Raw genomic sequence first — 224,479 nt, forward strand, 5'->3', positions numbered from 1 at the left:
GGCCCTCGACGCCGTGGGGGCCCCGTATGCCGACGACGGCGGCGGCCCCGACGCGTTCTCGTGCGACGGGCTCGTCCACACGCTGTACCGGCGGGTGGGCTTCGAGGTCGCGGAGTCGGCGGCCGGGCAGTGGGCCACCGGGCGGGAGGTCGCGTACGAGGATGCGGTCCCCGGCGACCTGGTGGTCGTCGGCTCGCGGAGGTACGGCATCCAGTCGATCGGCATCGTCGTGGGCGAGGACGTGATGGTGACGGCGGACGCACGGGCGGCGGCCGTGGTGGTGGCCGCCCTGCCCGGACGGGACGCGGTGCTCGGTGTGGTGCGGCCGAGCCTGGGGCCTCGTCCCGCGCGGCCGGTCCCGGAGGGGGAGGACTCGCCGTCCTGGCGTTGCGGGGGCATTCAGCCCTCCGGCGGCACCGGAGCGAGCGGGCCCGCCCAACGTGGCTGGGCGGGCTATCCCAACGGACTCATTCCCAGCGGGGTGTTGTGCGAACTCGACGAGAAGCCGCACGCATTGCGTTGTGACGCCGCCCGCGATTTCGCGGCGCTTTCCGAGGCTTACGCCGACGAACTCGGCGAGTCGTTGTGTCTGACGGATTCCTACCGGACCCTGGAGATGCAGCTGGATCTGTACCGACGTAAACCGGAGTTGTCGGCGACACCGGGAACGAGTAACCACGGCTGGGGCCTGGCGGTGGACCTCTGCGGTGGTGTGGAGCGGTTCGGTACTGAGGAACATCGCTGGATGCGTGCCCACGCTCCCGATTTCGGTTGGATACATCCTTCCTGGGCACGTGAGGGCAGCCCGCGGGAAGAGCCGTGGCACTGGGAGTACGTGGGTCGCTGAACGGAAATTGTCGGAGGGGGTTCGTATCGTTTTCCGCATGAACGAGGTCGAACGAACTCGCAACACCGTCGGCGAAACCGAGCGGGATTCGACCACGGTGACCATCGACTGCGATCGGTGTCTGTTCCGGAATCGCGATTGCGCGAACTGCGTGGTCAGTGTGGTGGTCGACGCGCCCGACCCACTGCGGTGGAGTTCCGAGGAACTTCGCGCCATTTCACTCCTCGCGGCCGCGGGAATGGTACCGGAGTTGCGTCACGCGGCGGCGTGAGTTGCTCCGGGTCGGTTTTCCGGTCTCGGGGGAGCCTTCCGGTGAACCCCGAGTGATCACTCTGCGCCAAGCCTTTTCGGTGAGCGGTCCATCCGATCAGGTGAACGGTCTCAAGCCTGAGAGTGTCTCCTTGTTGTCCTAGTCACATCTGACGGCAAAGCGCAGGTCCGGGCGCCGCCACACGCACGGTTACCGATTCCCTTCGCTGGGTTGGTGGACTTCCGCGATCTCGCTTCGTAATCTGGCCGAGATCTCGCGCCAGGCAGCCGTTCCACAGGGGTCGGCGACGCGAGATCGCCGCCGAAACAGCTTGTCGGGGAGCTGCGCCGGATACGACGCGACAATGTCGCTTCCGCCTGTCGAAAACCAGCATCGCGATGTTCTTCGGCCTGCGGGTGTCCACGTTGTCGCGGTTACCCGGCGGGCGGCCGGAGAGCAAAGGAGACACACGCGACGTGCAGTCGCATCCCGTGAGACGTGTGGTGTCGGGAGCGCTGGCGGCGTGCGCCGTGATCGCGGTCGTCACCTTCACCCAGACGCCGGCGACGGCATTACCCGCGGTCCCCGCCCCGCAACAACCTCAGAGCACCTCGGAGGCACTGGAGAAGTACCGGGAGCTCGCCGACAAGGCGCAGAAGCTCAACGAGGAGTACCTCTCCGCCCAGGAGGAGCTTGAGAAGAAGGAGAAGGAGCTCGACAAGCTCACCAAGTCTCTGGAGAAGGCCAAGAAGGCCGAGGCGGGGGCACGCAAGGACGAGGAGATCTTCCGGAAGGAGGTCGACAAGTTCGCGGGTGCGTCCTTCACGAGTGGTGCGCAGTTGAGCAAGCTGTCCGCGCTGCTCACGGTCGACTCCCCGCAGGAGTTCCTCGACCGTTCCTCGGCCATCGACCTCCTCGCGCGGGATCAGAACCGGGCGCTGCAGGCGCTCCGAAACGCCGTCCAGAAGGCGGAGGGCAGCCGCAACGAGGCAGCCGCTGCCCAGCAGAAGGCCAAGGAGGCCAAGGACAAGGCCGCCAAGATCGCTGCGGATCTGAAGGACCGCAAGGAGAAGCTGGAGGCGCAGAAGGAGGAACTGGCGGCCCAGTACGGCCTGCTGAGCGACTCCGACAAGGCGCAGCAGCAGGACATCGGCCCCGATCCGGGAAACGTCAAGGCTCCGGGCCCCGCGGCTCAGAAGGCGGTCGACGCCGCGCTGAGCCAGCGTGGCAAGCCCTACGGGTGGGGTGACACCGGCCCGGACAGCTACGACTGCTCGGGGCTGACCCAGTGGGCCTACGCCCAGGCGGGCATCAGCATTCCGCGCACCAGCGGCGCGCAGTCGACCTTCGGGACGCCGGTCCCGAGGGCGCAGCTGCAGCCGGGTGACCTGGTGTTCTTCGGGTCGCCCGTGTACCACGTCGGCATGTACATCGGTAACGGCATGATGGTCCACGCGCCCAACACGGGCGACGTGGTCAAGGTCGCGCCGATCCAGGCCGAGTACAGCGGCGCCCGCCGAGTCGCCTGAGACCGGCACCGCGTCGGCCCTCCACCGGGGCGGGATAGTCTCGCACCATGCCTCGCACGTTGCTGGTGACGAACGACTTCCCGCCCCGGCCGGGGGGCATTCAGTCGTATCTGCACGCGTTGGCCACCCGACTGCCCTCGGACGAGCTGGTGGTCTACGCCCCGGCGTGGGAACGGGAATCGGGTTCGCACACCCGGTTCGACGCCGACCAGCCGTTCGAGGTGGTGCGGCATCCCACGTCGCTCATGCTTCCCACCCCCGACGTGCTACGGCGGGCCACGCAGCTTTTGCGTTCCCGGCACTGCGAGACCGTCTGGTTCGGTGCCGCCGCCCCGTTGGCCCTGCTCGCCGAGCCGCTGCGTCGGGCGGGCGCGAATCGCGTGATCGCCTCCACGCACGGACACGAGGTCGGGTGGTCGATGCTTCCGGTGGCTCGCCAGGCGTTGCGCCGTATCGGCAACACCACCGACGTGCTCACGTTCGTCAGCCACTACACCCGGCGCCGGTTCGCCTCGGCGTTCGGTCCCGCGGCGGGACTGGAGCACCTACCGTCCGGAGTGGACCCTCAGGTGTTCCGTCCCGACGACGCCGCGCGGGCCGAGCTGCGGAAGCGCTACGGACTGGCCGACCGGCCCACGGTGGTGTGCGTGTCGAGGTTGGTGCCTCGCAAGGGCCAGGACATGCTGGTGCGGGTTCTTCCCGAACTCCGGCGTCGGGTCCCCGACGCGGCGTTGCTCCTCGTCGGCGGCGGTCCCTACCGCAAGAAGCTCACCGAACTCGCGGCGCACTGCGGGGTATCCGATCACGTGGTCTTCACCGGTTCGGTGCCGTGGGAGGAGCTGCCCGCCCACTACACGGTCGGTGACGTGTTCGCCATGCCGGCACGCACCCGCGGCAAGGGCCTCGACGTGGAGGGACTGGGCATCGTCTACCTGGAGGCGTCGGCGACGGGCCTGCCGGTCGTCGCGGGCAACTCCGGTGGTGCCCCGGAGACGGTGCTGGACGAGGTCACCGGACACATCGTCGACGGCAGGCAGGAAACCCAGCTCGTCGAGACTCTTGCCTCGCTGCTCGCCGACCCGGTCCGCGCCCGGCGGATGGGCGAGGCGGGCAGGCAGTGGGTCAGCGAGCACTGGCGCTGGGACGTCCTGGCGGAGAGGCTCTCCGACCTGCTGGCCGGACGTCGTTCCCTCGGCAGGGCCGCGGAGCTGCGCCCCCGCCACGGTGGGCGGTCGTCGAGCTGACCCGGCCGACGGGTCAGCCCTCCCGCAGCGCGGGGTGTTCGGGATTGTCCATCCGCACCACGACGTCCGCGAGTTCCGCGGGTCGCACCTCGGCGTCGTAGCGGGCGTAGGCGGGGAGTGCCCACTTCACGTCCTCGGGGAGCCGCCGCCGCAGCGCGGCGGGGGAGAGCCACAGGTGCACGGCGAGTTCGGCGGGAAGCCCCCGTCCGAGCAGCAGTTCGCCGTCGAGCACCACGACACCGCCGTCGGGCAGCCGGGTGCGGGACAGGCGGAAGGCGCGGTCGCGGGTGGTGTCCCACAGAGCGGGCAGCACCTCACCGGCGCCCGACTCCTCCAGCGGTCCGAGCACCTCGCGGCGAAGGGCGGCGACGTCCAACCAGTCCTCGTAGCGCACGTCGGGGTCGTGCCTGCCGCGTTCGAACCGCAACGAGGCCGGGCGCAGGAAGTCACGGGCCGACACGCGCAGCACCTCGTGACCGCGCACTCGCAGCGGGTCGACGAGCGCGTCGGCCAGGGCCTCGGTGTCCGTCGCGGTGTCGGCGCCGTCAATCAGCACGCGACTCCACCGCCTGTGTGCCGCGAGGTCGGCGACCCGGTCGGCGAGTTCGGACACCAGACGTTCGACCGTGATGGGTCGGTAGCGGGCGCTGGTCGACATGGCACCACGGTATCCGGCGCGTCGTAGAGTGCCCGGCATGACGTCCGAGCCCGCGATCCGCGAACTGCTGCGCCTCGATGCCGCCCACGTGTGGCATCCGTACGGTCCGATGCCCGCGACCGTGCCGCCGTTGCTGGTGGAGGAGGCGTCCGGCGTGCGGTTGCGACTGGCCGACGGCAGGGAGCTGGTCGACGGGATGTCGTCGTGGTGGGCCGCCATCCACGGCTACCGCAATCCCGTCCTGGACGCGGCGCTGGCCGAGCAGGCCTCCAGGATGAGCCACGTCATGTTCGGAGGTCTGACGCACGAGCCCGCGATCAGGCTCGCGACCACGCTCGTGGACCTCACCCCCGAGGGTCTGGAGCACGTGTTCCTGTGCGACTCGGGCTCGGTGTCGGTCGAGGTGGCGCTCAAGATGTGCCTGCAGTACTGGCGTTCGCTCGGGCGGAGGGACAAGGTCCGGATGCTTACCTGGCGCGGCGGGTACCACGGCGACACGTTCCACCCCATGAGCGTGTGCGACCCCGAGGGAGGAATGCACGCGTTGTGGCGCGGGGTGTTGCCGGAGCAGCTCTTCGTACCCACCCCGCCGTCGGGGTTCGGGACTCCGGTCGACGAGTCCTACGTGGACACCTTGGTGCGAGCGGTGGAGGAACACGCCGACGAGCTCGCCGCGGTGGTGGTGGAACCGGTCGTGCAGGGCGCCGGTGGCATGCGGTTCCACAATCCCGCCTACCTGCGGGTGCTGCGCGAGGTCACGAGGGAACACGACGTACTGCTGGTGTTCGACGAGATCGCCACGGGGTTCGGGCGCACCGGCGCGTTGTTCGCCGCGGACCACGCCGGTGTCGCTCCCGACGTGCTCTGCGTGGGCAAGGCGTTGACCGGTGGCTACCTCACGATGGCGGCGACGTTGTGCACGCGGCGGGTCGCCGACGGCATCTCCCGTGGCGAGGTGCCGGTGTTGGCCCACGGGCCGACGTTCATGGGTAATCCGCTCGCAGCGGCCGTCGCCAACGCGTCGCTCGATCTGCTGAGCGAGGGCACGTGGCGCGACGAGGTACGGCGGGTGGAACGCAAGCTGCGGGAGGGCCTCGCCCCCGCGGCGGCCGTGCCGGGTGTCGTGGACGTCCGGGTGCTCGGCGCCATCGGTGTGCTGCAGCTCGACCATGCCGTCGACCTGGCGGTGGCGACCGAGGAGTTGACCTCACGGGGGGTGTGGCTGCGGCCGTTCCGCGACCTGATCTACACGATGCCGCCGTACATCACGTCGGACGCGGACTTGGAGCTCGTGACCGAGGCGATGGTGGACACCGCGAAGGTGGCCTGACCGGAAGGTGCGAACGGTACCGTTCGCACGCTGGGTGGAGTCTGCGCCCGGAAAACACTCGATCGAGTCGGATACGTGTGTGATCGGATGTAGATCGTCACGAAGAGAAATGACGATCGCGAATAGCGTCGCGTATGGAGTGAGAGACGTATCACTCCGCTACGACGAGTGTCGCGGAAGCATGTTCCCTTCGTGACGGTGACACCTCTTCTGCAACATGAAAACCTTTCCCGATAGCGGACATTTCGGTCGATCTGCTGTTACCTGGTGCCCGCGGCCAATCTCACGAAATCGGGAGAGAGACCATGACCGGCACCCCACCGTCCGACGATCGCGTCGGCGTCACGGTCCGAAGTGGAGTGTGGTGGAAGACCGTGCTGCGACACGACGTTCCCGCCTCGCTGGTCGTCTTCCTCGTGGCCGTTCCGCTGTCGTTGGGCATCGCGCTTGCCTCGGGAGCGCCGATCGTGGCCGGTGTCGTCGCCGCGGTCGTCGGCGGAGTCGTGGCCGGCGCGCTCGGAGGTTCTCGACTCCAGGTGAGCGGGCCCGCCGCGGGCCTCACGGTGGTGCTGGCGGAGACCATCGACGAGTTCGGCTGGACGGTCACGTGCGCCGTCACGGCGTGCGCCGGGGTGCTCCAGATCCTGCTCGGACTGAGCCGGGTGGCGCGCGCGGCGCTGGCCATCGCGCCCGCTATCGTGCACGGCATGCTCGCGGGCATCGGGGTCACGCTCGTGCTCGGTCAGCTTCACGTCATCCTCGGTGGGGCCCCGCAGAGTTCGGCCCTGGCCAACCTGGCGGAGCTTCCGGGGCAACTCGTCGGGCACCACGACGCGGCCGCCCTCGTCGGGCTCGCCACGATCGCGGTGCTCCTGCTGTGGCCACGCCTGCCCCGCCCGGTCACGCGCGTTCCCGCTCCGTTGGCGGCCGTCACGCTCGTCACCGTCGGCTCGCTGCTCGCCGGCGTGTCGGTGGAACGAGTCGACCTGCCGAGCGACCTGCTCGATCTCGGCTTCCTGCCCGAACTGCCCTCGGCGGGGTGGTTCGACTTCGGCCTCGCGGTGGTCACGATCGCGCTCATCGCCAGTGTCGAGACCCTGTTGTCGGCCGTCGCCGTCGACCGCCTGCACGGTGGTTCCCGCACGAACCTCAACCGGGAACTCGTCGGCCAGGGCGTGGCGAACATCGCCTCCGGTTCCCTCGGAGGCCTCCCGATCACCGGGGTGATCGTGCGAAGCTCGGCCAACGTCGCGGCTGGCGCCCGTACCCGTGCGTCGGCGATCCTGCACGGTGTTTGGGTGCTGCTGTTCACGGTGGCGTTGGCCGGGCTCATTCGCAGCATCCCCCTCGCCGCGCTCGCGGGTCTGCTGACCTATGTCGGGGCGAAGCTGGTGAACGTCCGCACGATTCGCACGGTGCGCGGGCACGGTGACCTTCCGCTGTACGTCGCCACGCTGCTCGGCGTCGTGGTGGTCGACCTGCTCACCGGCGTGCTCCTCGGCGTCGTGCTGTCACTGGCGTTCATGCTGCGCCGCACGATGTGGTCCGGTATCCACGTGCTCGGCCGCGACGACCAGTACCGTGTCGTCGTCGAGGGAGTGCTGACGTTTCTGTCGGTGCCGCGATTGTCGACAGTGCTCGGTGCGATTCCCCCGGAACGTACGGTGCGGCTCGAACTCGTCGTCGACTACCTCGATCACGCCGCGTTCGAGTGCCTGTCCGAGTGGCAGCATGGCTACGAGCGGGCGGGAGGCACCGTGGTGGTCGACGAGATCGGCCACCCGTGGTACGGCAACGGCCGGTCGCGCTCGCCCACCGTGCGCCGTCAAGAGGCCACTCGTGTGCCGCCTCGTTGGCTCGCCCCGTGGTCGGAGTGGATGGCGCAGGAACAGGGGGTGGCCATTCCCGAGCAACGACCTCGCCCGCTGCAACGGGGTACGTCGGAGTTCCAATGGCGTACCGCGCCCTTGATGAGGGAGACGCTGATGCGGTTGGCCTCGGGGCAGTCTCCCCACACGTTGTTCATCACGTGCAGCGACGCGCGGATCGTGCCGAACGTGATCACCACGAGTGGCCCCGGTGATCTCTTCACCGCGCGCAACATCGGCAATTTCGTGCCGATGGACTGGGAGAGGGACACCGACGCGGACTCGTCCGTGGGCGCGGCCGTCGAATACGCCGTCGTCGTGTTGAAAGTCCGGGAGATCGTGGTCTGTGGACATTCCTCGTGCGGCGCGATGCACGCCCTCCTCACCGGGGACGGTGCCGGACTTCCCGCCTTGCGGAAGTGGCTGCGGCACGGGGAACCCGTCCTGCGACGCTTCGACGAGGCCGCTCCCGTGAAACTGGGGGACGAGCCACCCGCGGTCCGGGCCGACGCGCTCGCGCTGCACAACGTGCTCGAACAGCTCGACCGGTTGAGGTCCCATCCACGGGTGGCCGAGGCCGAACGTGCGGGCGAACTCACGCTGACCGGAATGTACTTCGACGTCGGCGCGGCTCAGGTCTACTTGCTCGACGGCGAGACGGGCGTGTTCCAACCCGCCGGTGTGAAGGCCGGGTGAAACGCGATGCGCGCTTCGGTATTAGTGTCGCTGCCGTGACCGTGCTGGTGATATCCGGGACCGGAACCGGCGTCGGTAAGACCGTCGTGACGGCGGCCATGGCCGCGCTGGCGGCCGACGACGGCCGCAGTGTCGCCGTGCTCAAGCCCGTGCAGACGGGCGTCGCGCCGGGAGAGCCGGGCGACCTCGCCGACGTCCGTCGGCTCGCCGGTGACGTGACCACGTGCGAACTGCGTCGCTATCCCGACCCGTTGTCCCCCGAGGCCGCCGCACGTCGTAGTGGCCTGCCGGAGGTGACTCCCGTCGACGTGGCCACCGCCGCGTCCCGGCTGCACGAGGACCACGACCTGGTGCTTGTGGAGGGTGCGGGAGGTCTGCTCGTCCGTTTCGACTCCTCGGGCGGAACACTCGCCGACGCGGCATGGGCGCTCGGCGCTCCCGTACTCGTCGTCGCGGAGGCGGGACTTGGCACCCTCAACACCACGGCCCTGACCGCGGAGGTCGCCACTCGGCGGGGGATCGACGTGATCGGTGTCGTGATCGGTGCCTGGCCGTCGGAGCCGGATCTCGCGGCCCGGTGCAACACCGTCGATCTTCCGGTGGCCGCCGGGGCGCCGCTGCTCGGCGTGCTGCCGGAGGGACTGGGGTCGGCGAGTCGACAGGAATTCCTCGACGAGGCTCGCCGTGGGTTGGCCCCGTGGTTGGGGGGCACGTTCGACCCCGATCAGTTCACCCGTGCCGTGGCCGCGACGGGAGGATGAGCGACGTGACGTATGTCGCTGTGCGACTTCGGTCTCGTCCGTCAGACTCGTGACCACACCCCGCAAGCCGAAGGAGATGTCGTGAGGGCCGCAGCCACGGGAGCGGAGATCCTGACCGCCGCGCGCCGGAAGGTGCTGGAGGAAGGCACCGGGTTGGCGCAGGAGCAGGTGCTCGACGTGCTGCGCCTCGGCGACGAGCACATCCCGGAGCTGCTCTCGCTCGCCCACGACGTGCGGATGCGTTGGTGCGGTCCCGAGGTCGAGGTGGAGGGCATCGTCAGCGTCAAGACGGGCGGATGCCCCGAGGACTGCCATTTCTGTTCACAGTCCGGCCGATTTCCCACACCGGTGCGGGCGGCATGGCTCGACATCCCCGGTTTGGTGAAGGCGGCGGAGGAGACCGCGGCCACCGGAGCCACCGAGTTCTGCATCGTCGCGGCCGTCCGTGGCCCGGACGCGCGGCTGATGGCGCAGGTCCGCGACGGCATCAAGGCGATTCGCGAGTCCGGCAACGACATTCGGATCGCGTGTTCGCTGGGCATGCTGACGCAGAACCAGGTCGACGAACTCGTCGACATGGGGGTGCACCGCTACAACCACAACCTGGAGACCGCCCGCTCCCACTTTCCCAACGTCGTCACCACGCACACGTGGGAGGAACGCTGGGAGACGCTGTGCATGGTGCGTGAGGCGGGCATGGAGGTCTGCTGCGGCGGCATTATCGGCATGGGCGAGTCGCTGGAGCAGCGGGCGGAGTTCGCGGTTCAACTGGCCGAGCTGGACCCGCACGAGGTCCCGATCAACTTCCTCATCCCGCAGCCGGGCACCCCGTACGAGTCGTTCGACGTCGTGGAGGGCAAGGACGCGCTGCGGGTCGTGGCAGCGTTCCGGCTCGCCATGCCACGCACGATGTTGCGTTTCGCGGGCGGGCGGGAACTCACGTTGGGCGACCTCGGTGCCGAGCAGGGCATGCTCGGTGGCGTCAACGCGATCATCGTCGGCAACTACCTGACGAATCTCGGTCGTCCGGCACAGGAGGACCTCGACATGCTCAGTGATCTGAAAATGCCGATCAAGGCGCTCGGCGACAGTCTGTGAGCGAGGTGGCGTGAACACGACGTACTGCGTCCACTGCGGTGGGCTGTCGGTCTCGGCGGGCCATGAGCGGTGCCGGACTCCGCGCGCGGCGCTGGAACCGCCGCGCTACTGCCCCGAGTGCGGGCGGCGCATGGTGGTCCAGGTGACTCCGGGTGGATGGACGGCGCGGTGCAGCCGACACGGGGAAACCTCCTCGGTGGGTTCGACGCCGACCGGATAGGCTCCTGACGGCGAAGACCGGGTCGTGCGGGAAGGTGGGGAGTTGTCGGAGCAGGCAGGCGCCGAGCGGGAACACGCGCTCCGCACCCGGTCGGCCGTACGGATTCCTCGCGTGGTGGTGCGTGCGGACCTGCTGCCCGCGTTCAGCGTCGCGTCGCTGATCAGTCTCCTCGGGTTGCCGCTCGGGTGGCTCTGGGCTCAGCTCGCTCCACCTCAGCGCATGCGAGTGGTCACGCGTGACCACCAGATGGCGCCCCTGACGTCGGAAAGCTGGCACCGGTTCGACGACCTGGCGATCTTCTTGTTGCTCGGCCTGGTCGCGGGGCTGCTCGTGGGCGTGGTGGTGTGGTTGCTGCGAGCTCGCCGGGGACCGGTCATGCTCGTGGGCGCCACGCTCGGCTCGTTGGTGGGCGCGTGGCTCGCCATGCGGATGGGGTCGGCGTTCGCCGAGGCCCGGTTCGCGCTGCCCGCCGAGTTGCGACTCGGACAGGTGGTGGAACGCGCGCCCATGCTGGAGTCGGACTGGGCGTTGCTCGCGCAGCCGCTCACGACGGCGTTCGCGTACGGGGTGCTCGCGGCCTGGAACGCGCGCGACGACCTCGGCAGGCGCCTGAGCTGAACCGTCAGTTCAGATTCGGCCGCAGCAGGGTTTCGGGTATCTCGTGCTGTGGTGGGGGCACGGCGCGCAGCTCGGACACGAACGTCGCTTCCCGCGTCAGCAGCCGGTGGGCGAGCCGGAGCCGCCGTAGCGGGTTTCGTTCCTCCAGAAGTTCCTGCCTGTCCGCGAGGGGCAGGAGACAGTCGGACGCGAGGAGGTAGGCCAGGAGCGCGGGTTCGGTGTCCTGCGGTGGTGACTGCCAGCCACCGGACTGCCAGGCCACCGAGCAGTACCGGCGGTGCGCGGCGCGGCCCACGTCGGCGAGCCGCGCCACGGTCTCCTCGGAACCGACGGGAAGTGGTTCGTCGTCGAGCCACGTCACGGTGGCGCGCAGATACGGGGCGGACTCGGTGTCGAGCTCCAGCAGCCGGAACCGCCGGTGTCCGGTGGTGACGATGTCGAAACGTCCGTCCGGCAACCGGCGTGCCTCTCGTAGCCGCACCGCGCACCCGACGGCGTGGACGTGGGCGAGCTCGTCGACCTCGTCGATCGTGGGGTTGCGAATCGCGGCCACTCCGAACAGCCGCTCGGGAACCACCTCGGTCACGAGGTCGATCGTGAGCTGCCGATAGCGCGGTTCGAAGATGTGTAACGGAAGATGCACGCCGGGCAATGCCACGGTGTGCAGCGGAAAGAGAGGCAGGGTCGTCCGGGCGGTCGGCTGGCTGTCGTGTCCTTCCGAGTGGGTCACGTTGTCACGTTACGGGTTTGCCCGCCGCGCCGCGCGTTCGCCGTCTCGCCGTGGAGGCCGGGGGGCGGAACACCGCGAACTCGTCGGTGACCCGGAGGTCGCGATGGGCGAATCGGTACAGCGCGGCGGGACGTCCGCCCGCACGACCGGGCGGGGCCGTGCGACCGGTCGGCACCAGGACACCGCGTCGCGCGAGGACCCGTTGCAGGTTGGTGGCCGAGACCGGGTAGCCGAGCGCGGCGGAGTAGAGGTCACGCAACGCCGAGATCGTGAACTCCCGTGGCGCGAGCGCGAAGCCCACGTTGGTGTAGCTGAGTTTGGCGCGGAGGCGTTCCCGCGCGGCCAACACGATGTCGGCGTGGTCGAACGCGGTACGGGGCAGCTCTTCGACGTCGTGCCACCTGGTGTCCTCGGGCACCGCCGGGTCGACGTCGCTCGGGACGAGTCCGAGGAACGCCGTGGCCACGACTCTCGGGCCCGGTACCCGGTCCGGCGCGCTGAACACGCTCAACTGCTCGACATGAGCCAGGGTCTTGACGTCGACCTTCTCGGCGAGTTGCCGACGAATGGAGGTCTCGGCGTCCTCGTCCGGACGCAACCTGCCGCCCGGTAGCGACCAGCGGCCGATGTGCGGGTCGAGCGCCCGCCGCCACAACAGCACTCGAAGCGAGGCGGGCCCGTGATCGCGAGGGGACGCACCGGGCGGTGTGGCGTATCGCACCTGGAGAACCGCGGCGAGAACCTCGTGTGCCAGGGGGTCGCTGCTGTTAATATGAGAGTGCACGGTTTTCGATTATAAGACGAAAACTAACGGAGGGCCACTATGACGGCACACGTGGACGAGCTCGCTCCGTACGACGGGGTCGTGGCTGACGCGGCCTGGGCCGAGGAGGTGCGCAGCCTCGCTCGTCAGCGTGACGCGGTCCTGCTCGCGCACAACTACCAACTGCCCGAGATCCAGGAGATCGCCGACCACACCGGCGACTCGCTGGCGCTGAGCCGGATCGCCGCGTCGAGTGACGCCTCCACCATCGTCTTCTGCGGGGTCCACTTCATGGCGGAGACCGCGAAGATCCTCTCCCCGGAGAAGACGGTGCTCATCCCCGACGCGCGGGCGGGGTGCTCGCTCGCCGACTCCATCACGGCCGAGCAGTTGCGGGAGTGGAAATCGCGACACCCCGGCGCGGTCGTGGTGTCCTATGTGAACACCACGGCGGAGGTGAAGGCCGAGACCGACATCTGCTGCACCTCCTCGAACGCCGTGGACGTCGTGTCCTCGATCCCGGAGGACAAGGAGATCCTCTTCTGTCCCGACCAGTTCCTGGGTGCTCACGTCAAGCGGGTCACGGGCAGGGAGAACCTGCACGTCTGGGCGGGGGAGTGCCACGTGCACGCCGGTATCAACGGCCCCGAACTCGCGGAACGCGCGGCGGCCGATCCGGAGGCCGACCTGTTCATCCACCCGGAGTGCGGGTGCGCGACCTCGGCCTTGTACCTGGCGGGAGAGGGCGCCGTCGCGCCGGAGAAGGTGAAGATCCTGTCCACGGGGGACATGCTGACCGCGGCGCGCGCCACGAAGGCGAGGTCGGTGCTCGTCGCCACCGAGGTGGGGATGTTGCACCAGCTGCGCAAGGCCGCTCCCGAGATCGATTTCCGCGCCGTGAACGACCGAGCGTCCTGCCGGTACATGAAGATGATCACCCCCGCGGCCCTGTTGCGGGCTCTGCGGGAGGGGGTCGACGAGGTCGACGTCGATCCGGAGATCGCGGCCGGGGCGCGGGCGTCGGTGCAAAGAATGGTCGAGATCGGCAACCCCGGCGGTGGGGAATGACGCGGCCAGTTTTCGACCAACAGTCGATAACTCCGTGGGAGGCGGAAGCCGACGTGGTGGTGGTCGGCAGCGGGGTCGCCGGGCTGACGGCGGCCCTGCGAGCCGCCGAACTCGGGCTGCGGGTGCTGGTGGTGACGAAAGGGCGTCTCCCGGAGGGCAACACGCGGTGGGCCCAGGGCGGGGTCGCCGTGGTGCTCGACGACGCCGAGAACGACGGCGACTCGCTCGCCGCGCACATGGCCGACACCCTCGCCGCCGGAGCGGGACTGTGCGACGTCGACGCGGTACGCACCGTGGTCGAGGGAGGACCGGCCGCCGTGGAATGGCTGCTGAGCCGGGGAGCCCGCTTCGACACCGACTCCTCCGGACGGCTCGCGCGCACCCGCGAGGGTGGACACAGTGCCTTCCGGGTGATCCATGCCGGGGGCGACGCCACGGGCGCCGAGGTGCAGCGTTGCCTCGTGATAGCGGCGAAGGGGCTTCCGGTCCTGGAACGACACGTCGCCGTGGATGCCCTCACCACGGACTCCGGCGCGGTGCGCGGGGTGCGGGTCCTGGCCGCGGCGGACTCTACGCCCGGCGTCGTGCGGGCGCGGGCGGTCCTCGTGGCCACGGGCGGGTTCGGGCAGCTCTACCGGGCCACGTCGAACCCCGAACTCGCCACCGGGGACGGGCTGGCCCTGGCATTGCGGGCGGGGGCGAGCGTCGCCGATCTCGAATTCGTGCAGTTCCATCCCACCGTGCTCTACACGCCCGGAGCCACGGGGCGACGTCCGCTGGTGACGGAAGCGGTGCGCGGGGAGGGCGGTGTACTGGTGGACGCCGCCGGGGAGCGCGTGATGGCGGGCGTGCACCCGTTGGGCGATCTCGCCCCGCGCGACGTGGTGTCGGCCGCGATCACGCGCAGGCTCGCCTCGGCCCCCGGTGGGGTCGACGACCACGTCTTCCTCGATGCCACGTCGGTCGAGGGGTTCGCCGAACGGTTCCCCACGGTGCTGGCCGCGTGCACAGAGGCCGGTATCGACCCCACCCGTGAGCCGATCCCGGTCGTTCCCGCCGCGCACTTCGCGTGCGGTGGTGTGGTCACCGACCGGTACGGACGGACGGAGGTCCCCGGTCTTTACGCGGTGGGCGAGGTGGCACGCACCGGTCTGCACGGGGCCAACCGGTTGGCCTCGAACAGCCTGTTGGAAGGTCTCGTGATGGGACGCCGCGCGGCCGAGGCTGTGGCGGCGGATCTGGCGACGGACAAGCGGGTCGAGGCCGAGCCGCGGCCGGGCCCGACACCGGTGGCTCCCGTCGTCGAGCGGGCGACGTTGCAGCGGCTCATGAGCCGGTACGCGGCCATCGGACGGGATGCCGAAGGCATGGCGGTGGCGGGGTCGGTCCTCGACGTCTCGACGCAGGACATTCCGTTGTGGACGGTCGAGGCGGTGGAGGACGCGGCGCTCACGCTCGTCGCGCGCGCACTGCTCGCGGCGGCCACCGCGCGCACGGAATCGCGGGGCTGCCACGTGCGGCACGACCACCCCGAACGCGACGACCGGCGCTGGACGCGCAGCCAGACCATCCGGCTGAACCCGTCCGGACAACCCGTGTTGACCGATCCGATCCTGGAGGACGTGGCGTGAGCGAACCGGAGGCCGCCGAGGTACGGCGCGTCGTCACCACGGCGCTGGAGGAGGACCTGCGATACGGGCCCGATGTCACCACCGAGGCGACGGTGCCCGCGAACGCGACGGCCGTCGCCGAGCTGACGCCGCGGTCGCCGGGAGTGCTGGCGGGCGGCGAGGTGGCCGTGGCGGTCTTCGACGCCGTCCTCGGCGACGACTACGAGGTGGTGTCCCGGTGTCCGGACGGCAGCAGGCTCTCCCGAGGCGAACCCGCGCTCGTGGTCCGGGGTCCGGTGCGTGGCCTGCTGACGGCCGAACGCACGGCGCTGAATCTGCTGTGTCACCTCTCCGGGATCGCGACGGTGACGGCGGAGTGGGTGGCGGCTGTGGCGGGCACGGGCTGCGCCATCAGGGATTCCCGCAAGACGTTGCCGGGACTACGGGTGCTGGAGAAGTACGCCGTCCGCTGCGGAGGCGGCGTCAACCACCGCATGGGGCTCGGCGACGCGGTGCTGATCAAGGACAACCACGTCGTCGCGGCCGGATCGGTGACCGAGGCTCTGCGGCTCGCCAGGGAACGGGCCGGGGAGCTGCCCTGCGAGGTTGAGGTCGACGACCTGGAGCAGCTGGTCGAGGCACTGGAGGCCGGCGCCGACGAGGTGCTGCTCGACAATCTGTCCCCGCGTGACTGCGGGAGGGCGGTGGAGTTGCGTGCCGAGCTGTCGCCGAAGACGCGCTTGGAGGCCTCCGGCGGACTGACCCTGGCGGTGGCACGCGACTACGCGGAGACGGGCGTGGACTACCTCGCCGTGGGGGCGCTCACGCACTCGGCCCCGGCTCTCGACATCGGCATGGACCTGCGCGCCGCCTGACCGACGCGTGGGTGACGACGTCACCGCGGTTCGACGAGTTTCGGCCTTCGGTTCGCCAGCACGGCGGTGGCCGCGCGGGACGCCTCGGCCCGCGCGGGGTCGATGTCGACCACCAGCAGTTCGGGAGCGGCGTCGAGCTGACCGTGGACCCGGCCGAACGGGTCGGCCACGGTGGAGAAGCCGATACCGGTCGGCGCCTTCGGGTGTACGCCGACGCCCGTCGCGGCCGGGTCGGCCTGATCACAGGCGAGCACCCAGGAGCCCGAGTCGAGGGCCCGAGCCCGGACCAACAGCTCCCACTGCTCCCGCTTGCCCTCACCGGCTCCCCACGAGGCGGGCACCACGACGGCGTCGGCACCCGCCTCGGCCAGCGTCCGGAACAGTTCGGGGAACCGCACGTCGTAGCAGGTCGCGAATCCGAGGGTCACGTCGTCGACCGTGACGGTCACCGGCTCGTCACCCGGCGCCACGGTGTCGGACTCACGGAAGCCGAACGCGTCGTACAGGTGGATCTTGTCGTAGCCGAGGTGGTGGCCGCACCCGGTGATGAGCAGGGTGTTGCGCACCCGCTCGCCGTCGGGGGTGAACATGCCCGCGACCACCAGGACGCCGAACTCGTCGGCGATCTCCCTCACCCCGCGAGCCCAGGGGCCGTCGAGGGGTTCGGCCACCGACGTCAGCCGCACCCCGAAACGCGCCAGCATGGCCTCCGGGAACACGACGACTCGTGCCCCGCGAGCGGCGGCCGAGGCGGTCCACTCGCGCACCATCCGAAGATTCTCGCTCGGATCGACACCGGATGTGACCTGGCACAAGCCCACTCGGAGCACGGCTACCTCCCGGTCGCGGACGCGGTTCCGCCTCGTACCCTAGACGTTATGTTGAACCGCACCGACCTGCGAGGTCGCGTCCCGTCCCCGGCCCAACTGCGCGCCCTGCTCCCGCGCGCCGAGATGGACGTGGACGCGGTGCTGCATCAGGTGCGGCCGGTGGTGGACGCGGTGCGCGAGCGCGGAGTCGACGCCGTCCTGGAGTACGCCGAGCGCTTCGACAAGGTACGGCCCGAGCGGGTCCGGGTGCCCCGCTCCGAGTGCGACCGCGCGCTCGCGGAATTGGACCCCGAGGTGCGCGAGGCGCTGGAGGAGTCGATCGCCAGGGCCCGTGCCGTGCACGCCGATCAACGCCGCCGGGACGTCACCACGCGGGTCGCTCCGGGGGGCACGGTCACCGAACGCTGGGTGCCGGTGCGCCGCGTCGGTCTGTACGCGCCGGGTGGGCTCGCCGTGTACCCGTCGAGCGTGGTGATGAACGTCGTGCCCGCGCAGACGGCGGGCGTGGAGTCGTTGGTGCTGTGCTCCCCGCCGCAGGCCGACTTCGGTGGCCTGCCGCACCCGACGACCCTCGCGGCGGCCGCGTTGCTGGGAGTCGACGAGGTGTGGGCCGTCGGGGGCGCACAGGCCGTGGCCCTGCTGGCCTACGGCGGCACCGACACCGACGGTGCGGAACTGGAGCCGGTCGATTTGGTGACCGGTCCCGGCAACATCTACCTGACCGCCGCCAAGCGGATGCTGCGCGGCCTCATCGGCATCGACTCCGAGGCCGGGCCCACCGAGATCGCGATCCTCGCCGACGACACCGCCGACCCCGTGCACGTGGCCGCGGACCTCATCAGCCAGGCCGAGCACGACACGCTGGCCGCGAGCGTGCTCGTCACCACGTCGGAGCGGCTCGCGGACGCGGTGGACGAGCAGCTCGCCGAACGGGTCGCCGCCACGAAACACAGGGAGCGGGTGGAGCAGGCCTTGCGAGGCACGCAGTCCGGCACCGTGCTGGTGTCCACACTGGAGGAAGGCCTGAAGGTTGTGGACGCCTACGCCGCCGAACACCTGGAGATCCAGACCGAGAACGCGCGCGAGGTGGCCGCCAGGGTGCGCAACGCGGGCGCCGTGTTCGTCGGCCCCTACGCCCCCGTGTCGCTGGGCGACTACTGCGCCGGGTCCAACCACGTGCTGCCCACGGGCGGTTTCGCGCGCCACTCGTCCGGCCTGTCGGTGCAGAGCTTCCTGCGCGGCATCCACGTCGTCGACTACGACGAGCAGGCGTTGCGCGAGGTGGCCGACAAGGTCGTCACCCTGGCCAACGCGGAGGACCTGCCCGCCCACGGTGAGGCCGTCACCGCCCGACTGTCGAAGGACGTGTGAGCGTGAGCAAGAGCACGGACGTCACGCTCGACCAGCTGCCCCTGCGTGACGACCTGCGGGGCAAGAGCCCGTACGGTGCGCCGCAACTCGACGTGCCGGTACGGCTGAACACCAACGAGAATCCCTTCCCGCCGCCCGCCGAGCTCGTCGACGACGTGGCTGAGGCCGTGCGGGAGGCGGCGAGGAACCTGCACCGCTACCCCGACCGTGACGCCGTCGCGTTGCGGCGGGACCTCGCGGCCTACCTGTCGGCGTCGACGGGCGTGCCGCTGACGGAGCGCCACGTGTGGGCGGCCAACGGCTCCAACGAGATCCTGCAGCAGCTGCTGCAAGCATTCGGCGGTCCGGGGCGTACGGCGCTGGGCTTCGAGCCGTCGTACTCGATGCACTCGATCATCGCCGCGGGGACGCGGACCGACTGGGTGCCCGCACCGCGGCGCGCCGACTTCACACTCGACGCGGAGAAGGCGGCCGCGCTGGTGGCCGAACGCGCGCCCGACGTCGTGTTCATCACCAGCCCCAACAATCCGACGGGCGGGTCGATCCCGCTCGCCGACCTGGAGACCGTGCTGCGGGCCGCTCCGGGGTTGGTCGTGGTCGACGAGGCCTACGCCGAGTTCTCGTCGCAACCGAGTGCCGTGCGGTTGATCGACGACTACCCGACGAAGCTCGTGGTCTCGCGCACGATGAGCAAGGCGTTCGCGTTCGCGGGCGGTCGGCTCGGCTACCTGGCCGCCGCGCCCGCCGTGGTGGACGCGCTCCTGCTGGTGCGCCTGCCCTACCACCTCTCGGTGGTGACCCAGGCCGCCGCCCGTGCCGCGCTGCGGCACGCCGACGCCACGCTGAAGTCGGTGGCCACCCTGGCGGCGGAGCGCGACCGCGTGGCGGAGTCGTTGCGGGAACTCGGGTTCTCGCCGGTTCCCAGCGATGCCAACTTCATCCTCTTCGGACAGTTCTCCGACGCGACCGCGGCTTGGGAGTCCTATCTGGACGCCGGAGTGCTGATCCGGGACATCGGCATTCCGGGTCATCTGCGCGTGTCCATCGGCACGCCCGAGGAGAACGACACCTTTCTACGGGTGAGCAAGGAGGTCCCGCGGTGAGTCGGGTCGGCAAGGTGGAACGCACCACCAAGGAATCGTCCATCCGGGTTGAGGTCGACCTCGACGGCAGCGGCCGGGTGGAGGTGTCCACCGGGGTCCCGTTCTACGACCACATGCTGCACTCCTTCGGCGTGCACGGCAGCCTCGACTTGAAGATCGAGGCCCAAGGTGACGTCCACATCGACGCCCACCACACGGTGGAGGACACCGCCATCGTGCTCGGCCGGGCGATCCGGGAGGCGCTGGGGGACAAGAAGGGCATCCGCCGTTTCGGCGACGCCTGGATCCCGATGGACGAAACGCTCGCGCACGCCGCCATCGACGTGTCGGGCCGTCCGTACTGCGTGCACGTCGGTGAGCCCGAGCAGTTCAACGCCTTCACCATCGGTGGCAACTATCCGTTCGTGCTCAACCGGCACGTGTTCGACTCGCTGGCGTTCCACGCGCAAATCGCGTTGCACGTGCGTGTCGTCCACGGACGCGACCCGCACCACATCGCGGAGGCGGAGTACAAAGCCGTCGCACGGGCGTTGCGGGCGGCGACGGAGCCGGACCCGAGGGCGGGTGGCATCCCGTCCACGAAGGGAGTGCTCTAGGTGTCGCGCGACGTCGTCGTGCTGCTGCTGTTCGCGCTGGCCGGATTTCTCGCCGGGGGCGCTTTCAGCTTGTGGAAGAAGTCACGGGGTATGGCGGTGGTGATCGGCGCCGCCGCCCTGCTGGCGGGCGGCGGCGCTGTCGTCTGGCTCTCGTCCTAGCGGCTCGGTTTCAGCTCGCGTTCGTCGCCGCTGCCGCCGTCCGTGCCTCGGGTGAGTTTCTCGCCCTCCACGTCAACGTTGGGCAGGATGCGGTTCAGCCAGCGCGGCAGCCACCACGCGCTGCGGCCGAGCAACGACATCAGCGCGGGCACCAGGGTCATTCGTACCACGAAGGCGTCCACGGCCACCCCGACCGCGAGCGCGAACCCGATCGACTGGATCAGGATCGACTCGGCGAGGACGAAGCCGGCGAACACGCTGGTCATGATGAGCGCGGCGGCCACGACCACACGTGAGCCGTGCTTGAAACCGGTGATCATGGCTTGGTTCGGCGTGCTGCCGTGGACGTACTCCTCGCGCATGCGCGTCACCAGGAACATCTGGTAGTCCATCGCGAGCCCGAACAGCACGCCGATCAGCAGGATCGGCAACACGCTCATGACCGGCCCGGTGGCGTCGACGCCGAGCAGGTCGCCGAGCCAGCCCCACTGGAACACGGCCACCACCGCGCCGAACGTGGCGCCGACGGAGCCGAGGAATCCCAGCGTCGCCGACAGCGGCACGAGCAGCGATCGGAACACGATCATCAGCAGGATGAAGGCCAGCCCGACGACCAGGGCCAGGTAGGGCAGCAGGGCGTCGGACATCCGCTGCGAGATGTCGATGTTCATGGCCGTGGCCCCGGTGACCGACATGGAGGCGCCGGTGTCGGCCCGCAGCTCGTCGCGGAGGTCGCGGATGTCGGAGACGAGGTCCTCCGTCTCCTGGGACTCCGGACCGCTCTTGGGGATCACCGTGAGCAACGCCGTGTCGTGTTCCCGGTTGAACTGCGGCGGCGTGACCATGGCGACGTCGTCGAGCGCACCGATGCGCTGCATCGCGGTCTGCGCCGTGCCCCGGGGGTCCGACTCCACGTCGAGCACAACGACCAGCGGGCCGTTCAGGCCGGGGCCGAAACTTTCGCTGATCAGGTCGTAGGCCTTGTGCTGCGTCGAGTCGGGCGGTTCGGTGGCGTCGGTGGGCAGCCCGAGCCGCATGTCCGAGGCGGGGACGGCCAGGACCCCGAGACCGACCACGGTCGCGAGCAGCGCCACGATGCGGCGGCGGGCGAGGAAGGAAGCCCACCGCTCGCCCATCGTCGGGCCCGACTTGCCCGCGCGGCGCAGGCCGGGGATGCGGCCGCCGAGCACCTTGGTGCCCGCGAAGCCGAGGACGGCGGGCAGCAGTGTGACGGCGATGAGCACGGCGACGGCGACGGTCGCCGAGGCCGCCAAGCCCATCTGGCCGAGGATGGGAATGCCCACCACGGTGAGCCCGGCCAGCGCGATGATAACGGTCAGACCGGCGAACACGACCGCCGAGCCCGCCGTCCCGACGGCCGTGGCCGCGGCGTCCTCGGGGCTCGCGCCGTTCTCCAGCTCGGTGCGGTGGCGCGACACGATGAACAGCGCGTAGTCGATGCCGACGGCCAAGCCGATCATCAGTGCGAGCACCGGGGTGTTGGCGTTGAGGTCGACGAATCCCGACAACGCGGTGATGCCCGCCATGCCGATACCGACGCCGATCAGCGCCGTGAAGAGCGGAAGTCCGGCCGCGATCAGTGATCCGAACGTCACGATGAGCACGATGGCGGCGATGATCACGCCGACGCCCTCGGTGGGCTGGGTGACCGGGATGCCCTGCATGGCGTCCCCGCCGAACTCCACCGTCCAGCCCGCCGCACGGGTCGCCTCGGCGGTGGCTTCCAACGCCTCGCGGTCGGCGTCGGTCACCTCCGTCGAGGACACCTGGTAGACGACCTGGATCAGGGCGAGCGACCCATCGGGTGCGATCGACTTCGCTTGGAACGGGTCGACGGCGGTGGCGACGTTCGGCGCCTCGCTCAGGTCCCGAACGAGTCCGGCGATCACCTTCGGGTCGAGCTGCTCACCCTCGGGCGGGGCCACGGCGACGTTCACCGTGCCTTTGCCGACCCCGGCCTCGGGGAACTTCTCCTCCAGGCGGTCGATGGTCTGCTGTGCTTCCGTGCCGGGAATGGTCACGGAGTTGGTGGTCTGTCCGGACAGCGTGAAGGCGCCGACCCCGAAGACCACGAGTAGCAGCACCCACAGGCTGGTGACCAGGCGGCGTCGCCGGAAGGACGCGCGGCCGAGTCTGGCAAGGAATGTGGCCAAGACGAAAGCTCCCAACGTGAACGAAATTCACGGAAGTACAGCACCGAATGCTAGCCGATCGGCAAGTAGCTTTTAAGCCGATCGGATAGTGTGTGACCCGGGGAACAGCGTCCGAAACCAGCTGGAGTGGTGTGGGTGAGGTGCGCCCCGACGCGGTGCGCGGCGTAGGGTCGGAGTGTTTGTGAGGAGGAAGGATGAGTGGCGACACCGTTGCCGAGGACACCCGGTCCCGCCTGCTTGCCACGGCGTTGAAGCTGTTCAGCGAGCATGGGGTGGGGGGAACGTCGTTGCAGATGATCGCCGACGAACTCGGCGTGACGAAGGCGGCCGTCTACTACCACTTCAAGACCAAGGACGAGATAACCGAGGCCGTCGCCGCCCCGGCCCTGCAGGAGTTGCTCGCCCGCATGGACGAGGCCGAACGGCAACGCACCCGCGGCGCGCAGATCGATCACGCCCTCAGTGGATTCGTGGACCTCATCGTGCAGTACCGGTCGCTCATCGCGTTGTTCAACAGCGATCCCGGCATCATCCGGGCCATCGACCGCTCGCTCAACGGGGTGGAGAACTTCGCCGCGCGCATGCGGAAGTTGCTCGTGGGACCGGACCCGGACCTAGCCACCGCCCTCACCGCCAACGTTTTGTTGGCCGGGCTCGCGCTGGCCGGGGGCTCGCCGGAGCAGGCGCACCTCGACGACGAGACGCTACGTGTGCACCTGTTCGACATCGGCCGACGCATGCTCGGACGGCCGAAGCGGCGCGGGTCGGCGAGGGCGGAAGGTAGTGCGAGCATGGGCGCGCAGGGGGCGTGAGCCGTCTGTTTCGTGGCTGATTCGGCCACGGCCGTTCCGGAATTCGCTCGGTAGCGGAGTTCTCGGTCGCTACTGATCCAGCAAGCTGTCCGGATCGGGTTCCACCGGAGGGAAGGGATCCTTTCGCGGCAGGGGGCCGTCGGGGAAGTCGCCGCCCGGGGGAACGTAGATCACCTGGACGTTGCGTGCCCAGAAGAATATCTGGCGAGCATTGGCCTTGAAGATGAGGAAGGTCAAATCGATGGGCGCGAGGATGATGCCGATTATCACGCCTCCGAAGCCGACGGGGCTTCCCGTGTCGCCGTAGACCATGTAGAGGTTGTAACGGCGGTATCCCACGCTGCGGAACTGGTTAACGAAGTTGCTGGTCACCCATATGATGGCGAGGGCTAGAAGGATCGCCGACAGGAACAGGTAGAGGAACATCGAGAGAAGAAGCCCCATAAGGTGACTTGTGTCGCTGACGACGAATGAGACGAATTCTGAGATGAGCACTTCATTGGTAATGTAGAACAGAAACGCGATCATTATGTCGAAAAGCATCGCTTTTCGAACCTCGGACTTCTCGGCCAATCGCCACGTTTGCCCCGATGCTTCCGACATGGTGTTCCCTCCCCCAGGAGAAATAGAAAACTGAGACGTTGGTCGGGGGAGTCGGATAGTATCAATTTGCCGAGTTTCTTTTCCCAGTTTTCCCTACTCCTTTAGGGGGATTTAGGGGGGTGGGGTGCCCGATCCGGGGTGTTACTACGCAACCCGCGACGCGGTGTGACGTCAGATGCCGCCCTCGGACTTCGGCTTCAGACCCGGCGCGCCCGGCCCGAGGGCCGCGATCTTGTCGTCCGGGTTGTTGAGAGCACACGTGCGCAGTGACAAGCAGCCACAGCCGACACAACCGGTAAGTTGATCACGCAGGCGCTGCAGCGCGTCGATGCGGGCGTCGAGTTCGGCCTGCCAGCTTCGCGACAACCTCGCCCAGTCGGCCTTCGTGGGCGCGTGATCGCGGGGCAGGGTGGCCAACGCCTCACCGATCTGCTCCAACGTCAGGCCGACGCGCTGGGCCGCCCGGATGAACGCGATCCTCCGCAGCACGGACCGCGGGTATCGGCGCTGGTTGCCCGCGGTCCGCTCGGCGAAGATCAGGCCGCGGTCCTCGTAGAACCGGAGAGCGGTGTGCGGCACACCGCTGCGTCGGGCGACCTGCCCGATGGTGAGATGGTCGGCGAGCTTCGGCACGCCATCACCGTACCCGAACCTCCAGCAAGGTCGAGCTAAGGCTCGGCGACATGTCGCCGGTACGACTCGATCACCTTTCGCAACGCCACCTCGCCGGGCAGGCTCCACAACTCGGCGTTGAAGACCTCGACCTCGATGGGCCCCCGGTATCCCGCGGCCTCCACACGGGACCGCAGCCCACGGTGGTCCACGGGGCCCTCACCCGGCAACGCGCGAGCCAGCAACGGGTCGGTGAACGGCACGAGCGGGTCGCACACGTGGAAGCCCAAAATGCGTTCGCCGGCCCTCGCGATGGAGGCCTCGACCTCCGGGTCCCACCACACGTGGAACTCGTCCACCACCACGCCGACGACCTCGGCCGGATGCTCCTCGGCGAGGTCCAGCGCCTGCGCGAGCGTGGAGAGGACCGACCGGTCGACGCACTGCATGGGGTGCAAGGGTTCGAGTCCCAGGCGGACCCCGCGTTCCCGCGCGTACGGGGCGAGCTCGCCCACGGCGTCGGCCACCCGCTGCCGGGAGGCCGCGAGGTCGTTGTCCGCGATCCCGCCCACCACGAGCACGAGGACGTCCGTGCCCAGGGCCGCGGCCTCGTCGATGGCCCGTCGGGTGTCGGCCACGCCGTCGACGGGCTCGCCCTCCGGTGTCACCCCGGTGAGAAAGCCCCCGCGGCACAGCGAGGACACCTTGACGCCGTAGCGCTTCAGCAACCGGACCGTCTCGGCGACGCCGACTTCGGCGACCTTGTCGCGCCACAGCCCGATCCACTCCACGCCGGCCTCGGCACAGCCCGCGACCGCCTCGGGCAGCGACCACGACTTGGTGCTGATCTGGTTCAGACTCAGCCGGTTCACAGGCTCACCCCCGCCGCCTCCAGCAGTGGCCGCATCCGCGCGACGGCCAACTCCGGATCGGGCAGCACACCCGCGCGGTCGGCCAGGCGCAGCACCTCGGACAGATGGACGATCGAGCGGGCCGACTCCAGGCCGCCGATCATGCGGAAGTGCCGTTGGTGACCCGACAGGTAGGCCAGGAACACCACACCCACCTTGTAGTGCCGAGTGGGTTCCCGGAAGATCTCGCGCGACAGCGCCACCGTGGGTTCCAGAAGTTCGGTGAAGCCCGCGCGATCGCCTTCGTCGAGGCGGGCCAGCGCCGCCCCCGCCACGGGGGCGATCGGGTCGAAGATGCCGAGCAGCGCCTCGCTGTGGCCGTCGTCGTCGCCCGCGATGAGTTCGGGGTAGTGGAAGTCGTCACCGGTGTAGCAGGCGACGCCTTCGGGCAGGGAGGCGCGGAATCGGCGTTCCACCTCGGCGTCGAGCACCGACACCTTCACCCCGGCGACCACGGAGGCGTGCTCGGCGCAGAGCGCGGCGAGTTCGTCGGCGGCCGCGGTGACGTCGCGGTGGCCCCAGTAGCCGGTGAGCGCGGGATCGAACTGCTCGCCCAGCCAGTGCAGCAACACCGGGCTCGTGGCTTCCGAGAGCAGGGCGCCGTACGCGCGGTGGTAGTCGTCCGGGCTCGTCGCGGTGGCCGCGAGCGCGCGACTGGCCATGACGACGGGGATCGCGCCCTCGCCGCTGACGAACTCCAGTTGTTCCCGCCAGGCGGCCACGACGTCGTCGATCGTGGCGGGGCCCTCGGGGAGTTGGTCGGTGCCCACGCCCGCGACCCACGCGCCACCGCAGGCCTTCGCCTCGGCGCCCGTGCGGCGGACCAGTTCGGTGGTGGTCGGCCAGTCGAGTCCCATACCGCGTTGGGCGGTGTCCATGGCCTCGGCCACGCCGAGTCCGCACGACCACAGGTGGTGGCGGAAGGCGAGGGTGCTGTCCCAGTCGAGCGCGACGGTGTGTGTGGGGTCGTGTCCGGCAAGGGGGTCGGCGACCACGTGGGCGGCTGCGTAGGCGATGCGGGTCGAGGCCGGGGCTCCCGACGGGGTGGGGACGCTCCGGCCGGAGGGCGACCACGTCTCCAGCGTCCCGTCGGGTCTCGGCAGTGGTATGGCGACCATCTACCCTCCATAGTGAAAGCGTTTTCTAGAAAGCGTTTTCACGAACCATAGGGTAAGAGCCCGTGTGCGACAAGAGGTCGCCCCGAGCCCACCGTGTCCGCAAGTTAGGCACTCGTGTCCGCAGGTTGTGCACTCGTGTCCGCAAGTTGGGGACGGGTGTTTGCACTTCTCGTACGGAGATTGGAGGTCTAAGGGAGCGTGTCCGCGCCGTAGGCTGCGGACACGCGTACGGGATCTGCGGACACGCGTACGGGATCTGCGGACACGCGTACGGGATCTGCGGACACGCGTACGGGATCTGCGGACACGCGTACGGGATCTGCGGACACGCGTACGGGATCTGCGGACACGCGGGTTAGTCCAGGACGTTGATCGCCAGTTTTCTCACTGTTGGTTCGTCCACTGTCACGCCCAGGCCGGGGCCCGTCGGTACTCGCGCGACGCCGCCGTCGACCTCGACGCCGTCGGCGTAGACCGAGTCGACGAATTGCCTGCCGTTGAGATCCACCGGCGTGTCGATGCCGAACGCGCCGAACAGGTGCAGTGACGCGGCGAGCCCGACGTCGGAGTCGGTGAGTCCCGATCCCATGAGCCGCACACCGCAGTCCTGCGCCAGGGAACACAACCGCCGCGACAGCGTGAGGCCCCCGCTGCGCTGCACTTTCGCGATGGCGACGTCCACGGCGTCGAGCCGCACGAACGTGGCGAGGTCGCTCGGATGCCGCAGGCTCTCGTCGAGGGCCACTGGCACGGGGGAGGCGTCCTTCAGCCGACGCAGCCCGACGATGTCGTTGGCGGGCAACGGTTGTTCGAACGCGGTCACGCCGAGCCGGTGCAGTTCGCGGCTCACGCGCAGGGCGGCGTCGACGCTGAGTCCCTGGTTCGCGTCCACCCACAGCGGCGCGTCGTCGCCCGCGGCCTCGCGTACGGCGGCGACCACGGCGAGGTCCTCGCGCTCGCCGCGCAGGCCGATCTTCACCTTGAACGCCTCGTAGCCCGCCGCCCGGCCTTCGGCGACGTGGTCGGCCACCTCGGAGGGGGCCTGCCCGGACACCATCCAGCCGAGCGTGAGCTCCTCGCGCCTGCGTTGTCCCCACAGGGTGCTGACGGGAACGCCGAGGGCTCGGCCGAGGAGGTCGTGCAACGCGGTGTCCACGGCGGCCTTGGCCAGCGGGGAGCCGATCGTGAAGCCGCGGTTGATCGCGCGATCGAACACGCTCGTGACGCCGTCGAGGTCCCAACACGGCCGCCCGAGCACGGCGGGCGCGAGGTAGCGGTCGATGGTCGTGACGATCGACTCCGCCGTCTCGTACGTCCACGCGGGAATGGGCGTGGCCTCGCCCCAGCCGCACACTCCGTCGGCGCTGACCTTCACCAGCACGCGCACGCTCGGTCGACCCGCCGTCGCCACCGCGCCGCCGGACACCCCGAACGAACGCAGCGTCGGCAGCGCGACGGCGAAGGTCTCCACCCGCTCGACGGTCAGTTCCGCGATCACACCCGGACCTCCTTCGTGCTGTCGCGCACCACGACCTCGGCGGGTACTCGCACCACGCGGCTGCGCGCGCTCTTCTCGCCGCGGAGCGCGAGTTCCATGGCCTTTTCTCCCAGCTCCTCCAACGGGAGCGCGACAGTGGTGAGACTCGGTGTCAGATCCCGCACCACCGGGATGTCGTCGAACCCGGCCAGCGAGACGTCGTCGGGCACGTTGACCCCGGCCTCCCGCAAGGCGGTGAGCGCGCCGATGGCCATGACGTCGGTGACGGCGAACACGCAGGTTGACTTCAGTCCGCGGTCCAACGCCCGGCGCATGGCGGTGTAGCCGCCGTCACGGGTGAAAGTGGACTCGAAGATGTCGTCCTCCGACAACTCCACCCCGGCTTCGGCGAGGGCGCGGCGGAATCCGGTGAGCCGGTCGACCACCGTGGTGAGCTTGCGTGGACCGGTCAGCACGGTGAAACGCCGGTGTCCGAGGTCGAGCAGGGTACGGGCGAGTTGCTCCGCGCCACGCTTGTTCTCCGGCTGCACGCTGTCGGCGCGCACGTTGCGGTGACGCGACACGACGGCGACGTGGCCGCCGCCGCGTTGGTAGGGCTCCAACTCCTCCGTCAGCGCCTTGCTCCAGGCGCGGTCTTCGAACCCGGAACCGACGAGCAGGATGGCCGACGCCCGCTGCGCGCGGAGCATCGAGACGTACGCGATCTCCTTCTGCGGGTCGCGGAACGTGCTCGCCAACATCACGAGGAATCCCTTGTCGTCGGCGACGCGCATGACCCCGCGTGCGATGGCGGCGAAGTAGGGGTCGCTGACGTCGTGGCACACGACACCGACGGTGCGGTGGGTGCCGCCCGCGAGGGCCTGGGCGTGGGCGTTGGGTGCGTAGGCGAGCTTCCTCGCGGCGGCGAGGACTCGTTCCCGGAGATCGGCGCGCACCTTCGTGGTGCCGTTCAGTGCGCGGGAGGCGGTGGCCAGGGACACCTCGGCAGCTCGGGCGACGTCGGACAGGGTGACATGGGGGTGAGCGTCCATACGCAACTCCTGGGAAAAGAACGCTTGACCGGGTATCCCTCCCTGCCTACTCTACCGGAAAGCGCATTCAGAAAGCGCATTCAGGGTCGGTTTCCGCTGGCTCTGAGTGGGTGTCGTCCGAAACGTTCACCGTTGAACGGAGGACCATGGTCACGCCGAGTCCGTCACCGTCTCCCGAGTCACCCACGCGGCCGTCGGAACGGCCCGCCGAGCCCGTCCTCGACGGCGGACGGCCCTCGACTGCGCAACGCCTCGCCGCCTTTGTGGAACGTTCGTGGCGTCCGATCGCGTTGTTGCTCGCGTTGTTCGTCGCATGGTGGGTCGTGACCGCGGCCGAGTTGGTCGAGCCCTATCTCGTGCCGTCCCCCGGTGACACCTTCGCGGCCATCGCCGAAGCCCCGGACTACTTCTGGGAGCACACGTGGACCACGACCTACGAGACGCTGTTGGGCTTCGTCATCGCGACGGTGGTCGGGGTCGTCTCCGCGCTGGTGATGGTGCAGTCGTCGACGGTGGAGAAGACGCTCTACCCGCTGCTGCTGTTCGCGCAGGTCATCCCGAAGATCGCCATCGCGCCGCTGTTCGTGGTGTGGCTCGGGTTCGGGCTCGGACCCAAGATCGTCGTGGCGGTCCTCATGGCGTTCTTCCCGGTGGTGATCTCGATGGTCACGGGACTGAAGTCGGTCGACCCCGAGATGCTGGAGTTGTCCGCCACCATGGGGGCCAAGCCGGGACAGACCTTCTGGAAGATCCGCTTCCCCGCGTCGCTTCCGCACCTGTTCTCCGGGCTGAAGGTGGCGGCGACCATGGCGGTCACCGGCGCGGTGGTGGGTGAGTTCGTCGGCGCGGACGCCGGGTTGGGCTACGTCATCCTCCAGGCCAACGGCAACCTCGACACCCCCGTCCTGTTCGCGGGGCTGCTGATCATGTCGGTTCTCGGTGTCCTGCTGTTCGTGCTCGTGGAGTGGCTGGAACACCTCGTCCTGCCGTGGCACGCCAGCCGACGTGCCGACACCGTGGCGACGACCCTGTAGCAAACGCCTCGGCGAGGCACCGCGAAAGCACCTCCGAAAGGCACGCGAAAGACAAAGGAAGGGCCATGAAACGACTGTCCGCGCTCGTCGCAGGCGCTGCGCTGCTGCTCGCCGCAGGTTGCGGCGGCTCCGGCCCCGAGACCACGACCAACGCCGAGGGCAAGGAGCTCACCAAGGTCACGCTGACTCTCAACTGGTACCCGTACGGCGAGCACGCGCCCTTCTACTACGGCAAGGCTCGGGGGATCTACGAGGACCACGGCATCGACCTGGAGATCAGGGCGGGGCAGGGGTCGCAGAAGACCGTGCAGGCCACGGCCGCGGGCCAGACCGACTTCGGGTGGGCGGACACCCCGGCGCTTCTGGCCGGCGTGTCGCAAGGGCTCGACGTGAAGAGCGTGGGTGTGTTCCTCCAGACGACCCCGTCGTCGGTGCAGTTCTTCAGCGAGAAGGGCATCGACTCGGTGGACGACCTCAAGGGCAGGACCATCGCCACCACTGCGGGTGATGCGCTGAGCGCCACGTTCCCCACCTTCCTCGCCGTCAACGGGCTGAGCGAGAGCGACGTGACCATGCAGAACACCGACGCCGCGGGCAAGATGGCCGCGGTCATGTCGGGGCAGACCGACGCGCTGCTGGGTTACGCCACCGACCAGGGGCCGACCATGCAGGAGAAGTCGGGCAAGGAGGTCTCGTACCTCCGTTTCGCCGAGCACGGTCTCAACTTCTACAGCAACGGGCTGCTGACCTCTCAGGACATGCTCGACGAGCACCGGGATCTCGTGCGGCGCATGGTGACCGCCACGAGCGAGGCGTGGGCCGCGGCCGCGCAGGACCGGGAGGCGGCGGTGGCGGCCATGGAGGGCGCCTCCGAGCAGTTGCCGTCGCAGCAGGTGCTGGCCGATCAGTTCGCCTCCACGCTGGAGCTGCTGCACACCGAGAACACGCAGGGCATGCGGCCCGGCGTGAACGTCGAGGAGGACTGGCGCGCCACGATCAAGGTGTTCCACGACGCGGGGGTCATCCCCGAGGCCGACGAGCCCGGCGCCTACTGGGAAGCGAACCTGAGTTCTGAGGAATGAGTGGGGCCATGTCGAGCTACGCGGTCGAGATCTCCGACGTGACGGTGCGGTTTCGCACGAAGAAGCGCGACGTCCTGGCGCTGCGCGACGTCGGCCTGAACGTCGAGCCCGGTGAGTTCATCGCCATCGTCGGGCCGTCGGGGTGCGGCAAGTCCACGCTGTTGAAACTCACCTCGGGGTTGCTGCGGCCGTCCGCGGGACGGGTGCGGCTGCAGGGGGAGGACGTGACGGGCCCTCGCAAGGACGTGGGCTACGTGTTCCAGAAGGCCGCGTTGCTGGAGTGGCGTACGGCGAGGAAGAACATCCTGTTGCAGGCCGAGATGCGGCATCTTCCCGCGCGCGAGGCGCAGCAGCGGGCCGACGAACTCATCGCGATGACGGGGTTGTCCGGGTTCGAGGACGCCTACCCCCACGAGCTGTCGGGCGGGATGCAGCAGCGGGTGGCGTTGTGCCGAGCCCTGCTCCACCGGCCTCCCGTGCTGCTCATGGACGAGCCGTTCGGGGCGCTCGACGCCCTCACCAGAGAGCAGATGAACGTCGAGTTGCGACGTATCTGGCGCGAGACCGGGACCACCGTGCTGTTGGTGACCCATTCGATCTCCGAGGCGGTGTACCTGGCGGACCGGGTCGTCATGGTGACGGCCCGTCCGGGCACGGTGGCCGGGGTGGTGGACGTCGACCTTCCCGTGGAGCGCGACTACGGCAGGACCATGTCGGACCCCGAGTTCGCGCGCGCCACCCAGCGCATTCGCGACCACCTCGGCGCGGCCCGTGCGGCGGTCGTGGGCGATTAGGAGCCGTGCCCATCACGCCGGTGGCGCGGGGCGGACCGGCTCCGCACCACGGCACTGCTGACACCACACAGAAAGGCGACCTATGACGGGACTCAAGGAGCGGTCGGTCGGGATCGTGATGAACGGCGTCACCGGGCGCATGGGATATCGACAGCACCTGGTGCGGTCGATCCTGGCGATCCGGGAGCAGGGGGGCCTGGCGATGCCCGACGGAACCGTGATCCGGCCCGAACCGATTCTGGTGGGGCGCAGCGAGGCGAAGCTGGCGGCGATCGCCCAGCGGCATCGGCTCGACAACTGGACCACCGATCTCGACGCGGCGCTGAGCGACTCGTCGGCCGAGATCTACTTCGACGCGCAGGTCACCAGCCGCAGGGCCGAGTCGGTGCGCAAGGCCGTGGCGGCGGGGCTGCACGTCTACACCGAGAAGCCCATCGCCGAGGACACCGAGACCGCGTTGGAGCTGGCCCGTGTGGCCGCCTCCGCCGGTGTGAAGGTCGGCGTGGTGCAGGACAAGTTGTTCCTGCCCGGACTGCGGAAGCTGAAGCGGTTGGTGGATGGCGGATTCTTCGGTCGCATCCTCTCGGTGCGCGGCGAGTTCGGCTACTGGGTCTTCGAGGGTAGCTGGCAGGAGGCGCAGCGACCGTCCTGGAACTATCGCGCGGAGGATGGCGGAGGCATCATCATCGATATGTTCTGCCACTGGCGTTACGTGCTGGAGGACATCTTCGGCCCGGTGCGCTCGGTGCAGGCGCTGGCGGCCACCCACATCCCGGAGCGGGTCGACGAACAGGGCAGGACCTACACCTGCACGGCCGACGACGCCGCGTACGGCATCTTCGAGCTCGACGGCGGCGTCGTCGCGCAGATCAACTCGTCGTGGGCCACACGGGTCTTCCGCGACGAGCTGGTGGAGTTCCAGGTGGACGGTACGGAAGGCAGCGCCGTCGCGGGGCTACGACGTTGTCGTGTGCAGCACCGGTCGGTGACGCCGAAGCCGGTGTGGAACCCCGACCTCCCGGCTACGGAGGACTTCCGTTCGCAGTGGCAGGAGGTGCCCGACAACGCGGAGTTCGACAACGGGTTCAAGGCCCAGTGGGAACTGTTCCTCAAGCACGTGGTGAACGACGAGCCGTTCCCCTGGGACTTCCTGGCGGGTGCCCGTGGGGTGCAGCTCGCCGAACTCGGCCTGCGCTCGGCTCGTGAGGGCCGCAGGATCGCGGTCGACGAACTGACGCTGTAACGCCCTCGCGGTCGGCACTTGCGCGGTTCGGACACGGTGTCGCGGGTGGGCCGGGCACGGTGCCCGGCCCACACCGACGTTTCAAGCCAGTTCCGCCAGCTCACGGGCCATGTCGCTGATGGATTGGACCGTATCCCGCACGATGAGCGCGATCGTCCGGCAGGCCTCGTTCACGGTCTCGGCCGCTTCGTCGGACTCGCCCCTCACCACGGCATGGCTGGCCGGGGCCGCTTCGCCCGCGATGGACAAGGACTGGTCCACCGCCGCGCGGACGTAGGAGTCGAGAGTGGATGCCACCTGGGAACCGATCTTGGCGCTGTCGTAGGTCCGGTCCGTGACCCCCCGGTACTCCCTGTCGACCTCGTCCGCGCGCTCGGCGAACGCCTCGTAACCCGCTCCCGACCAACCGCTACTGATCTCCTTTAGAGCCATGGTGAAACCGGTGGACGAGGCGTCCACCATCCTGGCCGAGTCGGCCAGGCGAGCGGCCAACTCGGCGACGACCGGAGGATCGCAGTCGAGGTGTCGCAACGCCTGAAACGGGTCGGGGGAGCCGATTATGTCGGCGGCTATGGCGAGCAGCGTGAGCTCGGGTGACGCGAGGGCACTTGTCAGTGCGGGATGCCGGAAGCTCATGGTTCTCCTCCGTCCTCCCTCAGTCGCCCGACGTGCCGGGGGCGATTCGCGAGGCGCTTTCCCGCCGTGGGCGTTCCCGCTCCCCGGCCAGCGCCTTCTCCTGCCGTCGTATGGTCTCGGAGTGGTCCGAGTCCTCCCACTCGTAGGAGTCGGCCGCTTCCCGCACGGTCCCCGCCAGTTGGTCGGTCTCGTGCGCCAGGGACTTCATCTCGGCGACCCGAGCCTTGACCAGGGCGGACCAGGCCTCGGCGAGTTCCTTTCCCCCTTCGGACGCGCCGAAGGCCCCCGACGAGCCGTCGGCACCCTTCGCCGTGCTCGCGGCCTCGGCGGTGTTGTCGGCTGTCTTGGTGAGTTCTTCGGCGCCACGACGTAGGATCGCCGGGTCGACGCTGAAGCGGTCCCTCATGCCGTTTCCTCCCCCATGGAGATTCGCCGTGCCGCAGCCCTCGGTGCTCACGACAGGGCGTCGGCGCGTGACTGCGCCGCGCGCGCGGCCTGGAGCATGGCCTCGGCGAGGTCGGCCAGGTTCGTCCTGGCCGCGAGGTCGGCGTTGATCGCCACTTCCTGCAACCGTCCTCGTGAATCGACGGTGACCTCGACTAGCCCCCAGTCGTCCTGAGCCTTGATGCGTTGCTGGCCGGCTTGTCTGCGCTTCGCGAGAAGACGGCGATCCACACGGTCCGACTGCGCCAGCAGGTCGTTGAGTGATGGCAGGTTCTTCTCGCTCATTCCCGTTCGACGTCGCCGGAGGGGAGCCGGTTCCCATGAAGGGAACGGAAACGTCTCCTCCCGCGTCCGAGGGGTATGGCATGGGTACGGGCACGCGTTGAGGAGCTGGTTCACCGCACGGAGCCGCCTTCGGCGAACGCGCTGGGCAGATGCCAGCCTCGCTGGGTGCGTTCCACGGGCGGACGCGGGGCGTTGACCGCTTCCCCGGAGCAGGTCAAGCGGCCTCGCCCGGCCGGTTCGGGTGCCGCTCGCGCGGGCGAACGCATTCTGCGTTGAGCCGGATGGGGCATACTCGGCGGTGTGGATCTGGTGAAACTCGATGACATCCGGGCCGCTGCCGAGCGGATCGCCGCCACGGTGGTTCGGACACCCCTCCTGCCCTGTACCTGGGCGGATCGTGACCGGCCGCTGTGGCTGAAGCCGGAGATCCTGCAGCCCATCGGGGCGTTCAAGATCCGGGGCGCGGTCAACGCCATCGCCAGGCTCGACGAGGACGCCCGCCGTCGCGGTGTGGTGACCTACTCCAGCGGCAACCACGCCCAGGCCGTCGCCTACGCGGCGGCGAACGAGGGGATCGCGGCCCATGTCGTGATGCCCGCGTCGACACCCCAGATCAAGATCGACAACACGCGGGCCTACGGCGCCGAGGTCGTTCTCTGCGGTGAGGGGCAGCGGGAGAAGGTCGCCTACGAGATCGTCGCCGAACGGGGCGCGGTGCTGGTGCCGCCGTTCGACCACCCCGACATCATCGCCGGTCAGGGCACCATCGGTCTGGAGATCGCCGAGGACCTGCCGGACGTCGAGGTCGTATTGGTGCCGATTAGCGGGGGAGGGCTCGCCTCGGGCGTGGCCGCGGCCGTCACGGCGTTGCTGCCGAACGCCAAGGTGATCGGTGTCGAGCCCGAACTCGCCGCCGACACCCGTGAGAGTCTGCGGGCGGGCTCGCGCGTCGACTGGTCGGTCGAGAAGCGGAACCGCACCATCGCCGACGGGCTGCGGTCCCAGCCCTCGGAGCTGACGTTCGCCCACCTGAAGGTCCACCTGCACGATCTCGTCACCGTGACCGAGGACGAGATCCGTTCCGCCATGGCGGTGCTGGCCCACAAGGGCAGGCTGGTCGCCGAACCGAGTGGGGCCGTGACCACGGCGGCGTATCTGTACCACGCGGCCGAGTTGCCCGCCGGGCGGACGGTGGCCATCGTGTCCGGAGGGAACGTGGACCCCGCCCTGTTGTCGGACGTACTCACCCGAGCCCTCGACGAGGAGTGAACGATGCTGTTCGGTGACGAGCACGTGCGTCGGTACGAGGAGACCGACGGTGAGGTCGGTTACACCTGGTCCAACGGCGCGCCGATCCTCATCCTGTCCACCACGGGACGTCGGAGCGGGAAGCTCCGCAAGTCGCCGCTCATCTTCCGGGAGGACGACGGTCGTTACGTCGTCGTCGCCTCGAAGGGTGGCGCGCCGGATCACCCCGACTGGTATAAGAACCTGGTGGCGAACCCCGAGGTCCGCGTCCAGGTGAAGGCGGACAAGTTCGCCGCCCGCGCCCGGACGGCCGCCGGGGAGGAGCGCGCGCGGTTGTGGTCCCGCATGGTCGAGGTGTGGCCCGACTACGAGGACTACCAGCGCAAGACCGAGCGGGAGATCCCGGTCGTGGTCCTGGAGCGTCTCGACTGAGTAGCCCCCGATTCGGTGAGCCGCGGGGCCCGCACCAGCTTTCACTCCTCCGCCGCTTCCCTCGTCGCGGCCGGGGATTCTGGTTCGGGCTCAGTATCGAGCTGCTCGCGCCCCTGCTGGCCGCGACGACCCGCTGGAGCTTCCGGGGCTGTCGGCACGTCCCCCGGCGGGGCGGCGTGCTGATAGCCAGCAATCACCTCTCCTTCGCCGACCCGCTCGCGGTGACGTTGTTCACACTCGCCGCGGGGCGGGTGCCGCGGTTCTTCGCCAAGGCGGAGCTGTGGGACACCCCCGTGGTGCGGCGGGTGATGAGTTCCGGGCGACACATCCCCGTGCATCGCGGTAAGGCGAGTGCGCTGCACTCGTACCGTGACGGAGTGAGCGCCGTGCGGGAGGGCGACTGTGTGGTGGTGTTCCCCGAAGGCGGGTTCACCGACCGGGCGGACGGCTGGCCGAGCAGGGGAAAGACCGGTCTCGCCCGCATGGCCCTGACCACCGGGACCCCCGTCGTGCCGGTGGCGTGCTGGGGCACGCAGGAGCTGCTCCCCGTGGGAAGCCGGTTACCGAAGGTGTGGCCGAGACCGACTTTGCACGTGGTGGCGGGACCACCGGTGGAGTTGTCGGATCTCGCGGGTGAACGGCCGAGCGCGAGCCAGTTGCGCGAGGCCACCGAACGCATCATGACGTCCATCACGGACCTCCTGGTGGAGGTCCGTGGCCGGACCCCACCGGTGGACGCGGTGGGGGCATAATCGCGGCCATGAGTGAACACTTCGACGTTGTGGTGCTGGGCGCAGGCCCCGGCGGATACACAGCCGCCGTCCGTGCGGCCCAGCTCGGGTTCGACACCGCCGTCATCGAGGAACGCTATTGGGGCGGGGTTTGCCTCAACGTCGGGTGCATTCCGTCGAAGGCGCTGTTGCGCAATGCCGAACTCGCCCACCTGTTCACCCACGAGGCCCGTACGTTCGGCATCCAGGTCGACGGCGAGGTGACGTTCGACTACACCGCGGCGTACCAGCGCAGCCGCAAGGTGGCCGACGGCCGCGTCAAGGGCATCCACTACTTGATGAAGAAGAACGCGATCACCCAGTTCAACGGTCGCGGCACCTTCACGAGTGACAAGTCCATCGAGGTCACCACGGCCGACGGCGTGGAGACCGTCACGTTCGACCACTGCATCATCGCCACGGGTGCCTCGCCGAAGCTGCTGCCGGGCACCTCGATCAGCGATCGCGTCGTCACCTACGAGCAGCAGATCCTGTCGTCCGAGTTGCCCGAGAGCATCGTCATCTGCGGTGCGGGTGCCATCGGCGTCGAGTTCGGCTACGTGCTCCACAACTACGGCGTCAAGGTCACCATCGTCGAGTTCATGGACCGCATGGTGCCCGCCGAGGACGAGGAGGTGTCGGCCGAACTGGCTCGGCGCTACCGCAGGCTCGGCATCGACGTCCTCACCTCGACCCGCGTCGAGTCGATCGACGAGTCGGGTGAGAAGGTGCGCGTCACCGTGTCGAAGGACGGCGAGCAGCAGGTCCTCGAAGCCGACAAGGTGCTCCAGGCCATGGGTTTCGCGCCCAATGTGGAGGGTTACGGACTCGAGAACACCGGCGTGGCGCTCACCGAGCGTGGCGCGATCGATGTGGACGGTCGCTGCCGGACGAACGTGCCGCACATCTTCGCGATCGGTGACGTGACGGCCAAGCTGATGCTCGCTCACACGGCCGAGTCGATGGGCATCGTGGCGGCCGAGACGATCGCCGACGCCGAGACCATGGAATTGGACTACCGCATGATTCCGCGGGCGACGTACTGCCAGCCACAGGTGGCGAGCTTCGGGCTCACCGAGGAGCAGGCGCGCGCCGAGGGTTACGACGTGCAGGTGTCGAAGTTCCCGTTCACGGCCAACGGCAAGGCGCACGGGCTGGCCGACGCGGTCGGGTTCGTGAAGCTCGTCAGCGACGCCAAGTACGGCGAGCTGCTCGGTGGACACCTCATCGGCCCGGACGTCACGGAGTTGCTGCCCGAGTTGACGTTGGCCCAGCAGTGGGACCTGACGGTGCACGAGGTGGCACGCAACGTGCACGCGCACCCGACTCTGGGCGAGGCGGTGAAGGAAGCCGTCCACGGTCTCGCCGGACACATGATCAACATGTGATCGTCGCTTCCCCGCGGTCGGGATCTTTCCCGGCTGCGGGGGCAACGGCGTCGTCCGTTGTCGGGCCGACAGTGGACGAAGCACCTGCTACCGGACTCGTATTTTCCTTCGGCGACCGTTCGACATCGACTTCGAGTTCGCTCCCGCGACGTCGCCGCGCGGAGGGCGCCGTCCCGCTGGCCACACGGAGCACCGGCGACGTCCGAATGGTGTAGTCGCCACCACGCGCGGGTGAGTAAAGATCATTACTGATCGGTGTGGTCTCGTCCCTTAAGGTTTTGGTCTATGGCGGTCCCGCGCTTCGCCCGGCTTCCGGTGTGTCTCATCGCCGGTGCCGCGATGGTGGTGCTGCTGGCTTTCGGCAACCGGTACGGCTACCACGGCGACGAGTTGTACTTCATCGCCGCGGGCCGACACCTCGACTGGGGTTACGCCGACCAGCCTCCGCTGCTGCCGTTGCTGGCGTTGTTGATGGACAGTCTGTTCCCGGACTCCGTGATGGGCTTCCGGCTGCCCGCGGTGGTGTTCACGGGGGCGGGCATCATCGTGGCCGGGCTGACCGCCCGCGAGCTCGGCGGTGGGACGCGGGCGCAGGTCATGGCGGCGGGGGCGTACGCGTGCTCGCCCTTCCTGTTGGCGGGTGCCGGGCACATCCTCGCCACCCACATGGTGGACGCGTTTCTGTGGACGGTCATCGTGTGGTTGGTGGTCCGCTGGGTGCGGGTGCGTGACGACCGTGTGTTGCTGGCGGCCGCGCTCGTGACGGCGGTGGATCTCCAGGTCAAGTTTCTCATTCCGGTGTTCTGGGTCGTCGCCCTGCTGGCCTCGTGGCTGTTCGGTCCGAAGGACCTGGTGCGACGACCGTTGTTGTGGGTCGGTGGCGCGATCGCGGTGGCGACTTGCGTGCCCACGCTCGTCTGGCAGGCGGTCAACGGCTGGCCGCAGCTGGAGATGAACCGCATCGTCGCCGACGAGGTGTCGTACGCGGGTGGGCGTGTCACGTTCCTGCCGATGGCGCTCGAACAGGCCGGGTACGGCGTCGGCGCGGTGCTCGTCGTGCTGGGCGTGTGGTGGTTGCTGCGCTCGCCGAGGCTGCGCGAGTACCGGTTCCTCGGGGTGACCGTGCTGGGGGTGACGGCGGTCTTCTGGGCCTCCTCCGGGCGGCCGTACTACGTGGGCGGGATGTTCGCGCTGTGCTTCGCGGTCTCGGCCGTGGAACTCGACCGGGTGCTCACGGCGCGGTGGCGGCCCGCGATGGCGCTGGCCTACGCGGCCTCGGCGCTGGTGGCGGTGAGCTGGCTGCCGATCAAGCCGATCTCGGCGTACGCGGGGCAGCCGTACGACCCGATGAACATGGAGCTGGAGGAGTTCGGCTGGCCGCAGGTCGCTGCGAGCGTGGCGTCGGCGTACGCCACGTTGTCGCCGGAGCAGCGGGCGACGACCACGATCGTGACCGAGACCTACTGGCAGGCGTCGGCGATCGAGAAGTTCCAACCCGAGCTGCCGGACGCGTACAGCGGGGGCCGGGGCTACTGGTACTTCGGTTCGCCGCCCGAGGACGCCCGGCTGACGCTGTTCGTCGGCGCGAGCCGGGAACGGCTCGACGACTACTTCGACCACGTGAGGCGGATCGGCACCGTCGACAACGGGCACGAGGTCAACAACGACAACCAGGGCGCGCCCATCTGGTTGTGCGAGGGGCGGAAGGCGTCCTGGGCCGAGTTGTGGCCCTCGTTCCGCCACATGCACTTCAAGTGGTAACTCGCTGGTCACGAAGCGTTTCGGGCTGACGGGCCCACCCCTTTGGAATCTCACGCTTGACGACCGGCCGGTTACAGCCCTACTTTTGCATGCCAGAGAAGAAAGTGGGGCTGATGTGGATTTAAGTCTGCACGCGGCAAGCGACGAAGTGAGCGCCCGGCCCCGGCTCACCACGTGCGAACCCGGCCGCAGCCCCTCGGCATCGGTCCCGCACCCACCCGGGCGTCCGGGGGTGTCAGCGTGGCCGGACCCGCCGACAACACCCGAGAGCCGTCGAGCGCTCACCACCGTCTCGGCGGCCATCGAACGACAACCGGATTTTCTGACGTTGGGTTACGACTGGTGACTGAACAAGCAAGCAGCAACGACGGTAAGCGGCCCACGCTGGGGGTCGCGATGGTGGGCCACGCCTTCATGGGTGCCGTGCACGCCCACGCGTGGCGCAGTGTCGCGCGGTTCTTCGACGTGCCGTACTCCCCGAGGATGGTCGTCCTCGGGGGACGGGACCCGGAGCGCACCGCGCGGGCGGCCGAGCGCATGGGGTGGGCCGACTCCACCACCGATTGGCGGGCGTTGGTGGAACGCGACGACGTGGACCTCGTGGACATCTGCACGCCGGGGGACACCCACGCCGAGATCGCCATCGCGGCGTTGGAGGCGGGCAAGCATGTGTTGTGCGAGAAACCGCTGGCCAACACGGTGGAGGAAGCCGAGCGCATGGTGGAGGCGGCCGAGCGGGCCCGCGAACGCGGGGTGTTCGCCATGGTCGCGTTCAACTACCGCAGGGTGCCCGCGCTCGCGCTGGCCAAGAAGTTGGTGGACGAAGGCAGGCTGGGCGAGTTGCGCCACGTGCGGGCGGCCTACCTCCAGGACTGGCTCGCCGACGCCGACGCCCCGATGACCTGGCGGCTGCGTAGGGAGCAGGCCGGTTCCGGTGCGCTCGGCGACATCGGGGCGCACATCATCGACGCCACCCAGTTCGTCTCCGGCCAGACGATCACGGGGGTCTCCGGGATGACCGAGACCTTCGTGCGGCGCCGTCCGTCGGAGAACGCGGCCGACGGCATGGAGGACGTCACCGTGGACGACTGCGCGGTGTTCACCGCGCGGTTTGCGTCCGGCGCCGTGGGCAGCTTCGAGGCGACCCGCTACGCGTTGGGACGCAAGAACGCCATGCGGATCGAGCTCAACGGCTCGAAGGGCAGCCTCGCGTTCGACTTCGAGTCGATGAACGAGTTGTGGTTCCACGACGGCACGGAGGGGGAGACCACCGGTGGTTTCCGCCGCATCGTCGTCACCGAACCCACCCATCCCTACATCGGTGCCTGGTGGCCGCCGGGGCATGTGCTCGGCTACGAGCACACCTTCACGCACGAGATCGCGGACCTGCTCACCGCGATCGACGCCGGGACGCCGGTGGAGCCGAGTTTCGCCGACGGCCTGCGAGTGCAGCGGGTGCTGGCGGCGGTCGAGAAGAGTGCGGAGAACGGATCGAAGTACATCGAGGTGTAGCCAGAACCGACTGGGCCCCACGCGTTGGGGGACGAGGAGTAGGTACCAGTGCAACGAAGCAGTAGTACCGGGGTGAGGACAGCGTCGCGGCGCCGGTGGAAGGCCGGCGTCGTGGCGCTGGCGTTGAGCACGGGGCTGGGGGCCGGTGGTGGTTTCACCGCCGTCGCCGACCAGCGGGTCCAGCACGACGAAGCCAGCATTCTCGTTTTCTCGAAGACCGCCGGTTTCCGGCACGACTCGATCCCCGCCGGGATCGAGGCCATCGAGAAACTGGGGGCCGAGCACCACTTCTCCGTGGATGCCACGGAGGACGCCTCGGCGTTCACCGACGACAATCTCGCCAACTACGACGCCGTCGTGTGGCTGTCCACCACGGGCGACGTCCTGAACTCCGAACAGCAGGCCGCGTTCGAGCGTTACGTCGAAGGCGGCGGGGGCTACGTGGGCGTGCACGCCGCGTCCGACACCGAGTACGACTGGCCGTGGTACGGCGATCTCGTGGGAGCCTGGTTCGACTCCCACCCCCAGATCCAGGAAGCGAAGGTCACCGTCGAGGACCGGGAACATCCGTCCACAGCGGACCTTCCGGAAGAGTGGGTGCGTACCGACGAGTGGTACAACTACCGGGAGAACCCGAGGCAGAACGTGCGCGTGCTGGCCTCCCTCGACGAGGGCAGCTACGATCCGGGCTCCGGTGCGATGGGCGATCACCCGATTGCCTGGTGCCACGAGAACAGCGGTGGCCGCGCTTGGTACACCGGCGGGGGCCACACGGTCGAGTCCTTCTCCGAACCGGAGTTCCTGGCTCACCTCGCCGGAGGGATCCGTTACGCGGCGGGACTCACCGACGCTGATTGTTCCACTTCGGACCAACCGGGGGATGCTCCGGACGACTCCGACTTCGACCAGATCACCCTCGCCAAGGGTGACGACGTCACCGGGGAACCCATCGCGCTCGCGGTGCTGCCCGACCGTCGGGTGCTCCACACCTCGCGGGACGGTCGAGTGTTCTTGACCACCCCCGACGGCAACACCAGCGTGGCCGCGACCCTGGACGTCTACAACCACGACGAGGACGGCCTCCAGGGCATCGCGATCGACCCGGACTTCGAGAACAACCGGTGGGTCTACCTCTACTACGCGCCGCCGTTGGACACGCCGCCCGGTGACGCGCCCGAGAACGGGACGCCGGAGGACTTCGCTCCGTACGAGGGCTACAACCAGCTCTCGCGGTTCAAGTTCACCGACTCCGGCACGCTCGACCTCGACAGCGAGCAGCAGATCCTCCGGGTCCCCGCGACCCGCGGCATGTGCTGCCACGCCGGTGGCGAGATCGACTTCGACGCCGACGGCAACCTGCTGCTGTCCACGGGTGACGACACGAACCCGTTCGCCTCGGACGGCTACACACCGATCGACGAACGCGCCGACCGGAACCCGGTGTTCGACGCTCAGCGCACCTCGGGCAACACGAACGACCTGCGCGGCAAGATCCTGCGGATCACGGTGCAGGAGGACGGCAGCTACACCATCCCCGAGGGCAACCTGTTCGAACCCGGCACGGAGAAGACGCGGCCCGAGATCTACGCGATGGGCTTCCGCAACCCGTTCCGGTTCGCGGTCGACAAGGAGACCGGGTGGATCTACGTCGGCGACTACGGCCCGGACGCGGGCTCGGCGAACCCCGACCGGGGCCCGGCGGGTACCGTGGAGTTCAACCTCGTGAAGGAGCCGGGCAACTACGGCTGGCCGTACTGCGTGGGAGACAACGAGCCCTACGTCGACTACGACTTCGAGACCGGGACGTCGGGTGAGGCGTTCAACTGCGACGCTCCCGTCAACGACAGCCCGAACAACACCGGGCTGAGGGAGCTGCCGCCCGTGCAGCCCGCGTGGATTCCCTACGACGGCGGGTCGGTTCCCGAGTTCGGCACCGGCGGCGAGTCGCCCATGGGCGGGCCGGTGTACCACTTCGACCCCGAGCTCGATTTCGACACCAAGTTTCCCGAGTACTACGACGGCAAGAACTTCGCCTACGAGTGGGACCGCGGCTGGATCAAGACGATCGAGGTCGGGGAGAACGGGGAACGCGGAGCCATCGAGCCGTTCTTCGACTCCATGGAACTCACGCGGCCGATGAACATCGAGTTCGGTCCCGACGGCTCGCTGTACGTGCTGGACTACGGCAGCGGTTACTTCGGTGGTGCGGCCGACTCGGCCGTGTACCGGATCGACTACACCAAGGGCAATCGCACGCCGCAAGTGGTCCTGTCGGCCGACGTGACGTCCGGGCAGGCTCCGCTGGAGGTCACGTTCGATCCGTCGGGCACCCAGGACGCCGACGGTGACGAACTCACCTACGCCTGGGACTTCGACGGTGACGGGGAGACCGACTCGACCGAGGCCGGGCCGGTGACCCACACCTACACCGAGGAGGGCCAGTACCACGCCAGGTTGGCGGTGACCGACTCCACGGGGTTGACCGGAAGCGCGAGCGTGATCGTGACCGTGGGCAACACGGCCCCCACCGTGACGCTCGAAGCGCCCGTGAACGGCGGGTTCTTCGGCTTCGGTGACACGGTGCCGTTCCGCGTGACCGTCACGGACCCCGAGGACGGCGAGATCGACTGCTCGAAGGTCACGGTCGAGTACATCCTGGGCCACGACAACCACGGCCACCCGCTGTCGAGGGCGACCGGCTGCGAGGGCGTGATCGAGACACCCGCCGACGAGGGACACGGGCTCGACGCGGACATCTTCGGCGTCATCGACGCGCGCTACACCGACACCGGCTCCGGTGACGTGCCCGCGCTGGAGGGCTCGGACCAGGTGGTGCTCCAGCCGAAGATCAAGCAGGCCGAGTACTTCTCCGAACTCGAGGGCGTCGAGGTCGTGAACGCCGAGGGCGCCAGCGGCGGCAAGCGGATCGGCTACATCGACGACGGCGACTGGATCAAGCTGGAGCCGGCCGACCTGACCGGCGTCGACGGCATCACGTACCGGGTGTCCTCCGGCGGCGCGGGCGGCACGATCGAGGCGCGGATCGGCTCGGTCGACGGCCCGGTGGTGCACACGGTCGACGTGCCCAACACGGGTGGTTTCGACGAGTACGTCGAGATCGGTCCCGTCGCTGTCACCGATCCGGGTGAGAGGGGGCCGCTGTACCTGGTGTTCCGTGGCGAGGGCAGCGGAGGATTGTTCGACGTGGACGTCCTGTACGTCGACGGCGAGGGAGTCGCCGGACCCGGCACTCCGACCCCCGGCTGCCAGCCCGCTGAGCCCGAGGAGGGCTACCGGATGCTGTTCGACGGCACCGCCTCCTCGCTGGAGGGCTGGAACCAGTCCGGTCCCGGCTCGTTCGAGCTCGGTGAGGATTGCACCATCAAGTCCGTCGGCGGTATGGGACTGCTCTGGTTCGGCGAGGAGTTCGGCGCCTACAGCCTCAAACTCGACTGGAAGATGGCCGGTGACGACAACTCCGGCGTGTTCGTCGGGTTCCCCGACCCCGGGGACGACCCGTGGGTGGCGGTGAACGAGGGGTACGAGATCCAGATCGACCCCACCGACGCGCCCGAGAAGACCACCGGCGCGATCTACGACTTCCAGTCGGCCGACCTGGAGGCGCGGGACGCCGCGCTCAACCCGCCGGGGGAGTGGAACTCCTACGAGATCGTGGTCCGAGACCAGACGATCAAGGTCTACCTCAACGGCACGCTGATCAACGATTTCGTCAGCACCGACCCGAACCGGGACCTGACCTCCGGCTACGTGGGCCTGCAGAACCACGGGGACGGCGACGACGTCTGGTTCCGCAACGTGCAGATCCGTGAGCTCGACACGACGGCCCCGGCCACCGAGGCGTCGTTCGCCGAGCCCGGTGCGAACGGGTGGCACAACGGCGAGGTCGGGGTCACGTTGTCGGCCACCGACGACGACTCCGGTGTCGAGCGCATCGAGTACAGCCTCGACGGCGGGGACTGGACCACGTACACCGAGCCGGTGGTGATCAGCGGCGACGGCGAGCACACGATGCTCTACCGCGCCGTCGACAAGGCGGGCAACGTGGAGACCGACAAGGCCGTCACCGTCAGGATCGACGGCACGAACCCGACCGTGCTGATCGGAGGTGTGGCCGACGGATACGTCTACGGCGACGCGGAGGACCTCACGATCACGTGGCAGGCGCGGGACGCCACGTCCGGCATCGCCTCCGCCGGAGCCGAACTCGACGGCGAGGCACTGGAGTCGGTCACCACGGTGCCGTTGCACCGGCTGGAACTCGGCGACCACACGCTCACCGTGACGGCCACCGACGAGGCCGGAAACACGGCCGAGCACACGGTGACCTTCACGTCGACCACCTCGGTAGACGAGGTGAGGGCGCTGGTGTACCGGTTCGGCGCCGAGCACCGGATCGGCCTTGCCCGGAAGGTCCTGCTGCTGGTCGACCTGGCTCGTGCGGAACGGGCCCTCGACCGGGACCACCCGAAGCAGGCCGTGCGCGCCCTGAACTCGTTCGTGGACCGGGCCGAGCAGGTCTCCGACAAGGAGGTGCGCCAGGTGCTGGTCCGGGACGGACGGGCCCTCCTCGGCGATCTCGACGGCAGCGCTCCGCTGCCCGTCGTGTCGTGATCCTCTCCCGTGCGGGCGCCGGTGGCGCGGCGGGCGCCCGCACGGGAGGCTCCACTGCGACCGCGTCGAGACGCCGGAACGGCAGGGGAGAGTGAGAGGGACGGTCAAGGCGCGGCGGCGCGAGCCCCGCCGCGAACGAACATAAGTGAACTGAGGTTGGTGCATCATGGCGCCCACAGGGTTGTGGTTGATCGGTGCCAGGGGTTCGGTCGCCACCACGGCGATCACGGGGCTGCTCGCGTTGCGGTCCGGAGTCGTTCCTCCCGTCGGTTGTGTCAGTACGCTGCAGGAGTTCGCCGATGTCCCGCTGCCGGAGTGGGAAGACCTCCGCGTCGGAGGACACGACATCGTCGACACTCCCCTGGAGAAACGAGCCGAACTACTCGCCGAGGCCGGCGTGGTTCCGCATCGGGTCCTCGACGCGGTGCGCTCCTCACTGTCCGAAGTAGAAAGTGACTTGCGACCCGGCTACCACCCGGCGACGCACGCGGGCACGCAGGCGGAGGCGGCGCGGAACCTAACCGCGGACATCACCGAGTTCGCGCGCAGGCACGACCTGGCCAGGGTCGTGGTGATCAACGTGTCGTCGACCGAACCCGTGTTCCCCGCTCTGTCCGAACACGACAACCTGGGTGCACTGGAGGCGGCCATGGCCGTTCCCGGTCGCACGGTGCTGCCGCCGAGTTCGGTGGCAGCCTACGCGGCGTTGCGGGCGGGGTGCTCGTTCGTCGACTTCACGCCGTCGACGGGCATCCGGATTCCCGCGTTGAGAACGTTGGCCGACCGGCAGCGGGTGCCTTACGCCGGGGCCGACGGCAAGACGGGCGAGACCCTGGTGCGCAGCACGCTCGCGCCCATGTTCACCACACGGGGCTTCACGGTGCGGTCGTGGTCGGGTACCAACCTCCTCGGGGGCGGCGACGGCATGACGTTGGCCGACGCCGAGCATGCGGGCAGCAAGCTCGCGTCCAAGGGCCGGGGGCTGGCGACGCTGCTGGGCGGGGACGTCACCGCGCCCCTGCACATCGACAACGTCCCCGACCTCGGGGAGCAGAAGATCGCCTGGGACCACGTGTCGTTCGAGGGGTTCCTCGGCGCCCGCATGAGCCTGCAGTTCACGTGGACCGGCTACGACTCCTCGCTCGCCGCGCCGTTGGTGCTCGACCTGGCGCGCTTCACGGCGGCGGCCCACGCGGCGGGGCGGACGGGGCCGTTGGCCTCCCTCGGGTTCTTCTTCAAGGATCCGATGGGCAGTGACGAACACCGGCTCGCGCATCAGTTCTCCGAACTCGTCGAGTGGGCGGGCACGCTGTGAGCGCGTACGTCGAGCTCGTCCGGGCGCCCGCGGCGTTGACCGTGGTGGGCGACACCGTGGCCGGCGCGGCGGCCGCGGGAGTCCCGTTACGCGGCCGAAGGCGCTTGCTGCCTTTGGCGTCGACGGCGTTCTACTGGGCGGGCATGGCGCTCAACGACTGGGCCGACCGGGATCTCGACGCGGTGGAGCGTCCCGAACGTCCCATCCCGTCCGGACGGGTGAGCGCGAACGCGGCATTGGCCACGGGGGCCGCCCTCACCGCCGCCGGGCTCGCGTTGGCCCGACTCGGCGGGGGCGCCCGCGCGTGGCGTACGGCGGTGCCGCTCGCCGCCTGCCTGTGGGCGTACGACACGGCCCTGAAGGGCACGGCGTTGGGACCGGCGGGGATGGCGGCGTGCCGGGCGTTGGACGTGCTCATGGGCGCTTCCGGGCGGGAACGCGCGGCCCTGCCCGCGGCGGGAGCGCTGGGCGTGCACACGTTCGGCGTCACCACTCTGTCCACGGGGGAGGTGCACGGTACCAACGCCCGTACCGCGGGGAGTGCTCTCGCGGCGACGGTGACTTCCGCTGCCTCCGCCGCGGTGGCGCGGCGACGTTCCCCCGCCGTTGGTGGTCGGGCGCGACGGGCGGCCACGGCGGCGTTCGCGGGCGCGTACGCGCTGACCGTGGGCCGCGCCCAGTACGCGGCCCTGCGGAACCCCTCGGCCCAGCGGGTGCGCGAGGCGACGAAAGCCGGTATCCACGGCATGGTTCCGCTTCAGGCCACCATCGCGGCGAGGCACGGAGCCGTGCGTGCCGCGACGCTGCTGGTGACCGCTCTGCCGCTGGCGCGGCGACTCGCGAGGAAGGTGAGCCCGACGTGAGCACACTGCGATTCGGATACGGCACCAACGGTTTCGCCAACCACCGGCTCGACGACGCCCTGGCGATCATCGCCGACCTCGGCTACTCGGGGGTGGCGTTGACGTTGGACCACGCGCACCTGGACCCGTTCGCCGCCGACGTGGCCGCGCGGACGGCGCGGGTGGCGAAACGACTGTCGGAACTGGGGCTCGGAGTGGTGGTCGAGACCGGCGCCCGGTTCCTGCTCGATCCGTGGCGCAAGCATCAGCCCACCCTGCTCTCCGACGATCCCGGCCCCAGGCTGGACTTCCTGCGCCGGGCGGCCGACATCGCCGTCGACCTCGGTGCGGAGTGCGTCTCGTTCTGGTCGGGGGTCGCCGATCCCACCGTGGACGACGACACGGCGTGGCGGCGGCTGGTGTCCACGGTGTCGGAGGTCCTGGACGGGACGAAGGCCCGGTTCGCCCTGGAACCCGAGCCCGGTCACTACGTCCAGCACCTCGACCAGGCGTTGGCGTTGCGGCGGGAGCTGGGCGAGCCCGACCGCCTCGGCATCACGCTCGACGTCGGGCACTGCGTGGCGGTGGAGCCCGTCAGCGCCGCGGAATGCGTTCGCAAGGCCGGTGACCTGCTGTTCAACGTGCAACTGGACGACATGCTCCCCGGCGTGCACGAGCACCTGGAGTTCGGGGAAGGACGGCTCGACCTCGCCGAGACACTCGGCGCGCTGGCCGAGATCGGCTACTCGGGGCTGGCGGCCGTGGAACTGCCCCGGCACAGCCACGCCGCCCCGGACGTCGCTCGCCGGGCGAAGGTGGCGTTGACGGCGGCCGACTGGGTGGTCGACGCGCAGGAGGCGATCCGGTCCGATCCCACCCGCATCCGCACGCTGTTCCCGGCGGTGGGCCGGAAGGTTGGGCGCACCGCCCTCCGCCCGGACGTCGACCCGGAAGGGCTCGTGCACGGCACCGTCGACGACCACGCGCGCGGCAAGCTCCTGGCCGCGCTGGGCTCGGCCTTGGACGCCGACGCGCTCGTGAAGGAAGTGGAGGAGTTGTACCGGTACGGCGACGGCGCCGAGCGTCGCGGCGTGCTGCGCAACCTCCACGTCCTGCCCACCGACGACCCACGGGTGGTCGAGGCCGGGGTGCGGTTGGTGGCCGACGCGCTGAGGGCCAACGACACCGGGTTGGTGGCCGCCGCGCTCGGGCCGTTCGCCGCCGACCACCTCGACGACCATGGCTGGCGGCACGGCGTCCTGAAGTTCCTGTTCACCGGCGTGCCCACGGCGGCCGTCGCCGGGTTGTCCCGACGCTGCGACGCCGAACTGATCCGCATGGTCTCCGACTACGTGGCCGAGAGGAAGGCCGCGGGCCGCACCGTGCCCGCCGATGCCGAGGCGATCCTGGCCCTCGGCGCCACCCGTGACGAGGAGGTCGCCCGATGAAGATCTTCGATCCGCACATCCACATGACGTCGCGCACCACCGACGACTACGAGAACATGTACGCCGCCGGAGTGCGCGCCCTCGTCGAACCCGCGTTCTGGCTCGGGCAGCCTCGCACGAACGTCGGTTCGTTCACGGACTACTTCGACGGGCTGATCGGGTGGGAGCGGTTCCGGGCCTCGCAGTTCGGCATCCGGCATCACTGCACGATCGCGTTGAACCCCAAGGAGGCCAACGACCCTCGGTGTACCGAGGTGCTCGACGTGCTGCCGCGCTACCTCGCCAAGGACGGCGTGGTGGCCGTCGGCGAGGTCGGATATGACTCGATGACCGACGCCGAGGAGAAGGCGTTCACCCAGCAGTTGGAACTCGCGATCGAGCACGACCTGCCCGTGCTCGTGCACACCCCGCACCGCGACAAGCTCGCGGGCACGCGACGCACGCTCGACGTCGTCCGGGAGTCGGGCATCGACCCGGCCCGCGTGGTGGTGGACCACCTCAACGAGGTCACCGTCGGACTCGTCGCCGAGTCCGGGTGCTGGATGGGCTTTTCCATCTATCCCGACACGAAGATGGACGAACACCGCATGGTGGCCATCCTGAAGGAGTACGGCACCGATCGGATGCTGGTGAACTCGGCGGCCGACTGGGGACGTTCCGACCCGCTCAAGACCTACCGCACGGGCAATGCCATGCTCGAAGCCGGATTCAGTGAGTCTGAAGTGGACAAGGTGTTGTGGGACAACCCCGTCGCGTTCTACGGGCAGAGCGAGAAACTGATGCTCGACCCGTTGCCGGGGGCGGCCCCGACGGCCGAGACGTTCGAGGGCAACTCCGTGCTGCGCGGCGCGAGGAAGTGAGCCGTGCTCTCCTACTGCACCAACGTGCATCCCGCCGAGGATCTCGACGGCATCGTCCGGCAACTCGACACCTACGCCGTGCCGGTGCGGGAGCGGCTCGGACTCGACCTGCTCGGCGTGGGATTGTGGCTCGCCGCCGACGTGGCGTCGGCACTGGCCGAGGACCCCGATACCAGGGCAAGGTTCGCCGGTGAGCTGAAGGCCAGAGGGCTGGGAGTGCAGACGCTCAACGCCTTTCCGTACGGCGGTTTCCACGACGACGTCGTCAAGCACGCGGTGTACGTTCCGGAGTGGACTGACCCGCGCAGGCTGCGCTACACCCGCGACTGCCTGACCGTGCTGGCCGACCTGCTGCACGAGGACGCGAGCTACGGCAGCATCTCGACGTTGCCACTGGCCTGGCGTGAGCCGTGGGACCCGGCCGATGACGAGCGCGCCGCGAAGGCCTTCGAGGAGGTCACGGCACACGCCAAAGCATTGTCCGAACGCGACGGAAGGCTATTGCGGCTGGCCGTGGAACCCGAACCCGGATGCGTGCTCGACACGGTGGCCGACGCGGTGTCGTGGCTGTCCGGTCGGGTCGACCCCGACCACGTCGGGGTGTGCCTCGACACCTGCCACCTGGCCGTGTCGTTCGCCGACCCGGCACGGGAGGTACGTCGCGTCCACGACGCCGGGCTCGACGTGGTGAAGGTGCAGGCGTCGGCCGCGCTGCACGTCGAGAACCCGGCCGAGGATCGGGCTCGTGCGGCGCTCGCCGAGTTCTGCGAACCTCGCTACCTCCACCAGGTGCGGGAGCTCTCGCCCACCGGGGAGGTCCTCGCGGCCGACGACCTCGACGCCGCGTTGACGGATCTGCCGGGAGCCGGACCCTGGCGCGTGCACTTCCACGTGCCGCTGCACACCCGGCCGGCCCCACCGCTCACCTCCACCACGGACGTGCTGGTCGACGCGATGACCGCTCTGGACGAGAGCGGACGACCACGTCCTCACGTCGAGGTCGAGACCTACACGTGGACGGTACTGCCCGAGGCCGACCGCACCGATCTCGCCGTCGGGATCGCCGACGAACTGGGCTGGGCACGGACGGAGGTAGCCGCATGAGGAAACTGTTGGTGCTCGACGTGGTGGGCATGACGCCCGACCTGTTGCGGCACATGCCGAACCTGTCGAAGGTGGCCGCCAAGGGATGGCAGGCCGAACTGGGCACTGTGCTCCCCGCCGTCACGTGCAGCGTGCAGTCGACGCTGCTCACCGGAGCGATGCCCGCCGAGCACGGCATCGTGGGCAACGGCTGGTACTTCCGGGACCTCGGCGAGGTCTACCTGTGGCGGCAGCACAACAAGCTCGTCCAACGGCCGAAGGTGTGGGAGGTCGCGCGGAAGGCGTACCCCGACTACACCGCCGCCAACGTGTGCTGGTGGTACGCGATGGGCGCGACCACCGACATCACGGTCACCCCGAGGCCCATCTACCACGCCGACGGGCGCAAGTCGCCCGACTGCTACGTGCGTCCGCCGCATCTGCACGACGCGCTAACGGCCGAACTCGGGGCGTTCCCGCTGTTCCAGTACTGGGGGCCCACGGCATCGATCACCTCGTCGAAGTGGATCGTGGAGGCCACCCGGCGCATCCTGCGCACCGACAACCCCGACCTGCTGCTGGCGTACGTGCCGCACCTCGACTACGACCTCCAGCGGTACGGTCCCAACTCGTCCCAGGCGGTGAAGGCGGCCCGCGACGTCGACGCCGTCCTGGCGCCGTTGCTCGCCGACGCCCAGCGAGCCGGGACCACCGTGGTGGCACTGTCCGAGTACGGCATCACGCCCGTGGACACCCCGGTGGACATCAACCGGGCGCTGCGGCGGGAAGGGCTGCTGGAGGTCTACACCCAGGACGGCATGGAGTACCTGGACCCGTGGACGTCACGGGCGTTCGCCGTGGCCGACCACCAGGTCGCCCACGTCTACGTCGCCGACGACTCCGACCTGCCGAGGGTTCGCAAGATCGTCGAGAACCTCACCGGTGTGGACGAGGTCCTGGACCGCGAGGCCCAGGCTCGGTACGGACTCGACCACGAGCGGGCGGGTGAGTTCGTCGCGGTGGCCGAACCTCGCGCGTGGTTCACCTACTACTACTGGTTCGACGACGACCACGCGCCCGACTTCGCGCGGGGCGTGGAGATCCACCGCAAGCCCGGCTACGACCCGGCCGAGCTGTTCCTGGACCCGACCGATCGCTTCGCCAAGGCCAGGGCGGGGCTCAACCTGGTGCGCAAGAAGCTCGGGCTGCGCTACGCCATGAACGTGGTGCCCACCGACCCGAGGTGGGTACGGGGCTCACACGGCCGGCTTCCGGACTCTCCCGAGCACGGTCCGGTGCTGGTCTGCTCCGATCCGGCCGTGCCTTCCGCCGTGGAGGCCTCCGGCCGGCTGTCCGCCACGGACGTCCACCACCTGCTCCTGCAACTGCAAGGAATCCGAGAGGGAACTCAACGATGAGCCGACCGGTAACGCTGTTCACGGGCCAGTGGGCCGACCTGCCGTTCGAGGAGGTGTGCCGACTCGCCTCGGAATGGGGATACGACGGGCTGGAGATCGCCTGCTCGGGCGACCACTTCGAGGTCGATCGGGCCTTGGCCGAGGAGGACTACGTCGCGAACAGGCTGAAACTGCTCGAATCCTACGGCCTCAAGGTCTGGGCCATCTCCAACCACCTCGTCGGCCAAGCGGTGTGCGACGACCCGATCGACGAGCGGCACCGCAACATCCTGCCCGCCCGGATCTGGGGAGACGGCGATCCCGAGGGGGTACGGCAGCGAGCCGCGGCCGAGATGGCCGACACGGCCAGGGCCGCCGCGAAACTGGGCGTGGACACCGTCATCGGCTTCACCGGGTCGAAGATCTGGAAGTACGTGGCGATGTTCCCTCCGGTGTCCGCGGAGATGATCGAGGACGGTTACGCCGACTTCGCCCGGCGCTGGAACCCGATCCTCGACGTCTTCGACGAGGTGGGGGTGCGGTTCGCCCACGAGGTGCACCCCAGCGAGATCGCCTACGACTACTGGACCACCAAGCGGGCGCTGGAAGCCGTGGACAACCGGCCCGCCTTCGGCCTGAACTGGGACCCGTCGCACTTCGTGTGGCAGGACCTCGACCCGGTGGGCTTCATCCTCGACTTCGCCGACCGCATCTACCACGTGGACTGTAAGGACACGAAGAAGCGGCTGGATGGCCGTAACGGCAGGCTCGGCTCGCACCTGCCCTGGGCCGACCCGCGGCGGGGCTGGGACTTCGTGTCCACCGGACACGGTGACGTGGACTGGGAGAGCGCCTTCCGGGCGCTGAACGCCATCGGCTACACCGGGCCCATCTCGGTCGAGTGGGAGGACGCGGGCATGGACCGTTTGCGGGGCGCCGCCGAAGCCGTGCAGTACATCCGCGCTCATCTTTTCGACAAGCCGGAAGCCGCCTTCGACGCCGCGTTCAGCACGGAGAGGTGACGAGACGCCATGAGAGACACGAAGCTGTCCCGCAGGGCGATGTTCCGCACCGCGGTGGGAGCCGCGGCCGTCGTGGGGCTCACCGGAGCGATGAGCGGTACCGCCCACGCGCACTGGGGCGTGGGTAGACGCATTCCCAGAAACCGGATCAGCATCCAGCTCTACACCCTTCGGAACCTGCTGGAGGCGGACCTGGAGGGCACGCTGGAGGCGTTGGCCGACATCGGCTACCGCTCCGTGGAGCTCGCGGGCACCTACGGGCGCTCCGCCGCCGAGTTCCGCCGGTTGCTCGACCGCTACCACCTCAGGGCGACTTCCGCCCACGTCGCGTTCGACGGTGCCGACGTCGACGACCTCATCGAGGAGGCGAGGACGATCGGTTACCGGAAGGCGGCCTGCGCCTACGCCAACTACTCCACGCTCGACGAGTGGAAGGCGTTCGCGGAGCGGCTCGACAAGGCCGCGGCGGCCTTCCGCAGGGCGGGCATCTCGTACGGGTACCACAACCACGACCACGAGTACCGGCCCATCGACGGCGTCCGGCCCATCGACGTCATCGCCGAGCGCACCAGCCCTCGCAACGTGCACCTGGAGTACGACCTGTACTGGGTGATCGAGGGCGGGGCCGACCCGGTGGTGGAGTACTTCCGCCGGTTCGGCCGAGTCCTGCAGTTCCACGTCAAGGACCGTGGGCAGGACGGCGGTTGGGCCGACGTCGGCACGGGCACCATCGACTGGGCGACGCTGTTCCGTCGGACGTGGATCGGGCCGATGAAGCAGTACATCGTCGAACACGACGACCCGGCCGACCCGCTGAACACGGCCAAGGTGGGCTTCGACTACCTGGTGAACCTGCGTTTTTGATTCCTCCGGTGGTTCCGGCCGTGGGTGGTGGGCGCACCGCTCGCGGCCGGAAACCGAGCATGGCGCGCTGGGAACTCACCCGAGGACCCGGATCCCGCGCGGAAGCCCATGCAGCTGGCCGGGTGGCGTTCGTCACCGACGAGACACGCCGGATCACCGGCCGGGTGCTCGGCACCGAAGGTGGCTTCGCCTGCCTCCGCGAGGCCGGTGACGTCGGGAACTCAGCCGTTCCGTTGGCCTGTCAGGATTCGCAGGGCGTTCACCGTGGTGTAGCCACGCCATTCCAGCTCGGCGGCGGGGGAGTAGCTGCCGAAGTCGACGGTCCGGCCTCCGTCGGCCGCCTGCTGCGACCTCAGCCGGGCGAGGTCGTTCTCCACCGCTTCCGGTGACAGCAACGCGCGGGCGGGTCCGGGCAGCGGTGCGAAGTCCAACGGCCGCATGTACTCGTCGGCGGCGCCGCCCTGCACGTGGACGGTGCCGTCGTCGGGCACGAACGTTCCCAGGATGGCGAGGAGCTCGCGACCCGTCTCGGGATTCCGGCTGCTCAGTATGTCGGCGAAGCGCACGGCGAAGGCCAGCTCGATGGCGTGGGGAGTGCGCCGCTGCCGGCGCAGGCGCCGGATGGCCGACACACAGAACTCGGTGGCGCGCGCCAGCCACGGATGGTCGGCCACGGCCCGGTCGTGGGCGGCCACCCGGTGGGCGTGCTGGGCCACGACGGCGGTGATCTGGAGGGACGAGGTCGTCGGGTCGGCCTCGACCCAAAACGGCGCGCAGTTCTCGGGACGGGTGACGGGCAATGCGAACGGCAGCCCGCCGTCGGGCAACGTGACCGTCAGCAACCAGTCGCAGAGTTGTTCGGCCTGAGAGGTCGTCACCGGGGCGAGTTCCGCCATCACCTCGAAGGCGTGCAGGGCGGCGGAGGGTTGGCTCTCGGGTGACCGCAGATCGGGTTCGAGACCGTGGCCGTACCCGCCGTCGGCGTTGCGGTAACCCGCGAGCGCCGACAGGGTCGCCGACGGATCTCCCGTCCCCACGAGCAGCCGGAACCGGTGTCGGTCGAGCAGTCGGGCGTTCGCCGACAGGAACGTCGATGCGGCCTCAAAGACTATGTCGTTCGTCACAAGGGGACGGTACCATGAATTCGAACACGCGTTCGACAACTGTCGAGGGGGTGCGACGGTGGCCCTCGCCGTGGTGCCACGGTGAGGGCCACCGTCGGTGTTCACCGAAGCGCGGGGTTCACCTGGAACGGGAACTGCGTCAGGTCGTCCTCTCGCGTCGGCTCGTCCCCGCTCCGGGGGACGGGGAACTCGGTCAGGGCCGACTCCACCGTCGGGTACAGCGGCAGTGCCTCGGCCAGACCCACGGCTTCGATCGGTCTCCGGACCGCACGCTGTGTGGCCACCACGCGCAAAGGAACGCCCTTGCGTACGGCGGCGTCCTGGGTGTCGAGCAGTAGAGCCAGTCCCGCCGAGCCCAGGAACGAGACCTCACCGAGGTCCACGACGAGCGACTGGGGCGGCGACACGGCGTCGAGTGCCCCGGCCAGGTGCTCGGCGAGTTCGCCCCTCGTGCTGAGGTCGATCTCCCCGCTCACCGTGACCACGACTCCTGCTTCGTGACATTCAGTGGTTAAACCCAGCAGTGAAGTGGGTACTGCCAATTCGGACACGGCACCTCCAGCGGTGTCCACATCAACCGATAGGTCGAACTACGTCCGGCCGCTTTCTACTCAACCGCCCGACGCCCAAAGACTAGCCCGGACGGCGCAACGTGCAAAGACCAGAATCGCTGGGCACTCCCCAATCGGAGGATTTTTTCCGATATACGAGGAGTGATCCGACGATGACGCGCGTTCGAGAAATCATGACCACGAACCCACTGTATGCGGAAACCAGCGAGACGGTGACGCACGCGGCCCGGACGATGGCGGACAAGGGGGTCGGTGCGCTGCCCATCCGGGGGGAGGACCACAAGCTCAAGGGGATGCTCACCGATCGCGACATCGTGGTGAAAGTGCTGGCAGAGGGCAAGGACCCGGTGGCCGTGCACGTGGGGGAGCTGCCGAGGGACGAGGTCGTCGCGGTGGGGCCCGACGACGACGTGGAGGAGGCGCTGCGGCTGATGTCGCGTCACCAGGTACGGCGATTGCCCGTCGTGGAACACGAGGAACTCGTCGGAATGGTGGCGCAGGCCGACGTCGCGCGAGAACTTCCCGACGCCGAGGTGGGAGAGACCGTGGAGGGCATCTCGCGTGACTGATCGAGTGAATTCGTTAGGGTTTGTCGTCGGGTTCGGAAAATAGTCGCTGACTAGTTCCAGGAAAGTAGCGGAGACAAAACGTGAAACGTTTCCGCTATTGTCCTGGCGACAATTCAACGACCCAACCCGTGATACGCGAAGCCCGCCCGCTCCAGGAGCTCGGGGTCGAGCAGATTACGCGTGTCGACGATCGTCGCGCGTTCGCTCAGGGCGGCCAGCAACGCCCAGTCGAGGTCGTGGAACTCCGGCCACTCCGTCAGCACCACCAACCCGGCGGCGTCCTTGGCCACCAGCGTGACGTCGTCCACCACCTGGACCACTCCGGCCACGCGGTCGCGGTCGATGCCGGGGTCGTACCCGGTCAGCACCGCACCGGCCTCCGCGAGCCGCGTCGCGACCGCGAGCGCGGGCGAGGCGCGCACGTCGTCGGTCCCGGCCTTGAACGTCAACCCGAGCAGCCCCAGGCGTAGGCCGTCCAGACAGCCGTCGGTTGCTCCGGTGACGGCTTGCCGAACCTTGGTCACCACGCGCTCGTGCTGGTGTCGGTTGGCCGCCACCGTGTCGGCCAGGAGCGCGAAGTCGACACCGGCCTCGTCCGCCGTGTGCAGGAGCGCGCGGGTGTCCTTTGGCAGGCACGACCCGCCCCAACCGGGGCCGGGGGCGAGGAACGCCGAGCCGATGCGCGGGTCGAGACCCATGACCCGTGCCACATCGACGATGTCGGCGCCGAGGCGTTCGCACAGCTCGGCGAGCACGTTGACGTAGGACACCTTCACCGCGAGGAAGGCGTTGCTCGCGTACTTCGCCAGCTCCGCGCTCGCGGGGTCGGTGCGCAGGACCGGGGCCGCCACGCCGTCGTAGAGCGCGGTCACGAGGTCGGCGGCCGTCGGGTCGGTCGCGCCGACGACGATGCGGTCGGGGTGCAGGAAGTCGTGGACCGCGTGTCCTTCCCGGAGGAACTCGGGGTTGCTCACCGCGGGCCGCCCCAGCAGCCGTTCCGTCCGTGTGGTCGTGCCGACCGGCACCGTCGACTTCACGGCCACGACGCAGTCGGGGTCGAGGACCTCCGCCAGGGAGCCGACCGCGGCGTCGAACGCCCGCAGCTCGGTGGCGCCCTCCGGCCCCGTGGGGGTGGGAACGCACAGCACGACCACCTCGGCACGGGACAACGCGTCCGGGTCGGTGGTGAAGGCGAGTCGCCCTTCGGAGAGTCCCTCGGCGACCAGCGCGCCGAGGCCCGGTTCGGCGATCGGGATCTCGCCACGGGACAGGGAGGAGATCTTGGTGGCGTCGACGTCCACGCCCGTCACCCGGTGTCCCAGGTGGGCCAGGCAGGCGGCGCTGGTCAGTCCGACGTAGCCGGTGCCGACGACACCGACGGCGAGACGATTCCGGTCCGTGCGGTCCGACATGGGTCACCTCCGGCGAGCAGCCTTCGGGCGGCGTCGAGTACGGCGGACACGGTGAGTCGCAACAGTCCCGCGTCCGGGGTCGGGGCATGGGGATCGCCGACGGTGCCCGCCCAGAGCACGACGTGCTGGGGTCGGGTGGCGGGCGGTCCCCAGCGGCTGGGAGGAGTGGGACCGAACAACAGCACCGACGGCGTCCCGAAGGCCGTGGCGAGGTGACCGACCCCCGTGTCACCGCAGACGACGAGCGCGGCGTCGGCCACGAGCGCCGCCAGGGTGCCGAGATCGTGGCCCGCCAGCACGGCGGACGTGCCGAGCCCCGCCCGCACGGCCACCTCGGTGGCCAACGGCCGTTCCGCCTCGCTGCCGGTGACGAGCACGGGGGTGTCGGTGCCCGCCAGGTCGGCGGCGAGCGCGCGTGTCACGGCGGCGAACCGCTCCGGAGGCCACCTGCGCGCTCCGAACGCCGCTCCGGGATGGACGATCACGGCGTTCGACACGGGAGCCGGTACGGGTGGTGCGGCCAGGGTGAGATCGGTGGGGTCGGCGGGGATGCCGTGCCAGCGGAGCAGCTCGCACCAGCGAGCCACCTCGTGCACGTCGTTTCGCCACTCGGGGCCGTCGAGGTGGGGATAGTCGGGATGCCGGTGGGTGAGCAGGTGCCGCGGCCGGGTGGCCAGCAGGTCGGCGATGCTCTCCGGGCCGCTGCCGTGGAGGTTCACGGCGAGGTCGACGGAAGGCGCCGGGGGCAGCGCCGACAACCCCGGCGTGGGCAGCAGCTCGATGCCCGGCCCGTCGGGGTCCACCAGTTCCACGAGGGGCGCCAGAGGGGCGGGCGCGGCCAGCACGAGCCGGTCGTCCGGCCGTGCCCCGCGCAGCGCACGCAACGCGGGCACGGCGGTCAACAGGTCACCGAGCCCGAGCGCGCGCAGCGCGAGCGTCACGGCCATGAGCCCTCTTCCGAATGGCAGACGACCAGTTCCCGGACCTCGCAGCCCTCGGGTTGCCGCAGTGCGTGCAGGACGGCTCGGGCCACGTTCGCCGGGTCGTTGAGCTTCGCGCCGACCGGGGGCTTGTACTTCTCGTCGCGGGAATCGAAGAAAGCGGTGTGCATGCCACCGGGCACCAGCAACGTGACCCCGATCCGGCCGGCGGTCTCGGCGGCGAGCGCGCGGGTGAAGGCGACGACCCCCGCCTTCGACGCGCAGTAGGCCGTGGCGTCGGAGACCGAGCGCAGTCCGAGCGTGGAGGAGCAGGTGACGACCTTGCCCCGTGAGCGTTCGAGGTAGGGCAGGGCCGCGCGCACGACGGCGGCGGTGCCCAGCAGGTTGACCCGTACCACACGTTCCCAGTCCTCGGTGGAGACGGCGTCCAGCCTGCCGGGGACGTCGATGCCCGCGGCGGTGAACACGGCGTCGAGCCCGCCCGCCCGCTCGGCCAGCTCCCGCACCGCGTGCTCGGCGGCGGGCGTGTCGGCGAGGTCGACCAGGGCGTGGTCCACCCCGGTGGCCTCGGGTGGCTTACGGTCGAGCACGAGCGGGGTGTCGCCCGCGTCGAGGACCTCCCGGACCGTCGCGGCCCCGAGTCCCGACGAACCACCGCTGATCAGGATCTTCATCGTGCCTCCTCGCTTCCCTCGTTCACCGGCTCGTCCCCGAGAGCAACCGCGTCGTGGAGTAGCCCTCCACGACCGGCACCAGCACCACCTCGCCGCCGTGGCGGCGCACCACCTCGGCCTCGGGGAGTTCACCGCCCGCGTAGTCGCCGCCCTTGACCCACACGTCGGGGCGCAGTCGTTCGAGCACGGCCGACGGCGACGACTCCTCGAACACCACCACGGCGTCCACGGAGGACAGTTCGGCGAGCAGGCGGGCGCGGTCGCTCGCCGTGACGACCGGCCGTCCGGGGCCCTTGAGTCGCCGAACCGACTCGTCGGAGTTGAGGCAGACGACGAGCGCGTCACCCAGTGACCTCGCGTGGCGCAGCAGACTCACGTGCCCGGTGTGCAGGAGGTCGAAGCACCCGCCCGTGGCGACGAGCCTGCCGCCGCGTCTGCGCACGGACTCCGCGAACGCGAACACCGGCGCGGCCTCGCCCGGCGGGAGGGGGAGCTCACCGTCACGGTGGGTGTCCTTCGTGGACAGGGCGGTGGCTCCCCCGGCGGCGACGAACCTCGATGCGGCCTCCACCGCCGAGGTCACGGCGTCGACCACGTCGGCGCCGGCGGCCAGCGCGGTGAGGGCGGCGCCGGCGAATCGGTCACCCGCGCCGCAGGTGTCGAGCTGCCGGCCGGTGAGCGTGGCGCCGTCCGGGACGCCAACGGCGAGTGCGGTTCCGTCCGGGACGGCGAGCGCCGCACCGCGTGCTCCCAGCGTCACCGCCGCGGCGTGACAGCGCCACCGCCGCCGCACCGCCCTCGCGGCCTCGGCCGGACCGAGCTGGGGGTCCGTGACCGAGTGGGCCTCCCGCTCGTTGGGGGTGGCCAGTGTCACACCGGACACGGGCGCGGCCCCGTGCGGATGCGGGTCCCACACCACCGGCACCCGCCGGGCGGCCTCGGTGAGCAGCCGCCGCACGTGGGGGTGCGCCGTGAGTCCGCGACCGTAGTCGGAGACCAGCACCGCGCCCGCATCCCGGAGCGTGTGCCGCACGCGCTCCGGCAGCGGGCCGTGGGTGGCGCGGCCGTCGCCGGTGTCCAGGCGCGTCACCGACTGCCCGGAGGCCCTGATCCTGGTCTTGCGCACCGTCCCGCCCGCCAACGGCAGCCGGAGTACCTCGACGTCACGGGCCAGGAGCGCGGCGAGCTCCCGCCCCGTGTCGTCGTCGCCCAACGCCGTGACGAGCCGCACGTCACCTCCGGCGTGCGTGGCGAGCAGGGTTGCCGCGAGCCCGGCGCCGCCCGCCCGCACCCATTCGCCCTCCACGTCCACCACGGGCACGGGCGCCTCGGGAGACAGCCGGGTGGCGGTGCCCTCGACGTCGACGTCGAGCAGCGCGTCGCCGACCACCACGAGCGGCCTCATGCGGGCACTCCCAGCGTGCGGTCGAGCTGGGCGCAGAGTGCGTGGACGACCGCGAGGTGGACTTCCTGCACGGTGGCCACGTGATCGGCGTCCACCGCCACCGCGTCGTCGCACAGCGCGGTGAGGGGATTCGGCTCCGGGCCCGTCAACGCCCAGGTCACCATGCCGAGTTCGTGGGCCATCTTCGCGGCGGCGACCACGTTCTGACTGCGGCCGCTGGTGGACAAGGCGACGAGCACGTCCCCCGGCCTGCCGTGGGCGCGCACCTGCCGCGCGTACAGCTCGTGCTCCCCGTAGTCGTTGACGATCGCCGTGGCGGCCGAGGTGTCGGCGTGGAGGGCGATGGCGGACAGCGGTCGTCGGTCGTGGCGGAACTTGCCCACGAGCTCGCCGGTGAGGTGTTGTGCCTCGGCCGCGCTGCCGCCGTTGCCGCACGCCAGCAGCCTGCCTCCGTCGGTCAACACCTCCGCGAGTCGCTTCGCCCACGCCTCGATGGTCGGCGCCGCGGCGCGCACCCGGTGCAGCGCGTTCTCCAGTGCGCGGAAATGCTCTTCGATCACGACACACCTCCGGGGGGTTTTGTGCCGACGCGCGAGGCGGTGGCGGCACCGTCGTTCCCGCGCCCGGTCGTGCGCGCCAGGGCCTCCACGGCCTCGACCACGTCCGCCGGGTCGATCGCCAGGCACGGATGGTTCGGAACGGGACAGCGCCGGGCCCCGGTGCCCTTGCACGGCGCGTCCCGGTCTCCCAGCACCACACTGGGTACGCCGTAGGGGGCCCAGCGGGCGCTGGGAACCACGGGGGCGAACAGGGACACCACGGGGGTGCCCACGGCCGCGGCGAGGTGCGCCGGGCCGGTGTTGGGGGCCACCACCACGCGGGCCGCGGCCAGGACGGCGGCGAGTTCGGCAAGCGACGTCGCACCTCCCAGGTCGACGACCCGGCCCGCGCGCGAGTCCGCGGCGAGGGCGACGCGCGCGGTGAGGTGGCGTTCGGAGGGAGCGCCGGTGAGGATCACGCGATGTCCCGCCTCGGCGAGCGCCGACACCACCGCGGCGGTTCGCTCCCACGTGGGTTGCCGCGCGGGAACGGAGGCCGCCGGATGGACCACCACGAACGGGTCCGGACCGGTCAGCGCTCGGGTGTCGGGCAGCGGACGACGGACGGCGAGCGTGCCGTCGTCGCCCTCGGGCAGCGTGAACCCGCCCGCGGTGACGAGCGACAGCGCGCGTTCGGACTCGGGCGGGTCCCCGTCGACTCGGTGTCTGAGATCCAACAGTGATCCGGGGTAGTCGTCGCTGATCGCGCCGATCCACGGCACCCCCGCGAGTCGCAGCACGAGCGCCAGCGGCAACGGGGACTGGTGGAAGGAGGTGAGGACGAACGCGGCGTCCAGCCGCAGGTCCCGGATCTGCTTCACGAGCGCGTCGACCGATGCCTCGGTCAGAGCGGGTGGTTCCGGGTCGATCCACGGCGCGCACCACTCCACGATCTCGTCCACGCCGGGGAGCAGCTCCGCACCGGCGCGCCCGCGTGGTCCGGCGAGCAGGACGACGTGGTCGGCGTGCGCGGCCACGGCCCGGACGGCGGGGCCCGCCAGCAGCACGTCGCCGATGTTGTCGAGGCGCGCGACGAGGACCCGGCCCGTCATGTCAGCCCCAGTGCGATTCTCGCGGCGGTGAGCAGGTCGGGGGCGACGACCGCGTGGCGGCGGGCCAGCTCCACCTCCTCGGGCAGGGTGCGGGCCGTCGGCACGAGGATCGCCCGCGCCCCCGCCGTCAGCGCGGCCTCCACGTCGGAGCCGATGTCGCCGACGACCACGCAACGGCGCACGTCCACCCCCAGCTCCTCGGCGGCGCGGGTCACCAGGGTGGGCCGGGGTTTCCGGCACGGGCATCCCTCGTCGGGGGCGTGGGGGCAGTACTGCCAGGTCTGGAACGGTCCGAGCAGTTCGTCGACGCGGCGGGTGACGGCCCGGAACTGTTCCGGGGTGATGTGTCCTCGCGCCAGACCGGACTGGTTGCTCACGACCCCCACGGGAACTCCCGCCGTGCGCAGGAGGTCGAGCGCGTCGGCCGCGCCCGCCATCGGCCGTACCTTCTCGGGGTCGGACAAGTACGGCACGTCCTCGATCAGGGTGTCGTCCCGGTCGAACAGCACCGCGCGACCGCGTCGGACCCGCCACTCTCCCGCGAGGCGGTGGGCGCAGGCCACGGGAGGGATCACCGCGCTCGTCACGGCCATCCGGACCACTTCGCCGGGAGTGCGCGGTCCCGGTGCGATTCGGCGAGTGGCGAACTCCGCGGTTAGTCCCGTCCAGAGTCCGGCGGCCAACGCCACCTTCGGGGATCTGACGGCGGCCAGTGCGAGTGCCGCCAGTCCCGCCACGGTCGTCAGCGCGTGCCTGCCGAGCCGACCGGGGCCCTCACCGGCCTCGTCCCGCCAGCGGGCGCCGTGTTTGGCGCGCATCAACGCGTTGTCGGCGTTGCCGCGTTGTCGGCGCACGCTCGCGAAGAACCCGCCGCGCTTCGGGGGATGGGTCGTCACACGCTCGCCCTCGACGATGCGCCAGCCCGCGCGCCGTACCCGCAGGGCGAGGTCGGCGTCCTCCCGGTAGGCGCGAGGGAAGCGTTCGTCGAACCCGCCGACCTCGATCAGGGCCTGTCGCCGGTAGGCCATGTCGGCGGTGATCCAGCGAGCTCGCGTCAACGCGAGCGTGTCGCGTTCGTCGTCGGTGGGCTCGCGGGTGCCCGGGAGCGGGACGTCGATCCGGGCGACGGAGGCGGCCACGTCGTCGGCGAGCCCGGTGAGGTCGTCGACCAGGCGGGCGGGCCAGTCCCGTGACGGCAACACGTCGTCGTCGAGGAACGCGACCCACTCGGTCCTCGCGGCCCGCCATCCCACGTTGCGGGCGGCCGCCGGGCCGCGACCGCCCGAGGCGAGTACCCGCACGGGCGGACCGAGTTCCGGCGGTGTCAGGGGGGAGTGGGCCCGGTCGGAGGGGCGATCGTCGACCAGGAGCACCTCGTCGGGCGCGGGACCCTCACCGTGCGCGAGTCCCCGTAACAGTGGGACGAGAGTGTCACGTCCCGTCGTCGGGATCACGACGGTGTAGGCCGGGGGACGGGGTGCGCGTTCCGAGTCACGCCGTCGGGTCACGCTGTCCCTCCCTTGCGCCACACGGCGAACGGTCCGATGGCGAGCAGGTCCACCGGCGCGGAGCCGAAGCACTCCAGCGCGTCCCGGGGGTCGTCGACCATGGGTCGTCCCGCCGTGTTGAGGCTCGTGTTCACCACCGTGGGCAGTCCGGTCCGGCGTTCGAACGCGGACAACATGCGGGCCAGCAACGGTTCTTCGGCGGAGTCCACGGTCTGTATCCGCGCCGTACCGTCCACATGCGTCACCGCGGGGACGCGATCGCGCCAGCGCGGGGCGACGTCGTGGACGAAGAGCATGTACGGACTCGGGATCGGCCCTCGGGAGAACAACTCGGAGGCACGCTCGGCGAGTACCATCGGCGCCACGGGCCGGAACTGCTCGCGGCCCTTCACGTCGTTCAGCCGTTCCAGGTTCTCGCGCCTGCCGGGATGGGCGAGCAGCGACCGGTGTCCGAGCGCGCGGGGCCCGAACTCGGCGCGGCCCTGGAACCAGGCCACGATCGCGTCGTCGGCGAGGGCGGCCGCCACGGTCTCGGCGATGTCGTCGCACCGTTCGTAGGGCACTCCGGCCCGACGCAGCCACCGCTCCAGTTCGTCGTCGGTCCAGCTCCTGCCCAGGTCGGCCCCGGTCATGGGAGCGACGGGTTCGCCGAAGTCTGTGGAGAGCTGCAACGCGGCGCCCAGGGCCGTGCCCGCGTCCCCCGCCGCCGGTTGCACCCAGATCCGGTCGAACGGGCCTTCGTCGTACAGGCGGGTGTTGGCTACGCAGTTGAGTGCCGTGCCCCCGGCCATGGCCAGGTCGGTGTGACCGGTGCGCTCGTGCAGCCAGCGCGCGAGGTCGAGCAGCACCTCCTCGGTCACCCGCTGCACGCTGGCGGCCAGATCGGCGTGCTCGGCGAGGAACTCCCCGTCGGGGCGTCGGGGCGGTGCGAAGCGCGCCCAGTCCACCGGCGCGGTGCGGAACCCGCCGTCCCCGGTGGCGAAGATCGATTCGCGGAGCTCGGAGGCGAACCTCGGGGTTCCGTAGGAGGCGAGCGCCATGACCTTGTACTCGTCGCTGGAGCGGCGAAAACCCAGGTGCGCCGTCGCGCTTTCGTAGGTGAGGCCGAGGGAGTGCGGAAGAGTCTGGTGGGCCAGTTCCAGGAACTTGCCGTCGCGGTACTCGCCCAGCACCGACGACTCGGCTTCGCCGCGACCGTCCGAGGTGAGGACGGCGCAGTCACCGAACGGCGCGGCGAGGGCCGCGGACGCGGCGTGGGCCACGTGGTGCCGAACGAAACGGACGATGCTCGGGTCCAGCCCCGGCAGCGCCGTCTTCAGGAACTGCGGTGCTCGCCGAGCGTAGAGCGTGCGCAGTTTCTCCCAGCCCCCGGCGTCCACGCCGTCGAGCGTTTCGTCGACCAGCCCCGGATCGTAGGAGTACGCCACGGCGTCGAGTTCGGACGCCTCGATGCCCGCTCGTTCCAGACACCACGCCGCCGACTTCTCCGGTAACTCCCAGGCGGAGAACGGGACGGCGGCCTTGCCGTGCTTGCGGCGGGTGAACCGTTCCTCCTCGGCGGCGGCGACGATCCGGCCGTCCACAACGATCGCGGCCGCGGGGTCGTGGAAGACGGCGTTGATTCCGAGTATCCGCACTCGTGCCCACCTCCCGAATCGACGGGAGTCGCTCTCGCGACCCGCACTATGCCGCTACCCACCGGAGTGGTGGACAAACGAGATCACGGTGAATTCCCAGGACGTCGCTACGGAACGTGAGTGAAAGTGGTCACCGCGAGTCGTTCGCGAGTGGGGCCGCCGACACCGCCGGGACGGTGTGTCGGGCGAACCAGGCGATGGTCCGGCGCAGACCTTCCCGAAGGTCGATCTCCGGTTCCCAACCGAGGGCGGTGCGGGCGAGGGTGATGTCCGGACAGCGACGACGGGGGTCGTCGACGGCGCCGGGTATGAACGTGATCGGGGAGTCGGTGCCCGTGAGGGCCCGGATCTCCTCGGCGAGGTGACGTACCGACAACTCGTGAGGGTTACCGATGTTCACGGGACCGGTGAGATCGCTGCGCCACAGGGCGAGCAGTCCCGACACCGTGTCGTCGACGTAGCACAGCGAACGGGTCTGGGTCCCCGTTCCGGCCACGGTGAGCGCGGCGCCGGAGAGCGCCTGGGTGACGAAGTTCGGTACCAGTCGCCCGTCACCGCTTCGCATGCGCGGACCGTAGGTGTTGAAAATCCGGGCGACGGCGACGTCGGTGCCTCGCTCCCGGTGGTAGGCCAGGGTGAGGGCCTCGGCGTAGCGCTTGGCCTCGTCGTACACGCTGCGTGGTCCCACGGGGTTGACGTTTCCCCAGTAGCTTTCGCTCTGGGGATGCTCCGCCGGGTCGCCGTAAACCTCGCTTGTGGACGCCAGCAGGAATCGCGCTCCGTGTCGGCTGGCGAGTTCGAGCGCGTTCTCGGTGCCGATCGCGCCCACCCGAAGCGTCTCGACGGGCAGACGCCGATAGTCCTTGGGGGAAGCGGGGGAGGCCAGGTGCAGCACGGAGCCGCCGGGCAGTTCGGGCCACTCGGACAGCGGGCGGGTCACGTCGAGTTCGACGAACCGGAACCCCCGGTCGTGCCGCAACTGCGAGACGTTGTCGGCACTGCCCGTAATCAGACTATCCACACAGGTCACTCGATACCCGTAGCGCAGAAGTCGTTCGCACACATGGGAACCGAGGAACCCCGCACCCCCGATGACGACCACGTGTTCACCCTCGGAAACCATGCCGGTTCGGTTACCCTTCCGGTTCGGTGTGAAACGCTCCGCCAGCGGGTACAAGGCCCGGCATGCGCGTGCTGGTGACCGGATGGCCGAGTTTCCTCCGTGGGGAGGCGACCGCGGGGGACGTGCTGAGCATGCGACGCGTCGCCGACGCCCTCGACGGCGCCGGCATCGACGTGGACACGGTCTGGAGCCCCGTCCTACGCCCGGAGGCACTGCATCTCGACGACGCGGAGCCACAGCGCTACACCCATCTCGTGTTCGCGTGCGGGCCCGTCCACGGCGAACAGGTGGAGTGGCTTCACCGCCGGTACTCGGGGTGCCGCCGGATCGCGGTGGGGGTGTCGGTGATCGATCCGCGAAGCCCCGCGGCGGCGGGGTTCCACCGTATTCTCGCCCGCGACGGACTCGACGGAGTACAGCCGGATCTCGCCTACGCCGCACACATCGACACGGTGCCGGTGGTCGGCATCATGCTGGCGCCCGGACAGTACGAGTACGGAGGGCGCCGCAGACACGAGCAGGTGCACAAGACCCTGCTGAACTGGGTCGCCGGTCTCGACTGCGCGCGGGTGCACCTCGACACGCGGCTCGACGGCGCGGACTGGCGACACTGCGCGACGCCGGACCAGTTCCTGTCCCTGGTGGCGCGGATGGACGTCGTGGTGACCACGCGCATGCACGGGCTCGTCCTCGCGTTGCGCTCCGGCGTTCCCGCCGTGGCCGTGGACCCGGTGGCGGGTGGCGGGAAGGTGACCGCTCAGGGACACGCGCTGGGCTGGCCCGCCGTGATCGGCGCCGAGGAGCTGGACACCGACACGTTGGACCGGTGGTGGCGTTGGTGCCTGTCGGCCGGCGGTGGGGAGCGGGTGCGGACCCCGCCCGGATGCCGGGGCACGCTCATCACGGAGCTGGTGGACGAGGTACTCCGATGAGGACGACGGTGGTGATCGCCACCAGGGACCGGGTGGAGGAACTCGCCCGCACGCTGACGCGGTTGCGGGAGCTGAGACCCACCCCGCCGATCATCGTGGTGGACAACGGGTCGGTCGACGGCACCGCCGCCGTGGTTCGCGACGAGTTTCCGGGGGTGCGGCTCATCCGGCTCCCGGAGAACGTGGGCATAGCGGCACGCAACCTGGGGGTGGAGGCCGCCGACACCCCGTACGTGGCGTTCTGCGACGACGACTCGTGGTGGGCACAGGGGGCGTTGCCCCTGGCCGAGGTGTTGTTCGACGCCTATCCCAGGCTCGGTCTCGTGGCGGCCACGACCCTGGTGGGACCGGAGTGCCGTCGTGACCCGGTGTGCGAGGCGATGGCCGCCAGCCCGTTGGGTACCGCGCCGGACCTGCCCGGACCCCGAGTGCTGGGTTTCCTCGCGTGTTCCGCGGTGGTGAGGCGCGGCGCGTTCCTCGACGCGGGTGGGTTCAACCCGCTGCTGCACTTCGGGGCCGAGGAGAAACTGCTCGCCTACGACCTCGCCGCGCGGGGCTGGGAGCTGTGTTACGTCGACCGGTTGTGCGCGCACCACCATCCGTCGGCGCGTCGGCCGCCCGCGGCCTGGCGACGGCGGATCGAGCGGCGCAACAACGTGCTCATCACGTGGATGCGCCGTCCGTGGGGCGACTGCGCGCGCACGATCGGCACGCTCCTGCGCGATCCCGTGGCGGCGGCGGGAGCGCTTCGCAGGATGCCGAAGGCGTTGGCGGCTCGCCGCCCTCTTCCCGACCACGTCGAACAGCGGATCCGGGAGCTCGCATGAACCGTGTCAGCGTCGTGATGATCACCCACAATCGTCGGGACGAGGCACTGCGGACCCTGGAGGCGATGACGTCGTTGCCCGACGCCGCGCCGATCGTGGTCGCCGACAACGCCTCCACCGACGGCACCGCCGACGCGATCGCCACCGTGTTCCCCCACGCCTGCCTGTTGAGGTGCGACCGCAACCTGGGGGCGGTGGCCCGGAACCTCGCCGTGCGCCGGGTCGTCACGCCGTACGTGGCGTTCTGCGACGACGACACCCGATGGCAGCCGGGGTCCCTCACACGGGCCGCCGACGTGCTCGACACCTTTCCCGGCCTGGCGGCGGTGACGGGCCGTTGCCTCGTGGAACCGGACCTGGTGGAGGACCCGATCACCCCGGAACTGCGGCACTCGCCGGTGCGTGGTCCCGACTGGCTGCCCGGCCCCGCCCTGCTCGGGGTGATGGCGGGGCTGACGACCTTCCGGGTGGAGGCGTTCCGGCAGGTTGGTGGATTTTCGCCGCGGATGTGGCTCGGCGGGGAGGAGGAGCTGCTCGCCATCGACCTCGCCGCGCACGGGTGGTGGATGTGCTGGGACCCCGACATCGTGATCCACCACGCGCCGTCGCGGCTGCGGGACTCCCGGCGGCGGCGTCAGCTCGGCATCCGCAACACGCTGTGGACGCTGTGGTTGCGCAGGCCCGTCCGGTCGGCCGTCCGGCGCACCGTCGACGTGCTGCGGTCGGCGCCCAAGGACACCGCCACCCTCGGCGCCGTGGTCGAGGCGGTACGAGGCTTGCCGTGGGTGCTGTCCGAGCGTCGGGTGGTACCGCCGTCGGTGGAGGAGGGGCTGCGGTCGCTGGAGCACTCCCAGCGTCACTCCGCCGCCAGGCGCTACGTCGGATGACGGGTTGACGAACCGCTCCACCGGGTAGGCCGGGGAGCGAGAACGAACCGCCGCCGCAAAGGGAGAGTGTCGATGACCGGCTTCTTCGCCGACCCCGGCCCCAGCCCGTTCGACCAGTTGCTCGCCCAGTTCTTCGGCAACGCGATGCCGGGACGGCGTCCTCACGCCGTGGGGATCACGCGCCTGATGAGCGAGCAGGCGCTCGCGCTGGTGTCCGCGGCCGTGCGCCAGGTCAGCGAATGGCGGCAGAGCGAGCTCGACTCCACCCACCTGCTGTGGGCGGCGACCAGGGTCCCCGGAAGCCGGGAACTGCTGCAACGGGCGGGTGCGAACCCCGACGCGCTGGCCGAGCGCGTGGAGCGGGAGGCGGCGGAGCGCCGGTCACCGCAGAGCACACCCGTGCTCACCCCCGGCGCCAAGCGCACCCTGCTCGACGCTCACCAGATCTCGCGCGGACTGCGGTCGTCCTACATCGGTCCCGAGCACATCCTGCTGGCGTTGGTGGCGAACCCCGACTCCCGCGCGGGGCTGATGCTGTCGGAGGCCGGCGTGACCCCGGAGGCCATGCAGCGGGCGATCTCCGGGCCGGAGAGCTCGCCGCGTCCGGCGGCGCGTCCCGAACCGGCGCAGCCGGAGCAGACCAGCGAGACCCCCACGCTGGACACCTACGGTCGTGACCTCACCGCCATGGCGCACAGCGGGGAGATCGACCCCGTGGTGGGACGCGACGACGAGATCGAACAGACCATCGAGGTGCTGTCCCGGCGGACGAAGAACAACCCCGTGCTCATCGGGGAGGCCGGGGTCGGCAAGACGGCCATCGTCGAAGGGCTCGCCCAGCGGATCGTCGACGGCAACGTGCCCGAGTCGATGGCCGATCGCCGCGTGGTGCAGCTCGACATCGCGGCGATGGTCGCGGGCACCCGCTACCGGGGTGACTTCGAGGAGCGCATGACCAAGCTGCTCGACGAACTCCGCCGGAACCAGGGCAAGCTCATCGTGTTCATCGACGAACTCCACACCGTGGTGGGCGCGGGGGCCTCGGAGGGCTCGATGGGGGCGAGCAACATGCTCAAGCCCGCGCTCGCGAGGGGTGAGCTGCACATCGTCGGTGCGACGACCCTGGACGAGTACCGCGAGAACATCGAGAACGACCCGGCGTTCGAGCGCCGCTTCCAGCCCATCCTCGTGCCCGAGCCGAACGTGGAGGACACGCTGGCCATCCTCCACGGACTTCGCGACCAGTACGAGGCCCACCACCAGGTGCGGTTCACCGACGAGGCCTTGAGCGCGGCGGCCACCCTGTCCGATCGCTACATCACCGACCGCTACCTTCCGGACAAGGCCATCGACCTCGTCGACCAGGCCGGCGCGCGGGTGCGGATGCGTTCCGGACGATGGCCCCAGCGGCTGCGCGACATGGAGTCGCGACTCGAACAGCTGTGCCGCGACCGCGACCAGGCGGTGAGCGAGGAGCACTACGAGCGCGCGTCGGCGTTGCGCGACGAGATCCACGATCTGCGCAGCCGAATCGAGGAGCTGCGCAAGGAGGAGCGGCCTCCCGAGTCCCCCGACGTCACGGCCACCGACATCGCCGAGGTGGTCTCGCGGAGCACCGGCATTCCCGTGGCGCAGTTGACGCAGGAGGAACGCGAGCGGCTTCTAAACCTGGAGGAGCACCTGCACGGGCGGGTCGTGGGCCAGGACGAGGCGGTGGCCGCCGTGGCGGAGGCCGTGCGTCGGGCCAGGGCGGGCCTCGCCGAACCGGGCAGGCCGTCGGGGAGCTTCCTGTTCCTCGGGCCCACGGGGGTGGGCAAGACCGAACTCGCGCGGGCGCTGGCCGAAGCCCTGTTCGGCAGTGAGGACAGCATGATCCGGCTCGACATGTCCGAGTACGGCGAGCGGCACACCGTCAGCAGGCTCGTCGGCGCGCCTCCCGGATACGTCGGGTACGAGGACGCCGGTCAGCTCACCGAGGCCGTGCGGAGGCGCCCGTACTCGGTGGTGCTGCTCGACGAGATCGAAAAAGCCCACCCCGACGTGTTCAACATGCTGTTGCAGGTGCTGGAGGACGGCCGTCTCACCGACGGTCGGGGTCGCACGGTGAACTTCACCAACACGGTCCTCATCATGACCAGCAACATCGGGTCGGAACTCGTGCTGAGCGGTACCCAGGGCTCGCTCGGGTTCGCTCCCCAGGACGAGGGTGAGGCGGAGAACCCGCTCCGTGAGCGTCTGATGCGCAGACTGCGGGAGAACTTCCGGCCGGAGTTCCTCAACCGCATCGACGAGATCATCGTGTTCCGAAAGCTGTCGTCCGAACAGCTTCAGCAGGTCACCCGGCTGTTGCTGGAGGAGACCCGACGCAAGGCGCATGCCCAGGGCGTGGACGTCGAATTCTCGCCGGAGGCCGTGCGATGGCTGTCGGAGGTCGGTTACCAACCGGAGTACGGGGCCCGGCCGCTGCGCCGGACCATCCAGCGGGAGGTCGACAACGTGCTCTCGCGGATGCTGCTGAAGGGGGACCTCAACTCCGGTTCCCGAGTCGACGTGAGCGTGCGGGACGGCGCGTTGTCCTTCGACGTCGTCGCTCCCGTGGGGGCGTGAAGCCGGGCTCGTCACCCGGCGGACGCGCCCGCGAGGGCGGCGCGATCGCTACCCCGTCTCCTCGTCGTTGAGCGCCGCGGCGGGCACCACGCGTTCGTAGACCCGGAGGGTGTCGGTGGCGATACGGTCCCACGAGTACCGGCACCGGGCGCGATCGGAGCCCGCGATGCCGTAGGCGTCGCGCAGCGCGGCGTCGCCGAGCAGCCTGCGTACGGCCGCGGCCACCGCGTCGGGTCGCCTCGGCGGGACGTGCACGCCCGTCACCCCGTCCACCACGGTGTCGGTGAGCCCGCCGACCGCCGCGGCCACCACCGGCACGCCACACGCCATCGCCTCCAGCGGCACGATGCCGAACGGCTCGTACCACGGCGTGCACACCACCACGTCGGCGGAACGCAGCAGCGCGGGCACGTCGGCGCGGGCGATCCGCCCCGTCAACCGCACTCGGTCGGCCACTCCCAGGTCGGAGGCGAACCGCAGCAGCCGGCGGGCCTCCGGGTCCTCGGCCAACCTGTCCTCCGGGGGACCCCCGGCGATGATCAACTCCACCTCGGGCAGGGAACGCAGCGCCGCGATGGCGACGTCGAAGCCCTTGCGCGGCACCAGCCTGCCCATCGAGACGATGCGGTACCGGTGGTTGCGGGGCTCCTTGGGGCCGGAGGGGGTGAACCTCTCCAGATCCACCCCACAGGGCACTATCGACATGCGGGACCTCGGCAGCCCCATCCGCACCAGTTCGAACACCTCGTCCGAGCACGTCGCCGCCACGCGAGCCGCGTGCTTGCCGATGAGCCGCTCCAACCCGATCCGTTCGGCGGGACTCGTGTCGTTCGCCCCTTGGTGTCGGCGCTTGACCACACCGAGGGCGTGGAACGTCTGGACCACGGGCACGCCCAGCGAACGCGTCGCCATCAACGACGCCAGCCCCGACATCCAGAAGTGCGCGTGGACGACGTCGGGGCGCTCCCTCTCCCAGCGGGAGCGCAGGAACCGGGTGAACTCGCCCATATGCGGCAGCAGCTCGTCCTTCGGCACGTGTCGGGCCGGGCCGGCGGGGACGTGGACCACGCGGTAGCCACCGGGTGCGGTGACCTCGTCGGGTTGGTCCTCGTCGGCCCGGCGGGTGTAGACGGTCACCTCGTGTCCCGCCCTGGTCAGGCCCGCGGACAGCTCGGCGACGTGCACGTTCTGTCCCCCGGCGTCGACCTCACCCAGTGCCGCCAGTGGGCTGGCGTGCTCGGAAACCATCGAGATCTTCATCGTGCCTCCTGCGAGGGGTTCAGGGCGCGAGCGATTCGAGCAGGACGTCCCAGCGGCGCAGGAACGCGTCGAGACCGAAGTGCGCCAGGGCGTACTCGCGTGCCGACTTGCCCATGCGCGTGGCCAGTTCCGGGTCGGCGCAGAGGGTCGACACCGCCGAGGTGAGGTCGGCGACGTTCGTGGACACGACTCCCGCGTCGGGGGGAACCGCCGTGGCGGCCTCGGTCGACGCCAGGACGACCACGGGCATGCCGAGCTGCATGGCCTCCAGCAGGGACAGCCCCAGGGAGGTCCATCGCGCGGTGTGCACGTAGACGCGCCGGCGGGCCATCTCGGTGTGCAGGGTGTCGTGGGGGAGGTCGCCGACCGGGGTGACGCCGTCGACGGCGACGTGCTCCACCCCCATCCCGTAGAGGTCGATCGGTGCGACGCGGGCGAACACGGGAAGCAGGTCGGTGCCCACCACGCGGCCTCGTCGTACCGGCTCGTTGACGAGCACGGCGGCGCGGGGAAGTTCACCGGTGTAGCGATGACCGGGGTCGACGATGCCGTGGTCGATCACCACGGTCGGGGCGACCCCGTTGTCCCACATCAGCTCGTTGTAGTGGGTGACGTGCACGACGACGATGTCGTCTCGGTCGGCCAGGTGGTGGCGAGAGGTGGCCGCGGAGCCTCGCGGGGCGTTGTGCTCGACGTAGACGGCGGGGACGTCCACTCCCGGTGTCCGTCCCAGCCACCGGCGGGTCAGCTCGATCTCTTCGGGGCGTTGCAGCACCACGACGTCGACGTCGTGCTCGCGTAGCTCGGTGGGGCTCACCTCCACCGCCGAGGCGGGCCAGGCCCGCCCGCAGCGGCCCCGGCCCCACGGTCCGCGATCGTCCACAGTAGGCAGTAAATAGGTGTGCTTTCCTTTGACGAACGCGGTTGTCCACGAGCCGTGGACATGCCACACCAGCACTTCCATGTCACCGAAGTTGCCCGGCCGGCTGCTGGGCTAAACCGTTCGTAACGCGGCCGGTCGTGGTTCGGTGACCCTGTGTGGAGGAGGTTTTCGCCGCTCGTCACGTGGCGTGTCCGGTCGCCGCTCCGCCACGGGACGGCAGCACACTGATCACCAGGCCCAGCAGTGAGGTCACGCCGTACAGCCAGACGTTCGCCCCGTGGACGTTCGCGAGGTTTCCCAGCGGTGACACGGTCACGGCCAGGATGCTGTAGGCGAAAAGTCCGGCGAACGCGAAGAAACTCAGCCAACCGAACGCGCGTACGGTCCCTTCGGTGTGCGTCGCCGCCAACCCCAGCGCACCCACGCCCGTGTGGCCGATGTTGAGCAGCCCGCTGGCTCCGAACACCCACACGGTGCGGGAGGGGTCGTACCCCATGTCGGAGCCCACCAACGCGAACCCGGAGATGCCCAGCACCAGGTAGGCCAGGCCGATGACGAACACCGTCGCGCGCAGTGTCGCCGCCGGCCGGCGCGGTCTCGCCGAAGGTTTCATCTCCTGCCCCTCTCGACGTCGCGGACGGTCGCCGCCGCGGGAGGCGGTCGCGCCGCTACCGGGCGATACGGTGGGCGGCCTGCTTCGCGAAGTCGATGTGCACTACTCGGTCCACGTCTCGTTGCGGGTCGAAGTCGTAGCGCCACGCCGACAGAAAGTCGGTGACCGTGCCCAGTACGCGCCATCCGAGGGACTGCTGGCTCGGCACCCCACCGGCGATCGTCGTCGTGGACACCTCGGCGCGAAGCGTGCCGAACGTGACGGACAACCGGCAGGTCAGCACCGCTCCGGGCACGGAGGCGTGGACGAGGCTCGCGCATGCCTCGTCCACCGCGAGGACGATGTCGGTGACCTCGTCGGGGGCGAATCCCTCGCGTTCGGCCACTCCCTGGGCCATCATGCGGACTGTCGCCAGATGTCGAGGATCGGCGGGAACGCGCAGCTCCATCGGCCCTCGGCATCCGGGGCCGAACCAGTCCACCAGCTCACGTCTTCCCATGATGTCGCCGGGATACCCACCGAGCGGATGTCCACACTCACCCGAGTGGGAGCACGGTCGTTCCCCCGTTCGCGGCTTTTTCCGGGAGCGGCCGGGAGGTTTGTGCCAGCTCCCTCCGGGGCACACGGTGACCACCGTCGGGCGGTCACGGGTGCGTGAGTGCCACGTGTACACGACGAATGGGAGGAAACCGTGGTGTACGACGAACAGCGTGACGCCGTGGGCCAGCGCTCGGTGGCACAGCTCGTCAACGATCTTTCCTCACAGGTGAGCAGACTCGTCCGTGACGAGATCAAGCTTGCCAAGGCCGAGATGCAGGTGAAGGGCAAGCGGCTCGGCATCGGCGCGGGGATGGCCGGTGCGGGCGGGATGCTGGCCTTCTTCGGTCTGGCGGTACTCGTCGCGGCCGCCGTGTTGGCACTCGCGCTCGTCCTGCCCGCGTGGGCCGCGGCCCTGGTGGTCGGCGGAGCGTTGCTGTTGCTGGCCGGAATGCTCGCCCTCGTCGGCGGCAAGCAGGTCCGGAAGGCGACGCCCCCCATGCCGAGGGAGTCCATCGAGAGCGTGCGCAGGGACATCGACGTCGTGAGGGAGAGGATGCGGCAATGACCTCGTCGACCTCGTCGTCGAGCCCGCCCGACGACGAGTTCCCGCAGACGGTGGAACAGGCGCGCGTGGACATCGAACTCACGCGGCAAGAGCTGGGGGAGACCCTGCGGGAACTCATGACCCGGCTCAACGTGGGGGAGCGCGCCAAGGAGCGGTTCCACGACCGTTCGCAGGTCGTGCTGCGCACCCTGCGCGCCAACCCCGTCGCCGTGGCGGCGGGCGGCGCGGCCCTCTCGGCCCTCTTCGGCGGTCTGCTGACGTGGAGGCTGAAGCGATGAAGGCGTTGTACCGGCCGCTCAGCTTGCTGTGCAGCGTGGGGGGCGGGCTGTTGGCGAGCACGATGCTCAAGAAGTTCTGGCGGCGCGTGACCGGGGGCTCCAAGGCGCCCAAGGCCACCGATCGCACGTTTCCGGCATGGCAGGTCGTGGCGGCCGCCGCGGCGCAGGGAGCCGTCGTGGGAGCCGTGAAGGCGGCGGTGGACCGGGCCGGTGCGGTGGGGTACGAGAAGGTGACCGGTGCCTGGCCGGGGAATGAGTGAGTCCATGTTCCTGGTGCGACCGCCGGGGGTCTACCGCCCGCAGGACGACACCGATCTGCTGGCCGAGGCTCTCACCACGGTGACGTTGCCGCCCGGCGCGAGGGTGCTGGACGTCGGTACGGGCACGGGAGTGCTGGCCGTCGCCGCAGCGCGAGTGGGGGCGGCCGAGGTCGTCGCGCTCGACGTGTCGCGGCGGGCCCTCGCGGCGGCGTGGCTCAACGCGCGGTTGCGCCGCCTTCCCGTGCGGGTGTGCCGGGCCGATGTCTCGTCGGCCCCGCCACCGGGGCCGTTCGACCTCGTGCTCGCCAACCCGCCGTACGTGCCGTGGCCGGGTGGCGGGCGGACGTTACCCCGCTGGGACGCCGGACACGACGGCCGCGCGGTCATCGATCCGCTCTGCGCGGCGGTCCCCGACCTGTTGTCCGCGTGGGGTTGTCTGCTGCTGGTGCAGTCGTCACTGGCCGGTGTCGACGAGACGCTGGCGGCCCTGGCCGAGGGCGGCCTGAAGACGTCGATCGTCGCCCGTCGCCCGGTGCCGTTCGGCCCCGTGCTGCGGAGCCGAGCGCGGTATCTGGAACGGCGTGGGCTGATCGCCGATGGACAACGCGAGGAGGAGTTGGTGGTCATCCGTGCCGACCGAACCGAACGGGCCGACTGAGCGCGTCCCGAGGACCCCGAGAAGTTCCCGTCTCCGCCGGGTCACCGTGGTGCCCGGTGGTCCCGTCCTGGTGGAGGGCCCCGTCGAAGTGCGGCTCGCCGACGGCACCACCGTGGTGTCGGACCGGTTCCAGGTCGCCGTGTGCGCGTGCCGCCGCAGCGGGAGCTATCCGTTCTGCGACGCCAGCCATCGCCGTAAGCGGCGCTGATCGGCGGCCCCCGACGCCCGTCCCGCGTACGGCGGTTCAGTCGTCGGGCAGCGGAAACCGCAACGCGCTGCGTCCTTCGCGCCAGTGCGACAGCGTGTGGTCGGCGAGGTGGGATTCGAGCAGTTCGGTCGCCTGCACGCCGAAGACGACGTCGGCGGCCAGGTCGGGCTCGCGTGCCAGGAGGTCGCCGATCACCTCGTGCCGCATCACCTGCTCGTGCACCGCGTCGGCCTCGACGTGTTCGCTGAAGAAGAACCGGCAGGCCTCGTCGGCGCCCAGCCGATCGAGGGCCTGCACCATGCGGCGGGCACTCGGCGCCGTGCTGATCTCGGCCGCGGCGAAGTGCCCCACGAGCGCGCCGCGCAGCGAGCGGTGGAGGCCGAACATCGACATCAGGTTCACCGTGGCGAACGCCTGGGCCGGAACGTGTTCGACGTAGCCGAGGTAGTCGGAACGCAGCCCCGCAGCCTCCATCAGGTCGGCGTAGAGCCGGGAGTGCATACGTTCGTACCGGCCGCCACCGAACTCGTCGAACTCCACGGCGACCAGCGCCGCCTTGGCCTGACCGCGTAGCCGGGGGATGACCCACGCGTGCGGGTCGGCCTCCTTGAGGTGGTAGATCGAGCGCATCGCGAGGTACTCGCGCATCTGCGTCCAGGAGCCCTCGTCCCGCAGCCAGTGGCTCAGCCCCGTGCCGTGGACGGGTTCCACGAGGAGCTCGTCGAGCGTGGCCGGGACGTCGCGGTCGCGCCCTCTGCCGGGGACGTCGGCGCGCAGGGCGGCGAGGAACCGGCGTTCGAGCGCCGTGCGCAGGCGCAGCAGGTCGGGGTCCCACTCCCACTCGGGGGAGACGTCGGCGAAGCCGCGGTAGTGCAGCTCGTAGCACGTCTGCAGGGCCAGGTGCAGGTCGTCCCCGTACGGGTCGGCGGCGCCGACGTTCGTGGGCAGGTGATGTCGACCGCCGGGTTCCTCCCGCAGGGTCGCCACCACGGCCGCCGACAACGGCCCTCGGGGCAGCGGCAACGACGCCGTCGGCGCCGGTTCGGGTGCGGAGGTCCCCGTTCGCGCGCTCACACTGGTACTCACACGGGCGGGTTACCCGAGCGGGCCTCGGGATACACCGTGTCGAGGCCGTGGCGAACCGCGGGGCGGGAGCGTGGTGTCACCGTGTCATCGCCGTGGCCAGCTTTCCGGCCTCACCAGCAGGCGATCCACCACCACGGCGTGCACTCCTCTTCCTCTTCTTCCTCCTCGTCCTCCTCGGGAGGCGTGGTGGTCGGCGGAGCGCTCGGCGTCGTCGGGTGCGGCGGCTCGGGAGTGTCCGAGGGGGCGGGCGGGGTGGGGGTGTCGGAGTCCTCGTGATCCTCGTCGGGAGGAGGAGGTACGTCGGTGTCGCCGCCGTCGTCGTCCGAGGGGGCCTCGGGCGAGTCGTCGACGCCGCCGGGCTCGGGGGCGTCCCACGGAGCGTCCGGTGCCGTGTCCCCGTCCTCGGACAGTCCGGTGACCTCGGTGACGACCACCTGGCCGTCTCCCGACGTGGTGGGGACGGTCCTGACCGTGGTGGGGTAGAGCTCGGTGCGGTCGGGGTCGATGACCACGATGCGTTCACCCTGGTCGTCCGCGTGCTGAGTGACGTCGTCGGGTGCGAGGTTCACCGCGACGGCCGCGACGACGCAACCCACGACCACGGCCCCCATCACCGCGAGTACGCGCATCCGCGACCGCGGTCCCGGCGGAGTCCGATCGTTCCAGTCGTCGTCGGAGAGCCGGGCCACCGACACATCGTTGTCCACGTCTGAGCCCTTCAAGACCGGGAACAGCCGAGTTGAGCTGTCTCACAGTAGATCATCACGGGCTGTCGTCACAGACAGGGATTGTGACGGAATGTGTGTGCGGTGTGGCACAATGGCGTGTTTCCCGAAGTGTTGATCACAGAACGCGACAACGCTGATCACGGACCGCGTTGGTGGGGTCGTGTGTCCGTCCACAGTATCCCCGGCTCCGCCGGAGGCCGCGTCTCGGCGGAGTCGGACCGAGGTCGGCGCCGTGACGGTCGCTCGGGAACAGGGGAGCGTCGCCGCCCAGTGTCGGAGCAGCATCGTCCGAGATGGACTCCGGTGTGAGTCGTCCCCGGAGCGCAGAGTCGATCCTTTCGTCCTTCTCACAGTCATTCCTGGGGAATCAGTCCGTCCATACTGGAAAACTCCGGGATGGGTGGTGAGCCCGGTGAGGAGCGCTCCGGGAGCCGGCCGCGAGGAGTCACCCCGCGCGGTTTCGCGATGTCGGTCCACGGGTAGCCGCGCCGTGGAGGTGAGCGTGATGGCAACGACCGTGGCACGGTTGCGCGCGGCGTTATCCGAGGCGGACTTTCCCGCCGATCGCGAGGAGTTGGTGCGGTGCGCCGAACGGCTCGACGCCGACGCCGCCACCCTGCGCGAGCTGAAGGGGATTCCGCCCGAGACCTACGCCAACCTCGCCGAGGTGGAGCGAGCGGTCTCGTTCGCGTCCCCGGAATACGACCGCGAGCGCGCCGAACGCCGCCGCGCGCACGACAAACCGGGATTGTCCGAGCGGGCCAAGGACGTCGAGGAGCATCCGATCGTCGAGGAACTCGGTGAGAACCGGGGCAGTTGAGTCGTTTGTCCGAGTTTTCCGCTGGGTAGCTGTACTGCGCGACCGTCTCGACGAGAGAGTAAGGCGATCATGGATTTTCCCGGTAGCGGCGAGGTGGAGAACTCGCCGGCACGGCTCGCCGCACGCGCGGAGGATGCGGTCAGGGCGCTGTCACTTCGGACCTCGGGCCCGGTGGACGGTGACATCCTCGCGAGTCCCGGCGAGCTGCACGAGGTGCTCGGATCGCTGAAGTTGCTCGTCGACAACCTGGCGCGGTGCCTGCCCGAGATGGCCACGTGGCTCGAACAGTGCCTGTGGTGCGGGCGGGTCGGCGGCCGCGACCCCAGGGCCTACGGCGAGGTGGCCGAGTCGATCTTCGAGGTCGCCTCGGCGTTGGCGAGGGCTCACCGGATGAGCACGGCGTTGAGCCGGGACATCCAGGCCGCCCAGGCGGCCAGCAGCGACCTCGTCGTGAGCGAGTGACGGGTCGCGTGCCCGGCGGATGCGGTCGTCCGCCGCGGTCCGGGTCACGACGTGGGGGTCGGTCTTCCGGCCGTGGGTTCCTCGTCGGCCCGTCGGGGCCGCGGCGACTGGAGTTCGTTCGCCTCCCGTTGCTGCTCGATCGCCTCCACGAGTTCGCTCTGGCTCATGTGCGCCACGAACGGGATGCCCTCCCGGTGCGCGGTCTCGGCCAGTTCTCCCAACGTCTTGTCGTGCAGGTCCTGCTCGTCCGGCATTGTCGTCCTCCGTGTCTGATGATTTCCGCTTCCGGGTAACCCACACGGTGGAGCGTTAACCCGTCGGACGCTGCTGGAGGCGTCACATGTCGTCAACGTTCAAGCTCGGCACCATCGCGGGTATCCGGATAGGCGCTCACTGGAGCGTGCTCGGCATCCTCCTCATCCTCGTGGTCGGGCTCGGCTTCCGGAGCTGGCCCGTGCTCCTGCCCGGTTACTCCGGCGGCGCCTACGTCGCCGCGGCGCTCGTGGCGGCCCTGTTTTTCCTGGCCTCGCTGCTCGCGCACGAACTCGCGCACGCCGTGGTCGCGCGGCGGCAGGGCATCGAGGTGCGGGACATCACCCTGTGGCTGCTCGGCGGTCTCGCCGCGTTGCGCAACGAGGCGCGCACTCCCGCGGCCGACCTGCGGGTCGCGGTCGCGGGTCCGTTGGCCAGCGTGGTCGCCGGTGCCCTGTTCGGCGCGCTCGCGTGGCTGCTCGTCGCGGTGGACGCTCCGACGCTCGTGGTGATGGTGGCGGTCTATCTCGCGGTGTTGAACGCGGTGCTGGCCGTGTTCAACCTCGTGCCCGCCGCGCCACTGGACGGCGGGCGCATCCTCCGGGCCGCGCTGTGGGCGTGGAAGGGCGACCGCGAGCGCGCGGCCGTCTGGAGTGCTCGCGCGGGCCGGGGTTTCGGCATCGCGTTGATCCTGTTGGGCGCGTGGCAACTGCTGTTCGCGGGCAGCGGCAGCGGGCTGTGGTGGATGGTGATCGGGCTGTTCATCGTCACCGTCGCGGGCGCCGAGGAACGGCAGGCACGACTGGGCGGCAGTCTCGGGGACGTCCGGGTGGCCGAGGTGATGACTCCCGAGCCCGACACCACCGACGCGGCCCTGTCGGTTCACGACTTCCTGCACGACGTGGCGCTCACGCGGCGGCACTCCGCGTTCCCGGTGGTCGACTCGGCGGGGCACGTGCAGGGGCTGGTCACGTTGAACCGGCTGCGGTCCGTGCCGGTCGACGAACGCGACACCACCAGTGTGCGTGCGATCGCGTGTCCGATGGAGGACGTTCCGAAGGCCACGCCCGACGAACCGCTGAGCCGGTTGCTGCCCGAACTCCGGGACGCGCCGGACGGCCGGGCGCTCGTGTTCGAGGCCGAGCGGCTGGTCGGCATCGTCACCCCCACCGACGTCAGCCGAGCCGTGACGGTGCGCGGGCTCGTCGCCGACGAGGTCGCCGTGCGGCCCGGTACGGCGGGGTGACCCGGACGTTCACGCCCGTTTGCCGACCCCCGTGGCCAGCTCGCCGAGCCTGCCTCCCCTGACGGAGGAAGCCAGGGGCGGGGTCCGGCCTCCGGCGTGCTCCCGCAGTCCGGCGAGCCACTCGGTGATGGCCTCGGTCGCCGAGTGCCGAGGTCGCCAGCCGAGTTCCGTGCGGGCTCGCGTGGTGTCCATCAGCGGCAGCCGCACCAACGCGTCGAACAACTGTGGTGAGGCGGGCACGAGCCGAAGCGTCCACGCCGCCGCCAGGGCCGCGCGCAGCAGCCACGTCGGCGTCGGCACCGGGCGCGCATCCAGCAGCCGGGCGAGCAGCGCTCCGTCGACGACCTCGTCGGCGGCCACGTTGAACGCTCCCCGCACGTCACGGGTCACGGCCGACCGGAACGCCTCGCCGACGTCGGAGGCATGCACGACCTGCATGCGCAACGACGGCGAGTTCGGCACCACCGGGAGGACACCCGGCCGCAGGAGACTCGTGGGCACGAACGGGCCCAGGAACAGTCTCCGTTGTTCGGAGGCCGCTTCCCGTTGGAAGACGAATCCCGGTCGAATGCGCACCACGCGAATGGCCTCGTGTTCGGCCTCGAACGCGTCGAGCACCCGTTCGAGATAGGCCTTCTCACGGGTGTACGCCGCTGCCGGCCAGCCGTGCGTGGGCCAGTCCTCGGCCACGCGGCGATCCTTGGGGCCGGGGGAGTAGGCCCCCACCGACGACGAGTACACGAGCGCGGGCACCGCACAGCGAGCGACGGCCTCGAACACGCGCAGGCTGCCCAGGACGTTCGTCCGCCACGTCGTCACCGGGTCGCGGGTCGGTTGGAACAGCCACGCGAGGTGGACGACGGCGTCGGCGTCGGCGAACACCGAGTCGAGCGCGTCGTCCTCCGCCTTGCTCAGGTCCATCTGCCGGACGGTCGTCTTCGGGGACGACCACCGGGGCGTGCGGCGGGCGAGGCCGACGATCGACTCGACCGTCGGATCGTCGGCGAGCGCACGGACCACGCTGGTGCCGAGGTTGCCGGTCGCGCCGGTCACAACGACACGCATGTCGACTACCGCGTGGTCTCGGTCCGGTCCCGGACCAGCGCCGAGAGCCGGTCGAGGGCCTGCTCGATCCTGCTGTCCACGGAGGCGGTGTGCTCACCGCCCAGCGTCTCCGGTGCCCCGCCCTCGAACTTCACGTGCAACGTGGCGAGGGTGTTGGAGCCGCCGTTGGTGTGCGGCTCGATCTGGAGCCAGCCTTCGTATCCGGTGTCCGTGCCGCCCCACCGCAGGCGCATCCGATCCCGGTCGGTGTCGACGTAGCCCGTCTCGTCGTGGACGTCGCTGCCGCTGGCCACCCGCGCGTGCAGGGTGCCCTCGCCCTCCGGCTCCACCTCCACGCCCTCGGGCGTCCAGCTGTCCAGGGACGTCATCGACGAGGCGATGTCGAAGACGGTGCGGGGGTCGGCGTCGATGACTCGGGTGTGCTCGAAATCGGTCATGTGCCTGGCATACCCGTGCCGGACGAAGCTATACCGGTGGTGCGGAGGTGGCGTCGTCGTCAGGTCATGCCCCGCAGCACCAGGGACGGTGGGCGCGTGCCCCGGATGCTGGCCACCATGTCCACCACCTGCCGGGTGCGGCGCACCTCGTGCGCGCGGAACACCGCCGCGCCCTCCCAGGCCGCCACGGCCGTCGCCGCGAGCGTGCCGTCGACGCGGTCGTGGAGCTCGGCGCCGAGGGTCTCCCCGATGAAGTCCTTGTTCGACAGCGCGAGCAGCACCGGCCACGGGGTGGAGGTGAGTTCCCGGAGCCTGCGCAGCAGTTCGAGGCCGTGCCAGGTGTTCTTGCCGAAGTCGTGGGTCGGGTCGATGAGGATGCCTCCCCTGGGCACGCCGAGTGCGGCCACGTGTTCGGCGCGTTTGGTGACCTCTTCGGCCACGGCGGCCACCACGTCGTCGTACTCGACGCGGTGCGGCAGGGTCCGGGGAGCGGCGCCCCCGGTGTGGGAGCACACGTAACCCGCGCCGAACTCGGCGGCCACCTCGGCCAGTGCGGGGTCGGCCGCCTGCCACGTGTCGTTGAGGAGGTCGGCGCCCGCCTCGCACACCCGCCTGCCGACCTCCGCGCGCCAGGTGTCCACGCTGATGAGCAGGTCGGGATGGCGGTCTCGGACCGCGGCCACCACGGGCACCACCCGGCGGATCTCCTCGGTCACGGACACGTCGGCGCCCGGTCCGGCCTTCACCCCGCCGATGTCGACGATGTCGGCTCCCTCCGCGACGGCGGCGTCCACGGCGCGCACCGCCGAGTCGAGGGCGTAGGTGGCTCCTCGGTCGTAGAACGAGTCGGGAGTCCGGTTGACGATGGCCATGACGAGAGCCCGGTTGCGCTCCACCACGCGGCCACGGCAATGCAGGGTCACCACGAGCACGACCCTAGCCGCGGTCCGCGGTCGAGGTGGCGCGGCGTCAGATCCAGCCTTCCTCCCAGGCCCGGCGGGCGGCTTCGTATCGGGTGGACACGCCGAGTTTGCTCATGGCCGACGACAGGTAGTTGCGGACCGTGCCGGGGGCGAGGTGCGCCCGTTCGGCGATGGCCCCCACCGTGCTCCCCGTGTGCGCGTACCGCAGCAGCTCCAGCTCCCGTTCGGTGAGCGGGCAGCTCGACGCCGTCAGGGCGGACGCGGCGATCTCCGGATCCACGTACCGTCTGCCGGCGTGGACGTCCCGCAGGATCTCCGCGAGGCGACTCGCGGCCGTGGTCTTGGGCACGAACCCGCGCACCCCACTGGCCAGCGCGCGTTTCAACACTCCGGGGCGGGCGTGCCGGGTGACGATCACGATGGGGATGTCGAGTTCGGCGCGGACGCGGCTCGCCGCGTCGAGCCCGTCGGAGCGCGGCATCTCCAGGTCGAACACCGCCAGGTCGGGCCGGGTGCGCAGCACGAGTTCGACGGCCGTGTCGCCGTCCCCGGCCTGGCCCACGACCTCGATGTCGTCCTCCAGGTCGAGCAGTGTGGCCAACGCGCCGCGAATCAGGTCCTCGTCGTCGGCGAGTACGATGCGGATCAGTTGCCTCACCTCCGCACGGGCGCGTGACCGCCCAGTTCGAACAGCGTCTCGGCACCATCCTCGATCACGCGGCTTTCCACGTCACCGTCGAGAGCGGCGAATCGTTCGCGAAGCCCGGCGATACCGCTGCCGGGCTGGGAGTTCCGGGGGAGCACCCCGTCGTTGACCAGGCGGACACGGGCCGTGGCGTGATCCGACTCCAACGTCAGCTCGCAGCGAGTGGCCTGGCTGTGCCGGAGGATGTTCGTGGTGCCCTCCCGGATCAACGCGCCGAACAACGCCTGGAGCGGGGGCGGCACGTCCCGCACGTCGCCGTGTACCCGCGTGTCGATGCCCGCGGCACCGAGGATGTCCACGGCGTTGCCGATCTCCCGGCGCAGGTCGGTGCCCCGGTAACCGTGCACGACCCGGCGGGTGTCCTTCAACGCCGTGCGAGCGAGTTCGGTGAGCTCCGCGGCGTGGGCCCTGGCGGCCTCGTCGTCCCGTCCGATGAGACGTTCGGTCAGCTCACCCTTGAGCATGATCGCTTGGAGGTGGTGTCCCTGGATGTCGTGCAGGTCCGCGGCGAACCGCAGGCGTTCCTTGGCCACGGCGAGTTCCTCGGCGACCGCACGGGACTCGTCGATCCGCACGACCATGTCCCAAAACCACACCTGGGTGACGTCGAGGGCGGCGAAGCACAGGACGAAGGCGGCGGCCATCGCCGCCAGGAACCACGGGAACCAGCTGTCCGATGCCGCTTCGCGATAGGGCCACGCCAGCAGACAGGCCCCCGCCGCCATGAGCGCCATGAAGAAGCTCGTCGAGCGACGTCGGCCCTTGACCGTGTCGAGCACCACGCCCCCGGCGAGCAGTCCGGGAAGGAACGCCCACGAGATGGGGTTGGGCACGACGGCGACGGCGTAGCCCCAGGCGGCCGCGGCGGACGCGAAGGTCACGGCGTGCTCGACGCTGGGGCCGGACGGAGGGGGGTCGCGCCGCAACCCGCGGTTGACGAACCGCGCGCGCTGCACGATCGTCAGGACCGTCACCAGGGCCGTGACCACGAGCAGGGTGGGGGACACGGTGCCGCCGATCGCGAGCTGCAGTCCCGGAATCACGGCGAGATAACTCAGCAGGACCAACGACCACCACGTGTACTTGCGCAGTCGCCGCATTCCCGTGCCGATGCCGGAATCCTCGCCACTCACGTCACGGAGCATAACCCGCTCCCGCGCCGATGACAGATGTCATGTCGAGGCCGGGAAATTCGCATGTGGACCGTTGACACCCGGCTCCACCGGGGCGGTTCGGAAGGTGTGAGGGCCGGCGACATGAGCGAGACAGTGGGGGCGGCACGGGACCCGCGCGGTGCCCACGGCGATTTCGTTGCCGGGCACGAACGGAGCGGGCGAGATGACGATGGGCACGCTGGAGAGGCATCGGCCTCCCCGGCGGGCACGGTGTGCGTGCTCGGCCGTGAGCCGTTCCGGGACGCGTGTTCGTGCACCGCCGCTGCGGGATCATGCTGCGGTCCGGAGGGTTCGCGGGCGATCTCACCGCGCGGGAGACGGCGAGGATGTGGAATCGGGTGATCGCTCGGAAATCCACTGTGGACGCCTCGCGCGAACGACGGGGCTCGCCCCTCGTGCCGGTGTGCGGGTGAAGCAGCTCTCGGGAGGGGAGAAGCACGGGCCGGACCCGGTGCTCGCCACTCTCGGCGGCCCGGAGGTGCTGTTCCTCGACGAACCGACCACGGGGCTCGATCCGGAGTCGCGGCAAGCCACGTGGGAGTTGGTGGGGAGCTGCTCGCCGGTGGCGCCACGATCGTGCTGACCTCGCACTACCTGGAGGAGGCCGAGTGGCTTGCACACCGGTTGGCGATCATGCACCAGGGCGAGGGCGACGCCCGGCAAGCTCGCGCCGCTCGTGGCGGTGATCGGGTTCGGTACGGCGACCACCGGGGTCGCGTCGTGGGGGAGCCGGCCCGGACCGTGGTTATCGCCGGTGCTCTTCGGCCTCGTCGGCACCGCCGTCCGGGCGGCGCCGGACCCGGCCGAGGGCTTGATCCCGGTGCGGTCGCCCTCGGCGGTCCGGTCGTCCGGGCGGTCCTCGGGTGGCCGCGGCGAAGCGGTACTTCCGTCGGGAACCGCGTCACTGACCCCCGTCCCGGCTCGTGGACGGACGACCACCACCACGCCGACCGCGGTTTCCTCCGCCGGTCAGGCCGAGGTCTTGCGCGCCACCCCCGCCACCGCACGCGACCGAGCGGGGTCACCGACGAACGGCGCGTCGGGGCGCCACTCCGGCACCCACACCAGGCCGGGTTCGAGCAGTTCGAAGTCGCCGAAGAACTCCGCGATCTGCTCGCGGTTGCGAAGGCCGCTGCTGCCCGGCACCGCCACCTTGGAGCGGTAGTCGTCGCTGATCTTGCCGAACGCCTCCTTCGCCTGTTCGTCCCCGCTGTCGAGGCAGGCGTGGGAGAGCACCAGCAGGCTGCCGGGGGCGAGCTGGTCCCGGTAGTACGCCAGCACCTTCTCGGGTTCCTGTTCCGCGGGCAGCAGGTGCAGCAGCGCCACCGTCAGCAGGCAGATCGGTTTCTCGGGGTCGATGCCCTCGGCCAGCACCCGCTCCCACAGCTTCGGCCCGTCGAAGAAATCACCGGCCAGCGCGCGGTGCCGGGCCGGGTCGGCGGTGTCCTCCAGCAGGATCTGGGCGTGGGCGTGGGCCACCGGCTCGTTGTCGATGTAGACGACACGGCATTCGCCGGGCGCCACTTCGTCGGCGATCTCGTGCACGTTGCCCTGGGTGGGCAAACCACTGCCGATGTCGACGAACTGGCGGATGCCGCTGGACGCCGCGAACCGCACGGCACGGCCGAGGAAGGCCCGGTTCGCCCGAGCCGCCTCCCGGATCTCCGGGGCGCGGGCGAGCTGCTTCTCGGCAAACTCACGGTCGATGGCGTAGTTGTTGGACCCGCCGAGCCAGTAGTCGTAGACCCGGCCGGAGGAAGGGCGGCTCAGGTCGAGGTCGAGGATTCTGCGATCGGACACACGGCGAGCGTAGCGAAAGGATCACCCGATCGTGCACCTCTGTCCGGAGGTGTCGAATACGGAAAAAGGGCCACCGGGAATGGTCCGGTGGCCCCTTCGCGAGTTCGACCTCACTCGTAGAGCGCGGCCCGGATCTTCTCGTCGTCGATGTTGCTCTTGTCGTACCAGTAGAAGTTGGTGTCGATCCGCTTCGGAAGTTCCTCACCCTGGATGGCCTTCATGGCCGAGGCCACGAGTTGTCGTCCCATGTCGAGGGGGTCCTGGGTGACCGCGCCGGTCATCTCCCCGCTGCGGATGGCATCGATCTGGGCCTGGCCCGAGTCGAACCCGACCACGGTGAGACCTTCCTTGCCGCTTTCGCGGACACCGTTGATCACACCGATCGCCGAGCCCTCGTTGGAGGCGTAGATGCCGTCGAGGTCCGGGTTCGCCGAGATGATCGACTTGGTGATGTTGGCCGATTCGAGCTGGTCACCGCCTCCGTACTGGGGGTCGAGCACGGTGATGCCCGGCGCGTTGGCCTCCATCCACTCGCGGAAGCCGTCGCGGCGGTCGATGCCCGAGCGGCTGGTCTGGTCGTGCACCACCATCGCGACCTTGCCCTTGCCGCCCAACTCCTCGGCCATGTGTTCGGCGGCCTCGGCGGCGGCGGCCTTGTTGTCGGTGGCCACGGTGGTCACCGGGATGTCGCTGTCCACGCCGGAGTCGAAGGCGATCACCGGGATTCCCCGGGCCTGCGCCTGCTCCAGAATCGGGGCGGCCGCCTTGCTGTCCAACGCCGCGAAACCGATCGCGTCGGGGCTCTTGGCGAGGTCGTTGGTGAGCATGTCGAGCTGTTCCTCGACGTCCTGCTCGGTCGCGGGGCCGACGAACGTCACGCGCGCCCCGAGCTCGGCCGCCTTCTCCTCGGCCCCTTGCTTCACCGCCTGCCAGAACTGGTGCTGGAAGCCCTTCGACACGATGGCGATGTAGGGCTGGTCGCCCCCGCCGCCGGAGCCCGAACCGCACGCGGTGAGCGTCAGTCCCAGCGTGGCCGCCGCGGCCAGCGCTGCGAGCCTGGTGAACCTCATGACCAGATCTCCTTTGTTCCGGTGGATGGGCGGTCAGGCCGAGGTCTCCCCCTTGCGCATCCGGTCGGCGTAGACGGCGACGAGGATGACGCAACCGAGGATGACGTTCTGCCATTCCTGCGGGATGGACATGATCTGAAGTCCGTTGTTGAGCACCGAGATGATCAGCGCGCCGATCAACGTTCCGAGGATCGAGCCCTTGCCGCCGGACAACGACGTCCCGCCGATGACGACGGCGGCGATGGCCTGCAGCTCGTACCCCATGCCGGTCGCGGGCTGGGCGGAACCGAGCCGTGCGGAGATCAGCACACCGGCCAAACCGGTGAACAGCCCCGCGAAGGCGTAGATGGCGATCTTCCAGCGGCGCACGTCGATCCCCGACAACGCCGTGGCCTCCTCGTTGCTGCCGATCGAGTACGTGTAGCGGCCGAGGACGCTACGGGTCAACAACACACCGGCGACGATCGCCACCACGATGAGGACGAGCACCGCGTTCGGGAAGTCGACGCCGGGAATCAGGTTGCCTCGGGAGATGTCCACGTAGCCGGGGACGTCGTTGAAGTAGATCGGCGCGCTGTCGGACAGCACCAGCGCGAGCCCCTCGGCCACCAGCATCATGGCGAGCGTGGCGATGAACGGTGGGATCTTGAGGAACGCGATGTTGAGTCCGTTCACCAGACCGACGAGTCCACCGAACAGCACCGCGCCCAGCACACCGAGCGGCAGCGGCAGCCCGAGGTGGACGAGGAACACGCCCGACATCACCGCGCACAACGCCATGCCCGTGCCGATGGACAGGTCGATACCACCCGTGATGATGACGAACGTGGTCCCGATGGCCAGCGTGCCGATCACGACGGTCGAGAACAGGATCGCGGTGAAGTTGTCGTACGTGAAGAAGTAGGGGCTCGCGATCGAGAAGAACACGTAGATCACGATGAGGCTGGCGAACGCGAGTAGTTGTTGCAGCCTGTTCCTCACCAGCTCCTTGACGCCGTTCGCGGAGCCACCGTCCGATGTGCTCGCCCGGTGCGGTTTGACCGTGGTCATCGCTGTCCCGCCTCTTTCTCGGCCTCGTCGCCGACCGCGTCCCCCTCGGGGCGCAGCGTGGCGTAGTGCATGATGTTTTCCTGGGTCGCCTCGTCCCCGTCGAGGACGCCGGTCAGTCGTCCCTCGCTCATCACCGCGACCCGGTGAGACATGCGGAGGATCTCGGGAAGTTCCGACGAGATCATGATGATCGACTTCCCCTCGGCGGCGAGGTCGTTCAACAACGTGTAGATCTCGTCCTTCGCGCCGACGTCGATGCCTCGGGTGGGCTCGTCGAAGATCAGCACGTCGCAGTCGGTGACCAGCCACTTCGCGATGACGACCTTCTGCTGGTTGCCGCCCGACAGGTACTTGGTGATCTGGTCGATCGACGGGGTCTTGATCCTCAGCAGCTCGACGTGGCGGCGCGCGGTCTCGCGGACCTCGCGGTCGCGCACGAAGCCGGACGCGGAGAACGACCGGCTCAGTGAGCTCAGCGCGATGTTCGCCTTCACGTCGTGGTCGAGCAGCAGCCCGAACCGTTTGCGGTCCTCGGACAGGTAGCCGATGCCGAGCCGGGCGGCGTCGGCGGGCCGTCGGATGCGGACGCGCCTGCCGTGCAGCGTCACGGTGCCCGACGTGATCGGGTCGGCGCCGACGAGCGCCCTCGCCACCTCGGTGCGGCCCGCTCCCATCAGGCCCGCGAACCCGAGGATCTCGCCGCGTCGCAGCTCGAAGCTCACGTCGCGCAGCAGCGTCTTGGTGGACAGGCCGCGGACCTGTAGGACGACCTCCCGGTCGGCGCGCACGTTCACCGGCTTGGCGTCCGTGTCGAGCGAGCGGCCCACCATTCGCGCGATGATCTCGGAGGTCGTCGTGGTGGCGGCGGCGACCGTGTCGATGTACGTGCCGTCGCGGATCACCGTGACGCGGTCGCAGATCCGCTTGATCTCCTCCATGCGGTGGGAGATGTAGACGGCACCGGTCCCCGGCCTCACGAACCGGCGGATCAACTCGTGCAGGGTGGCGACTTCCTTGTCGTTCAGGGCGGCCGTCGGTTCGTCCAGGATCAGGACCTTCGGGTCGTACGACAGGGCTTTGGCGATTTCCACCATTTGTGCCCTGGCCACCGTGAGGTCGCCGACGACGGCCCTCGGGTCCAGGGGCAGGTGCAGCCGGTCCAGCAGCTCGGCCGCCTCCCGGTTGAGTCTGCGCTCGTCGAGGAAAAAGCCCGCTCTGCGGGGTTCCCGGCCGATGAAGATGTTCTGGGCCACGGTCAGGTGTGGCACCAGGTTGAGTTCCTGGTGAATGATGCTGATGCCCGCTGCCGTCGCCTCGCGCGGGTTGGCGGCCCGGTAGGGGCGACCGTCGAGGAAGAATTCACCGGCGTCGGGTTTCTCGATGCCCGACAGCAGTTTCATCAACGTGGACTTGCCCGCGCCGTTCTCGCCGACGAGCGCCAGCACCTCGCCCGACCGCAGTTCGAGTCGCATGTCGTTCAGCGCCCGGACGCCGGGGAAGCTCTTGCTGACCCCCTCGACCCGCAACAACGTCGGATGCGGGACCTCGGCTTCCGAGGTGGCCGTATCGCTCATGCCTCACGCTCCTTTGCGTGCGGAACGGTCGAGTCGGTAGACGGTCCGCGCCGTTCGGCCGAGCACGGCGGCCCGTTCGTCCGGGCCGAGTTCGGCCACCAGTTCGGCCGTGACCTCCCACATCGGCCGGTAACCGCCGTGCGGCAGGGTCATCGGCCAGTCGCCTCCGTAGAGGAGGCGGTCGGGTCCGAAGGCCTCCAATGCCGTCTCCCATGCCGGACGCAGGGCGGCCACGGTCACCTCCCGGCCCGGAGCTTGCAGACCCGAGACCTTGGCCACGGTGTTGGGTCTTCGGGCCAGTTCGACGACGAGTCCCCGCCACCGCGCGAAGTCGGTGGCGTCGGCGGGCGGCTTACCGAGGTGGTCGAGCACGATGCGCAGCTCGGGCAGGGCGTCGGCCAGTTCCACGGTGGCACGCAGGTGCCGAGGCCAGGCGTCGGGGACGTCGAAGGGCAGTCCGCGGTCGGCCAGCTCCCTCAGCGAAGCCCGCACCGTCGGCAGGGACAGGAAGTCGTCCCGGGGGTCGTCGTGCACCAGGTGCCGCACTCCGGAGAACGCCGGATGCTCGCACAAGCGGTCGAGCTGTTTGCGGGCGCGACCCGGATCGTCCAGCTTCACCCAGCCCACCACACCGACGATCCACGGATGCGCGTCGGCTCGCGCGAGCATGAACTCGGTGTCCCGTTCGGAGTCCTCCGCCTGCACGAGTACCGCGTGGTCGATCCCGGCGGCGTCCAATTCGGCACGGGCCCGTTCCGCTGTCATGGTGGTGCGCAGGGGACTTCCCTCGGGAATCCAGTCGTAGGAACTGACGGAAAGATCCCAAAGGTGTAGATGCGCATCGACGGCGCGAATCCCCGAGAACCGGGACGGCGAAGACGACACTGTCATAGCCGGGTCAGTCCTTTGTCTCGCAGGGCGGCCCACAGTCCCTCGGGGACGGGAGCCGTCATGCGGTCGGCGTTGTCTCGAATCTGGTCGGGAGTGGCCGAGCCGGCCACGACTGTACGCACAGAAGGGTGGATGAGGGAATAGCGAAGCGCGGCGGTCGGGAGATCCACGCCGAATTCGGCGCACACCGCCGCGATGGCGCGGGCTCGCTCCAGCACCTCCGGCGGCACGGGGCCGTACTCGTAACGGCTGGTCTCGTCGGGACTGGAGCTGGTGAGCACGCCGGAGTTGAACACGGCGGCGCTCACCACGCCGATTCCTCGGGCGCGGCACTCCGGCAACACGGCCTCGGCCGCCGATTGGTCCAACAGGGTGAAGCGGCCCGCCACCATCAACAGGTCGGGCACGCCCGTGCGGGCCGAGGCCAGCAGCGCCGGGGTCGACTTCGAACCCACTCCCACGGCGGAGACCACGCCCTCGTCCCGCAGCGCGGCGAGCGCGTCGAGCCCGGACGTGAGAGCGGCGTCCAACGCGTCGGGAGCGCCCTCCTCGGGATCATGCAGGTACAGCACGTCCACGGAGTCGAGACCCAGTCGCCGCAGGGAGTCCTCCAGGGAACGACGTACGCCGTCGGCGGAGAAGTCCCACACCCGGCGGTGGTCCGCGGGGACGAGGAAGTGGTTCTCGATGTCGAGTGCCCCGGTGCCGGGTACGGGTTCCAGCAGCCTGCCGACCTTGGTGGAGACCACGAACTCGTCCCGCGGTTTGGTGGCGAGGAACGCGCCCAGCCTGCGTTCGGACAACCCGAGCCCGTAGTGCGGGGCGGTGTCGAAGTAGCGGACGCCGCACTCCCAGGCCGTCTCCAGGACGGCCCAGGCCTGCTCGTCGGTCATGCGCTCGTACAGGTTGCCGAGGTTGGCGGCTCCGAGCGACAGCGGTGGAAACTCCGGCGGCGTTCGCTTAGCCATGCGCGTACTCCCGCAGCGACTCCGGGAACATCTCGGTGCTCGCTCCGGGAGTCGTGGGAGCGACGTAACGGCCGTCGCGCACGACCACCGGGTCGACGAAGTGCTCGTGCAGGTGGTCGACGAACTCCACGACCCGGCCCTCGACGCTGCCGGAGACCGCCACGTAGTCGAACATCGCGAGGTGCTGGACGGCCTCGCACAGGCCCACCCCACCGGCGTGCGGGCACACGGGCACGCCGAACTTCGCCGCCAGCAGCAGGATCGCGATGTTCTCGTTCACGCCGGCCACGCGGGTGGCGTCGAGCTGCAGCACCCGGATCGCGTCGGCCTGGAGGTACTGCTTGAACAGCACGCGGTTGGCGATGTGTTCGCCGCCGGCCACGGGAATCGGTGCCACGGCCTTGGCGATCGCGGCGTGGGCGAGCAGGTCGTCCGGGCTGGTCGGCTCCTCGATCCACGCGATGTCGAACGGCTCCAGCGCCTTGATCCACCGCACCGCCTCGGCGACGTCCCAACGTTGGTTGGCGTCCACCGCGATGCGCACGTCCGGCCCGCACACCTCGCGGGCGATTCGCAACCGGCGGAGGTCGTCGTCGAGGTTCGCGCCGACCTTGAGCTTGATCTGGGTGAATCCGTCGGCGACCGCCCGGCGGCACAGTCGCCTCAGCTTGTCGTCGTCGTAGCCGAGCCAGCCGGGCGTGGTGGTGTAGGCCGGGTAACCGTGTTCGAGCAGGTCGCGTTCCCGCTCCGCGCGGCCCGGCTCGGCGGCCCGCAGGAGGGCGAGGGCCTCGTCGCGGGTGAGGGCGTCGGTGAGGTAGCGGAAGTCCACCAGGTCGACGAGTTCCTCGGGGCTCAGCGACGCGAGTAACCGCCACAGCGGTTTGCCCTCGCGCTTGGCTCTCAGGTCCCACAGCGCGTTGACCACCGCGCCGATGGCCATGTGCATGACCCCCTTCTCGGGACCGAGCCAGCGTAGTTGCGAGTCGTGCACGAGTTCCCGCCATACGCCGCCGAGGTCGGCGAGGGTGGCGTCGACGTCGCGGCCGACCAGGTGCGGCTCCAACGCCCGCACCGCCGCCACCTGGACGTCGTTGCCCCTGCCGATGGTGAACACGAAGCCGTGGCCCGACAGTCCGTCGTCGGCGTCGGTGACCACACGGACGTAGCTCGCCGAGTAGTCCGGGTCGGGGTTCATGGCGTCCGAACCGTCCAGGGTTCGGGACGTCGGGAAGCGCACGTCGTGGGTGTGCAAGGCCAGAATGCGCGCCACGGAAGCTACCGCCTTCGTTGTGGGGGTGACTGCGGCGAACGATAGACATCCGATGTATTGAGGGTCAAGACTTTCCTTCTTTGCGATCAACCGCCAATATGAAGGCTGTCCTGGAATGAAGCCGGAACAAAGACCCGATCATTGAGGAGTCGCACGTGAAGTTCGCCCGCCTCGGCCCCGTCGGCGCCGAGAGGCCCGTCGTGCTCGACGGTGACACCGCCCATGACCTCAGCGTCCTGACGTCCGACATCGACGGTGAGTTCCTCTCCTCGGGAGGCGTCGAGCGCGCCGCCGAGGCGCTGGCGGCGGGACGGCTGCCCGTGTTGGACGGGTATGCCGACGCCCGTGTCGGCTCGCCCATCGCCCGCCCCGGCGCCGTGATCTGTGTCGGGATGAACTACGCCGCCCACGCCGCCGAGTCCGGTTCCCCGCCCCCGGAGACCCCGATCCTCTTCCTCAAGACCCCCAACACCGTCGTCGGCCCCCACGACGAGGTGACGATCCCGCCGGGCAGCGAACGCACGGACTGGGAGGTCGAACTCGGCGTGGTGATCGGCAAACGAGCGTCCTATCTGGACTCGCCGGAGCGGTCGCGCGAGCACGTCGCCGGGTTCGTCGTCGCCAACGACGTCTCGGAGCGGCAACACCAGCTCGTCGACTCCGGGGGACAGTGGAGCAAGGGCAAGTGCGCGCCGGGGTTCAATCCCGTCGGGCCGTGGCTGGTGACGGCCGACGAGGTGGACCACACCGACCTGCGGCTGCGGAGCTGGGTCAACGGCGAGCCGAGGCAGGACTCCACGACCGCCGACATGATCTTCGGGGTGGACTACCTCGTGTGGCACATCAGCCAGTACATGGCGTTGGAGCCCGGTGACCTGCTGATGACGGGAACGCCCGAGGGCGTCGCTCTCTCCGGCCGGTTCCCGTACCTCTCCGACGGCGACGTGGTGGAGCTGGAGATCGAAGGCCTGGGAAGACAGCGGCAGACGTACCGAGCGGCGAGGAGTCGAGCATGACGGAGTTCGAGGGCCTGCGGGCCATCGTCACGGGCGGGGCGTCCGGTATCGGCGCGGCGGTCGCCACCGCGTTGCGGGAACGCGGAGCACGCGTGGCGGTGCTCGATCTGAACGACAGCCCCGACACCGAGGTGGTGTCCGTGCGCGCCGACGTCAGTGACGACGCCTCGGTGCGCGGCGCCGTCGCCGAGGTCGTCGAGCGGTTCGGAGGTCTGGACATCCTCGTCAACAACGCGGGGATCGGGGCGCAGGGCACAGTCGAGGACAACGACGACGACGAGTGGCGCCGCGTGTTCGAGGTCAACGTGTTCGGCATGGTGCGTGTCAGCCGGGCCGCTCTGCCGCACCTGCGGCGCTCGCCCTCGGCGGCGATCGTGAACGTCGCCTCCATCGCAGCGACCGCGGGCCTGCCCCACCGCGCCCTCTACAGCGCCACGAAGGGCGCGGTGGCGGCGCTGACCCGCGCCATGGCCGTCGACCACCTGGCGGAGGGGGTGCGGGTGAACGCCGTCAATCCGGGAACGGCCGACACCCCGTGGATCGGGCGACTGCTGGACGCCGCCGACGACCCGGAGGCCGAACGCGAGGCCCTGCGCGCGCGGCAGCCGCACGGTCGGCTGGTGACGCCCGAGGAGGTCGCCCACGCGGTGGTCTACCTCGCGAGCCCGCTGGCGAGCTCGACCAACGGCGTGTGCCTCGCCGTCGACGGCGGGATGCAGGAGCTGCGCCCACGCAAGTGACGTCGTGGTGGTGCGGCGAGGCGGACCGCCGTACCACCACGATTCCACCGCAGTCTGTTCGGGCGAACGTTCCTGCGGGTGGAACTCCACCGCCTTCTCCGAGCGTCTACTGACCATGACGAACCGAGAGCGGCGCCGTTCGGGACGGATTCTCGCGCATCTCACGGCATCGGCCGTGTCCGCGGGCTCGGCCATCGTGATCAACCTGCTGACGGAATCCGTGTCCTGGCTGTGGGTGACCCTCGTCGGCGTGTTCGTCCTGCTGAACGCCCTGGTCGCCCTGTTCTTCGAGCGGGGAGGGCGGGCCGACGAACCGGCCGAGCCCACCGTGAGCAACGTCGTCCTCGGCCACGTCGGCGGAATCAACATCCAGGGCAGCACCGTCAGGGGGAGCATCCGGCAACGGTCGCCGGCCGACGCACCCGGAACCACGGGTGAGTCGGGGAGTTCGTGATGACCAACCACCTCGGCGGCGACAACGTCGGGATCAACATCCAGGGCTCCAAGGTCGAGCACGCCACCATCACCAACACCGTGGTGATCCAGCGTCCCGAGGGGCGCCCCGTGCCCGCGGAGCTACCTCGACGACCGTCGCTTTTCATCGGTCGCGCCGCCGAGCTCGCGCGGATCGAAAAACTCGCCGAGCAGGTGGGAACAGAGTCCGTCGTGGTGGTCGTCGAAGGGGCTCCGGGAGTGGGCAAGACGGGTCTGCTCCAGCACGCCGCCCACACGCTCGCTCCCCGGTTTCCCGACGGCCACCTGTATGTCGACCTCCGTTGTTACGCTCCGGGGACCTCGCCGGTGACGGCTCACGAGGTGCTCGGGCGATTCCTCACCTCGCTCGGGGTTCCCCGAGCGGAGATCCCGGCGGGAACCGACGAGCGCGCGGCGCGGTTCCGCACCGAGGTTGCGTCGTCGCGGCTTTTGATGGTGCTCGACAACGCGGGTGATCCCGCGGTGGTTCGCGACCTCCTCCCCGGTGGGGACCACAGCATGGTCCTCATCGGCAGCAGACCGCAGTTGGCGTCGCTGGAGTCGTCCGCGCGAATATCCCTTCCGGTCCTGGGAGAGGAGGAGTCCGCCGAACTCGTCACCGGGCTCGTCGGGGAACGCGCCGAGTCCGAGCCCGCCGCGACGCGGGAACTGGCCCGGCTGTGCGGAAACCTCCCCTTGGCTCTGTGGATCGCCTGCGCGCGGTTGGTGTCCCGGCCGGCCTGGTCGGTGCGACGCTTGGTGACGGCATTGTCCGAGGAGCGGCGCAGGCTGGCCGGGTTGCAGGTCGGGGACCTGGAGATCCGTGCGGCTTTCTCGCTGTCCTACCGTGCGCTGGACCCGCTATTCGCGCGGGTCTTCCGTATCGCGGGCCTGCATCCCGGCCCCGACTGGACGGCGGAGGCGATGGCCGACACCGCCGAGCTGGAGCTCGCCGAGGCGGAGGACGCGCTCGACGGTCTGTTGTCCGCGCACCTGGTGGAGCAGGACGTCGCCGGCCGGTTCCGCTTGCACGACCTGGTCAAGCTGTTCGCCAGGGAGCGGGCCGAGGAGACGGACGGCGACGACGCCGTCCGGGCCGGTGAGAGACGGTTGGTGGACCATTTCGTCAAGCAGGCCCTCCGCTGTGACTTGTCTCTCCGAGACGAGATGCTCCTCGTCCCGAACGACCGGCTCCAGTCTCAGCGGAGTACCGCGCTCGACTGGTTCGACGCCGAGCTGGGCAACTGTTCGGAAGTGCTTCGACTGGCCGCCGAGCGGGAATGGTTCGCCGAGGCGAGCGTCCTGTCCGGGTCTCTCAGCGAGTACCTGCGGCTCCGTGGCCTGCAGGACGTCATGGAGGCCGCCTGCCGAATCAACTTGAAGGCCGCGCGAGCTCGGGGCGACCTCCACCAGCAAGTACGCGCGTTGGGCCAGCTTGCCTCCCCGGAACTGGACCGTCGCAACCCGGACCGGGCCGCCGAGCTGTTCTCCCGAGCCCGTGAGCTCAGTCGTCGTATCGGTGACGAAGATCTTGAGATCCTCGTCATCGGGACCGAGGCGACGCTGTACACGGTGCAGGGGCGGTTGGACGCGGCAGCGAAAGCCTTCGAACGGTGCCTTGTCCACCACGTACGCCGCGACGATTTCAACGCGGCACTGCACAACCTCGGCAACGTGCTCGCGAAGAGTGAGCGCTGGGACGAGGCGATCGCCGCCTACCGGATGTGCGAGAAGCTCGCGTCGGCATTGGAGCCCAGGGTGCTGCCGACGATCTATCAGAATCTCGCCAACCTCCTCCACGACCGGGGAACCGACCCGGAGACCGCGCTGGAGTACGCACGGCGCGCCAGGGATTTTTGCGCCGAACGAGGCGATCATCCGGGAAAGGCGGCCGCCCAGCTCGTCCTCGGGCGTATCCAACTGCGATCGGGGCACGTCGAGGACGCGGCCGAGACCTTTGCCGACGTTCGCCGCCTCAGCGGGACGATGAGAAATGCCCGAATGGAAGCGAACGCGATCGATGGCCTCGTGATGGCGGCGAGCAGCGCGGTGCCATCGCCCGTTCGCACGAACCAGTAGCGCAGTGCCAGCGAATACAGGGAATGCCACTTCGCCGAGTGGGGATGCTCGGCGTCGAGACTGCCGCACAGGCCGTCGTACTGCAGCAGGCAGGCCGCGGCCAGCCCGAGGTCGTCGTCCTGCGTCGCTTTCCGCAGCAGCAGCTCGGCGAGCTCCGCACGTCCGGCGAAGGAGGCGTACTTCGCGCCGGGACCCTCGACGAGATACTCGCGGGCGGGCTCGGACAGCAGGTCGGGAGCGTCGCGTTGCACCGGGCCCAGCAGCACCAGGGCCAGCACGGTGTCGCGCCAGTGGTCGGTGTGCAGAGAGCGCACGAAATGGACGGCGCCGAGCACGGTGAGGGTGCCGACGTCCCACGTCCCGTCACTGTCGGGTCGGAACAGGACGTCGATGACGTGGGAGGTCAGTACCCGGTCGCTGAGTTCCCGCACGGTGTCCCCGAGCAGGGACTTCCCGTCGTCGAGGTGGCAGTTCTCGTACCGGCGGGCGAGCTCGGCAAGCGCCTGGTCCGCGTTCTCGTTGGGCCGCACCATCGGCATGGTGGCAGATCGCGGGCGGCCGTGGTGGGAAACGCGGCGATCCACGGTGCCGTTCCCGAGAACTAGTCCGCGGTACCCCGGTGGTAGCGGACGTGGAGTCGTCGGACGTCCTCGACCAACTCCGGCACCGGGCCCTCCACCACGACGTCCGGAGCGACCTCGGCGATCGGCAGCGGGCGGACCGGTGGGGAGGGTACTCCCAGCTCCGTGAGCCAGCTCGACAGCTGTTGCGACGAGGCGACGTACACGATGCGGCCGAGCCCCACCCACGCGTGCGCGGCGGCACACATCGGACAGTGCTCGCCGGAGGTGTAGACGGTGGCGTGCCGCCGCTGGTCAACGGTCATGACGGTCGTCGAGAAGCGGGCGAGCTCGAACTCGGGGTGCCGGGTCCGGTCGCCGCCCGCGACGCGGTTACGGTCCTCCGCGCGCACGACGCCGTCGCCGTCGACCAGCACCGAGCCGAACGGCTCGTCGCCCGCCGCCAGCGCCTCGGCGGCGAGTTCCACACATCGCCGCAGATACGGCAGTTCGCGCTCCTCGACCACGGTTCCATCCTCCCACCAACACCGGCTCATAGCGGGCCGAGCACGCCCTTTGGATCAGCGTCGAGCGCGAGCGTGTCGAGGATTGACGAAAGCTTGCGCTCCTCGTAGCGGAAGTGGTTCTCCATGATCGCCCCGATGCCCTCGACGTGCCGGACGAGCTCGGTGCGCAAGGCGCCCCGGTCCAGCGCGGCCCGCAGCTCGGTGAGCAGATAGGCGATCATCGAGTGGTCCTGTTCCAGGGACCGCAGGGTCTCGTGCAGCTCGGGATGAGTCGCGGCGATCGCGGGGAACAACTCGCGATCCTCGCCTTCGTGGTGCCCCGTCAGCGCGGTACAGAAGCCGTGACAGAACACCAGCAGGTCGCGTGTGAGGGGTTCCGCCTCGTCCCCGCCGGCGAGCGCCTCCTCGGTCACCCGCAGGGCTTCCCGCAAGCGTTGGTGAACGGCGGATAGTTCTCGGCTCCAGGCGACGAGCCTGGCCTTCTCGCCCTCAGCCATGTGAGGGCGAAGGGAACGACGTGGTCATCGTCGTGCTCCTTCAGCTCCGGCGCCTCCATGCCTGACACGGTCTGCCACCGGCACGCGACGCTGCCGAGAAGCTATCACACGGCCGAGGCGTTCGGGGTGGTTTCCTCCTCGACCAAGGTCTCGCGCAGCCACTGTTCGACACCCGCGATGTGCACGGTGGCCCACGACCGCGCCACCTCCGGCTGCCGCTCGGCCAACGCCCGCTGAATGGCGCGGTGTTCGGCCAACGTGCGTTCCACGGCGGCGTCCTGGGTGATGCCGCGCCACATGCGGGCGCGCTGGGTACGCCCGGACACGCTGTCCACAAAGGAACACAGCACCTGGTTGCCCGCCCCGGCGGCGATGCGGTGGTGGAACTCCAGGTCGTTCGCCACGAGTTCCTCCACGGTGGGCTCGGTGCCGAGGGAGTCCAGGAGCGCGCCCAGTTCGTCGATCTCGGACTGCGGCATGCGCAGCGCCGCCAGGGCGGTGGCCGCGGGTTCGAGGATGCGCCGTACCTCCAAAAACTGCAGCACGGTGTCGTCGCGGTGGAAGTCGACCACGAAACCCATCGCGTCCATCAACAGCGCGGGTTCGAGGCTGGTGACGTACGTGCCGTCGCCCTGTCGTACGTCGAGCACGTGGATGAGCGACAGCGCCCGCACGGCCTCCCGCAGGGAGTTGCGGGACAGTCCGAGTCGTTCGGCGAGATCGGCCTCCCTCGGCAGGCGATCGCCGGGCCGGAGCTCCCCGTCGACGATCATCTGCTTGATCGCCTCGATGGCGCTGTCGGTGACGGACATGGTGGCAAGTCACTCCTCGGTGCTGTCTCGGGGTTCGCGTTCCCGCTGTTCGGCCAGGCTCCACACCAGCGGAATGCCGTTGTCGTCGCCCGAGTGGTCGTCGGCCTTCTCGTGCAGGGGGCCGACGGTGGCCTGTCGGCGGAGGTCGGCCGGGTGGTCTCGCAGCGCGGCGCGCATGGCGTGGTAGTCCTCGACGTCGATCAGGTGGAACAAGTGTTGCCCGGCACGCCGGAGCCGCCGGTCCCGAACCCCGTTGTTCGCCGGTGCTGCGGCGACGTCGGCGGGGATCGTCTCGTGGATCGCCCCGTGGTCGGCCTCCTCGCCGGGCGTGAGCACGGTGCGCGGGGTGATCTGCGGCATGTCGTCACTGCTCCTTCCGGATGCGGGTACCGCCACGATACATCCGATCTTTCGAGGGGGTGAGGAGTGGTGAGTTGTCCGAATCGGGCGGTGGTGTCCGGCTGGGTCCCGGTGGTTCTTCCGTCATGTCGTCGTCTCGTGATCTCTTAGCTCCGATCTCCATGGCGGGCCGCGAGGTGGAGCTTCCCGCTCTCAGTCCTCGGTGCCGAGCCGGGTGAGGACCACGGGCCCGTCCTCGGTGATCGCGACCGTGTGCTCCGAGTGCGCCGTGCGAGAGCCGTCGGCCGACCGGATGGTCCAGCCGTCGGGGTCCATGACGATCCGGGAGCTTCCCGCGATGAACCACGGTTCCAACGCGAGCGTCATCCCCGGACGCAGGAGCAGGCCCCGGCCGGGCCGTCCCCGGTTGGGTACGTGGGGGTCCTCGTGCATGGTGCGGCCCAACCCGTGCCCGCCGAACTCGGTGTTGACCCCGTAGCCGTGGTTCGCCGCCACCGCTCCGATGGTCGCCGAGATGTCACCGAGCCGGTTCCCCGGCCGTGTCGCCTCGATTGCCGCCGCCAGGGCTTCCTCGGTGGCGCGCACGAGCCGGACGTCCTCCTCGGCGGGAGTGCCCACGATGACGGTGACGGCGGCGTCGGCCACCCAGCCGTCGATGGAGACGGCCAGGTCCATGCTGAGGACGTCGCCGTCGCGGAGCACGTAGTCGTGGGGGAGGCCGTGCAGTACCGCGTCGTTGACGGACAGGCAGACGGTGTTGCGGAACGGGCCTCGACCGAACGACGGCGCGTAGTCCCAGTAGCAGGACTCGGCGCCCCGGTCGCGGATCAGCCTTCGCGTGTGGTGTTCGAGGTCCAGCAGGTTCACGCCCACGGCGGCCTTGGCGCGTAGTTCGGCGAGCACCTCGGCCACGAACGCCCCGGTGGTGCGCATTCGTTCGATCTCGGCGGGGGACTTCAACTCGATCATGCGACGCTCCTGGGTTGGTATAAAAATACCGGCGCTCGCAGAGTAGCACTTGCCGGTATTTCTATACCGACCCTACGCTGCTCGCATGGTGCGTCTGCCGCTCACGCCCGAGCAGGTGCGGGCCGGGGCCCGCCTCGGGGCGTCGTTGCGAGAGTTCCGGGGCCAGCGTGGTCTCGACGAGGTCGCTCGCGCGGCCGGGATGTCGCCCGAAACCCTGCGCAAGATCGAGACGGGTCGCCTGCCGAGCCCGGCGTTCGGCACGATTGTGCGGCTCGCGGACGCCCTCGGCGTGTCGGTGGAGAAACTCGCTGACATCTGGCGCGGCGGGGGAGCGTTCGAGGCCGCGTCCTGACCGACGCGGGGAGGGTCACTCACCCCGACGGGACACTGTGGACGGTGTTCGGCGGCGTGCCGTGGCGAACCGTCGGGAACTGAGCCACCACGTCGCGGCGCCGTCCACGACCCCGGTACCGAACCGGTGCGGCGAACGGCGCCCGCGTGGCGTCACGACTTGGTCGGGCACGCGGCGGTGGAGCCGCGCACGACGAGTTCCGGCCGGAACAGGTACTCCTCGGTGGGAGGTGCCGCGCCGGCGATCTCGTCCAACAACGTGCGCACCGCCGCGGTGACCATCGCGGTCACCTGTTGCTGGATGGTGGTCAACGGCGGGTCGGTGAACGCGATGAGTGGCGAGTCGTCGTAGCCGACCACGGAGAAGTCCCTCGGCACCTCCAGGCCCTGCCTGCGGGCCATGCGGATGGCGCCGAGCGCCATCAGGTCGCTGCCACACACCACCGCCGTGCAGTTCCGCTCCAACAGCGTCAGGGCCGCGGAGTGCCCGCCCTCGACGGAGAACAACGTGTGGACGATCAGTTTCTCGACCTCGTCGGCGCCCACCACGGGCGTCATGAGCTCGCGGAACTTCTCGGCCTTGCGTTGCACGGGCACGAACCGCTTCGGCCCGACGGCGAGTCCGATGCGCTCGTGTCCCAGCTCGCGCAGGTGTGTCAGCGCCAGCTCCACCGCCGCGCCGTCGTCGTCGGAGAAGAACGGCGCCTTCACGCCGGGCGCGTACCCGTTGACGAACACCACCGGAACCCCGCTCTCGATGAGGCGGTGGTACCGGCTGTGGTCGGCGGTGGTGTCGGCGTGCAGCCCCGACACGAACACGATGCCGGACACCCCTCGCGCCGTGAGCGTCTCGATGAACTCGTCCTCGGTGGCCCCTCCGGGCGCCTGCGTGCACAGCACCGAGCGGTACCCGCGCATCACCAAGGTCCGGTCGATCACCTGGGCGAACGCCGGGAAGATCGGGTTGTCCAGCTCGGGGATGATCAGCCCGATCAGTCCCGCGCTGCGCTGGCGGGCCCGCGCCGGGCGTTCGTAGCCGAGCCGGTCCAGGGCAGCCAACACGGCTTGGCGCGTGGCCGCGGCGACCCCCGGTTTGCCGTTGAGTACCCGACTCACCGTCGCCTCGCTGACGTTCGCCAGTTCGGCGATGTCGGCGAGGCGAACACCGTCGAGCGAGCTCTTAGCCATCCACGTCTCCGCTCCACCACACGGCACTCTCCGGCGGCAGCGTCACCGCGTCGTCGGTGAGGTCGAGTTCCGAGACCGCGCAGCTGGTGAGCCGCACCGTTCCCGGACGGGTGATCGTCACCGGCGACGACGAGAAGTTCACCGTGCAGATGAACGCCGAGCCGCGGCGGAAGGCGAGCACGTCGTCGGGCGAGTCGCTCCATTCGAAAGCCTCCGCCGGAAGCTCACGGCGCTGCCGCAGGGCTTCACGGTACAGCGACAGCATGGAGCCGGAGTCATCGCTCTGGGCCTCGACGGTGAGTTCCGCCCAGTGCCGGGGTTGCGGCAGCCACGACGAGCCGCCGAACCCGAACGGCGGTTCCGTGCCCGACCACGGCAGCGGCACCCGGCAGCCGTCCCGCCCCCGGTCGGTGTGCCCGGAACGCTCCCACACCGGGTCGGCGAGCACCTCGTCCGGCAGGTCGGTGACCTCCTCCAGGCCCAGCTCCTCGCCCTGGTAGACGTACACCGAGCCCGGCAACGCCATGGTCAGCAGGGCGGCGGCCCTGGCCCGGCGCACGCCTTGCTCCCCACCGCCGTAGCGGGTGACGTGCCGGTGGACGTCGTGGTTGGACAGCACCCACGTCGTCGGGGCGTTCACCGTGGCCACAGCCTTGAGCGAGGCGTCGACGACTTTCCGGAACTCCGCTGCCGACCAGTCGGCCTCCAGGTAGTGGAAGTTGAACGCCTGGTGCAGCTCGTCCGGGCGCAGGTAGCGGGCCAACCGTTCGGCGCTCGGCACCCACGCCTCCGCGACGCCGATGCGCTCGCCGGGGTAGGAGTCGAGGATCTTGCGCCATTCCCGGTAGATCTCGTGCACGCCGTCCTGGTCGAAGTACGGCAACGGCCGCGAGGTGAGCAGCGACGCCTGGTCGGTGCAGCCGGCGTCGGGCAACCCGTCCGCCTTCACCATGCCGTGGGCGACGTCGATGCGGAAGCCGTCGACCCCTCGGTCGAGCCAGAACCGCAGGATGCTCGCGAACTCCGCGCGCACCTCGGGGTTCTGCCAGTTCAGGTCGGGCTGGCCGGGGTCGAACAGGTGCAGGTACCACTGGCCGTCGGCCACCTGCGTCCACGCGGGACCGCCGAAGACCGACTCCCAGTCGTTGGGCGGTCCACCGTCGCGGCCGTCCCGGAAGAGGTACCGATCGCGGGCCGGGGAGCCGGGTTCCGCCGCGAGTGCCTCGACGAACCACGGGTGCTGGGACGACGTGTGGTTGGGCACGATGTCGACGATGACCTTCAGCCCCCGGTCGTGGGCCTCGGAGATCAGTGCCTCGGCGTCGGAGAGCTCCCCGAAGACCGGGTCCACGGCCCGGTAGTCGGCCACGTCGTAGCCGCCGTCGGCCATGGGCGAGGTGTAGAACGGGGTCAGCCACACGGCGTCCACACCGAGATCGGCCAGGTAGTCGAGCTTCGACCGGACCCCCGGCAGGTCGCCGACGCCGTCGCCGTTGCCGTCGGCGAAACTCCGCACGTACACCTGGTAGATCGCCGCGGTGCGCCACCACTCGTTGCTCATGATTTCCTTTCAGCTCTTGACGCCGCCCGCCGTGAGCCCGGCGACGAGATGACGTTGGACGAGGAAGAACACGATCGCCGACGGCACCATGACCACGACGGAACTCGCCGTGAGCAGCCCCCACTCCGCCTTGAAGTCGCTGACGAACGTCGCCATGCCCACGGGAAGCGTGTAGTGCTCCTCGCTCTGCATGAACACACTCGCGAAGGCCACCTCGCCCCACGTGGTGATGAAGGAGTAGAACACCGTCACCGCGATGCCCGGCTTCGCCAGGGGAACGATGAGCCGCCAGAACGTGCCGAACGGGCTGAGTCCGTCGACGCGACCCGCTTCGTCGATCGAGACGGGGATCGTGTCGAAGTAGCCCTTGAGCATCCACGCGCAGTACGGCACCGCCATCGTGGAGGAGGCGAGGACCAGTCCTCCGTAGGAGTCGAGCAGTCTCAGCTCCGACAGCACGTTGTACAACGGCACGATCAGCACGGCCGCCGGGAACATCTGTGTGACGAGGAACGACCACATCAGGGGCCGTTTGCCGGGGAACCGCATGCGGGAGGCCGCGTACCCCGCCGTGGCCGCGATCAGCACCGCGAACACGGTGGTGGCCGTCGCCACGATCAGGGAGTTCGCGAACCACGTCAAAAACCGCGTCTCGCCGAACACCTGGACGTAGTTGTCGAGGCCGAGCGTGCCGAGTTCGTCGGGGCGGGTCCAGGTGCCGCGATCGGTCTTGAGCGAGGTCAGGGCCACCCAGGCCACCGGGAACACCGCGACGACGCTCGCGAGCACCAGCGTGGTGTGCAACGCGGTGGACGACAGCGCGCTGCGTTGGTCCCTGCGACGCGCCTTCCGGGTCATGACAACACCTCACTCGACTGCCGGTCGAGCCAGCGGCGGTAGAAGAAGGCGAACACCACGAGCATCGACGCGATGAGCGCCCCGTAGGTGGCCGCGCCCGCGTAGTCCCGGATTCCCCGGAACGCCCGCTCGTAGGCCTCGGTGACGAGGATGTTCGTCGCACCGCCCGGTCCGCCACCCGTGAGCATCGCGATGACGGCGAACTGGTTGAACGTCCAGATGGTGCCGAGCAGGATCACCGTTCCGGACACGGGCCGCAGGCCCGGCAGCGTGACGGCACGGAATCGCTGCCACGGTGTCGCGCCGTCCATCTCGGCCGCCTCGTAGAGATCCTTCGGCACCGTCTGCAGTCCGCCCAGCAGCGCCACCATCATGAACGGCACGCCCAACCAGACGTTCACGAGGATCACCGCGATCTTGGCGGCGGTCGGTTCCCCCAGCCAGTCGACGCTGTCGAAGCCGACGGCGTTGAGCAGGGCGTTGAGCACACCGCCCTCGGTGTTCAACACCAGCCGCCACGCGAACGCGGCCACGAACGGCGGCACGGCCCAGGGCAGGATCAGCAGCATCCGGTAGATCGAGCGGCCCTTCAACGCCCGGTTGAGCAACAACGCGAGCCCGAGCCCGAGCGAGTAGTGCAAAGTCACGCACGTGACCGTCCACACCAGAGTCCAGCCGAGTCGGGAGTAGAACGCGCCCTCGACGCCGGAGAGCACGTCGATGTAGTTGTCCAGACCGACGAACTCGTAGGTCGCCTCGATCTCGTTGACCCCGATCGTGCGGGCGCTGTTCATCTCGTTCGCGTTGGTCAGCGACAAGTACACGCCCTGGACCAGGGGGTAGAACACGAGCACGGCGAGCACGATCACCACCGGGGCCACCATCGCCCACGCGTACCAGTGCTTGCTCACGGTGTCGCGCAGCCCCTTGCGGGGCGGAGCCACCTCGGGCGCCGCCCCGGCCGGGGGACGAACGGTCGTCGTCGTCATGACTCGAAGCCCGGTACCGCGTCCTTCGCCTTACGCTGTGCCTGCGCCAACCCGTCGTCCAGCGAGGCCTGACCACCGAGGATCTGCTCGTAGAACGGCGTGAACAGGTCGTACAGCGTGCCGGCTCCCGGCGCCGCGGGCCGGGGCTTGGCCATCTCGATCGGTTCCTGGAAGGCGGCGAGCAGTTCGTTGTCGGCCGCCTCCGGCGTCTCGTACACCGATGCGCGAGTGGGCAGGGTGTTGTTCTCGCCCGACACGTAGGCCTGGTTCTCGGGCCGGTTCATGAACTCCACGAACAAGTACGACGCGGCGAGGTTGGCCGAGCCCGCGTAGACGGTGTAGTTGTGGCCGCCGACCGGGCCGCCCTGTCCCTTCGGGCCCGCCGGGACGGGGGCGACGCCGAGGTTGTCGGGGTCGTCGAATGCCTTGCCGGACAAGGCGTCGGAGATCGACCACGGGCCGTTGATGATCATGCTGACGGACCCGTTCTTGAATCCGTCCTGCATGTTCGTGTACTTGTTCGCGCTGGTGTCGACGGTGCCAACCCCGTCGGCGGTCAGCTCGCGCACGGTCTCGATGGCGGCCTTCACCTCGGGGCTGTCGATCGTGATGCGCTTGCCCTCGACGTCCACGTAGTCGGCTCCCTCGCCGTAGACGAAGGGCAGCAGGTAGTAGGAGTCGGCGTTGATGAAGATGCCCTCGGTACCCGGCACCTTCTTCTCCAGCAGCTCCGCGGCCTCGCGCAGTTCCTCCCACGTGGCCGGGGGCTCCGTGATGCCGGCCTTGGCGAAGTGCTCCTTGTTGTAGAGCAGCGCGAGGGTGTCGGTGACCTGCGGGACGCCGTAGGTCTTGCCCTCGTAGACGTTGCTCTCCATCGGCACCGGCAGGTAGTCGTCCGCGTCCTTGAGCGCGGGAGTGCCGTCGAGCGGCTGGAGGTAGCCGAGCGCGGCGAACGTCACCGTCCAACCGACGTCGGAACGCATGACGTCCGGCGCGCCGTCCCCGCTCTGCGCGGCGGTTTTGAACTTGTCGTCGGCCCCGTCGAAGGGCACGGAGACGTACTCGACGTCGATGTTCGGGTACTCCTGCTCGAAGCGCTCGACGAGTTCCTTGTAGGCCGGGGCCTCGGTGGTGGCATCCGAGGTGTCCCAGAAGGTGACGGTGCCCGTCACGGATTGGGGATCGTTGTTCGCCTGCTCCGCCGCGTTGCTCTGATCGGGGGCGGACTCGCCGCACGCGCTCACCGCGAGGGCGGTGATCGCGGCCAGGGCCAGGACTTTTCTGCGTGTCATGGTTCTCCTCGCTGAGACCGGGTGCGCAAGACGGTAGCTCGACCGATCGGGGGATGCAAGAATCTTGCTGTAAGTTTCATCAACACTTTTGCAAGTCTTGCGAGCGAGGTGCCGGCCGGTGGTCTCGACGGGCCGCGGCTCGCGCGGCGACGTGGGGTGACCGGGTTTTTCGGGGTCGCTTCGGAGTGGGGCGAAGCTTGCAAAATGTGATCCCAAATCGTGAAACGAACTCATGTTCGACTGTGTCGGGCCGAGGAATGTGCTTCCATAGCGCCCCATGTCACGGACTCACGGAATCGTGGTTCTCGCCGAGTCGTCGGGAACGACGAATGTCGAGGAAGCGATCAACAGCGCGTTCGAACCGATAGCGGAGTTCGCGAACAGCATCGTGTTCGCCACGATTCCGGTTTTCGGCACCGAGTTGCCCTGGATCGTCGCCTGGCTGGTCGTGGCCGCGCTGGCCTTCACCGTGTACTTCAAGTTCACGCAGGTCATGAGGCTGAAGCTGTCCTTCGACATCGTCCGAGGCAAATACACCGACAAGAACGATCCCGGCGAGGTGAGCCATTTCCGGGCCCTCACGGCGGCGCTGTCGGGAACCGTCGGACTGGGCAACATCGCCGGTGTCGCCGTCGCCGTCACGATCGGCGGTCCGGGGGCCACCTTCTGGATGATCCTTTGTGGATTTCTGGGGATGGCCACGAAATTCGTCGAGTGCACGCTCGGGGTGAAGTACCGCGAGGTGCACGCCGACGGAACGGTGTCCGGCGGCCCGATGCACTACCTCCGGCAAGGCCTCGTGGACCGCTTCGGCCGCAAGGGAGCCGTGCCCGGCAAGGTGCTGGCGTTCGCGGCGGCCCTGCTGATCCTGCTGTTCGGGATCGCGGGCGGCAACATGTTCCAGGCGAACCAGACGTTCGCCCAGCTCCGTTCGGTGACCGGCGGGGAAGACGGCCTGCTCGGCGGCAACGGAGCGGCGCTGCTCGTGGGTGGCCTGATGGCGGGCGTCGTGGCATTGGTGCTCGTGGGCGGCATTCGGTCCATCTCCACGGTCACCTCCCGGCTCGTGCCGTTGATGGCCGTCGTCTACGTCGCCGGGTGTCTGACGGTCATCCTCGTCAACGTCACCCACGTTCCCGCCGCCCTCGGCGAGATCGTCTCCGGGGCCTTCGCTCCCGAAGGTGTCGCGGGCGGCGCTCTCGGCGCGCTCATCATCGGGTTCCAGCGCGCGTTGTTCTCCAACGAGGCGGGCATCGGATCGGCGGCGATCGCTCACTCGGCGGTGAAGACGCGTCATCCCGCCACCGAGGGGCTCGTCGCGCTGCTGGAACCGTTCATCGACACGGTCGTGGTCTGCACGATGACGGCGGTGACGATCGTGATCGCGAGCACCCCGAGCTGGGAGCAGGCGCGGGCCGCGGTGTCCACCGGCGCGGCCGCCCCCGAGGGCGTCACCCTGACGTCCGACGCGTTCGCCACAGTGTTGCCGTGGTTCCCGGTGGTGCTCTCGATCGCGGTGACGCTCTTCGCCTTCTCCACCGTGCTGAGCTGGGCCTACTACGGGCAGAAGGCGTGGCAGTACCTGTTCGGGCGGGGACGGATCGCGGATTTGGTCTACAAGATCGTGGTGTGCGGTTTCGTCGTGCTCGGCGCGGTGCTCACCCTCGACGCCGTCGTGAGCTTCATGGACGCGATGATGTTCGTGCTCGCCTTCATCAACATCGTGGGTCTCTACCTGCTCGCTCCGGTGGTGAAGCGGGAACTGTCCGACTTCACCGCGAAGGTCGCCGCCGGGCATTTCCGGCAAGGTGGACGGTCGCGGGCCGAAGCGCACGACTGACGTCCGGTTCCGTGGCGGCGGTGTGTCCGGCGACATAGCCGAATGGCTGGACTTGCTCGCCACTCACCGGCGAGGCTCGGTGCGAACGAGTCACCCGGTGCGAGCGGCGCGAAAGGAACCATGACCAGCCATCCGGAGACGACCGGCCACCGCTGTCGCGGACTGGCCGACCTCGTGGCCTCGATGAGCTACGAGGTGCTGCCTTTCGCGAGTACGGAGGAACGCGTGCTCGCCGAGGTGCCCACGAGTGTCCCCCTGTCGATCACGGTCACCGAGGCCAGGGGGCTCGACGTCACCCTCGATCTCGCCGAACGTCTGGTGCGGCACGGTTACCACGCGACGCCGCACCTGGCCGCGCGGCAGTTCGTCGACCAGCGGCACCTCGCGGAGGTGATCGACCGCCTGCGTTCCGCCGGCGTGCGCTCGGTGTTCGTGATCGGTGGGGACGCTCCCGAGCCCGCGGGCCGGTTCGCCGACGCCGGCGCGTTGCTGCGGACGATGCGGGAGCTGGACCACCCGTTCGACGAGGTCGGTATCGGCGGCTATCCCGAAGGTCACGCCGCCATCCCGCGGGCGGCGCTCGACCACGCGTTCGCGGTGAAGGCTCCCCTGGCCACGCGCGTCGTCACCCAGATCTGCTTCGACGCGAGGACCACCGTCGGGTGGGCCGCGACCGTCGCGGCCTCGGGCGTCGACCTCGCCGTCCACATCGGAATTCCCGGACCGGTGCACCGGCGGAAACTCGCGCGGATCTCCGCCGGGCTCGGGTTGGGGCCGTCGGCGCGTTTCCTGCGTAAGCAGCAGAGCCTGTTCTGGCGGTTGTTCCTGCCCGGCGGTTATCGCCCGACGTCGCTCGCCCGTGACCTCGGCGCGGCGCTGCCCGCGGGCAACGTCGCGGGTCTGCACGTCTTCACGTTCAACGAACTCGGCGAGACCGAGCGCTGGAGACGACGACTGCTCGCGACGACATCGGGCACGAGCTGATCAACGGGCGCTCGACGGCGCCGGAGTGCCGGGCCGAGCCCGACGCTCGCGTAGCAGCACCAAAGCCTGCACCGCCGTGTAGGCGAGCAGCAGTGCCCCCACCACCGCGCTGACGTGCATTCCGGCCACGAATGACTCACGTGCGGCGGCGAGCAGCGACGCGGCGTGGTCGGGTGGCAGCTCGGCGGCGACGGCGGTGGCGCCGCCGAGGGTCTCGCGAGCCACCGGCCCCGCGTCCCCCGGCACACCGGCGCGGTAGACGGCGGTCGCGATGCTGCCCAGTACGGCCGTGCCGAGGGCGCCGCCGAGTTCGTAGCCCGTCTCGGAGATCGCCGACGCCGCACCCGCGCGTTCCGGGGGAGCGGTGGCGATGATCAGGTCGTTCGTGAGGGTTTCCGACAACGGCACACCGAAGCCGATGAGCGCCGTGCCGATCACGAGCACCGCGAGTCCGTCGTCGACTCCGAGCGCCACCAGCACCGTGAACCCGCCCGCGCTGAGCAACAACCCGCCCGCGATGAGATACGCCACCGGAACCCGGCGGGCCAGCCGGGCCGCGGCGAGGGAACCGGCGACCCCGGCCACGGTGGTGGGCAGCAGCCACAGCCCCGCCGTCATCGGTGCCAGTCCGAGCACGAGCTGGAGGTACTGCGGCACGAGGAACAGCGACCCGGCGAGGGCGAACACCCCGAGCATGTTCGTCAGCACCGATCCGGTGAACGCCCGGTGCCGGAACAACGACACGTCGATCATGGGGTCGGCCAGCCCGCGCTGCCTGCGAACGAAGAGCACCCCCAGCAGGGCGCCGACGACCACGCCCGCCGCGGCGATCGCATCGACGCCGTGCTCGGCGAACCGTTTGATGCCGTAGACGATCGGGAGGACGGTCGCCAGCGAGAGCAGCGAGGACAGCGGGTCGAAACGACCCGGATTCGGGTCCTTCGCCTCCGGCAGCAGGAAGGGGCCCACGGCCAGCAGGACGAGCATCACCGGCACGTTGATGAGGAACACCGAGCCCCACCAGAAGTGTTCGAGCAGCCAACCGCCCAGGACCGGGCCCAGGGCCATACCGCCCGAGAACCCCGACCCCCACACCGCGATGGCCACCCGACGTTGGGCGGGGTCGAGAAAGATGCTGCGGAGGAGGGACAACGTGGAGGGCATCAGCGTCGCCCCGCCGACGCCGAGCAGGGCCCGTGCGGTGATGAGGAGTGCCGGGGTGGTGGCGAAGGCGGCGAGCACCGAGGCGGCGCCGAACGCGACGGCGCCGCCGAGCAGCAGCTTGCGGCGTCCGATGCGATCGCCCAGCGTGCCCATGAACACCAGCAGTCCGGCGAGCACGAACGAGTAGATGTCGACGATCCACAACTGCTCGGTGCCGGTAGGGGCCAGAGCTTCGCTCAAATAGGGCAGCGCGAACCCCAGCACGGTCATGTCGACGCTGATCAACAGCACGGGCAGGACCAGCACGGCGAGTGCCCCCCAGGCTCGCCGTCCGGCTTTCTCCATGATCGATCCCCTAGAACTGAACAGTCCGGACGGTAAAGTTTGACTCCCGGCTGAAACTAAACCGTCCGGACGGTATGGTCAAGCGGCATGGGCAGGCCGTCATCACGTGAGCTGGTTCTCGACGCCTACGAGAGTCTCCTGATCGAGCAGGGCCCCACCGCCGTGACACTCGACGCCGTCGCGGCGCGGGCGAAGGTGTCCAAGGGTGGCCTGCTCTACCACTTCGGTTCCAAGGAAGCCCTGCTCGACGGGCTTCTCGATCGCGTGCTGCGGCTCACCGCAGCCGACATCGAGTGCGCGCGGACGGCTCCGGAAGGCGCGGTGCGGTACTACCTGCTCTCGTCCGTCAGTGACGCGAGCATGGACAACCCGGCTCATCGGGCCACGATGGCGGCACTGCGGTTGCTGGGCACCGAACCTCGCGTGAACCGGACCATGATCAAGGTCGGCAGGATGTGGACGGAACTGCTGACCGAGTATGTCGAGGACCCGTTGACAGCGGAAGTCGTCGGGCTGCTCGGCGACGGGCTGTATCTGCGCGCCAGCCTGGGCGACGAGGTCGGTGGGGCCCTGTTGCGGCGGGTGATGTCCGTGGTGTCCCGCGAGACCGGCGAGGCGTAGCCGGCTCGCCGAGGGGCGCGACAACACGTTCGTTCCCTGGGCACCCGTGGGGGCCAATTGCAAAGAACTCTATGCAAAGAATTCTTTGTGGTTTAGCTTGGCCGGGTGACCGAAGACGCCAAGCGACTGGATGTGGGGAGCCTTCGGGCGCTGGCCCACCCCCTGCGACTGAGGTTGCTGGACCTGCTCCGTATGGACGGCCCCGCCACGGCCACCAAGCTTGCCGAGCGGGTCGGCGAGACCAGTGGGAACGTGAGCTGGCACCTGCGTCAGCTCGCCGCAGCGGGATTCATCGAGGAGGACAGCGAGCGCGGCAACCGACGGGAACGTTGGTGGCGGGCCCGCCACCGGTACACCAGCGTCCGGGACGCCGATTTCCGCGACGATCCGGAAGCTCGCCGTTCCCTCGTCGCGTTGAAGTCGCACACCCTGGCCCAGCAGATGCGGCGGGCCGAGGAGTTCCTGCACGGCGACTGGGACGACGCGTGGCACGACGCCGCCGGGATAGGGCATTGGGTGCTGCGGCTGACGCCGGACGAACTCCTGGCGCTCGGTCGTGAGGTGGCCGCCGTGCTCGAACGGTACGAGGCCCGGCCGCGGGACGGTCGCGGTGAGAAGGCCGAGGACGTGATCGTCCAGGTGCAGGCGTTCCCCCGGCGTCGGGAGGACGGCAGATGACCGGGGCCACCGCCGATGCCGGGCGCGAGGTTCCCGACGCGACCGGGTCGCGAGCACTGCGGAGCCGCCCCTTCCCGCTGTTCTGGACCAGCCAGGCGACCAGCAAGTTCGGCAGCGCGATGACCGTCGTCGTGCTGCCGCTCGTCGCCGTGGACACGCTCCACGCCGGTACGTTCCTCGTCGGCGTCCTCCAGGCGGCGGCCTGGCTGCCGTGGCTGGTGATCGGACTGGTGGTGGGCGCCTGGGTCGACCGCGTCTCCCGCTGGCGCGTGATGCTGCTCAGCGACGTCGTCTCCGCGGTGGCGTTCGTGTCGGTGCCGGTCGCGTGGTGGCTCGGCTGGCTGACCGTGTGGCACCTGTTCGTCGTCGCGCTGATCGGTGGCGTGGCGGCGGTGTTCTACTCCACGGCGTACAACGCGTACCTGCCCGCGCTGCTCCCCGGCGCCGATCTGGCGGCGGCGAACAGCAGACTGCAGGGAACGGAGAAGGCCGCGCAGGTGACGGGTCCCGGTCTCGGTGGTGTGCTCGCCCAAGCGATCGGCGCGGCCGGGGTGTTGCTCGTCGACGCCGTCACGTTCGTCGTGTCCGCGGTCTGTCTCCGTTTCCTTCGAGTGCCCGAACGTCACCTGCGCGCCGAGAAACCGAGCGGCGGGCGAACGAGGGGATTGCTGAGGGAGATCGGGGCGGGAATCCGGTTCGTGGGGACGGACGGCTACCTGCGCTCCCTGACGCTGTACGCGGCCGTGTCGAACCTGGCTTCCGGTGCACTGCAAGCCATCCTCGTGGTCTTCCCGGCGCGCACGGTCGGGCTCCCGCCCGCCACCATCGGCGTCCTGATCGGCGCCATCGGTGTCGGAGGTGTCCTCGGCGCGGTGGTCGCCGCGCCGTTGTCACGCCGGTTCGGCACCGCGCGGACGATCGTCCTCTGTGAAGTGATCGCGATGCCGTTCGCCTTGCTGGTTCCCTTGACCCACAACGGTTTCGGGCTCGTGTTCCTCGTGGTGGGTGGTGTGGTGGTGACCGCGGGTGTCGTGCCCCCGAACGTCATCAGCGCGGCTTTCGTGCAGACCTACTGCCCGGCCGGCATGATCGGTCGTATCTCGGCGAGCATGCGGGTGGTCAATTTCGGCACTCTGCCCCTCGGCGCGCTGCTCGGTGGTGCGCTCGGTGAGTCGCTCGGCCCCCGAGCCACGATGTGGATCATCGCGGGCACTCTCACCGCGTGCACCGTGCTGTTGCTGTGCGGCCCGGTGGCCCGCGTCCGCGACCTTCCCACGCGGCCCGAAACGGCGGGCCGGTGGCACGAGTGAGTGGGAAGGGGCCGGAACGGTGCTGTGATCAGCACCGTTCCGGTGTGCCGGCGTCTTGATTCGAAAGCAAGCGCTCCAGCGTTTTCGCGAGCATGCCTCGACCGCGTGCGCACGACCTCGCTCGGGCCCCGGATGCCGTCGAGTGTCTCCTCCGGGGTTCGAAGGGCCCCCGCGACGAGTGGCGTGTCCGACGGCGATCTACCACGCCTTCGGCTCACCGGCAGCGCTGCGCGGGCTGGGGGCCGCCCAGTGTCGAGGAGTTCCCGCGTCTGCGGACGGAACTCCTCGACGAAGCACCGGGCGCGGCGTCACGCCACGGCAATCAGCTCGTCCGGCGTGGGTGGGGGTTCGGCTGGAGCCTCGCGCAGCACCCGGACGGTAGTAGAATGCGAGCGTGATCATTCGTCGCATGTGGTGGTGGCTGCCCTAAGGCGGCCATTGCTGTGCGTACGGGCCGTCTGCGACGGCCCCGCGATCCCCGTGCGACGCGCCTGGTCGGCAGACGACCCACCGACCGTGAAAGGCGCGCCATGACTGGATCTTTCGCATCGTCGCTTCGGGCGGCTCACCAACGCAGCGAGGAACTGGCACACGAGATCGCCAAGGACCCGCGGGGGCCCCGGGTGCTCACCGGTGACCGTCCCACCGGGGCGCTGCACGTGGGCCACTACTTCGGCAGCCTGCGCAATCGGGTGCGGCTGTAGCGGCTCGGCGTCGAGACGTTCGTGCTCATCGCCGACTACCAGGTCCTGACCGACCGCGACGTCGCGGAGAACCTCCCCGAGTACGTGGAGGGGCTCGTGCTCGACTACCCGGCGGTGGGCATCGACCCCACGGGCGCGACCGTGTTCGCCCATAGCCAGGTGCCCGAGCTCAATCAGCTTCTGCTTCCGTTCCTCAGCCTCGTGACCGTCGCGGAACTCGGCCGCAACCCCACCGTGAAGGAGGAGATCGCCGCGAGCAGGCAGGCCGCGGTGAGCGGCCTGATGTTCACCTACCCCGTGCACCAGGCCGCCGACATACTGGCGTGTGGGGGCGAACCTGGTTCCCGTCGGCAAGGACCAGCTGCCGCATCTAGAAGTGACGCGATTGATCGCCCGGAGGGCAACAACCGCTACGGGAAGCTCTTCCCGGAACCGGACGCCCTGCTCAGCGAGGCTCCGTCCTTGCTCGGGCTCGACGGGCAGAAGATGAGCAAGAGTCGGAACAACACGATCCCGCTCTCCGCCGGCGAGGACGAGACGGCTCGTTTGATCAAGCGCGCGAAGCCCGATTCGGAACGGCGGATCACCTACGATCCCGAGAACCGTCCCGAGGTGTCCAGCCTCGTCCTGCTCGCGGCGCTCTGCCAGGACCGGTCGCCTCGGGACCTCGCCGAGGAGATCGGTGACGGCGGCGCGGGCACGCTCAAGAAAGTCGTGACGGAGAGCGTCAACGAACATCTACGTCCGATCAGGAAAGCCCGCGCGGAGTACGCGCGCGATCGCGCCGAGGTGCGACGAATTCTCGAACGGGGCAACGAGAAAGCTCGGGCGACAGCTGCCGACTGTCTCCAGCGGGTGCGGGAGCACATGGGAATGGCGTACTGATCGTCAGGCGGTCGATGTCGCGTTCCCACGCCGGAACTGATTCCCGTCGATTCGCTACCGGAATGCGGCCGGAGGTCCGGATCGGGCTGTCGGGCCGCTGCGGGTTACGGTCCGGTCCGCGTCGGGGCGCCGGGAGGGTCAGTCGCATGTTCGGCGTCCCGCTGCCGCGGACCCACGGTCGTTGGGCAAGCGACCCGGACGGGAGTGCCTTGAACACGAAAGGGAATCACGATTACACGTACCGTGTTGGAGTAACGGGACCATCCCGATCCCAATGGCGAGCTCGGCCAGTTCGTCGGTCAGTGCATGCTCGACCCGCGTATGACACGGGTTGAGCACGAGCAGTCGTGCTCGGTCCCCCTGGGGACCGAGCAGGGTTTTGCGCCCCCGGCAGGATTCGAACCTGCGACCTAGAGATTAGAAGGCTCTTGCTCTATCCAGCTGAGCTACGGAGGCTTGTGGCGACCGTGCTTGGTCACTGCACGTGACCTAGCTTAGTCACCGCTACCTGCCTGATCGCTCGACACCGGAGATTCGTTTCATCCCTCACCCGAGTTGGTGACCTAATCTTCGCTCAAGGTAAGCGTAATCGTGATCAGCCGACTTGCCCGTGGTGTAACGCCAGCTCGGGGCCCGTTGGCACGTGTCGGAGTGTTCCTCCGCTCCGTCGAGATTCTTGAAACGAGGATTTCGATCGCCTGTGTCCGGCCCGGTGAGTGATCACCGTCGAAGTGAGACCGCTCACCGGGCCGGGGCCCCGGACGTCGGGCGGCGGTCGGACGTCCGGGGCAGGGCCGCGCGGTCGGGGCAGGCGGCGGCCCCCGAACCCACGTCGTCACGCACGGGTTCCCCTGCCGCGGTGACGTCGTGGCTCGGATCGGAGCGTGGGCGGGGAGCGGTCAGTTCCAGATCTGCACCGCCCGCACCACGTACGGACTTCGCGGCACGAACGTGCCCGGTCCGGGATAGGTACTGAAATCGGCCTCCGTGGAGCAGTGCGCGTCCTGATAGACGGTGACGTGCCGATCGATGAGGTTGCTGAACGACCGCGCCGTCATCCCGTCGGGAAGCGGTCTGCACTCCTCGGGGTTGGTGTTGCGAAGATCGAGGCGGACGAGGGTGCCGCCGTAGTCGGCTTCCGACCACAGGCAGAACTCACCCGTCTCGCACGCGGAGGCCCCACGAGGCCGGGCCGCGCCCTCCGCGTGTGCCACGGTGGTGGGGGCCACGCTCGCTGCCAGTGTGAAGGCCAGGCCGGACAGGAACACCACCGCGCGTCGACGCCGAGCGGCGCGGGGACGGGCGGACACGGCGGCGAGAGTGCGGCGGTGCGAGTGTCGGTTCACGGACGGTCTCCCCTCTTGTGCGTCGGTCTCCGTGGCCGAGTGGCCTGGTGTGATCCACGATGGCTGGTTGGGGGAGGGGATGTCAGGACGAGGAACGTGGCCCTGTGGACAACCGCGGGGGACTGCCACGGTGGGGTGAAAGTTGTCCCCAGCGAGACCGAGATCGCCTACCCGGTGTGCCAGGTGTGTTACGGGGCGGATCTTCCGGTGTCTCGACGCTCCGGGTTCGGGGTTCCCGTCGAAAGGAAACGACGCGAACGGCGCGAGCCGCCACACATCCGGCGCCCTCCGCCGAAGGGGTCTCGATGAGCTGGGCATACCCTCGTAGCGTGTCCGCGGAAGCCAAACCCGACGCACCCGACAGCGGTGCAGCGAGCGCCGAGACCGGGACAGCGCCTCGGCGACAACCCCGTCGTCGCGCCGCGTTGGGCTCGCTCCTGCTCGTGGGTGGGCTGCTCGCCGTCGCCGTCGCGGTGGGCATCGTCGTCCTCACCGGCGGCCTGAACTACGGGGTGGCCGGCCTGACCGATCCCGGCGACCTCACCCGCTACGGGATCATGGCCGTGCGGGTCGGTTCCGACCTTTCCGCCGCGGTGTGCATCGGCTCGTTGCTGCTGGCGGCGTTCCTCGTGCCGCCCCAGAAGTCGGGGACGCTCGACGTGGACGGTTACGCGGGCCTGCGGACGGCGGGAACGGCCGCGTGGGTGTGGTTCCTCTTCGCGATCGCGTCGGTGTTCTTCACCGCGGCCGACGGCGCGGGCAAGCCCGTCACCGACGTGTTCGACCCCGTGGTGCTGGTGAACTACGTCGAGGCCCTCGAACAGCCGAAGGGCTGGTTGCTCACGGCCGTCGTCGCGCTGCTGCTGGCGCTGGGCTGTCGCCTGGTGCTGTCGTGGGGCTGGACCGTGGTGCTGTTCTTCCTCTCCGTCGGGGGGCTGCTGCCGATCGCCGCCACGGGGCACTCCGCGAGCGGCGGCGCGCACGACGTGGCCACCAACAGCCTGCTGTTCCACCTGGTCGGCGCGGCGTTGTGGGTGGGCGGGCTCATCGCCCTGCTGGCGCACGCCCGGCGCAGGGGGGACCACCTGCCGTTGGCGGCCTCGCGGTTCTCCACGACGGCACTGGTCTGTTGGATCGTGTTGGGCGTCTCGGGCGTGGTGAACGCGCTCGTGCGGGTGGCGCCCGAGCAGCTCCTCACCACCGACTACGGGCTGGTGGTGCTCGCGAAGATCGTCGCGATCGCGGTGCTCGGCGTGTTCGGTCACCAACACCGCAAGCGCAGCGTGCGGGAGCTCGCCGAGGGCGTGGGCGGTGGCACGCTGGTGCGCCTGGCCGCCGTCGAGGTGCTGGTCATGTTCGTGACGTTCGGCCTGGCCACGGCGCTGTCGCGGACCCCGCCGCCGAGGGAGATCGCGGCGCAGCCCTCCACCGTCGAGTTGCTCATCGGCTACGACCTCGACACCGCGCTCACGCCGCTCGGCGTGTTCACGGAATGGCGTTTCGACCTGGTCTACGGCACGGCGGCCATCGTGCTCGCCGTGCTCTACCTCGCGGGGGTGCGCAGGCTACGCCGCCGCGGGGACGTCTGGCCGGTGGGACGGACGGTGGCGTGGTTGTCCGGCTGCGCGATGCTGTTGCTGGCCACCTCGTCGGGTCTCGGCCGCTACTCGCCCGCGATGTTCAGCATCCACATGATCACGCACATGACGCTGAACATGCTGGTGCCGATCCTGCTGGTGCTCGGGGGTGCGGTGACGCTCGCGCTGCGGGCGCTGCCGCCCGCGGGCCGGGGGCGGCCGCCGGGGCCCAGGGAATGGGTGCTCGCCCTGGTGCACTCGCCGATCGCCAGGGTGCTCACCAACCCGGTCGTCGCGTTGGTCGTCTTCGTCGGGTCGTTCTACGTCCTGTACTACTCGGGCCTGTTCGACGTCGCGCTCGACCAGCACTGGGCGCATCTGGCGATGAACGCGCACTTCCTGCTGGCGGGTTACGTGTTCTTCTGGCCGATCATCGGCATCGACCCGGCTCCCCGGCAGTTGCCGCCGCTGGGCAAGCTCGGTCTGCTGCTGGCGTCCGTGCCGTTCCACGCCTTCTTCGGCGTGATCCTCATGAACATGCAGACGGTGATCGGCGAGGGCTTCTACCGCTCGCTGGATCTTCCGTGGGTCGACGGTCTGCTGGACGATCAGCGCGTCGGCGGCGGTATCGCGTGGGCGTCCGGGGAGTTGCCCGTCCTGATCGTCATGATCGCGTTGCTCGTGCAGTGGACGCGCAGCGACGAGCGCGAGGCGAAGCGGCGGGATCGCCGGGAGGAGGCCACCGGTGACGCGGAGCTGGCCGCCTACAACGCCATGTTGAAACAGTTGGCGCAGCGGGACGGTTCCCGCGACTGACGGGCGTGCCCACCGTACGCCGAGTGACCCACCGGTGACCGGGGTACGGGCGGCCTCGGCCTCGCTCTACGATCGGGGGTATGGCCGAGTTCATCTACACCATGAAGAAGGTGCGCAAGACCGTCGGGGACAAGGTCATCCTCGACGACGTCAGCACCGCGTTCTACCCCGGCGCCAAGATCGGCGTGGTGGGGCCGAACGGTGCGGGTAAGTCCACCGTTCTGAAGATCATGGCTGGGCTCGACCAACCGAGCAACGGCGAGGCGTTCCTCCAGCCGGGCGCGAGCGTGGGCATCCTCTTGCAGGAGCCGCCGCTCAACGAGGAGAAGACGGTGCGCGGCAACGTCGAGGAAGGCCTCGGCGACATCAAGGTGAAACTCGACCGATTCAACGAGATCGCCAACCTGCTCGCCACCGACTACAGCGACGAGCTGATGGAGGAGATGGGCAAGCTGCAGGAGGAGCTCGACCACGCGGACGCGTGGGAGCTCGACTCGCAGCTCGAACAGGCGATGGACGCGTTGCGTTGCCCGCCGGGCGACGAGCCGGTGACCCACCTCTCCGGTGGGGAACGGCGTCGGGTCGCGCTGTGCAAGCTGCTGCTGTCGAAGCCGGACCTCCTGCTGCTCGACGAGCCCACCAACCACCTCGACGCGGAAAGCGTTCAGTGGCTGGAGCAGTTCCTGGCGACCTATCCGGGTGCGGTCCTCGCCGTCACGCACGACCGGTACTTCCTCGACAACGTCGCCGAGTGGATCATGGAGCTGGACCGGGGACGCGTCGAGGGCTACGAGGGCAACTACTCCACCTACCTGCAGAAGAAGCGGGAACGGTTGGAGGTCCAGGGCAAGAAGGACGCCAAGCTCGCCAAGCGACTGGCGAAGGAACTGGAGTGGGTCCGCTCCAACGCGAAGGCCCGCCAGAGCAAGTCCCGCGCGCGTCTCGAGCGCTACGAGCAGATGGCCGCGGAGGCGGAGAAGACCCGCAAGCTGGACTTCGAGGAGATCCAGATCCCGCCGGGGCCGCGGCTGGGCAACGTCGTCGTGGAGGTCGAGAACCTCAGCAAGGGCTTCGACGGTCGGCTGCTGATCGACAACCTCTCGTTCACGTTGCCGCGCAACGGCATCGTCGGGGTCATCGGTCCCAACGGCGTCGGTAAGACGACGCTGTTCAAAACGATCGTGGGGCTGGAGAAGCCGGACTCGGGCGAGGTGCGGATCGGCGAGACCGTCAAGCTCTCCTACGTCGACCAGCAGCGCGAGGGCATCGACCCGAACAAGACGGTGTGGGAAGTGGTGTCCGACGGGCTGGACCACATCCACGTCGGGCAGACCGAGATGCCGTCGCGCGCGTACGTGAGCGCGTTCGGCTTCAAGGGACCGGACCAGCAGAAGCCCGCGGGCGTGCTCTCGGGCGGTGAGCGCAACCGGTTGAACCTGGCGTTGACGTTGAAGCAGGGCGGCAACCTGATCCTGCTCGACGAGCCGACCAACGACCTCGACGTCGAAACGCTCGGTTCGCTGGAGAACGCTTTGGAGCAGTTCCCCGGCTGCGCCGTGGTGATCTCGCACGACAGGTGGTTCCTCGACCGGGTCGCGACCCATATTCTCGCTTGGGAAGGGACCGAGGAGAACCCGGCGAAGTGGTTCTGGTTCGAGGGCAACTTCGAAGGCTACGAGAAGAACAAGGTCGAGCGACTGGGGGCGGAAGCTGCCAGGCCGCACCGGGTGACTCATCGGAAACTGACCCGCGACTGACGTCGTAGTGGGACGTGGGAACGGCGAGGCGACGGGACCTCGCCGTTCCCACGTCCCGCGCGATGGAGTCAGAGCCCCGGAGCCGACAGTTGAGGACAGACCCAGTGGCGACCACTGAGCAGACAAGCGAAAGTGCGGCGGGTGACCGGAGAGCGGCGTCCGGCGGCATGACCGGGGGCTCGGCTTCCGCCGAGCGTCTGGTGGAGCGGGCTTCGGCCCTGCGGGTGAGGGCTCCCGAGCTGGCTCTCATCCTCGGCGAGCGAGCCGCGGCCGTGGCGGAGGCGTGCGGGGACAATGAGCTGTGGATCCGCGCGGAGAGCCTCGCCGTTCACTCGAAGATCCAATTGGGGCATCGGGCGTCCACGGTGGGTCGAGCCGTGACGGCGTTGCGGGCGGCCGAGGACGCGGGACATTCCGTTCTCGTGGCGCAGTTGCGCACCGACCTCGCGGTGTGTGCACGGTCGGTGGGGGCGCCCCTGACGGGGTTGGCGGCGCTCCGGCCGGTGCTGACCGTCGGCGGTTTGTCGTCGGTGCAGCGGGCCGCGGCGTTGTGCCATCTCGTCGGTTGCCTCGGCACCTTCGGCCGCAAGGCCGAACTCGACCGGGTGCTGATGGAGGGCGACCGTCTGATCTCCCGTGACTCCCGGCTTTCCGACGACGACCGGTTGGTCGCGAGGGCGTTGTTGCGGGTCGGGGTGTCGGCGCACCGCAGGCGGCACGGTGACCTGGTGAGCGCCGCCGACGCCGCGCGCACGGGAATAGGTTTCCTGGACGACCTGTCGGACCCCGGAGCGGACGGCGGTCTGGCCCGCGTCCGGTTGGTACTCGAACTGGTCTGCTCGCTGCTCGACCGTGGCGACGTGGACATGGCGCTGGAGGTGGCCGAGCCGCTGTTGGCCCAGCCCGAGCGCGCCGCCGCCGTCGCGCCGATGGCGTGGCTGAGGATGGCCGTCGCCACCCGCGTGCACCTGGTGAACGGCTCGGCCGAGACGGCCGCGCGGACCCTGCGTGAGGCCGTCCACAGTGCGAGCAGGCACGGTCTGTACTCGTTGACGGCGCGGTTGTGGCTGGAGCTGGCCCACGTCGAGGAGCGCATCGGCCAGGCGAGCGAAGCGGTTCAGTGCCTGTATCGCGCGCGTTCCGCCGAGCACTTGTACACGCGTGTGAGCAGTCAGGCCCGTGCCCTGCTCACCGGCGTGTTCGGTGCCGGGGAGCAGGCGCCCGTCGACCTGGCGGAGATGGTGGCGGCAGCGGCGCAGGCGGCTTCCGCGTCGGCGGCGCCCCAGCCTCCCGCTCAGCGGACCTCGTCCGAGCCGTCGGCCGAGACCTTCGGCCGGACCGGTGGCAGGCGCAGGGCGGACGAACGCGATGGTTCGTCGAGGCCCAGGGTGGTGCTGCCGATGCTGCGGTTGGCTCCGCCTCCCGCCGACGAGGAGCCCACCCCGCGGTCGGAGCCGACGCGGTCCGCGCCCGCGAACGTGGCCGAAACCCCCGCGCCGAGGCGGAGCGAGGACGACGACGTGTCGGCCACCGAGGTCACCGCCGTCACCCCCGTGATCACCGACGACACCCCACCGCCCGAACCGAGGCGGCGACGGCGCAAGCCGGAGCCCGAGGAGGAGACGTCGGGGGCCACGCGGAAGACTCGGCACGACGCCGAACACGGCTCCGTCACGGCGAGGTCGGTGCTCGACCGGCTGGGGATCTCGCCGGGTGGTGGCGGGCGACGCCGGGCCGACAAGGACAAAGACAAGGACAAGGAGAGCGTCGCGTCTTTGCAGCGGGCGGTGTCCGACCAGCCGGAGTCGAGCGCGACCGACTCGTCGCCGTCCCGCCCCGAGCCGGTCGAACGGACCGAGACCACGACCGATTCCTCGGCCGACTCCTACGGGTGGCTGCCCCGGCTCAAACTGCCGCCGTCGCTGGCTCCGGTGAAGGAGGAGACCGTCTCGGCGACCGAATCCTCGGTGAACGGGTCGAGCGGTCGGGACACGGCGGAGGCCACCTCCGACCACACGGAGCAGTTCTCCTCCGGCCCGAGCACCGACTATCGCGTTCCCGCGGACGATCCTCCTCCGGACGCGGGGCTCGCGGAGTTGCTGGCCAGGGCGCTGGCCGAGCACCAGGCGGGTACCGCCAGCGCCGCGGCGTTGGTCAGGCAGCTCGGCGTGGACGACGATCAGTCGTCCGTCAACGGCAAACACCGGGGCAACGGCTAGCGCATCACAGGGGGCCTGGCAACCGCTGTTCAGGGGCCGTGGGACAGTAGCGGGGAGAGGCGTGACGTTGGGGTCTAGCCAGGACAGTGGAGAGTTGGGTTGCCTGACATACACTCGACCGGAACATCGATCCACCCCGGCACGGAGGATGTGAACACCGACCCGCCCGGCCGGCCTCGGAGCCCGGAGCAGATCCGCGACGAACTCGTCGAGGCGGCCGCCGCGCAGGCACCGGACATCGCGGACCTCGTTCGGCTGTACTACCGACTCGTCCCCGCAGAGGAGATCCTCGGTGACGATCCGACCGATCTGGTCGGGGCCGTCAGGTCGCACATGGAACTCGCTCGGCAGCGCGTTCCCGGCAGGCCGGCCGTCCGGTTGTTCAACCCGAACGCCGCCCACGACGGGTGGGCGCGGGAAGCCACGGTGGTGCAGGTCGTCACGGACGACATGCCCTACCTGGTGGACTCCGTGGCCGCCGAGCTGTCCCGCAGCGGGGTCCAGGTACAGCGCATCGTGCACCCGATCGTGGTCGTGAGCAGGGACGTCACGGGTGCGCTGCAGGAGATCCACCCGAAGGCGGACGTCGCGCAGCCCCCGGCGGGCGCGGCCGCCGAGTCGTGGATGTACCTGGAGATCGACCCGATCGGCGACCCCGCACGGGCGAGGGACCTGGACAACAAGCTGGTCGCGGTGCTCAGCGACGTCCGGGAGGTCGTCGAGGACACCGACAAGATGACCCAGGCCGCGATCGACATCGCGGTCTCGCTGGAGGAGCACCCGCCGCCCCTGCCGGAGGAGGAGGTCGCCGAGGGGGCCGCGCTGCTGCGGTGGCTCGCGGACAATCACTTCACGTTCCTGGGCTACCGCCACTACGAGGTCGTTCCCGAGTCGCGGTCCGGTGACGAGCCCGTGCTGCGGGCGGTGCTGGCGTCCGGGCTCGGAGTGTTGCGGCAGGACAGTCTCGCCGCGCGGAGCCTCACCAAGGGGCCCGACACGGACTCCCGCGTGTTGTCGCCCACGCTGCTCGTGCTCACCCACGCGAGCTCACCGTCCACTGTGCACCGGCCGATCTACCCGTACTACGTCGGAGTGAAGACCTTCGACGACGAGGGCCGGGTCACGGGCGAACACCGCTTCCTCGGCATGTTCACCTCGTCGGCCCTGCACGAGGACGTCCTCGACATCCCCGTGGTCAACCGGCGTGTCCGCGAGGTCATCCACCGGGCCGGGTTCCCGATGGAGTCGTACTCGGGACAGCGGATGCTGGACGTGCTGCAGAACTGGCCGCTGACCGACCTGTTGTCGGCCGACGCCGACTCGCTCTACGCCACGGCGACGGGTGCGATCACGTTGGCCGACCGCCGCAGGCTGCGCTTGTTCCTGCGCAAGGACCCGTACGGACGTTTCTACTCGTGCCTGGTGTTCCTGCCCCGTGACCGGTACACCACGTGGTCGCGGCTGGCCATGCAGCAGGTGTTGCTGGACGAACTCGAAGGCAGGTCGCTGGAGTACAGCACCCGTCTCGGCGAGACCCTGCTCGCGCAGATCCACTTCACCGTCTACACCGAACCGGGCGCCGTCACCGAACCGGACACCGTTCGCATCCAGGAGCGGCTCAACGAGGCCGTCCGCACGTGGGACGACTCGCTGGTGGAGGCGATCCTGGCCGAGCGCAGGGCGCGGGCGGGCAACGGCAAGGCCGTCACGTTGGCCGGTGAGGAGTCGGCGACCGAGCAGGCGCAGCGGTTCGCCTCGGCCTTCCCGGAGGCGTACAAGGAGGACTTCGACGCCGAGACCGCGCTGGCCGATCTGCGCAAGCTGGAGGCGCTGATCGAGCCGGACTCGTTGGACATGTCGTTCTACCTGCCCGCCGACGCGGCGCCGGGCGAGCGGCGGTTCAAGCTGTACCTGCGCGAGGGCGTCACGCTGTCCACACTGCTGCCGATGTTGCAGCGCATGGGTGTCGAGGTGGTGGACCAGCGGCCCTACGAGGTGCAGACCGAGGACGGCAACCGGAGCTGGATCTACGACTTCGGCCTGCGGATCGAGCCGCGGGTGCTGGCAGAGCTCGGTGACGCCGCCGAGGACGACCTGCGCGTGCGCTTCCAGGACGCGTTCGCCGCGGCGTGGCACGGCCTGGCCGAGAGCGACGGTTTCAGCGCCTTGGTGCTGAAGGCGGGACTCACGTGGCGGCAGGCCGCGGTGCTGCGGGCGTACTCGCGTTACCTGAGGCAGGCCGGGTCGCAGTACTCGCAGGGCTACATCGAGTCGGCCATCCTCGCGCACACGGACGTCGCCAAGGCGCTAGTGCGGTTGTTCGAACTGCGTTTCGCGCCGCGCCACGACGACAGCCACCGCGCCGAGGACGTCGAGGCGCAGGTCGCCGAAATCAACTCGATGATCGACGCGGTGACCAGCCTGGACACCGACCGCATCCTGCGTCGGTTGCTGGCGGTCATCTCGGCGACGTTGCGGACGAACTACTGGGTCACGGACGAGAACGGCTCTCCGCGCCCGTACCTGGCGTTCAAACTGGACCCGCAGCAGATTCCCGACCTCCCGGAACCTCGCCCGGCGTACGAGATCTTCGTGTACTCGCCTCGCGTCGAGGGCGTGCACCTGCGGTTCGGTTCCGTCGCGCGCGGCGGTCTGCGCTGGTCGGACCGTCACGAGGACTTCCGCACCGAGATCCTGGGCCTGGTCAAGGCGCAGGCGGTGAAGAACTCCGTCATCGTCCCGGTGGGAGCCAAGGGTGGTTTCGTGGTGAAGAAACCACCGAAGCCGACCGGCGACCCCGGCATCGACAGGGAGAACCACCAGCGCGAGGGCATCGCGTGCTACCGCATGTTCATCTCGGGTCTGCTGGATCTCACCGACAACCTCGTCGACGGCAGGACGGTACCCGCGCGGGACGTCGTGCGCTACGACGGCGACGACAACTACCTCGTGGTGGCCGCCGACAAGGGCACGGCGACGTTCTCCGACATCGCCAACGAGGTGGCGGCGAGTTACGGCTTCTGGCTCGGTGACGCGTTCGCCTCGGGTGGTTCACGCGGCTACGACCACAAGGCGATGGGGATCACCGCGCGGGGCGCGTGGGAGAGTGTCAAGCGGCACTTCCGGGAACTCGGCAAGGACACGCAGAGCGAGGACTTCACGGTCGTCGGCATCGGCGACATGGCTGGGGACGTCTTCGGCAACGGAATGCTGCTGTCGGAGCACATCCGGCTCGTGGCCGCGTTCAACCACCTGCACATCTTCCTCGACCCGAACCCCGACGCCGCGACGTCGTACCGGGAGCGCAAGCGGCTGTTCGAGATGCCGAGGTCGTCGTGGGACGACTACGACCGCTCGCTCATCAGCGAGGGCGGTGGGGTCTATCCGCGGTCGGCGAAGACCATCCCGATCAGCCCCCAGGTGCGCCGGGCACTCGGGCTTGCCGACGACGTCACGTCGATGGCGCCCGCCGAGTTGATCCGGGCGATCCTGCTGGCGCCGGTGGACCTGCTGTGGAACGGTGGTATCGGCACCTACGTCAAGGCGGAGAGCGAGACCCACGCCGACGCGGGCGACAAGGCCAACGACGCCGTGCGCGTGAACGGCAGTCAGCTCCGTGTCAAGGTCGTCGGTGAGGGCGGCAACCTCGGCTTCACCCAGCGCGGCCGGATCGAGTTCGCCCGGCACGGCGGCAAGATCAACACGGACGCTCTCGACAACTCCGCCGGGGTCGACTGCTCCGACCACGAGGTCAACATCAAGATCCTGCTCGATCAGCTCGTGGCGAAGGGCGAGCTGAAGCCCGAGCAGCGCAACACCTTGTTGGAGGAGATGACCGACGAGGTCGCGCGGCTCGTCCTGACCGACAATTATCGGCAGAACAACGTCCTCGGGGTCAGCCGGGCGCACGCCGAGTCGATGCTCTCGGTGCACAGCAGGCTGGTGGCCGCCCTGGAGCAGAAGGGCGCTCTCGACCGCGAGCTCGAGGCTCTGCCGAGCAAGGCGGAGTTCGCGGCGCGTGAGAAGGCGGGAGAGGGGTTGGCCTCGCCCGAGCTGGCCACGCTGCTCGCGCACGTCAAGCTCGACCTCAAGGACGAGATCCTCGACAGCGACCTTCCGGACGCGGACGTGTTCGCCCGCAGGCTCCCGGAGTACTTCCCCACTCCGTTGCGGCGTGACTTCGCCGACGAGATCGCGAAGCACCCGCTCAGTCGGCAGATCACCACGACGTTGCTGGTGAACGAGGTCGTCGACGGCGCGGGCGTGTCGTACGCGTTCCGGCTCGCCGAGGAGCTCAACGCGACGGGCACGGACGCGGTGCGGGCCTTCGCGGTCGTCACCAACGTGTACGACCTGCCCGCGGTGTGGCGGGGCATCGAGGCGCTCGACAACGTCGTGCCCACCGACGTGGCCGACTCGATGGTGCTGGAGACCCGCAGGCTGCTCGATCGTGCGGCCCGGTGGTTCCTCACCAACCGGCCGCAGCCGCTCGCGGTGGGTGCCGAGATCAGCCGGTTCGCCGGGCACGTCGGCAGGTTGGTGCCGAAGCTGGGTGACCTCCTGCGCGGTCGGGAGGCCGAGGCCGTGCGACGGGAGACGGAGAGGCTCAGGGAGCAGGGCGTTCCCGAGGACCTCGCCCGCCGGGTCGCGTTGCTGCTTCCCAGCTACTCGCTGCTCGACATCGTCGAGGTGGCGGAGCTGGCCGAGCGTGAGGTGGGGGTCTCCGCCGAACGCAGCCCGGAGGAGACCGCCGAGCTGTACTACGCGCTGTCCGATCACCTGGGCATGGACCGCATGCTCACCTCGGTCAACGCGCTCGAACGGGGCAGCCGGTGGCATGCGTTGGCGCGGCTGGCGTTGCGGGACGACCTGTACTCGTCGCTGCGAGCGATCACGTTGGACGCTCTGCGGCACAGCGATCCCGAGGCCGGTGTGGACGACAAGATCGCGCAGTGGGAGCAGGTGAACTCGTCGAGGTTGGCTCGGGCTCGGGTCACCCTGGATGAGATCGAGAGCTCCGGCAAGCTCGATCTGGCGACGCTTTCGGTGGCCGTGCGGCAGATCCGCGGCACGGTCCATTGAGGAGCGACGTGATGGCACGGGAGGCGGACCAGTACGTCGTGTGGGTGCGGCCGAGATGGTCGGACATGGACGCGTTCGGGCACGTGAACCACGCGCGGCTGGTGACGTTGTTGGAGGAGGCCAGGGTGCCGTTGCTCTTCGGCGACGGCACCGACGGCCCCGGGGGCGGTTCGGGCGGCTTGTCCGACTTCGCCAAGGGAATCGTCGTGGTGCGGCTGCGGGTCGACTATCGGGCGCCGATCGTGGTCGACGGCCGGGAGGTCCGAGTCGAGATCACGCTCGCGGACCTGCGGCACGCCTCGTTCACCCTCGACTACCGGGTACGGACGGGGCCGTCCGAGGACGACGCGGTGGCCGCCACGGCGACCACCGTGCTCGCTCCCTACGACCTCGAACGGAGCAGGCCGCGTCGGCTCACCGAGACCGAGCGGGCCTTCTTGGCCGAGCACGTGCCGAGCGGAGGCGGGGCGTGACGGAACTGCGAATTCCCGATCGGGGCGATCGGGAGAGTCTGGGGGCGTTCGTGGCCAGGGCGGTGCGCTTCGACGCCGCCACGGTGGTGCGGTTGCGGCAGCGCAACGAGCACCTCGTGGAGGCGTGGGCCACCACCCCCTTCGACGTGCTCGTGACCCGCGCCGTCGAGGGAAAGGTGACTCCGTCGGACGTCACCGTGTCCGGCAACGAACTCCTGGCGGCGCTCACGGTCGCGCGGTCCGACCGGATGGACCCCGGACCGCCGCGCGACCTGTTGTGGCGGTCCGAGCTGCCACCCACCGGTAGTTGGCGGGCCCTGGACACGCTGCCCGTCACCGTCGTGAGCGACCTCGCCGACCGAGGGGTGGAACTCGCGCGGGAGAACGTCGGTCCGCACGGCACGCCGCCCGCGTCCCTGATGGACCAGACCGTGCTCACGGTCTCCGGGGAGCACGACGAGGTCAAGGTTCCGATGCGATGCCTGTTCGCCCTCTCGGGAATGGGTTTCGTGGACTCCTCGCTGACCGACGACGTGGTGCGGGTGTCGACCACGGACGCCTGGCTCCGGATCGACGCCCGCTACGGGGCGGTGCTGCGGCGGCGGCACGCGCTGCTGCCGCTGCTCCTTTAAGGGGACGGGGTCACGGCATCATGTCGCGGAGGTGTTCGATCTCCGCGGTCTGGGTGGTGACGACCTCCTGCGCCATCTCCAGTGCGCGCGGTTCGATGCCCTTGGGGAGGTAGTCCTCGGCCATCGTCAGCGCGCCCTCGTGGTGGGTGATCATGAGTTCGCAGAACAGCCGGTCGAACTCCTCGCCCGTGGCGGTGCGGAGCTCGTCGAGTTGTTCCGCGGTGGCCATGCCGGGCATGTCGACGTGTCCGGCATGGCCGCCGTGGTCGTGTGCGTCCGCGTCCGGCGCGTACTCGGCCAGCCAGGACCGCATCATCTCGATCTCGCCCTCCTGGGCCACGGCGATGCGTTCGGCGATGGTCTTGACCCGTTCGCTCTCGGCGCGGTCGGCCACCAGATCCGTCATCACGAGCGCTTGTTCGTGGTGCGGGATCATCATGCGCATGTAATCGATGTCGGCGTCCGAGACCGGGACCTCGCGCGGGTGTTCCGCTGCCCGGTCGCCGGGGATGACGTCCGCCGCCTCCCCCGGGCCCCGCGGCACGATGACGTCGGGTGATCCTTGCTCGGAGGGCTCCGGTTCCGCCGTGCAACCGGCGCCGAGTATCAGGATCGCGGCCAGACAGACCCGCAGTGAACCTCGCATGAGGCCACCCCAGCAGGAGCACTCCATCGAGTCAAGCGGCTACGCTCCGCTACCGACAAACCGTCCGATTGTCGCTAGCCCCCTGGTGGGCGGGTTGATCACAATTACACAATTACTCACCCACCCGACCGGGAGAGGAGAACCGCGTGACCACAGCACGCAGACGCGGACGTCTGGCCGGGGTGTTGATCGCTACCGCGGCACTGACCGTCGCGGGGCTCGGTTCACCCGCCGCGGCTCAGCAGAACGACATCCCGGACGTCGACGAAGTGGTGCACAGCCACAACCTGCACCCAGTCGCCCATCTGGACAAGGAAGGCCCCTTCGCCGGCCAGTCGGCCTTCAACACTGACATCGCGTTCACCCGCGGGCACGCCATCGTGGGCAACTACGACGGCTTCACGATCTACGACGTCAGGAAGCCGAAGAAGCCCAAGGTGGTCAGCCAGGTCCTGTGCCCCGGCGGGCAGAACGACGTGTCCGTGTCGGGCGATCTGCTGTTCTTGTCCACGGACTACGCCCGCACCAACGACTCCTGCGTGAGCGAGCCCGCGCAGGCGTCGGACCCGAACTCGTGGGAGGGCATCAAGGTCTTCGACATCAGCGACCTGTCGAACCCCACCTACGTCGCCTCGGTGCGCACGGACTGCGGCTCGCACACCCACACGATGGTTCCCGCCCCGGAGCGGAACTCCGTGCTGCTGTACGTGTCGTCGTACTCGCCCGCGCCGGAACTGCCGAACTGCCAGCCGCCGCACGACAAGGTGTCCATCGTCGAGGTGCCCCTCGACCACCCGGAGGACGCCGAGCTGGTGGCCACGCCGGTGCTGTTCCCCGACGGCGGCAACCCCGGTGACGGCTATTCGAGCAAGACCACCGGCTGCCACGACCTGACCGCCTACCCGGAGAAGGACCTCATGGCGGGGGCGTGCATGGGTGACGGCATCCTGATCGACATCAGCGACCGGATGAACCCGCGGGTGATCGACCGCGTGCAGGACAACACCAACTTCGCGTTCTGGCACAGCGCCACGTTCAACAACGAGGGCACCAAGGTGGTGTTCACCGACGAGCTCGGCGGTGGCGGCATGCCCACCTGCAACGCCGAGATCGGGCCCGAGCGCGGCGCGAACGGGATCTACGACATCAAGGGCACCGGCGACCGTGCCCACCTGGAGTTCCGCAGCTACTACAAGATCCCGCGGCACCAGGCCGACACCGAGAACTGCGTGGCGCACAACGGTTCGCTGATCCCGGTGAAGGGTCGCGACATCATGGTCCAGGCCTGGTACCAGGGCGGGGTGTCGGTGTGGGAGTTCACGGACTCCGACCGGCCGAAGGAGATCGCCTACTTCGAGCGCGGCCCGTTGTCCGACACCGAGAACATCACCGGCGGTTCGTGGTCGGCGTACTACTACAACGGCTACATCTACTCGTCGGACATCCAGAAGGGGTTCGACGTGCTGGATGTGCGTGACCCGCGCACGGCTCCGGCGAAGTCGGTGAAGTTCGACGAGTTCAACGCGCAGACCCAACCCTCCTACGGTCGCCGCTGAGGCGTCACGGGCTGACAGCACACGGGCGCCGGTCCCACTGTCGAGAGGGATCGGCGCCCGACGTGTGTGAGGGAGGAGTTCACTCCCAGGTGTTCATCAGCGAGTTCGCCGCCATCTCCAGGTACTGCCACAACTGGGAGCGGTAGGGCTCCTCGATGCCGGAGGAGTCCACGGCGATCCGCATGGCCCGAAGCCAGGCGTCGCGTTCGATCGGGCCGATCCGAAACGGCATGTGGCGCATCCGCAGGCGGGGATGTCCTCGCCGTTCGGAGTACGTGTGCGGTCCGCCCCAGTACTGCATGAGGAAGAGCCGGAGCCGTTCCTCCGCGGGGCCGAGATCCTCCTCGGGGTACATCGGCCGCAGGATCTCGTCGTTGGCCACCTCGGAGTAGAAGCGGGCGACGAGCTTGCGGAACGTCTCCTCGCCGCCCACGGCCTCGTAGAAGGACTCGGGCGACGGTGCCGACTGGGAGGGCTGGGCACTGCTCACGTCTGTCACACCTCCATTCTGCCGGGTTCCCGGCGTCGGAGGCCCCGTCGTCAGCGGTCCGCGGGGCCGAAGAAACGTCCGAGTGGCGGGTCGAAGCCCTCACGTTCCAACGCCCGCATGATCTCGCCCCGCAACGCGCGCTGGACCGCCCATTGGCGGCCGGGGCGGACCTTCGTCGTGAGACGGAACTGTACGGCCTCGGGAGTGATGTTCTCCACACCCAGTACTTGCGGCTTTTCGAGCACGTCGGGGCGGATCGCCTCCAGCTCGGCGGCCTTCTCGGCGACCTGCTCCAGGACGGCGGTGGCCTTCTCCACGTCGGTGTCGTAGCCGAGCGGGATGTCCACGACGGCCACGGCGTAGCCCTGGCTGAAGTTTCCGACACGCTGGACCTCGCCGTTGCGCACGTACCAGACCGTGCCGTTGAGGTCGCGCACCGTGGTGATGCGCAGGCCCACGGACTCCACCGTGCCGACGGCCTCGCCGACGTCCACGACGTCGCCGACCCCGTACTGGTCCTCCAGCATCATGAAGATGCCCGACAGGAAGTCCCGCACGAGGTTCTGGGCGCCGAAACCGATGGCCACACCGACGATCCCCGCGGAGGCCAGGATGGGGGCGAGGTTGATGCCCAGCTCGCCGAGGATGAGGATGAACGCCAGGCCGAACACCACGAAGCTCGTGATCGACTTCAGCACCGAGCCGATGGTCTGAGCCCGCTGTCGCCGTCGTTCCAACGCGACGGGCCCCAGGACCTCGGGGGCCACCCGTTCCTTGAGGGGGCGAAGCAGGGCGGGGACTCTGCTGCCGTTGGAATCGGGGTCGTCGGCGGGGGGACGGGTGAGCCGATCGATCAGCTTGCGGATGAGGAAGCGGATCAGGAACGCGCCGAGCAGGATGAGCAGAATGCGAAGTGGTCGTGCCACGAGCCAGTCGGCCGAGGCGGCGAGCCATTCGTTACCGGTGAGGCGATAGACCTGCTCACACCAGGTACCTACCTCGTTGATGCAGGTGGGTGGCTCGTCGAGTAACTCTTCCACTGAGGTGCGCTCCCTCCCTCGGGTGGCCCGGCCCACGTCGGGTTCGACATGGGGGCCGATCGGGGCATGTTGACCGGAGTCGGTCCGTCAGCAACCGTACCCAGATGGGGCAGGTAGCAGAACGCACGTGCGTTCGGGGGGCGATGTGTGGTCGACTTAGGGCTGCACCGGTGGAGGTGGTCGCGTGGAAGACCGACAACCTAGGCCTCACGGCGCCGGGACCCGGCAGCCCGCCGGGTCGGCGCCCGAGACGTTCACGCCCTGCGTGCCGGCGACCGGCATGGTCGGACCGTCACCCACGGCCCCGCCAGTGAGGGTGGGGCGGGTCACTCGGTCCCATCATCGCCGATCACGGGACCCCGGAGGGTCCGTCGGCCCGAGTCCGACGTCGCCCGGAACGGGGAAGCGGCGTGTCCTGTTGCTCAACGCCACATTCGAGCCGCTCACCGCGCTACCGCTGCGACGAGCCATCGTGCTGCTCGTTTGCGGCAAGGCGGAGGTCGTCCATGAGGACCCGGCCGGGAGTACGCTGCGCTCGGCCACGATGACGGTGGAAGTACCGTCGGTGATCAGGCTCAGCAGATACGTGCACGTACCTTACAGGGCACAGGTTCCGCTGACGCGGGCGGGCTTGATGCATCGGGACCGGTTCCGGTGCGCCTACTGCGGTGGCAGGGCGGAGACCATCGACCACGTGGTGCCCCGAAGTCGAGGCGGGGCGCACTCGTGGGAGAACTGCGTCGCCTGCTGCGCGAAGTGCAACCACCGGAAGGCCGACAAGCTCCTGTCGGAGTTGGGGTGGCGTCTGCGGACTGTGCCGACCCAGCCGCGTGGGCCCCATTGGCGGCTGTTGGCGCACGCCAAGGAGGCCGACCCGTTGTGGCAGCGCTATCTGGGTGTTCCCGCGGCTTGACGGGACACCGTCGGACCTTCAGCGGGTGACGCGCGTGCCCATCGTCACCCGAGTGCCTCGGGTCACGCGGGTACCCCTCGTCACGCGGGTGCCCGCCGTGACACGGGTGCCGTGGGTCACGCGAGTACCGCGGGTGACCCGAGTTCCCATCGTCACCCGAGTGCCGGCCGTGACCCGCGTACCGCGCGTGACCCTGGTACCGCGCGTGACCCTGGTGCCGCGCGTGACTCGCATGCCGCGGGTGACCCTGGTGCCGCAGGTGACACGGGTGCCACGGGCAGTGACGTCGACGACAACCGGGGAGACGCTCGAAGTGGTGAACATGGCAGGTCCTCCTGTGACCGTGGTGACCTGATAAGGACTCGGGGACGATGGCGCAAGGCCCGTACAGGTGAAAAACGTACGAGCCTTTGTCGGGGTGAACAAGATGTTCTCGGAGGGTGCCCCCGGCCGTACGTGAAAGTGCAACCTTTCGCGAACTCTCCTTCCCCTCATCGCGGGACTGCCCACGTGGCAAGCGGGCGAGGAGGGGGCCGTGTGGATTTATCCGGGTGAGGTTTCACCGTGGCAGGTGAGTAGCGGACGAGGCAGTCGGCTACTCTGCGGCCGTGAGCATCCTCGAGACGATCCTGGTCTTCGTGGCGATACCACTGGCCGTCTTCGTTTTCTTCGCGCTGGTGACGCTACGGTCGAAGTTCGCGAGCAGGCCTCGCTACCGCCCCGGACAGGCGTGGGACTATCCGCCCGTGTGGTGGTCCGCCAACCCGGAGGGCGTGGGCCGGCGACACGCCGGTGACGCCGAGCACGGTGACACCGCTCCGTCCAAGGTTCGAGGAGGTGCCAGTGGCAACTGGTGAGCTGACCAAGGAGAGCCCGTCCACGGGCCTTGAGGGCACCGAACTCCAGCCCGGTGCCGCCGTGACGGCGAGTGGTCGTGTCTCGGTCGCGCAGATGTACGAGCCCGCTGCTCCGTCCGGACCATTCAGCACTGCGCAACTCGCCCGCCTCGACGAAGCGCTGACTCTGGCCAGCCGGGAGACCGGTCTCGACTTCAGCATCTACCTCGGCGAGCTCGGCGACGAGCCGCGAGCGGGCGCGGAGGCCCTCCACGACACACTCGGCGAACGCGGTGACGACGCGGTCCTGGTGGCCGTCTCACCCGGTGAGCGTGTCGTCGAGGTGATCACCGGTGCTCACGCCAAGCAGCGGCTGTCCGACCGGGGCGCCAAGCTCGCGGTGATGAGCATGGTCGCGTCGTTCAAGGAAGGTGACCTCATCGGAGGTCTCGTCAGTGGTCTGCGCATGATGGCCGACCAGGCGGGTTCCGCGCCGCGGAACTGAGCCGTTCCCGACAGCCCGAAGGCCGCCGCCCCATGGGGACGGCGGCCTTCGCCGTGTTCGGTCAGCTCTCGTCGAACCGGCGGGCGGCCAGCGCCCGCTCGACACCGGCGCGGCCCTCGCTCACCAGCCGTCGGAGAGCGGCGGCGTGGGCACCGGCGAGCCAGGCATCGGCCTTTGCGAGGCCGTCCTCCGACACCTCCCACGACGGGTACAGCCCGAGGACGGTCGGCTGGGCGCGCTCGCTCGACCTCCGGCTCCACACCTCGTCGAGCATGTCGAAGTACCGCTGCGTGTAGTCGCCCAGCAGGTGCTTCTGCGCGGGGTGGGAAAAGCCCGCGATGATGGCCTCGTTCACGGCGTTCGGCGACTCGTCGTCGTAGACCGCGCGTTCCCAGGCGGTGGCCTTGGACTCCGGCGTCGGGCGCAGAGCCCGGGCTCGTTCGGCGTGGCGGCGGCCGGTGGCGGTGTCGTCGCGCCGCAGCTCGGCGTCGATCTCGGCGTCACCGGCTTTGCCGTGGGCGACGAGGGCGTGCAGCAGCCGCCACCGCAAATCGGTGTCCACGGTCAGGCCTTCCAGCGGAGCCGACCCGTCCAGCCACCCCGCCAGCACATCGAGGGTGGCGTCGTCGAGCACCGAACTCGCCAGCGCGTTTACGAAAGCGAGCTGGTGGTCCGAGCCGGGTTCGGCGTTGCGAGCCAGGTCGAGCAGCGTGGCGGTGAAGCCGGGCCAGCCGTGCTCGGCCGCCCACGAGGGCTGGGCGTAGGAGTTCAGCGCCGTCTGGGCCTGCAGCAGCAGCCGCTGCACCACACCGACCTCGGTCTCGGCGTGAACGCCCCGCTGCACCAGCGTGACGAAGTCCCGCGCCTTGAACTCCGCGTCGCGGGTCATTTCCCAGGCGGCGGACCAGCACAGGGTGCGGGGGAGGGGGTCGGTGATGTCGGCGATGCGGGTGGTCAGGGTGGTCAGGGAGTGCGGGTCCAGGCGTAGGGCGCAGTAGGTGAGGTCGTCGTCGTTGACCAGGACCAGGTCCCCGGCGTCGGTGCCGACCAGGTCGGGGACGTCGGTGGTGGCGCCGGTGATGTCGAGTTCGACGCGGTGGGTGCGCACGAGTTTGCCGTGGCCGTTGTCGTTGTAGACCCCCACCGCGACCCGGTGGGTGCGCAGCTCACCCGCGCCGGGTTTGGCTCCGCCCTGGTCGATGGCAAAGGAGCGATACCGGCCGTTTTCGTCGAGTTCGAAGCGGGGGCGCAGGGTGTTCAACCCGGTGGTTTCCAGCCATTGCGCGCTCCACCCCGACAGATCGCGTCCGGAGGCCTGCTCCAGAGCGGCCAGCAGGTCGGCCAGGGTGGCGTTGCCCCAGGCGTGTTTGGTGAAGTAGACCCGCAGCCCGGCCAGGAAGTTGTCCAGGCCAACGTAGGCGACCAGTTGCTTGAGCACGCTGGCGCCTTTGGCGTAGGTGATGCCGTCGAAGTTGACCTCCACCGCGTGCAGATCCACGATGTCGGCGGCGATGGGGTGGGTGGAGGGCAGCTGGTCCTGCCGGTAGGCCCAGGACTTTTCGATGTTGGCGAAGCTGGTCCAGGCCCCGGTGTATTCGGTGGCCTCGGCCTGGGCCAGCACACTGGCGAAGGTGGCGAAGGACTCGTTGAGCCACAGATCGTCCCACCAGCGCATGGTGACCAGGTCCCCGAACCACATGTGCGCCATCTCGTGCAGCAGGGTCTCGGCGCGCCGTTCGTAGGAGTAGCGGGTCACCCGGCTGCGGAAGACGTAGTCTTCCAAGAAGGTGACCGCCCCGGCGTTTTCCATCGCCCCGGCGTTGAACTCCGGCACGAACAACTGGTCGTATTTGGTGAACGGATACGGCACCCCGAATTTGTCGTGGTAGAACGCAAACCCCTGCTTGGTCTCGGTAAACAGCCGGTCGGCGTCCATGAACTCCGCCAGCGAGGCCCGACAGTAGATGCCCAGCGGGATCGTGCCGTGCTCATCGACGTAGGTGTCCCGCCACTCGGCATACGGCCCGGCGATCAACGCCACCAGATACGTCGACATCCGCTGCGAGGTGGCGAAGGTGGTGCGCACCGCCCCTTGCGGGGTGTCCTCCCGCGACGCGACCGGGGCGTTGGAGACCACCGTCCAATCCCGGGGAGCGGTCACCACCAGCCGGTAGGTGGCCTTGAGGTCGGGCTGGTCGAAACAGGCGAACATCCGCTTGGCATCCGCCGTCTCAAACTGGCTGTAGAGGTACACGCCGCCGTCGACGGGATCGACGAACCGATGCAACCCCTCCCCGGTGTTCATGTACCGGCAGTCGGCATGCACCACCACCTCGTTCTCCGCCGCCAGATCCGGCAACGCAATACCCTTGTCCTCGACATAGTCGGACACATCCAGGGGCCGGCCGTTGAGCGTGGCCTTTCGCACCCCCGCGGCCACCACATCCACCCAACTCGACTCCCCCGGCCGCCGCGCAGCGAACCGGATCGTCGTCCGAGACGAAAACGTCCCCTCACCCGGCCCACCACGGCCATCCGTCAAATCCAGCTCAATGTCATACGACGACACCTCCAGCAAATCAGCACGCTGCCGAGCTTGTTCACGAGTCAAGTTGGGGGCGGGCACTGGCACCTCTGCGCTAGTCGTTGTTACGGATGTCTTTCGTTCGTCTTCGCAACTAGTGTGCTCAGCGCATCCAATCATGCGCCGTGGGGTACGGCGACGGGAACAACGCGACTGGGCACGCTGTTGATCCTCGGTGAGGCCTACCCGGCTCGCTTCCAACCCAATCAGCGATGCAAGGAGATGCCATGACGGCAGGTCCCGAGTCCCAGCGCCCCAAGGTCGACTTCTACTTCGACCCCATGTGTCCGTTCGCGTGGATCGCCTCGCGGTGGATTCTGGAGGTCGAGAAGCAGATCGACATCGACCTTCGTTTCCGGATCATGAGTCTGGGGGTGCTCAACGAGGGCCGGGAGATCGACCCGGACTACCGCGAGCTCATGGAGAAGACGTGGGGTCCCGTGCGGGTCGCGACGGCACTCGCCGTCGAGCGCGGCGAGGAGGTGCTGCGCGACTTCTACACCGCGTTCGGCACCCGTTTCCACAACGAGGACAACAAGGACGTCGAACTCGTCCTCAAGCAGGCGGTCGAGGAGATCGGCGGGGCTCCCGAGCTGCTGAAGGCGGCCGAGTCCACTGAGTACGACGAGGCGCTGCGGGCGAGCCACAACGAAGGTATGGAACCCGTCGGCACGGACGTCGGCACCCCGACGATCCACATCGACGGTGTCGCGTTCTTCGGGCCCGTCCTCTCGTCGATCCCGAGGGGAGAGGACGCCGTTCGCGTGTTCGAGGGTGCCCGAGCGCTTGCGAGCTACCCGGACTTCTTCGAGCTCAAGCGCACGCGCACGAAGGCACCCAAGTTCGACTGAGTAGTTCAGTCCGCGGGCTTAGTCAGCGCGGCCAGCGCGACCTCGGCGGGCAGGGGAGTGCGGGCGGCGGCTTCGGTTTCGGTCAGCTCGCCGTCTCGCACTCTCCCGCGCGCGTCGAGGAGGGCCTCCAGGTCCGTGCGACAGCGTGTGAGGAGGTCGGGGCCCGTCGGTTCTCCGTGGCCCGGCACCACGGTCGTCGCGCCGAGTGCCGCCAGCCGTTCCAGCGCGGCGGGCCAGGCCGAGAGCACGGTGTCGGGGCCGAACGACTCGTCGCTGAACGTCCCGCCCGGCACGCGCTCCACCAGGTCACCGGCGAACAGCACACCCGCGTCGGGCACGGTTACGGCCACGTCACCGTGAGTGTGCGCGACTCCGGGATGGACGAGCGCCACCGTGCGGCCACCGAGGTCGAGTTCGGTCCGGTCGGTCACCGACAGTCCCGGTCGTGCGACACGTTGCACACGAACGAGCTCGCTCCAGCACGCCGGGTGCGCCCACACGTCGCACGGGAGGAAGGCCTGCACGCCGTAGGCGTGGTCGAAGTGGTCGTGGGTGAGCACCACCGTCCACGGCAGCGAAGTGACGTTCCGGACGGCGTCGGCCAGCTCCGCTCCCTGCGCGGCGTCACCGCGGGTGTCCACCACCAGACAGCGTTCCTCGCCGACGACCAGCCCCACGGACAGGTCCAGTTCCGCGTATCGGCGTACGAAGACACCGTCGCCGAGTTCTCGCCACTGTGCGTCCACCGACATGAGCGTACGGGGAGCCGCGGGTGGGTTCGGTCGCGTGCCCACGGGATGGCAGACTTGACAGCCGTGCGCGTGTACCTGGGAAGCGACCATGCCGGCTACGAGCTGAAGAACCACCTGGTGACCCACCTGCGGGCGCAGGGTCACGAGGTGACCGACGTCGGCCCTCACGTCTACGACCCGGCCGACGACTACCCGGCGTTTTGCATCGAGACCGCCCGCCGTGTCGTGGCCGACGAGGGCAGCCTCGGCATCGTCATCGGTGGTTCGGGAAACGGTGAGCAGATCGCCGCCAACAAGGTGCCGGGCGCCCGTGCGGGGCTCGCGTGGAGCGTCGAGACGGCGAAGCTCACCCGCGAGCACAATCACGCCCAGCTGATCGGTGTGGGCGCGCGTATGCACTCGCTGGAGGAGGCCACCGAGATCGTCGAGGCGTTCTTGGCCACTCCCGCTTCCGACGACGCGCGACACGTTCGCCGGGTGAAGCAAATCAGCGACTACGAGCGTACGGGCACCGCTCCGGAGCTGCCGGAGAGCTGATGCCCGAGGGCCACACTCTGCACCGGCTGGCTCGGCTGCACGAGCGCCGTTACGTCGGTGCACCGGTGGAGGTGTCGAGCCCACAGGGACGTTTCGCCGCCGAGGCCGCCCGACTCGACGGACACGTGATGACGGCGGCCGAGGCGTACGGGAAGCATCTGTTCCATCACTACGGTCCACAAGGGATCGTCCATATCCATCTCGGACTGTACGGGACGTTCACCGAGAACGTGCTCCCCGTCACCGAGCCCGTCGGACAGGTGCGCATGCGGCTCGTGGGCGGCACGCACTGGACCGATCTGCGGGGTCCGAATCGCTGCGAGCTGCTCACGCCCGCCGAGACGGAGGCCATCGTCGCCCGGCTCGGTCCCGATCCGCTGCGCCGGGACGCCGACCCGGAACGGGCGTGGAAACGCATCTCGCGGTCACGTACGTCGCTGGCCGCGCTGTTGATGGATCAATCCGTGATCGCCGGGGTCGGCAACGTCTACCGGGCGGAGGTGCTGTACCGGCAGGGCATCGCGCCCATGCTGCCCGGCAAGGCGCTGAGCCGGGAGCAGTGGGAGGCGATCTGGGCCGATCTGTGCGAGCTGATGCGCGAAGGCGTCCGGGTGGGACGTATCGACACGGTCGCCCCGGAACACAGTCCCGAAGTCATGGGTCGGGCTCCCCGCAAGGACCGTCACGGCGGTGAGGTGTACGTCTACCGCCGCACCGGACAGCCGTGCCTGGTGTGTGGCACTCCCGTGGCCCACACCGAACTCGCGGGACGAAACCTGTACTGGTGTCCCACCTGCCAGCCCTCCTGACTCGAAATTCGAATCCCCGGAACACGACGAAGGCGGGCCGAATCGAGCCGACCCGCCTTCGTTTCGCGTCGAACGGCTAGAAGCCGAAGTCTCCGCCGAAGTCGCCTCCGCCGAAGTCTCCGAAGTCGCCTCCGCCGAAGTCCTCGCCGCCTCCGACATCGCCCGCGTCACCCGCGTCACCGGCATCGCCGCCGTCGTCGCCGCCGCTTTCCAGCGCGTCCTCCTGGCCGGCGTCGTAGCCTGCTTCCCAGGCCGCGGCGCTCGGGATTCCGGCCATTCCGGAGAACAGGGCGGAGAACAGCATCATGGAGCCGAAGCCCCACGCACCCGCGACGAGAGCCGGCTTCCACCAGGGCTCGCTGTACCAGCCCTGCGGCACGGGGCGACCCGCGACCCGGCCACCGGGGTAGTAGTGCGGGGTGGCCGCCGTCGGCTCGGGGGACGCCTCGTAGTGCTGGCCCTCCACGTCGACCGAACGGTGTTCGGTGACCTTGCCCGCACGCTCCCGCTCGGGGTCATCGGGAAGCGCGGGGCCGGGGTCGAGGCCCATGGCCGTGCGGGCGGCACGGACGTAGTAGAGACCCTCCAGCGCGGTCTTCTTGGCGAGGCGTGCCTGTTCGACCGTTTCGGCGCGCTCTATCTCGGAGCCCGCGGCGTTGTACCGCTCGCTGGCATCGGCCAGCGCCTGCTGGGAGGCAGTGTCGGTTCCGGTGAGGTTCAGAACCTGACCACCGAGGCGCTCGATCCAACGCCGAGCTTCGGCCTTCGCGTCTTCGAGCTGCCGCCGCTTGGCCTCGGCCTGGGAGCGGACGAGATACGTCGCGCCGACGACGATGATCAGTAGAAGTACGACCACCGTGATCGTGGTCCCCATGGGCTACTCCCCGAATTGTTGGGCTCTCTGAACCAGCAACGCGGAGGGTATCCCGGGAGTTCCCGAACCGAGATCACCAGGCTCGACCCACAGTGAACGACTGTGTCCAGATGTCTTGCAGCCGGACGACGTCACCGGGTTCGGGAGCGGCCCACATCTTGCCCTTCCCCGCGTAGATACCGACGTGGTAGACGGAACCGTTCTCGTGGAAGAACAGCAGGTCGCCGGGGCGCATCTCGGCCTTCGGCACGTAGGGGAGGGCCGCTCGTTGCTGGCGGGCCGTTCGGGGGAGGTCGATGCCCAGCCGGGCATGGACGTACTGGGTGAGACCGGAACAGTCGAACCGGTCGGGGCCGGCGGCGCCGTAGACGTACGGATCACCGGCCTGTTGGGAGGCTATGTCGACGATTCGCTTCCCGAGGGAAGGCTTGGGTTCGTCGATGTCGTCGCTCGGCTCGGGTTTGTCCTTCGTCGGTCTGGCTTTCGTCGGTTTGTCCTTCACCACCACCGCGGGAGGTTTTTCGCCACCACCATTCGTGCCTTGATGCATCATGGCCGAACCGACGCTGGGGGCCGTGAGCAGCGTGATCGCACCGGCAGCCAGTACGGCGACCGACCGTTCCAATGCTCCGAATCTCACCTGTTTCCTCCGGGAAGATTTTCGTGTTCACGGGTCTCCTCTGGTCCTCCGTCGCCGTTTTCGACGACACAAAACGTTAACCACGTACAACGCGGGGAAAGCGAATTGTTCAAAGTGCGAATCTTGATAATGGAGTGAAATCGAAGAATGAGGGGTCAAGGTGTGTCGGCGCGTGGACCTGCGGTTTTGTGACGTTATGCGATCGATTGACCACTAATGGTGGTGACCCGGATCACAGGAAAGGATGTGATATGGGTCACTGTAAATGAAGGGGAAATCGGCTCGGACCTTGTTCGATGTCCGCTGCCGCGAAGGCGGCTCGTACGGCCGGAGGGGCGCCCTCGGGGGCTCGCCCCGGTGATCGGCGACCTCGACGACGAAGGCCCCGGCCGGGCCGGGGCCTTCGAGTGGAGCGGGCGACGGGAATCGAACCCGCGTAACCAGTTTGGAAGACTGGGGCTCTACCATTGAGCTACGCCCGCCTGCTGCCGGATCAACCCGGCTGCATGGGTAGTGTAGCGGTACCCGCTAGAGTGGTCGCACACCGCCCTCGTGTGGCGGACGGGGTGTGGCGCAGTTTGGTAGCGCATTCGCTTTGGGAGCGAAGGGTCGCAGGTTCAAATCCTGTCACCCCGACCATGGGCTCCGGCCAGCGGAAACACCGATCCGGGTGGGCCGCTGGCCGTGCACCGATCTCGTCGCTCGACGGCACTCCGCGCTCGTGGTTCCGACCCCTCGTCCCGACGCGTGAGCAAGATCACTAGGGGTTTCGAGGGGAGGGAGTCGGCGCGCTGAGGCGCCGGGGGTCGCCCGCGCGGCACGGACACGGGACCTCCGGGCTCGGGTGCGGAGGTGGTCCGGACGTCCCCCCGCCCTCCGTGGCATCGTGCACCGCGCGCGGTCCTTCGAGGACTGTCGTGGGGGCCGACGCGGGGGAGGGTGGCGGTGATCACTTCGTCGCCTCGTCCCACCTGGCGACCATCTGCGCGATCTCGTCCTCGCTCCAGCCGAGCACGGAGGCCAGCTCGACGGCACAGGCGCGACAGGTGGGGTCGAGCCACATGCCGGGTTGCATGTCCTTGACCCGCACGGTCACGGTGTCGCCGCACAGGACGGTGAGGGGCTGGCCCACTCTGGCCGGGTACTGATCGTTGGTGTCGTAGACGTGCCGTTTGCCATCCGCCTGCTGCCAGAGATAGCGCTGCACCGTTCCCCCAACTGGTAATGTCATCTGTACCAGTTTGAACGGTGGCAAGCCGGAAAGCGGGGGGTCAAGACGGGATCTGGTCATGACCAGTACTCCCGTGGAGAATCGATCGAATGGTGGACAAGACGAGCGGTATCCCCCTCCACCGACAGGTCGCAGCCGATCTGAGGGGGCGCATTACCGCGGGCGAGTACGCGCCGGGCGACAAGTTACCGAGCGAACGAGCCATGACCGAGACCTACGGGGTCTCCCGCCTCACCATCCGGGAAGCGCTCGGCATTCTTCGCGCCGAGGGGGTCATCGTCGCCGAACACGGGCGCGGCGTGTTCGTGCGTCCGTCCGCAACCATTCAGCGCCTGGCGAGATCTCGTCTGTCCCGTGAGGCGCGTGCCGCGAACAAGGGAGCTTTCCTCGCCGATGCGGCGGCCCAAGGTTTCACGCCCGGTAGCTCGGTGCGCGTGAGGTTCGAACCGGCCGACGAACGTGTCGCCAAGCACCTCGGCATCCAGGTGGGGGACGAGGTGACCGTTCGAGATCGCGTCATGCGTGCCGACGGGTTTCCGGTGCAACTCGCCGTCTCCCGCCTGCCACGGACATTCACGCGCGGCACCGCGATCGAGGAGGTCGACACCGGCACCGGTGGCGTGTACGCGCGGCTGGAGGACGCCGGGCACCTCATCGGCCACTACGCCGAGCACGTCGGGTCCCGCATGCCCACGCCCGAGGAGGCGTCGACGCTGCGGCTCGGCCAGGGCGTCCCGGTCATCACCGTGATGCGAGTGGCCTACCGGGAGGACGGTACGCCGCTGGAGATGAACGACATGGTTCTCCCGGCGGACCGATACGAACTCTCCTACGAGTGGGCCGCCGAGTAGTTTCGCGCGTTACCGAGATCGTCGCGGGGCCCACGGGACGCGAGGGGCCGCGGGTTCAAGTCCCGGCCCCTTCCCGGCGGAACTGCGGGCAGAGAGCGGCAACGCGCAGTGCATGCACCGGAACCCTGTGATCGCTCACTCTCGGAGCGGCGAGGCGGGTTTCGGGCGGCTCCCCGTTTCCCGACGATCACGTGACTGGGCAGGCAGGAACGGGCAGCACGTTCCCGCTCCCGTTTTCGCCCGTTCGAGCGAAGTTGATGTTGATAACGAAACAATGAACTCACGTAAGACGTGGCGTTCCGGTGAATGTCACGGGCGTACCTGACCGCCCGCCGCGGATCACCGCGGTGTCATCGAAATCGGCAACACCGGGGAGCCCGTGACGCGATCAGCGAAAAACCCGAACCGGACCACGCACGAAAAGGAGCTACAGGCACCACTGCACCATCCCTACCCATACCCTTACGGTTGTCCGCCTCGACCGTCGAGCAGTGGCATGAGCGTCATCGGCAGGATCAGCGTGGCCATGGCTATCTTCGGGTTCCTCTTCTCGCTGATCTGCGCCCTCGTCGGGATTCCGCTCTCGGCGGCCGGGAAGCCGAGATCGCCAAACCGGCGCGAGTACGGGATGGCCACGGCCGGGATCGCGTGCGGGGCTGTCGGCCTTTTCTCCTCCGTCGTCGGTGTGATGCTGATACATCGCTAACCCGGTGAAGCCACGGCGGCCCCGGACGGTGAGCGATGTCCGGGCCGCCGTGGACGGTGAGGCCTTGCTAGCGAGTGATGCCGACCCAGCCCGCGTAATTGGTCAACTCGGGGTTGGACCTGTGGTGCAGGTTCACCAGCACGGCGACAGCGTCCCGGACCATGGGGTGCAGCCGTGTCTGCTGCGGCGCGCCACGCCGAGCTTGCTGGAGCGCCGCCAACGCCGCTTCTCGATCGCCCCGCCTCAGGTGTGCGCGAGCGACTCCGATGAAGTGGTGTCCTTTCCGGGTGCGCGGCATCGACCGCGGCGGTCGCCACTTCTCGGCTGCCCGCAACGCGGCGGCGGCATCACCGAGTTCGACGAACGCGGCGGTCTCGTGTGTGGCCAGGTTCGCCGGGCCGAACGTGAGACCGTAGTGAACCTGGTCCGAGCTACCGAGCCGTGCCGCGAGGTTACGAGCTTCGGCTATGTGCGCGCGAGTCGTATCGAGGTCCCCCGCGCGGGAAGCGAGCGTGATCGACCGCAGATGCAGATTGCCGTACACCGTCAGCGCGGCCGGGGACGAGTCGTGTCGGAGAACGTCCGCGAACTGGGTCCGGGCCGTGTCCATCAGTTTGAGCCCGTGGGCATAGTCTCCGGCGGATTGGAAGGACTGCGCGCGTACCCACTGAGCGAGAATCTCGGTGAGTGGGTCGTCGGCCTCTCGCGCGGCGTCCGCCAACTTGCGTTCGACGACCTCGGCGAGGTCGAGGAAGCCGAGTCTGTGCAGCATCATGTGAGCCGCGTAGTAGGCGGTCACGAACATCCTCTGCACCAGGGGGACCGCTTCGCTGTCGACGTGGTGGGCCGCGCGTGCGAGGTCGTCGAGCGTCGCGGGCAACCGGACGGAGAGGCTCCTGTAGTTCGCGTCGCGGCGCAGAGCGGCCAGTGTGTTGACGTCGGCGGCGAGCTGTTCCAGGGAACGCGGCGGGGCGTCTTCCGGCAAGTCGATGCGCCGCAGTACCGAACGGAGCGCGTCAATCGCATTGTGAGTCGCGGTGTCGTGGGGAGTGTCGGCGTATGGCTGGCCGGTGAGTCGTTCGATCGGGACGTGCAACGCGCGGGCTACGGACGCTATGAGCGCGTGAGTGGCCGTCCGGTCGCCGCACTCGACCTTGCTGAGCAGGCTCAAGGACACAGATGCTCGGCGCGCAAGTTGGGTCTGGGTCTTTGCGTAGCGTTCGAATGGTTCCGCCGACATGCTCCTCGCCCATGACGCCGCTCCTTGTGGGTAGCAGTGCGTCAACAGCGCCAGAGAACGGCTCTAATCAACTTCGCAGAGTACAGCCTTGTGAATGGTTTGTGAACGTTAGTCCGGTCGCAAGGAGAAACACGCACCGTGTCCAATCAGGTACAACAAGTTGATCACTAGGAGTTCCTGTGACGACTTTCCTTAGCGACCCACTCGCGGCGAACCCTCTGCCCACCTACGACCCGCGACGTCCCCAGGCCTTACCCGAAAGCTCGGTGCACCCCTTCGGGCTGACCCACCTGGGGAAGACGACCCCGTCAGGCGCTACCCCTACCGGGCTGGTCTACGACGAGATTCGGCAGCTCAACGTCATCGAATCCGGCGAGGTTGCGGCATTCAAGCTGCCGCACGCTGGCACGTGGAGCACCGTCAACACCGTTCAGGACCACCAGGAATGGCCGGACAGGGTAGAGGACTGATCTCGTGACTGTTCTGGTGCTGACTCGGCGCGACGACCTCACCGCAGATTGGGTGGTCGACCACCTGTACCGCCTCGATGTGAAGGTCGCTCGTGTCGACTTGGCCGAGTTTCCCGCCAAAGCTCGACTTAGAGGGACTATCACGTCGGGTGGCGGATGGCCCGGAATGTTGCGCACGGAGCATCAGAACATTGATCTGGATCAGGTGCGGGCCGTCTACTACCGGCGGCCTGCCCTGTTCCGTTTCCCAGGTGAGATGTCCGAGGATGCGCAACAGTGGTGTGCCGACGAGGCTCGGCACGGTCTCGGTGGGCTTCTCGCCGCGCTCCCACATGCCCGCTGGGGCAACCCAGTCGATCGAGTTTTGGCCGTTGAACGGAAACCGGGGCAACTAGCCACCGCTATCGCTGTAGGTCTGGCGATTCCGCCAACATTGATCACTAACGACCCTGATGAGGCGCGGACGTTCGCCTCAACTCAGCCGCGCGGAATCTATGGGGTGGACTTGTCGAGCTTGCTGGCCGGTGGGACAGCGTGGGGCGCCCCGAGCCGACCCGGTTTGGTCTCACTGTCTCCCCCCCCGCCGGGGAGCACATGTTGTGGCTGGATAGCCCCGATACGACCGTGATGCGTCTGCCAGACGTGACATAGGTGGGCGGCACGCCACGACGACAGAACTAAAGCAATAGCACTGTAGCGGGGCACGATACGGCGATACCTTTGGCAGCAAGCCGGTGGACGGCGGCACGTCTACGACACCACCGAGTACCGAGTGCGGGAAGGAGTTGCCTTCACCGCGCTGTGCGGGGACGTCGTCACCCCTTACGGTGGGCGCGGCGACCTGGCCGCCGGTCCGTGGTTCGACCGTGAGTACCCCGTGCCCACCGGCGCGCTCGCGAAAGCCCCCGGTGGCCTCTTCGGGAGCTCGCCGACCTCGCTCGACGATGCGACCGCCCCGTAGTTGATCATGAATCTGGCGGACGTGCTTCACTGCACTGTCGACGACGTCGCCGAATCGACTGGAACCCGAAAGGGGAAGGCATGACGGTCGCCCATGACCCCGACTTGCTTGACCGTGTGTCGCGGACGCGCCGCTCGCCGGGAATCAGCACCACACGCGCCCGCGTCCGCCGGGTCCACGGCACCTCTCCGGGCTCCGGCGCGCTACGCGAGATCGACGGCACCCTACGGTCACTCGGCGAGGCGCTGGCCGCCCGAGCCGACGAGACACGTCCCGGCTCAAGGGCCGCGTAGATGTCCGACCCGCCGCCCGCGACCGACGAGGAGGAGACCACACAGCTTTGGCTTCCTCCGTGGCAGTGGCCGCTGACCGATCCGGACGAGGAGAAGTTCGGCGATGCTCTCGCCGAGGCTCGGCACGTGCTCCGAGATCCCACCGAGCCGGATCTGCCGATCCTCGAGGCAGTGCTCGACGAGCTGTACCGGCTCCGTGATCGGGATTCCGGCTAGCAGGCGGGGCGTCGTTCCACCGACGTGCGTCACGGCCGAACGTCGACGGCGGCCCGCCCCCGCGGGAACGGACCGCCGTCGAACACGTGGAGCTCAGTGCGAGGTCGCCTTCTCGGCGCCCGCGCCGGTGAGGGCCCGCACCTCCATCTCCTTGTGCTTGTCCTCCAGGTGCTCCTTCGACAGGATCGTGCCGAGCCAGCCGAGGAAGAAGGACACCGGGATCGACACCAGGCCGGGGTTCTGCAGCGGGAACCAGTGGAAGTCGACGCCGCTGATCATGGAGCTCTCGGTGCCCGACACCGCGGGCGAGAACACGATCAGCACCAGCGTCACCGCGAGTCCGCCGTAGATCGACCACAGCGCGCCCGAGGTGTTGAACCGCTTCCAGAACAGCGAGTACAGGATGGTCGGCAGGTTCGCCGACGCGGCGACGGCGAACGCGAGCGACACCAAAAACGCCACGTTCTGATCCTTGGCGAGGATGCCGCCGAGAATCGCCACGGCGCCGATCACGCAGGCCGTGATACGCGCGACCTTCACCTCGGAGGTCTTGCTGTCCGTCTTGCCGTGTTTGATGACGTTGGCGTACACGTCGTGGGCGAACGAGGCCGACGCGGTGATGGTCAGACCGGCGACCACGGCGAGGATCGTGGCGAACGCCACCGCCGCGATGAAGCCCAGGAGCAGCGGGCCACCCAGGGCCTCGGCCAGCAGCGGTGCCGCCGAGTTCTCGCCTCCGGGCGCGTTCTTGATCGTGTCGGACCCGACGATGGCGGCGGCGCCGTAGCCCAGCACCAGCGTGAACAGGTAGAACAGGCCGATCAGGGCAATGGCCCAGACCACCGACTTCCGAGCGTCTTTGGCCGTGGGCACGGTGTAGAAGCGCATGAGGACGTGTGGCAGGCCGGCCGTCCCCAGCACTAGGGCGATACCCAGTGACAGGAAGTCCAACTTGGACATGTCGCTGACCCCGTACTTCGCTCCCGGATTCAGCACGACCTCGCCGTCGGGGGAGCTTTCGGCGGCCGACCCCAACAGCTCGGAGAGGTTGAGGCCGTAGCGGCCGAGCACCCACAACGTCATGGCGAAGGTACCCGCGATGAGCAGGGCGGCCTTGATGATCTGGACCCAGGTGGTGCCCTTCATGCCACCGACGAGCACGTACACGATCATGACGACGCCGACGACGGCGATGACCACGGACTGTCCGACGTCGCCCTCGACGCCCAACAGCAGCGACACGAGCGCGCCCGCGCCCGCCATCTGGGCCAGCAGGTAGAAGAACGAGACCGCCATCGTGGAGGTCGCCGCCGCGGCGCGCACCGGCTTCTGGCGCATGCGGAACGCGAGGACGTCTCCCATCGTGAACTTGCCGGTGTTGCGCAGCAGCTCGGCGACGAGGAGCAGCGCCACCAGCCAGGCCACCAGGAAGCCGATCGAGTAGAGGAACCCGTCGTAGCCGTACACCGCGATGGCGCCCGCGATGCCGAGGAACGACGCCGCCGACAGGTAGTCGCCCGCGATGGCGGTGCCGTTCTGCGGGCCGGTGAAGGCGCGACCCGCGGCGTAGTAGTCGGAGGCCGTCTTGGTGTTGCGCGACGCGCGGAAGACCACCACCAGGGTGACCAGGACGAACAGGGCGAAGATGCTGATGTTGAGGGTCGGGTTGTTGCCCTCGATGCTCTGGGCGAGCGTCATGACGCCTCCCCTTCCATGTCCTGCCTGATCCGGTCGGCGATCGGGTCGAGCTTGCGGTTGGCGTAGCGCACGTACAGGCCCGTGATGACGAACGTCGAGACGAACTGCAGCAGGCCGAGGACCAGCCCGACGTTGATGTTGCCGACGAGCTTGATCGACATGAAGTCGTGTGCGTAGTCCGCGAGCACGACGTACAGCAGGTACCAGACAAGGAACAGCGCGGTCATGGGGAAGACGAACCGCCGCAGCCGCCTGCGCAGCCGCTGGAAGTCCTCGCTCGCGTGGACCTCCGCCCAGGTCGCCGACCCCGGTGGGCGGGTAGGTGGCTCGGTGGCACTCACTCCTGACCTCCTCGTCAGTGACACGTAGGTGTGCGTGGTGCGTCACAGTAAGGAGGGGGACGGACGGGACGTAATCGTCAGCGGACCAAGCGGCGTGTGATGCGACGAACGGCCGACGAGCGGCGTGCCGTCCACGACGAGTGGCCCAGATCACGTGCCGGGGCCGCGCGGTCGACGAACGGGAACCGGCGGTGCTCGTGGAGGTGGAGCCGGAGCATCGCGGCGCCCGACCACGACGGTGGCCTGCCGAGCAGGGAGACCACGATCATCGTGGCGAACGCCAGGGGGACGGACCACGGTGCCGGCTGGACGAGCAGGATGGTCACCCAGTCGGGTACCGGTGGATCGGTGATGCCGAGCACGAAGCCCCCGCAGGAGGCGAGCAGGCCGGTGGTCACGCCCGCCACGGCGCCCGTCGCGGTCAGGCGGGACCACCAGATGCCCAGGACGAGCAGGGGACAGAACGTGGAGGCCGCGACGGTGAACCCCCACGTGACCAGGGTGCTCGCGTCGAAGGACACGGCGGGCAACGCCAACAGCACCATGACGATCGCGGCTCCCACCACGGCGACCCGGAGCTGCCGCAGGCCGCCGGGGACGAGGTCGTGGGAGATGGCGCCGGCGACCACCAGCAGCAGGCCGAGGGAGGTGGCGAGGAACGCGGCGAAGGCGCCCGCCGTGAGCAACCCGGTGAACAACCCGCCCATCGGGCCCGCGTCCACCTGCGCGGGCAGCGCCACCACGGCGCTGTCGGTGGCGCCCGACAGGTACAGGTGCGGCACCAGGACGCGGCCGAGCATCCCGTAGATGCCGGGGAAGACGTAGAAGACGCCGAGCAACGCCACGGTGAGCGCGGCCGTACGCCTCGCGGCGCGCCCGTCGGGGCTGGTGTGGAACCGCATGATGACGTGTGGCAGGCCCATCGTGCCGAACATGGTCGCCACGAGCACGGCCCACGTCGCCAGCAGCGGGTGACCCGTGTCGCCGAGTTCGAGTAGGGGCCGCTCCCAGCCGGGGGCGCCCGGCGCCGCCTCACCGTCGGGCACGGGCGCGGCGCTGCCCTCCTCGAACACCACCGTGGTCCCGGCGGGCACGTGCCACTCGCCGGGTGGGATCGGGGTCACCTCGCCGTCGTGATCGACCACTCGCACGCCCTCGGGGACCTCCAGCGTGGCGGCGACGCGGAAGGACACCGGCGTGCGGGTCTCGAAGTGCGTGAACTCGACCGGGTGCAACGCCTCCCGCCGCACGTCGGGGCCCACCTGCGCCAGCAGCCACAGGGCGGGAACGACGAACAGCACCAGCTTGAGCACGAACTGGAACGCCTGGACGTAGGTGGCGGCCCGCATGCCGCCGAGGGCGAGGGTGACACTCACCGCCACCCCGGACAGCAGCACGCCCACCCAGTACGGCGAGCCGCTCACGACGCTGAGCACGAGTCCGGCCGTGCGGAACTGCGGCACCAGGTACAGCACCCCGATCACCAACACCACCACGGCCGCGAGCCTGCGCAGGGTGGGGGAGCCGAGGCGGGCCTCGGCGAAGTCGGGCACGGTGAGAGCGCCGGAGCGGCGCATGGGGGCGGCGACGAGGGTGAGCATGGCGATGTAGCCCGCGGTGAAGCCGACCGGGTACCACAGCGCTCCCACCCCGTCGCGCACCATGAGCCCGGCCACCCCGAGGAACGACGCCGCCGAGAGGTACTCCCCGGACACCGCGGCGGAGTTCAGCAGCGGGGACACGCGCCGCGAGGCCACGAGGAAGTCCGACGTCGTGCGCATGGCGGCGACCCCGCGCAGCCCGATGACGAGGGTGACGAGCACGACGGGAGCCACGGCGAGCGCGACGATCATCGTCCGGCCTCGCCGTCGTAGGCCTCCTCGACGGTCCGCTCCTCCCGTTCCGCTCCCCGGAGTTGCCAGAAGGCCAGCAAAGCCATCGCGGGGAACGGCAGGACCATCACCGAAAGCCACGAGACCGGGACGTCGAACAAGCGCAGCTCACCCAGCTCCGGCAGGAGGGCGAGCAGGAGCGGCAGGCCGAACACCAGGACGAACGCCGTCGTCAGCGCCACCACGGCGCGCCGCCGCTGTCGTCGGTAGAGGGCCACCGCGAAGGGGGCCTCGACCGGGTCCAGTGTGGTCGGTCGCCACGGGCCTCGGTAGCGGCGACGGGCGTGGGCGAGTCGGGTCTGGGGGCTCGTCACCGCCACTCTGCGTTGGACGGTCATGGGGCCGCGTCCGAACGCAGCTCACCACGCTGCGCGGCCCTCAAGAGGCGCTCCCTGAGAGCACGGGCGTGCCTGCGGCTCACCGGGACGTCGCCGATGTCGGTGTGGGCGAGCAGCCCGCCCACCGAGTCGCTGCGCAGCTCGCGCACCGCGGACAGCGCCACGAGGAAGCCGCGGTGCGTGCGCACGAACCCGGCCGAGGCCCAGTACTCCTCCAGCCGGGAGATCGGCATCCGTACCAGGTGGACCCCCGAGCGCGTGTGCAGTCGCACGTAGTCGCCGTGGGCCTCCACGAAGCGCACGTCCTGCCTGCTGACGTACCGGGTGCGGCCACCCGACTCCACGGGCAGCGCCGCCAGCGCGTCGGGAGCCGGTTGCGGCGATTGCTGCGCGGAGGTCGAGACCAGTCTGCTCACCCTGGCGAGGGCGTCCGCCAGCCGTTCGGGCCGGACGGGCTTGAGCAGGTAGTCGACGGCGCCGATGCCGAAGGCCGCCACGGCGTGCTCGTCGTAGGCGGTGACGAACACGATGGCCGGGGGTTTCGCGAGCTTGGTCAGCAGTGAGGCGAGTTCGAGCCCGTCGAGGCCGGGCATCGCGATGTCGAGGAACACCGCGTCGAACTCCTCCGACTGCAGTTGCTTGAGCGCGGTGACGGTGTCGCCCGCGGCGGTGACCTCGGCCACCTCCGGGGCGTCCCGCAACATCTCGCACAGGTCGTCCAGCGCCGCGGGCACGTCGTCGACCGCCAGCACCCGCAGGGCCGGGTGGGTTTCTTCGGTCACGGCATCACTCCCGGTGAGAACCGAGGCACTCGCACGATCACCCGTGTGCCTTCCCCTTCCGCGGTCTCCACGACGAGGCCGAACCACGGCCCGTACACGTTACGCAGTCTTCGGTCGACGTTCGCCAGTCCCACGCTGCCGGACTCCCCCGTGCCGGAGAGCAGCCGCTCGGCCTTGCCGGGGTCCATCCCCGTCCCGTCGTCCTCCACGCTGATCACGCAGTCGTTGCCCTCCGCCTCCCCGAGCACGGTCACCGTGCCGCCTTCGGGCTTGCGCTCGATGCCGTGTCTCACCGCGTTCTCCACGAGTGGTTGGAGGACGAGGTAGGGGATCGACACGGGCAGGACCTCGGGCGCCACCCGCACCTGCACGCGCAGCCGTTCGCCGAGGACGGCGCGTTGCAGGGCCAGGTACGTCTCGATCGCGTGGAACTCGTCCGCGACGGTCGTGTACTCGCCGTGCTGGGCGAGGCTGTAGCGGATGTAGTCGGCGAAGTCGAGCATCAGCTCGCGCGAGCGGTCGGGGTCCGGGCGCACCAACCCGGCGATGACCGTGAGGGCGTTGTAGACGAAATGGGGCGAGATCTCCGCGCGCAGCGCGCGGAGCTCGGCCGCCGCGGCCTCCTCGGCCGACGCCTCCAGGCGGCCCCGTTCGAGCGCGGCCTCCCCGAGACTCGCCACTTCGTTCAACGCGGCCATCCTCGTCGTGCCCGACACGACGAGGACTCCCGCCAGCTCGTCGTGCACGATCAGCGGCAGCGCCACCACTTCCGCGCGCCTGCACCGGCTCTCCGTGTGGAGGACCTCCTCCACCATCGCGGAGGTGTCAACGTCGGACGGCATCGAGCCCACGACCACGAGGTGACCGGACAGGTCGGCCAGCCCCACGGCGTCGGCGGCGAGCAGGCGGCGGATGCCGCGTGCGGCCGCGCGGACTCGCGGTCCGGAGAGCCCGTCCGCGAGGTCCTCCGTGATGTGCCTCGCCGTTTCGAGGGTGGGGCCGGGGTCGCGCAGTCCGCGCATCCGCCACGGCCATCGGCTTCGGGACGGAGTCCGGGCCGCCACGGACGCCGCCCGCCCTCCGGGTGTCGACATGGGCCTCCCAGCTACGTCGGTGGTACGGGGAATCTAACGGCGTCGGTGCGTGGCCGAAAGAGGTGAGGGCGCGCGGCGGCGCGTGTCGGAGAGCGGTGTCGGTCCCGGAGCGGACACGGGAGCGCGCCGGTGAGGACGTGGTGACGCCGTGTGACGGTGATGGTGGGCGGTTCGTGTGTCGCCCGCCGTCCGACGTGGCGGTCGAGCGTGACGTTCGTCGCGTCGGACGCCCTCGCCGGGCCGAGGAGGCGCGCCCGGTTCTCGCCCCGCAGCAGCGATTCTTTGTGCCGGTCAACGCCGTGGTCGCCGCTTCGGCTCGTGGCCGTCCGGCGAGGCGAGGTGGCAGCGCGAGGTCGTTTCGTGCCGTTTTCGAGAGGTCCTGATCGTGAGTTTCGATAAGTAAAGTGACCGTCAATATGCCCGGCTGTCCATCCGACCAGGAGGGGTTGACGATACCCGCATGAGCACCCCGCCCCCCGCGAAAACCAAGTTGTTCAGCCGCTCGACCTGGAGCGAGTGGAAACGCGTGGCCGACATCCTGCGGCAGGAGACCGTCGGTGGGGTCCTGCTGCTGATCGGTGCGGTCGTGGCGTTGGTCTGGGCGAACTCGCCGTGGTCCGACACCTACACCGCCGTCAGCGAGTTCACCTTCGGTCCGCAGTCCTTGCACCTGGACCTGTCGGTGGCGCACTGGGCGGCCGACGGGCTGCTCGCCATCTTCTTCTTCGTGGTGGGCGTGGAGCTCAAACGGGAGTTCGTCGTCGGTGAACTGCGGGACCCGCGTAAGGCGGCCATCCCGATCGTGGCGGCGTTCGGCGGCGTGCTGATGCCCGCGGTCATCTACACCGTGGTGAACCTGGGGGATTCGAGCGCCCTGCACGGGTGGGCCATCCCCACCGCCACGGACATCGCCTTCGCGGTCGCGGTCCTCGCGGTGATCGGGCGTTTCCTGCCCGCGGCACTGCGGATGTTCCTGCTGACCCTGGCCGTGGTCGACGACCTCATCGCCATCTGCATCATCGCGATCTTCTACACCGAGGAGCTGGCGGTGGTGCCGCTGCTGCTGGCGCTCGTCCCCCTGGGAGTGTTCACGCTGCTGGTGCAGCGCCGGGTGCGGTCATGGTGGCTGCTCCTCCCGCTCGCCGTGGTGACTTGGGCCCTCGTCCACGCCTCGGGCATCCACGCGACGGTGGCGGGCGTGCTGCTCGGATTCGCGGTGCCCGCGCTCAAGCGGGAGGGCGAGGCCGTGTCGATGGCCGAGCACTTCGAACACCGGTGGCGGCCCGTGTCGGCCGGGATCGCGGTGCCGATCTTCGCGTTGTTCGCCGCGGGCGTGACCTTCGGCGGGCTCGACGGCCTGGTCTCGGCGCTGAGCGAGCCCGTGGCGCTCGGCATCATGGCCGGGCTGCTGCTCGGCAAGGCCATCGGCATCTTCGGCACCACGTTCCTCATGAGCCGCTTCACCAAGGCCGAGCTGGACGGCGACGTGGCGTGGGTGGACGTGCTCGGCATCGCCGTCCTCGCCGGCATCGGGTTCACCGTGTCGCTGCTCGTGGGGGAGCTGTCGTTCCCCGCGGGCGACGAACGCGGCGAGATCGTCAAGATCGCCGTGCTGTGCGGGTCGCTGCTGTCCGCGCTCGTCGCGAGCGTGGTACTACGACTGCGTAACCGGCACTACCGCAAGATCCACGAGAAGGAGACGCGAGACGCCGACCAAGACGGGGTACCCGACATCTACCAGGGGCCTCGTCCCGGCGAGGACCCACTCGGCTGATCCGTCCGGCCGCGCTCACCCCGGTGTGGACCCGCGCCACGGGTGGGTGTGGTCGGTGGCCTAGACTCGGACTTCCGGTCCCTGCGTGGCCTGCGGTCGCTGGACCGGTTACCGACTACCGATCAAAAGTCCCGGCGAGGAGATAACGTTGAAGAGCACCGTCGAGCAGCTGAGCCCGACGCGCGTGAAGATCAATGTCGAGGTGCCGTTCGACGAGCTCAAACCGAACTTCGACCGCGCCTACCGCAAGATCGCTCAGCAGGTTCGGGTTCCAGGTTTTCGTCCCGGCAAGGCCCCGGCTCGGGTACTCGAGAGCCGCATCGGCCGTGCCCCGGTGCTCGAAGAGGTCGTCAACGAGGCCATCCCCGCGAAGTACCTCGAAGCCGTGCGCAACGGCGAGGTCCGTACGCTGGGCCAGCCCGAGTTCGAGGTGACCAAGCTTGAGGACCGCGAGGTGCTGGAGTTCAGCGCCGAGGTGGACGTCCGTCCTGAGATCACCCTTCCCGACCTCGACGACATCACGGTCAGCGTGGACGACGTGGAGCTCGACGACGCGGAGGTCGACGAGCAGCTTGAACAGCTGCGCGCCCGGTTCGGCACGTTGACCGGTGTCAACCGGCCCGCGGAGAACGGCGACTTCGTCTCGATCGACCTGTCGGCCACCGTCGACGGCGAGGAGGTGCCCGACGCCGCCACCACCGGTCTGTCCTACGAGATCGGTTCCGGGCAGCTGGTCGAGGGCATCGACGAGGCCATCATCGGCGCCAACGCGGGCGAGACCAAGACCTTCACCACCAAGCTGGTGGCGGGCGAGCACGCGGGCAAGGACGCCGAGGTCACCGTCAAGGTGAACTCGATCAAGCAGCGCGAGCTGCCCGAGGCCGACGACGAGTTCGCCCAGCTCGCCAGCGAGTTCGACACGCTCGACGAACTGAAGGCCGACCTGCGCGAACGTCTGATGCGGATGAAGCGCGTGCAGCAGGGCGTGCAGGCGAGGGACAAGGTGCTCGACGAGCTGCTGGAGCGCGTCGAAGTGCCGCTGCCCGAGAAGGTCCTCGAGGCCGAGATCGCCAACCGCAAGCACGACGCCATCCACCCGTTCGACCACGACGAGGAGGCGTTCAAGCGCTCGCTGGAGGAGCAGGGCGGCAACCCCGAGGAGTGGGAGAACGAGGTTCGCGCCGAGGCCGAGAAGGCGGTGCGTACCCAGCTGCTGCTCGACGCCCTCGCCGACGAGCACGACCTCTCGGTGAGCGACTCCGAACTCACCGAGCGCATCATCTACCAGGCCCAGCGCTTCGGGATGAACCCGGACGAGTACGTGCGGAGGGCTCAGGAGGCCGGTCAGCTCGGCGCGATCTACGCGGACGTGCGGCGCGGCAAGGCGCTCGCCACCGTGGTGCGCCAGGTTAAGGTCACCGACTCCTCCGGCGAGACCCTCGACCTGAGCGAGCTGTTCGGTACCGAGGAGGACGACCGGGCTGCGGACTCGGCGCAGGGCGACGAGACTGCCAATGGGGAAGGGTCGACTGAGGACGGTGCGGACAAGGCCTCCGACGAGGCGGCCTCCACGCCTGAGCGGTGACCTTTTCTCATGCTCTGAGCGAACTCGGGCGGTGTCAGGACTCCTGCGCCGCCCGAGTTCGTTAGGGTCGGTGTCAAGATCTTCGAACTCCCGTAAAGGCAGGCAGACGTGACGCAGCACATGCCCGAGGGGCGGACCGGCACTGCCGGGCTCAACTTGACCGACTCGGTGTACGAGCGGTTGCTCCAGGAGCGCATCGTCGTGCTCGGGTCCGAGGTGAACGACGAGGTCGCCAACCGCATCACCGCGCAGCTGTTGCTGCTGGCCGCGGAGGACCCCCAGGCGGACATCCGCTTCTACATCAACTCGCCGGGCGGGTCGGTCACCGCCGGCTTCGCCATCTACGACACCATGCAGCTCATCGAGCCCGACGTCGCCACCTACGCGATGGGGCTCGCGGCGTCGATGGGACAGTTCCTCCTGTCGTCGGGGACGCCGGGCAAGCGCTATGCCTTGCAGCACGCGCGCATCCTCATGCACCAGCCGTCGGCGGGTATCGGTGGTACGGCCTCCGACATCGCCATCCAGGCCGAGGTGTTCAGCAAGTGGAAGCACGAGCTCGCGCGGATCACCGCCGAGCAGACCGGTCAGACCGTGGAACAGATCCTTGCCGACAGTGACCGCGACCGGTGGTTCACGGCGGCCGAGGCCAAGGACTACGGCTTCGTCGACCAAGTGCTCACCCGTGAGAACCCGACCCCGAACGCGAACTGACCGGGCAGGGTAGGAGAAGAAATGATGAACGGTTTCCAGCTTCCGCAGTCTCGGTACATCCTGCCCTCGTACGTGGAGCGCACCAGCTACGGGATGAAGGAGTCGAACCCGTACAACAAGCTCTACGAAGAGCGGCAGATCATGCTGGGTGTGCAGGTTGACGACGCGTCGGCCAACGACGTGATGGCCCAGCTGCTGCACCTCGAACACGAGGACCCGGATCGCGACATCATCCTGTACATCAACTCGCCGGGCGGTTCCTTCACAGCGCTGATGGCGATCTACGACACCATGCAGTACGTCCGTCCGGACATCCAGACCGTGTGCCTCGGTCAGGCCGCGTCCGCGGCGGCGGTGCTGCTGGCGGCGGGCACGAAGGGCAAGCGGCTCGCGCTGCCCAACTCGCGCGTGCTGATCCACCAGCCCGCTACCGAGGGCACCTACGGGCAGGTGTCGGACCTGGAGATCCAGGCCGCCGAGATCCAGCGGGTGCGTCGCCTGATGGAGAACACCCTGGCGAAGCACACGAACAAGTCGCCGGAGGAGGTCCGGGCCGACATCGAGCGTGACAAGATCCTCACGCCCGAGGAGGCCAAGGAGTACGGCATCATCGACCAGGTGCTGGAGTACCGCAAGGCGTCGCAGAGCTGATGGTGGTAGGTGAACGGGCGGCGTGTCGGTGTTCGCGACGACGGGCCGCCGCCCGTTTCCCGCACTAGGCTGGACGTGCTGTGCGCCCGATCGCTGGTAATTCTCCCGCCGGGCGCGCGGGGCGGGTACCGTCAGTGGCAACGCACGACAGAGGTGTCATCGACACCGGGAGGGGACGAGGTCAGCGGTCATGGCACGGATCGGCGACGGCGGAGACCTGCTGAAGTGCTCTTTCTGCGGCAAGAGTCAGAAACAGGTGAAAAAGCTCATCGCCGGCCCCGGCGTGTACATCTGTGACGAGTGCATCGAGCTCTGTAACGAGATCATCGAGGAGGAGCTCGCCGAGACCAACGACGTCAAGCTCGACGAGCTGCCCAAGCCCGCTGACATCCACGAGTTCCTGGAGCAGTACATCATCGGCCAGGACGACGCCAAGCGGACGTTGGCCGTGGCCGTGTACAACCACTACAAGCGCATCCAGTCGGAGGCCAAGGGCACGAAGGACTCGAAGGACGAGCCGGTGGAGCTGGCGAAGTCCAACATCCTGATGCTCGGGCCCACCGGGTGCGGCAAGACGTACCTCGCACAGACGCTGGCGAAGATGCTCAACGTGCCGTTCGCCATCGCCGACGCCACCGCGCTCACCGAGGCCGGTTACGTGGGCGAGGACGTCGAGAACATCCTGCTGAAGCTCATCCAGGCCGCCGACTACGACGTCAAGCGTGCCGAGACGGGCATCATCTACATCGACGAGGTCGACAAGATCGCCCGGAAGTCCGAGAACCCGTCGATAACCCGTGACGTCTCGGGCGAGGGCGTGCAGCAGGCGTTGTTGAAGATCCTGGAGGGTACGGTCGCCTCGGTGCCGCCGCAGGGGGGCCGTAAGCACCCGCACCAGGAGTTCATCCAGATCGACACCACGAACGTGCTGTTCATCGTGGCCGGCGCGTTCGCGGGGCTCGAAAAGATCATCAGCGACCGCATCGGCAAGCGTGGCCTCGGCTTCGGCGCGGAGATCCGCACGAAGCGCGAGATCGAGGAAAGCGACATCTTCGGCGAGACCATGCCGGAGGATTTGATCAAGTTCGGGTTGATTCCCGAGTTCATCGGTCGACTTCCGGTGGTCGCCAGCGTCACCAACCTCGACAAGCACTCCCTGGTGCGCATCCTCACCGAACCGCGCAACGCGCTGACCAAGCAGTACAAGAAGCTGTTCGAGATGGACGGCGTGGAGCTGGAGTTCACCAAGACGGCGCTGGAGGCGATCGCCGACCAGGCGCTGTTGCGGGGCACCGGCGCCCGTGGGTTGCGCGCCATCATGGAGGAGGTCCTCCAGCCGGTGATGTATGAGATCCCGAGCCGGGACGACGTCGCCAAGGTGGTCATCACCGAACAGACCGTTCGGGAGAACGTGAATCCCACGATCGTGTCTCGTCAGCCCACCCGCCGCCAGCGGGAGCGTGGTGAGAAGTCGGCCTGAGAGGCTGACCGCTACTCTCTGCACTCATGACAGTTACACCGCCGAAGTCTCCGCTCGTGCCCGGTGGCGACCGGGATGTCGACTTCGACGAACTGGCTCACAAACTCGTCGTGGTCGCCGGGCTGCGTCGTCCCGGCGTGCACCTGGGCCTCGTCGTCACGCTCGGCGTCCTGACCGTCGTCTGCCTCCTGGCCACCGTCACGCGTGCCTCCGCGGCACCTCTCATCCCGCTGGTGGGTCTCGCGATCGCGGCGTTCGTCGCCCGGCGGGCCCGGACGGTGGAGACCGACCGGCAGCTCGTGACGCACCTGGCGGGATACGCCGTCGCCGTCGCGGTCTCCCTCTGGTCCATGTCCTACGTCGCCCGGACCTTCTTCTGAGGTTTATTCACACTCGCCGCCGGATAACCCAGTCGAGTTAAGAATGTGACGACAGGAAAATGACGGTGGCGACAGGTTTACGTGCGGTCGAGGGGACGTTTTCCCATCGAGCGCTCTTCTACTGGGACGAGGCCGGCTACGTGTCGAGCACGGTGCGGTTCGTCCTGGACGGCCTGGCCGCCGGTGAGGCCGTGGCGGTAGCGGTTCCCGCTCGTTGGCTACGGCGGCTGGAGGACGCGCTCGGTCCCGCCGCCGCGCAAGTGGCGCTGATCGACATTCAGGAGTCCGGCCGCAATCCCGCCCGGATCATCCCGGAGTTCCACGCCTTCCTCGACGAGCACGCACCGGGATCCGTGAGGGTCGTCGGCGAGCCCGTGTGGCCCGGACGCTCCGAGGAGGAGTACCCGGCGTGCGTGCAGCACGAGGCGATGGTGAACCTGACGTTCGCCCATCGTCGGGTGACGTTCCTGTGCCCCTACGACGTGGGAGCCCTCGGGCCCGAGGTGGTGCGGGACGCCGAGACCACGCACCCGTTGCTCGCGGAGGCCGACACCGACCGGGTGCGACCGAGCCCACGCTACTCACCCGAGCTGGCGTACGACCGCTATAACGAGCCGTTGTCGGCCCCACCGGAGGCGTTCGTGGTGCCGTTCGACGTCGAGACCTTGTCGAAGGCACGTCGTGTCGCCGCGGAGTTCGCCGCTCGCGCGGGCATCGCGGAGGATCGGCTCGCCGACGTCATGCTCGCCGTGGGGGAGATCTGCGCCAACAGCGTGCAGCACGGAGGCGGCCGTGGCGAGCTCGCGGTGTGGACGACCGACGACGGGGTGGTCTGCCAGGTCACGGACCAGGGAAGGTTCACCGAGCGACTCGCCGGGTGCGTCCCGGTGTCGCCGTACCAGCAGGGCGGGCGGGGGCTGCTGCTGGTGAACAAGGTCGCCGACCTGGTCCGGACCTACACCGCTCCCGACGGGCTGACCACGCACATCCACGTGTGCCGGTGAACACCGGCTAGACCAGCCGTCGCGAGGAGCGCGGAGCGTGCCGTCCGAGGAAGCGCAGCAGACCCGGCACGGTGGTGCGGAAGTACGAACCGGTGTGTCTGCCCGGATCGATGTCGACGACCTCGGGATCGGCCAGGCGGACGAACGCCCGTACCCCGTCGATGAAGGGATCCTTGTCACCGCACCAGATGCCCGTGGGGATGCCGCGCGTGGCCGCGACGTTCACCAGCGGGTCCATGGAACGCCACTCCGCCCTGCTGCGCCAGGCCTCGCGTTTGCGCATCTTCTGCCAGGACATGAAGGCGGGGGCGATGGCGCCGACGGCTCGGACGGGTTGCCGTCGTTCGGACCGGCGTCGGGCGTAGAGCAGGGCCCCGAAACCGCCCATCGACGTGCCCACCGCGGCGAACGGAAGCCCGCGCCGGTCGGCCAGGCCGTGTTCCCGCAGCCAGGTGGGAACCTCTTCCAACAGCATGGCCATGGGATCGTCCCCACGGTGGTATTCGTGCCAGTAGGTGTTTCCTCCGTCCACGGCGACGAATCCGAACGGGGGGATTCGACCGTCGCTCACGGCCGCGGCGAGTTCGGGCGTCAGGCCGGGTGGGCCCGCGTTGCGGGCGCTGCCGTTGCGGCCGTGCAACAACAACACCATCGGCAGACCGGGGGGAGGCTGTTGCCGGGGTAGCTTGTAGACGACCTCGACGTGCTCGCCCCGGTGCCGCGAGTAGCGCTTCTCGGCAAACACCGCGCCGCCGAGGCGCAACGAGCCGGCCGCCGACGAGGCCCCGCACAACGAGGTGACCCCGAGCGTGGCGCAGGCGGTGGTACCCAGGAGGACAGTTCGTCTGCTGAGCCGGTGATGTCCCTCGTCCGTCCTCAACACCCGCACCCCCAGAGCTGTGTCGTGGTTCTGCGAGACCGGTCCGTCCTTATGCGATTCCGGTGCCGGTGTACACGTTCATGCTTTTCCCGCGCAGGAAGCCGATCAGTGTCATGCCGTGGTCCTCGGCCAGCTCGACGGCCAGCGAGGAGGGAGCGGACACCGCGGCGACGAGGGAGATACCCGCCATCGCGGCTTTCTGAACCAGTTCGAACGCGGCTCGTCCCGACAGCAGCAGGCCGAGGTCGCGGGCGGGAATCCGGTCCTGTTGCAGGGCCCAGCCGAGGACCTTGTCCACCGCGTTGTGCCTGCCGACGTCCTCGCGCACCACGAGCAGGGCGCCGTCCGCGGTGAACAGTGCCGCCCCGTGCAGCCCTCCGGTGGCGGCGAACACCCGCTGCCGTTCCCGAAGCGCGTCGGGCAGCGTGGCCAGCACCTCGGCGCTGATCGTGAACGGGGTGTCCGTCGGAGGGAAACGGCTCTTCAGTCGCACGGCGTCCAGCGCCGCCTTTCCGCACACCCCGCACGACGACGTGGTGTAGAAGTTGCGCTGCACGCCGACGTCGGGCATCGGCACGCCCTCCGCGAGCCGCAGGTCCAACACGTTGTACGTGTTGCGTCCCGAGCCGTCCACGCTGTCGCAGTACCGCGCCAGCGCGACGTCCTCCCGGTGACCGATGACACCCTCGGACAGCAGGAAGCCGTGGGCGAGTTCGATGTCGTGCCCCGGTGTGCGCATGGTGACCGCGAGTGGGGTGCCGCAGAGACGGATCTCCAGTGGTTCCTCGCCCACCAGGGTGTCCGGTCCGCGTCGTTCCCCGTGGGGCGTCAGCTTGCGCACGGGCCTGCGAACGGTTACTCGGCCCATCGGCACCACTTCCTCGCCTCGCGCGAACCGGATCGGCGATTCCCATGATGACGGGTTTCGCGACGGGTTCGCATGTGCGGAAAGTGGCTTCGGGCCGTCACGTTCCGGGGCGCGTCACCGCGGCGGCGTCATGGTGAGTGATGCGCGTAAATGATCTTGTCCGTAGGCTTACGACCATGTTGATCGCCGAGGATCTGCTGTTGCTGGCGTACGACGACGAGAAGGGCAAGCCGGTGGGGGTGATCTCCCACCTGGAGCACTCGCTGGCCGGTGCTCTGCTGGTCGAACTCGCCCTGCTGGATCGGGTGGACGTCACGGAGGAAGGTGACGAGCGTGGACCGGGCCGTATCGTCGTCAAGGACAGCAGCGCGACCGGCCTCGGCCCCCTCGACGAGGCCTTGGAACGGCTGGCCGAGTTGGAGGGGAAGAAACCCAAGGACGTGCTGGACCCGCTGACGAAGGGCGGGTTGACCACCAAACTGCTCGACGGGCTCGCCGAACGCGGCATCCTCCGGCGGGAGAACGGCAAGGTGTTGGGCCTTTTCCCGACGACCCGCTGGCCCGCCGAGGACTCACGGCACGAGGAGGACCTCAAGGCCGGGCTGCGGCGCGTGCTGGTGGACGGTGAGCGGCCCGACGAGCGGATGGCGGCCCTGATCGCCCTGCTGGCCACCACCGTGGACGTCAAGCACGTGGTGGGCAAGGAGCACGCCCTCCAGGCCGCGCGCAGGGCGAAGGAGATCGCGGAGGGCAACTGGGCCGGTGATGCCCTGCGTCGCGCCGCCGAGGAGATCATCATGGCCGCGGTGTTCGTGCCGACCGTCATCATGGCGGTGACGACGTCCTGACCGGTTCCGCCGCGCTCCGCGGGCGCGGGGTGAGAGCCGGTGGTAATCGGATTGAGGACGTTCGTAGACTTACTCATCGTGACGGAAAGCGCAGCCAGTACCCCCGACTTGCCCAACGCCTGGAATCCGGCCGAGGAAGAGGCCGCCATCTATGAGCGGTGGGTATCGGCTGGCTATTTCGAGGCCGACGCGGAGTCGGACAAGCCGCCGTTCACCATCGTGCTCCCGCCGCCCAATGTCACGGGCAGCCTGCACATGGGGCACGCGCTCAACCACACGCTCATGGACGCCATGAGCCGCCGTCGGCGCATGCAGGGCTACGAGGTGCTCTGGCTGCCGGGCATGGACCACGCGGGCATCGCGACGCAGAACGTCGTGGAGCGCGAGCTCGGCAAGGAGGGGCTGTCCCGCCACGACCTGGGGCGGGAACGCTTCGTCGAGCGCGTCTGGGAGTGGAAGGCCGAGTACGGCGGCAAGATCCTCGGCCAGATGAAGCGGCTCGGCGACGGCGTGGACTGGTCGCGCGAGCGCTTCACGATGGACGAGGGTCTCTCGCGGGCCGTCCAGACGATGTTCAAGCGGCTCTACGACGATGGCCTGGTGTACCGCGCCGAGCGCATCATCAACTGGTGCCCGCGCTGCATGACGGCGTTGTCGGACATCGAGGTCGACCACTCGGACGACGAGGGCGAGCTCGTCTCCATCCGCTACGGCGACGGCGACAACTCGATCGTGGTGGCCACCACGCGGGCCGAGACGATGCTCGGTGACACGGCCGTGGCGGTGCACCCGGATGACGAGCGTTACGCCCACCTCGTGGGCACCGAGGTGGAGCTGCCGCTGACCGGCCGCCGTATCCCGATCGTCGCCGACGCCCACGTGGACCCGGAGTTCGGTACGGGCGCGGTCAAGGTGACGCCCGCACACGACCCCAACGACTTCGAGATCGGCAAACGGCACGACCTGCCCATGCCGACGATCATGGACGAGCGCGGCGTGATCACCGAACACGGTCCGTTCCAGGGCATGGACCGCTTCGAGGCGCGCCCCGCGATCGTGGCGGCGCTGCGTGAGCAGGGCCGCATCGTGGCCGAGAAGCGCCCCTACGTCCACGCGGTGGGCCACTGCTCCCGCTGTGACACGGTGGTGGAGCCGCGGCTGTCGCTGCAGTGGTGGGTGAAGGTCGAGCCGTTGGCGAAGGCGGCGGGCGACGCCGTGCGCGACGGCCGCGTGAAGATCCACCCGCCGGAGCTGGCGAAGCGTTACTTCGACTGGGTCGACGACATGCACGACTGGACCATCTCGCGCCAGTTGTGGTGGGGCCACCGCATCCCCGTCTGGTACGGCCCCAACGGCGAGACGGTGTGCGTGGGCCCCGACGAGGAGCCGCCGAGCGGCGAGGGGTGGACGCAGGACGAGGACGTGCTCGACACGTGGTTTTCGTCGGGCCTGTGGCCGATGTCCACGATGGGCTGGCCGGAGGCGACCGCCGACCTGGCGAAGTTCTACCCGACCAGCGTGTTGTCGACCGGCTACGACATCCTGTTCTTCTGGGTCGCCCGGATGATGATGTTCGGCCTGTACGGCATGCGGGACAACGGCCCGGAGCGTTCGATCCCGTTCGAGCACATCTACCTGCACGGGCTGATCCGCGACGCCCAGGGCAAGAAGATGTCGAAGTCGCGCGGCAACGTCATCGACCCGCTCGACTGGATGGACCGGTTCGGTGCCGACGCCACGCGCTTCACCCTGGCCAGGGGAGCCAATCCGGGTGCCGACATGGCGCTGGCGGAGGAGTGGGCCGCGGGCTCCCGTAACTTCTGCACGAAGTTGTGGAACGCCACGCGGTTCGCGTTGTCCAACGGCGCCACCGTGGCGACCCCCGTGCCGGACGCGAGCGAGCTGACCGAGGCCGACCGCTGGATCCTCGGCAGGCTCTCCACCGTCGTGTCCGAGGTGGACGCCCACATGGAGCAGTTCCAGTTCGCCAAGGCGACGAACGTGCTCTACCACTTCACGTGGGACGAGTTCTGCGACTGGTATCTGGAACTGGCGAAGGTGCAGCTTGCCGGTGAGCACGCCGACGGCACGCGGGCGGTGCTCGGCCACGTGCTCGACGTGGTGCTGCGACTGCTGCACCCGTTCATCCCGTTCATCACCGAGAAGCTGTGGACCACGCTCACGGGCGGCGAGTCGCTCGTGGTGGCGGAATGGCCGGTCGGCGAGAAGTGGACCCACCGGGTCGATCCCGAGGCGGACGCGCGGATCGCGGACGTGCAGAAGCTCGTCACGGAGGTGCGGCGGTTCCGCTCCGACCAGGGGCTCAAGCCCGGTCAGCGGGTCGCGACGCGGTTGTCCGGCGAGGGCTTCGCGGTCGTCGCGGGACACGAGGCCGCCGTGCGTGCCCTGGCCCGCTTGAGCGAGCCGGGTGACGGTTTCTCGGCGACGGCGTCCCTGGAGGTCTCGTTGTCGGGCGGCATGGCGACGGTGGAGGTCGACACCTCCGGTGCCATCGACGTCGCGGCCGAGCGTAAGCGGCTGGAGAAGGACCTGGCCGCCGCGCAGAAGGAGCTGAAGCAGACCGAGGCCAAGCTCGGCAACCAGGCCTTCCTGGAGAAGGCGCCCGCCGCGGTGGTGGAGAAGATCCGCACCCGTCGGGACGTGGCCGCCGCCGACATCGAGCGCATCACGGCCCGGTTGGAACAGCTCGGTTCCTGACGTCCGGTGGTGGCGGCCCGTGCCGTCACCACCCGTTGGCCGCGAGGTGGTCGAGGATGACCTCGGCGACGCCTTCCATGCCCCAGCGGTTCGGGTGGTAGTTCGCCGCGCCGATCAGGTTGATGTGCTGGCCCTGGATCCAGGCGTGGTCGGCGCACGCGTCGTGGCCGAGGGACGCCGGGTAGGTGTCGATGAACGTCGTCGTGCCGTTGTTCGCCGCCGCGGTGGCGAGGGCGGCGTTGAGGGTTTCCTCGATGTCGTTCAGCCAGACGTAGTCGCCGTCGGCGAACGGCAGGATGTCCGGGCACGTCCCGCTCGGCGGGGCGATGCGCGGGTAGCCGATGAGCAGGATCGTGGCCTCGGGTGACCGCTGTCGGACACCGTCGAGCACGGCTTCGACGTCCTGCTGCGTCTCGGCGATGGCGGCCTTCAAGGTGTCCACACCGTCGACGGTGAAGTGTTCCCGGCACGGGCTGCCGGTCGGATCGGTGTCGCGCAGGCCGGGGCAGGTGCTGATGACGCTGCCGAACACGCCGTAGTTGTTGCCGCCGATGCCGATGGTGACCAGCTCGGTGTCGGGTCGCAGGGCGTCGAACTGGGGTGGGTTGTATCCCAGCGTGACCTCCTGCCGCTGCGTCATGTCGTTCGTGTCGGCCCCCGCGCAACTGACGTCGGTGAGCACGGTGCGGCCGAGCCTGCCGGCGACGATGGACGGGTAGTTCTGAGTGGACCGCAGACAGCCCAGGGGATCGAGCCTCTGGAAGGGAATCAGTGGTCCGGAGGTGTACGAGTCGCCGAGCGCGACGTAATGTACCCAGCCGCGCGACTCCCGGGGCGCGGCCGCCGCGGTGGCCGGTAGCAGGGTCAGGGTGAGCAACGAGGTGATCACGGACACGAGGACGGCGACCAGGCTCCGGCGGCTGCGCATGCCCTAGTTCTATCTGCTCGCACCGACGGGTGGATCTTCCGAACGGGTGAGATTTGCGGATTGTGGCACCCATTGTTGGGTGTGCTGTGCGCGTGCTTAGGTGTTGCAAGTCATAACTTTTGTTTGACATACACAAAAGCCCGACACTATTGTGCCCAGTCATGACTGTGACTGGCCTCACCGAGGGCGCTCCGGCCGTCCGGATGCGGGGCATCACCAAGCAGTTCTTGGGCAACACGGTGCTCCGTGGTGTGGACCTCGACCTGTACCCCGGCGAGGTGCACGCTCTGGTGGGAGAAAACGGTGCGGGCAAGTCGACGCTGATGAAGATCCTGGCCGGGGTTCACACCGCCGACTCCGGGAGTGTCGAACTCGACGGCCGTCCGGTGACGTTCTCGTCGCCGCGCCAGGCCCTGGCCGCCGGTGTGTCGATCGTGCACCAGGAACTGAACCTGCTCGGCGATCGCTCGGTGGCGGAGAACGTCTTCCTCGGCTCGGAGCCCGTGCGTCGCGGTGTGGTCGATCGGCGACGGATGGAGGCCGACACCGCCGCGCTGCTGGACGAGCTCGGCGCCGAGGACATCTCGCCGCGCGACCCCGTCAGGCTGTTGTCGGTGGCGCAGCGCCAGGTCGTGGAGATCGTCAAGGCGCTGTCCAGTGACGTTCGCGTGCTCGCGATGGACGAACCCACGGCCGCGCTGGCCGACCACGAGGTGGAATTGTTGTACGGGCTCGTGCGACGGCTGTGCGACCGCGGCATCGCGATCCTGTACGTGTCCCACCGGCTCGTGGAGGTCTTCGACCTCAGCCACCGCATCACCGTGCTCAAGGACGGAGCCCTGGTGACCTCGCGGCCGAGGAGCGAACTCACGAGCGACGAGTTGGTGCGACACATGGTGGGCCGTTCCCTGGACGCCCTGTTTCCGCCGAGGGCCACCGAAGCCGAGGTGGGGGCTACGCGCCTGCGGCTCAGGGGGTGTACCAACGAGCGGCTGTCGGACATCGACCTGAGCGTGCGCGCCGGTGAGATCGTCGGCCTGGCCGGGCTTCAGGGCGCGGGTCGCTCGGCGGTGGCCCGCGCGGTGTGCGGTGTCGATCCGTTCCGGTCGGGAACGATCGAATTGGACGGTGAGCCGGTGCGGGTGAGCTCTCCCCGCGCCGCGGTACGGCTCGGGATCGCACACGTCACGGAGGACCGCAAGGGCGAAGGGCTGGCTCTGCGCCAGTCGGTGAAGGACAACGCGTTGCTCGTGCGCCGGGCCGCGTTCTCCCGGCGGTGGCGCAAGAAGGCGGTGCCGATCTCGGAGCTGTTGAAGTCGGTGGCCGTGGTCGCGCGCTCGCCCGACCAGGAAGTGCGTTTCCTGTCGGGTGGCAACCAGCAGAAGGTCGTGCTCGCGAAGTGGTTGGCCGTGGAGCCGAAAGTGCTCGTCGTCGACGAGCCGACGCGCGGCATCGACGTCGGGGCGAAGCAGGCGGTGTACGAGCTGCTTCGCGGGCTGGCTCGCGAGGGGGTCGCGATTCTGATGATCTCGTCCGAGCTACCCGAGTTGATCGGCATGAGCGACCGGGTGCTCGTGATGCACGACGGGCGGATTGCGGGTGAACTGCCCGCGGGGCCCACGGAGGAGGCGGTGATGAGGCTGGCCACGGGCCATGCCGTGACCGAGAGCATGACTGAGGAGGCCGTGTGAGCGAGGTGATCGCGGCCACCGCGGTGACGAAGCGTCCTCAATGGACGCGATATCTCACGAACCCCGTGGTCGCCGTCTACACGGCGCTGGTTCTGGTGCTGATCGTCGGCAGCGTCCTCGTCGGGCTGCGGGGTGGGGTGCTGCTCGACCAGGGCGGCATCCAGAACATCCTGACTCGCAGCACCGCGCTCGGTCTCGTCGCGATCGGCCAGACGATGGTCATCCTCACCGGCAAGCTCGACCTGTCGGTGGCGTATCTCGTCGGGCTGTGCTCGTTGGTCGCGGCGGAGACGATGGCGGGCGACGACGCGATGATCCTTCCCGCCGTGCTGCTGACACTCGCGTGCGCCGCCGGAGTGGGGCTGGTCAACGGGCTGGTCGTCACCAAACTGAAGGTCAACGCGTTCATCGCCACGTTGGGCACGGGACTCGTCATCCGGGGATATCTGGAGAACAACTACGAGGGTCCGGCGGGAGATGTCCCGACGGTGTTCCAGCATCTCGGATACGGTCGCGTCGGCCCGGTTCCGGTGTCCACATTGCTCATGCTGGGGCTTGCGGTGCTGGCCTGGTGGTTCCTCGCGAGGACCCGGCCGGGATACCACGTCTACGCCGTGGGCGGCGACGAGGAGGTCGCTCGGTTCTCGGGCATCCGCAACGACCGCATCGTGATCACCGTGTACGTGTTGTGCGCGGTGGCGGCGGGACTCGCAGGCTTGTTCCTGGCGAGCCGACTCGGCGCGGGGTCTCCGTGGGTCGGTACCGACGGCGGGTACGACCTGGAGTCCATCGCGGCCGTGGTGCTCGGCGGCACCATCCTGGCCGGTGGCCGAGGAGGGGTCGCGGGCACGATCGGCGGCGTCTTCATCCTCGCCACGCTCGACACGATCTTCGACGATCTCGGGATGAACTCCTTCTTCAAGGACGTGGTCCGAGGAGTTGTGCTGATCGTGGCCGTGGCACTGTACGCCCGTCGTAGGAGGGCCACGCGATGACGCAGACGGTCACCGAAACCACTCGTCGGTTCCCGCGCCCGAAACTCGCCGACGGCACGGGTCCGGTGCTGGCCGTGCTCGCGATCCTGTTGGTGGCGCTCGCGTTCGTCGGTCCCGCCTACAGCGAGCCGTCGGGTTACCTGGCATTGCTGAAACGTGCGGCGCCGCTGATGATCCTCGCGATCGGACAGTACTTCGTCATCGTCAGCGGTGGTTTCGACCTGTCGGTGGGGTCGTTGGTCACCGCCGAGGTCGTGATCGCGGCGAGACTCCTCGACGGCGACGAGGACGCCACCCCGTGGGTGATCCCGTTGCTGTTGGTGCTCGGCGCCCTCGTGGGGTTGGTCAACGGACTTATCACCACCCGGCTGCTGGTGCCGTCGTTCATCGTCACGCTGGGGATGCTGCTGGTGCTCGACGGAGCGGTGTTCCTGTGGACGGGAGGGGCGCCACGCGGCTCCCTGACGGAGGCGTTCCGCACCGTGGGCCGCGAAGGGTTCGACGTGCCCCTGCTCGGTCAGGTGCCGTGGTCGGTGCTGCTCCTGGCGGCGATCGTGGTCGCGGCGGTGGTGTTCATGCGCAGCGGACGCGGCCGCATGCTGGTCGCGGTCGGGGACAACGAGACCGCGGTTCGGCTCGGCGGCGGCAACGTCGAAGGACTGCGCACGCTGGCGTTCGTGCTGTCGGGTGTGTCGGCGGCCGTCGCCGCGATCCTGCTCGGCGGGTTCGCCGGTGTGTCGGCCCAGGTCGGCGAGGGGCTGGAGTTCCAAGTCATCACCGCGGTCGTCCTCGGGGGCGTCGTGCTCGGTGGGGGGCGCGGTTCCGTCGTCGCCGCGATGGCGGGCGCGCTCACGTTGGAAGCCCTGTTCTCGTTGCTCAACCTCCTCGGGGTCTCGGGAGGCCTGGAGTCGGCGGTGCAGGGCGTCATCATCATCGCCGCCGTGGCCTACGCGGCAGTGGGGCGGTCGAAGTTCCGGACAAGGAGAACGACATGAGAAAGACATGGCTGACCGTCGTCGCCGCGGTCGGTGCGCTCGCGATGGCGGGCTGTACCAGCGAACTTCCCGCCGAGAACGGGGCAGGGGAGGCGTCCAGCTCGGCGTCGTCGCGGTCGAACGAGTTCTTCGACCGGGCCGAGTACGAACGGCAACTCGCGTTGCGTGACGCCACCCCGGAGGGTCCCGAGGACAAGCCGTGGGAGCAGGCGCTCGAACCCGAGATGGTGGACACGTCGTCCTACGCCAAGGACGGCCCCTACCACCTGTGCTTCTCCAACGCGTCGGTGGACAACCCGTGGCGTCAGGTCGGGTGGAAGACCATGCAGGCCGAGGTCGACCTGCACGACGAGATCGAGGACTTCACCGTCCTGGACGCGGAGGCCAAGGACGACAAGCAGATCAGTGACATCTCGTCGCTCACGTCGCAGGGGTGTGACGCGCTGATCGTCTCACCCAACACGACGTCCACGTTGACGCCCGCCGTGGAGCAGGCATGTGACAGCGGCGTTCCGGTGATCGTGTTCGATCGGGGCGTCAACACCGAGTGCCCGGTGACGTTCATCCACCCGATCGGCGGCTACGCGTTCGGTGCCTCGGCCGCGGAGTTCCTGGCCGACGAGGTGGGTGAGGGCGGCAAGGTGCTGGCCCTGCGCGTGCTGCCCGGTGTGGACGTGCTGGAACACCGGTGGGCCGCGGCCGAACGGATCTTCGCCGACAGGGGGGTCCAGGTCGTGGGTGTCGAGTTCACCGAGAACGACACCGCCGGTGCCAAGAGCATCGTCAGCGACTACCTGCAGCGCGAGGGCCAGATCGACGGCATCTGGATGGACGACGGCACGGCGGCCGTCGCGGTGCTGGAGGCGTTCGAGGACCAGGGCATGGAGCCTCCCGCCATCTCCGGTGAGGACCAGCAACAGTTCCTGGAGAAGTGGAAGCGCGAGGGGCTGACGGCCCAGGCTCCCACGTACCCCACCTACCAGTGGCGTACTCCGGTGATCGCGGCGCTCAAGATCCTGAACGGTGAGGAAGTGCCGAAGGAGTGGATCCTGCCGCAGCCGGTGGTGACCGAGGAGACCTTGGACCAGTACCTCATCGACGGCATGCCGCCGCTGCACTACGCACTGTGCGGTTGCCAGGAGATGCCCGACTTCCCGAAGCGCTGGCAGTGACGAGGAGCAGCGAGTGTCCACAGTGCATCCCATCGGGGTGAACACCTGGGTCTGGACGTCGCCGCTGGACGACGCCGCGCTCCGTGAACTCGTGCCGGCCATCGCCTCGTCGGGGTTCGACGTCATCGAACTTCCAGTGGAGAACCTCGGGGACTGGGACCCCGACGAGGCGGCCCGGTTGCTGGCCGACCACGGACTGGGTGCCTCGCTGGTGCTCGTCATGAGCGAGGGCCGGGAACTGGTGCGAGCGGAGGAGGCCACGATCGCCGCCACGCAGGACTACCTGCGCCGATGCCTGGACATCGCGGCGTCGTTGGGCGCACCGGCGTTGAGCGGACCCGCGTACGCCTCCGTGGGGCGTACCTGGCGGATGAGCGAGCGCGAGCGCGCCGCGTGCGTCCGGGAGTGGCGCGACAACGTCGGCCCCGTGCTGGAGCATGCCGCCGACGTCGGGGTGCTGCTCGGGGTCGAACCGCTCAACCGCTACGAGACCAGCCTGTTCAACACCGTGGACCAAACGCTGCGGGCGATGGACGGGCTGCCCGCCTGCGGGATCGCGCTCGACGTGTACCACCAGAACATCGAGGAGCGAGACGTCGCGTCGGCCGTGCGATCGGCACACGGCCGCATCGCACACGTACAGGTGTGCGCCAACGACCGGGGCACGCCCGGACGCGACCACTTCGACTGGCCGGAGTTGCTCGCCGCCATCGCCGACGCGGACTACACGGGGCCGCTCTGCATCGAGTCGTTCACCGCCCACAACAACAGCATCGCCACGGCCGCCTCGATCTGGCGTCCCCTCGCCACGAGTCAGGACGCGCTGGCGGTCGACGGTCTGGCCTTCCTCAAGGAGGTGATGTCACAGCACGAATCCCGGTGATTCCGATCCTCGACGGCGCCGGCACGCCGTGATCGCTCATTCCCCGCAGAACGTGAGGATTTCATGAGTAGACGCAAGAGATTGTTGTCACGCATCGGCGCCGCGGCGCTGGGTGGGGTACTTGCCGTCGGAGCGCTTCCCGTGAGCACCGCCCAGGCCCAGGAGCCGGAGTTCCACGCGTTGCTGTTCACCAAGACCGAAGGCTACCGGCACGACTCGATCCCCGCCGGGATCGAGATGTTCGAAAAACTCGCCGCCGAGAACAACTTCACGTTCGACCACACCGAGGACTCCAGTGTCTTCAACGACACCGACCTCGCGAAGTACGACGTGATCATCATGTTCCAGACCTCGGGCATGGTCTGGGAGAACGACGCTCAACGTCAGGCGATGCAGGCCTATGTGGAAAACGGTGGGGGCATCGCCGCCATTCACAACGCCACGGACATGGGGATCGAGAACGAGTTCCCCTACTGGGACGACCTCGTGAACGCGGGCGCCCACATGCCCTCCCACTCGCCGGGCGTGCTTCAGGGTACGGCGAAGGTGACGGACCGCCACCACCCCTCGACGGAAGGGCTTCCGGCGCGCTGGGAACGCGCCGAGGAATGGTACAACTTCGACAAGAGCATGCGGGGCGAGGTGCACGTCCTCGTCTCGGCCGACGAGTCCACTTACGACCCCGGACCCGACGCGATGGGTGCGGACCACCCGATCTCGTGGTGTCGGGACGTGGGTCTCGCCCGTGTCTGGGCCACGGCGATGGGCCACGACGCGGCGTCCTACAGCGAGGAGGCGTTCGTCCGGCACATCCTCGGCGGCTTGCGCACGGCGGCCCGCACCGTGGAGGCGGACTGCTCGGCCACGGTCGACAGTGCTTTCGAGAAGGTCGGTCTGGACACCAACACGCAGGCACCGACCGCGATGGACATCACGCCCGACGGCCGTGTGTTCTACACCGAGATCCTCGGCCGCGTGATGGTGTACGACCCGGAGACGGAGAGCACCTCCACCGCGATGGAGCTGCCCGTCTACTCCGGTGGTGAGGACGGTCTCGTCGGGCTGACGTTCGACCCGAACTTCGCCGAGAACGGCTGGATCTACCTGTACTACTCGCCGCCGGGTGACGAGGAGATCAACCGGGTGTCCCGCTTCACGGTGGAGGGGAACACGATCTCGCCCGACAGCGAGGTCCAGATCATCGACATTCCCGCGTCGCGTCGCGCCGAGCCGGGACACACGGGCGGCTACCTGACGTTCGGCCCGAACGGCGACCTCTACATCGGCGTCGGTGACGACACCAACCCCTTCGAGTCGGGCGGTTACGCGCCGATCGACGAACGCGAGGGGCGCGACCTGTACGACGCGCAGAAGACCTCGGCCAACACCAACGACCTGCGCGGCAAGATCCTGCGCATCACCCCGAAGGCCGAGGGGGGCTACACGATCCCGGAGGGTAACCTGTTCGCCCCCGGCACGGAGAAGACCCGGCCCGAGATCTACGCGATGGGCTTCCGCAACCCGTTCCGGTTCACCGTGGACGTCGACGGCACGATCTACATGGCCGACTACGGGCCGGACGCGAGCACACCCGACCCGAACCGCGGACCCGACGGCAAGGTCGAGTGGAACATCGTCAGGGAGCCGGGCTTCTACGGCTGGCCCTACTGCATCGGCAACAACATCCCCTACAACGACTACGACTTCGCCACGAACACGCCGGGCGAGAAGTTCGACTGCGACAACCCGGTGAACGACTCGCCGAACAACACGGGGCTCACCGAGCTGCCGCCCGCGCAACCGGCCGACGTGTGGTACGGCTACGGCGAGTCGGAGGAGTTCCCGATCCTGGAGACCGGCGGTGCCGCGCCGATGGGTGGTCCGGTGTACCGGTACGACCCCGACCTCGACTCGGAGATCAAGTTCCCCGAGTACTACGACGGCAAGCCGTTCTTCTACGAGTGGGCGCGTAACAAGATCTACACGATCACGCTCGACGAGCGGGGCGAGGTGCTCAACCTCGATCCGTGGCTGACCAGCCAGCAGACGTTTGCCCCGATGGACATGCGGTTCGGTCCCGACGGTGCGCTGTACCTGCTGGAGTGGGGCGGCGGCTACGGGCGGGACAACCCCGACTCGGGCCTGTACCGCATCGAGTACAACCAGGGCAACCGCAGGCCGATCGTCAGGATGAGCGCCGACGTGACCTCGGGGCACGCGCCATTGGAGGTCTCTTTCAGCAGCGAGGGGTCCTACGACCCCGAGGAGACGGAGATCACCTACTCGTGGGACTTCGGGGACGGCAACACGTCCACCGAGGCCGACCCCACGCACACGTACACCGAGAACGGGCAGTACAACGTCCAGCTCACGGTGACGGACGCGACGGGGAAGACGGGGGTGGGCAACCTGACGGTGACGGTGGGCAACACCGCCCCCACGGTCACCGTGAACGCGCCCGTCGACGGTGGCTTCTTCGACTTCGGCGACCGGGTGCGCTTCGACGTCGACGTCACCGACCCCGAGGACGGGGAGATCGACTGCGGTGAGGTCGTCGTCCAGCCCGCGCTCGGCCACGACGCCCACGCCCACCCGATGGACCCGATCAACGCCTGTGAGGGCACGATCGAGACCATCGTGGACGACGGGCACGCCGGGGCGAACATCTTCTACTCCGTCGATGCCAGCTACACCGACCACGGTGGCGACGGTGCGCCCGCGCTGACCGGCCGCGACACCGTCGTGCTCCAGCCGAAGCACAAGCAGGCGGAGTACTTCACCTCGTCGCAGGGCATCCGGGTGGTCGCTCAGGAGGACGCGGAGAACGGCAAGCGCATCGGTGACATCGACGACGGTGACTGGATCGCCTTCACGCCGGTGAACTTCACGGGCATCGACGAGGTGTCGCTGCGCGTGTCGGCCCCGGAGGGCGGCGGCGGTGCCGTCGAGTTGCGCGCGGGTGCGGTGGACGGTCCGCTGGTCGCCGAGGTGGAGGTGCCCTCCACCGGAGACTGGGACAACTACGTCCAGCTGGACCCGGTTGCCATCACCGACCCCGGTGAGACGACCGAGCTGTTCGTCGTGTTCCGCGGCGACATCGTCAGCCCGTTCGACCTCGACTCGCTGACGTTCATCGGCGACGGCGTGTCGCAGGTCGACGGGGACGCTCCGACCATCACGGTGTCCGGTGTGGACGACGGTGCGTCGTACGGCGACTCCGGTGCCCTCACGATCGGCTTCGAGGCCGAGGACGAAGGTGTCGGCGTGGCCTCAGTCGAGGCGACACTCGACGGGGAGGCCGTGGAGAACGGTGCGGAGATCCCGCTCCACACCTTGGACCTCGGCGCGCACGAGTTGGTGGTGAAGGCCACGGACAAGGCGGGCAACGAGGCCGAGCGGAAGGTCACGTTCACGGTGACGACCTCCGCCGGGGACCTGCGGGCCCTGCTGGAGCGTTTCGCCGACGAGGACCGCATCGAGGCGAAGACGGCGAAGAGCTTGAAGCTCATGCTCACCCTCGCCGAGGGGATCAAGCGACTCAACGCCTTCGCGGGCTCGGTGGTGCTGGACACGTTCACCAAGACCGTCGAGAAGCGGGTGTCGGACGAGGAGGTGAAGAGCGTACTGATCCGCGACGCGCGGGCCGTGAGCAAGCAGTGGCGCGTGTGACGGATCGGTGACAGACGCGGGTGCGGATGCCGGGCCGCCCCGCTCGGCCGGCGTCGGACGGCAAGCCGTGCCGTGCGACGCCGGTCTTTCTCACGCTCGGCGATAGGTGAGCAGGTATCGCCAGAAGGGCAGGACGCGCACTCGGCTGCCCGGCAACAGGCGGGCGGCTTCGCGGCGCACGTCGTTCAAGGTCATGTCCCAGTCCCTGATCGGGGCCCGTGGTACGGGGTCGGCGCCGCCACCCAGCCGTTCGGCCGCCGCCACCACCGCCTTCGCCAGCAGGTTCGTGGGGACGGAACCCAGCCAGACGGCGTGGTCGCGCACGGTGCTGGGATCGGCCAAGCCCAGCACCGCGAGCACCCCGCCGGGGGCGAGCGCGTCCCGCAACCTCGTCACGGTCTGGAACGGCACGTGGTGCAGTGACGCCACACACGTGACGACGTCGTAGCGGGACGACGACAACGGGTACGTGGTGATGTCGGCGTGTCGGTAGGTGATGGCGCCCGGCCCCGGCGAGCCGAGTGCCTTCGCCACCTCCAGTACCTCGGCGGCGGGGTCGAGCGCGTCGACCTCCAGGCCGCGAGCCGCGAGCCTGCGGGCGAGTCTGCCCGTGCCGCACCCCACGTCCAGCGCGCGCCGGGCGCCTGCGGGCACGAGCCGAAGTAACAACGGGTGGTAGAAGTCGTTGTGGTCGAAGGGCACGCGGTCACCGTATCGGCGGCGACGTAGACTCGAAGGCGTCACCGCTAGTTATGAGGAGAGTGCGTGCCTTCCGACGACCAGGAGTTTCCTCCCGAACTGTCGCAGGGGGAGAACTTCATCGCCGGTCCGTTGCCCGACGACGAGACCGATGCCGAACCGGTCGACGAAGCCGCGGTCGAAGCGCGGGCCCGCCGGGAGCTGTTGGCCGTGGAGGCCGAGCTCAACCGACGCTGGCCCGAGACCCGGATCGAGCCTTCGCTGACCCGGATCTCCACGCTCGCGAACCTGCTCGGTGATCCTCACCGCGCGTATCCGGTGATCCACGTCGCCGGGACCAACGGTAAGAGCTCCACGGCTCGCATGATCGAGGCGCTGCTCACCCATCTGGGTCTGCGGGTGGGCCGGTACACGAGCCCGCACCTGCAACTGGTCACCGAACGCATCAGCATCGACGGCGCGCCGATCTCCGCCGAGAAGTACGTCGACACCTATCGGGACATCGAGCCGTTCGTGTCGATGGTGGACAACGCGACGGGCGAGAACGAGCCGAAGATGAGCAAGTTCGAGGTGCTCACCGGCATGGCGTTCGCCGCGTTCGCCGACGCCCCCGTCGAGGTCGCCGTGCTGGAGACCGGCCTGGGTGGCCGATGGGACGCCACCAACATCGCCGAGGCCCAGATCTCCGTCGTCACTCCCATCGGGCTCGATCACACCGACTACCTCGGTGACGACCTGCGTTCGATTGCGGGCGAGAAGGCGGGAATCATCAAACCCGGCGGTATCGCCGTGCTGGCGCAGCAGAATCCCGACGTCGAACGAGTGCTGCTCGAACGTGCCGTCGAGGTGGACGCCACCGTGGCTCGCGAGGGAAGCGAGTTCGGGGTGCTCAGCCGTGACGTTGCCGTGGGCGGGCAGCTGCTCAACTTGCAGGGGCTCGGCGACGTGTACGACGAGATCTTCCTGCCCCTGCACGGCCTGCACCAGGCCACCAACGCCGCGTTGGCCCTCGCCGCCGTCGAGGCGTTCTTCGGCGCGGGCAAGGAACGCAAGTTGATGGCGGACGCGGTGCGGGAGGCCTTCGCCTCCGTGGAGACGCCCGGCAGACTCGAACGGGTCAAGGCGGCCCCGACCGTGCTGCTCGACGCGGCGCACAACCCTCACGGTGCCGCGGCGCTGGCGAGCACCATCGACGAGGAGTTCGCCTTCCGCAAGCTCGTCGCCGTGGTCGGCGTCATGGCCGACAAGGACGCCACCGGCATCCTCGAAGCCCTCGAACCCGTGGTGTCCGAGATCGTCGTCACGCGGAACTCGTCGCCCCGTGCCATGCCGGTCGACGAGCTCGCCACGCTCGCCGTCTCCATCTTCGGTGAGGAACGGGTGACCGTGGAACCCGTTCTGGCGGATGCCATCGAGAGCGCGGTCGCTCTCGCGGACGAGACGGAGGACCCCGAGGAGCCGCTGTCCGGCGGCGGTGTGCTCATCACGGGGTCGGTGGTCACGGCGGGGGAGGCCCGCACGTTGTTCGGCAAGGAGCCCTCATGAGTGAGTCAGCCTCGTCCGGAGCGCGGGCGGCTTCGCGGACACCGGCACCCCCCGCGAAGGACCCGATGAAGGGGTTCCGCGGCGTGCAGGCCGGGACATTGGTGTTGGAGGCCATCGTCGTCGGCCTCGCCCTGCCCGTCGTCGCGCAGCTCGGTGACGGGCTGAGCAGCGTCCAGGGCTGGACGGTGGGCGGTATCGCCGTGGCGTTGCTCGCCTGCTGCGGGTTGCTGCGCTTTTCGTGGTCGATCTGGGTGATCCTCGCCCTCAACGTGGGGTTGGTCGCGTTCGTCGTCGCGCTGCCCTGGGTGACGGTGATCGGGGTGCTGTTCCTCGCCGTGTGGGGCTGGCTAATGTGGTTGCGGCACGACGTCGCACGCCGCATGGCGGAGGGACGACTGCCCAGTCAACAGGTCGATTCGCAGGGCGAGCAGTCCGGCTGACCCCGCGCGTTGGAAGGTCCGCCCGCGCGGAGGTCTCAGCGCGCAGGCCGCCGCTTCCGCGCGATCCCGTGCCAGGTGGCCAGCAGCAGGGTCACCACCAGGCCGAACCCGGAGAACAGCACGACCGCCGCGACGGCGTTCACCGGCGTGTCCGTGTGGCTTCCGGCGGCGTGACACCGCACCTCGACGGCCGAGCCGAACCGGAGCGTGGCGACACCGTCGCAGGCGTTCATGATCTCGACGAAGCTGAGCAGCCCCCCGAGCAGGCAGGCGAGCAGCGACGCGCACGCCCACACGACGAGCAGGAGCACCGAACCTCGGCCGTTTCGTGCCCGCTCACGGGGCTCCGACGGCACCTCCGAGGGGTGAAGGGGCGGGGTGTCAGTGTGGAACACGCACTCGTGCTCCTCGTCGCCGCCGTCAGCGGCGAATTCCGAACCCGTCGAAGAACTCATCGTCGCCGGGCCCTTCCCGCCGGGACCGGCGCTGTGACTGCTCCGGCTGGTCCGGGGACGATTTCGACTCCACCCGTGCTCGCAGGCCGGGGGTGTTCTCCAACTCGTTCGCCAGCGACGCGAGGTGGAAGTCGAGCAGGGTCGCGGCGTTCGCGGCGGCGTAGGCGCTGTTGATCTCCTCGGTCAGCCACTGCTCGTCGCCTTCCCGGACGGTGTTCGGTGCGATGTGCACGCGTTTCCGTCTGCCGAGCATGTCGACCCACACCGTGACCGCGCCCCTGCGGGACACTCCCTCGAACTCGCTGAACAAGGCTCGTTCGGGAGGCTCCCTGATCTTGCGCAGCCTGTCTTTCATCGCCCGGATCGCGTCCGGACCGGTCATCGTTCCTCCGGAGGGGTTCACGGGGTGGTCTCGTTCGCCGACGTCATGGTCTCGGTGGCCTGCCTCCCCGCCTCCGCGAGCGCCTCGATCTTCGCCTGGTTCAGGCTGTGGATGGTCCACCAGATCGACACCGCACCGACGATCACGCTCAGAATCCCGATGACGATGCCGACCACGGCCCCGAGGCCCGTCCACCCGGCCGCGACCTCCACGACCACGGCGACGATCACGCCGATGATCGACAACGCGAGTCCGATCAGGCCGAGGATGTCGGCGACGCTGCGACCGAAAACCTGGTCCCAGGCATCGGCGACCTCTTCGAGTGCCCGGCCGACGTCCGCCGACGGTTTCCTCATGTCGTTGAGGCCTTTTTGATCTTCTCGATCCGCTGCGCGTAGGCGTTCTTTCCGTCGCCGGTCCACGACGACGATTCCCGCCTCGCCTCGTCGAGCTTGGTGATGCACGCGTCGAATTTGGTGCCGACGAGATCCTTTCCCGCCTCGCCACCCGTTCCCCACACGTCCTTGGCCACCGTGCGCAGTCGATCGGTGTCGATGTCGCGGACGAGCCGGAGGGTGTTCTCGATCGAGGGAAGGTCCTCGCCGTGGTCCCGAAGGAACGAGTCCACCTTTCGGGCGTCCGTGAGGAGGTCCTCGTCGATCAAGTCCTTAAGACCACCCATACGTGTTCCCCCTCAGTTGTCGGGGTCGTACTTGCGAATCCACGCCTCCACCTCGTCCTCCGTCACCCGGTACTGGGCGCTCGCCTTGGCCACGCCCTCCGCGGTGTTGTCGATCGTCGCGTGGGCACGGTAGATGAACTGCTGCATGGCCTCGACGACTTCGGGATACTTCCGATCGACGAATTCGGTCAGTTTGAGAACCGTTTCCTCAACGGTCTCCTCGACGTTCTCGTACGGACTCACCGACTGTGTCGTGAGAAATCCCTCCAGGGTGGCGTGCTCGTCGAAATCGGTGAGACCGAGTTCGTCGTTGGCTTGGCGAAGGATGTCGTCGAGTCGTTTGATCTCGTCCGGATCGGGGCCGTATCCGTCGGGCACGGGCGTTCCCCAGTTCGATGAGGACCAGGAGGTCGGCGAGCGTTGGGGGGAATGGTCGCAGCGGTAAGAGGGGTGGAAAGGGCCAACTGGGTGGTGCCCGGTGGGCGGTGTGTCGCGGTCAGCCCGTTAGGCTGCGCTATACCGGGGATCGAATTCGATCCATTTCCTTAAGCGATTAACCGAAGGAGTAACGCACCGTGAGTGAGCGCACGCTGGTCCTGGTCAAGCCCGACGGCGTCAAGCGCGGTCTCGTCGGCGAGGTCATCTCCCGGATCGAGCGCAAGGGACTGCGCCTGGTGGCCATGGACCTGCGCACCGCCGAGCGCTCGGTGGCCGAGGAGCACTACGCCGAGCACAAGGACAAGCCGTTCTACGGTGACCTGCTCGACTTCATCACGTCGGGGCCGCTCGTGGCCATCGCGGTCGAGGGTCCGCGTGCCATCACCGCGTTCCGCCAACTGGCAGGGGGCACCGACCCCGTCGAGAAGGCGACGCCGGGCACCATTCGCGGCGACTTCGCGTTGGAGACGCAGTACAACCTCGTGCACGGCTCCGACTCGCCCGAGTCGGCCGAGCGCGAGCTGAAGATCTGGTTCCCCAACCTGTGAAGGCGTGAATTTCGAGGGTGACCGGGCAGCGTCGGCGACCCGGTCACCTCGACGTTCGTCAGCTCGCCCGCACGGGGTCGAGCCCGGTCTCGGCGAGCACCGAGGCGATCGCCCGCATCTCGTCGTCGTTCAGCGGGCGCAACGGTGGGTTGGTGGTGGGGTGGGTGATGACGCCGCGCACCGCTAGCGCGGCCTTGAAGGCACCGAGCGCGCCCGCCGTGAATCCGACACGGGAGCGGTCGGCCACGGTGGTGATGCGGAACAGTCGGGCCAGGCGTTCCTGCTCGGCCGCGGCCGTGCGGTGGTCGCCTTCCCGCGCCGCCCGGTGAAGACGCACGTAGCCGTGGGGATCGACGTTGCCGAGGCCCGGCACGATGCCGGCGGCGCCCACCTGCATCGCGGTGTCGGCGAACAGCTCGGACCCGGTCAGGGCGGGAAGATCCGTTCTCCTCAGGATCTCGCGGAAACCGGCGAGATCGCCGCTGGAGTCCTTCAACGCCACCACCAGTCCCTCGTCGGCCAGTTCGGCCACGACGTCGGGCGTCAGGGAGACGTGGACGGCGCTGGGAATGTCGTACGCCACCACCGGTACGTCCACGGCGGCGTGCACGTACCGGAAGTGGTCGACGATCTCCGCCGCGCCCGGTCGCACGTAGAACGGAGTGGTGACCACCACCGCGTCGACGCCCAGCTCGACGGCCCGTCGGGCGTGTTCGACGACCCTGTGGGTCCCCGTGTCGATCGCTCCGGCGAGCACCGGTACGGCGCCCGCAGCCGTGCCGACCACCACCTCCACCGCCGCTCGGTACCGAGCGGTGTCCAGCAGTGCGATCTCGCCGCTCGACCCACCGACGAAGAGACCGTCCACTCCGGCGTCGAGCTGGAAGGACACGAGGCGTTCGAGGGAGGCGCGGTCCACGTCCCCGTGTTCGTCCAACGGCGTGACGAGCGGGGGGACGACTCCGTGCGGGGGTCGGGAGAAATCAAGAGCCACTGCTTGCTTTCCTTTCCGGTGTGGACAGTGCGGGAGCGTCGGCGGGCACCCGCAGCGCACGGCCGAGCCGTGCGGGCAGGTCTAAACCGATGATGAGGGCAACCACGACGGTCAGCGACACGGAAAGCGTGGTGAGCGCCGAACCCAGGCTGCCGAACTCCTCGGCGATGGCCGCGCCCGCGAGCGGGGCCACGGCCCCGCCGAGCGCGCCGACGTTGTAGGAGAAGCCCAGGCTCGCCGCGCGCAACCGGGTGGGGAAGTGGTCGCCGATGAACTTCGGCAGCAGTCCCGAGATTCCCTGGCTGGTGGCCTGCATGGCGAACAGGAGCACCCACAGCAGCACGACGTTGCCCGCGGGCAGGGCGAACACGGGGAACACGAACGCCAGGGAGGCGAAGAGGCCGAGTACGTAGGCGCGGCGGGTGCCGAGCTTGTCGCCGACCACGCCCGCCAGGCAGGACCCGGCCGCGTAGCCGAGGCCGGCCCACGTCAGCGCGGTGGAGACCGCTCCCGCGTCGTAGCCGAGCTCGGTCTTGAGGTAGGTCGGCAGCAGTGACTGGATGGGCCACGAGTACAGGAACGCGCAGAACACCGTGAACGTGATCGCGAGCATCACCGGCCACGAGCGGCCCGCGAGTTGCACGGCGAACGCCGTGAGACACAGCACCGAGAGCGCGACCAGATACGGGGTGGCGTCTCCCCCGGTCCGACTGAAGATCAGCACCAGCGCGCCCGACAGCACCGCGGCCAGCGCGATGTTGACGACGCTTCTCCTCGGGGCGAACAACACCGAGGACGTGGTGGTCTCGTCATGTCGTCCGCCGACCCGCTCCCGCCACTCGGCGGCCTCGGGCAGGGAGCGGCGCAGGTAGATCGTGAGAGCGATCGGCACGATGCCCGCGTAGAAGAGCCAGCGCCATCCCGCCGCGGGCACGACGACCTCGTAGGCGAGGGCGGCGAGCACGGTGCCGATCGGGTAGGCCGACAGCAGGAATCCGGTGGCGCGGTTGCGCATGGACGTCGGCCAGGACTCCATGACGTACGTCGCGCTGGCCCCGTACTCGCCCGCCATGCCGATGCCGACGATCGCGCGGAAGACGAACAGCGACCAGTAGTCCCAGGCGAACCCGCACAGGCCGCTGCCGAGGGAGAAGGCGAGGATGGCCAGGATCATCGCCGGTTTGCGGCCGAGGTGGTCGCCGATCGCGCCGAGGACGAGCCCACCCAGCCAGCGGGACACGAAGGCCGCGGAGACGAGTGTCGAGGCCTGGGTGAGGGAGAGTTCGAAGTCGGCGGCGATCTCCGTGAGGACGAGCGTGATGAGGATGAAGTCGAATCCGTCGAGCAGGTAGCCCAGCCAGGCGGCGAAGAACGCCCGGCGTTGGGAGCGGTCGAGCCGGCGGAACGAATTCGGGGTGTCGGGCGGCGTCGTTGCCATGACCGGGACCTCCGGGAAGACTGGACATAGGATGTCCTATGTCGGCGCGTACCGTAGTCCGGGAGGCAGACCGAACGCAAGGCCCGGTCGGCGAACACCGTGGTGACGATGGGGGCCGCGGGCGCGAACCTCTAGACTCGCGTGGCGTGACAACCTCGACGGCGGGTGGGCGCAGGCACGGTGCACGCGCCAACCAGCGGGCGCTGCAGGAGGCGATCAAACGACTGATCGTCGAGCGGGGACTCGCTCCGGGCGCGCCGCTGCCCACCGAGGTCGAGCTGATGCGGGAGCTCGACGTCAGCAGGCACCCGTTGCGGGAGGCCATGAAGGCCCTCGAAGCCGTCGGCATCGTCGACATCCGCCACGGATACGGCACGTACGTGGGGTCGATGCCCCTGACGGGGCTGGAGGCCGGACTGGCGTTCCGCGGGGCCTTGTCGCTGCGCGGCGACTACACCGACATCCGGGACCTGCTGGAAGTGCGGGAGGTCCTGGAGAGCGGGCTCGTGGGCCGGGTGCTGGACGCCTACGACCGGCTCGACTTCGACGCGCTGGCCGCCGCGGTGACCACAATGGAACGCGAGGCCGAGGAGGGCCGGTACGCGCCCGAGGCGGACTGGCGGTTCCACGAGACCCTGTATCGCCCTTTGGGCAACGACCTCGTCCTCGATCTGCTGCGCGTGTTCTGGCGGGTGTTCAACACGCTCGACCCCGAACTGCCGAGGGCGAACGACACCCCGGCCCTGGTCGCCCGCAGGCACCGGGCGATCCTGGACGCCCTGCGCGCCGGGGACGAGCGCGCCCTGCGCACCGCCGTCGACGACCACTTCCGGGGCATCCGGGCGCGGGTGCCCGATCGGGGCCGCTCGGCCTGACCCCCGGCCGGCTCTCGGCGGTAAAACGTTTCGTTTTTGTCGCAGGGGTCTGGCAGTGTTGTCGTCGTGTGTGACGACAGTGGGGTCGAAGACGTCCTCGTTCGGGCGAAAGGACTGGTCAAGCGTTTCGGCGAGTTCGAGGCGGTGCGGGGGATCGACCTCGAGGTACGCAGGGGAGAGGCGTTCGGCTTCCTGGGTCCCAACGGCGCGGGCAAGTCCTCGACCATGCGCATGATCGCCTCGACGTCACCGCGGTCGGGCGGAAGTCTGACGGTGCTCGGGATGGACCCCGACAAGGAGGGGCCCCGTATCCGCGCGAGGCTGGGCGTGGTGCCGCAGCAGGACAACCTCGACCTCGAACTGACGGTACGCCAGAACCTCCAGGTGTACGGGCGCTACTTCGGACTGTCGCGAGCCACCGCGCGGGCCAGGGCCGAGGAACTGCTCGACTTCGCGCAGCTCGCCGACCGCGCCGACGCCGAGGTGGAATCGCTGTCCGGCGGGATGAAACGCAGGCTCACCATCGCGCGGTCGCTCGTCAACGACCCCGAGCTGCTGCTGCTCGACGAACCCACCACCGGGCTCGACCCCCAAGCCCGGCATCTGTTGTGGGACAAGCTGTTTCGCCTCAAGTCGCAAGGCGTCACCTTGCTCATCACCACGCACTACATGGACGAGGCGGAGCAACTCTGCGACCGGCTCGTCGTGATGGACGGCGGGCGGATCGTCGCCGAGGGCTCCCCGGCCGACCTCATCGCCCGGTACTCGACGCGCGAGGTGCTGGAGTTGCGGCTGCCGAGGGAGGAGCACGAGCGGGCGGCCGCCGCCGTCACCGATCTCGGCAAACGTATCGAGGTGCTGCCCGACCGCATCCTCGTCTACGCCGACTCGGGGGAGGTGGTGTTGGAGGCCGCTCGCGCGCGGGGCGTGCGTCCTCTTTCGAGTCTGGTGCGCCGGAGCACGCTGGAGGACGTGTTCCTCCGGCTCACGGGCAGGAGCTTGATCGAATGACCGCCGTCGAACAGCGGTCCCGGAGCGTGGCGTCCGAGGTCCGGGTCGTCGGTGCGTGGCGGGGCGCCTGGTTGCGCGTCGAGGGATTGTGGACGTGGTACCGGAGGTACTGGACGTCGAACCTGTACTCGTCGGGGTTGCAACCGCTTCTGTACCTGCTGGCGATGGGGGTCGGTTTCGGCTCGCAGGTGCGACCCGGAGCGCTCACGCAGGGTGTCTCGTACGTGCAGTACGTGGCTCCCGCCCTGCTGGTGGCCGGGGCGGTGCAGTTCGCGATCGGCGAGTCGACCTATCCCGTGCTGTCGGGTTTCAAGTGGCAGAAGGACTACCTGGCCATCACCGCCACACCCGTCACGCCGGGCCAGGTGCTGGGCGGTCACTTCCTCTGGGTCGGGCTGCGGGTTCTTCTCGCCGTGGTGGTGTACGCGGTGATCGCGGCGTTCTTCGGCGCCTGGACCGGGCCGGGCGTGGTGGCCGCCGCGCTGGTGGGACTTATGACCGGACTCGCGTGCGCGGCCCCGGTGACGGCGTTCGCCGCCACCACCTACGACGAGGGCACGCGGTTCTCCTCGCTGTTCCGGTTCGTGGTCATTCCCATGGTGTTGTTCGCCGGCACGTTCTTCCCGATCTCGGAGATCCCTCTCGGGCTGCGGTGGCTCGCCTGGATCTCCCCGCTGTGGCACGGCAACGAACTCGCCCGAGGGGTGACCCTCGGCGGCCTCGACTTCGGGCCCGCGATCGGCCACGCGGCGGTGCTCGTGGGGCTGTTCGGGCTCGGTGGGCTGTTGGCCCGGCGCTTCTTCTACCGAAGGCTGGTGGTGTAGGCGATGACGATCACCGACAGCACGAGGGCGCGGGCGCGGCCGCGCGGGTCCGGTGGGCTTCTGCTGCGTGTCCTGCCGCCGTCCCTCTATGCCGGCAGGGCGCACACCCTCATCGAGCGGTCGGCGCTGGTGTACTCCCGCGCGTGGCTGGTCTTCGTCTCGGGGGTGTTCGAGCCGCTGTTCTACCTGCTGGCGTTCCGGGTCGGTTTCGGAAAGCTCGTCCCCGAGGTCACGGGCCCCGGTGGCACCACGATGAGCTACGTGGCCTTCGTGGCCCCCGCATTGCTCGCCGCGTCCGCCATGAACGGCGCCGTGTTCGACGCGACGTTCGGCGTGTTCTTCAAGTTCCGCTACGACAAGACCTACGAGGCCGCGCTCAGCACTCCCCTGGGGCCGTTCGACATCGCGCTCGGTGAGATCGGGTGGGCGGTGCTGCGCGGAGCGCTCTACGCGGTGGCGTTCTTCGGGGTCATGAGCGCGATGGGGCTGGTCACCACGCCGTGGGCGGTGCTGGTGATACCGGTGGCGGTGCTCGTGTCGTTCGCGTTCGCCTCGGTGGGGATGGTCTGCGCGACGCTGCTGCGCACCACGTCGCAGTTCGACTACATCCAGCTCGCCGTGATGCCGCTGTTCTTCTTCTCGACGACGTTCTACCCGTTGTCGGTCTATCCGGAGCCGCTCCGGTTGCTCGTGCAGTGCCTGCCGCTCTACCACGGCGTGGAGCTGTCACGCGGGTTCGCCGCCGGGGTCCTCGACTGGTCGATGGTGGGACACGCGGCGTATCTCGTGGTGCTCGCCGCCGTGGGGGTGTACGGCGTGTCCCGTCGACTGCACACGTTGTTGCGGTGACGGTCCGTCGGTCGCCCGAACGGCTCCGTGGGGTCGGCGCGGGTTGAGCCGTCGTCCCGTGGGGAATCCCACCCCGAGGGCAGTGTGAGCGGGAACGGAGCACGACGTGGGTAGGAAACGGGGTTCACTCGTCGGACGGCCGACCCGGAAGCGCACCGTGAGGTGGCCGAGGCCGTCGCACCTGCCGGTACGGCTGACCACCGGCGCCTTCATCTTCAACTCGGGTTACTCCAAGCGGGGAGCGGACGAGGCGACGGCGGGACAACTGCACGGCTTCGCCTCCGGCACGTACCCGCCGCTCAAGGGCGTGCCTCCGAGCAAGTTCGTTCGGCTGCTGTCGACGGGGGAGATGGTGCTGGGGGCGGCGCTCATGGTGCCGGTGGTGCCCTCGGTCGTCGTCGGGGCCGGTCTCGCGGCGTTCTCGGCGGGCCTGGTGGGCATGTACCTCAAGACGCCCGGCATGCGTATGGAGAAGAGCCTGCGTCCCACCCAGGAAGGTCTGTCGCTGGCCAAGGACGTGTGGTTGCTCGGCATCGGCGCGTCGTTGGTGTTGGACGACCTTCTGGAACGTCGCCACCCGTGAGGGCGGCTCCGCCGCTCGGCGGTGACGTCATCGTGACGCTCCGGCCAGGGCGGCCACGGCGTCGACGCGCCCGTGGCCGTAGAACCCGTTGTAGCCGGTGTAGCCCTCGCAGTACGCGTCCTGGAGGCCGTTGCCGGTCAGGTCGTAGTCGCTCGGGCACGGCACCGCGGTGGCCGTGTCGGTGAGGGTCTTGCGCAGTTGGTCCGGCGTGGCGTCGGGGTGTTCGGAGGCCACCAGGGCCGCGACTCCCGCCACGTGAGGTGCCGCCATCGACGTGCCGCACAGGGTGCCGTACCCACCGGGCACGGTCGACAGGACGCAGTCGCCACGATCGCCGCCGGGGGCGGTCAGATCGATCACGCCGAGGCCGTAGGCGCTGTACCCGGCCTTGTGACCGGTACGCGTGGACGCGGAGACCGACACCGCTTCCCGAAGCCCCGCGGGCAGGGCCTCGCAGGCGTGCGGATCCGAGCGAGCGTTCACGCCGAGTCGGGTCGGTGTCAGCTCGGTGGCCTTGTTGGACGCGGCCACGACGGTGAGTGTGCCTTTCGCGTGCGCGTAGTGAAGGGCCCGGCTCAGCGCCTCGCGCACGACGTCGTGCCCCGGACCTCGCGCGCAGACCGCCGGCCACGGTGCGACGAGGAAACTGCCGTTGACCACGGTGAAGCCGTGCTTCGCGGCCCACAGCAGTCCGCACACGGCGGCCTCGGGGCTCACCCGGCCGTTGTCGTCGATCACCCGCACCGACGCCACTCGCACTCCGGGCGAGATTCCCGTCACGCCGTGTCCGTCGTCGGCCGCGGCGAGGACTCCCGCGACGTGTGTGCCGTGGGCGGAGGTCGTGGGCCGCCAGGTCTCCGGAGCCGGATCCGGAGACCCGGACAGACAGCCCACCGACAGCGTGCGATCGACGGCGTGCCGCAGGTCGGGGTGGTCGGGGTCGACACCGGAGTCGAGCACCCCGACCACGACGTCGTCGCTGCCCCGTTGCCGCGCGTGGGCCCGCTCGGCCCGAACGGCCCTGAGGTTCCACTGCTGGTCGGTGAGGTCCGCGACGCCGTCGGAGCCGGTGTGCGGTCGTGGCGCGGGAAGGTTCGACACGACGTCGTCCCCGGTCCGCTCGGAGCTGAAGGCGTGGTGAGGGGCCAGCCGGTCGGTGAAACGGTCGTCGGACGAATCGGCCACCCCGACCCCGATCTCCGGGTAGTAGGTCCGCAGTTCGCCGCACGCGGTGTTCACCGACTCGGTCGCGGCGGTGGGTGAGGGGCGTGTCTCGAACACCACGAGATACCGCTGGGTGGGCCAGTCGGAGGCGCAGTCCGCGGCCTCCGGGGCGGCGTCGGCCCCGATCGGGACGCCGCCGAGCACGAGCGCGGCGGTGAGCAGGGCCACCCCTGCGGTTCTCCGCACTCCCACCTCCGGCGTGTCCGCGTGTCGGGTGTCTCTCCCCGTATCAGCGCACGGTAACGAGCAGGTCAGAGGCCGACAACCGGAACGGGGGAGCCGAGCCCGGCGGACTCGTTGCCGAACGCGAACGATGACGCCGGGGGCGTATGGGATACTGGGTGTCGGTCGCCGGGTTGGCGCCGCCGTCGGCGAGGTGGCGGACAGCCCTGGGCGACCCGGCGATGAGCTGGGAGAACCGCTCGTTGGTCGCCGCCACACATCCGGTGTCGGGCGGCTCGACGACGTGGCGACGCTTTGCGGGGCGTTCGAGGTCGACCGGTTCGTCGTCGCGGGACCGTCATCAGGGCCGTGCCGGTGTCCCCGGCCCTCTGGTGGCATGACAGGCAAGGATTTCCGTCACGGTGATCTCACCAGGGCGGTATACAACAGAGAACGGCCCCTGTGCGGCCGCGTGACGAACGCGCCCGGGGGCGGAGGAGATGTATGTCGAACGCGGAGACACCCGCCGAGAACACTGGCGGGACTGCCGCCACATCCACCGCACGTGCGTTGGCCGAGCTTCCGGACAAGACCAGGGTTCACCTGCTGGCCAAGTTGCTGGGCACCAGTAGCCGTGAGGTGTTGGCCGCGTTGGCCAATCTCGGGCACACCGCGCGTAGTCCGCAGTCGGGCGTCGCGAAGGACGTCGCTTTGCGGGTGGCGGAGGAGTTCGGGGTGGTCGTGGCCACGGAGGCGGAAGAAGCGACCGAGGACGAGGCGGAGAACGTCGGTGTCGATTCCGGCGCCCCGGTGAACTCGGAAAACGAGACGAACGAGGAGAACGAGCGCCCGGAGCCGGTGGCCGAGGAGACCGAGAGGGCCGAGGCCGGACGGACGCCGACGGAACCGGCCGGAAAGCCCGCTCTGCAGGAGCGCCGGGACGAGGCCGAGGAGCGGCAGGCGCCCGCCGTGACCACGCCGGTCACCCCGGCCGCTCCGGCTGCCCCGATGGTGCCGCCCGCGCTCGCGCCCACCGGAGCGGAACCGGAGGCGAGCCTGCCGCACACGCCGATCTTCGCGGCGCCGTCCCCGCTGTTCCTGCCGCCGGACCCAGTGGCGGCCGTGGCGCCCTCGAACACGTCGACCCGCCGGGACTCCGGCGAGACGTCCGACGAGGGAAGCGAGCCGGCCCAGGACCGCAGCGGCGAGGGTGACGGAAGCGAGGGCGGAAGCCGTCGTCGTCGCCGTCGTGGCCGTCGGGGCCGAGGCCGCGGCAAGGGTGGTGAGGACACGAGCACCACCACCGAGCAGCAGGACTCCTCGGAGGGCGACAGCTCCGGTGAGGCCGCTGCCTCCTCGGTCTCCCCGGCCTCCTCGGAGGAGGAGTCCACCGGGCAGGAGGACGGCGACTCCGCTCAGGGCCGTGACGAGCAGGGCGCGGCCCAGGAGGAGTCGGAGACCACCACGACGATCACCAAGCGCCGTCGCCGTCGGCGGCGTCGCAAGAGCGGGGACGGTGACCACGCCGAGACCGCCGCGTCCTCGGACGATCCGCCGAACACCGTCGTGCACGTCCGCGACCCCAAGCCCGCCGAGGAGAAGGAGAGCAAGGCCGAGGACGGCGTGCGCAGCGTCCGGGGGTCCACCCGGTTGGAGGCGAAGCGCCAGCGCCGTCGCGACGGCCGGGAGGCGGGCCGCAGGCGGGCCCCGATCCTGTCGGAGTCCGAGTTCCTCGCGCGACGCGAGTCGGTCGAGCGCACGATGGTGGTGGCCGAGCGCGGCGACTCCACGCAGATCGGTGTGCTGGAGGACGGCGTGCTCGTGGAGCACTTCGTCACCTCGGCCGGTAGTGGCTCGATCGTCGGGAACGTCTACCTCGGGCGGGTCCAGAATGTGCTGCCGTCGATGGAGGCCGCCTTCATCGACATCGGCCGGGGCCGCAACGCCGTGCTGTACGCGGGGGAGGTCGACTGGGACGCCGCGGGTCTGGAGGGCAAAGCGCGCAAGATCGAGCAGGCCCTGTCCACCGGTGACCACGTGCTGGTGCAGGTCACCAAGGACCCCGTCGGTCACAAGGGTGCGCGGCTGACCACGCAGATCTCCCTGCCCGGCCGGTTCCTCGTGTACGTGCCCTCGGGAGGCGCCACCGGTATCTCCCGAAAGCTGCCGGAGAACGAACGCCGCAGGCTCAAAGACATCCTCAAAAGGATCGTCCCCGCCGACGCCGGTGTGATCATCCGGACGGCGTCGGAGGGCATCAGCGAGGAGGAACTCGCCAGGGACGTCCGCAGGCTCGAAGCCCAGTGGCAGGTCATCAAGGAGAAGGCCGATGCCGCGAGCGGCAAGAAGGGCGGCGCGCCCGCCCTGCTGTACGAGGAGCCGGACCTGCTGGTGAAGGTCGTGCGCGACCTGTTCACCGAGGACTTCAGCAAGCTGGAGATCCAGGGCGACACCGCGTGGGAGACCATCCACGCCTACGTCGAGCACGTCGCTCCGGACCTGCTCGACCGCGTCAAGCGCTATGTCGGTACCGGGGACCTGTTCGCCGAGTACCGCATCGACGAACAGCTGATGAAGGCGCTCGACCGCAAGGTGTGGCTGCCGTCCGGTGGCTACCTGGTGATCGACCGCACCGAGGCCATGACGGTGATTGACGTCAATACCGGCAAGTTCACCGGCTCGGGCGGCAACCTGGAGGAGACGGTCACCCGGAACAACCTGGAGTCGGCCGAGGAGATCGTCCGTCAGCTCCGGCTGCGGGACATCGGCGGCATCATCGTGATCGACTTCATCGACATGGTGCTGGAGTCGAACCGCGAGCTGGTGTTGCGCAGGCTCACCGAGTGCCTCGGACGGGACCGCACGCGCCACCAGGTGGCCGAGGTGACGTCGCTGGGCCTGGTGCAGATGACGCGCAAGCGCGTCGGCACGGGCCTGCTGGAGGCGTTCTCCACCACCTGCGAACACTGCAAGGGTCGCGGCGTGATCGTGTCGACCGAGCCCCACCGGGGCAACGGGCACGGCGGAGGAGGCCACCACGGTCACCAGGGCGGTCAGCACTCCTCCCGGCGTTCGCGCAACAAGGCGAAGGCCGCTGAGCAGGAGGCCGCAAAAGCCGCCGAGCAGGCCGCGCAGACCCCCACGCCGGAACAGCGTGAGTCGGCGGTGTCCGCCGTGCAGGCGATGGCCAACGCCTCCAAGGCCGTCTCGGCGAGGAACTCGGATACCCCGGCCCCCGATCGGGACGCCGAGCGCCCCGACGACGCGAAGGACACCGGGAAGGCCGAGCAGAAAGCCAAGCCCGAGTCCGAGCAGAAAGCCAAGCCCGAGTCCGAGGAGAAGCGCAACGGCGTCGTGCCCTCGGCCTCCGCGTCCGCCGATCGCACCGGCTCGACCGACCGCACCGAGGCGACCGGACGGACCGAGGCGGGCGGCGCGTCTTCGACCGAGGCGAAGGACGAGGCACCGGCCGTGAGCGCGCCTGCCGTGCGCACGGCCCGGCGGCCCCGTCGTGCCGCGAGTCGTCCCGCGGGACCACCGGTTCCCGTCCGGGACAACGGCTGAGTCTCCGGCGCGGCGCACCGAGGTGTCACCGCTTCCGGGGCACCCCGGTGCGTCACGTGAGGAAAGGACTCAGTACCCTATTAGACGGCCCGCGTTCAGGGCGGGCCGTCGTAAGCCCCAACCAAGTAGTCGAGTAATCAGGAGACTTCCGTGTCGGCGTATGCAGTCGTCAAGACCGGCGGCAAGCAGTACAAGGTCGCCGTCGGCGATGTCGTCGAGGTCGAGAAGCTCGACGGCGAGCCGGGCACCGAGCACACCCTTCCCGCCGTGATGGTGGTTGACGACGGCAAGGTCACGACGGACGCCGACGCGTTGGCGAAGGTCTCGGTGACGGGCAGGATCGTCGAGCAGACCAAGGGCCCGAAGATCCGTATCCACAAGTTCAAGAACAAGACCGGCTACCACAAGCGGCAGGGTCACCGGCAGCGGCTGACTCGTCTTGAGGTCACCGGCATCAACAAGTGAGGAACCTGACCAGCCATGGCACACAAGAAGGGCGCGTCCAGCTCTCGTAACGGCCGTGACTCCAACCCGAAGTACCTCGGCGTCAAGCGGTTCGGCGGTCAGGTCGTGAAGGCGGGCGAGATCCTCGTCCGTCAGCGCGGTACCAAGTTCCACCCCGGTGTGAACGTCGGCCGGGGCGGCGACGACACGCTGTTCGCTCTCGCTGCGGGCTCCGTGGAGTTCAGCACGAAGCGTGGCCGCAAGACGGTCAACATCGTGCCGGTTGAGGCCTGACCGGCCCGGCCAGCGCACGCTACTCGAAACGAGGGGCGGGCCCGGAACACCTCCGGCCCCGTCCCTCGTTTTGCTGTGATAGGTGTTCCCTGCCCCAGGAAGGCGGCTCAATGGCATCCCGGTTCGTGGATCGCGCGGTGATTCATGTCGCCGCGGGCGACGGCGGGAACGGTTGCGCGTCGGTGCACCGTGAGAAGTTCAAGCCGCTCGGAGGTCCGGACGGCGGCAACGGTGGGCACGGCGGCGACGTGGTGCTCGTGGTCGACCCCGGCGTGCACACGCTGCTCGACTTCCACTTCCGTCCGCACGCGCGCGGGGGCAACGGCAAGCAGGGGCAGGGCAGCCACCGCAACGGAGCCGCCGGGGAGACGCTCGAACTGCGCGTTCCGGACGGCACCGTCGTGCTCAGCACGGACGGCGAGGTGCTGGCCGACCTCGTCGGGGCCGGGACCCGCTTCGTGGCCGCCCGTGGTGGCCGGGGTGGGCTCGGCAACGCCGCGCTCGCGTCGAAGGCCCGGAAGGCTCCGGGGTTCGCGTTGCTGGGTGAGCCCGGCGAGGAACGTGACCTCGTGCTGGAGCTGCGGTCGGTCGCCGACGTCGGGTTGCTCGGCTTCCCCTCGGCTGGCAAGTCGTCTCTGATCTCCGTGCTCTCCGCCGCCAAACCGAAGATCGCGGACTACCCGTTCACGACCCTGGTGCCGAACCTGGGCGTGGTGACGGCGGGCGACATGGTGTTCACGATGGCCGACGTGCCGGGGCTCATCCCCGGAGCGAGCCAGGGCAAGGGACTCGGCCTCGACTTCCTGCGCCACATCGAGCGGTGTGCGGTGTTGGTGCACGTGGTGGACTGCGCCACGTACGAACCGGGACGCGACCCCGTCTCGGACGTTGACGCCCTGGAGGAGGAGCTGGCCCGGTACACCCCGGCGTTGGGCGGCGACCTGGGGTCGCGGCCGAGGCTCGTGGTCCTCAACAAGATCGACGTGCCGGACGCCGCCGAGCTGGCCGAGCTGGTGAGGCCCGAGTTCGAGGCGCGGGGCCTGCGCGTGTTCGAGATCTCCACCGTGACGCGGAAGGGCCTGCGGGAGCTCACCTACGCGCTCGGGGAGATCGTCGAGGCCTACCGTGCCTCGCAGCCGCCACCGACGCCGACCAAGGTCGTCGTGACCCCGAAGGCCGTGGACGACGGGGGCTTCACCGTGGAGCCCGACCCGGAGGAAGAGGGCGGCTTCGTGGTGCGGGGCGCCAAGCCCGAACGCTGGGTCCGGCAGACGAACTTCGCCAACGACGAGGCCGTCGGCTACCTCGCCGATCGGTTGAACCGGTTGGGGGTGGAGGAGGAGCTGGCTCGGCTCGGTGCCCAGCCCGGCTGCCCCGTGACCATCGCCGGTGTCACGTTCGACTGGGAGCCGTCCACGCCGGGTGTCGCCGGCAAGCTGGCCGGTCGCGGCACCGATCCACGGCTTGAGGCCTCCGGCCGGGTGACCGCGGCCGAACGCAAGGAGGCCCGGCGCCTGCGGCGCGAGGGTACCCCCGACGAAGACGACTCCGCGAGCACCGATGAGTGAGGTACGGGACGCCATCGCCCGCGCCGGGCGCCTGGTGGTGAAGGTCGGGTCGTCCGCGCTCACCACCGCGGGCAGCGGACTCGACGTCGCGCGGCTCGACGCGCTCGTCGACGCCATCGCCGACCGCGTGGCCCGAGGGACCCAGATCGTGCTCGTCTCCTCGGGAGCCATCGGTGCGGGGTTGGCGCCGTTGTCGCTCGGAGCGCGGCCGAAGGACCTGGCCACCCAGCAGGCGGCCGCGAGCGTCGGCCAGTTGGCGCTGGCCCACGCCTACGCCGAGTCGTTCGGCAGGTACTCGCTCACCGTGGGGCAGGTGCTGCTGACGGCCAACGACGTGGTGCACCGCGCGCACTACCGCAACGCCCAGCGCACGTTCTCCCGGCTGCTGGCCCTCGGTGCGGTGCCGGTGGTGAACGAGAACGACACGGTGGCCACCGAGGAGATCCGCTTCGGCGACAACGACCGGCTCGCCGCGCTCGTGGCGCACCTGATCGGGGCCGAAGGTCTCGTTCTGTTGTCCGACGTGGACGCTCTGTACGACGGCGACCCGCGTTCCGGGAGCACGCGGAAGATCACCGAGGTGACGTCGGAGTCCGATCTGGAGGGCCTGTCCGTCGGCCGTTCCAGTTCCGGACTCGGCACGGGTGGCATGATGTCCAAGGTTGCCGCCGCGCGGACGGCCGCCGCGGCCGGGATTCCCGTGTTGATCGCCGCCGCGGAGCAGGCGCGTTCGGCGTTGGGTGACGCGGACGTCGGCACGGCCTTCACACACGCGTCGACCCGGATGCCCGCGCGGAGGTTCTGGCTCGGGTACGCGGCGGGGTCCCGTGGACGGCTATGGCTGGACGACGGTGCCGTGACCGCCGTGGTACGACACCGCCGTTCGCTGTTGGCCGCCGGGATCATCGGGGTGGACGGCGATTTCCAGGCCGGCGACGTGGTCGATCTGGTGAGCCCGGAACAGGTCGTGGTGGCGCGGGGCGTCGTGGCCTTCGACGTCACCGAGCTGCCGGAGCTGATCGGACGTTCCTCGCACGAGCTCCCGCCGGAACAGCGGCGTGAGGTGGTCCACGCCGACGACCTGGTGCCGCTCCGCCGTCGTCGCTGACCCGCGCGGGCCGTCCCTTCGCGACACGGTCAGCGCAGTTCGGTGCCGCTGGTCTCCGGCAGCCGCCGGATCACGAAGAACGCCACCACCGCCGCCACCGCGACGTAGGCGAAGAACGCCGTCTCCCACCCGGCCGTGGACAACGCCGTGAGCAGCAACGGCGCCGTGCCCCCGAACACCGCGACGGTGAGGTTGTACCAGGCGCCGATCCCCAGGCCCCGTAGGGAGGTCGGGAACAACTCGCTCATGATGGCGGGCGCGATGGACGTCATCGCGGTGTAGAGGCCGAGGCCCACGCAGAACATGAGGAGGAGGTTGCCGAGTCCCGGTCGCGCGAGGAAGGACAGCGGCAGCACTAGAACCGCCGTGCTCGCCGACCACACCAGTAGTTGCGGTCGGCGGCCGATCCGGTCGGACAATGCGCCCATCGGGTACTGTAGCGCCACGAACAGCGCCGTGGCGAGGGACAGCGCGAGGAACACGTCCACGTCGTCCGCGCCGCGCGAGTCCACGGCGAACGGCGTCAACGCGCTGAAGAACGTGTAGTAGCACAGCGTGGAGAGCATGCTGAAGCCCACGAGCTGTCCCACGGCCTTCGGGTGACGCCGCAGCGTGGTCCACAACGGGCGGCGCATCCGGCGGGCCGCGGAGACATTGCTGTGGAACTGTTCGGTCTCGGCGAGGGTACGCCGCAGCCACAGGGCGACCAGACCGAGGATCCCGCCGAGCAGGAACGGCAGCCGCCAGCCCCACGATTCGAGCTGTGCCGTGGTCAGGAAGCGAGCGAGGGTGAAGCCCAGGACGGACGCGAGCAGCACGGCCGTGCCGGTGGAGATGTAGAAGAACGAGGAGTACCGGCCGCGTCGCTCCGCGGGCGCGACTTCGGCGAGGTAGGCCGAGGCGTTGGACACCTCGCCGCCGAGCGAGAGTCCCTGCGCGATGCGGGCCAGAAGGAGCAGCAGTGGAGCCAGCCAACCGATCTGTTCGTACGTGGGGAGTAGCCCGATCACCACCGACCCGCCCGCCATGAGGCTGATCGTGAAGAGCATCGCGGGCTTACGACCGCGCAGATCGGCGAACCGGCCGATCAGCAGTCCACCGAGGGGCCGGAAGAAGAACGCCAGCGCGTAGGTGGCGAACGTGTTGAGCTGTGCGAGTTCGCCGGGGAAGAAGGCGCTCGCGAAGTAGATGCTGAAGGTCGCGTAGATGGTCCAGTCGAACCACTCCAGGGCGTTGCCCGCGCTGGCGGCGAACAACTTGCGGACGGGGAGGCGGTGATGTTCGATCCGCCCTTCGGGGGTATCCACTCCCGGCTTCGCCATGACGTTTCCTCTCCGTGTACCCCCCGCACTCGTTCGGTCGTGAAATGTGCCACACGAAACGGTGTCGGGAAAGGTCCTCACCATCACGGTGGTTGCATTGCAGGGGCCGCCGGCATCCCGGCGGCACGGTGCAGCGTCTAAGGTGGGTTGTCATGTCCGCACGTCGGCTCGGGGTCATGGGCGGCACGTTCGATCCCGTCCACAACGGTCACCTCGTGGCCGCGAGCGAGGTACAGCATCGGTTCGGCCTCGACGAGGTGATCTTCGTACCCACCGGCCAGCCCTGGCAGAAGGCGGGCCGGGAGGTGTCCAAGGCGGAGGACCGTTATCTGATGACGGTCATCGCCACCGCGTCGAACCCGGTGTTCTCCGTCAGCCGTGTCGACATCGACCGGGGTGGCCAGACCTACACCGTCGACACCCTGCGCGATCTCCGCGCGGAGTATCCCGACGACGAGCTGTACTTCATCACGGGTGCCGACGCCCTGGAGCAGATCCTGACGTGGCGCGACGTGGACGAGCTGTTCGACCTCGCGCACTTCATCGGGGTCACTCGGCCGGGATACCAGTTGAACGGCCACCACCTGCCCAAGGGGCGGGTGAGCCTCGTCGAGGTCACCGCGATGGCCATCTCGTCGACCGCGTGCCGCGAACGCGTGCGCAACGGGGAGCCCGTGTGGTACCTCATGCCCGATGGTGTGGTGCGTTACATCAACAAGCGGAAGCTGTACCTGCCGAAGCAGTAACGCCGACGCGGACGGGGAAAAGCCGAGGTGACGTCGGCCCCGTCGGCGACGTCGGTGAGGAATAGTGCCTAGGGTGGACGCACCGCTGCGGGTAGGCTTTTTCGGCATACGTTCTACTCAGTAAGGAGCACCGTGGCAGCGACGGCCGAAGCTCGAGACCTCGCGACCGCGGCCGCGCGCGCGGCGGCGGACAAGAAGGCGACCGACGTGGTGCTGCTCGACGTGTCGGAGCGGCTCGTGATCACCGATGTCTTCGTGATCGCCTCCGCGCCCAACGAGCGGCAGATCGGGGCCATCGTCGACAACATCGAGGAGAAACTGCGCATCGCCGGTCACAAGCCGGTGCGCAGGGAAGGCGCCAGGGAAGGGCGCTGGGTGCTGCTCGACTACGTCGACGTCGTCGTGCACATCCAGCACACTGAGGAGCGCGCGTTCTACGGCCTGGAGCGGTTGTGGAAGGACTGCCCGCGCATCGAGGTGGACGGACTGGAGCCCGGCGACACGGACGGTGACCAAGGAGCGGACGCCTCGTGACGCTGCGGCGGCTCGTGCTGTGGCGGCACGGTGAGACCGATTTCAACGCGGCCGGGCGGATGCAGGGCCAGCTCGACTCGGCGTTGACCGAGGTCGGGTGGAACCAGGCGAAGTTCGCCGCGCCCGCGCTCGCCCGGTTCGAGCCGGACCTCGTCATCGCCTCCGACCTGCGGCGTGCCACCGACACCGCCACCGTGCTGACGGAGGCGTTCGACCTCCCGCTGCGCCTGGACAAGCGGCTTCGGGAGACCCACCTGGGGGAGTGGCAGGGGCTCACCGGCGCCGCCGTGGACGAGCGCGCGCCGGGGGAACGCGAACGCTGGCGTCTCGACGCCACGTGGGCTCCGCCCGGCGGCGAGTCCCGGCTGGAGGTCGCCGAGCGGGCCTATGAGGTGGTCGCCGACCTCCTGCACGGCGACGAGGACGTCCGGACCGTGTTGTTCGCCGCGCACGGCGGGCTGATCCTCGCGCTGACCGCGAAGTTGTTGCGGCTTCCCGTCGAGCTGTGGCCGTCGCTCGGGGGCATCGCCAACTGTCACTGGGTGGAGTTGGAGCGCCGGGACGACGTGTGGAGGCTGCGCGCGTACAACGCGGGAATCACCGGGTGAGTGATCACTCGCCCCGACTTCTGGTGTTCGGGGACTCGCTGAGTTTCCACGGACCGGAAGGCGGCCACCCGGCGGACGAGCCGAGGTTGTGGCCCAACGTCGCCGCGCGGGCGCTCGGGGGAAGCGCCGAGCTCGTGGCGGGTGCCGGGTGGACGGCTCGGGACGCGTGGTGGGCGATGATCGGCGACCCGAGGGTGTGGGCGGAACTGCGCCGCGCGGACGTCGTGGTGCTCGCGGTGGGAAGCATGGACACGGTGCCCTCGCCGTTGCCGACGTACCTGCGCACGGGGCTGCGGTACCTGCGGCCCGACCCGTTGCGGCGGGCCGCGCGCCGAGCGTACCGGGCCGCGCAGCCCGTGTTGTCGGTCGTGCTGCGGGGATGGCCGTCGGCGTTGCCCACTCGGTTGACCGTGCGTTACCTCGACACGGCGGTGTCGGCGTTACGGGTGCTCCGGCCGTCACTTCCCGTGGTGGGGTGGCTGCCGTCGGTGCATCATGCGGCCTCGTATGGCTATGTGCAGACCGCGCGGCCTCGCACCGCCGCCGCCATCGCGAGGTGGGCCGCCCGCGTGGACGTCCCGGTGCTGGACGTGCCCGCCGTCGTCGCCTCCCACGTTCTCGGCGGTCACGGCAATCCCGACGGAATGCACTGGGGGTGGGAGGGGCACGCGGCGGTGGGGGCGGCGATGGCCGACCTGATTCGCCCGCTCCTCACCCGACGAGGTAACGCCGCCACGAACGCCGATCGGCTCGGCCACGTAGGCTGACCGCGTGACGGTCGCGGTTGTCACGGACTCAACAGCCCACCTGCCCGAGGGGTTCGCGGAGCGGTACGGCATCGGTGTCGTGCCGTTGCACGTGCTCGTCGACGGCGTGTCCTCACTCGACGGTGTCGAGTTCGGTCCGGCGGCGCTGGCCGGGGCACTGGAACAGCGGAAGATCGTCACCACGTCGCGTCCCACCCCGGCGGCCTTCGCGGCGGCCTTCCGGGAGGCGTTGGACGGGGGCGCCGACGCGGTCGTGTCCGTCCACCTGTCCAAGAAGTTGTCCGGCACGTGGGAGGCCGCCGTGTTGGCGGCCCAGGAAGTGGGGCCCGACCGGGTGCGGGTGGTCGACTCGCGCACCGTCGCGATGGGGCTGGGGTTCGCCGCTCTCGAAGCCGCGGAGACGGCGCGGCGGGGCGCGGGCGTCGAGGAGGTCGAGGCCGCGGCCGTGGCCGCCGCCGAGGCCTCGGAGACGTTCTTCGTGGTCGAGACTCTGGAGTATCTCCGCCGTGGTGGGCGGATCGGGCACGCCGCGGCGTTGTTGGGCACGGCGCTCGCGGTGAAACCGGTGCTGCACATGGCGGAGGGGGAGATTCGTCCACTGGAGAAGGTGCGCACGATGCAGCGTGCGTTGAACCGGCTGGTGGATCTCGTCGCCGAGGCCGCGGGTGACGACGCGGTGTCGATCGCCGTGCACCACCTGGCCTCCCCCGACCGTGCCGCTCAGCTCGCCACGCGGATCGACGAGCGCGTGCCCGGTTCGACGGGGTGCGTGGTGTCCGAGTTGGGGGCGGGGGTCGGTGCGCACACCGGTCCCGGTGTGGTCGGGGTCGTGGTGCGCCGAGGCGTCCGGACGCGGTGAGAACCCCGTCGCGGGGAGCGAGTGGTTCCCGTCGCGACGGAAGTTGTCCACAGTCCCGTGGTTGTCCACAGGGGGTGGAACTTTCCCTCGTGGCGGGCGGTGTGGCGTTCGTAGCGTCGGAGGCGTGTTCAAGACCACAGCTGACTCCGTGCACCCCGAGGACCGTCGACAGCGGCGAGTAAAGGACGGCGACGAAGGGCCGGAACCGAGTGCGTCTCCTCGGGTGCGGCTGGCCCAGTTGGCCGCCGAGGTGCAAGGGCGTTCGGAGCACGCCGAGACCGCGGAGCGGTCCTCACCGCGTCATGGCGCTCCCCTCGGGGAGACGACGGTCGCCGGGCTCGTGGAGCGATGGAGGCCCGGTGCTCGACGTGCGGTGACGGGGCGCCGTGGGCGAGGAGTGATTGCCGCGGCCGTGATCGGCGTGCTGGGCGGCGGTGTCGTCACGGCGATGGTGCTCGGTAGCGCACCCGAGCCGGAGCGGCCGCCGCCACTGCCCTCCGTCCGGCAGGTGTCGGCGTCGCATTCGGTCTCTCCCCGTTCGTCCCCCTCGACGGTGCCGACCTCTCTCGTGGTCAGTGTCGTCGGCACCGTCGCCGAGCCCGGTCTGGTCACCGTGGAGCCGGGGGCCAGGGTGGCCGACGTCATCGAACTCGCCGGCGGGGCGAAGCGGGACACCGACCTGCTGACGGTGAACCTGGCGCGCCGGGTGTCGGACGGCGAACAGATCTACGTCGGTGTGACACCGCCTCCGGGGGTGAGTCCCCGCCCGTCCGGTGCGGAGGGAGCCCCATCGGCCACCGGCACCACGGGGAAGGTCGACCTGAACTCGGCCGATCGGGAGCTGTTGCAGACCTTGCCGGGCGTGGGGGAGGTGACGGCGGAGCGAATCCTGGAATGGCGCGAGCGACACGGCGGGTTCACGTCGGTCGAGCAGTTGCGGGAGGTCGACGGCATCGGCGCCAAACGGTTCGCGCGCCTGCGTGATCAGGTGACGGTCGGGTGACGGGGGACGACGGTGGTTCTGCGAGTCACCGGCCACCCGACCCCGGTGGAGGCGGGAAGGCACGACTGGCGGTTGGTCCCGGCTGCCGTGACGGTATGGGCGGGTACGGCGGCCGGGCTGTTGTGGGGTTGGTGGGCGTGCCCGGTTTGCGGCGTCGTCGCGGGCGCCGGTGCGGTGAGGCTGTGGCGGTGGGCGTCGCGTGGCGATCGGGACCGGCGTCGCTGGCGTCCCGCCGCCGGGGTTTTGCTGGTGTGCGGGCTGCTCACGGTGTGGCCGACCACGGCCCGGCTGTACGCCGCGGAGCACGATCCGTTGCGGGAACGGGCGCGACGAGGGGACGAGGTGTCATTGACGGCCGTGGTCGCGCAGCGCCCTCGGCCCGTGCACACGAGTGGGTACGGGGCGCGGCCCGGTGGAGTCCGGTCGGTGCTCGTGCCCGTCGACGTCGTGGCCGCGAGCTCCGGTGGAGAGGAGATCCCCTCCGCGGGCCGGGTGCTGTTCGTGGGAGACGCGAAGTTCTGGAGCGACGTCCGGGTCGGCCAGTGGGTGAGGGTCCGCGCGGAACTGGCACCCGCTCGTCCGCACGAGATGACGGTCGCGGTCGGGTACGTGCGCGAGCCACCCGAACCGGAGGGGGAACCGCCGTGGTGGCAACGTGCCGCCGAGGAGCTGCGGGAGAAGTTCCGGGCCGTCTCCGGCGTGTTGGGGGAGGAGCCCGCGGGGCTGCTTCCGGGGCTCGTCGTCGGGGACACGAGTGCGTTGCCCGAGCGCGTGGAGCGGGAATTCCTTACCTCGGGGATGTCGCATTTGACCGCCGTCTCGGGTTCCAACGTGGCCATCGTGTGCGGTGCGGTACTGGTGGTGGCGCGGATGTCGCGGTGCGGGCCGCGCACGTCGGCGGTGCTCGCCGGTCTCGCGTTAGTCGGTTTCGTCGTCCTCGTGGGCTACGAGCCGAGTGTCCTGCGCGCCGGTGTGATGGGCGCGGTGGCACTGCTCGCCTTGGTGTTGGGACGTCGGGGATCGGCCTTGCCCGCACTGGCCGCGGCGGTGTGCGTGCTCGGCCTCGCGGACCCGGAGATGGCCGTGAGCATGGGGTTCGTGCTGTCGGTGGTGGCCACGGCGGGGTTGGTGCTGGTGGCGCCGCGCTGGTCTCGGGCATTGGTCCGACGAGGACTGCCCGAGGGAGTGGCCGACGCGGTGGTGGTGCCGACGGTGGCGTTCCTGGTGACCGCTCCGGTCATCGCCGGCATGGCGGGCGAAGTGAGCCTGGTGTCCGTCGGCGCGAACCTGTTGGCGGCTCCGGTGGTGGCTCCGGTGACCGTGTTGGGCGCGCTGGCCGCGGTGCTCGCGCCGTGGTGGCCCGATGCGGCCGAGCTCGTCGTGCACGTCGTGGGGCCGGGAGTGCAGTGGTTGATCCTCGTGGCGCGACACGCGGCGGCGATTCCCGGCGCCGTGCTGCACTGGCCGTCGGGATGGTGGGGTGCGGGGCTCGCGGCACTCGCCGTGGCCGTGGTCGTCTGCGGGGTGCGGTATCGCCGAACCCGGTCGCTGCTCGTGCTTGTCGTGGTCGTGGTGGTCGCGCTCACCGTGTCCACGCGGGTGTGGGCGCCGGGTTGGCCACCCGACCGTTGGGTGCTCGTCGCCTGCGACGTGGGGCAGGGCGACGGTCTCGTGCTGGCCACGGGAGAACCGGGGCGGGTGGTGGTCGTGGACACCGGACCCGACCCGGCGTTGCTCGACCGCTGCCTCGATCGTCTCGACGTCGAGCGCGTGCCGCTGGTGGTCCTGACCCATCTGCATGCCGACCACGTCGGTGGGCTGGCCTCGGTGTTCGACGGCCGTGCCGTGGGAGCGGTGGCCGTGGGCCCGGGGCGCAGTCCGGCCTGGGCGTGGGACGACGTGCTCCGCGTGACCACCGCGCGCGGCGTACCGATGGTGGAGCTGACGGCGGGCGATCGGCTGACGTGGCCCGAACTCCGGCTCGACGTGCTGGCCCCCACCGCGCCGGTCGCTCCCCCCACCGAGGACGCCGACGGCACCGCGGTCAACAACGGCTCGGTGGTCCTCCGTGCCACGACACCAGCGGGCCGGGTCCTGCTGACCGGGGACGTGGAACTCGCCGCGCAGGCGGACCTGCTGGCGGCGGGGGAGGACCTTCGCGCGGACGTCCTCAAGGTGCCGCATCACGGCAGCAGGTACACGCTTCCGACCTTCCTTACGGCGGTGTCGCCGCGAGTCGCGGTCACCAGCGTGGGGGCGGACAACTCCTACGGCCACCCCAGTTCCGTGACGTTGCGGGCGCTTGCGGAGGCGGGAGCGCTGGTGGCCAGAACCGACACCGGGGGCGACACGGCCGTCGTGCTGGACGAAGGTGAACTCGCCGTGGTGGCGCGGGGTGCGGCGCCGCGACGACGGCCGTGTCGATCCGGAGGACTCAGTCGTCGAGCGCGGCCTGCACGGCCTCCACCGACGGCGGCACGGTGGCCTTGGGGCCGACGCGGTCGCCGAGGGCGTCGAGGGTCTTCAGTCCGTCTCCGGTGATCAGCAGCACCGTCTCGGCGTCCGGGTCGAGCTTGCCGGTCTCGACGAGCTTCTTCGCGGTCGCGACGGTGACGCCCCCGGCGGTCTCGGTGAAGATGCCCTCGGTGCGGGCCAGCAGCCGGATGCCTGCCACGATCTCGTCGTCGCTGACGTCGGCGATGGCTCCGCCCGTGCGACGCACGGTGTCGAGGACGTACGGTCCGTCGGCGGGGTTGCCGATAGCGAGCGAACGGGCGATGGTGTCGGGTCGCACCGGGCGCACCACGTCGTGTCCGTCGCGGAACGCCGCGGAGACCGGGGAGCAGCCGGTGGCCTGGGCGCCGAACACGCGGTACGGACTCGCTTCCACCAGACCGAGTTCACCGAGCTCCCGGAATCCTTTGTCTACTTTGGTCAGCTGGGAGCCCGACGCGATCGGCACCACGATCTGCTCCGGAATCCGCCAGCCGAGCTGCTCGGCGACCTCGAAGGCGAGTGTCTTGGAGCCCTCCGAGTAGTAGGGGCGCACGTTGACGTTGACGAACGCCCAATTCTCGTGCTCGGCGGCGAGTTCGGTGGCCAGCCGGTTGACGTCGTCGTAGTTGCCGTCCACCGCGATCAGGGCGCCGTCGTACACGGCGGTCGTGAGTACCTTCGCCCGCTCCAGTGACGAGGGGATCAGGACCACGGACTGCCAGCCCGCCCTGGCGGCGGCCGCCGCGACCGCGTTGGCGAGATTGCCGGTGGACGGACAGGCGAGGGTGTCGAAGCCGAACTCGCGGGCCGCGGCCAGCGCCACGGCCACCACCCGGTCCTTGAACGAGTGCGTTGGGTTGCCGGTGTCGTCCTTGACCCACAACCGGCGCACGCCGAGTGCCTTCGCGAGTCGGTCGGCGCGCACCAGCCGGGTACAGCCGGGCTCGGTGTTCGGGATCTCCTCGACGTTCGACGGAACGGGAAGCAGTTTCTTGTAACGCCAGATGTTGCGGGGCCCGGATTCGATGTCCTCCCGGCGCACGCGCCCGAAGTCGTAGGCGACCTCCAACGGAGAGAAGTCGTGCGGGGAGACGAACTCCGGAGCCAACGGCTGGCGGTGGCCCTCCTCCTTCGACACGAGTTCCACGGCGGGGCCGAGGTCGACGGCACGACGGGAGGATGTGGGCGCAATTGCGGTCATCGCGAGGTCCTTCCTCATCTTTCCCGCTGACGCGGGGCGGAATTGGCACCGATGCCGTCAGCTACCTCGCGGAATCCGAGATGACAGGCTGACGCCGGTTGCCGGGGCTTCAACGGGCCGGTCCCTCTGCCCCTCTGGATGAGCTATTCGGTTGTGGTCCGCCGGTGATCGCGGCGACGACACGTAGCGTACGGCATGGAGCGCGCCGCGCGCCATGTGCTGCGAACCGGCTCCCACATGGCAGGATCGAGACGTGAGTCGTCCAGTTACCACGCCCCCGCCACTGCATCTGGTGCTCGGTGAGGAAGAACTGCTCGTCGAACGAGCGGTCCGGGAAGCACTCGACACCGCCCGCCTGGCCGACCCGGCGGCCGACGCGACTCGCATCCCGGTGAGCGAACTCACCCCCTCGTACTTCGCCGAACTGGTGAGTCCCTCGCTGTTCAGCGAGGGTCGAGTCATCGTGCTCGACTCCGCCCAGGAGATCGGCCAGGAGAACGCGGACGCCGTGCTGTCCTACGTCGCCGACCCCGCGGACGGCATCGTGCTGATCGTGGTGCACAGCGGCGGCGGGCGGAGCAAGGCCGCGAAGTCGCTGCCCGCGGCGCTGCGCAAGGCGGGCGCCGTCGTCACGGAGTGCCCGAAGATCACCAAGCCCGCCGAGCGGGAGGCGTTCGTCCGCAACGAGGTCCGGAGGGCCGGCGGTCGGATCGACGCCGCCGGTGTGGTGGCGCTGATCGATGCCGTGGGCACGGATCTGCGGGAGCTGGCGTCGGCGGCGGCGCAGCTGGTGGCCGACTCGGGGGGATCGGTCGACGAGGAGGCGGTGCGGCGCTACCACCGCGGCCGCGCGGAGGTGACGGGGTTCCAGGTCGCCGAGAAGGCGGTGGCCGGTGACGGGGCGGCCGCGTTGGAGTCACTGCGCTGGGCTCAGCAGATCGGGGTCGCCCACGTACTGTTGGCCGACGCCCTCGCCGACGCGGTGCGCACGATAGCCAGGGTGTCCGCGGCCGGACGGGGGCACCCGAACCAGTTGGCGGGCGAGCTCGGCATGCCGCCGTGGAAGATCCGCAAGGCGCAGGGCCAGTCGAAGGGCTGGAGCTCCGCGGGGCTCGCCAAGGCCATGCGGGTGGCCGCGCGGGTGAACGCCGACGTCAAGGGCGCCGCGGCCGATCCGGGCTACGCCCTCGAACGCGCCGTCCTCGACATCGTGGCCGCCCGACGCCAGCGGTGATCGCGGCCTCGTAGACCGCGGGCGAACATGACGAAACCCCCGGCCGAGAGCTCGTGCCGGGGGTTGTCGGGCGCGGGTCCCTCAGAGCTTGTTGACGCGCTGCGCCATCGCCGACTTCTTGTTGGCGGCCTGGTTCTTGTGGATGACGCCCTTGCTGACAGCCTTGTCGAGCTTGCGCGCGGCCACCCGCTGCAGCTCCACGGCCTTCTCCTTGTCCCCGGCCTCGGCGGCCTCGCGGAACTTGCGGATCGCGGTCTTCACCGACGACTTGATCGACTGGTTGCGCAGACGGCGCTTCTCGTTGGTCTTGATGCGCTTCATCTGGGACTTGATGTTGGCCACGCGCGCTCCTTCATCTCTCGTGGTGGTTCGTTGCCGCGCTGTTACGGCCCCGGATCAGGGACGATCCGGGTTTCCTCCCCGGCGGAATGCCGCACGGCAACAGCTAAACAGCCTAACAACGTCACCACGCCGTGGAATGCCGTACCCCGGTGGGGGCGTGAGACCGTGGGGACATGGACGTGTTGAGCAGCCGAATTCTGCTGAATCCGAAGGACCCCGCCATCACCACGGCGTTCTACCGGGACATCCTCGGGTTGGCGATCTACCGCGAGTTCCCCGGTGGCACGGTCTTCTTCCTCGGCGGTGGCTTCCTGGAGATCGTCGGTCGGGGCGAGGCGGAGCGGACCGACGACGTCGCGCTGTGGCTGCAGGTTCGCGACCTCGCCGCCACGGTGGCCGAGCTGCGGGACAAGGGGGTCGTCCTCGATCGCGAGCCGCGCCGTGAACCGTGGGGACTCGACGAGGCGTGGTTGTCCGATCCCGACGGTACGCGGATCGTGCTGGTGGAGGTGCCGTCCGACCACCCCTTACGGGTCGACGTCCGCGCCCCTCGGTGAAGGCGGTCGCCACGACGTTCCCGGTGGCTCACCAGTGAGGTCACCGGTGAGGCCGGTACGTCCGAAGCTGTGCCGCCCGCGCCGCCAGTGGTCCCGGAGGCTGCCAGGTCCACGTCTGCGTGTCGGTGAATCCGGCGGCCTCCACCTCGGCCACCAGGTCGTGTCGGGTCACCGGTAGCCACTTCTGGTGCACCGAGAGCACCATCCGCCCACCGGGGCGGAGGACGCGGTGCAGTTCGGCGAACGCGGCGGGCCGGTCCTCCCACAACTGCACGTTGTTGACGCTTAAGACGACGTCGACGGAGGCGGGATCGACCCCGGTCCGGGCGGCAGTGGCGTGCCGTAGCACGACGGTGCCCGCCTCGACGGCGTCGGCGCAGCGCCTGGCACACAGCTCCAGCATCTCGTGCGAGGGGTCGACGCCGATCACCCGGTGAGCCCTGGCGGCCGCCTCCGCGAGCCCGACCCCCGGACCCGGTCCGACGACGAGCACGGTCTCCTCCGCCGTCAGTTTCGCGATCTCCACGACGTGGCGTTCGGTCGCCGCGTTCCCGCGGGCCATCACCACCCCGCCGAGTCGGCCCAAAGCGCCGCGGGGATGTCCGAAGGCGCGGTCGAGTACCTGTCCGAGAGAGCTCATACTCCGAGGTCAGCACGAAACCGTGCCGTGCGCATCGGGGATCACCCCGGAATTCGTGCGCGGCGCGGCATGGGAACATGGAGTTCACCAGCCACGAGTAACCCCGAGGTACGAGTGACACAACCACGCCCGTCAGCTGACGCCACGTTCACGCCGCCGGAGTTCATCCGCAACTTCTGCATCATCGCCCACATCGACCACGGCAAGTCGACCCTGGCCGACCGCATGCTGCAGCTCACCGGTGTGGTCGAGGAACGCACGATGCGGGACCAGTACCTCGACCGCATGGACATCGAGCGGGAGCGGGGCATCACGATCAAGGCGCAGAACGTGCGCCTGCCGTGGCGGTACGAGGGCCGGGACCACGTGCTGCACCTCATCGACACGCCGGGGCACGTCGACTTCACCTACGAGGTCTCCCGTGCCCTGGAGGCCTGTGAGGGCGCGATCCTGCTGGTGGACGCGGCGCAGGGCATCGAGGCGCAGACCCTGGCGAACCTGTATCTCGCCCTCGACAAGGACCTCCACATCATCCCGGTCCTCAACAAGATCGACCTGCCCGCCGCGGAGCCGGACAAGTACGCGGCCGAGCTGGCGGGCATCATCGGCTGCGAGCCCGACGACGTGTTGCGCGTGTCGGCCAAGACGGGCGAGGGCGTGCGGGAACTGTTGGACCAGGTCGTCGCCCAGGTGCCGCCCCCCGAGGGGGACCCCGACGCGCCGCCGCGGGCGTTGATCTTCGACTCCGTGTACGACACCTACCGTGGCGTGGTCACCTACATCAGGGTCGTGGACGGCAAGATCACGCCGCGGGAACGCATCAAGATGATGTCCACCGGCGCCACCCACGAGCTGTTGGAGGTCGGCGTCATCTCTCCGGAGCCCAAGGCGTGCGACGGGCTCGGCGTGGGAGAGGTCGGCTACCTGATCACCGGCGTCAAGGACGTCCGCCAGTCGAAGGTCGGTGACACCGTCACCTCGGACCGCAAGGCGGCCACCGAGCCGCTGGCCGGGTATCGCGAGCCCGTGCCGATGGTGTTCTCGGGCCTGTACCCGGTGGACGGCTCCGACTACCCGGACCTGCGCGAGGCGCTCGACAAACTGCAGCTGAACGACGCCGCGCTGAGCTACGAGCCCGAGACCTCGGTGGCGCTGGGGTTCGGGTTCCGTTGCGGCTTCCTGGGGCTGTTGCACCTGGAGATCACCAGGGCCAGGTTGGAACGCGAGTTCGGGCTCGATCTGATCGCCACCGCCCCGAACGTGGTCTACCACGTGTTCATGGAGGACGGCAGCGAGCACGTCGTCACCAACCCCTCCGACTGGCCGTCGGGCGGCAAGATCGCCGAGGTGCGGGAGCCGGTCAGCAAGGTCACCGTGATCGCGCCCTCGGAGTTCATCGGCGCGATCATGGAGCTGTGCCAGAGCAAGCGTGGCCAGCTCCTGGGCATGGACTACCTGTCGGAGGACCGGGTCGAGCTGCGGTACAAGCTGCCGCTCGCCGAGATCATCTTCGACTTCTTCGACGCGTTGAAGTCGCGTACCCGCGGCTACGCGTCGTTGGACTACGAGGAGGCCGGCGACCAGGCCGCCGACCTGGTCAAGGTGGACATCCTGCTGCAGGGCGAGCCGGTGGACGCGTTCTCGGCGATCGTGCACAAGGACGCCGCCTACTCCTACGGCAACCGGATGGCCTCTCGGCTGCGTGAGCTGATCCCCCGGCAGCAGTTCGAAGTGCCGATCCAGGCTGCTGTGGGGTCCCGCATCATCGCCCGCGAGACGATCAAGGCGATTCGCAAGGACGTTCTCGCCAAGTGCTACGGCGGTGACATCTCGCGGAAGCGCAAGCTGCTGGAGAAGCAGAAGGAAGGCAAGAAGCGCATGAAGACGGTGGGCCGCGTCGAGGTGCCGCAGGAGGCGTTCGTGGCCGCGTTGTCCACCGGTGACGGAGACAAGGGCGACAAGGGGAAGGGCAAGGGCAAGAAGTAGCCCGGCCAGTGGTCCACACCTGTGGCGTGTGGTTTCGTCCATAACCGGTGGGCGCGTCACACCGCCGGCGGGCCTCTTCGTACGCTGGTGCCATGTTCGACAGCCTGCGCGTGCCCGTGATCGCCGCGCCGATGGCCGGTGGCCCCTCCACGCCCGAGCTCGTCGCCGCGGTGGGGCGAGCCGGAGCCTTCGGATATCTGGCGGGTGGGTATCTCACCGCCGCGAATTTGGCCGAGCAGATCGCCACCGTGCGGCGCCTATCGGACGCCGCGTTCGGCGTGAACCTGTTCGTGCCGGGGATCCGCTCCACTATGGACCTGAGCGCGTACGTCGAGCGGATGGAGCACGAGGCACGGCGGTACGGGATCGAGGTGGGCGAGCCGCGGTGGGACGACGACGGCTACTCGGCGAAGCTCGACCTGCTGGTCGAGGCGCGGGTGCCCGTGGTCTCGTTCACGTTCGGGCTGCCCGCCGGTTCGGACATCGAACGGCTGCACGAGGTGGGCACCACCGTGGTCGTCACGGTGACGTCGCCGGAGGAGGCGCGCCAGGCGGCGGAGATCGGCGCCGACGCGCTGTGCGTGCAGGGTTTCGAGGCGGGCGGCCACCGGAGCGTGTTCGCCGACGACCCGGCCGACCCCTACGGCGGCCCGTTGTACGGCTTGCTGGCGAACGTGCGACTGTGCGCGGCGGTCACCGACCTGCCACTGGTGGCGGCGGGAGGCATCGTGCGGGGAGCCGACGTGGCGGCCGTGGTGACGGCCGGAGCGGTGGCCGCGCAACTGGGGACCGCGTTCCTCCGGGCCGACGAGGCGGGGACGAACCCCACCCAGCGCCGGGCACTCGCCGCCGGTGACCGTCCCACGGCGGTGACGCGGGCGTTCAGCGGCCGTCCCGCGCGCGGGCTGGTCAACCGGTTCCTGCGGGAGCACTCCGAGCAGGCGCCCGCCGCCTACCCGCAGTTGCATCGGCTGACCAAGCCGATCCGGGCAGCCTCCGGCCGGGCGGGTGACCCCGAGGCCATGTCGCTGTGGGCGGGCCAGACCTACCCGCTGGCCGAGGAGGGACCCGCCGAGGCGATCGTCGACCGGTTGTGGAACGAGGCGCGCGAGGCCCTGCGCGGGGCGACCCGCCGCTTCGAGTAGACGCCCACGCGGTCGGACGGTTCCGGAAGGACGGGCAAGCGACGTTTCGACGGGACGGCGTCGCGCCGGCCCCTCTACGGGCCGAGAGCCGAAAGCGAGACCGAGTGGGCGCGACGCGGCACCCCGCGCCGCGCCCCGTTCTCAGCGCGTGAAGACGATCTTGCCCGAGGTGCGGCCCTCCAGCATGTCGGCGAACCCGGAGGCGGCCTCGGTCATCGGCAGTTCGGCTCCGATCCGCGGCCGGATCCCGGCGAGCTCGACGTAGGAGAGCAGGTCGGCGAGCTCGTCGCGGGTTCCCATGGTGGAGCCGACCACACGCAGCTGCAGGAAGAACACCCGCTGCAGGTCGGCGCTCGGGTCGGGGCCACTGGTGGACCCGGAGACCACGACGATGCCGCCGGGCTTCAGCGACTTCAGCGAGTGCGACCACGTGGCCTTGCCCACGGTCTCGAACACGGCGTCCACCCGCTCCGGCAGGCGGGCACCCGGCTCGAAGGTGGCGTGGGCGCCGAGCTGCTCGGCCAGCGCGCGCTTCTCCTCCGTGCGGCCGGTCACCCACACGCGGAACCCCGCGGCGCGGCCGAGCTGGACGAGCGCGGTGGCGACCCCACCGGACGCGCCCTGCACCAGCATCGTCTGGCCGGGCCGCAGCCCCGACTTCACGAACAACATGCGGTAGGCGGTCAACCACGCCGTGCCCATCGTGGCGGCTTCCGCGAACGAAAGTCCGGCGGGCTTGGGCAGCACGTTGCGGGCGGGGACCACCACACTGTCGGCGAAGGTGCCCTGGTATTTCTCCGTCAGCAACGTGCGTTTCGGGTCCAGCGTGTCATCGCCCCGCCACGCGGGGTCGTTGATGACGGAGTGCAGCACCACCTCGGTGCCGTCCTCCAGCACGCCGGCCCCGTCGCACCCGAGAATCATCGGGAACTGATCCGGCTTGATCCCCACCCCCCGCAGGGTCCAGATGTCGTGCATGTTCAGGCTGGCGGCGCGGATCGACACCCGCACCCAGCCCTCGGGCACCTCGGGGTCGGGACGCTCGCCCACGACGAGCGAGGACAACGGATCGTCGGCGTTGGGTTCCTTGGCGTAGACGGCGAACATGGCGTCAACCTACCTGGCGTACGCTCAGTTACGTGTTCGACGGAGTGGCCCGCTGGTGGGACGGCTTCGAGCTGTGGCTCGCGCAGCAGTGGTTCCCCATTCAGTTCGTGCTGGTGATCGCTGTCCTCCTACCGCTGTGTGCCGCGATGGCGTGGGTGGTGCACCGGGGAGTGGATGTGGTGGCCGACCTGCTCGCCGGGCTGCGGCGCCCCGACACCACGGAGCGTGGTGGCGGGAGGTCCGATGCTGTCTCGTAAACGAATCCGCATCGCGCTCATTGCTCTGATCGTGCTGGCGATCGTGGGATGGTTCGCACAACGGGCTTTCGGGGTTGGAAATCAAGGGGTCCTTGGGAGTAGCCTGCCGGGCGCGGAACCGGCTTCCGGGGGCGTGACGACGTGCGACGTCCTCGCGGTGCCGCAATGGGACCAGTCGAGCTTCGGAACCAGGGAGACGTTGGTGGTTCACACATCAGCCGGTATCTGCGGGACGGATGCCCCGCAGCGTGTCACGGTGGCAGTGCAGTGATGACCGTCAAGCCTAAGCTGGACTCGAAGACACTCGCCGACCAAGCGCGCGCCCGCGGCGCGTACCCGCACGTGGTGGACACGGCGGCGTATCCGGACCGGGGGAGCACGCTCGATGCCATCGCGGCGGCACTGTCGCTGCCGGAGCACTTCGGCCGCAATCTCGACACCCTGTACGACGGGCTGACCGATCTGTCGTGGCTTCCGCCGGGGGAGCATGTGCTGATCTGGCGGGCCGCCGACGTACTCAAGCGCGCCGATCTCCGGTCGTACCTCGTGGTGCACGGGGTGCTCTCCGACGCCCAGCGCGCTCTCACCCCACGTAAGGGGCAGCCGGACGGGCGTAGCCTCACGGTGGTGCTCGCCGACTGACCAACGGGCCGGGTCCACGACGTCGCTCGACGCCGTGGACCCGGACACCCCGGCGTCAGGGACGCTCGGGAACCCACCGGGGCTTGCGCTTCTCCGCGAACGCGGCGATGCCCTCCTGGCCCTCCTCGCTGGCGAAGAACCGCGCGGACAGGGCCTGCAACTTCTCGAAGGTCTCGGGCATCGTGCGGGCCGTCTCCCCCTGCAGGAGTTCCTTCGTGGCCGCGAGTGCGGCCGGCCCACCCAGGGTGAGGGAGGTGACGTAGCGGTCGACCGTGGCGTCGAGTTCGTCCGCGGGCACGGCGGCGTTGAGCAGCCCGATCTCGGCGGCACGCCGGGCGTCGAAGGTCTCACCCGTGAGGAACAGCTCGTGGGCGGCTCTGGGGTTCAGTCGGGGGAGCACGGTCACCGAGATCACGGCCGGAATGACACCGATCCGGACCTCGGTGAACGCGAACGTGGCGGTGTCGACCGCGACGGCGATGTCCGTGGCGGCGACCAGGCCCACCCCGCCGGCGCGCGCGGGACCGGCGAGCTTGGCCACGACCGGCTTCGGGCTCGTCCACAGCCGCTGGAGCAGGGCGGGGAACTCGTTGACGCCCTGCTGCCCCGCCCCGGCGCCCTTGGCCTCCTTCAGGTCCATGCCCGCACAGAAGACGGGGCCGGTGTGGTCGAGCACGATCACGCGCACCGCGTCGTCGTCGATGGCGCGCTCCAGGCTTGCGGCGAGTTCCGAGCGCAGTTGCGCGGACAGCGCGTTGCGGTTGTGCGGGGAGTCCAGGGTTATCGTGGCGACTCCAGCGGCGGCGGTGTAGTGCACCAGTTCGTCAGACATGGTGCACACCTTGGCACACCCGCGTCCCGCTGCCACCGTGTCCGCAGCCTGTGCACGCGTGTCCGCAGGTTATGTGCGGGTGTTTGCACTTACCGTACCGAGGTCGCCACACGGCGTACCGACACCGCGTACCGGAACTGCGGACACGCGTTCGAGAACTGCGGACACGCGTGCACAACCTGCGGACACGGCGTAGCGGCGCAGGACGACGTCGGCCACTCGGGTGTCGGCGCCGAGAGGGGCGGCGATCAGCACGCCCGGTTCGGCCTCGTTCGCCAGTCGCGCCACCCGGTCGGGCAGCAAACCCGGCGCGAGGAACCACGACGCGACGGCGAATCGTCGGGCACCACGGGCGCGTAACGCGACCAGCGCCGACCGCACGTCGGGCCGGGTCGCGCTCGCGAACGCCGGGGTCACCAGGCAGGCGTGCCGTTCCTGCCACTCTCGCGCGAGCTCCCCGACCACCGCGTTCGCCGAGGCGTGCGAGGACCCCACGGCCGCCAGCACGAGCCCCAGCTCGGGGTCGTCCGGGGCTGCGCCCGCCTCGGTGACGCGGTCCAGCGCCACCGCCTGCAGTGCCGGGTCGGGGCCGAGGACGGAGGCCACCGTGACCCGCAGGTGCGGCGACCGGGCGGTCACGTCGGCGACGATCGCGGGCAGGTCGACGCGGGCGTGGTAGGCGCTGCCCAGCAGCAGGGGCACCGCTACGACGTGCCGGTGCCCCTCGTCGTGCAGGCGGAGGAGCGCCTCGTCCGTCCTCGGGGACGACAGGTCGAGGAACGACTCCCGAACGTCCAGTTCCGGGGCTTTTCCGCGCAGCACGCCGACGAGGTCGCGCACGGTGGCCGCGGAGCGGGGATCACGGCTTCCGTGCGCCACCACCAGCAGCGCGGGATGTCGGTTCACCGGTGTTCGTTCGGGCTCAGCGCGGCGAAACGCTCGCCGACGAGCCCAGCGGCCAGGGTGTCGCCGCTGGCCGGGTCGATCACCAGGAACGCCCCGGTGCGGGGGCTGTCGGCGTAGTCGTCCACGGGAATCGGCTCGGCCAGTCGCAGCGACACGGCACCGATCTCGTTGAGTTCCAACGACTCGGGGGCCGGGACGGTCGACAGTGTCTGCTCGTCGAAGCGGGAGCCGAGTTCCCGGACCAACGCCTGCACGGTGCGGGTGCCGTGCTTGACGAGCACCCTGGCGCCCGGCCGCAACGACGTGCTCGACAACCAGCACAGCGTGGCGTCGAACTCGTCGGTCACGGTCGGTCGCTCCGAGGCCGACGCGATCAGGTCACCGCGCGCGATGTCGATGTCGTCGGCGAGCAGCAGGGTGATGGAGGTGCCCGCACCGGCTTCGGTGAGCGGGCCGTCCGGGGTGTCGATGCGCTCGACGGTGCTCCGCAGCCCGGCGGGGAGCACCACGACCTCGTCGCCGGGCCGCACGGTGCCCGCCGCGATCTGCCCGGCGTAGCCGCGGTAGTCGGGGTACTCCTCGGTCCGGGGCCGGATCACGTACTGCACGGGGAAGCGGAACGCGGCCTCGTGCGGGTCCGGTGCCACCGGCACGGTCTCCAGGTGCTCCAGCAGCGTCGGGCCCTGGTACCAGGGGGTGTTCTCCGAACGGGTGGCCACGTTGTCCCCGTGCAACGCCGACACGGGGATGGCCAGCACGGCCTCCTCGGCGTATCCGAGCGAGGTGGCGTGCGCGGTGAACTCCTTGGCGATGACGGAGAACGCCGAGGAGTCGTAGTTGATCAGGTCGATCTTGTTCACGGCCAGCACCAGGCGTGGCACCCCGAGCAGAGCGAGCACGGCCGCGTGGCGCTTGGTCTGCTCCACCACGCCCTTGCGGGCGTCCACGAGCAGCACGGCGAGCTGCGCCGTCGAGGCGCCCGTGACGGTGTTGCGCGTGTATTGCACGTGTCCCGGCGTGTCCGCGAGCACGAAGCTCCGCTTCGGGGTCGCGAAGTACCGGTACGCCACGTCGATCGTGATGCCCTGTTCGCGTTCGGACCGCAGTCCGTCCACCAGGAGGGAGAGGTCGGGGGTGGACAGCCCCTTGTCGACGCTCGCGCGTTGCACGGCGTCGAGCTGGTCGGCGAGTACCGACTTCGTGTCGTAGAGCAGACGCCCGACGAGTGTGGACTTCCCGTCGTCCACGCTTCCGGCGGTGGCCAGCCTCAGCAGACTCGACATTCTAGAAGTACCCCTCCCGCTTGCGGTCCTCCATGGCGGCTTCCGACAGCCGGTCGTCGGCCCTGGTGGCGCCACGCTCGGTGAGCCGGCTGGCCTGAACCTCGGCGATGACCTCGTCGACGGTGGTGGCCGTGGACTCCACGGCACCGGTGCACGAGCCGTCCCCGACGGTGCGGTACCGCACCATCAGTTCCTTGACCTCCTCGCCTTCGCGCGGCCCGCCCCACGGGCCCTCGGTGAGCCACATGCCGTCGCGGCGGAACACCTTGCGGGTGTGGGCGTAGTAGATCGCGGGAAGCTCCACGTTCTCCCGTTTGATGTAGTGCCACACGTCGGCCTCGGTCCAGTTGGACAGGGGGAAGACGCGCACGTGTTCGCCGGGGCGGTGCCTGCCGTTGTAGAGGTTCCACAGCTCCGGACGCTGCCGGCGAGGGTCCCACTGGCCGAATGCGTTGCGGAGGCTGAAGATGCGTTCCTTGGCGCGGGCGCGTTCCTCGTCGCGCCTGCCGCCCCCGAACACGGCGTCGAAGCGGTGTTCGGCAATGGTGTCGAGCAGCGGCTGGGTCTGCAGCGGGTTGCGTGTGCCGTCGGGACGCTCCTGGAGTCGTCCGTCGTCGATCCAGTCCTGCACCTTCGCGACCACGAGCCGCAGCCCGTACTTCTCCACCACGTGGTCGCGGAAGGCGATGACCTCCTCGAAGTTGTGCCCGGTGTCCACGTGCAGCAGGGGGAACGGCACCGGCGCGGGCCAGAACGCCTTGATCGCGAGGTGGACCAGCACCGTGGAGTCCTTGCCACCGGAGAACAGGATCACCGGCCGGTCGAACTCACCGGCGACTTCGCGGAAGATGTGCACCGCCTCCGATTCGAGGACGGCGAGGTGGTCCCGCGCCACGTCGGTCGCGGACTGCGCAGTCGTCATGATTCCCTTCCCTTGGTGTCGAGCCCCGGTCTCGAACCGGGCCCTTCCCGCGGAGTCGTGAACGTCAGGCGTGCAGGCCGCACTCGGTCTTCGACGTGCCCGCCCAGCGTCCGCTGCGCGGGTCGGCACCGGGAGCCACCTTCGCGGTGCAGGGGGCGCAGCCGATGGACAGGTAGCCCTCGCCGACGAGGGGGTTCTGCAGGATGCCGTGTCGCCGGATGTAGTCGTTGAACTCGTCGTCGGTCCAGGCGGCGATGGGGTTGACCTTGACGAGGCCGTTGCGCTCGTCCCACATGACGACGGGGGTGTTCGCCCGCGTCGGTGCGTCCACGCGGCGTACTCCGGTGACCCAGCAGGAGTACGACGCGAGAACCCGGCGGAGCGGCACCACCTTGCGCAGGTGGCAGCACCGGTTCGGGTCGCGTTCGTGGAGCCGCGGGCCGTACTCGGCGTCCTGCTCGGCCACGCTCTGCTCGGGTTGCGCGTTGATGATGCGCACCCGCGGGTAGACGGTGGCGACGGCGTCGCGTGTCCCGATCGTCTCGGCGAAGTGGTAGCCGGTGTCGAGGAAGAGGACGTCGATGTCGGGCTTGACCTTCGTGGCGAGGTCGATGAGGACGGCGTCCTGCATGTTGGAGGCGACGATGAGGTCGTCGCCGAACTGCTCCACCGCCCACCGCAGTGCCTCGTCGGCGCTCGCGTCCGCCAGTTTCTCGGACGCCTCGGTCGCCAGAGTCTTGAGCTCGTCCCGCGAAGCTGCTGCGGTCATCGACTTACCTCCGGTATCCGCAAACCGACGAATTGCACCGCGAAGACCCGCCGGCAGGAGCCGCATAGCCAGGCCGTGTCGTCCTCCGGTCGAAGATCCTCTTCGCCACAGTACGGACAGTGGAAGGGGGTGACACGGGTGGCGCGACCGGGTACCGACTCGCTCATGTCAGGTCCGCTTCCTCGGCCCGAGCCACCCACTGCGCGAACCGCTCACCGTCTTTGCGTTGGGCGACGTAATTGCGTATGACACGTTCCACGTAGTCCGTCAACTCGGCGGCGGTGACCTTGTGCCTCCGCAGTTTACGGCCGAATCCCGCGTCGAGGCCCAGACCACCACCGAGGTGCACCTGGAATCCTTCGACCTGCTTGCCCTCGGCGTCGGTGACGATCTGTCCCTTGAGTCCGATGTCGGCGACCTGGATGCGGGCGCACGAGTTGGGGCAGCCGTTGAGGTGCACGCTCACCGGGTGTTCGAGCTCGGACTGGACGTCGGCCAGCCGCTGTTCGAGTTCGGACACGAGTCGCCGCGCGCGGTCCTTGGTCTCGACGATCGCGAGTTTGCAGAACTCGATTCCGGTGCAGGCCATGACGCCGCGCCGCCACGGCGAGGGGGCGGTGTCGAGACCGATCTCGGCGAGTTCGGCGCGGAGACCGTCGATCTCCGAGGCGGGCACGTCGAGTACGAGCAGCTTCTGCTGCGGGGTGAGTCGCACGCGGTTGGACCCGGCTCGCTCGGCCGCCTTGGCCGCTGCGATAAGCATCGATCCGGAGGTACGGCCGGCGACGGGGGCCGCGCCGACGTAGTAGAGCCCGTCCTTCTGCCGATGCACGCCGACGTGGTCGACCGGGTGGTCGGGCACCTCGGGGGCCGGGCCGTCGCGCAGGGGACGCCCGAGGTACTCCCGCTCCAGCACCTCGCGGAACTTCTCGGCGCCCCAGTCCTTCACGAGGAACTTGAGCCGGGCACGGGAACGGAGCCTGCGGTAGCCGTAGTCGCGGAACACGCTCACCACGCCGGCCCACACGTCGGCGACCTCGTCGAGTGCCACCCACGCGCCGAGTCGGACGCCGAGCATGGGGTTGGTGGACAGCCCACCGCCCACCCACAGGTCGAAGCCGGGGCCGTGCTCGGGATGGTCGACACCGACGAACGCCACGTCGTGGATTTCGTGTGCGACGTCGGGAAGACCCGAGACGGCGGTCTTGAACTTGCGCGGAAGGTTGGCGAACTCGGGCGCCCCGAGGTAGCGGCGGCGGATCTCCTCGATCGCCGGGGTTCCGTCGATCACCTCGTCGGCGGCGATGCCCGCCACGGGCGACCCGAGAATCACGCGAGGGCTGTCGCCGCACGCCTCGACGGTGGACAGGCCGGC

Annotated in this window: 218 protein-coding genes, 3 tRNA genes, 1 pseudogene and 1 riboswitch (1 of these 223 only partly in view); of the genes and pseudogenes, 124 read left to right on the forward strand and 98 right to left on the reverse strand. The window is 69.3% G+C overall.

The window, feature by feature from the left end; all coding sequences use genetic code 11:
- From SACGLDRAFT_RS21795 to SACGLDRAFT_RS05605, 4 genes are all read left to right on the forward strand, one after another.
- On the forward strand, nt 1–847 hold an 847-nt coding region (locus tag SACGLDRAFT_RS21795), incomplete at its 5' end, for a M15 family metallopeptidase (RefSeq protein ID WP_005462531.1).
- A 37-nt stretch (nt 848–884) separates the two neighbouring features.
- On the forward strand, nt 885–1,118 hold the full coding sequence (locus SACGLDRAFT_RS05595) for a hypothetical protein (RefSeq protein ID WP_005462533.1): 234 nt from the start codon (nt 885–887) through the stop codon (nt 1,116–1,118).
- A gap of 377 nt (nt 1,119–1,495) precedes the next feature.
- Nucleotides 1,496–2,626: a C40 family peptidase gene (locus SACGLDRAFT_RS05600; RefSeq protein WP_005462535.1), complete on the forward strand. Its 1,131-nt coding sequence runs from the start codon at nt 1,496–1,498 to the stop codon at nt 2,624–2,626.
- Nucleotides 2,627–2,673: 47 nt separating this feature from the next.
- A complete protein-coding gene (locus SACGLDRAFT_RS05605; protein WP_005462537.1) occupies nt 2,674–3,870 on the forward strand; it encodes a glycosyltransferase family 4 protein in 1,197 nt (398 codons plus the stop codon).
- Nucleotides 3,871–3,883: 13 nt separating this feature from the next.
- On the opposite strand, the gene SACGLDRAFT_RS05610 is transcribed toward SACGLDRAFT_RS05605, so the two are convergent.
- Nucleotides 3,884–4,528 (reverse strand): nucleoside/nucleotide kinase family protein, encoded by a 645-nt coding sequence (locus SACGLDRAFT_RS05610; protein WP_005462539.1) that lies wholly within the window; start codon nt 4,526–4,528, stop codon nt 3,884–3,886.
- 37 nt (nt 4,529–4,565) lie between these two features.
- Here SACGLDRAFT_RS05610 and SACGLDRAFT_RS05615 point away from each other — a divergent pair, with 37 nt between their 5' ends.
- The 6 genes from SACGLDRAFT_RS05615 to SACGLDRAFT_RS05635 all read left to right on the forward strand — a co-directional run bounded on the left by SACGLDRAFT_RS05615 (nt 4,566) and on the right by SACGLDRAFT_RS05635 (nt 11,119).
- Nucleotides 4,566–5,858 carry an adenosylmethionine--8-amino-7-oxononanoate transaminase gene (locus SACGLDRAFT_RS05615; protein WP_005462541.1) on the forward strand — a complete coding sequence of 431 codons (1,293 nt, stop codon included), beginning with the start codon at nt 4,566–4,568 and terminating at the stop codon, nt 5,856–5,858.
- A 305-nt stretch (nt 5,859–6,163) separates the two neighbouring features.
- Complete coding sequence (locus SACGLDRAFT_RS05620) at nt 6,164–8,422, forward strand: SulP family inorganic anion transporter (protein ID WP_005462543.1); 2,259 nt, start codon at nt 6,164–6,166, stop codon at nt 8,420–8,422.
- A 35-nt stretch (nt 8,423–8,457) separates the two neighbouring features.
- Nucleotides 8,458–9,183, forward strand: a complete 726-nt coding sequence (gene bioD, locus SACGLDRAFT_RS05625; protein WP_040918620.1) for a dethiobiotin synthase — start codon at nt 8,458–8,460, stop codon at nt 9,181–9,183.
- An 81-nt stretch (nt 9,184–9,264) separates the two neighbouring features.
- Nucleotides 9,265–10,281 carry a biotin synthase BioB gene (gene bioB, locus SACGLDRAFT_RS05630; protein WP_005462547.1) on the forward strand — a complete coding sequence of 339 codons (1,017 nt, stop codon included), beginning with the start codon at nt 9,265–9,267 and terminating at the stop codon, nt 10,279–10,281.
- Nucleotides 10,282–10,291: 10 nt separating this feature from the next.
- Nucleotides 10,292–10,501 (forward strand): biotin synthase auxiliary protein BsaP, encoded by a 210-nt coding sequence (gene bsaP, locus SACGLDRAFT_RS22635; RefSeq protein WP_005462549.1) that lies wholly within the window; start codon nt 10,292–10,294, stop codon nt 10,499–10,501.
- A 42-nt stretch (nt 10,502–10,543) separates the two neighbouring features.
- The gene (locus tag SACGLDRAFT_RS05635; RefSeq protein ID WP_005462551.1) at nt 10,544–11,119 is read left to right on the forward strand and encodes a DUF2567 domain-containing protein; all 576 of its coding nucleotides are present in this window, start codon (nt 10,544–10,546) and stop codon (nt 11,117–11,119) included.
- 4 nt (nt 11,120–11,123) lie between these two features.
- Here SACGLDRAFT_RS05635 and SACGLDRAFT_RS05640 read toward each other — a convergent pair whose 3' ends face one another.
- Together SACGLDRAFT_RS05640 and SACGLDRAFT_RS05645 are read right to left on the reverse strand one after the other, a co-directional pair.
- The gene (locus SACGLDRAFT_RS05640) at nt 11,124–11,849 is read right to left on the reverse strand and encodes an LON peptidase substrate-binding domain-containing protein (protein WP_005462553.1); all 726 of its coding nucleotides are present in this window, start codon (nt 11,847–11,849) and stop codon (nt 11,124–11,126) included.
- Nucleotides 11,850–11,853: 4 nt separating this feature from the next.
- Nucleotides 11,854–12,633, reverse strand: coding sequence for an NUDIX hydrolase (locus SACGLDRAFT_RS05645; protein ID WP_005462556.1), 780 nt, complete (start codon nt 12,631–12,633; stop codon nt 11,854–11,856).
- Nucleotides 12,634–12,672: 39 nt separating this feature from the next.
- Between SACGLDRAFT_RS05645 and nadA the strand changes: the two genes are divergently transcribed.
- Genes nadA through nadC form a run of 3 tightly spaced genes read left to right on the forward strand, consistent with a single transcriptional unit; the run spans nt 12,673 to nt 16,165 of the window.
- Nucleotides 12,673–13,680 (forward strand): quinolinate synthase NadA, encoded by a 1,008-nt coding sequence (gene nadA, locus SACGLDRAFT_RS05650; protein ID WP_005462558.1) that lies wholly within the window; start codon nt 12,673–12,675, stop codon nt 13,678–13,680.
- Nucleotides 13,677–15,311, forward strand: a complete 1,635-nt coding sequence (locus SACGLDRAFT_RS05655; protein ID WP_005462560.1) for an L-aspartate oxidase — start codon at nt 13,677–13,679, stop codon at nt 15,309–15,311. The genes nadA and SACGLDRAFT_RS05655 overlap by 4 nt, the downstream gene beginning before the upstream one ends.
- A complete protein-coding gene (nadC, locus tag SACGLDRAFT_RS05660) occupies nt 15,308–16,165 on the forward strand; it encodes a carboxylating nicotinate-nucleotide diphosphorylase (RefSeq protein WP_005462567.1) in 858 nt (285 codons plus the stop codon). Before SACGLDRAFT_RS05655 ends, nadC begins: the two co-directional genes overlap by 4 nt.
- 20 nt (nt 16,166–16,185) lie before the next feature.
- Here nadC and SACGLDRAFT_RS05665 read toward each other — a convergent pair whose 3' ends face one another.
- Nucleotides 16,186–16,995: a carbon-nitrogen hydrolase family protein gene (locus tag SACGLDRAFT_RS05665; protein WP_005462568.1), complete on the reverse strand. Its 810-nt coding sequence runs from the start codon at nt 16,993–16,995 to the stop codon at nt 16,186–16,188.
- A 48-nt stretch (nt 16,996–17,043) separates the two neighbouring features.
- Between SACGLDRAFT_RS05665 and hisD the strand changes: the two genes are divergently transcribed.
- Genes hisD through SACGLDRAFT_RS22475 form a run of 4 tightly spaced genes read left to right on the forward strand, consistent with a single transcriptional unit; the run spans nt 17,044 to nt 20,224 of the window.
- Complete coding sequence (gene hisD / locus SACGLDRAFT_RS05670; RefSeq protein ID WP_005462569.1) at nt 17,044–18,366, forward strand: histidinol dehydrogenase; 1,323 nt, start codon at nt 17,044–17,046, stop codon at nt 18,364–18,366.
- A complete protein-coding gene (locus SACGLDRAFT_RS05675; protein WP_051036177.1) occupies nt 18,363–19,469 on the forward strand; it encodes a histidinol-phosphate transaminase in 1,107 nt (368 codons plus the stop codon). The genes hisD and SACGLDRAFT_RS05675 overlap by 4 nt, the downstream gene beginning before the upstream one ends.
- A complete protein-coding gene (gene hisB / locus SACGLDRAFT_RS05680; RefSeq protein WP_005462573.1) occupies nt 19,466–20,065 on the forward strand; it encodes an imidazoleglycerol-phosphate dehydratase HisB in 600 nt (199 codons plus the stop codon). Before SACGLDRAFT_RS05675 ends, hisB begins: the two co-directional genes overlap by 4 nt.
- A complete protein-coding gene (locus SACGLDRAFT_RS22475; RefSeq protein WP_005462575.1) occupies nt 20,066–20,224 on the forward strand; it encodes a hypothetical protein in 159 nt (52 codons plus the stop codon).
- On the opposite strand, the gene SACGLDRAFT_RS05685 is transcribed toward SACGLDRAFT_RS22475, so the two are convergent.
- Nucleotides 20,221–22,398 (reverse strand): MMPL family transporter, encoded by a 2,178-nt coding sequence (locus SACGLDRAFT_RS05685; RefSeq protein ID WP_005462577.1) that lies wholly within the window; start codon nt 22,396–22,398, stop codon nt 20,221–20,223. The two genes, SACGLDRAFT_RS22475 and SACGLDRAFT_RS05685, sit on opposite strands and share 4 nt — an antisense overlap.
- A gap of 194 nt (nt 22,399–22,592) precedes the next feature.
- Between SACGLDRAFT_RS05685 and SACGLDRAFT_RS05690 the strand changes: the two genes are divergently transcribed.
- On the forward strand, nt 22,593–23,210 hold the full coding sequence (locus tag SACGLDRAFT_RS05690; RefSeq protein ID WP_005462579.1) for a TetR/AcrR family transcriptional regulator: 618 nt from the start codon (nt 22,593–22,595) through the stop codon (nt 23,208–23,210).
- 69 nt (nt 23,211–23,279) lie between these two features.
- Here SACGLDRAFT_RS05690 and SACGLDRAFT_RS05695 read toward each other — a convergent pair whose 3' ends face one another.
- The 6 genes from SACGLDRAFT_RS05695 to SACGLDRAFT_RS05720 form a co-directional block, all read right to left on the reverse strand.
- Nucleotides 23,280–23,813, reverse strand: a complete 534-nt coding sequence (locus tag SACGLDRAFT_RS05695) for a hypothetical protein (protein ID WP_005462581.1) — start codon at nt 23,811–23,813, stop codon at nt 23,280–23,282.
- Nucleotides 23,814–23,984: 171 nt separating this feature from the next.
- Complete coding sequence (gene soxR, locus SACGLDRAFT_RS05700; RefSeq protein WP_005462586.1) at nt 23,985–24,446, reverse strand: redox-sensitive transcriptional activator SoxR; 462 nt, start codon at nt 24,444–24,446, stop codon at nt 23,985–23,987.
- 35 nt (nt 24,447–24,481) lie between these two features.
- Nucleotides 24,482–25,297, reverse strand: coding sequence for a sugar phosphate isomerase/epimerase family protein (locus SACGLDRAFT_RS05705; RefSeq protein ID WP_005462587.1), 816 nt, complete (start codon nt 25,295–25,297; stop codon nt 24,482–24,484).
- A complete protein-coding gene (locus SACGLDRAFT_RS05710) occupies nt 25,294–26,454 on the reverse strand; it encodes a dihydrodipicolinate synthase family protein (RefSeq protein WP_005462588.1) in 1,161 nt (386 codons plus the stop codon). The genes SACGLDRAFT_RS05705 and SACGLDRAFT_RS05710 overlap by 4 nt, the downstream gene beginning before the upstream one ends.
- 355 nt (nt 26,455–26,809) lie before the next feature.
- Complete coding sequence (locus tag SACGLDRAFT_RS05715; protein WP_005462589.1) at nt 26,810–27,952, reverse strand: mandelate racemase/muconate lactonizing enzyme family protein; 1,143 nt, start codon at nt 27,950–27,952, stop codon at nt 26,810–26,812.
- Nucleotides 27,949–28,983 carry a LacI family DNA-binding transcriptional regulator gene (locus SACGLDRAFT_RS05720; RefSeq protein ID WP_005462590.1) on the reverse strand — a complete coding sequence of 345 codons (1,035 nt, stop codon included), beginning with the start codon at nt 28,981–28,983 and terminating at the stop codon, nt 27,949–27,951. Before SACGLDRAFT_RS05720 ends, SACGLDRAFT_RS05715 begins: the two co-directional genes overlap by 4 nt.
- Before the next feature lie 146 nt (nt 28,984–29,129).
- On the opposite strand from SACGLDRAFT_RS05720, the gene SACGLDRAFT_RS05725 reads away from it, so the two are divergent.
- The 4 genes from SACGLDRAFT_RS05725 to SACGLDRAFT_RS05740 all read left to right on the forward strand — a co-directional run bounded on the left by SACGLDRAFT_RS05725 (nt 29,130) and on the right by SACGLDRAFT_RS05740 (nt 33,136).
- Nucleotides 29,130–30,017, forward strand: a complete 888-nt coding sequence (locus SACGLDRAFT_RS05725) for an ABC transporter permease (protein ID WP_005462612.1) — start codon at nt 29,130–29,132, stop codon at nt 30,015–30,017.
- A gap of 65 nt (nt 30,018–30,082) precedes the next feature.
- On the forward strand, nt 30,083–31,099 hold the full coding sequence (locus tag SACGLDRAFT_RS05730) for an ABC transporter substrate-binding protein (RefSeq protein WP_005462614.1): 1,017 nt from the start codon (nt 30,083–30,085) through the stop codon (nt 31,097–31,099).
- An 8-nt stretch (nt 31,100–31,107) separates the two neighbouring features.
- Nucleotides 31,108–31,893, forward strand: a complete 786-nt coding sequence (locus tag SACGLDRAFT_RS05735; RefSeq protein WP_157608767.1) for an ABC transporter ATP-binding protein — start codon at nt 31,108–31,110, stop codon at nt 31,891–31,893.
- 82 nt (nt 31,894–31,975) lie between these two features.
- Complete coding sequence (locus SACGLDRAFT_RS05740) at nt 31,976–33,136, forward strand: Gfo/Idh/MocA family protein (RefSeq protein WP_005462618.1); 1,161 nt, start codon at nt 31,976–31,978, stop codon at nt 33,134–33,136.
- An 81-nt stretch (nt 33,137–33,217) separates the two neighbouring features.
- On the opposite strand, the gene SACGLDRAFT_RS05745 is transcribed toward SACGLDRAFT_RS05740, so the two are convergent.
- From SACGLDRAFT_RS05745 to SACGLDRAFT_RS05755, 3 genes are read right to left on the reverse strand one after another with little or no spacing between them, the layout of a single operon-like run.
- Complete coding sequence (locus SACGLDRAFT_RS05745) at nt 33,218–33,772, reverse strand: hypothetical protein (protein ID WP_005462619.1); 555 nt, start codon at nt 33,770–33,772, stop codon at nt 33,218–33,220.
- Between the two features lie 19 nt (nt 33,773–33,791).
- Nucleotides 33,792–34,178 carry a DUF2580 domain-containing protein gene (locus SACGLDRAFT_RS05750; RefSeq protein ID WP_005462621.1) on the reverse strand — a complete coding sequence of 129 codons (387 nt, stop codon included), beginning with the start codon at nt 34,176–34,178 and terminating at the stop codon, nt 33,792–33,794.
- Between the two features lie 47 nt (nt 34,179–34,225).
- Nucleotides 34,226–34,501 (reverse strand): YbaB/EbfC family nucleoid-associated protein, encoded by a 276-nt coding sequence (locus SACGLDRAFT_RS05755; RefSeq protein ID WP_005462622.1) that lies wholly within the window; start codon nt 34,499–34,501, stop codon nt 34,226–34,228.
- A 300-nt stretch (nt 34,502–34,801) separates the two neighbouring features.
- On the opposite strand from SACGLDRAFT_RS05755, the gene SACGLDRAFT_RS05760 reads away from it, so the two are divergent.
- From SACGLDRAFT_RS05760 to SACGLDRAFT_RS05830, 15 genes are all read left to right on the forward strand, one after another.
- Complete coding sequence (locus tag SACGLDRAFT_RS05760) at nt 34,802–35,770, forward strand: threonine ammonia-lyase (RefSeq protein ID WP_040918633.1); 969 nt, start codon at nt 34,802–34,804, stop codon at nt 35,768–35,770.
- Nucleotides 35,771–35,773: 3 nt separating this feature from the next.
- Complete coding sequence (locus SACGLDRAFT_RS05765) at nt 35,774–36,181, forward strand: nitroreductase family deazaflavin-dependent oxidoreductase (protein ID WP_005462624.1); 408 nt, start codon at nt 35,774–35,776, stop codon at nt 36,179–36,181.
- Between the two features lie 101 nt (nt 36,182–36,282).
- A complete protein-coding gene (locus SACGLDRAFT_RS05770) occupies nt 36,283–36,933 on the forward strand; it encodes a lysophospholipid acyltransferase family protein (protein WP_040919631.1) in 651 nt (216 codons plus the stop codon).
- Nucleotides 36,934–36,941: 8 nt separating this feature from the next.
- Nucleotides 36,942–38,339, forward strand: coding sequence for a dihydrolipoyl dehydrogenase (lpdA, locus tag SACGLDRAFT_RS05775; protein WP_005462626.1), 1,398 nt, complete (start codon nt 36,942–36,944; stop codon nt 38,337–38,339).
- Nucleotides 38,340–38,624: 285 nt separating this feature from the next.
- The gene (locus tag SACGLDRAFT_RS05780) at nt 38,625–40,100 is read left to right on the forward strand and encodes an ArnT family glycosyltransferase (protein ID WP_005462627.1); all 1,476 of its coding nucleotides are present in this window, start codon (nt 38,625–38,627) and stop codon (nt 40,098–40,100) included.
- Nucleotides 40,101–40,496: 396 nt separating this feature from the next.
- The gene (locus SACGLDRAFT_RS05785; protein WP_040918637.1) at nt 40,497–41,612 is read left to right on the forward strand and encodes a Gfo/Idh/MocA family protein; all 1,116 of its coding nucleotides are present in this window, start codon (nt 40,497–40,499) and stop codon (nt 41,610–41,612) included.
- A 48-nt stretch (nt 41,613–41,660) separates the two neighbouring features.
- Nucleotides 41,661–46,244, forward strand: a complete 4,584-nt coding sequence (locus tag SACGLDRAFT_RS05790; RefSeq protein ID WP_005462629.1) for a ThuA domain-containing protein — start codon at nt 41,661–41,663, stop codon at nt 46,242–46,244.
- Between the two features lie 166 nt (nt 46,245–46,410).
- Nucleotides 46,411–47,559, forward strand: coding sequence for an inositol-3-phosphate synthase (locus tag SACGLDRAFT_RS05795; protein WP_005462630.1), 1,149 nt, complete (start codon nt 46,411–46,413; stop codon nt 47,557–47,559).
- Nucleotides 47,556–48,422, forward strand: coding sequence for an SCO3242 family prenyltransferase (locus SACGLDRAFT_RS05800; protein WP_005462631.1), 867 nt, complete (start codon nt 47,556–47,558; stop codon nt 48,420–48,422). The genes SACGLDRAFT_RS05795 and SACGLDRAFT_RS05800 overlap by 4 nt, the downstream gene beginning before the upstream one ends.
- Nucleotides 48,419–49,849, forward strand: a complete 1,431-nt coding sequence (locus SACGLDRAFT_RS05805; RefSeq protein ID WP_005462632.1) for an EboA domain-containing protein — start codon at nt 48,419–48,421, stop codon at nt 49,847–49,849. Before SACGLDRAFT_RS05800 ends, SACGLDRAFT_RS05805 begins: the two co-directional genes overlap by 4 nt.
- The gene (locus SACGLDRAFT_RS05810; RefSeq protein ID WP_005462633.1) at nt 49,846–50,709 is read left to right on the forward strand and encodes a TatD family hydrolase; all 864 of its coding nucleotides are present in this window, start codon (nt 49,846–49,848) and stop codon (nt 50,707–50,709) included. The genes SACGLDRAFT_RS05805 and SACGLDRAFT_RS05810 overlap by 4 nt, the downstream gene beginning before the upstream one ends.
- A gap of 3 nt (nt 50,710–50,712) precedes the next feature.
- Complete coding sequence (eboE, locus tag SACGLDRAFT_RS05815; RefSeq protein WP_005462635.1) at nt 50,713–51,813, forward strand: metabolite traffic protein EboE; 1,101 nt, start codon at nt 50,713–50,715, stop codon at nt 51,811–51,813.
- A complete protein-coding gene (locus SACGLDRAFT_RS05820) occupies nt 51,810–53,210 on the forward strand; it encodes an alkaline phosphatase family protein (RefSeq protein ID WP_005462639.1) in 1,401 nt (466 codons plus the stop codon). Before eboE ends, SACGLDRAFT_RS05820 begins: the two co-directional genes overlap by 4 nt.
- The gene (locus SACGLDRAFT_RS05825; RefSeq protein WP_005462641.1) at nt 53,207–54,211 is read left to right on the forward strand and encodes a sugar phosphate isomerase/epimerase family protein; all 1,005 of its coding nucleotides are present in this window, start codon (nt 53,207–53,209) and stop codon (nt 54,209–54,211) included. The genes SACGLDRAFT_RS05820 and SACGLDRAFT_RS05825 overlap by 4 nt, the downstream gene beginning before the upstream one ends.
- A 9-nt stretch (nt 54,212–54,220) precedes the next feature.
- Nucleotides 54,221–55,075: a sugar phosphate isomerase/epimerase family protein gene (locus SACGLDRAFT_RS05830; protein WP_005462643.1), complete on the forward strand. Its 855-nt coding sequence runs from the start codon at nt 54,221–54,223 to the stop codon at nt 55,073–55,075.
- A 221-nt stretch (nt 55,076–55,296) separates the two neighbouring features.
- Here SACGLDRAFT_RS05830 and SACGLDRAFT_RS05835 read toward each other — a convergent pair whose 3' ends face one another.
- Complete coding sequence (locus SACGLDRAFT_RS05835; protein WP_005462656.1) at nt 55,297–56,199, reverse strand: hypothetical protein; 903 nt, start codon at nt 56,197–56,199, stop codon at nt 55,297–55,299.
- 101 nt (nt 56,200–56,300) lie between these two features.
- Nucleotides 56,301–56,771, reverse strand: coding sequence for an anti-sigma factor antagonist (locus SACGLDRAFT_RS05840; protein ID WP_005462657.1), 471 nt, complete (start codon nt 56,769–56,771; stop codon nt 56,301–56,303).
- Nucleotides 56,772–56,923: 152 nt separating this feature from the next.
- Here SACGLDRAFT_RS05840 and SACGLDRAFT_RS05845 point away from each other — a divergent pair, with 152 nt between their 5' ends.
- A complete protein-coding gene (locus SACGLDRAFT_RS05845; RefSeq protein ID WP_005462660.1) occupies nt 56,924–57,340 on the forward strand; it encodes a CBS domain-containing protein in 417 nt (138 codons plus the stop codon).
- Between the two features lie 113 nt (nt 57,341–57,453).
- Here the strand turns inward: SACGLDRAFT_RS05845 and SACGLDRAFT_RS05850 are convergent, their stop codons facing one another.
- The 9 genes from SACGLDRAFT_RS05850 to SACGLDRAFT_RS05890 form a co-directional block, all read right to left on the reverse strand.
- Nucleotides 57,454–58,752 carry a UDP-glucose dehydrogenase family protein gene (locus SACGLDRAFT_RS05850; RefSeq protein WP_040918639.1) on the reverse strand — a complete coding sequence of 433 codons (1,299 nt, stop codon included), beginning with the start codon at nt 58,750–58,752 and terminating at the stop codon, nt 57,454–57,456.
- Entirely contained in the window at nt 58,686–59,699 is a 1,014-nt protein-coding gene (locus SACGLDRAFT_RS05855; protein ID WP_005462662.1) for a glycosyltransferase family 9 protein, read from the reverse strand. Before SACGLDRAFT_RS05855 ends, SACGLDRAFT_RS05850 begins: the two co-directional genes overlap by 67 nt.
- Nucleotides 59,690–60,367, reverse strand: a complete 678-nt coding sequence (locus SACGLDRAFT_RS05860) for an SDR family oxidoreductase (RefSeq protein ID WP_005462663.1) — start codon at nt 60,365–60,367, stop codon at nt 59,690–59,692. Before SACGLDRAFT_RS05860 ends, SACGLDRAFT_RS05855 begins: the two co-directional genes overlap by 10 nt.
- A gap of 22 nt (nt 60,368–60,389) precedes the next feature.
- Nucleotides 60,390–61,772, reverse strand: a complete 1,383-nt coding sequence (gene rfaE2 / locus SACGLDRAFT_RS05865; protein WP_005462664.1) for a D-glycero-beta-D-manno-heptose 1-phosphate adenylyltransferase — start codon at nt 61,770–61,772, stop codon at nt 60,390–60,392.
- Nucleotides 61,769–62,332, reverse strand: coding sequence for a D-sedoheptulose-7-phosphate isomerase (locus tag SACGLDRAFT_RS05870; RefSeq protein WP_005462665.1), 564 nt, complete (start codon nt 62,330–62,332; stop codon nt 61,769–61,771). Before SACGLDRAFT_RS05870 ends, rfaE2 begins: the two co-directional genes overlap by 4 nt.
- Nucleotides 62,329–63,423 carry a glycosyltransferase family 9 protein gene (locus tag SACGLDRAFT_RS05875; RefSeq protein ID WP_005462666.1) on the reverse strand — a complete coding sequence of 365 codons (1,095 nt, stop codon included), beginning with the start codon at nt 63,421–63,423 and terminating at the stop codon, nt 62,329–62,331. The genes SACGLDRAFT_RS05870 and SACGLDRAFT_RS05875 overlap by 4 nt, the downstream gene beginning before the upstream one ends.
- Nucleotides 63,420–64,931, reverse strand: a complete 1,512-nt coding sequence (locus SACGLDRAFT_RS05880) for an HAD-IIIA family hydrolase (RefSeq protein ID WP_005462667.1) — start codon at nt 64,929–64,931, stop codon at nt 63,420–63,422. The genes SACGLDRAFT_RS05875 and SACGLDRAFT_RS05880 overlap by 4 nt, the downstream gene beginning before the upstream one ends.
- Nucleotides 64,928–66,568 carry a carbamoyltransferase family protein gene (locus SACGLDRAFT_RS05885; protein WP_005462669.1) on the reverse strand — a complete coding sequence of 547 codons (1,641 nt, stop codon included), beginning with the start codon at nt 66,566–66,568 and terminating at the stop codon, nt 64,928–64,930. Before SACGLDRAFT_RS05885 ends, SACGLDRAFT_RS05880 begins: the two co-directional genes overlap by 4 nt.
- A 130-nt stretch (nt 66,569–66,698) precedes the next feature.
- Nucleotides 66,699–67,691 (reverse strand): UDP-glucuronic acid decarboxylase family protein, encoded by a 993-nt coding sequence (locus tag SACGLDRAFT_RS05890; RefSeq protein ID WP_005462671.1) that lies wholly within the window; start codon nt 67,689–67,691, stop codon nt 66,699–66,701.
- A 62-nt stretch (nt 67,692–67,753) separates the two neighbouring features.
- Here SACGLDRAFT_RS05890 and SACGLDRAFT_RS05895 point away from each other — a divergent pair, with 62 nt between their 5' ends.
- From SACGLDRAFT_RS05895 to SACGLDRAFT_RS05910, 4 genes are all read left to right on the forward strand, one after another.
- Nucleotides 67,754–68,623, forward strand: coding sequence for a polysaccharide pyruvyl transferase family protein (locus SACGLDRAFT_RS05895; protein ID WP_005462672.1), 870 nt, complete (start codon nt 67,754–67,756; stop codon nt 68,621–68,623).
- Nucleotides 68,620–69,450 (forward strand): glycosyltransferase family 2 protein, encoded by an 831-nt coding sequence (locus SACGLDRAFT_RS05900; protein ID WP_005462673.1) that lies wholly within the window; start codon nt 68,620–68,622, stop codon nt 69,448–69,450. Before SACGLDRAFT_RS05895 ends, SACGLDRAFT_RS05900 begins: the two co-directional genes overlap by 4 nt.
- On the forward strand, nt 69,447–70,337 hold the full coding sequence (locus tag SACGLDRAFT_RS05905) for a glycosyltransferase family 2 protein (protein WP_005462674.1): 891 nt from the start codon (nt 69,447–69,449) through the stop codon (nt 70,335–70,337). Before SACGLDRAFT_RS05900 ends, SACGLDRAFT_RS05905 begins: the two co-directional genes overlap by 4 nt.
- Before the next feature lie 72 nt (nt 70,338–70,409).
- Nucleotides 70,410–72,944: an ATP-dependent Clp protease ATP-binding subunit gene (locus SACGLDRAFT_RS05910; protein ID WP_005462675.1), complete on the forward strand. Its 2,535-nt coding sequence runs from the start codon at nt 70,410–70,412 to the stop codon at nt 72,942–72,944.
- 48 nt (nt 72,945–72,992) lie between these two features.
- Here the strand turns inward: SACGLDRAFT_RS05910 and SACGLDRAFT_RS05915 are convergent, their stop codons facing one another.
- From SACGLDRAFT_RS05915 to SACGLDRAFT_RS05930, 4 genes are all read right to left on the reverse strand, one after another.
- Complete coding sequence (locus SACGLDRAFT_RS05915) at nt 72,993–74,204, reverse strand: glycosyltransferase (protein ID WP_005462676.1); 1,212 nt, start codon at nt 74,202–74,204, stop codon at nt 72,993–72,995.
- A 19-nt stretch (nt 74,205–74,223) separates the two neighbouring features.
- Complete coding sequence (locus SACGLDRAFT_RS05920) at nt 74,224–75,168, reverse strand: glycosyltransferase (protein WP_005462677.1); 945 nt, start codon at nt 75,166–75,168, stop codon at nt 74,224–74,226.
- A 97-nt stretch (nt 75,169–75,265) separates the two neighbouring features.
- A complete protein-coding gene (locus tag SACGLDRAFT_RS05925; protein WP_005462678.1) occupies nt 75,266–75,700 on the reverse strand; it encodes a DUF4383 domain-containing protein in 435 nt (144 codons plus the stop codon).
- Between the two features lie 55 nt (nt 75,701–75,755).
- Complete coding sequence (locus SACGLDRAFT_RS05930; RefSeq protein WP_005462679.1) at nt 75,756–76,199, reverse strand: ATP-binding protein; 444 nt, start codon at nt 76,197–76,199, stop codon at nt 75,756–75,758.
- 192 nt (nt 76,200–76,391) lie between these two features.
- Here SACGLDRAFT_RS05930 and SACGLDRAFT_RS05935 point away from each other — a divergent pair, with 192 nt between their 5' ends.
- Genes SACGLDRAFT_RS05935 through SACGLDRAFT_RS05955 form a run of 5 tightly spaced genes read left to right on the forward strand, consistent with a single transcriptional unit; the run spans nt 76,392 to nt 78,209 of the window.
- The gene (locus SACGLDRAFT_RS05935; protein ID WP_005462683.1) at nt 76,392–76,805 is read left to right on the forward strand and encodes a phage holin family protein; all 414 of its coding nucleotides are present in this window, start codon (nt 76,392–76,394) and stop codon (nt 76,803–76,805) included.
- The gene (locus SACGLDRAFT_RS05940) at nt 76,802–77,083 is read left to right on the forward strand and encodes a DUF3618 domain-containing protein (RefSeq protein WP_005462685.1); all 282 of its coding nucleotides are present in this window, start codon (nt 76,802–76,804) and stop codon (nt 77,081–77,083) included. The genes SACGLDRAFT_RS05935 and SACGLDRAFT_RS05940 overlap by 4 nt, the downstream gene beginning before the upstream one ends.
- Nucleotides 77,080–77,343, forward strand: a complete 264-nt coding sequence (locus SACGLDRAFT_RS05945) for a DUF4235 domain-containing protein (RefSeq protein WP_005462687.1) — start codon at nt 77,080–77,082, stop codon at nt 77,341–77,343. The genes SACGLDRAFT_RS05940 and SACGLDRAFT_RS05945 overlap by 4 nt, the downstream gene beginning before the upstream one ends.
- A 4-nt stretch (nt 77,344–77,347) precedes the next feature.
- Nucleotides 77,348–78,001: a HemK2/MTQ2 family protein methyltransferase gene (locus SACGLDRAFT_RS05950; protein ID WP_005462688.1), complete on the forward strand. Its 654-nt coding sequence runs from the start codon at nt 77,348–77,350 to the stop codon at nt 77,999–78,001.
- Nucleotides 77,973–78,209: a CDGSH iron-sulfur domain-containing protein gene (locus SACGLDRAFT_RS05955; RefSeq protein WP_005462690.1), complete on the forward strand. Its 237-nt coding sequence runs from the start codon at nt 77,973–77,975 to the stop codon at nt 78,207–78,209. The genes SACGLDRAFT_RS05950 and SACGLDRAFT_RS05955 overlap by 29 nt, the downstream gene beginning before the upstream one ends.
- Nucleotides 78,210–78,245: 36 nt before the next feature.
- Here the strand turns inward: SACGLDRAFT_RS05955 and SACGLDRAFT_RS05960 are convergent, their stop codons facing one another.
- Together SACGLDRAFT_RS05960 and SACGLDRAFT_RS05965 are read right to left on the reverse strand one after the other, a co-directional pair.
- Nucleotides 78,246–79,283: an iron-containing redox enzyme family protein gene (locus tag SACGLDRAFT_RS05960; RefSeq protein ID WP_005462691.1), complete on the reverse strand. Its 1,038-nt coding sequence runs from the start codon at nt 79,281–79,283 to the stop codon at nt 78,246–78,248.
- Nucleotides 79,284–79,405: 122 nt separating this feature from the next.
- Nucleotides 79,406–80,002 (reverse strand): hypothetical protein, encoded by a 597-nt coding sequence (locus SACGLDRAFT_RS05965; protein ID WP_005462692.1) that lies wholly within the window; start codon nt 80,000–80,002, stop codon nt 79,406–79,408.
- A 526-nt stretch (nt 80,003–80,528) separates the two neighbouring features.
- Between SACGLDRAFT_RS05965 and SACGLDRAFT_RS05970 the strand changes: the two genes are divergently transcribed.
- Complete coding sequence (locus SACGLDRAFT_RS05970) at nt 80,529–80,843, forward strand: DUF2795 domain-containing protein (protein WP_005462694.1); 315 nt, start codon at nt 80,529–80,531, stop codon at nt 80,841–80,843.
- Between the two features lie 69 nt (nt 80,844–80,912).
- Complete coding sequence (locus tag SACGLDRAFT_RS05975) at nt 80,913–81,305, forward strand: hypothetical protein (protein ID WP_005462695.1); 393 nt, start codon at nt 80,913–80,915, stop codon at nt 81,303–81,305.
- A gap of 44 nt (nt 81,306–81,349) precedes the next feature.
- Here the strand turns inward: SACGLDRAFT_RS05975 and SACGLDRAFT_RS05980 are convergent, their stop codons facing one another.
- Entirely contained in the window at nt 81,350–81,559 is a 210-nt protein-coding gene (locus SACGLDRAFT_RS05980) for a hypothetical protein (protein WP_005462696.1), read from the reverse strand.
- A gap of 86 nt (nt 81,560–81,645) precedes the next feature.
- Between SACGLDRAFT_RS05980 and SACGLDRAFT_RS05985 the strand changes: the two genes are divergently transcribed.
- Complete coding sequence (locus tag SACGLDRAFT_RS05985; protein WP_005462697.1) at nt 81,646–82,803, forward strand: site-2 protease family protein; 1,158 nt, start codon at nt 81,646–81,648, stop codon at nt 82,801–82,803.
- A gap of 9 nt (nt 82,804–82,812) precedes the next feature.
- Here SACGLDRAFT_RS05985 and SACGLDRAFT_RS05990 read toward each other — a convergent pair whose 3' ends face one another.
- Genes SACGLDRAFT_RS05990 through SACGLDRAFT_RS06010 form a run of 5 tightly spaced genes read right to left on the reverse strand, consistent with a single transcriptional unit; the run spans nt 82,813 to nt 87,067 of the window.
- Entirely contained in the window at nt 82,813–83,868 is a 1,056-nt protein-coding gene (locus SACGLDRAFT_RS05990) for an NAD-dependent epimerase/dehydratase family protein (RefSeq protein ID WP_005462699.1), read from the reverse strand.
- A gap of 5 nt (nt 83,869–83,873) precedes the next feature.
- Nucleotides 83,874–84,305 carry an SRPBCC family protein gene (locus SACGLDRAFT_RS05995; protein ID WP_005462701.1) on the reverse strand — a complete coding sequence of 144 codons (432 nt, stop codon included), beginning with the start codon at nt 84,303–84,305 and terminating at the stop codon, nt 83,874–83,876.
- Between the two features lie 59 nt (nt 84,306–84,364).
- On the reverse strand, nt 84,365–85,231 hold the full coding sequence (gene folP / locus SACGLDRAFT_RS06000) for a dihydropteroate synthase (protein WP_005462703.1): 867 nt from the start codon (nt 85,229–85,231) through the stop codon (nt 84,365–84,367).
- Nucleotides 85,232–85,274: 43 nt separating this feature from the next.
- Entirely contained in the window at nt 85,275–85,886 is a 612-nt protein-coding gene (locus SACGLDRAFT_RS06005; protein WP_005462705.1) for a response regulator transcription factor, read from the reverse strand.
- Nucleotides 85,883–87,067: a sensor histidine kinase gene (locus SACGLDRAFT_RS06010; protein ID WP_232284081.1), complete on the reverse strand. Its 1,185-nt coding sequence runs from the start codon at nt 87,065–87,067 to the stop codon at nt 85,883–85,885. The genes SACGLDRAFT_RS06005 and SACGLDRAFT_RS06010 overlap by 4 nt, the downstream gene beginning before the upstream one ends.
- A gap of 451 nt (nt 87,068–87,518) precedes the next feature.
- On the opposite strand from SACGLDRAFT_RS06010, the gene SACGLDRAFT_RS22990 reads away from it, so the two are divergent.
- Nucleotides 87,519–87,692: a hypothetical protein gene (locus SACGLDRAFT_RS22990; protein ID WP_332306648.1), complete on the forward strand. Its 174-nt coding sequence runs from the start codon at nt 87,519–87,521 to the stop codon at nt 87,690–87,692.
- Nucleotides 87,693–88,078: 386 nt separating this feature from the next.
- Here the strand turns inward: SACGLDRAFT_RS22990 and SACGLDRAFT_RS06020 are convergent, their stop codons facing one another.
- The 7 genes from SACGLDRAFT_RS06020 to SACGLDRAFT_RS06050 form a co-directional block, all read right to left on the reverse strand.
- On the reverse strand, nt 88,079–88,909 hold the full coding sequence (locus SACGLDRAFT_RS06020) for an SAM-dependent methyltransferase (protein ID WP_005462709.1): 831 nt from the start codon (nt 88,907–88,909) through the stop codon (nt 88,079–88,081).
- Between the two features lie 110 nt (nt 88,910–89,019).
- The gene (locus tag SACGLDRAFT_RS06025; protein WP_005462710.1) at nt 89,020–89,979 is read right to left on the reverse strand and encodes an ABC transporter substrate-binding protein; all 960 of its coding nucleotides are present in this window, start codon (nt 89,977–89,979) and stop codon (nt 89,020–89,022) included.
- A gap of 33 nt (nt 89,980–90,012) precedes the next feature.
- Entirely contained in the window at nt 90,013–91,029 is a 1,017-nt protein-coding gene (locus SACGLDRAFT_RS06030) for an ABC transporter permease (protein ID WP_005462712.1), read from the reverse strand.
- Nucleotides 91,026–92,603 carry a sugar ABC transporter ATP-binding protein gene (locus SACGLDRAFT_RS06035; protein WP_005462715.1) on the reverse strand — a complete coding sequence of 526 codons (1,578 nt, stop codon included), beginning with the start codon at nt 92,601–92,603 and terminating at the stop codon, nt 91,026–91,028. Before SACGLDRAFT_RS06035 ends, SACGLDRAFT_RS06030 begins: the two co-directional genes overlap by 4 nt.
- 3 nt (nt 92,604–92,606) lie before the next feature.
- Nucleotides 92,607–93,494, reverse strand: coding sequence for an amidohydrolase family protein (locus tag SACGLDRAFT_RS06040; RefSeq protein WP_005462717.1), 888 nt, complete (start codon nt 93,492–93,494; stop codon nt 92,607–92,609).
- Nucleotides 93,491–94,462 (reverse strand): aldo/keto reductase, encoded by a 972-nt coding sequence (locus SACGLDRAFT_RS06045; RefSeq protein ID WP_005462718.1) that lies wholly within the window; start codon nt 94,460–94,462, stop codon nt 93,491–93,493. Before SACGLDRAFT_RS06045 ends, SACGLDRAFT_RS06040 begins: the two co-directional genes overlap by 4 nt.
- On the reverse strand, nt 94,455–95,732 hold the full coding sequence (locus SACGLDRAFT_RS06050; RefSeq protein WP_005462719.1) for an enolase C-terminal domain-like protein: 1,278 nt from the start codon (nt 95,730–95,732) through the stop codon (nt 94,455–94,457). Before SACGLDRAFT_RS06050 ends, SACGLDRAFT_RS06045 begins: the two co-directional genes overlap by 8 nt.
- A gap of 155 nt (nt 95,733–95,887) precedes the next feature.
- Here SACGLDRAFT_RS06050 and SACGLDRAFT_RS06055 point away from each other — a divergent pair, with 155 nt between their 5' ends.
- The 4 genes from SACGLDRAFT_RS06055 to SACGLDRAFT_RS21485 all read left to right on the forward strand — a co-directional run bounded on the left by SACGLDRAFT_RS06055 (nt 95,888) and on the right by SACGLDRAFT_RS21485 (nt 100,041).
- Nucleotides 95,888–96,748 carry a fumarylacetoacetate hydrolase family protein gene (locus tag SACGLDRAFT_RS06055; RefSeq protein ID WP_005462720.1) on the forward strand — a complete coding sequence of 287 codons (861 nt, stop codon included), beginning with the start codon at nt 95,888–95,890 and terminating at the stop codon, nt 96,746–96,748.
- Nucleotides 96,745–97,488 carry an SDR family NAD(P)-dependent oxidoreductase gene (locus SACGLDRAFT_RS06060; RefSeq protein WP_005462722.1) on the forward strand — a complete coding sequence of 248 codons (744 nt, stop codon included), beginning with the start codon at nt 96,745–96,747 and terminating at the stop codon, nt 97,486–97,488. Before SACGLDRAFT_RS06055 ends, SACGLDRAFT_RS06060 begins: the two co-directional genes overlap by 4 nt.
- A gap of 115 nt (nt 97,489–97,603) precedes the next feature.
- Nucleotides 97,604–97,942 (forward strand): hypothetical protein, encoded by a 339-nt coding sequence (locus tag SACGLDRAFT_RS06065; protein ID WP_005462723.1) that lies wholly within the window; start codon nt 97,604–97,606, stop codon nt 97,940–97,942.
- On the forward strand, nt 97,942–100,041 hold the full coding sequence (locus SACGLDRAFT_RS21485) for a tetratricopeptide repeat protein (protein ID WP_005462725.1): 2,100 nt from the start codon (nt 97,942–97,944) through the stop codon (nt 100,039–100,041). The genes SACGLDRAFT_RS06065 and SACGLDRAFT_RS21485 overlap by 1 nt, the downstream gene beginning before the upstream one ends.
- 601 nt (nt 100,042–100,642) lie before the next feature.
- On the opposite strand, the gene SACGLDRAFT_RS06080 is transcribed toward SACGLDRAFT_RS21485, so the two are convergent.
- From SACGLDRAFT_RS06080 to map, 5 genes are all read right to left on the reverse strand, one after another.
- On the reverse strand, nt 100,643–101,128 hold the full coding sequence (locus tag SACGLDRAFT_RS06080) for a nucleoside deaminase (protein WP_005462728.1): 486 nt from the start codon (nt 101,126–101,128) through the stop codon (nt 100,643–100,645).
- Between the two features lie 26 nt (nt 101,129–101,154).
- Nucleotides 101,155–101,625 carry a hemerythrin domain-containing protein gene (locus SACGLDRAFT_RS06085; protein WP_005462729.1) on the reverse strand — a complete coding sequence of 157 codons (471 nt, stop codon included), beginning with the start codon at nt 101,623–101,625 and terminating at the stop codon, nt 101,155–101,157.
- 104 nt (nt 101,626–101,729) lie between these two features.
- Nucleotides 101,730–102,437, reverse strand: coding sequence for a FadR/GntR family transcriptional regulator (locus SACGLDRAFT_RS06090; protein ID WP_005462730.1), 708 nt, complete (start codon nt 102,435–102,437; stop codon nt 101,730–101,732).
- Between the two features lie 9 nt (nt 102,438–102,446).
- Nucleotides 102,447–102,797, reverse strand: a complete 351-nt coding sequence (locus tag SACGLDRAFT_RS06095; RefSeq protein ID WP_005462731.1) for an L-rhamnose mutarotase — start codon at nt 102,795–102,797, stop codon at nt 102,447–102,449.
- 192 nt (nt 102,798–102,989) lie between these two features.
- Nucleotides 102,990–103,766 carry a type I methionyl aminopeptidase gene (map, locus tag SACGLDRAFT_RS06100; protein WP_005462732.1) on the reverse strand — a complete coding sequence of 259 codons (777 nt, stop codon included), beginning with the start codon at nt 103,764–103,766 and terminating at the stop codon, nt 102,990–102,992.
- Between the two features lie 85 nt (nt 103,767–103,851).
- Between map and SACGLDRAFT_RS06105 the strand changes: the two genes are divergently transcribed.
- On the forward strand, nt 103,852–104,118 hold the full coding sequence (locus SACGLDRAFT_RS06105) for a helix-turn-helix domain-containing protein (protein ID WP_005462733.1): 267 nt from the start codon (nt 103,852–103,854) through the stop codon (nt 104,116–104,118).
- A gap of 152 nt (nt 104,119–104,270) precedes the next feature.
- On the opposite strand, the gene SACGLDRAFT_RS06110 is transcribed toward SACGLDRAFT_RS06105, so the two are convergent.
- The 5 genes from SACGLDRAFT_RS06110 to SACGLDRAFT_RS06130 are packed head-to-tail and all read right to left on the reverse strand — an operon-like array spanning nt 104,271 to nt 110,005.
- Nucleotides 104,271–105,305 carry a LacI family DNA-binding transcriptional regulator gene (locus SACGLDRAFT_RS06110; RefSeq protein ID WP_005462738.1) on the reverse strand — a complete coding sequence of 345 codons (1,035 nt, stop codon included), beginning with the start codon at nt 105,303–105,305 and terminating at the stop codon, nt 104,271–104,273.
- Nucleotides 105,298–106,866, reverse strand: coding sequence for a glycoside hydrolase family 13 protein (locus SACGLDRAFT_RS06115; protein WP_005462740.1), 1,569 nt, complete (start codon nt 106,864–106,866; stop codon nt 105,298–105,300). The genes SACGLDRAFT_RS06110 and SACGLDRAFT_RS06115 overlap by 8 nt, the downstream gene beginning before the upstream one ends.
- A gap of 9 nt (nt 106,867–106,875) precedes the next feature.
- Nucleotides 106,876–107,724, reverse strand: coding sequence for a sugar ABC transporter permease (locus SACGLDRAFT_RS06120; RefSeq protein WP_005462741.1), 849 nt, complete (start codon nt 107,722–107,724; stop codon nt 106,876–106,878).
- Nucleotides 107,721–108,713, reverse strand: a complete 993-nt coding sequence (locus SACGLDRAFT_RS06125; RefSeq protein WP_005462743.1) for a carbohydrate ABC transporter permease — start codon at nt 108,711–108,713, stop codon at nt 107,721–107,723. The genes SACGLDRAFT_RS06120 and SACGLDRAFT_RS06125 overlap by 4 nt, the downstream gene beginning before the upstream one ends.
- Complete coding sequence (locus SACGLDRAFT_RS06130; protein WP_005462745.1) at nt 108,710–110,005, reverse strand: extracellular solute-binding protein; 1,296 nt, start codon at nt 110,003–110,005, stop codon at nt 108,710–108,712. The genes SACGLDRAFT_RS06125 and SACGLDRAFT_RS06130 overlap by 4 nt, the downstream gene beginning before the upstream one ends.
- A gap of 277 nt (nt 110,006–110,282) precedes the next feature.
- Here SACGLDRAFT_RS06130 and SACGLDRAFT_RS06135 point away from each other — a divergent pair, with 277 nt between their 5' ends.
- Together SACGLDRAFT_RS06135 and SACGLDRAFT_RS06140 are read left to right on the forward strand one after the other, a co-directional pair.
- A complete protein-coding gene (locus tag SACGLDRAFT_RS06135) occupies nt 110,283–111,845 on the forward strand; it encodes an alanine/glycine:cation symporter family protein (RefSeq protein WP_051036178.1) in 1,563 nt (520 codons plus the stop codon).
- A gap of 120 nt (nt 111,846–111,965) precedes the next feature.
- A complete protein-coding gene (locus tag SACGLDRAFT_RS06140; protein WP_005462749.1) occupies nt 111,966–112,829 on the forward strand; it encodes a methylenetetrahydrofolate reductase in 864 nt (287 codons plus the stop codon).
- Here the strand turns inward: SACGLDRAFT_RS06140 and SACGLDRAFT_RS06145 are convergent, their stop codons facing one another.
- Nucleotides 112,830–114,338 carry an MFS transporter gene (locus tag SACGLDRAFT_RS06145; protein ID WP_005462751.1) on the reverse strand — a complete coding sequence of 503 codons (1,509 nt, stop codon included), beginning with the start codon at nt 114,336–114,338 and terminating at the stop codon, nt 112,830–112,832. It abuts the gene before it with no gap.
- A gap of 87 nt (nt 114,339–114,425) precedes the next feature.
- Here SACGLDRAFT_RS06145 and SACGLDRAFT_RS06150 point away from each other — a divergent pair, with 87 nt between their 5' ends.
- From SACGLDRAFT_RS06150 to SACGLDRAFT_RS06165, 4 genes and pseudogenes are all read left to right on the forward strand, one after another.
- A complete protein-coding gene (locus SACGLDRAFT_RS06150) occupies nt 114,426–114,959 on the forward strand; it encodes a TetR/AcrR family transcriptional regulator (protein WP_005462752.1) in 534 nt (177 codons plus the stop codon).
- 105 nt (nt 114,960–115,064) lie between these two features.
- The gene (locus tag SACGLDRAFT_RS06155; protein WP_005462754.1) at nt 115,065–115,637 is read left to right on the forward strand and encodes a helix-turn-helix domain-containing protein; all 573 of its coding nucleotides are present in this window, start codon (nt 115,065–115,067) and stop codon (nt 115,635–115,637) included.
- Nucleotides 115,634–116,947 carry an MFS transporter gene (locus SACGLDRAFT_RS06160; RefSeq protein WP_005462755.1) on the forward strand — a complete coding sequence of 438 codons (1,314 nt, stop codon included), beginning with the start codon at nt 115,634–115,636 and terminating at the stop codon, nt 116,945–116,947. The genes SACGLDRAFT_RS06155 and SACGLDRAFT_RS06160 overlap by 4 nt, the downstream gene beginning before the upstream one ends.
- 530 nt (nt 116,948–117,477) lie before the next feature.
- A pseudogene (locus tag SACGLDRAFT_RS06165) lies at nt 117,478–118,536 on the forward strand (tryptophan--tRNA ligase).
- 382 nt (nt 118,537–118,918) lie between these two features.
- On the opposite strand, the gene SACGLDRAFT_RS06170 reads toward SACGLDRAFT_RS06165, so the two are convergent.
- Nucleotides 118,919–118,992, reverse strand: a tRNA-Arg gene (locus SACGLDRAFT_RS06170).
- 443 nt (nt 118,993–119,435) lie between these two features.
- Nucleotides 119,436–119,882: a peptidase inhibitor family I36 protein gene (locus SACGLDRAFT_RS06175; RefSeq protein WP_005462756.1), complete on the reverse strand. Its 447-nt coding sequence runs from the start codon at nt 119,880–119,882 to the stop codon at nt 119,436–119,438.
- Nucleotides 119,883–120,307: 425 nt separating this feature from the next.
- Here SACGLDRAFT_RS06175 and SACGLDRAFT_RS06180 point away from each other — a divergent pair, with 425 nt between their 5' ends.
- The 6 genes from SACGLDRAFT_RS06180 to SACGLDRAFT_RS06205 all read left to right on the forward strand — a co-directional run bounded on the left by SACGLDRAFT_RS06180 (nt 120,308) and on the right by SACGLDRAFT_RS06205 (nt 132,438).
- The gene (locus SACGLDRAFT_RS06180) at nt 120,308–122,275 is read left to right on the forward strand and encodes a cytochrome c oxidase assembly protein (protein WP_040918646.1); all 1,968 of its coding nucleotides are present in this window, start codon (nt 120,308–120,310) and stop codon (nt 122,273–122,275) included.
- Between the two features lie 80 nt (nt 122,276–122,355).
- Nucleotides 122,356–124,032 (forward strand): energy-dependent translational throttle protein EttA, encoded by a 1,677-nt coding sequence (gene ettA / locus SACGLDRAFT_RS06185; protein ID WP_005462758.1) that lies wholly within the window; start codon nt 122,356–122,358, stop codon nt 124,030–124,032.
- 104 nt (nt 124,033–124,136) lie between these two features.
- Nucleotides 124,137–126,251 (forward strand): hypothetical protein, encoded by a 2,115-nt coding sequence (locus SACGLDRAFT_RS06190; protein ID WP_005462759.1) that lies wholly within the window; start codon nt 124,137–124,139, stop codon nt 126,249–126,251.
- Between the two features lie 99 nt (nt 126,252–126,350).
- Complete coding sequence (locus SACGLDRAFT_RS06195; protein WP_005462767.1) at nt 126,351–131,333, forward strand: NAD-glutamate dehydrogenase; 4,983 nt, start codon at nt 126,351–126,353, stop codon at nt 131,331–131,333.
- Between the two features lie 11 nt (nt 131,334–131,344).
- Nucleotides 131,345–131,806: an acyl-CoA thioesterase gene (locus SACGLDRAFT_RS06200; protein ID WP_005462769.1), complete on the forward strand. Its 462-nt coding sequence runs from the start codon at nt 131,345–131,347 to the stop codon at nt 131,804–131,806.
- Nucleotides 131,803–132,438 (forward strand): hypothetical protein, encoded by a 636-nt coding sequence (locus tag SACGLDRAFT_RS06205; protein WP_005462770.1) that lies wholly within the window; start codon nt 131,803–131,805, stop codon nt 132,436–132,438. Before SACGLDRAFT_RS06200 ends, SACGLDRAFT_RS06205 begins: the two co-directional genes overlap by 4 nt.
- A gap of 10 nt (nt 132,439–132,448) precedes the next feature.
- On the opposite strand, the gene SACGLDRAFT_RS06210 is transcribed toward SACGLDRAFT_RS06205, so the two are convergent.
- Nucleotides 132,449–133,084 (reverse strand): DUF305 domain-containing protein, encoded by a 636-nt coding sequence (locus SACGLDRAFT_RS06210; RefSeq protein ID WP_005462771.1) that lies wholly within the window; start codon nt 133,082–133,084, stop codon nt 132,449–132,451.
- Between the two features lie 146 nt (nt 133,085–133,230).
- On the opposite strand from SACGLDRAFT_RS06210, the gene SACGLDRAFT_RS06215 reads away from it, so the two are divergent.
- Complete coding sequence (locus tag SACGLDRAFT_RS06215; RefSeq protein ID WP_005462776.1) at nt 133,231–134,640, forward strand: LVIVD repeat-containing protein; 1,410 nt, start codon at nt 133,231–133,233, stop codon at nt 134,638–134,640.
- Between the two features lie 79 nt (nt 134,641–134,719).
- Here SACGLDRAFT_RS06215 and SACGLDRAFT_RS06220 read toward each other — a convergent pair whose 3' ends face one another.
- Together SACGLDRAFT_RS06220 and SACGLDRAFT_RS06225 are read right to left on the reverse strand one after the other, a co-directional pair.
- Nucleotides 134,720–135,130 (reverse strand): globin, encoded by a 411-nt coding sequence (locus SACGLDRAFT_RS06220; protein WP_005462777.1) that lies wholly within the window; start codon nt 135,128–135,130, stop codon nt 134,720–134,722.
- 50 nt (nt 135,131–135,180) lie between these two features.
- Nucleotides 135,181–136,170: a mechanosensitive ion channel family protein gene (locus tag SACGLDRAFT_RS06225; protein WP_005462783.1), complete on the reverse strand. Its 990-nt coding sequence runs from the start codon at nt 136,168–136,170 to the stop codon at nt 135,181–135,183.
- 184 nt (nt 136,171–136,354) lie between these two features.
- Here SACGLDRAFT_RS06225 and SACGLDRAFT_RS06230 point away from each other — a divergent pair, with 184 nt between their 5' ends.
- Nucleotides 136,355–137,083, forward strand: coding sequence for an HNH endonuclease (locus tag SACGLDRAFT_RS06230; protein ID WP_005462784.1), 729 nt, complete (start codon nt 136,355–136,357; stop codon nt 137,081–137,083).
- An 18-nt stretch (nt 137,084–137,101) separates the two neighbouring features.
- On the opposite strand, the gene SACGLDRAFT_RS21805 is transcribed toward SACGLDRAFT_RS06230, so the two are convergent.
- Nucleotides 137,102–137,407, reverse strand: a complete 306-nt coding sequence (locus SACGLDRAFT_RS21805; RefSeq protein ID WP_005462785.1) for a hypothetical protein — start codon at nt 137,405–137,407, stop codon at nt 137,102–137,104.
- A 284-nt stretch (nt 137,408–137,691) separates the two neighbouring features.
- Between SACGLDRAFT_RS21805 and ctaJ the strand changes: the two genes are divergently transcribed.
- Together ctaJ and SACGLDRAFT_RS06245 are read left to right on the forward strand one after the other, a co-directional pair.
- On the forward strand, nt 137,692–137,940 hold the full coding sequence (gene ctaJ, locus SACGLDRAFT_RS06240) for an aa3-type cytochrome oxidase subunit CtaJ (RefSeq protein WP_005462786.1): 249 nt from the start codon (nt 137,692–137,694) through the stop codon (nt 137,938–137,940).
- Nucleotides 137,927–138,424 carry a DUF5130 family protein gene (locus SACGLDRAFT_RS06245; RefSeq protein ID WP_005462788.1) on the forward strand — a complete coding sequence of 166 codons (498 nt, stop codon included), beginning with the start codon at nt 137,927–137,929 and terminating at the stop codon, nt 138,422–138,424. The genes ctaJ and SACGLDRAFT_RS06245 overlap by 14 nt, the downstream gene beginning before the upstream one ends.
- A 61-nt stretch (nt 138,425–138,485) precedes the next feature.
- Here the strand turns inward: SACGLDRAFT_RS06245 and pepN are convergent, their stop codons facing one another.
- Nucleotides 138,486–141,050, reverse strand: a complete 2,565-nt coding sequence (gene pepN / locus SACGLDRAFT_RS06250) for an aminopeptidase N (protein WP_005462789.1) — start codon at nt 141,048–141,050, stop codon at nt 138,486–138,488.
- A 185-nt stretch (nt 141,051–141,235) separates the two neighbouring features.
- Between pepN and SACGLDRAFT_RS06255 the strand changes: the two genes are divergently transcribed.
- Entirely contained in the window at nt 141,236–141,859 is a 624-nt protein-coding gene (locus SACGLDRAFT_RS06255) for a mycothiol-dependent nitroreductase Rv2466c family protein (protein ID WP_005462791.1), read from the forward strand.
- A gap of 5 nt (nt 141,860–141,864) precedes the next feature.
- Here SACGLDRAFT_RS06255 and SACGLDRAFT_RS06260 read toward each other — a convergent pair whose 3' ends face one another.
- The gene (locus tag SACGLDRAFT_RS06260) at nt 141,865–142,611 is read right to left on the reverse strand and encodes an MBL fold metallo-hydrolase (protein ID WP_005462795.1); all 747 of its coding nucleotides are present in this window, start codon (nt 142,609–142,611) and stop codon (nt 141,865–141,867) included.
- Nucleotides 142,612–142,674: 63 nt separating this feature from the next.
- Here SACGLDRAFT_RS06260 and SACGLDRAFT_RS06265 point away from each other — a divergent pair, with 63 nt between their 5' ends.
- Together SACGLDRAFT_RS06265 and SACGLDRAFT_RS06270 are read left to right on the forward strand one after the other, a co-directional pair.
- The gene (locus SACGLDRAFT_RS06265; protein WP_198283557.1) at nt 142,675–143,148 is read left to right on the forward strand and encodes a ribose-5-phosphate isomerase; all 474 of its coding nucleotides are present in this window, start codon (nt 142,675–142,677) and stop codon (nt 143,146–143,148) included.
- On the forward strand, nt 143,148–143,957 hold the full coding sequence (locus tag SACGLDRAFT_RS06270; RefSeq protein WP_005462805.1) for an Fpg/Nei family DNA glycosylase: 810 nt from the start codon (nt 143,148–143,150) through the stop codon (nt 143,955–143,957). Before SACGLDRAFT_RS06265 ends, SACGLDRAFT_RS06270 begins: the two co-directional genes overlap by 1 nt.
- Before the next feature lie 76 nt (nt 143,958–144,033).
- On the opposite strand, the gene SACGLDRAFT_RS06275 is transcribed toward SACGLDRAFT_RS06270, so the two are convergent.
- The 3 genes from SACGLDRAFT_RS06275 to SACGLDRAFT_RS06285 all read right to left on the reverse strand — a co-directional run bounded on the left by SACGLDRAFT_RS06275 (nt 144,034) and on the right by SACGLDRAFT_RS06285 (nt 145,953).
- Complete coding sequence (locus SACGLDRAFT_RS06275; protein WP_005462806.1) at nt 144,034–144,831, reverse strand: hypothetical protein; 798 nt, start codon at nt 144,829–144,831, stop codon at nt 144,034–144,036.
- A gap of 73 nt (nt 144,832–144,904) precedes the next feature.
- Entirely contained in the window at nt 144,905–145,471 is a 567-nt protein-coding gene (locus SACGLDRAFT_RS06280; RefSeq protein WP_005462807.1) for a C40 family peptidase, read from the reverse strand.
- A 408-nt stretch (nt 145,472–145,879) separates the two neighbouring features.
- Nucleotides 145,880–145,953, reverse strand: a tRNA-Gly gene (locus tag SACGLDRAFT_RS06285).
- A gap of 80 nt (nt 145,954–146,033) precedes the next feature.
- Between SACGLDRAFT_RS06285 and SACGLDRAFT_RS06290 the strand changes: the two genes are divergently transcribed.
- A tRNA-Pro gene (locus tag SACGLDRAFT_RS06290) sits at nt 146,034–146,110 on the forward strand.
- Between the two features lie 310 nt (nt 146,111–146,420).
- Here SACGLDRAFT_RS06290 and SACGLDRAFT_RS06295 read toward each other — a convergent pair.
- Nucleotides 146,421–146,702 (reverse strand): zinc finger protein, encoded by a 282-nt coding sequence (locus SACGLDRAFT_RS06295; RefSeq protein ID WP_232284085.1) that lies wholly within the window; start codon nt 146,700–146,702, stop codon nt 146,421–146,423.
- An 89-nt stretch (nt 146,703–146,791) separates the two neighbouring features.
- Here SACGLDRAFT_RS06295 and SACGLDRAFT_RS06300 point away from each other — a divergent pair, with 89 nt between their 5' ends.
- Together SACGLDRAFT_RS06300 and SACGLDRAFT_RS06305 are read left to right on the forward strand one after the other, a co-directional pair.
- Nucleotides 146,792–147,553, forward strand: a complete 762-nt coding sequence (locus SACGLDRAFT_RS06300) for a GntR family transcriptional regulator (protein ID WP_005462809.1) — start codon at nt 146,792–146,794, stop codon at nt 147,551–147,553.
- 496 nt (nt 147,554–148,049) lie between these two features.
- On the forward strand, nt 148,050–148,259 hold the full coding sequence (locus SACGLDRAFT_RS06305) for a hypothetical protein (protein ID WP_005462810.1): 210 nt from the start codon (nt 148,050–148,052) through the stop codon (nt 148,257–148,259).
- Nucleotides 148,260–148,326: 67 nt separating this feature from the next.
- On the opposite strand, the gene SACGLDRAFT_RS06310 is transcribed toward SACGLDRAFT_RS06305, so the two are convergent.
- Nucleotides 148,327–149,436, reverse strand: coding sequence for an XRE family transcriptional regulator (locus tag SACGLDRAFT_RS06310; protein WP_408640255.1), 1,110 nt, complete (start codon nt 149,434–149,436; stop codon nt 148,327–148,329).
- A gap of 242 nt (nt 149,437–149,678) precedes the next feature.
- Here SACGLDRAFT_RS06310 and tgmA point away from each other — a divergent pair, with 242 nt between their 5' ends.
- From tgmA to SACGLDRAFT_RS06330, 5 genes are all read left to right on the forward strand, one after another.
- Nucleotides 149,679–149,969: a putative ATP-grasp-modified RiPP gene (gene tgmA / locus SACGLDRAFT_RS06315; RefSeq protein WP_005462812.1), complete on the forward strand. Its 291-nt coding sequence runs from the start codon at nt 149,679–149,681 to the stop codon at nt 149,967–149,969.
- A gap of 16 nt (nt 149,970–149,985) precedes the next feature.
- Entirely contained in the window at nt 149,986–150,597 is a 612-nt protein-coding gene (locus SACGLDRAFT_RS23055; RefSeq protein ID WP_408640257.1) for an MvdC/MvdD family ATP grasp protein, read from the forward strand.
- A gap of 78 nt (nt 150,598–150,675) precedes the next feature.
- On the forward strand, nt 150,676–150,930 hold the full coding sequence (locus tag SACGLDRAFT_RS21810; protein WP_157608892.1) for a zinc finger protein: 255 nt from the start codon (nt 150,676–150,678) through the stop codon (nt 150,928–150,930).
- Between the two features lie 80 nt (nt 150,931–151,010).
- Nucleotides 151,011–151,223, forward strand: a complete 213-nt coding sequence (locus SACGLDRAFT_RS06325) for a hypothetical protein (protein ID WP_005462813.1) — start codon at nt 151,011–151,013, stop codon at nt 151,221–151,223.
- The gene (locus tag SACGLDRAFT_RS06330; protein ID WP_005462814.1) at nt 151,224–151,439 is read left to right on the forward strand and encodes a hypothetical protein; all 216 of its coding nucleotides are present in this window, start codon (nt 151,224–151,226) and stop codon (nt 151,437–151,439) included.
- A gap of 93 nt (nt 151,440–151,532) precedes the next feature.
- Here SACGLDRAFT_RS06330 and SACGLDRAFT_RS06335 read toward each other — a convergent pair whose 3' ends face one another.
- The 6 genes from SACGLDRAFT_RS06335 to SACGLDRAFT_RS06360 form a co-directional block, all read right to left on the reverse strand.
- Nucleotides 151,533–153,137, reverse strand: a complete 1,605-nt coding sequence (locus tag SACGLDRAFT_RS06335) for a solute symporter family protein (protein ID WP_005462815.1) — start codon at nt 153,135–153,137, stop codon at nt 151,533–151,535.
- Nucleotides 153,134–153,478 carry a DUF485 domain-containing protein gene (locus SACGLDRAFT_RS06340; protein ID WP_005462816.1) on the reverse strand — a complete coding sequence of 115 codons (345 nt, stop codon included), beginning with the start codon at nt 153,476–153,478 and terminating at the stop codon, nt 153,134–153,136. Before SACGLDRAFT_RS06340 ends, SACGLDRAFT_RS06335 begins: the two co-directional genes overlap by 4 nt.
- A gap of 77 nt (nt 153,479–153,555) precedes the next feature.
- Complete coding sequence (locus SACGLDRAFT_RS06345; protein ID WP_005462817.1) at nt 153,556–155,331, reverse strand: sodium/solute symporter; 1,776 nt, start codon at nt 155,329–155,331, stop codon at nt 153,556–153,558.
- Nucleotides 155,328–155,708, reverse strand: a complete 381-nt coding sequence (locus SACGLDRAFT_RS06350; RefSeq protein WP_005462818.1) for a hypothetical protein — start codon at nt 155,706–155,708, stop codon at nt 155,328–155,330. The genes SACGLDRAFT_RS06345 and SACGLDRAFT_RS06350 overlap by 4 nt, the downstream gene beginning before the upstream one ends.
- Entirely contained in the window at nt 155,705–156,490 is a 786-nt protein-coding gene (locus SACGLDRAFT_RS06355) for a LytR/AlgR family response regulator transcription factor (protein WP_005462819.1), read from the reverse strand. The genes SACGLDRAFT_RS06350 and SACGLDRAFT_RS06355 overlap by 4 nt, the downstream gene beginning before the upstream one ends.
- Nucleotides 156,487–157,584: a sensor histidine kinase gene (locus SACGLDRAFT_RS06360; RefSeq protein ID WP_005462820.1), complete on the reverse strand. Its 1,098-nt coding sequence runs from the start codon at nt 157,582–157,584 to the stop codon at nt 156,487–156,489. Before SACGLDRAFT_RS06360 ends, SACGLDRAFT_RS06355 begins: the two co-directional genes overlap by 4 nt.
- 460 nt (nt 157,585–158,044) lie before the next feature.
- Here SACGLDRAFT_RS06360 and nhaA point away from each other — a divergent pair, with 460 nt between their 5' ends.
- The 7 genes from nhaA to SACGLDRAFT_RS06395 all read left to right on the forward strand — a co-directional run bounded on the left by nhaA (nt 158,045) and on the right by SACGLDRAFT_RS06395 (nt 165,172).
- Nucleotides 158,045–159,358 (forward strand): Na+/H+ antiporter NhaA, encoded by a 1,314-nt coding sequence (gene nhaA / locus SACGLDRAFT_RS06365; RefSeq protein ID WP_005462821.1) that lies wholly within the window; start codon nt 158,045–158,047, stop codon nt 159,356–159,358.
- 148 nt (nt 159,359–159,506) lie between these two features.
- A complete protein-coding gene (gene tig, locus SACGLDRAFT_RS06370; protein ID WP_005462822.1) occupies nt 159,507–160,943 on the forward strand; it encodes a trigger factor in 1,437 nt (478 codons plus the stop codon).
- A gap of 120 nt (nt 160,944–161,063) precedes the next feature.
- The gene (locus tag SACGLDRAFT_RS06375) at nt 161,064–161,657 is read left to right on the forward strand and encodes a ClpP family protease (RefSeq protein WP_005462823.1); all 594 of its coding nucleotides are present in this window, start codon (nt 161,064–161,066) and stop codon (nt 161,655–161,657) included.
- A gap of 24 nt (nt 161,658–161,681) precedes the next feature.
- The gene (locus tag SACGLDRAFT_RS06380) at nt 161,682–162,308 is read left to right on the forward strand and encodes an ATP-dependent Clp protease proteolytic subunit (protein ID WP_040919654.1); all 627 of its coding nucleotides are present in this window, start codon (nt 161,682–161,684) and stop codon (nt 162,306–162,308) included.
- 190 nt (nt 162,309–162,498) lie between these two features.
- On the forward strand, nt 162,499–163,788 hold the full coding sequence (gene clpX, locus SACGLDRAFT_RS06385; RefSeq protein WP_005462825.1) for an ATP-dependent Clp protease ATP-binding subunit ClpX: 1,290 nt from the start codon (nt 162,499–162,501) through the stop codon (nt 163,786–163,788).
- 26 nt (nt 163,789–163,814) lie between these two features.
- Nucleotides 163,815–164,168, forward strand: coding sequence for a hypothetical protein (locus tag SACGLDRAFT_RS06390; protein ID WP_005462832.1), 354 nt, complete (start codon nt 163,815–163,817; stop codon nt 164,166–164,168).
- Between the two features lie 59 nt (nt 164,169–164,227).
- Nucleotides 164,228–165,172, forward strand: a complete 945-nt coding sequence (locus SACGLDRAFT_RS06395; RefSeq protein ID WP_040918660.1) for a sensor histidine kinase — start codon at nt 164,228–164,230, stop codon at nt 165,170–165,172.
- Nucleotides 165,173–165,179: 7 nt separating this feature from the next.
- On the opposite strand, the gene SACGLDRAFT_RS06400 is transcribed toward SACGLDRAFT_RS06395, so the two are convergent.
- Both SACGLDRAFT_RS06400 and fdhD read right to left on the reverse strand, forming a co-directional pair.
- Nucleotides 165,180–166,055 (reverse strand): alpha/beta hydrolase, encoded by an 876-nt coding sequence (locus SACGLDRAFT_RS06400; RefSeq protein ID WP_005462842.1) that lies wholly within the window; start codon nt 166,053–166,055, stop codon nt 165,180–165,182.
- 46 nt (nt 166,056–166,101) lie between these two features.
- Nucleotides 166,102–166,920: a formate dehydrogenase accessory sulfurtransferase FdhD gene (fdhD, locus tag SACGLDRAFT_RS06405; protein ID WP_005462843.1), complete on the reverse strand. Its 819-nt coding sequence runs from the start codon at nt 166,918–166,920 to the stop codon at nt 166,102–166,104.
- Nucleotides 166,921–167,096: 176 nt separating this feature from the next.
- Here fdhD and SACGLDRAFT_RS06410 point away from each other — a divergent pair, with 176 nt between their 5' ends.
- On the forward strand, nt 167,097–167,768 hold the full coding sequence (locus tag SACGLDRAFT_RS06410; RefSeq protein WP_005462844.1) for a GOLPH3/VPS74 family protein: 672 nt from the start codon (nt 167,097–167,099) through the stop codon (nt 167,766–167,768).
- A 78-nt stretch (nt 167,769–167,846) separates the two neighbouring features.
- Nucleotides 167,847–170,486 carry a valine--tRNA ligase gene (locus tag SACGLDRAFT_RS06415; protein WP_040918662.1) on the forward strand — a complete coding sequence of 880 codons (2,640 nt, stop codon included), beginning with the start codon at nt 167,847–167,849 and terminating at the stop codon, nt 170,484–170,486.
- Nucleotides 170,487–170,511: 25 nt separating this feature from the next.
- Here the strand turns inward: SACGLDRAFT_RS06415 and SACGLDRAFT_RS06420 are convergent, their stop codons facing one another.
- Nucleotides 170,512–171,414 carry an SGNH/GDSL hydrolase family protein gene (locus SACGLDRAFT_RS06420; protein ID WP_005462846.1) on the reverse strand — a complete coding sequence of 301 codons (903 nt, stop codon included), beginning with the start codon at nt 171,412–171,414 and terminating at the stop codon, nt 170,512–170,514.
- Between the two features lie 161 nt (nt 171,415–171,575).
- On the opposite strand from SACGLDRAFT_RS06420, the gene SACGLDRAFT_RS06425 reads away from it, so the two are divergent.
- From SACGLDRAFT_RS06425 to SACGLDRAFT_RS06450, 6 genes are all read left to right on the forward strand, one after another.
- Complete coding sequence (locus SACGLDRAFT_RS06425) at nt 171,576–173,105, forward strand: sugar ABC transporter ATP-binding protein (RefSeq protein WP_005462847.1); 1,530 nt, start codon at nt 171,576–171,578, stop codon at nt 173,103–173,105.
- Nucleotides 173,102–174,100: an ABC transporter permease gene (locus SACGLDRAFT_RS06430; RefSeq protein ID WP_005462848.1), complete on the forward strand. Its 999-nt coding sequence runs from the start codon at nt 173,102–173,104 to the stop codon at nt 174,098–174,100. Before SACGLDRAFT_RS06425 ends, SACGLDRAFT_RS06430 begins: the two co-directional genes overlap by 4 nt.
- Nucleotides 174,097–175,095, forward strand: coding sequence for an ABC transporter permease (locus SACGLDRAFT_RS06435; protein ID WP_005462850.1), 999 nt, complete (start codon nt 174,097–174,099; stop codon nt 175,093–175,095). Before SACGLDRAFT_RS06430 ends, SACGLDRAFT_RS06435 begins: the two co-directional genes overlap by 4 nt.
- The gene (locus SACGLDRAFT_RS06440; protein ID WP_005462851.1) at nt 175,092–176,267 is read left to right on the forward strand and encodes a substrate-binding domain-containing protein; all 1,176 of its coding nucleotides are present in this window, start codon (nt 175,092–175,094) and stop codon (nt 176,265–176,267) included. Before SACGLDRAFT_RS06435 ends, SACGLDRAFT_RS06440 begins: the two co-directional genes overlap by 4 nt.
- 13 nt (nt 176,268–176,280) lie before the next feature.
- Complete coding sequence (locus SACGLDRAFT_RS06445) at nt 176,281–177,150, forward strand: sugar phosphate isomerase/epimerase family protein (RefSeq protein ID WP_005462852.1); 870 nt, start codon at nt 176,281–176,283, stop codon at nt 177,148–177,150.
- A 63-nt stretch (nt 177,151–177,213) separates the two neighbouring features.
- Nucleotides 177,214–180,819 carry a ThuA domain-containing protein gene (locus tag SACGLDRAFT_RS06450; RefSeq protein WP_005462853.1) on the forward strand — a complete coding sequence of 1,202 codons (3,606 nt, stop codon included), beginning with the start codon at nt 177,214–177,216 and terminating at the stop codon, nt 180,817–180,819.
- A gap of 90 nt (nt 180,820–180,909) precedes the next feature.
- On the opposite strand, the gene SACGLDRAFT_RS06455 is transcribed toward SACGLDRAFT_RS06450, so the two are convergent.
- Nucleotides 180,910–181,521 (reverse strand): class I SAM-dependent methyltransferase, encoded by a 612-nt coding sequence (locus tag SACGLDRAFT_RS06455; protein ID WP_005462854.1) that lies wholly within the window; start codon nt 181,519–181,521, stop codon nt 180,910–180,912.
- Nucleotides 181,522–181,584: 63 nt separating this feature from the next.
- Here SACGLDRAFT_RS06455 and folC point away from each other — a divergent pair, with 63 nt between their 5' ends.
- On the forward strand, nt 181,585–183,063 hold the full coding sequence (folC, locus tag SACGLDRAFT_RS06460; protein ID WP_005462855.1) for a bifunctional tetrahydrofolate synthase/dihydrofolate synthase: 1,479 nt from the start codon (nt 181,585–181,587) through the stop codon (nt 183,061–183,063).
- Complete coding sequence (locus SACGLDRAFT_RS06465; RefSeq protein WP_005462862.1) at nt 183,060–183,503, forward strand: DUF4233 domain-containing protein; 444 nt, start codon at nt 183,060–183,062, stop codon at nt 183,501–183,503. Before folC ends, SACGLDRAFT_RS06465 begins: the two co-directional genes overlap by 4 nt.
- 35 nt (nt 183,504–183,538) lie before the next feature.
- On the opposite strand, the gene SACGLDRAFT_RS06470 is transcribed toward SACGLDRAFT_RS06465, so the two are convergent.
- The 5 genes from SACGLDRAFT_RS06470 to SACGLDRAFT_RS06485 are packed head-to-tail and all read right to left on the reverse strand — an operon-like array spanning nt 183,539 to nt 185,400.
- Nucleotides 183,539–183,958, reverse strand: a complete 420-nt coding sequence (locus SACGLDRAFT_RS06470) for a hypothetical protein (RefSeq protein ID WP_040918669.1) — start codon at nt 183,956–183,958, stop codon at nt 183,539–183,541.
- The gene (locus SACGLDRAFT_RS06475) at nt 183,924–184,340 is read right to left on the reverse strand and encodes a YbaB/EbfC family nucleoid-associated protein (protein WP_005462864.1); all 417 of its coding nucleotides are present in this window, start codon (nt 184,338–184,340) and stop codon (nt 183,924–183,926) included. The genes SACGLDRAFT_RS06470 and SACGLDRAFT_RS06475 overlap by 35 nt, the downstream gene beginning before the upstream one ends.
- Before the next feature lie 17 nt (nt 184,341–184,357).
- Nucleotides 184,358–184,696, reverse strand: coding sequence for a hypothetical protein (locus SACGLDRAFT_RS22640; protein WP_005462865.1), 339 nt, complete (start codon nt 184,694–184,696; stop codon nt 184,358–184,360).
- Nucleotides 184,693–185,022: a hypothetical protein gene (locus SACGLDRAFT_RS22645; RefSeq protein ID WP_005462866.1), complete on the reverse strand. Its 330-nt coding sequence runs from the start codon at nt 185,020–185,022 to the stop codon at nt 184,693–184,695. The genes SACGLDRAFT_RS22640 and SACGLDRAFT_RS22645 overlap by 4 nt, the downstream gene beginning before the upstream one ends.
- A 12-nt stretch (nt 185,023–185,034) precedes the next feature.
- On the reverse strand, nt 185,035–185,400 hold the full coding sequence (locus SACGLDRAFT_RS06485; protein WP_005462867.1) for a hypothetical protein: 366 nt from the start codon (nt 185,398–185,400) through the stop codon (nt 185,035–185,037).
- Between the two features lie 197 nt (nt 185,401–185,597).
- Between SACGLDRAFT_RS06485 and ndk the strand changes: the two genes are divergently transcribed.
- Nucleotides 185,598–186,008, forward strand: coding sequence for a nucleoside-diphosphate kinase (gene ndk, locus SACGLDRAFT_RS06490; RefSeq protein WP_005462868.1), 411 nt, complete (start codon nt 185,598–185,600; stop codon nt 186,006–186,008).
- A gap of 58 nt (nt 186,009–186,066) precedes the next feature.
- Here the strand turns inward: ndk and SACGLDRAFT_RS06495 are convergent, their stop codons facing one another.
- Together SACGLDRAFT_RS06495 and SACGLDRAFT_RS06500 are read right to left on the reverse strand one after the other, a co-directional pair.
- Nucleotides 186,067–187,002 carry a dihydrodipicolinate synthase family protein gene (locus tag SACGLDRAFT_RS06495; RefSeq protein ID WP_005462869.1) on the reverse strand — a complete coding sequence of 312 codons (936 nt, stop codon included), beginning with the start codon at nt 187,000–187,002 and terminating at the stop codon, nt 186,067–186,069.
- Nucleotides 186,992–188,440, reverse strand: coding sequence for an MFS transporter (locus tag SACGLDRAFT_RS06500; RefSeq protein ID WP_005462870.1), 1,449 nt, complete (start codon nt 188,438–188,440; stop codon nt 186,992–186,994). The genes SACGLDRAFT_RS06495 and SACGLDRAFT_RS06500 overlap by 11 nt, the downstream gene beginning before the upstream one ends.
- 146 nt (nt 188,441–188,586) lie before the next feature.
- On the opposite strand from SACGLDRAFT_RS06500, the gene SACGLDRAFT_RS06505 reads away from it, so the two are divergent.
- The 5 genes from SACGLDRAFT_RS06505 (at nt 188,587) to SACGLDRAFT_RS06525 (ending at nt 192,582) form a co-directional block, all read left to right on the forward strand.
- Entirely contained in the window at nt 188,587–189,315 is a 729-nt protein-coding gene (locus SACGLDRAFT_RS06505; protein ID WP_040918672.1) for a FadR/GntR family transcriptional regulator, read from the forward strand.
- Nucleotides 189,316–189,381: 66 nt separating this feature from the next.
- Nucleotides 189,382–190,326 (forward strand): ABC transporter ATP-binding protein, encoded by a 945-nt coding sequence (locus SACGLDRAFT_RS06510; protein WP_005462872.1) that lies wholly within the window; start codon nt 189,382–189,384, stop codon nt 190,324–190,326.
- The gene (locus SACGLDRAFT_RS06515; protein WP_005462873.1) at nt 190,323–191,150 is read left to right on the forward strand and encodes an ABC transporter permease; all 828 of its coding nucleotides are present in this window, start codon (nt 190,323–190,325) and stop codon (nt 191,148–191,150) included. The genes SACGLDRAFT_RS06510 and SACGLDRAFT_RS06515 overlap by 4 nt, the downstream gene beginning before the upstream one ends.
- A gap of 3 nt (nt 191,151–191,153) precedes the next feature.
- A complete protein-coding gene (locus SACGLDRAFT_RS06520; RefSeq protein WP_005462874.1) occupies nt 191,154–191,999 on the forward strand; it encodes an ABC transporter permease in 846 nt (281 codons plus the stop codon).
- Between the two features lie 106 nt (nt 192,000–192,105).
- Nucleotides 192,106–192,582 (forward strand): hypothetical protein, encoded by a 477-nt coding sequence (locus SACGLDRAFT_RS06525; protein ID WP_005462875.1) that lies wholly within the window; start codon nt 192,106–192,108, stop codon nt 192,580–192,582.
- Between the two features lie 27 nt (nt 192,583–192,609).
- On the opposite strand, the gene SACGLDRAFT_RS06530 is transcribed toward SACGLDRAFT_RS06525, so the two are convergent.
- The gene (locus SACGLDRAFT_RS06530) at nt 192,610–193,992 is read right to left on the reverse strand and encodes a S8 family serine peptidase (RefSeq protein WP_005462876.1); all 1,383 of its coding nucleotides are present in this window, start codon (nt 193,990–193,992) and stop codon (nt 192,610–192,612) included.
- A 480-nt stretch (nt 193,993–194,472) separates the two neighbouring features.
- Here SACGLDRAFT_RS06530 and SACGLDRAFT_RS06535 point away from each other — a divergent pair, with 480 nt between their 5' ends.
- From SACGLDRAFT_RS06535 to proB, 5 genes are all read left to right on the forward strand, one after another.
- On the forward strand, nt 194,473–197,532 hold the full coding sequence (locus SACGLDRAFT_RS06535) for an Rne/Rng family ribonuclease (RefSeq protein ID WP_005462877.1): 3,060 nt from the start codon (nt 194,473–194,475) through the stop codon (nt 197,530–197,532).
- 150 nt (nt 197,533–197,682) lie between these two features.
- Nucleotides 197,683–197,997, forward strand: coding sequence for a 50S ribosomal protein L21 (gene rplU, locus SACGLDRAFT_RS06540; RefSeq protein ID WP_005462885.1), 315 nt, complete (start codon nt 197,683–197,685; stop codon nt 197,995–197,997).
- 15 nt (nt 197,998–198,012) lie between these two features.
- On the forward strand, nt 198,013–198,270 hold the full coding sequence (gene rpmA / locus SACGLDRAFT_RS06545) for a 50S ribosomal protein L27 (RefSeq protein WP_005462896.1): 258 nt from the start codon (nt 198,013–198,015) through the stop codon (nt 198,268–198,270).
- 110 nt (nt 198,271–198,380) lie between these two features.
- Complete coding sequence (gene obgE / locus SACGLDRAFT_RS06550) at nt 198,381–199,838, forward strand: GTPase ObgE (RefSeq protein WP_005462898.1); 1,458 nt, start codon at nt 198,381–198,383, stop codon at nt 199,836–199,838.
- Nucleotides 199,831–200,946: a glutamate 5-kinase gene (proB, locus tag SACGLDRAFT_RS06555; RefSeq protein WP_005462899.1), complete on the forward strand. Its 1,116-nt coding sequence runs from the start codon at nt 199,831–199,833 to the stop codon at nt 200,944–200,946. The genes obgE and proB overlap by 8 nt, the downstream gene beginning before the upstream one ends.
- 29 nt (nt 200,947–200,975) lie before the next feature.
- Here proB and SACGLDRAFT_RS06560 read toward each other — a convergent pair whose 3' ends face one another.
- On the reverse strand, nt 200,976–202,268 hold the full coding sequence (locus SACGLDRAFT_RS06560) for an MFS transporter (protein WP_005462901.1): 1,293 nt from the start codon (nt 202,266–202,268) through the stop codon (nt 200,976–200,978).
- Nucleotides 202,269–202,420: 152 nt separating this feature from the next.
- On the opposite strand from SACGLDRAFT_RS06560, the gene nadD reads away from it, so the two are divergent.
- The 7 genes from nadD (at nt 202,421) to SACGLDRAFT_RS06595 (ending at nt 209,326) form a co-directional block, all read left to right on the forward strand.
- A complete protein-coding gene (gene nadD, locus SACGLDRAFT_RS06565) occupies nt 202,421–203,014 on the forward strand; it encodes a nicotinate-nucleotide adenylyltransferase (RefSeq protein WP_005462903.1) in 594 nt (197 codons plus the stop codon).
- 132 nt (nt 203,015–203,146) lie between these two features.
- On the forward strand, nt 203,147–203,548 hold the full coding sequence (gene rsfS, locus SACGLDRAFT_RS06570) for a ribosome silencing factor (RefSeq protein WP_005462905.1): 402 nt from the start codon (nt 203,147–203,149) through the stop codon (nt 203,546–203,548).
- The gene (locus SACGLDRAFT_RS06575) at nt 203,545–204,156 is read left to right on the forward strand and encodes a histidine phosphatase family protein (RefSeq protein ID WP_005462907.1); all 612 of its coding nucleotides are present in this window, start codon (nt 203,545–203,547) and stop codon (nt 204,154–204,156) included. Before rsfS ends, SACGLDRAFT_RS06575 begins: the two co-directional genes overlap by 4 nt.
- Nucleotides 204,153–204,923, forward strand: a complete 771-nt coding sequence (gene octT / locus SACGLDRAFT_RS06580) for a diglucosylglycerate octanoyltransferase (RefSeq protein ID WP_005462909.1) — start codon at nt 204,153–204,155, stop codon at nt 204,921–204,923. Before SACGLDRAFT_RS06575 ends, octT begins: the two co-directional genes overlap by 4 nt.
- Before the next feature lie 4 nt (nt 204,924–204,927).
- Nucleotides 204,928–205,782: a DegV family protein gene (locus SACGLDRAFT_RS06585; protein WP_005462910.1), complete on the forward strand. Its 855-nt coding sequence runs from the start codon at nt 204,928–204,930 to the stop codon at nt 205,780–205,782.
- A 124-nt stretch (nt 205,783–205,906) separates the two neighbouring features.
- Entirely contained in the window at nt 205,907–206,785 is an 879-nt protein-coding gene (locus SACGLDRAFT_RS22650) for a ComEA family DNA-binding protein (RefSeq protein WP_232284087.1), read from the forward strand.
- A 12-nt stretch (nt 206,786–206,797) separates the two neighbouring features.
- On the forward strand, nt 206,798–209,326 hold the full coding sequence (locus tag SACGLDRAFT_RS06595) for a ComEC/Rec2 family competence protein (protein WP_005462913.1): 2,529 nt from the start codon (nt 206,798–206,800) through the stop codon (nt 209,324–209,326).
- On the opposite strand, the gene thrC is transcribed toward SACGLDRAFT_RS06595, so the two are convergent.
- Nucleotides 209,220–210,482 carry a threonine synthase gene (thrC, locus tag SACGLDRAFT_RS06600; RefSeq protein WP_005462915.1) on the reverse strand — a complete coding sequence of 421 codons (1,263 nt, stop codon included), beginning with the start codon at nt 210,480–210,482 and terminating at the stop codon, nt 209,220–209,222. The genes SACGLDRAFT_RS06595 and thrC overlap by 107 nt on opposite strands.
- A gap of 11 nt (nt 210,483–210,493) precedes the next feature.
- Nucleotides 210,494–210,627: riboswitch (SAM riboswitch) on the reverse strand.
- A gap of 108 nt (nt 210,628–210,735) precedes the next feature.
- On the opposite strand from thrC, the gene holA reads away from it, so the two are divergent.
- Nucleotides 210,736–211,716, forward strand: a complete 981-nt coding sequence (gene holA / locus SACGLDRAFT_RS06605) for a DNA polymerase III subunit delta (RefSeq protein WP_005462917.1) — start codon at nt 210,736–210,738, stop codon at nt 211,714–211,716.
- Between the two features lie 81 nt (nt 211,717–211,797).
- Here the strand turns inward: holA and rpsT are convergent, their stop codons facing one another.
- Complete coding sequence (gene rpsT / locus SACGLDRAFT_RS06610; RefSeq protein WP_005462919.1) at nt 211,798–212,058, reverse strand: 30S ribosomal protein S20; 261 nt, start codon at nt 212,056–212,058, stop codon at nt 211,798–211,800.
- A gap of 173 nt (nt 212,059–212,231) precedes the next feature.
- Here rpsT and SACGLDRAFT_RS06615 point away from each other — a divergent pair, with 173 nt between their 5' ends.
- Nucleotides 212,232–212,615: a VOC family protein gene (locus SACGLDRAFT_RS06615; RefSeq protein WP_005462921.1), complete on the forward strand. Its 384-nt coding sequence runs from the start codon at nt 212,232–212,234 to the stop codon at nt 212,613–212,615.
- 40 nt (nt 212,616–212,655) lie between these two features.
- Here SACGLDRAFT_RS06615 and SACGLDRAFT_RS06620 read toward each other — a convergent pair whose 3' ends face one another.
- Nucleotides 212,656–213,255 (reverse strand): class I SAM-dependent methyltransferase, encoded by a 600-nt coding sequence (locus tag SACGLDRAFT_RS06620; protein WP_040918678.1) that lies wholly within the window; start codon nt 213,253–213,255, stop codon nt 212,656–212,658.
- A 114-nt stretch (nt 213,256–213,369) separates the two neighbouring features.
- Here SACGLDRAFT_RS06620 and lepA point away from each other — a divergent pair, with 114 nt between their 5' ends.
- Nucleotides 213,370–215,241: a translation elongation factor 4 gene (gene lepA, locus SACGLDRAFT_RS06625; RefSeq protein WP_005462925.1), complete on the forward strand. Its 1,872-nt coding sequence runs from the start codon at nt 213,370–213,372 to the stop codon at nt 215,239–215,241.
- A 92-nt stretch (nt 215,242–215,333) separates the two neighbouring features.
- Nucleotides 215,334–216,386 (forward strand): NAD(P)H-dependent flavin oxidoreductase, encoded by a 1,053-nt coding sequence (locus SACGLDRAFT_RS06630; RefSeq protein ID WP_005462927.1) that lies wholly within the window; start codon nt 215,334–215,336, stop codon nt 216,384–216,386.
- Nucleotides 216,387–216,527: 141 nt separating this feature from the next.
- On the opposite strand, the gene SACGLDRAFT_RS06635 is transcribed toward SACGLDRAFT_RS06630, so the two are convergent.
- Nucleotides 216,528–217,493 (reverse strand): zinc-binding dehydrogenase, encoded by a 966-nt coding sequence (locus SACGLDRAFT_RS06635; protein WP_005462929.1) that lies wholly within the window; start codon nt 217,491–217,493, stop codon nt 216,528–216,530.
- A gap of 32 nt (nt 217,494–217,525) precedes the next feature.
- Between SACGLDRAFT_RS06635 and SACGLDRAFT_RS06640 the strand changes: the two genes are divergently transcribed.
- Together SACGLDRAFT_RS06640 and SACGLDRAFT_RS06645 are read left to right on the forward strand one after the other, a co-directional pair.
- Nucleotides 217,526–217,750, forward strand: coding sequence for a hypothetical protein (locus SACGLDRAFT_RS06640; protein WP_005462931.1), 225 nt, complete (start codon nt 217,526–217,528; stop codon nt 217,748–217,750).
- Between the two features lie 270 nt (nt 217,751–218,020).
- Nucleotides 218,021–218,392, forward strand: a complete 372-nt coding sequence (locus SACGLDRAFT_RS06645) for a barstar family protein (protein ID WP_005462934.1) — start codon at nt 218,021–218,023, stop codon at nt 218,390–218,392.
- A 55-nt stretch (nt 218,393–218,447) separates the two neighbouring features.
- On the opposite strand, the gene SACGLDRAFT_RS06650 is transcribed toward SACGLDRAFT_RS06645, so the two are convergent.
- The 7 genes from SACGLDRAFT_RS06650 to SACGLDRAFT_RS06675 form a co-directional block, all read right to left on the reverse strand.
- Complete coding sequence (locus SACGLDRAFT_RS06650; RefSeq protein WP_005462935.1) at nt 218,448–219,224, reverse strand: enoyl-CoA hydratase family protein; 777 nt, start codon at nt 219,222–219,224, stop codon at nt 218,448–218,450.
- Between the two features lie 69 nt (nt 219,225–219,293).
- The gene (locus SACGLDRAFT_RS06655) at nt 219,294–220,130 is read right to left on the reverse strand and encodes a sirohydrochlorin chelatase (protein WP_005462937.1); all 837 of its coding nucleotides are present in this window, start codon (nt 220,128–220,130) and stop codon (nt 219,294–219,296) included.
- A complete protein-coding gene (locus SACGLDRAFT_RS06660; protein ID WP_005462938.1) occupies nt 220,127–221,413 on the reverse strand; it encodes a sulfate adenylyltransferase subunit 1 in 1,287 nt (428 codons plus the stop codon). Before SACGLDRAFT_RS06660 ends, SACGLDRAFT_RS06655 begins: the two co-directional genes overlap by 4 nt.
- Nucleotide 221,414: 1 nt before the next feature.
- Nucleotides 221,415–222,335 (reverse strand): sulfate adenylyltransferase subunit CysD, encoded by a 921-nt coding sequence (gene cysD / locus SACGLDRAFT_RS06665; protein WP_005462939.1) that lies wholly within the window; start codon nt 222,333–222,335, stop codon nt 221,415–221,417.
- Nucleotides 222,336–222,399: 64 nt separating this feature from the next.
- Nucleotides 222,400–223,104 (reverse strand): phosphoadenylyl-sulfate reductase, encoded by a 705-nt coding sequence (locus SACGLDRAFT_RS06670; protein WP_005462940.1) that lies wholly within the window; start codon nt 223,102–223,104, stop codon nt 222,400–222,402.
- Complete coding sequence (locus SACGLDRAFT_RS22655) at nt 223,101–223,271, reverse strand: hypothetical protein (RefSeq protein WP_005462941.1); 171 nt, start codon at nt 223,269–223,271, stop codon at nt 223,101–223,103. The genes SACGLDRAFT_RS06670 and SACGLDRAFT_RS22655 overlap by 4 nt, the downstream gene beginning before the upstream one ends.
- Nucleotides 223,268–224,479 carry the 3' portion of a nitrite/sulfite reductase gene (locus SACGLDRAFT_RS06675; protein ID WP_005462943.1) on the reverse strand. It continues 471 nt past the right edge of the window, so only the last 1,212 of its 1,683 coding nucleotides appear in the window; its start codon lies off the right edge, out of view — the gene reads right to left on this strand; the stop codon is at nt 223,268–223,270. Before SACGLDRAFT_RS06675 ends, SACGLDRAFT_RS22655 begins: the two co-directional genes overlap by 4 nt.

Source organism: Saccharomonospora glauca K62 (genome assembly GCF_000243395.2).
GTDB lineage: Bacteria > Actinomycetota > Actinomycetes > Mycobacteriales > Pseudonocardiaceae > Saccharomonospora > Saccharomonospora glauca.

Coding starts and splice junctions, on each gene's coding strand:
- SACGLDRAFT_RS05620 (WP_005462543.1), top strand. CDS start 6,164: ATGACCGGCACCCCACCGTCCGACGATCGCGTCGGCGTCACGGTCCGA.
- SACGLDRAFT_RS06535 (WP_005462877.1), top strand. CDS start 194,473: ATGTCGAACGCGGAGACACCCGCCGAGAACACTGGCGGGACTGCCGCC.
- SACGLDRAFT_RS06645 (WP_005462934.1), top strand. CDS start 218,021: ATGACCGTCAAGCCTAAGCTGGACTCGAAGACACTCGCCGACCAAGCG.
- SACGLDRAFT_RS06150 (WP_005462752.1), top strand. CDS start 114,426: ATGGGCAGGCCGTCATCACGTGAGCTGGTTCTCGACGCCTACGAGAGT.
- SACGLDRAFT_RS06300 (WP_005462809.1), top strand. CDS start 146,792: ATGGTGGACAAGACGAGCGGTATCCCCCTCCACCGACAGGTCGCAGCC.
- SACGLDRAFT_RS06065 (WP_005462723.1), top strand. CDS start 97,604: ATGACGAACCGAGAGCGGCGCCGTTCGGGACGGATTCTCGCGCATCTC.
- SACGLDRAFT_RS05910 (WP_005462675.1), top strand. CDS start 70,410: ATGACCGGCTTCTTCGCCGACCCCGGCCCCAGCCCGTTCGACCAGTTG.
- SACGLDRAFT_RS06305 (WP_005462810.1), top strand. CDS start 148,050: ATGAGCGTCATCGGCAGGATCAGCGTGGCCATGGCTATCTTCGGGTTC.
- thrC (WP_005462915.1), bottom strand. CDS start 210,482: ATGACCGCAATTGCGCCCACATCCTCCCGTCGTGCCGTCGACCTCGGC.
- fdhD (WP_005462843.1), bottom strand. CDS start 166,920: ATGGGCCGAGTAACCGTTCGCAGGCCCGTGCGCAAGCTGACGCCCCAC.
- SACGLDRAFT_RS05890 (WP_005462671.1), bottom strand. CDS start 67,691: ATGGTTTCCGAGGGTGAACACGTGGTCGTCATCGGGGGTGCGGGGTTC.
- SACGLDRAFT_RS06420 (WP_005462846.1), bottom strand. CDS start 171,414: ATGCGCAGCCGCCGGAGCCTGGTCGCCGTCCTCGTGTCCGTGATCACC.
- SACGLDRAFT_RS06435 (WP_005462850.1), top strand. CDS start 174,097: ATGACGCAGACGGTCACCGAAACCACTCGTCGGTTCCCGCGCCCGAAA.
- SACGLDRAFT_RS22655 (WP_005462941.1), bottom strand. CDS start 223,271: ATGAGCGAGTCGGTACCCGGTCGCGCCACCCGTGTCACCCCCTTCCAC.
- SACGLDRAFT_RS06330 (WP_005462814.1), top strand. CDS start 151,224: ATGTCCGACCCGCCGCCCGCGACCGACGAGGAGGAGACCACACAGCTT.
- SACGLDRAFT_RS06410 (WP_005462844.1), top strand. CDS start 167,097: ATGTTGATCGCCGAGGATCTGCTGTTGCTGGCGTACGACGACGAGAAG.
- SACGLDRAFT_RS06635 (WP_005462929.1), bottom strand. CDS start 217,493: ATGTTCGCCGTCTACGCCAAGGAACCCAACGCCGACGATCCGTTGTCC.
- SACGLDRAFT_RS05740 (WP_005462618.1), top strand. CDS start 31,976: ATGACGGGACTCAAGGAGCGGTCGGTCGGGATCGTGATGAACGGCGTC.
- SACGLDRAFT_RS06105 (WP_005462733.1), top strand. CDS start 103,852: ATGGTGCGTCTGCCGCTCACGCCCGAGCAGGTGCGGGCCGGGGCCCGC.
- SACGLDRAFT_RS06500 (WP_005462870.1), bottom strand. CDS start 188,440: ATGGCAACGACGCCGCCCGACACCCCGAATTCGTTCCGCCGGCTCGAC.
- SACGLDRAFT_RS05750 (WP_005462621.1), bottom strand. CDS start 34,178: ATGAGGGACCGCTTCAGCGTCGACCCGGCGATCCTACGTCGTGGCGCC.
- SACGLDRAFT_RS06620 (WP_040918678.1), bottom strand. CDS start 213,255: ATGAGCTCTCTCGGACAGGTACTCGACCGCGCCTTCGGACATCCCCGC.
- SACGLDRAFT_RS05600 (WP_005462535.1), top strand. CDS start 1,496: ATGTTCTTCGGCCTGCGGGTGTCCACGTTGTCGCGGTTACCCGGCGGG.
- cysD (WP_005462939.1), bottom strand. CDS start 222,335: ATGACGACTGCGCAGTCCGCGACCGACGTGGCGCGGGACCACCTCGCC.
- SACGLDRAFT_RS05915 (WP_005462676.1), bottom strand. CDS start 74,204: ATGAAGATCTCGATGGTTTCCGAGCACGCCAGCCCACTGGCGGCACTG.
- SACGLDRAFT_RS06520 (WP_005462874.1), top strand. CDS start 191,154: ATGACGATCACCGACAGCACGAGGGCGCGGGCGCGGCCGCGCGGGTCC.
- SACGLDRAFT_RS06380 (WP_040919654.1), top strand. CDS start 161,682: ATGAACGGTTTCCAGCTTCCGCAGTCTCGGTACATCCTGCCCTCGTAC.
- SACGLDRAFT_RS06440 (WP_005462851.1), top strand. CDS start 175,092: ATGAGAAAGACATGGCTGACCGTCGTCGCCGCGGTCGGTGCGCTCGCG.
- SACGLDRAFT_RS06140 (WP_005462749.1), top strand. CDS start 111,966: ATGACCAGCCATCCGGAGACGACCGGCCACCGCTGTCGCGGACTGGCC.
- SACGLDRAFT_RS05845 (WP_005462660.1), top strand. CDS start 56,924: ATGACGCGCGTTCGAGAAATCATGACCACGAACCCACTGTATGCGGAA.
- SACGLDRAFT_RS06085 (WP_005462729.1), bottom strand. CDS start 101,625: ATGGCTGAGGGCGAGAAGGCCAGGCTCGTCGCCTGGAGCCGAGAACTA.
- SACGLDRAFT_RS05655 (WP_005462560.1), top strand. CDS start 13,677: ATGACGCGGCCAGTTTTCGACCAACAGTCGATAACTCCGTGGGAGGCG.
- SACGLDRAFT_RS06345 (WP_005462817.1), bottom strand. CDS start 155,331: ATGATCGTCGCGCTCGCCGTGGCTCCCGTCGTGCTCGTCACCCTCGTC.
- SACGLDRAFT_RS05875 (WP_005462666.1), bottom strand. CDS start 63,423: ATGACGGGCCGGGTCCTCGTCGCGCGCCTCGACAACATCGGCGACGTG.
- SACGLDRAFT_RS05930 (WP_005462679.1), bottom strand. CDS start 76,199: ATGGGAAGACGTGAGCTGGTGGACTGGTTCGGCCCCGGATGCCGAGGG.
- SACGLDRAFT_RS06060 (WP_005462722.1), top strand. CDS start 96,745: ATGACGGAGTTCGAGGGCCTGCGGGCCATCGTCACGGGCGGGGCGTCC.
- SACGLDRAFT_RS06360 (WP_005462820.1), bottom strand. CDS start 157,584: ATGTCGACACCCGGAGGGCGGGCGGCGTCCGTGGCGGCCCGGACTCCG.
- SACGLDRAFT_RS05755 (WP_005462622.1), bottom strand. CDS start 34,501: ATGAGCGAGAAGAACCTGCCATCACTCAACGACCTGCTGGCGCAGTCG.
- SACGLDRAFT_RS21805 (WP_005462785.1), bottom strand. CDS start 137,407: ATGTTCACCACTTCGAGCGTCTCCCCGGTTGTCGTCGACGTCACTGCC.
- SACGLDRAFT_RS06115 (WP_005462740.1), bottom strand. CDS start 106,866: ATGAGCAACGAGTGGTGGCGCACCGCGGCGATCTACCAGGTGTACGTG.
- SACGLDRAFT_RS05595 (WP_005462533.1), top strand. CDS start 885: ATGAACGAGGTCGAACGAACTCGCAACACCGTCGGCGAAACCGAGCGG.
- SACGLDRAFT_RS05950 (WP_005462688.1), top strand. CDS start 77,348: ATGTTCCTGGTGCGACCGCCGGGGGTCTACCGCCCGCAGGACGACACC.
- SACGLDRAFT_RS05720 (WP_005462590.1), bottom strand. CDS start 28,983: ATGGACGCTCACCCCCATGTCACCCTGTCCGACGTCGCCCGAGCTGCC.
- rpmA (WP_005462896.1), top strand. CDS start 198,013: ATGGCACACAAGAAGGGCGCGTCCAGCTCTCGTAACGGCCGTGACTCC.
- SACGLDRAFT_RS05610 (WP_005462539.1), bottom strand. CDS start 4,528: ATGTCGACCAGCGCCCGCTACCGACCCATCACGGTCGAACGTCTGGTG.
- SACGLDRAFT_RS06040 (WP_005462717.1), bottom strand. CDS start 93,494: ATGACAGTGTCGTCTTCGCCGTCCCGGTTCTCGGGGATTCGCGCCGTC.
- SACGLDRAFT_RS22645 (WP_005462866.1), bottom strand. CDS start 185,022: ATGGGTGGTCTTAAGGACTTGATCGACGAGGACCTCCTCACGGACGCC.
- SACGLDRAFT_RS06095 (WP_005462731.1), bottom strand. CDS start 102,797: ATGCCGCAGATCACCCCGCGCACCGTGCTCACGCCCGGCGAGGAGGCC.
- SACGLDRAFT_RS05785 (WP_040918637.1), top strand. CDS start 40,497: ATGGTGGGCCACGCCTTCATGGGTGCCGTGCACGCCCACGCGTGGCGC.
- proB (WP_005462899.1), top strand. CDS start 199,831: ATGAGTGAGGTACGGGACGCCATCGCCCGCGCCGGGCGCCTGGTGGTG.
- SACGLDRAFT_RS05945 (WP_005462687.1), top strand. CDS start 77,080: ATGAAGGCGTTGTACCGGCCGCTCAGCTTGCTGTGCAGCGTGGGGGGC.
- lpdA (WP_005462626.1), top strand. CDS start 36,942: ATGAGTGAACACTTCGACGTTGTGGTGCTGGGCGCAGGCCCCGGCGGA.
- SACGLDRAFT_RS05605 (WP_005462537.1), top strand. CDS start 2,674: ATGCCTCGCACGTTGCTGGTGACGAACGACTTCCCGCCCCGGCCGGGG.
- SACGLDRAFT_RS06425 (WP_005462847.1), top strand. CDS start 171,576: ATGACTGTGACTGGCCTCACCGAGGGCGCTCCGGCCGTCCGGATGCGG.
- map (WP_005462732.1), bottom strand. CDS start 103,766: ATGATCGAGTTGAAGTCCCCCGCCGAGATCGAACGAATGCGCACCACC.
- SACGLDRAFT_RS06475 (WP_005462864.1), bottom strand. CDS start 184,340: ATGACCGGTCCGGACGCGATCCGGGCGATGAAAGACAGGCTGCGCAAG.
- nadA (WP_005462558.1), top strand. CDS start 12,673: ATGACGGCACACGTGGACGAGCTCGCTCCGTACGACGGGGTCGTGGCT.
- SACGLDRAFT_RS06465 (WP_005462862.1), top strand. CDS start 183,060: ATGAGTGAGTCAGCCTCGTCCGGAGCGCGGGCGGCTTCGCGGACACCG.
- SACGLDRAFT_RS06110 (WP_005462738.1), bottom strand. CDS start 105,305: ATGGCTAAGAGCTCGCTCGACGGTGTTCGCCTCGCCGACATCGCCGAA.
- SACGLDRAFT_RS06135 (WP_051036178.1), top strand. CDS start 110,283: ATGTCACGGACTCACGGAATCGTGGTTCTCGCCGAGTCGTCGGGAACG.
- SACGLDRAFT_RS05990 (WP_005462699.1), bottom strand. CDS start 83,868: ATGCGTGTCGTTGTGACCGGCGCGACCGGCAACCTCGGCACCAGCGTG.
- SACGLDRAFT_RS05975 (WP_005462695.1), top strand. CDS start 80,913: ATGGATTTTCCCGGTAGCGGCGAGGTGGAGAACTCGCCGGCACGGCTC.
- SACGLDRAFT_RS06255 (WP_005462791.1), top strand. CDS start 141,236: ATGACGGCAGGTCCCGAGTCCCAGCGCCCCAAGGTCGACTTCTACTTC.
- SACGLDRAFT_RS06035 (WP_005462715.1), bottom strand. CDS start 92,603: ATGAGCGATACGGCCACCTCGGAAGCCGAGGTCCCGCATCCGACGTTG.
- SACGLDRAFT_RS05810 (WP_005462633.1), top strand. CDS start 49,846: ATGAAGATCTTCGATCCGCACATCCACATGACGTCGCGCACCACCGAC.
- nadD (WP_005462903.1), top strand. CDS start 202,421: ATGTCCGCACGTCGGCTCGGGGTCATGGGCGGCACGTTCGATCCCGTC.
- SACGLDRAFT_RS06130 (WP_005462745.1), bottom strand. CDS start 110,005: ATGACACGCAGAAAAGTCCTGGCCCTGGCCGCGATCACCGCCCTCGCG.
- SACGLDRAFT_RS05615 (WP_005462541.1), top strand. CDS start 4,566: ATGACGTCCGAGCCCGCGATCCGCGAACTGCTGCGCCTCGATGCCGCC.
- SACGLDRAFT_RS06670 (WP_005462940.1), bottom strand. CDS start 223,104: ATGACCGCAGCAGCTTCGCGGGACGAGCTCAAGACTCTGGCGACCGAG.
- SACGLDRAFT_RS05925 (WP_005462678.1), bottom strand. CDS start 75,700: ATGAAACCTTCGGCGAGACCGCGCCGGCCGGCGGCGACACTGCGCGCG.
- SACGLDRAFT_RS06650 (WP_005462935.1), bottom strand. CDS start 219,224: ATGTCTGACGAACTGGTGCACTACACCGCCGCCGCTGGAGTCGCCACG.
- SACGLDRAFT_RS05820 (WP_005462639.1), top strand. CDS start 51,810: ATGAGGAAACTGTTGGTGCTCGACGTGGTGGGCATGACGCCCGACCTG.
- clpX (WP_005462825.1), top strand. CDS start 162,499: ATGGCACGGATCGGCGACGGCGGAGACCTGCTGAAGTGCTCTTTCTGC.
- SACGLDRAFT_RS06560 (WP_005462901.1), bottom strand. CDS start 202,268: ATGGCGAAGCCGGGAGTGGATACCCCCGAAGGGCGGATCGAACATCAC.
- SACGLDRAFT_RS06025 (WP_005462710.1), bottom strand. CDS start 89,979: ATGAGGTTCACCAGGCTCGCAGCGCTGGCCGCGGCGGCCACGCTGGGA.
- SACGLDRAFT_RS06160 (WP_005462755.1), top strand. CDS start 115,634: ATGACCGGGGCCACCGCCGATGCCGGGCGCGAGGTTCCCGACGCGACC.
- SACGLDRAFT_RS21485 (WP_005462725.1), top strand. CDS start 97,942: ATGACCAACCACCTCGGCGGCGACAACGTCGGGATCAACATCCAGGGC.
- rfaE2 (WP_005462664.1), bottom strand. CDS start 61,772: ATGAGGCCGCTCGTGGTGGTCGGCGACGCGCTGCTCGACGTCGACGTC.
- hisD (WP_005462569.1), top strand. CDS start 17,044: ATGTTGAACCGCACCGACCTGCGAGGTCGCGTCCCGTCCCCGGCCCAA.
- SACGLDRAFT_RS06615 (WP_005462921.1), top strand. CDS start 212,232: ATGGACGTGTTGAGCAGCCGAATTCTGCTGAATCCGAAGGACCCCGCC.
- SACGLDRAFT_RS06660 (WP_005462938.1), bottom strand. CDS start 221,413: ATGTCGAGTCTGCTGAGGCTGGCCACCGCCGGAAGCGTGGACGACGGG.
- SACGLDRAFT_RS06270 (WP_005462805.1), top strand. CDS start 143,148: ATGCCCGAGGGCCACACTCTGCACCGGCTGGCTCGGCTGCACGAGCGC.
- SACGLDRAFT_RS05725 (WP_005462612.1), top strand. CDS start 29,130: ATGGTCACGCCGAGTCCGTCACCGTCTCCCGAGTCACCCACGCGGCCG.
- SACGLDRAFT_RS05795 (WP_005462630.1), top strand. CDS start 46,411: ATGGCGCCCACAGGGTTGTGGTTGATCGGTGCCAGGGGTTCGGTCGCC.
- SACGLDRAFT_RS06375 (WP_005462823.1), top strand. CDS start 161,064: ATGCCCGAGGGGCGGACCGGCACTGCCGGGCTCAACTTGACCGACTCG.
- SACGLDRAFT_RS05980 (WP_005462696.1), bottom strand. CDS start 81,559: ATGCCGGACGAGCAGGACCTGCACGACAAGACGTTGGGAGAACTGGCC.
- SACGLDRAFT_RS06275 (WP_005462806.1), bottom strand. CDS start 144,831: ATGGGGACCACGATCACGGTGGTCGTACTTCTACTGATCATCGTCGTC.
- SACGLDRAFT_RS06210 (WP_005462771.1), bottom strand. CDS start 133,084: ATGCGAGGTTCACTGCGGGTCTGTCTGGCCGCGATCCTGATACTCGGC.
- SACGLDRAFT_RS06120 (WP_005462741.1), bottom strand. CDS start 107,724: ATGACCCGGAAGGCGCGTCGCAGGGACCAACGCAGCGCGCTGTCGTCC.
- SACGLDRAFT_RS06030 (WP_005462712.1), bottom strand. CDS start 91,029: ATGACCACGGTCAAACCGCACCGGGCGAGCACATCGGACGGTGGCTCC.
- SACGLDRAFT_RS05850 (WP_040918639.1), bottom strand. CDS start 58,752: ATGTCGGACCGCACGGACCGGAATCGTCTCGCCGTCGGTGTCGTCGGC.
- SACGLDRAFT_RS06145 (WP_005462751.1), bottom strand. CDS start 114,338: ATGGAGAAAGCCGGACGGCGAGCCTGGGGGGCACTCGCCGTGCTGGTC.
- nhaA (WP_005462821.1), top strand. CDS start 158,045: ATGAGCACCCCGCCCCCCGCGAAAACCAAGTTGTTCAGCCGCTCGACC.
- SACGLDRAFT_RS06350 (WP_005462818.1), bottom strand. CDS start 155,708: ATGACCGTCCAACGCAGAGTGGCGGTGACGAGCCCCCAGACCCGACTC.
- SACGLDRAFT_RS06515 (WP_005462873.1), top strand. CDS start 190,323: ATGACCGCCGTCGAACAGCGGTCCCGGAGCGTGGCGTCCGAGGTCCGG.
- SACGLDRAFT_RS05940 (WP_005462685.1), top strand. CDS start 76,802: ATGACCTCGTCGACCTCGTCGTCGAGCCCGCCCGACGACGAGTTCCCG.
- SACGLDRAFT_RS05695 (WP_005462581.1), bottom strand. CDS start 23,813: ATGTCGGAAGCATCGGGGCAAACGTGGCGATTGGCCGAGAAGTCCGAG.
- SACGLDRAFT_RS05905 (WP_005462674.1), top strand. CDS start 69,447: ATGAACCGTGTCAGCGTCGTGATGATCACCCACAATCGTCGGGACGAG.
- SACGLDRAFT_RS05920 (WP_005462677.1), bottom strand. CDS start 75,168: ATGGAAGTGCTGGTGTGGCATGTCCACGGCTCGTGGACAACCGCGTTC.
- SACGLDRAFT_RS05830 (WP_005462643.1), top strand. CDS start 54,221: ATGAGAGACACGAAGCTGTCCCGCAGGGCGATGTTCCGCACCGCGGTG.
- SACGLDRAFT_RS06470 (WP_040918669.1), bottom strand. CDS start 183,958: ATGAGTTCTTCGACGGGTTCGGAATTCGCCGCTGACGGCGGCGACGAG.
- SACGLDRAFT_RS05985 (WP_005462697.1), top strand. CDS start 81,646: ATGTCGTCAACGTTCAAGCTCGGCACCATCGCGGGTATCCGGATAGGC.
- SACGLDRAFT_RS06200 (WP_005462769.1), top strand. CDS start 131,345: ATGGCACGGGAGGCGGACCAGTACGTCGTGTGGGTGCGGCCGAGATGG.
- SACGLDRAFT_RS05745 (WP_005462619.1), bottom strand. CDS start 33,772: ATGAGCTTCCGGCATCCCGCACTGACAAGTGCCCTCGCGTCACCCGAG.
- SACGLDRAFT_RS06090 (WP_005462730.1), bottom strand. CDS start 102,437: ATGTCCGTCACCGACAGCGCCATCGAGGCGATCAAGCAGATGATCGTC.
- SACGLDRAFT_RS05995 (WP_005462701.1), bottom strand. CDS start 84,305: ATGACCGATTTCGAGCACACCCGAGTCATCGACGCCGACCCCCGCACC.
- SACGLDRAFT_RS05780 (WP_005462627.1), top strand. CDS start 38,625: ATGGCGGTCCCGCGCTTCGCCCGGCTTCCGGTGTGTCTCATCGCCGGT.
- SACGLDRAFT_RS05855 (WP_005462662.1), bottom strand. CDS start 59,699: ATGGCCGTGACGCTCGCGCTGCGCGCGCTCGGGCTCGGTGACCTGTTG.
- SACGLDRAFT_RS06045 (WP_005462718.1), bottom strand. CDS start 94,462: ATGGCTAAGCGAACGCCGCCGGAGTTTCCACCGCTGTCGCTCGGAGCC.
- SACGLDRAFT_RS06450 (WP_005462853.1), top strand. CDS start 177,214: ATGAGTAGACGCAAGAGATTGTTGTCACGCATCGGCGCCGCGGCGCTG.
- SACGLDRAFT_RS06390 (WP_005462832.1), top strand. CDS start 163,815: ATGACAGTTACACCGCCGAAGTCTCCGCTCGTGCCCGGTGGCGACCGG.
- SACGLDRAFT_RS05860 (WP_005462663.1), bottom strand. CDS start 60,367: ATGAAGATCCTGATCAGCGGTGGTTCGTCGGGACTCGGGGCCGCGACG.
- SACGLDRAFT_RS05825 (WP_005462641.1), top strand. CDS start 53,207: ATGAGCCGACCGGTAACGCTGTTCACGGGCCAGTGGGCCGACCTGCCG.
- SACGLDRAFT_RS05690 (WP_005462579.1), top strand. CDS start 22,593: ATGAGTGGCGACACCGTTGCCGAGGACACCCGGTCCCGCCTGCTTGCC.
- SACGLDRAFT_RS06260 (WP_005462795.1), bottom strand. CDS start 142,611: ATGTCGGTGGACGCACAGTGGCGAGAACTCGGCGACGGTGTCTTCGTA.
- ettA (WP_005462758.1), top strand. CDS start 122,356: ATGGCCGAGTTCATCTACACCATGAAGAAGGTGCGCAAGACCGTCGGG.
- obgE (WP_005462898.1), top strand. CDS start 198,381: ATGGCATCCCGGTTCGTGGATCGCGCGGTGATTCATGTCGCCGCGGGC.
- SACGLDRAFT_RS22640 (WP_005462865.1), bottom strand. CDS start 184,696: ATGAGGAAACCGTCGGCGGACGTCGGCCGGGCACTCGAAGAGGTCGCC.
- SACGLDRAFT_RS05895 (WP_005462672.1), top strand. CDS start 67,754: ATGCGCGTGCTGGTGACCGGATGGCCGAGTTTCCTCCGTGGGGAGGCG.
- SACGLDRAFT_RS05900 (WP_005462673.1), top strand. CDS start 68,620: ATGAGGACGACGGTGGTGATCGCCACCAGGGACCGGGTGGAGGAACTC.
- SACGLDRAFT_RS05735 (WP_157608767.1), top strand. CDS start 31,108: ATGTCGAGCTACGCGGTCGAGATCTCCGACGTGACGGTGCGGTTTCGC.
- SACGLDRAFT_RS05970 (WP_005462694.1), top strand. CDS start 80,529: ATGGCAACGACCGTGGCACGGTTGCGCGCGGCGTTATCCGAGGCGGAC.
- SACGLDRAFT_RS06630 (WP_005462927.1), top strand. CDS start 215,334: ATGTTCGACAGCCTGCGCGTGCCCGTGATCGCCGCGCCGATGGCCGGT.
- SACGLDRAFT_RS05765 (WP_005462624.1), top strand. CDS start 35,774: ATGCTGTTCGGTGACGAGCACGTGCGTCGGTACGAGGAGACCGACGGT.
- SACGLDRAFT_RS05710 (WP_005462588.1), bottom strand. CDS start 26,454: ATGGTCGCCATACCACTGCCGAGACCCGACGGGACGCTGGAGACGTGG.
- SACGLDRAFT_RS06395 (WP_040918660.1), top strand. CDS start 164,228: ATGACGGTGGCGACAGGTTTACGTGCGGTCGAGGGGACGTTTTCCCAT.
- SACGLDRAFT_RS06295 (WP_232284085.1), bottom strand. CDS start 146,702: ATGACATTACCAGTTGGGGGAACGGTGCAGCGCTATCTCTGGCAGCAG.
- SACGLDRAFT_RS05730 (WP_005462614.1), top strand. CDS start 30,083: ATGAAACGACTGTCCGCGCTCGTCGCAGGCGCTGCGCTGCTGCTCGCC.
- SACGLDRAFT_RS06125 (WP_005462743.1), bottom strand. CDS start 108,713: ATGACGACGACGACCGTTCGTCCCCCGGCCGGGGCGGCGCCCGAGGTG.
- SACGLDRAFT_RS06335 (WP_005462815.1), bottom strand. CDS start 153,137: ATGACGCTCGCCCAGAGCATCGAGGGCAACAACCCGACCCTCAACATC.
- SACGLDRAFT_RS06325 (WP_005462813.1), top strand. CDS start 151,011: ATGACGGTCGCCCATGACCCCGACTTGCTTGACCGTGTGTCGCGGACG.